Source organism: Methylomonas sp. MED-D (assembly GCF_050276835.1).
GTDB classification, from domain to species: domain Bacteria; phylum Pseudomonadota; class Gammaproteobacteria; order Methylococcales; family Methylomonadaceae; genus Methylomonas; species Methylomonas koyamae_A.
Genome location: NZ_CP189965.1, coordinates 3389093 through 3614735 on the forward strand (window position 1 = coordinate 3389093; position 225643 = coordinate 3614735).

The following is a 225643-nucleotide window of genomic DNA, read 5'->3' on the forward strand; positions in this document are numbered from 1 at the left end:
ACGCATGCCCAACAAGCGCACCGAAATCGTCGTCAATTTCAAGCAACTGCCGCATAACATCTTCAAGGACAGCTTCCGCGAACTACCGGCCAACAAGCTGGTCATTCACTTGCAGCCCAACGAAGGCGTGGACGTCGTGATGCTGAACAAAGTGCCGGGTATCGACGGCAACATCAAATTGCAACAAACCAAACTGGACTTGAGCTTTTCGGAAACCTTCAAGAAAAACAGCATCTTCGGTGGTTATGAAAAGCTGATTTTGGAAGCCCTGCGCGGCAACCCAACGCTGTTTTTAAGCCGCGAGGAAATCGAACAGGCTTGGACCTGGGTCGATTCGATCCAGGATGCCTGGGCTCATAGCCATAGCGCGCCGAAATCCTATCCGGCCGGCAGTTGGGGGCCGATCGCTTCGGTCGCGCTGTTGGCCCGCGACGGCCGCGCCTGGGAAGAATAATTACACGCACCGCACCCATCGAGAGTTTTAAGATCATGGTTAGAGAATTCTTTTTTGAAAACCGCACCCACCTGCTGACCGCGCTGTCGGCCGAATGTCAGGACGTTCTGGCCGAGGGTATTAGCAAACACGGTCTGGCCACGTTGTTGGTTTCCGGCGGCACGACACCGGCGCCGCTTTACGAAGCCTTGTCCAAAGCCGACATGAACTGGAAAAAAATCCGGATCGGCCTCGTCGACGAGCGCTGGGTCGACGACCAACACGCCGCCAGCAATGAAGCACTGATTCGCCGCAGCCTGTTAATCAATAACGCCAAAAACGTCGAGTTCGTCGGTATGAAAAACGCCGCCGCGACCGCCGCCGCCGGCCAAGCCGAAACCGAAACCCGTTATCGCGGCCTGCCCAATCCGTTCACGCTGGCGATCGTCGGCATGGGCGCGGACGGCCACACCGCGTCGCTGTTTCCCCATGCCGAAGGCCTGGCCGATGCGCTACGCGAGGATAACGACCAACTGACGGCGGCGATCACGGCGACAGCCAGCGACATTACCGGTCCCAACACCGAACGCATGACGCTGACCCGCAATGCCTTACTGAACACCGACCGCATCATTATCCTGTTTACCGGCGAGGACAAATTGGCGATCTTCGGCAAGGCTCAACAGAACGGCCCGGTCGAAGACATGCCGATCCGAGCGTTGTTACACCAAGATAAGGTGCCAGTGGAGTTGTATTGGGCGCCGTAACCTGAAAAACTGCAATCCGAGAAACCAGCCAAGGGGCGACCGGTGTATAGTAAAAATCTGAAAAGCGATACGTTTTTGATTTTGAAGGCCGTCATGACCAAGCCGATTACTTTTTCGCCCGCGTCGCCGACGACGGATTGTCGGGAAAAACCGCCCGCTACGATGTCATTATTTCGCGCGCGGTATTGGAACACGTCGATCAGCTGGACGCCACGTTTCTGGATATTCGGCAAGCGCTACGCGCCGACGGGGTTTCGCTACGCAAAGTCGACTTAAAAAGCCATGGGCTGGAGCCCTATCCGCCGTTTGATTTTTTAAGTTGGCCGACTGGGCTGTATCGGATGACGTATTCCCGTAAAGGCTTGCCGAATCGCCGGCGAGCCACCGGTTTGGCTACCAAAAAACTGCGCCTGGTAGAGGCTCTGGATTTGGATTTGGATTTGGAAGCGGTCAACGCGATCAGACCCCACCTTGCCTCCGAATTTCGCGATTTAGAACCGAGCTTGCTCGGCTGGCAACGTTTTTGGATAGAACCGACCAACAGCGCTTGAACCGGAGGCCGTGGCCACCCGTCGTGCTGACTTCTGTTTAGACCCAGCCATTTCCGCTGCTCGCTCGGTACCAATTCCAAAGCGAAAGCAGTCGGGCCTCATATGCGGCTGACCTTGAGATTCCGTTAAACGTTTATTTTCCGACCAGGACACCACGATGCATCCCACACTCGAAAAAGTCACGCAAACCATCATCGAACGCAGTCGCGACAGCCGCGGCGCCTATTTGTCCCGTCTGGAAGCCGCCGTCGATCAAGGCCCGCACCGCGCCAAATTGGCCTGCGGCAACCTGGCTCACGGCTTCGCGGCCTGCGCCGGCGGCGAAAAGGAAGACTTAGCCGGTTCGCAAAAGCCCAATGTCGGCATCATTTCGGCGTACAACGACATGCTGTCCGCCCACGAACCCTATAAGGATTTTCCGGCATTGATCAAACAAGCCGTGCGCGATGCCGGCGGCGTGGCCCAATTCGCCGGCGGCGTACCGGCGATGTGCGACGGCGTCACCCAAGGCCAACCCGGCATGGAGTTGTCGCTGTTCAGCCGGGACGTGATTGCGATGAGCACCGCGATCGGCCTTAGCCACAACATGTTCGACGCCGCGTTGTACCTGGGCGTCTGCGACAAGATCGTCCCCGGCCTGTTGATCGGCGCCCTGAGTTTCGGCCATCTGCCGGCGGTATTCGTACCGGCCGGCCCAATGCCCAGCGGCCTACCCAACAAGGAAAAGGTCCGCATTCGCCAACTCTATGCCGAAGGCAAGGTCGGCCGCAAGGAGCTACTGGAATCCGAATCGCAGTCCTACCACAGCCCCGGTACCTGCACCTTTTACGGCACCGCCAACAGCAATCAGATGATGGTCGAGATCATGGGCCTGCACTTGCCCGGCAGCTCCTTCATCAATCCTTACACGCCGCTACGCGACGAGTTGACCAAGGCCGCCGCCAAGCAAGTCTTGAAATTCACCGCGGCCGGCAACGACTTCAGACCGATAGGCCACGCAATCGATGAAAAGGCCATCGTCAACGCGTTGATCGGCCTGTTGGCCACCGGCGGATCGACCAATCACACGATACATTTGATCGCGATCGCCCGCGCCGCCGGCGTGATTATCAACTGGGACGACTTCGACAAGCTGTCGAAAATCATCCCGCTGCTAGCCAAGATCTATCCCAACGGCTCGGCCGACGTCAACCACTTCCAAGCGGCCGGCGGCATGGGCGTTTTGATCGCCGAACTGCTGTGCAACGGCCTGCTGCACGGCGACATCCTGACGATAGGCGACGAACGCGGCATGGCGCAATACAGCCGGGAACCGAAGCTGACCGAGGCCGGACTGCGCTGGGAAGCAGGGCCGGCGAGCTCGCAGGACGATGCGGTCATTTCCACGGTCGGCCAGCCCTTCCAACCGACCGGCGGCCTGAACGTGATGCACGGCAACCTCGGCCGCGGCGTCTCGAAGATCTCGGCGGTCGCCGAGCAACATCAAGTCGTGACCGCCCCGGCCGTGGTCTTCGACGATCAAGATGACGTGGTCGCGGCCTTCAAACGCGGCGAGTTGGAGAAAGACTGCATCGTGGTGTTACGCTTCCAAGGACCGAAAGCCAACGGCATGCCTGAATTGCACAAACTGACGCCGCCGCTGGGCGTATTGCAGGACAAAGGCTTCAAAGTGGCCCTGATCACCGACGGCCGCATGTCCGGCGCCTCCGGAAAAGTGCCATCGGCGATTCACATGTGCCCGGAATGCCTGGACGGCGGTCCGCTGGCCAAGGTCCGCGACGGCGACGTCATCGTTTTGAACACGCAGACCGGCGAAGTCAACGTCCAGGTCGATCCGGCGGAATTCGAGGCCAGGGTCGCCGCCGCCAATACCGCTAAGGGCCACCACTTCGGCATGGGCCGGGAATTGTTCGGTGGCTTCCGCGCCCACGCCTCGTCCGCCGAAACCGGCGCGACCAACTTGTTTTACGTCGATTAACACAATAACAACAAACCAACCTACAGGATTAAAACCATGACCGTAAGCATCCAAGAAGTCATGACCACCTCGCCGGTAATGCCGGTCATGGTCATCAACCATCTCGAAAGCGCCGTTCCGCTGGCAAAAGCGCTGGTCGACGGCGGACTGAAAGTACTGGAAATCACGTTGCGCACCCCGGTGGCGCTGGATGCGATTCGCCGCATCAAGGCCGAAGTCCCCGGCGCGATCGTCGGCGCCGGCACCATCATCAATGTGCAAACCCTGCATGCCGCGATCGAAGCCGGCGCCGAATTCATCGTCAGCCCCGGCGTCACCGAAACCTTGTTGGACGCCGCGTTGGAAACCAACGTGCCGCTGCTGCCCGGCATCATCACGCCGAGCGAAGTGATGCGCTTGTTGGACCGAGGCATTACCGCGATGAAATTCTTTCCGGCCGAAGCCGCCGGCGGCATTCCGATGTTGAAATCGATCGGCGGTCCGCTGCCGCAAGTAACCTTCTGCCCAACCGGTGGCGTCAATCCGAAGAACGCCCCGGAATATTTGGCCTTGAGCAACGTCGCCTGCGTCGGCGGCTCATGGATGGCGCCGGCCGATCTGGTCGATGCCGGCGATTGGGCGGAAATCACCCGCCGCGCCGCCGTTGCCGCCCAATTGAAAAACTAAGACATTTTCTCCGCCAGGGACGGCGGAAAACCGCGCTTGGCAGCGTCAACGGTATTTCCCCCAAATGTCCATCGTGTTGAAAACCGCCCTGCTTTATCTACTCGCCGCTTGGCCGACACTCGGCCGCGCCGACGATCCGAGCCTGGCAGCTTTATTCGCGGAACGTCAGCTAAGCGGCACTCTGATCATCGCCACCGCAGACGGCAGCCAACGCTACGTCCACAACGACGCCCGCGCCGGCCAACGCTACGCAAGTGCATCGACGTTCAAGATCCTCAATACCCTGATCGCCCTGGAAGAAGGAGCCATCGACAGCAACGAAGTGCTGAAATGGGACGGCGTCGCGCGGTCGTTGCCGGACTGGAACCGCGACCACACCCTGGCCAGCGCGTTCAAGACCTCCTGCGTCTGGTGCTATCAGGTTATGGCGCGTCGGATCGGCGGACAGGCCTACCGCAGCTATCTCGACGACATCGATTACGGCCGTTTGGCGTCGGATTTTAATCCCACCGAATTCTGGTTGAACGGCGATCTGCAAATCAGCGCGGCGGAACAAATCGAATTCCTGAAGAAATTGCAAAACCGCGCACTACCGTTCGCCGACGAGCACTTTGAAACGTTACGGAACATCATGCTGGTGGAACGCACGCCGACCTACGCACTGCGCGCCAAAACCGGCTGGGCGGCGCGCGGCCAGCCGCAGATCGGTTGGTATGTCGGCAGCCTCGAAACCGCTGCGGCGACTTGGTTGTTTGCGTTGAATATCGACCTACGCTCCGAACAAGACCTGCCGTTGCGAGCCCAACTGCTCCGCGCCGCGTTGCGAGCCAAGGGTATCGCCGATTTGCCGCCATGACCATGCAAGCCTTGCTGCTGGACCGGGAGTTGAGTTACCGGACCGACCGACCGATCCCAAAACCGGAAGCCGGCGAAGCATTGATTGAAATGCGTCTGGCCGGCATCTGCGCGACCGACCTGGAATTAGCCCACGGCTACGCCGGTTTTGCCGGCATTTTAGGCCACGAATTCGTCGGACAAGTGGTCGAGGTCGCCGATGCGAACGACCGCCATTGGCTAGGCAGTCGAGTGGTGGGATCGATCAACATCGGCTGCCGCCTATGCCCGACCTGTCTGACGACCGGACCTTCGCATTGTCCGACCCGGCGGGTGCTGGGCATCCGCGCTAAAGACGGCGCCTTCGCGGACTTCTTCACGTTGCCGGTCGCGAATTTATTGCGACTGCCGGACCACGTCGCCGACGAGACCGCCGTGTTCGCCGAACCGTTGGCCGCAGCCTTGCGGGTCGTCGAACAATTGCAAGACCTGCCGCGCGGCGAGATCGGCGTGCTCGGACCGGGCCGGCTCGGCCTGTTGATCGGCCGAGCATTGGCGCTGGCCGGCCATCGGGTCACGATGTTGGGCCGTACCGAAACCTCGCTAACGCTACCCAGGTGTTGGGGCTTGCAGGCCGGATTGGCCGCCGATTTTCCAGAGAGCGGTTTTTCCTGCATCGTCGATGCCAGCGGTACCGCCAGCGGCTTCGCGGCAGCCTTGCGCCTATTGCGCGCGCAAGGCTGTTTAGTCCTTAAATCCACCTTCGTCGCCGATCACCCAATCGATCTCAGCCCGCTGGTCGTCAAGGAAATCCGTTTGCTGGGATCGCGATGCGGCCGTTTCGAGCCCGCCCTGGACAGACTAAGCGCCGGCGACATCGCCGTCGAGACGTTGATAGAAGGCGTTTTTCCGCTCAGTGCCGGCCCGGCGGCGTTCGCCACGGCGGCTCGACCGGGGGTACGGAAGATTCTCCTGAAACGTTAATCGGTCGACGGTAAACGCCGGCAACTCCGCTAGACTTACCGACTTTTTCAGGACAACCTCGAGGTTGAACGATGACCGAGACCTTATTTTCGCCGCTGGCCTTGGGCGAGTTGGCGTTGCCCAACCGTATCGTGATGGCACCGCTGACGCGCTGCCGGGCCGACGCGGATAACGCGCCGCATCAACTGCACGCGCTGTATTACGCCCAACGCGCCAGTGCCGGACTCATCGTCAGCGAAGCCAGTCAAATCGTTCCCGAAGGTCAGGGTTATCCGGCCACGCCGGGTATTCATAGTTCGGAACAAATTCGAGGTTGGCGGCAAGTGACCGCCTGCGTCCACGCCGCCGGCGGCCGGATGTTTCTACAGCTTTGGCACGTCGGCCGGGTCTCCCATCCCTGTTATCAACCGGCCGGTAAACTGCCGGTCGCGCCGTCGGCCCTCGCACCGTCCGGCATGGTCGGCACGCCAAGCGGCCCGCAACCGTTTGTTATTCCGCGCGCGCTGGAAATCGGCGAGTTGCCCGCTATCGCCGCCGCTTACGCTCAAGCCACCCGCAATGCGATGCAGGCCGGTTTCGATGGGGTTGAAATTCACGCCGCCAACGGTTATTTGCTCGATCAATTTCTGCGCGACGCTAGCAACCAGCGCCAGGACGGCTACGGCGGCAGCGTCGATAATCGGATGCGTCTTTTGAACGAAGTCGTCGATGCCGTAACCGCCGTGGTCGGTAAAGACAAAGTCGGCGTGCGCATTTCCCCGGAAAACAGTTTTAACGACATGCGCGACAGCGATCCGCAATTTTTGTTCGACGCCGTTGCCGCCGAGCTGGCCGGCAGAATTGGCTATCTGCATGTCGTCGAAGGCGAAGACCGACTCAATCGCTCGTCGAACTTCGACTACTCGGCGCTGAGGCGTCTGTTTGGCGGCGTGTACGTTGCCGCTTGCCACTACACCGCCACCCGAGCGGCCAGCGCGGTCGCGGACGGCCGCGCCGATCTGGTCGCCTTCGGCCGCGCCTACATCGCCAACCCCGATCTGGTGACCCGCCTACAACTAGGTCTGGCGCTGAACGCGCCGGATTCCGAGCATTTTTACGGCGGCGATTGGCGCGGTTACACCGACTATCCGCTCGCCAGCCGATGATTGCGCGCTAGTCGCGTTGCCGCACCGCCGCCGACGGCAAGGCTCGGCTGACCGCGTCGTACAATACGTCGGCGACGATGGGCTTTTGCAAAAGCGGGAATCCCGCAACACGTACCGGCGCCAAGGCCTCGAGCCCAGTCTCGCCGGTCACCACCAAAACCGGAAACTCGCCGTGACGGCCGCGTAAACGCCGAACCAGCGCCAAGCCTTGCTCGCCTTCGGCCAAGCGTAAATCCACAATCAATAAATCCGGCCGGCCAACATCGGAAAACAACGCGTCGGCCACGCGCGCCGATGCCGCCGTTTCGACTCGGCAACCCCAGCCTTGCAGCAAAATGCGCATCGCTTCCAAAATGTCCGCCTCGTCGTCCACCACGTAAATCCGTTTGCCGCTTACTCCCGATACATCGGCGTCCGCGTTGACCGGCCTTGGTTCATTGCCGGTCGCCAAGGTCCGAAAGCGCAGGGTGACCCGGGTGCCGACACCCGACTCGGAAGCCAGGGCAATGTCGGCACCGATCAATTCGCACAAACGCTGGACGATCGTCAAACCCAAGCCGACACCGTGTTGCTGATCGCGGCCTGGATTGTCCAATTGGTAAAACTCCTCGAAAACCCGGGTCAATTCGCCGGGCGGAATGCCGCGTCCGGTATCGGCGATCTCCAACACCGCCCACTCGTCTCGCCGCGCGGTCGACACCACCACTTCGCCTTGCTCGGTGTATTTGATGGCGTTATCGAGCAAATTGCGGACGATGCGGGCAATCGCCACCGGATCGTCGAACAACCTGACCTGCCCCAAACACCGCACCAAGCGCAACGACTTATCTTCGGCCAAGGTGTCGAATTCGGAGCAGACCTCGGCCGCCAATCGATCCAGCGAAATTCGCCGCAACTCCGGCACGTATTGGTCCGCCGACAAGCGCGACAAATCCAGCAAGCCGTGCAGCAACCCGCCCAAATTGCGTACCAGACGATCGATATTACCAGCCACCTCCGGCAAGGCCTCCGCGGCGGGGTTGGCCACCAATACCGCGCTATACACCGACAGTGCGTGCAAAGGCTGACGCAAGTCGTGACTGGCGGCGGCCAGCACCCGCGCCCTGGCCCGCGACGACGCCTCGGCCCGCGTCACGGCTTCCCTGACTTCGGCATTCAGTTGCTGCAAATCCGCCAACGTGCGATCCCGCTCCCGCCGAATCGCCACCGAACGACGCAACAACTGTTCGCCGTCACCGGCCACGCTGACGATGAAACACCAGTACAGCGTGGTCAAGCCGGCGACCACCAGGCTCTGCTCGGGATATTGACCGGCCCAGCAGACTGCGGTCGGCACCATGATCAGTAGCGAATACGCGGCCAAAATCCGCGGAGACGACACCGCCACCGACACGCCGGCGGCCGGCATCGCAAACAGCACGATCACGAGCAGGGCTCGATCCGGCAACGGCATATTCGGTATGAACAGCCACGCGCTCAAGCCCACCGTCGCACCGACGCCGGCCGCCAAACCGATCAAAACCCGGTGGATCGCCGCCGGGTCGGCGCTCGGCGCCATCCGCAGCACCCTGACGGCGTAAAGGGCTCGGCCGCACTCCGCGCCGACCGTCAACAGACTCCAGCCCACCAGCCAGCTCCACGATGTCGAGCGGTACGCCAACAACGCCACTCCTAAGGCCAATAAAGCCTGGACCCAGGGCAAGCGCAACAACATCCTGGCGTGCAAGCCGATCAACTCGCGCAAAACCTCGCATTCGAAATCCGCGCGGTCGGCATCTTCCAAACCGATCGCGGCCTCGCGCCCGAACCGGCGTCGCCAATCAGTTTTCACTGGGCAGCAACCGCAGCCGGCCAGTCTTGATCACGGCTTCGGTGCGATTATGCACGTCCAGCGCCTTGAACAACGCGGCAATGTAGTCCTTGACGGTATACTCGGACAAACCCAGATCGCGAGCGATGGATTTGGTCGGCAAACCACGGCACAGACCTCGCAAAACATCGCGTTGGCGCGGCGACAAATTAATCGGCGCCCAATCGCCATCGCTCACCGCCATCGCCGCCGGCAAATACACCGCGCCAGCCATCACGTACTTAAGCGCTTCGGCCAACACATCCGGCGCCGAACTTTTCGGAATAAAACTCATCGCGCCGGCATTGATACACGCCCTGACCGTCGCCGGTTCGTCGCTGGCGGTCACCACGACCACAGCGACGTCCGTGGCAACCGTTTTGATGTCGGCGACCGCCGCCAATCCGTCCTCGCCGCGCAAACTTAAGTCCAACAAACACAAGCGCAGGTCGGCGTGCTCGGCAGCGACGGCCAAGGCCTCGGCAATCGTCCCCGCTTCGAAGACCCGCACCGAGCGGTCCAAGGCTTGCAGCAACAAACGCAGGCCGGCTCGAAATAACGCATGGTCGTCTAGTAACAGAATTTTCATCGGCAACCTTCCTCTGAACAGAGCGGCTTTTATACTGAGCCAAATTTTAGCGCTCGACAACATCCCTCCATTTGGCGGAATTGCGGTCGGGCATTCAGGCTGATTACACTGCCCACCGGCCCTAACGCCCCTCTGCTAAAGCGCTAACCGTACTCAGAGTGGAACGCGCCAAGACCGGGAAATCCGCCCAGCCGCTTCATCGTCCGCTGGCCTGGGACAAACGAATTTCCGACACCGACCCACAACGTCCTCGAGTCCCGCAAGGCAGAGCCTTGTCCGGTTAACGAGGCCGTCCCCAACCTGGAGAAAACCGATGTTCCAAGCTCGTTACTCAGCCCAGATCAGTCTGGCCCTATGGGTGCTTAGCAGTACCCCAAGTTTCGCCGCGCCGTTGAATCCTAACGACTTTGCTTCGTTGGGCAGTTTGTCGCTGACCCAGACCGTTGGCGATTATCTTTTCGATACCGGCAACGGCACACCGGTTCTGAAAGCACCGGACGGCTCGGTGTTGTACAGCGGCGTTGTCAGCGGCGATATCGCCGTGTTCAATTTCGATTCGGTGTCTATCGCCAGTCAGGTGACGGTCAAGGCCACCGGGACATTGTCGTTGGGCTTGCTGTCGCTGAGCAGCATTCAACTGAACGGCAATTTGAACGCCAACGGCTTCAACGCGAATAACGGCACGCCCGGCGAGGGCGGAGCCGGCGGCGGGCGCGGCGGCGCGGCGCCTTTCGGGGCCGGCGAGGGTAGCGGCGGCGGCATCGGCAAGGGCGGCTTGCCCGGCTTCGGCGACGGTGGCGGCTTCGGCGGTCACGGCGGCAACGGCTTCGGCGATGTCGGCGGCATTGCCTACGGCGATCTGCATCTGAAACTGGAAGGCGGTAGCGGCGGTGGCGCGTCGGCCAATTTGTTCGGCAGCGTCGCCGGCGGTGGCGGTGGCGGCGCGATCGAGTTAGGTGCGTTGTCGTCCATCGATTTCGGCGGCGGCTTGCTGACCGCCACAGGCGGCGACGGTAGCGGCGGTACCGCGCTGCTGGGCGGCGGCGGCTCGGGCGGCGGTTTGTTGTTACACGCGCCGACGATTTCGTTTACCGGCAACACCACGGTCAGCGCCGACGGCGGCGGCGCTTTCGGCGGCGGCGGCCGGATATTGTTTCTGACCGACAGCGGCGGTTTAAGCGGCGAAATCACCCATCTGTCGGTCAATCCGGCACCAACCGGCGGCGCCGTCGCCGGCGTCATCGAATACGGCAAACTGTCCGCGGTGCCGGTACCGGCCTCGGCTTGGCTGATGCTCAGCGCGCTGACCGGATACTTGGGCCTGCGGCGCAAGGCCGCATAAACCGCGTTCGACCGCCGCCGAGTCGACCGGCCTCGGTGGCGCTGCTAGCGCCCCAAACGTTGCTCCAGCGCCAACACCCGCTGGGTGGTTTCCAGCACGGTATCGGGATTCAGGCTCATCGAGTCGATGCCGATTTCAACCAAATATTCGGCCATCTCCGGATAATCCGACGGTGCCTGACCGCACAAACCGGAATGGCGACCGTTGCGGCGGGCGCCTTCGACGGCCAAGCGGATCATGGTTTTGACGCCGGGATCGCGCTCGTCGAAGTCGTTGGCCACGATCTCGGAGTCTCGATCCACGCCGAGCGTGAGTTGGGTCAAGTCGTTGGAGCCTATCGAAAACCCGTCGAACAGTTTGGCGAATTCGTCGATCAGAATCACGTTGTTGGGAATCTCGCACATCACGTAGATTTCCAAGCCATTTTCGCCACGCTTGAGGCCGTGCCGCGCCATGCTCTCCAACACCCGTTCCGCTTCGCCGATGCGCCGACAGAACGGAATCATCAGGACCACGTTGGTCAGTCCCATGCCGTCGCGCACCCGTTTCATCGCCGCGCATTCCAATGCAAAGCCTTCCGCGTAAGTCGGATGCACGTAGCGCGCGGCACCGCGAAAACCGATCATCGGATTCGCCTCGTCGCCCTCGAACCAGCGCCCCCCCAGCAACGTCGCGTATTCGTTGGTCTTGAAATCCGACATCCGCACGACGACCGGCTTCGGATAGAATGCCGCGCCTATCGTGCCCACCCCTTCCGCCAGCCGCTCGACAAAAAAGTCTTCCGGCTTGGCGTAAGCTTCGGTCAGCGCTTGCAATTTGACCAACTCCTCGGCGTCCCGAACCTTATCGGGATGGATCAAAGCCAAGGGATGGGCCTTGATGTATTCGGTAATGATGAATTCCATCCGCGCCAAACCAACCCCGTCGTTCGGCAAAAAGCTGTGCTTGAAGGCCAGTTCCGGATTGCCGAGATTCAACATGATCTTGGTTTTCGGCCGCCGCAGCTGGGCCAGATCGGTATGGCTGACCTCGAAACCGACTTTTCCGCGATACACCTTGCCGGCATCGCCTTCGGCGCAACTGACCGTGACCTCGCTGCCGCTGGAAATCGCGCTGGTCGCGTTTTCGCAGCCGATCACCGCCGGCACGCCCAACTCGCGGGCAATGATCGCCGCGTGGCAGGTCCGCCCGCCCCGGTTGGTAACGATGGCGGCGGCGGTTTTCATCACCGGCTCCCAATCCGGCGTGGTCATGTCCGCCACCAGCACTTCGCCGGGTTTGAAGGTCGACAACTTAGCCACATGGTCTATCACTCGCGCGGTGCCGGCCGCGATCTTGCCACCGACCGCGTGGCCGCGCGCGATCACCTCCCCCGCTTCGGTGAGACGATACTGCTCCAACACATGACCGGCTTTTTGCGAGGCCACGGTTTCCGGGCGGGCCTGGACGATGTACAAGCAGCCGTCCAGACCGTCCTTGGCCCATTCCATATCCATCGGCCGGCCATAGTGGTTTTCGATTTTGATCGCGTAATCGGCCAGTTCCAGCACTTCGGCGTCGGCGATGCAATAGCGGCGCCGCTCGTCGTTAGCGGTCGCGATATTGCGGACCGGCTCGCGGGTACGGCCGTCGCTATACACCATCTTGATTTTCTTCGCGCCCAGATTGCGCCGCAGCACCGCCCGATAACCTTGGGCGAAAGTCGGCTTATGCACGTAGAACTCGTCAGGATCGACGGCGCCCTGCACCACGTTTTCGCCCAAACCGTAAGCGCCGGTGATAAATACCGCCTCCTGGAAACCGGACTCGGTATCCAGCGAAAACATCACGCCGCTGGCCGCCAAATCGGAGCGCACCATTTTCATCACGCCGATCGACAAGCTGATCTTAAAATGATCGAAGCCCTGATCGATGCGGTAATGAATGGCACGGTCGGTGAACAAACTGGCAAAGCAGCGCTGGCAGGCATCCAGCAAGGCCTGACCGCCGCGAATGTTCAAATAGGTATCCTGCTGGCCGGCAAAGCTGGCGGTCGGCAAGTCTTCGGCGGTCGCCGAACTGCGCACCGCAACGCTCAAGTCCGCCCCGTACTCCTGTTGCAATCGGGCGAAAGCTCGGTGGATCTCGGCCTGCAAATCGGCCGGCAACGGGGCCGCGTAAACCAGATCGCGCGCCATTTGGGCGCGGCGAGCCAGGTCGGCGACGTCGTCGGCGTCCACGTCGTCCAGCAGTTCGTGCAAACGCGGCCAGATCCCGGCTTGATCCAGTACGTAGCGATAAGCCTCGGCGGTAATCGCGAAGCCGTTGGGGACGCGGATACCCTGGCCGGCGAGTTCGCGATACATTTCTCCCAACGACGCGTTTTTGCCGCCGACCAGCGGGATGTCGCGGATGGTCAACTCGTTGAACCAGCGGATGTATTGATAAGCTTCCGACATGAGACACTCCTTGGCTGTTGTTATCGTGATTACGCCGACTGTCCGGCCGGCCGTCTTGGTTTGGGCTCTAAAATTCTGGGATTCGGCGCTCGGACCCGAAGCCGCTCAACCCGACGGAACTTCCGGCCGTTTCCGAGTCCGCGCCGCTGGCTAAGCAAGCGACTATCGGCATACGCCGTTCACAAGCTTCGACAGTTCGCGAAGCGGATCGGTCCCTACTTGAATATAGTCTAAATGCGGTCCCGGCGACGATCAGACGGAACCGCCGGCGCACGCGGGTTAGCGCTTGATTTTGAACACGCGCTCGCGATAACGCACGACGATGCCATCCTCCTGGATTTCCCGCAATTCGACCTGATCCTTGATGGTCTGGCCGGGCACGTATTTGACCATGTCTATCATCACGAAGCGCTCGGCCGGCGTGGCCGAGTAACTGTAGACATTGATCGGCAGGCTGGGTAGCGATTGGCGCAGCGCCGGCGGTAAATCGTCCAGTGTGTCCAACCCGCTTTTTGGCCGCGGCGGCGCGGCGGCCGGCGCAATCGCGGCGACGGCGGCTACCTCCGGAACGGCCGGTTTCGGCGCGGGGACGGCCGGCGCCTCAGGTTCCGGCGCCGAATCCTCGCGTGCCGGCTCGGCCACTACCACCGGCTTCGGCGCGGCGGTTACTTTTGGAGGTTCGGGGGCCATTTTCTTGGCCGCGCCGGCCTTATCCGCCACGCTGCTTGCCGCAACCGTCCGTGGCGGCGGATCGGCCTTCGGCGCCGACGGCCGTTTCCGTTCCGGCTTGCCGGTCTGGCCGGCCGACACCGGTTCGGATTCCGCGTCGGGCCGCGGCGCCCGGTTTGCCGCGATGGGTTGAACGGCCTCCGGCTTGCCCGGTGCAAAGCCCAGGAAATACGTCAAAATAGCCGCGTTCAGCAATACCAATGCGACAACGATTTTGGCGATGCCCTGTCGCGCGGGGGCGGGTTGTACCGCAATCCTGGCCGCGACCGTATCCGGCTGTAGCGCTTGCCGCTCCTGCTCGGATTTACGCAATGCGTTTAAGATGTAAGACATATCGATAAGACTAGCGGGGGTTGATGTCCAAAAGGGGCGAATCCTCCGCCCCACTCCGGTTCTGCAACTGAATCAGGGTACGCGCGCCGGCAATGCCGTCCGGCGTCAATTGCTGCTGGCGTTGAAATGCCACTAGCTGGGTTTTTAACGCGTCGTCGAAAAGCTGCGGATCACCGCCGGCGGGAACCTCGGCGACTTTGCCGATCTGTCGGCGCAACCATACGACATCGGCGGATTTTTGCGGCGGCGCGATTTCGGTCAAGCCCGGCCGTGGCGGTCGCCACAGCAGCAGATAATTTCCGTCCCACAGCGTTAGCAGCTCGACCAGCGGGAAGGACTTGTCGCCGTTAATCCGGACCTCCGCGCGGCTCGGGTCCGCGCCGGTCAAAAGTACGTAGCGCTTTTGGCCCCGCGTATCGCTCAACACCAACAGGGCCGGACGGTCGAGGCGTATCAATTCCCGCCAGCTCGCCTTGCCCGATAAGCAACTCAAACCCAACGTAGCGATCGAGTCGCAATTAACCGGTGTATCGGTCGTCGGCTTTTGCCGCCAAATCCGCAGTAGTTCGGCTAACGCGACATCCGGAGACGCCGGCGCCGCATCGAGCCATTCCTGGAAAGCCGGCGCGAGCGGCTTGGCCTCGACCGGCGGCGGCGCCACGGCGACGGCCGCCGCCGATAGCGCAAGCGGCTTGGCGGTTTCGACAATAGGTCGATCCGTCCACCAAACGTAGCCCCCCGCCGCGACACTGAGTGCCAACGTCGCGGCGGCCGCCACGTAGCGCTTTACCGCTGCTCGCCGGGGCCCCAAGGTTTCGCTGGCGGCGCGGACGATGATCGCCGGACCGATCTGGCGGGTATTGGTCGCGTAAGCGCCGAGCAAGGCTCGGTCGCACAAGATGTTGATCAAGCGCGGCACGCCGGCGGAATACCGGTAAATTTTGCGAATGGCCGCGGCCTGAAACAAACGATGGCTACCGTGGCAAACCCGCAAACGGTGCAAGATGTAGGCACGGGTTTCGTCCAGCGACAGCGGACCCAAATGATAACGCGCGGTAATCCGTTGATTGAGCTGGCGCAGTTCTTGGCGAGCCAACATTTGGTTCAACTCGGGCTGGCCGACCAGAATAATCTGCAGCAATTTGGCTTTGCTGGTTTCCAGATTGGTCAGCAGCCGAATCTGCTCCAGTACCTCCAGACTCAAATTCTGAGCCTCGTCGATCAGCAGCACGCTGCGCCGACCTTCGGCGTACGCAGCCAATAGATAAGCATTGATGGCATCGATTAAACTCTTCGCACTCAGACTTGCATGGGCGATACCCAATTCGTCGCATATCGTCGCCAATAATTCGACGGCGGTCAGTTTGGGATTCAGGATCAACGCGATATCGACGTTATCGGGTAGCTGTTGCAACAAGCAGTGGCACAAGGTGGTTTTGCCGGTGCCGACTTCGCCGGTCAAGGCCACGAAACCGCCGCCTTGATTGATGCCGTACAGCAGATGCGCCAAACCTTCCTGATGGCGCTCGCTCATGTACATGAACCGCGGATCGGGCGAGATCGAGAACGGTCGTTCGCTGAAATTGAAATAGGACTGGTACAAGGTTTTGACGGCTCGACGATAGGTTGGCCGGATGCTAATGCAAAGCCCGGCAAATTGCACTCAAATTGCGCTCCGGCGGACGACCAGCCTACATCCCCGTACCCGACCGAAAGCTAAAGCGCGCCACCAGCGGCGCCCAGTGCCTCAATTCTCGTAAGTTTGTCGGCTGCGTCGTTCGGTAGGCGGTCAATGCGCCAAGCACGTACTTAGCCTCGTTAGCGTAAATCAGGCTGCGCAGGTAGTCGTCGAACAACTGGAAAGCATCCTCGTCGCGATGTTCGTCCAAAAAGCGCAGCATGTCCAGCGAACTGCGCGGCGCGCCGGTGACCAAGGCCAACAGCGTCATCGCGGTCCGGTATTCGCCGTTGGCGCCGTGTTCTAAAACAAAGGTTTCCCGCTCCAAGGCATCGATCGAGGCTTTCAAGATTCGGTAGGTATTGACGAAGCGCTTCAGCCGGCGCGGCGACTTGCCGACCGCGCCCGCCAGGCGCAGCATGTAATTGCGTTCCTCGGCGGCGATGTCCAACAGTTCCGCCCCTTTCGGCGTTGGTGAGGGCTGGGCCTTGGCCGCGTCGAGGTGAGCCGCTTGCGACGTCGCGGCCTGTTGATCGGCGGCCGGCAAGTCCGCGGGCTTCTGCTCCGCGGCGTTATGCCCGGATTCGACACCGGCTTGGCCGACCGGCGCCGGCAACAATTCGAAAATCAGATTGCGGCTGGCTTGTTCTTCCATCGGCGGCAACCAAAACGGAATCTGAAAGATTTTTTCCAAATAATCGAGCGCGGTCGCGCCGTCAATGTCGGCTCGGCTAAGCGCCGTCGGCGTGGTCTGGCATTGTTCGTCGCCCGGCGTCAAATGGTTGGGGTATTTTTCGGCCAATGATCGGGCCGCCCAGCGAATGTCCACGCCGACCACGACCACGAACAACTCGAAGGCCAGCATCAGGTGAATCGCTTCCAGCACCGCCACGACGCGATCGCTGGGACAACGGTCCAGGTCGTCGATATACAACACGATCCGATCGATGGGTTCCGGCGTGGTCGGTGCGGACTCGGACTCCCGGCGCATTTGCTTCATCAAATCGCTCAAGGTCTGGAAGTCGGCGCGGATGGCCGCGACAATACCTAGATATTGCTCGTAGTTCCTGCCGCTAAGGCGTTGCTCCACCAACCGGGCAATACGTTGCGCCGACCGGCTTTCCGCGACGGCTTGCTCGGCTTGTTCGACGTTTTGTATTGCCATCAGTAGCGAGGCTTCCGCATCGGCCAGCTTGGCCTGAGATTGCCGAAAGGCTTCCTCGGCAGACAGGAGATCGGCTTGATTTTCCAAGTGTTTGGCGGCCAGCCGGCGGTCTAACTCACCGCTCAAATTATCGAATTGATTCAAGCCCTCGGACACTGTTTTCAAATGGCCTTTCGCCCAAGCGATTGCCATCCCGCCGACCGCGCCCAGTTCGGCAAGCAAGGTCGATAGCATGGCCCAAGCATTGCCTATCCAGTCTCGAAAAACCGTAGCGAACAATGAGACGACGACGAGTACCAGAATCGCCACGACCGTCAGTTTACGAAATTCATTTTTGGAAATCGGCGCGCGCGACAACCAGCTCAAAGCCGACCGCACTTTGCCGGTTGCCGAGCGACTGTCGCGCACGATGTCCATCAAAGCGCTCACGGTTTGGCGGCCTTCCAGAATGTCTTGGCGAATGCCGCGATACCCCAGGTAATCTTCAGCCAAGACCAGCAAACGCTCCAGGTTTTGGTCCGCGATCACTTCGGCGTTGACCGCCGCGACGACATCGACAGCGCTTAGCGCCCGCACTTTTTCGGCTTCCAGTCTGGCCTGCTGCCGAACCGCTTGCAGCGCATTATTGCGATCGTCTTGTTCGTCACGTGCTCGGTTAAGCTGATTCTCTGCCTCCGCTCTGGCCTCTTTAGCCAAGTTTAAATCCTGTTGCACCGAGGCCAAAACATCGGACGCGTCACTCGGGCCAAGCAGCGCTTGATTTAACTCCTGGAAAATGGTCTGAACCAGACTGGCCCATAAGTCTTGCTCCGCGTAATGCCAGGCATTGAAACGGATCGACAGGATTCGCCGGCAAAACAGACGCTTGCCGTCCGGCCCGAGCGTGGAATTGGCGCACAGCCGCTCGGTTTGCTCGCTGATTAAGCGCATGAAAAAGCTCTTGCCGGCACCCCAATCGCCGAAAATGCCGATCGACAACGGCGGTCTGACCTGTTCGGCGGCCACGACCACCGCGAACGCGGTCGCATAACGCGCGACATCCAGCTTGTCGATGCCGGTATCGGCCGAATCCGAGCTATAGCCGGCGATGGTCGGCGGCGTGGTACCGATCAAGTGAAAGCGCCATTGCAAGCCGTCGTCATTGACCCAGCGCCGGGTAAAGTCGCCCAAGACTCGATTACGCAGCAACGGTAGGCTGACACCTACCCGCTTCAGTGTTTTATTGGCTGTCGAATCCGGCGAGACCAACAGCGAGGCGATAATATGGCGGACACCGATGATTTCGGTTCCGCTAATCGCCCGGGCTAGCGTCCGCGCTCGATCCAAAATATTCTTGAAGCCGTGCGTCGCCGAAAAAGAGCTGCCGCTACCGGCGAACGGGGAATCGAGGGTCGTCAGCGTTCGAGGCTCGCCGATTTTTAGCGGGATAGCGACCAGTTCGGCGAAGGTCGCGCAATCGGGCACTTCGCGCAGCGACACCAGCAGATCGAGCAAGCTTGCCGAGGAAAATAGCGGCGGCGAGTGGCTCGCTATCGTTTGTTCCAAGGTGCGCAGCAATTGCACGGTTTGGGTATCGAATGCATAGCCACCCAAGAATTGTCCCGATGGTTGTAAATCGTCGGTATCCAGATACCCGCTCAACACCTGCGCCCAACCGCCAAACTCCGCCGAATAGTGATCGTGTATGTATTCGGCGAACCGGCTTCGCCACACCTCGGCTTCGAAGCCCCATTCTTGGTGCAGTTGATGGTTATGCCCTGGCGGATTCCGAAAAAAATACGCGGCCAGCACGTGGCGGGTCGCCAGCGGCGCGTCGCCGGCGCAACCGGTTTCCAAAGCCAGGGTGTGCGCCTCTTGCAGCACGGTCCGCGCCGAAATACTGATCGCGACTTGCCGCGACGCGGCCGGCCGGCCGTTACGAACGTTTTCCAGAATCGGCTCGCGTTGCGCCTCGGTCAGGCGCCGCTGCCGGTAGAGGTTTTCGACCGCAACGCCGCCGCGCTGAATTTGGGCTTGCAGCCAGACCGATAGCGCATCGCCGTTCCATAGCAAGCCGATCAGCAACGAGGTGTAGCTGATGTTGGCATCGTCTTCGGAAACGTCGCCGATATGGGCGGCAATTTCCAAGGCCTTCTGCAATTCCGAATCGGCGGAGAAACCCAATTCGGCCATCCAGTTTTCGCCGCTGTTTGCGCTCATGACGGACTCTGGTTTTGAGGAAGATGTAGGCCAGCTTACCGCCGGTTAGCGAGGACTTTGGGTCTCGGTCGCCTCGCGACGCTCGCGCTGATAGCGGTCGTAGTCGGGGCGTTTTTCGCAATCGTCAGCCATCGCCTTTTGGCACTGCATCTGCCTGGCATTGCTGAGCGCATGGTAACCCATCCGCTGTGCCCAATCGCTCGAACAGCCGCCGGCCGCGACCGCCGCGACGGTCAATAGCCCGGCTCTCATTCCATTCGTCATCGTTATTTTCCTTCGGCATGGCGCCGTGACGCGTTGCGGTAATAATCGGCAGCCAGACTCAGTGGAAAATCGCTACAATGCCGGCCACACGGCTTTAGTTTACGGCACCGACGATGGACATGGAAATCGCAAATCGACCCGAAAAATACGCGGCTTTTCTGAGCCTGCTCAAACACCACGGCAAACTGTCCGACAGCGACTTGAGCAAGGTTCGGCGCATGCAGAAAACCTCGCTGGACGACTCGCTGCCCCAACTGTTGATCAAGCTCGGCATGTGCTCGGACGCCGACGTCGCCAATTGCTTCGCTCAGACCAGTGGCCTGCCCAAGGTCGCCGGCGAACAATACCCGCCGCAATCGCCGCTGCCCGAGCTCATTTCCCGGCGCTTTCTCAAGCAATACCACGTGGCAGGCCTGGAAGCCGGCGAGGATGCCGTCACCGTCGCGGTGCTGGATCCGGAAGACGACTACGTCGCTCAAGCCCTGCAACTGGCGACCGGCAAGCCGGTTGCGCTGAAAATAGGCCAAATGTCCGACATCGACGCCGCGTTGGAACTGCAATACGGCGAAGGCAAATCGCAAATGGACCAACTGCTGGACGGCCTGAGCAGCGAAGAAGAAAACAGCGAAGACCTGGAACATCTAAAAGATCTGGCCAGCGAAGCGCCCATCATCAAAATGGTCAACTTCATCCTGCAAAAAGCCGTCGAAAGTCGGGCCTCGGACGTACACATCGAACCGTTCGAGCAAAGCCTGAAAGTGCGTTTGCGCATCGACGGCGTGTTGCAGGACATCGACTCGCCGCCGGTGGCCTCGACCGCCGCGGTGCTGTCGCGGATCAAGATCATGGCCAAGCTCAACATCGCCGAACGCCGCCTGCCGCAGGACGGCCGGATCAAATTGCAAATGATCGGCAAGGAACTGGACCTGCGGGTCTCGACGATCCCGACGCTGTACGGCGAAAGCGTGGTGATCCGTTTGCTGGACAAGGAAAACGCGGTCCTGGATTTTAAAACCCTAGGTTTCGTCGGCAAGCAGGCCGAGCGTTTCATGGAAGTGCTGGCGCAACCGCACGGCATTATTTTGATTACCGGTCCGACCGGTAGCGGTAAATCCACGTCCTTGTACGCCGCGCTGAAAACTCTGAACACCTCAGAGCGCAAGATCATCACCGTCGAGGACCCGGTGGAGTATCAACTGGAGGGCATCAACCAAATTCAGGCCAAACCGCAGATTGGCCTGACCTTCGCCTCGGCATTGCGCTCCATCGTCCGCCAGGACCCGGATGTGATTATGATCGGCGAGATGCGCGACCTGGAAACCGCCAAGATCGCGGTGCAATCCGCGCTGACCGGCCACTTGGTACTGTCCACGCTGCATACCAACGATGCCGCCGCCGGCGTCACCCGCTTACAGGACATGGGTCTGGAGGAATATCTGCTTAGCTCGACGATCAACGGCATTCTGGCTCAACGCCTAGTTCGCCGATTGTGCCCCGTTTGTAAGCAAGCTCATCCGGCCTCCGACACGCTGATCGAAGAAATGAAACTGCGGCAGTGGCAGCCAAGCGGCGAAATCCTGCTGCACAAACCGGTCGGCTGCCCGACCTGCAACGGCATCGGCTACAAGGGCCGACTGGCGATCATCGAGTTCTTGACGATGACCGACACGATCCGCAAGCAAATCATGAAACACGAGGAAGCTTTCGTAATCCAGCAAACCGCGATCGCCGAAGGCATGCAAACCATGTACGAAGACGGCGTCGGCAAAGCCTTGCAGGGCACGACCACGCTGGAGGAAGTGCTGAGGGTGACGACCGAGGCGTAATTGGATTACATAAAGTCGTTATGTGGATTTATTGAAAATAATCAATTGTGGATTGGCGAAATCCGATCCAAGGCGGAAGTTCGTGTATTTATCTTGAATGTCGGTTTAAAATTTAAATCAGCCATTCAAATAATAAAAGTTGTAGGGTGGATAAGCGAAGCGCCATCCACCTATTTGCGTTCCTATGGTGGATGGCGCTTCGCTTATCCACCCTACGGCCCTAAGAAAAGATATTGAAATTGCCAGGCGAGTTGCCTTGTAGAACGGAAATCCTTGGAAATGCGATAGACAGCAATTGGTAAAATGGCCCTAGCTCACCGGAGGTAATATGTATGCCGCAATTAAAGGCATTTACGAAAACGGCCAAGTCATACTTGAAGAAACCCCGGCAACCAATACGAAGTCGAAAGTAGTTGTTATGTTTCTTACCGAAGAACAAACTGTAGCTAAATCTGTCCATCAAGCCCGGTAGGTACGATTAGCATAGCGTAATCGTACGAAGACAAAATACCATTATGCGTTTTATATAATTCTAAACCTAGCAGTTGTCGGAGGCCAAAAATGTTGCAAGAACTGTTAATAGAAGAAATCAAACGAATTCCCGATGAAAAACTCGCCGAAGTTTACGATTTAATTCACTACTTTAGACTCGGTTTGGCGCAAGAAACCCAGGCAGTCGAAAACAATATTTCGGAGAGAACACCGGGTAGCTTAACGCGACTAGGTTCTTTGCAAGGGAAAAATTACAATATTCCAGACGACTTTAACGACCCGCTAGACGACCTGCGGGAGTATATGGAATGAACTATTTAATCGATACTCAAATATTAATTTGGTATCAACTAAATAGCTCCAAACTCGGCCCAGGCGTTTTAGCGCTAATCAACAATAGAAAAAATATTGTTCAAATCAGCCAGATAAGCCTTTTTGAAATCGCCATCAAACAAAAGCTCGGCAAGTTACCGGAACTGGACATCACCGTTGACGCATTGACAGGCTTGATTCGCCAAGACGATTTTAATTTGCTTGACCTAAAAACCAAACATATCAACGCGTACGCCAATATTCCATTACTTCCCAATCACCGCGATCCATTCGATAGACTATTGTTAGCTACTGCGTTTAGCGAAAACATGCCAATTATTTCCGCCGACGAGAATTTTGCCTTATACCCACCGCAAATCCAGCTCATTGCCAATCGCTAAACCATTCCATGCCTTTATATTCCTACAAAGCCGTCAACAATCAGGGTCTCGCCGAGGAAGGCGTGCGCGATGCCGCCGACGAGCAGGCCCTACTGCTGGAACTGCAAAATCAGGGTTTGATTCCGATCCGCGTCGAAGCGGCCAAGGACAAGACCTTTCTCGGGTTCAAGCTGAAAACCGCCGGCGTGCGCCTGTCCGCCAAGGAAATCGGCATGCTGACCGCCGAATTGGCGACGCTGCTGGAATCCGGCCTGCCGCTGGACCGCTCGCTGACGATCTTGCTGCAACTGACCGAGGATAAGCCCAAGCTCAACAAGCTGACCGCCGACGTACTGGACAAGGTCAAGGGCGGCAAGGCGTTGGCCGACGCGCTGGAAAGCCAGACCGGCGTGTTTTCCAAGTTTTATCTGAACATGATCCGCGCCGGCGAGTTGGGCGGCAATTTGGGCGGCGTATTGCAGCGGCTGGCCGAGTATATGGAGCGCGCCCAGGAGTTGAAGGATACCGTCAGCACCGCGCTGATTTACCCGGCGGTGTTGCTGGTGATGTCGCTGGCGTCGCTGTTCGTGATGTTGACCTTCGTCGTGCCGCAATTCAAGGAAATGTTCGATAGCGCCGGCCAGGACCTGCCGGTGCCCACTCAAATCGTGGTCGGGCTGGCCGAGTTCCTGCAAAGCTATTGGTGGCTGTTGTTGCTGGGCATCGCCGCGACGGTGCAATATTTCAAATCCCAGCTCGGCGCGCCGGCCAGCAAGAAGGTCTGGGACGGCCGGTTTTTAAAAGCCCCGCTGGTCGGCGAAATCGTGTTGACGATGGAGGTCGCCAGCTTCAGCCGCACCTTCGGCACCTTGCTGGGTAACGGCGTGTCGATTTTAAAGTCGCTGGTCATCGTTCGGGAAACCGTCGGCAACACGGTGTTGGCCGAATCGCTGGATTATGCCGAGGCCCAATTGAAACAGGGCCGAACTTTATCAGAGGCGCTGAGTCAACAAAGCCTGTTTCCCAAACTCGCCGTGCAAATGATTAAAATGGGCGAGGAAACCGGCCGGCTGGAGGAAATGCTGATGCGGGTGGCCGGCATTTACGACAAACAATTAAAACAAACGATACAACGCATGCTGGCCTTGCTGGAACCGGCGTTGATTATCTCGTTGGGCCTGATGATAGGCGGCATCATCGTCTCGATTTTGCTGGCGATTCTCAGCGTCAACGATCTGGCTTTTTAATCCAAGGAGAGACACGCGATGACACACACGATACGCCGCCAACGCGGCTTTACGCTGCTGGAACTGTTGGTGGTATTGGGCATTATCGCCATGCTGGCCGGCATCGTCGGCCCGCAGGTCATGAAACACATGGGCGCCTCCAAAACCAAGGCGGCCAGGGTGCAAATCGAGGATCTGGCGGCGGCGCTGGACATGTACAAGCTAGACGAGGGCCGCTATCCGACCCAACAACAAGGTTTGCTGGCGCTGATCGAAAAACCGTCCGACGCCAAGCGCTGGAACGGCCCCTATCTGCGTAAGGAAAAGATTCCGCAAGACCCTTGGAACGTCGATTATCACTACGTCTTCCCCGGCCAACACGGCAAGTTCGATTTGTTCAGCTACGGCGCCGACGAGAAAGAGGGCGGCGAAGGCGAGGAACAAGACATCAATAGCTGGGAATAATGACCCGGCCGCCCCGCCCCGCCGCCGCGCGGGGCTTCACGTTGATCGAGATGGCGATCGTGTTGCTGGTCGCCGTGCTCGGTTTCGCGGTGCTAGGCAACAATATCGCTTCCGGCAACCACGCCACCAAGCTGCAGGCCGTGGCGCGCGACATCGCTTCAGCGCTGCGCTATGCCCACGGTCAAGCCCTGCTGACCGGCAAAACCGCGGCGGTCACGATCAGTCTGGCCGACAACAGCTACCGAGTCGACCATCGCGACAAGACTTACGCATTCGCCGAAGACATCGACGTGTCGCTGGTGGTTGCCGAGGAGGAATTCGCCGACGGCGAGCAAGGCAGCATCCGCTTCTTCGGCGACGGTTCCTCGACCGGCGGCCGCATCACGCTGGAATGGGGCAATCTGTCCAAAAAAATCGACGTGAACTGGATTACCGGCGAAGTCGCCATTTCGGCCGTCGAACCCGACCTGCTCGACCATGCGACGGCTTGACGGATTTTCGCTGCTGGAAATTTTAGTCGCCTTTTCGATCATGGCGATCGCGCTGACTATCGTGTTGCGGGTATTCGGCAACGGCGTCAACCATGCGGGAATTGCCGAGGAATACACGATCGCGGTGCAAATCGCCGAGTCGCTGATGGCCCGCACCGGCGTTGAAACCGCGCTGGAACCGGGCGAACTGGACGGCAACGAAGGCGAACGCTTCGATTGGCGGGTCAGCGTCCAACCAGTGCAAAACAGCGGCGGCGTTCGCGAAAGTCTGCGCAAGCTGGCCGACGGCGACCAGGAACCGGCCGCGCGACTGATGCGAGTCAACGTCACCGTAGCCTGGGGCGACGACGAGCAGCGCCGGACGGTAGAACTCGATACCTTAAAACTGACCACCGCTCAATAGCCGGCATGGACCGCCCGATTCGAAACGGCTTTACCCTAATCGAAATGTTGATCGCGATGACGCTGCTCAGCGTCATCGTCGCGCTGTTGTTCGCCAGTCTGCGCATTGCCGCCGAGAGCTGGAACGTCGGCGAAGCCAAGCTGACCGAGGTCAACCAGAAAGCCGTGGTCTACCAGTTTTTCAGACGCCATCTCAGCGGCATCAAACCGGTGCCGGCACCGACCGAAGACAACGAGTCATCGCCGACCGGTCTGAGAACCGACGCCCCCGACGCCGCCAATCAAACCGCCGAGACGCTGGCCTTCGAAGGCCGTCCGCACGCGATTCGTTTCGTCGCGGCGCTGCCTTCGGCTTCGGCCCGTAAGGGCTTACAGACGTTTACCGTCGATACCGACCCTGATAGTTCGTCGGTGATTCGGGTTTCGCTGGTACCTTACGGCCAATTGCCCGACACCGCGGCAGAGGCCACGGTCCTACTGAATAATGTCGAGGACTTTGAGTTGGCCTATTACGGCACCAACGCGGAAACCGATAAAACCGCCTGGCACGAGCAATGGATCAACGCCGAGCAACTGCCGTTGCTGATTAAGGTCCGCATCGTCTTGCGAGACCACAGTTTCTGGCCCGACATGATCTTTCCGGTCAGAATCAATGCCAGACCGACGCTGACCGCGCCGCCCGCCAATGCCGAGAGCGTGGACGATGCCAACCCGAATTAATCGGCAATCCGGCTTCGCGCTGGTCATCGTCATCTGGATTTTGACCTTGCTGAGCATCATGGCCGGCAGTTTTGCATTAAGCATGCGCCGCGAAAGCAGCGTCAGTTATGCGCTGCACAAAAACGCCGAAGCGATGGCGATCGCCGAAAGCGGCATCAATCTGGCTATTTTCAGGCTGCAACAAACCGACAAGGAGCAGCGCTGGCTATCGGACGGCAGCGTTTATCAGGTCCCGACCGTGGACGGCGTCACGCGCATCAAGATTCTCGCCGAATCCGGCAAGGTAGACATCAACGCCGGTAAGGAGGAACTGCTGCAAGCCGTGATTGCCGGCGCGACCAGCGACGAGAAGGAACAAGCTCGCTTGGTGGACGCGATCGTCGATTGGCGCGATGCCGACGACGAGCCGCGTCAACACGGCGCGGAACGCAAGGAATATCAGCAGGCCGGTTTGCGGCAGCGCCCCGGCAATCGACCGTTCCAGTCCGTCGAAGAACTGCAACAGGTGATCGGCATCGACGCTGAATTGCTGGAACGCCTGCGGCCCTGGCTAACCGTGTATTCGGAACAAGCCGAAGTGGATTTCAAGGTTGCCGATCCGAAGCTGTTGCAAATCATCGGCGCCGATCTGAAAGAACGCAATGTTCATGATGTATACTTGGACAATCGTTTGGCGGCTCAGTCGTCGGACCAGGAAGACACCGGCGAAACCGGCGAGGACAGCGGAATCGCCGAGAACCAGGCTTTTACCATCACGGTGGAAACCCGGATTGGCGAAGACGCCGGCGCTGGCCTCGAAGCGGTCATTAAGTTTCAGAATCAGAACCCGGATGAGCCTCCTATAAAAATCCTGGATTGGCACCCTCGGCAAGACGCATTGTCGTTATTCGACTCGGCTATGGAATCCCAGCTAATTTTTGTTCAAGAATGAATTTACAAGCGACAATCGATTTTGACCTGCGGCGGTTTTTCCGCTGGTGGAGCAAAGAGCTGAGCTACTGGATACCCGCTCCGGTGCTAGCCTTATTAAGCGACCGCAGCGGCTATCTGATTTTCGCCGAAACCCCAGCCGGCATGACCGCGACGTTTCGCCGCGCCCTAGACCCCGATCAGCCTCCCGTCTTCAGTAAAACCCTGAATCGCGACAATCCCGATGCCTATCGGGAGTTGCTGGCGCAACAACCGGAACTGCAAAAAGCCGACACGCTGCTCAGGCTGGAAGCGGGCCAGGGTCTGACCAAAACCATTTATCTACCGCTGGCCGCCCAGGAAAACCTGGCGCAAGTGGTCGGTTTCGAGCTGGACCGGTACACGCCGTTCAAGGCCGACGCGGTGTATTTCGCCAACTTACCGTTGGGGAAAACCGATTCGGGCCAACTACGGGTTCAGTTGGTGCTCACGCCGCGACCTGTGCTGGATCGCCTGCTGGAACAATTGCAGAGTTGGGGCGTGCAACCCAGCGGCGTCGATTACGCCGAGGCGTTACCCGCTGAAGGTATCACGGCGGATTACAATCTATTGCCGGAACGTTTCCAACCGCGCGGCAATCGCTTGTCGCAATCGCTGCACTGGCTTTTAAACGCATTGTTTGCGCTATTGTTGCTGGCCGCGACAATTTGGCCGGTTTGGCGAGAAGGTGAAGCGGTCGAGCGCTTAAAGGCCAGTATTAAAACATTGGAAAAGGAAACGCGGCTGATTGAGGGCCAACAACAGGAAATCGAGGCGGTGCGGAGCAAGACTCAACGCTTGATCGACCTGAAAACCCAAACCCCCTCGCTAATCGAAGTGCTCAACGAGCTCAGCAAGTTATTGAAAGACGACACCTGGCTCACCCACTTTCAGTACACCGACAAGCACTTGCAGGTTCAGGGCCAGTCGCCGGCCGCGTCCGCGTTGATCGGCATCTTGGAAGCATCGCCCTATTTCGCCAACGTGGCCTTCGTATCGCCATTGACTCAGGATAAGAACACCGGCCGGGAACGCTTTCAAATCAGCATGGATGTCGCCGCCGTCGCCGAAACCGAACCCTCCGAAGCCGCCGCTACCGCCGAGGAAACCGACACCGATGCGAATCCGGCCGATGACAGCGGGTCAGGGACGGCGAATGAGTAATCCGCGTTATCAACGTTGGTTGGCTCTTGGGCTGTTGATCGGCGTCGTCTTGACCTTGCTGTTTGCGATTCTGCTGCCCTTGTTGAATCAATGGTTGGATTATCGCGACCAAAAAAGCGATTTGTTATTCCGCCTGCAACGCCAACAAGCCGTTGCCGCCCGCAAACAAGGCGTGGCCGACAATTTGCAAGCCTTGCAGCAGCAATTCGAAGAGCAGGATTACTTCTCGAACAGCACGACCGAGGCCTTGGCGTCCGCCGAGCTGCAAAACGCGATCAAGACGGCCGTCACCGAAGCCGGCGGCCAGCTCACCAGCACGCAGGGGCTGCCGGGCAAAGCCGAAAACGAATTCGTCCGAATTTCAGTGAAGGTGCGCATGGTGTCCTCGATAGACGCACTGCGCCACGTGTTGCACAGCATTGAGTCTTCGGTACCGCTGCTGGTAATAGATCAACTGGACATTACCCCGGTTCGCGGGGCCCGCAATCGCGGCACCAACAAAATAGACCCCAGCACCCAACTCAACGTCAGTTTTCAAGTGGTCAGTTTCATGCGAGCCAAATCCTCATGAACCAAAAACTATTGAAACTGCAATTGATAGGCTGCGGTCTGGCAAGTTTAACGCTGGCCGCCGAGTGGACTTACGGCAATCTTGCCTGGAACGAGTTGCTCAAGGCCTTGGAGCCGCCCGTGCCGGCTGAATTTCAAAGCGAGGAATTGCCGGAACTGCCGGAGCGCCAACGCTCGTTGGAGAATTTCGCCGAAATCGTCGATCGCCCGGTGTTTATCGAAGGCCGCCGGCCGATTGCGGATACCGCGACATCCGATGCGACCGCCGGACCGGACCTGGGCCAGATCGACGATTGGGCCTTAATCGGCATCTACAACAAAGACCGGAATCCGATCGCACTGTTCAGCAAACGCAACGAAGCCAAAAAATTTCAAAAGCTCAACGAATCGCAAAGCATTTCCGGCTGGACGCTTAAACAGATACTGGCCGACCGGGTTGTGCTGACCCAAGCCGGCCAGGAAAAAGCCGTCGCGTTACGTAAGCCTAGACCGCAAACCAAACCGCCGGTGCCGGGCAGGCCCCCCGTGCCGCCGAGACCGGCGCAACCGCCGGCCGCCATGCAGCCGCCCCCGAAACCCAACGAACCATCTCCGCCCGTTGAAAATGTCGAGAACATCAATGACAACTAGTAAATTCACTCTCACGCCGGTCGTGGCGTTAGCGCTGTCGATGACAGGTTGCGAGTTTATCGGTCCGCAATTCCATCAGAAACTGCCATTGGCCGACGTCAAACCGGCGTCCGGCGATCAATTATCGCTACCGGAGTTGTCCAACGAAGCCGATAAAAACGCTGAAAACAAAGTCACCAAGGTCGAGTTGTTCCCGAACGGCGAACCCGTCATCAACGCCCAAGCCAACACCACGTCCGAACCGAAAAAATCGGTCGGTAAAGGCGAATACAGCTTGAATTTCGACGACGCGGATCTTGGTGAAGTAGCCAAGGTGATCCTGGGCGATATCTTGAATCGCAACTATACGATCAGTCCGCAAGTCACCGGCAAAGTCACGCTACAGACCTCGAAACCGCTCAGCAAGGAAGAATTGATTCCGACCCTGGAAATGCTGCTGGGCCTGAACAATGCCGCGCTTTCGACGCTGGACGGGGTTTATTTGATCAAGCCATCCAACGAAGCGATTTACAGCAGCTCGATCAACTCTCTGTCGGGTTCGAAAATGCCCAACGGTTATCAGGTCCGCATCATTCCGGTCAAAAACGTCGCCGCCGCCGAACTGGGCGAGATTCTGAAACCTTTGTTGCCGGAAAAAGCGTTACTGCATGTCGACGCCAATCGCAATCTGCTGATGGTAGCCGGTTCCGGCGCCGAGCTGGGCCGGGTCATGGACGTCGTCAATACCTTCGATATCGATATTTTGAAAGGCCGTTCGTTCGCACTGTTCACGCCGGCCCACGTCAGCGTCGGCAAGGTCATTGACGAGCTGGACCAAATCTTCAACCACAAACAAGAGAAGGACAAGGCCGGCGATTCCAGCTTTTTCCGTTTTATCGAAATCGAACGCCTCAACGCGATTCTAGCCATCACCCATCAGGCGCATTACTTAAAAGACATCGAAAACTGGATCTTGCGGCTAGATAGGATCAATCCGGCGGCGGCCGGCGGCGTGAATGTCTACCGAGCGCAGCATGTCAATGCGATGGATCTGGCGGACACTCTGAGCAGCATTTACGGTAGCGGCGGCGGTCAGCGTAGCTCGAAAGCCTCGATTGCCTCAGGCCGGAAAAGCATGTCGGCCAGCAATCGCTCAACGTCCGGCTCCGGCACCGGTTCTTCGAGCAGCTCCAGTTCGATTTCCGGCTCCAACTCCAGCAGCGGCAGCCGTAGCGACGCCAACGAACGCACGCTGAGTGACCGGACCCAAGACCGAAATCGTAGCGGTAGCTCGAGCGGCAGCGTCGGATCAGTACTTGGCAACGCTTCGACAGCAGGCTCGAACAACAACGACATGCCCAACGTCAAAATCATTCCCGACGAAGGCAACAATGCATTGATTATCGTCGCGAATTCCGAGGAGTATTCGAAAATCCTGCGGGTCTTGAAACAATTGGACGTGTTGCCGATGCAAGTATTAATTGACGCGACCATTGTTGAAGTCACGTTGAATAACGACCTAAAGTACGGAATCCAATGGTTTTTCAATCACCAAAACGGCGGTAATAACACGATACAGGGCGGCTCGAACCAAGGCATCGACTTAGGCAAAGCCGCTCTGGGCGCAGCCACCAGCGGGTTTTCCTACGCCTTCGTCAGCGGATCGAAGGATATTGCTGCTGTATTAAACGCCAGTGCCGTCAATAACAACATCAATGTCATTTCTTCTCCGTCGCTGATGGTCTTAAATAATCAAGAAGCATCCATCAAGGTCGGTGATTCGGTACCGGTTAGATCTTCCGTCACCAGCAACACCAGTAACACTACGACAACCGGCATCGTTCAGACGAGCTCGATTCAGATGGTCGATACGGGCGTCAATTTAGCGGTCAGGCCCCGAGTCAATGCCAGTGGTTTGGTATTAATGGACATCCTACAAAGTGTCAATGCCGCAAAAAAGACCACCACAAGTGACACGATCGACTCGCCAACGATACAAAAACGTGAGATCGAAACCAGCGTCGCCGTTCAAAGTGGAGAAACCATCGTTTTAGGCGGCTTGATCAAAGAGGATAACGATTATTCGCGAAACGGGGTTCCGGTTCTGCATGAATTGCCTTTAGTAGGGCCTCTATTCGGTGGAACCACCCGAAACAAAGATAAGACCGAGTTAGTGGTATTGCTGACGCCACGCGTGACAAAAACCCGTCAGGATGCGCGAGAAGTTACCGAAGAATTCAAACGCAAACTGTCTGGAATTTACGAAGAAGTAGCACCGCTTAACGTTGAAATAGAAGAATCCATTCAATAGAAATCCCGCTTGGTGCATAGCTTGGCGGGATAGAACTGTTTTATCCCGCCGATAAAAAACGCAAGCGGGAATAGTTAACCGTCAACTCGCTCACCCTGCGCCAATAAGGCGGCTTGCTCGGCCTCCAACAGTTTGCGCTTGTCGCACTTCTCGGTACAAATACAGTTCCCGGTACCGCCGCACGAGCCTTTGATCGCGTGCCGACCAAAGATCACGCCAACCGCCATGACGGCGATCACGACCAGCATAAACACGAAAGTTACTAAAAAATACGTCATGGTTGCCCCCTAATTCGATATCGCGGTTGAAATACGTACCGCCGATAGATTGTCAAAAACTGAAATAGTTACCCGGCCGGCCGAAATCGGCGCGGCGATCACGGCAATTTAAGCGTATTCGCGCATCAAACCTGATTCCAATCGAATCCAATCATCGCACAAAAAAAACGAGGAGAAATCCTGAGATTGCTCCTCGTTCCCGACCGGCAAAAAACCGATTTAGCCGCCGAAGTCGTCCAGGAAGATGTTTTCCCTGTCTACACCGTTAGCCAACAGCATGTTGATCACCGACGAGTTCATGATTGGAGGACCGCACATGTAGAACTCGCAGTCTTCCGGCGCCGGATGGTTCTTGATGAACTCCTCGAACAACACGTTGTGGATGAAGCCGGTGTAACCGGTCCATTCGTCTTCCGGCAACGGATCGGACAGAGCCACGTGCCATTGAAAGTTGTCGTTCTCGCGTTGCAACATGTCGAAATCTTCGACATAGAACATTTCCCGCTTGCTGCGCGCGCCATACCAGAACGTGATTTTGCGTTTGGATTTCAACCGACGCAACTGGTCGAAAATGTGCGAACGCATCGGTGCCATACCGGCACCGCCACCGATGAAGACCATTTCGGCATCGGTATCCTTGGCGAAAAATTCTCCGTAAGGACCTGAAACCCAAACTTGATCGCCCGGCTTCAAATTAAAGATGAAAGAAGACATGATGCCTGGCGGAATACCGTCCGGCGCGCCCGGCGGCGGCGTGGCGATCCGCACGTTCAACATAATCTCTTTTTCTTCCGGATAGGAAGCCATCGAGTAGGCCCGCAGAGTCGGTTCTTTGACGTCGGAAACATAACGCCACAGATTGAATTTATCCCAATCCGGACGGTATTCCTCGGCGACATCCATATCCGCGTACTTGGACACGTGCGGCGGACATTCGATTTGAATATAACCACCCGCGCGGTAATTGATCGCTTCGCCTTCCGGCAATTGCAATACCAACTCTTTAATGAAGGTCGCGACGTTGTCATTGGACTTGACGGTGCAAAGCCATTTTTTGACGCCGAATACGCTGTCCTCGACTTCGACCGCCATATTGGTTTTCACCGCGACCTGGCACGCCAGACGTTCGCCGTGAGCCGCTTCGCGCTTGGTAATGTGCGACAGCTCGGTCGGCAGAATATCGCCGCCGCCGCTATGCACTTTCACCTTGCATTGGCCGCAAGAACCGCCGCCGCCGCAAGCGGACGAAACGAACAATTGGTTGTCGGACAGCGCATTCAACAATTTCGAACCGGCCGGCACGTGAATCTTCTTCTCGTTGTTGATCAGAATTTCCACATCCCCGGCGGCCACCAGTTTGCTTTTCGCGCCGATGATCATAAACACCAGCGCAATCACGATAGCCGTGAAGAAAATAACCCCTAATGCAATTTCTAGCATTACGATACCCTTACAATTGAATTCCAGAGAACGCCATAAAGCCCAAAGACATCAAGCCGGCGGTAATGAAGGTGATACCCAGGCCTTGCAGGGCCGCCGGCACGTCGCTGTATTTCAGCTTCTCGCGAACGCCAGCCATCAACGTAATGGCCAAGGCCCAACCGAAGCCGGAACCGATACCGTAGGTCACACTCTCACCGAAGTTGTAGTCGCGCTCGATCATAAACAAGCTACCGGCCAAAATCGCGCAGTTCACGGTAATCAAAGGCAGGAAGATACCCAATGCGTTGTAGAGCGCCGGGAAGAACTTATCCAACGTCATCTCCAGAATCTGCACGATCGCGGCGATCATGCCGATACAACTGAGCAGACTAAGAAAGCTCAAGTCCACGCCGGTAATGCCAATCCAGGCCAGGGCGTCTTCCTTCAACAAGGTTTGATAGATGAACTGATTGGCCGGCACGGTCAAGGTTTGTACCACCATGACCGCAATACCCAGACCCATCGCCGTTGAGATCTTCTTGGACACCGCCAAGAAGGTACACATCCCCAGGAAGAACGATAACGCCAGGTTTTCGATGAAAACCGCTTTAACAAATAAGCTGATATAGGCTTCCATTAGTGATGCCCTCCTTCACCGTGAGCAATAGCCATGATTTTGAACTCGTTGTGTTCGACTTGTTTCGGTTTCCAGGTGCGGAAAGCCCAAATAATCAAACCGATCACGAAGAACGCGCTGGGCGGCAACAGCATCAAACCGTTCGGTACGTACCAACCGCCATCTTTGACCAACGGTAATACTTCGATACCCAACAATTTGCCGGAACCCAGCGTTTCGCGAACCAAGGCGACCAGAATCAAAATCAAGCTGTAGCCGGCACCGTTGCCGATACCGTCGATAAAACTTTGCAGCGGCGGATTTTTCATCGCATACGCTTCGGCGCGGCCCATGACGATACAGTTGGTGATGATCAAACCGACGAACACCGACAGTTTTTTACTAACATCGAACGCGAAGGCTTTCAACAACTGATCTACCACGATCACCAACGAAGCGATGATGATCATCTGCACGATGATACGGATGCTGCTCGGCGTGTGCTGGCGCACGGCGCTGATCGCCGCGCTGGAACACGCGGTAACCGAGGTCAAGGCCAGCGCCATGATCAGCGAGGTCGACATTTGCGAGGTCACCGCCAGCGCCGAACAAACGCCGAGCACCTGCAAGGTAATCGGGTTGTTATCGACCAATGGTTCGAATAATACTTTTTTAGTTTCTTTGTCCATGACGACTCCTAACCGTTTGACTTGATTTTGTTCAGGTACGGCGCGAAACCTTCCGGTCCCATCCAGTACAGGATCAAATTGCTGACGCCGCGGCTGGTCAAGGTGGCGCCGGCCAGGCCGTCGACTTTGTTGACCGCATCCGGACGACTGGTATCGACCGAGCCTTTCACCAGGGTCAAAGCCACTTCGCCGTTATCGCCGTAGACTTTCTTGCCTTTCCACAACGCCCGCCAGTTGGGGTTAACCACCTCGCCTCCCAGACCCGGTGTTTCGCCTTGGTCGTAGAGGTTGATGCTTTGCACGGTTTGGCCGTCGGCTTCCAGCGCCAGGAACCCGTACATCGTAGACCACAAGCCGTAGCCGTTAATCGGCAGAATGATGGATTGCAATTTACCGGCGTCCTTCACCAAAAACACCTTAGCAACCTTGGCCTTCATCCGAATGCTGGCGATGTCTTTCTCGACCGGAATCACTTCGTTGGTTGCCGGGTCCTTGGCCGCCTTGCGTTGGTCGTATTCGTCAACGTCGCCGTCAACGTATTCGCCGGTCGCCAGATCGACCAATTTGGCTTCGATTCTGTCCTTGAAGGCCGCATCGATGTTGGTATCGTTTTCCAACAAACCGGCGACATCGAGAATGTTTTTCTTCATGTCCAGGGCTTTGTTGTGCGACTGCAACGGACGCAATGCGACAGTGGCCATAGACACCAACACCGCGCAGACCAAACATAGGGCCAATGCGACATTGATGGTTTTTTCCAAACTGTCGTTGCTCAGCGCTAGGATACGGTCGGCATAAACTCTGAACTGCTCGTAATATTTACAGAGCTGCTCGTTATACTTGCAGGTTTTTTTCTCAGCATTAAGCATGGCGTTTAATCCTTCTTCTGATATTCGCTTGGACGACAAAGTAATCAATCAACGGCGCAAACATGTTGGAGAAAAGAATTGCAAGCATCACGCCTTCCGGGAACGCCGGGTTTACGACCCGAATGATGACGATCATCACACCGATCAAGATGCCGTAAATCCAGCGGCCGGTATCGGTATTGGCGGCGGAAACGGGATCGGTGGCCATATAGACGGTACCGAACGCAAAACCGCCCAACACCATGTGCCAATACCAGGGAATCGCGAACATCGGATTGGTATTGCTGCCGACCACGTTCAGTAAAGTGGACATCGCGATCATGCCAATCAACACGCCCGCCATGATCCGGTAAGATGCGACGCGGGTGTATAGCAGGAAGGCCGCGCCCAGCAGACAGGCCAAGGTCGAGGTTTCACCCATCGAACCGGGAATGAAGCCCAAGAAGGCTTGGAACCAGCCGAAACTGGCTTTGATCGCGTCCAAGCCACCGGCGGAAGCCAGCGACAATGCGGTGGCGCCGCTATAACCGTCCACCGCGACCCAAACCGAGTCGCCGGAAATCGAAGCCGGATAGGCGAAGAACAGGAAGGCCCGGCCGGTCAAGGCTGGGTTCAGGAAGTTTTTACCGGTACCGCCGAACACCTCTTTGCCCAACACGATACCGAAGGAGATACCCAGCGCCACTTGCCACAAAGGCATGTCCGGCGGCAGAATCAACGTGTAAAGCATCGACGAAACCAGGAAGCCTTCGTTGACTTCGTGCTTACGAACGGTGGCGAACAACACTTCCCAAACGCCGCCCACGGCCAGCGTGGTGAAATAGATCGGGAAGAAGTACAGCATGCCGTGCACCAGGCACGATAAGGGGTTGTACGGGTTGTAACCGAACAAGACCATAGGGAAGCGGCGCCAGTTGTCGATCGCTTCGACACCCATCGCCTTCATCGCCAAATTAGCCTGATAACCGGTGTTGTACCACGCCATCAATATGCAGAACGCCGTGGCGATAACCACGAAGGTCATGGTCCGTTTCAGGTCGTTTCCGTCCCGAACGTGGGTTTTACCGCGCGTTACATCGGACGGCGTGTAGATAAAAGTATCCACCATCTCGTAGAGACCGTAGTACTTTTCGAACTTGCCGCCTTTTGTAAAATGCGGCTCTATGCTATCTAATAAGTCTCTAGCCGACATTTATCCTTCCTTCTCGATTTTAGTTAAATTAGCTCTAAGCACCGGCGCGAAATCATGCTTACCGGGATCGACAAAGGTGAACAGGGAAACATCTTCCTCATTCAACTCCAGACAACCCAAGGCTTGCGCGGTATCGGTGTCGCCGACCACAATGGCTTTCAGTAACGGCGTCGCCAAAATATCCATCGGCATTACGCTCTCGTAAACGCCGACCGGCACGATGGCCCGGTTACTGCCGTTCTTATCGGTTGTTAACGGAAACAAACGGCCATCTTTGCGATCCTTGCTGGACACATAAACGTTCATCGCCGAATATTTGTCCTTGCCGGCCACTATCCAGCCGAAGAATTCGCGATCGCGACCTTCTTTCAGTGCCGAAACTTGCAGACTGTAGGCGCTCAAATACGCCAACGCACCAGCGGCTTCGTGGCCATACAGCACCGAACCGGAAATCACGCGATTTTCAACGTCCTGCAATTCGCCGGCGACTAAGTCTTCCAGATTCGCACCGACCCGAGTACGCACCAACCGCGGATTTTTAACGGTAGGTCCGGCTAGCGATACGACTCTTTCGACATTCAATTTGCCGGTCGTGAACAAGGCGCCGATCGCCATCACCGCTTGATAGTCGATATGCCAGACCGATTTATGGCCGTTAACCGGATCGAGGAAGTGGATGTGAGTGCTGGGCAATCCGGCCGGATGCGGACCGGCGAATTCCGCGACCTGAACCGCGCTGTTGCTTGGCACGTCCGCGCCGCTGGCTTTACACAAATAAGTCTTGCCGGCGGTCAGTTTGGCGATCACGGTCAAACCGTTCAGAAAGTCGGCCGCCCGGTCTTTAACCACCACGACCGGGTCCGCCGCCAAGGGTCGGGTGTCGATCGCGGTAACGAAGATAGCGCTCGGCGCGCTGTCGGCGGCAGGAACTTTGCCGTAGGGGCGAGTCAGGAAAGAAGTCCAAAGGCCGGAAGCCAACAGATTTTCCTTGACTTGATCGGCGGACAAGCCGGCCAGCGCCGCCTCGTCATAACTGGCGAAGCTTTCTTGTTGATTGCCGCTCAGTTCGATCACTACCGACAATAACACTCGGCGATCGCCGCGATTGACGGCCTTGACCACTCCGGCTCCCGGCGAGGTAAAGTTGACGCTGGGGTTTTGCTTATCAACGAACAAAGCTTGGCCCAACTTGACTTTATCCCCTTCGGCAACCAGCATTTTTGGCTTTAGGCCGACATAATCGCAGCCCAAAAGCGCTACCGACTTGATGCCGTTACCGTCACTTATTTTCTGTTCGGGTCCACCCGTAATGGGCAAGTCCAAACCTTTTTTTAATGTAAATTGCATAGTAGATACGCCTACTCTCCAGACAGATTGCAGCAAAAGCCCGCCGGAAAAAACTCCAACCCCACCGGGCACTTCAAGACATAAAACCGCGTCATTACATCACAACTTATCGGCTTTCTCAACGAGAAATCCTCAGTCGCGACGCCGCCTGCAGCCCCGGTTAACGCACGAAGTAAGGCGTTTTTTGGCTTCAAATTTCGATGGTTTTATTGATATCGAATCCCTCAACGGTTTTACGCCCTAGATAGCCGCGGGTATTACTGAGGATGCGCGCGTCGGCGATACGATAGTCTCCCAAATTGTGAACATGGCCGTGAAACCAAGCAGCGATCTCGTACTCGTGAAACAAAGGTTTCAAATCGTTGCAATAGGCCAATCGCTTTAGAACTTTGGGCGAACCTATCCAGCTCCATTCGGTAGGCGCGTGATGCGTGACAACGACGGTTTTTCCGGCGTAGGGTTCGGCCAAACGCGCTTCCAGCCAGCTCTTGGCATCGGCATGCAAGGCCGAAAACTGATAGGGCGAGAACGCCTGATCCTCAAAGCTGATCCGGCGAAAATCGTTGAGGGTTTTCTGCAGCGCATTCGCTTTTTCGTCGCCTTCGGAAAACAGATCAGTCCAGAGCGTGCAGCCAATAAAGCGTACACCCTGGAACACAAACTGATCTTTTTCCAGAAAATGAATCTGGCTGCCCGCGCATTCCCGGCGCAACATTTCCAGCACCTGGCGATACTCGTAGCCATAAAACTCATGGTTGCCCGCGACGTAGATCACCGGTTTATTCAAAGCCTTCAACCAAGCCACGCCTTGGTCGAAAACGCCAATGTCACCCGCCGCCACGATAATGTCCGCGTCGGTTTCCGGCGCCGCCTGCTCGCCGAATTCCAAATGCACGTCGGAAAAATAATTGATCAACACAAATTAACTCTTGACTATTGGCGTTGGGTTATAATTTTAAGACCGAGTAAAACGCTTGGTATTTTTCCAAACAACTTCGATTTCTTGCAAAACATTTCTATGTCCATAAGTCCCAGAAAGCACACTCAACAGGTTTTGGTTGGCAACGTCAGAGTCGGCGGCGGCGCTCCGATTGTAGTCCAATCCATGACCAACACGGATACTACCGATGTTGCGGGAAGCGTACAGCAGATTATGGAATTGGCGACCGCCGGGTCGGAATTGGTCAGGATCACCGTCAACACAGAGGAAGCCGCCAAGGCCGTCCCGGACATCGTTAACCAGCTCGAGCAAAAAGGGTTTTCGGTACCGATTATCGGCGACTTCCATTTCAACGGCCACAAATTATTGGAAAAATATCCGGACTGCGCCCAGGCCCTAGCCAAATACCGAATCAATCCCGGCAACGTCGGCAAGGGTAAAGCCCGCGATCCGCAATTCCAACAAATGATCGAATTCGCGATCCAGTACAACAAACCGGTACGGATCGGCGTTAACGGCGGTAGTCTGGATCAGGCGGTGCTAACCCGCTTACTCGATGAAAACCGCCAACTGGCGGAGCCTAAGGAGTTACCGGCCATCACTCGCGAAGCCATCGTGCTATCCGCGTTGGAAAGCGCCGCCAAGGCGCAAGAGCTAGGGCTGGGCAAGGACAAAATCATTCTTTCCTGCAAAATCAGCGATGTGCAGGAATTAATCAGCATTTACCAAGACCTGTCCGAGCGTTGCGACTATGCCTTGCATTTAGGCCTGACCGAAGCCGGCATGGGCTCCAAGGGTATTGTCGCCTCGTCGGCGGCACTGGGTATACTGATGCAACAAGGCATCGGCGATACGATCCGTATTTCGCTAACGCCGGAACCCGGCGCCGCCCGCACCAAGGAAGTTGTCGTGGCTCAGGAGATTCTGCAAACGATGGGCTTCCGCTCGTTTACGCCGATGGTCACTGCTTGCCCCGGTTGCGGCCGCACCACCAGCGACTATTTCCAAAGACTGGCCCAAGATATTCAAGGCTATTTGCGCGACCAAATGCCGCTCTGGAAAAACAAGTATCAAGGCGTCGAAGAGATGAAAGTCGCGGTGATGGGTTGCGTCGTCAATGGACCGGGCGAAAGCAAGAACGCCAATATCGGCATCAGCTTGCCAGGCACCGGAGAAACGCCGGTCGCGCCGGTATTCGAAGACGGCGTTAAAACCGTGACGTTAAAAGGCGATAACATTGCCGGCGAGTTTCAGGAATTGGTCGAGCGCTACATCGAAAGCCATTACAGCGCGCACTAATTCTTTTCTTTGGCAACAGCCGACGAGAGCTCCCCCATCTCGTCGGTTACCCGCCGCGCATTTCCTTAATGCCGGCGCACGTGCCAACCATCAGGGCATTCAAAAGAAGAGCTGTCGTTAAGCGGCCTTAAAGCGATCCGCGGCAGCATCCTCGGCCTCCGCTTGATACCATTCCTTAAAATCGATAGGTAGCTCCATCACCGGACCGGTGACGCAAAATCTCAACATGCCGTCCGTTGCAACATAGATTCCGCCACTAATGCAATCTTCCCTGAGTCTTTGAGTGCTTACACTAAGCGAGGTATTCATGACGATCCGTTGTAATTGACTTGCGGGCGACTGTAGACAAGCTTTCTTAACGCTCTCTTAACTATCCGGTTGCGGCGGCGAGACCAGTTTCGGCGGATAGCGCTTACAAGCAGAATATCTAGTTGCGCAATACAGTCGTAAGTTACGACTCACCCGAACCAACGCGTAGCCAGATCGAGCTATTCTCCGAATAAGTTGAAGGTTCAATGTAACTGGTAAATAATGCGTCGAATAAGCGCCGTTGCCTACCGCTACGTCGAGGTGTGAATCCCCGCCATCGCTACCCTCCCTTATGGAGTTTAGGACTATTTTTCGCAAAGGTTTGTTTTCATTGGCGATAGGTCTGGCTTGTTGGTTACCGGACACCCCGCCTGCCGTGGCCGAATGGCACGGTAGCTTGACCTTCCTCAGCGATTACATCTACCGGGGCTACTCCAAAAATCAGGGCAATCCGTTGGCTCAAGCCCATCTGGATTACCAACACGAGATCGGCTGGTTCGCCGGCCTCGGCTTGTCTCAAGTTCGCTTCGACGACCAAACAAACAGCAACCGCGCGGAAATTGAAATCAAACCTTATTTCGGATGGAATTGGCCGATCGACAGAGATTGGCGGGCCGAGCTGTCGGTTAGCGGATACCTTTTCGATAACAAACTATTCAACCACTCCGCCGATTATGCCGAATATTCCGCCTCGCTACATTTCCGCGACTGGCTGAGCGCCACGATTTCGGTCGCTCCCAATGCCTACCAACGACAGGCCGACGTGCCCAATTACGAACTGAATTATCGGCGCGACATTTGGGATACCGTACAATTTTCGGCAGGTTTGGGCTACCATCAAGCAGGTAGATTATTGGGCCAGGACTATTTTTACTGGAATGCCGGTCTTTCCTGGTTTGTGAACGAACATGTGTCGGTCGATATGCGCTACTTGGACGCCGCGTTGACGGCTCATCACCACGCCGATCCGAATCAAGACGAATTCTATCCGCGCCCGCAAGACGACCGATATCTATTTTCGGTCACTGTCGGATTTTAAAAGCGAACCGTCATTGAACCTTGGACGCCCAGCGCGGCATATACCCGAGACCACCCGAGGATCCGCGACCAAGGTTAGATGATGCTGCGTCTAGTGCGTAATTCAATACCACCCATGCCGAACCACACCGAACATCCCGTCGATGAACAGGCAATTCTGCTCCGTATCGCCGAAGGGGACGCTCAAGCCTTCGAGATTTTTTATAAACTGTACTACCCGCGCTTGTTTCGATTTATTTTGCGCGTCACTCGCGACGCCGAAAATATCGAAGAATTGATACAGGAAACCCTGTTGCTGATCTGGGAGCAGCCGCGGCGCTTCAACCACGAGAGCAAAGTCTCGACTTGGGTATTCGGTATCGCCTATCGCAAGGCGCTGAAGGCCTTATCCAAGGCCGGCAAATACAGCGCGGATGTCGATATCGAGGACTTTCACGAAACGCTGGGCGATCCGTTGGCCAATTTGGCCGACAATTTCGAGACCGCCGATTGGTTGAACCGCGCGCTGGCCCATCTGCCGCCCGATCAACGTGCCGTGATCGAATTGACCTTCTACCACGGCCTGCCCTACCAGGAAATCGCCAAAATCCTGGACTGCCCGGAGAATACCGTGAAAACCCGTATGTTCCATGCCCGCAAAAAGCTGCAAGCCTTTGCCTAGGCCAGGGAGATTAGACCGATGAACGCCGAAGCCCACACCCAAGCCCAACATCAACAAGTTCAGCGACTGCTGCCGTGGTACGCCAACGACAGCCTGCCGGAAGCGGAGTACCGACTGGTGGATAAACACATTCGGACCTGCCTGACCTGCCGCCGGGAATTGCAAGGTCTGAAAAAGCTGGCGCAAGCCATCAGCCAATCAACCGATCTGGATATCGCCGCGGAAACGTCGTTCGCCAACGTGTCCGCCAAACTTCGCTCCCGCGACCGCTCGGCCGACTCGGCCGCGCCCAACGATCGCCAGGTACCGTCGCGGACGCCCCGCCGCTCGAACGCCTACAGCAAACATCGCGGTTTCCGCTACGCATTGGCGGCTTCGATCTTGCTGGCCTTAATGCCGCTGGGCTGGCAACTCATGCCGATCGGCACCGACGGCTACCGGACCTTGGCAACCGCCAAACCCGGCGGACTCGCGGCGCCGACCTTGCGCGTGGTCTTTGCCAATACCGTATCGGCTACGGATATATCGGCCGTGCTCCGGGATTTACACGGCGAACAACAAGGCGAAGCCAATAGTGTCGGCGCCTTGACCGTGCGTCTGAGCACCGAGGACGGTCACCCGAATCTGGAGCAAGCCATCGCCCTGCTCCGGAGCCGATCCGACGTGTTGCTGGCGGAGCCTGTGATACAACCATGAGTCCGATCCGTGTAGCGACACTCGCGATACTCTTGTTACTCGGATGCGGTTGCGCCGATCGAATCGACTTCGCGAACCTCGGCGACCAGCCTGCCGATCAGGAACGGCGGATTTTGGTGACCTTTATTGACCGCGGCATTCAACGCGATTTACCCGGCAATTCCCAGGATCGCTATCGGACGCGCGGCACTTACGGCAATTCGTCCTGGAGCGAGCGTATCGCGCTAAAGCTGGCGGAACGCCACCAACTGCGCTTCGTCGCCCAATGGCCGGTCACGGAACTCGGCGTCAGTTGCGTGGTTTACGAAATCCCCAACGCGCTGCCGTTACCGCAAGTCATCGGCGAATTGCAAAACGACGACGATGTCGGCACGGTGCAGCCCATGCAGAGCTTCCAAGTGCTGGCCGACCACCCGGCCGGAAATCCGACGGGCGACCCCTATTTGCCGTTGCAAACCGCGTACAACGCGTTAAACATCGGCGAATGGCATAAGCAGGCCACCGGCCAAGGCGTACGCATCGCGTTGATCGATACCGGCGTCGACCTGGAACATCCGGATTTGAAAGGCCAAATTGATTATTCGGAAAACCTGGCGCCGGAACCTGGCGATCATAATCTGGCCGACATGCACGGTACCGCGGTGGCCGGCGTGTTATCGGCGCGCCCCGACAACGGCATCGGGATCGCCGGTATCGCGCCGGCCGCCGACGTCCTGGCGCTTCGTGCGTGCTGGCCGGAACAACCCAATGCGCTGGCCGCTCGCTGCAACAGTTTCACGCTGGCCTTGGCCTTGAATCAAGCGATTCGGATGAATGCGCGGATTATTAACCTCAGTTTGAGCGGACCGGAAGACCCGTTGCTGAAAATGCTGATCGAAAAAGCCCTGACCAAAGACATCATCGTTATCGCCGCCGTGCCGGGCAACCCGCTGGCCGGCGGATTTCCGGCCAACATTCCCGGCGTCATCGCCGTGAATCAACTCGACCTCAACCTTAAGGCGGACGGCAACCAAATCGCGGCGCCGGGCCGGGATATTTTGACGACCTTACCTCACGAGTCCTACGACTTCATGACCGGCAGCTCCTTCGCCACGCCCCATGTTGCCGGACTTACCGCGTTATTATTGCAATTGCACCCGGATTGGCGCGCGGCCGAGATCAAACAGCAACTGCTTCATCCGGAAAACTTGCTCAGCGCCCTAAACACCGATTAGGCCGATGACCTTCCTCGTTGGAGGCAATCCGGCGCGCGCTGGGTCGCGATCGATCGTTGCGGATCCTACCCCGACGAGCCTGTCGCCAAACGCTAAGCCCGCAAATGCCCGTCCCCCACCGCCACCCACTTATAGGTCGTCAGTTCGTCGGGACCGACCGGACCGCGCACGTGGAGTTTATCGGTACTGATACCGACGACCGAACCCAAGCCGTAATCGCCGCCGCCCGATAACCGGGTCGAGGCATTGATCATCACCGATGCCGAATCCACCTGTTCCTCGAATTGCCGGGCCAGACTCAGACTTTGGGTAACGATACCGTCGGTGTGGCCGGAACCGTAACGGTTGATATGATCGATCGCGGCCAGGATGCCGGCCACGACTTTCACCGACAAAATCGGCGCCAGATATTCGGTGGACCAATCCTCTTCGCCGGCGGCGGCGATACCGGGCAACAACGTTTGGGTACGCTCGCAACCGCGCAGTTCGATATGATTCGCGGTAAATGCTTCGTTCAACAACGGCAGTAATTGTTCGGCGCATTGGCTATCGACCAGCAAGGTTTCCAGCGCATTGCAAACCTGCACGCTTTGACATTTGGAGTTGACCGCCAAGGCCACCGCCTTGTCGGGCTCGGCGTCGCCGGCCAAATACAAATGGCAAATCCCGTCGTAATGCTTGATGACCGGAATTCGGGTGCCTTCGGCGATACGCTGAATCAAGCCCTTCCCGCCGCGCGGTATCAGCACGTCGATATAACCGTCCATTTTCAACAACTCGCCGACCGCTTCGTGGCCGGGCGTACGAATGATCTGAATCGCGTGTTGCGGCAAGCCGGCCGCGACCGCGCCGGCGACCATTGCATCGGTCAAAATGGCGTTGGTTTGCAGCGCTTCCGATCCGCCGCGCAAAATCACCGCGTTGCCGCTTTTAATGCAGACGCCGGCAGCATCGGTGGTGACGTTGGGACGCGACTCGTAAATAATGCCGATCACCCCCAGCGGCACCGATTTTTTATACACCCGCAAGCCGGCCGGGTTGGTATGGCCGGTCAGCACCCGATTCAGCGGGTCCGGCAGTTGCGCGACTTTCGTCAGACGCGACAACATGTAATTGAAGGTCTTGTCGTCTATCGTCAGCCGCTTGACCATCGCGTCCGACTGGCCCGCATCGCGCGCCTTGGCGATTTCCAGCGCGTTGACCTCCAGCACGGATTGCTTAACCGCCTCCAGCGCTTCGGCCATGTTCGCCAAGGCGCGATTGCGGGCGGCCGCCGACACCGAGGCCAATTGACGAGCCGCCTCGCGGCTTTGTTGAGCGATGGTTAACACGGAATCACAGTTCATAGTCAGCAATACGGTTTGGATAAAACGACGGGAATGGAAAAAACGCCATTATCCTACAGGATGGCGCCGAAAGGCTTAGCGGCCCTTCGGCTCCGCTCAGGGACCGCCCTCGACTCCGCTCAGAGACCGCTTCGGCTCAGCTCGGGGCAAGCCGCGGCTCTGCTCAGGGACCGCGCGGATGATTCGCCAAGCATGCCAGGCCCCCTAGCGGAAACAAGGCCGCCGAGTTCAGGCCCCCTAACGCTCATGAAACTGCTGCGTCGCACCGGCATTTGAAAGTCCTGGCGTGGGAGCGGCTTTAGCCGCGATTGACAGTACTCTGACACCGAATTGGGTGACTGCATTCGCTGACTTTCATAGTAAAACTGGTTCGCCAAGCCTGTCGGCCCGCCGCAAAACCAAGCCAGGCCGACCCGAATAAAGCCGAAGTTGCCCCGCACGAAGCCAGACTAGCCCCAAGCGAAGCCGAGGCCACCCCCGCACGAAGCCAGACTAGCCCCGAGCGAAGCCGAGGCTCACCCCCGCACGAAGCCAGACTGGCCCAGAGCGAAGCCGAGCCCCCCCCCCCGAACGAAACCAGACTGGCCCAGAGCGGAGCCGAGGCCTGCACTGAAGGCAATCGAGGCTTGCCCCGAGCGGAGCCGAGGGGGGCGGGACAATAAAACCGTTAAAGGCCACTCGATAAGCCCTAAATTCACGGGAATTCAGCGAACTGGCGCGCTATCGCCGCCCTGCCCCTGTCCGCGCTTACAAATCCCGCGTATCAGCCGGCCGACGGTGCCGGATTCGCGGCCGGCGGGCTTTGCAACGAACGCAAGTAATCCAACACCCGCGCTTGCCGCCAGCGGTCGTCGGCGGCGCAAGCACCAAGTCGGGCGCGCCGGCAGGCGGCAACGGCCTCATCGCCCCCCCGCTCGGTCCACGGCCGCAAATCGGCCGGCGTCTGGTTCAGCAGTTCCGCCGCCAATTCGGCCGGCGGCGGCGGGCCGTCGCGCAGCCAGGCTTCGGCTTGCTCGAAGCCATCGCGGCACATCAGCGCGATCATGTAATCGCAGGCCGATTGCAATCCGGGCCGCAGCCGGCCGGGACTGACCGACACCATCGGCAACAAGGGCGCCAACGACGGCAGTACGTGATTGGCGTAAACCGTCGCGCCCCAATACGCTTCGGCGGTACGGCGAAAATGGGCGAGATCGCGCACCGCCAGCAAGCCGCTGCTTTCCAGCGGCAGGATTTCCACCGGCGGTTTGGCGACATCGACGGTATCGTTGGCGACATCCACATACAATCCGCCCACTTGCAACGCATTTTGGAAATATTGCTCGCGCAACACGCCCCATACCGAGCGTACGAAGCCGCCGTGAGCAATGAATTCGTGTAGCCAGCGTTCGACAGGGGTCTCGGCCAATCGCAGCCGCGTCGCCAACAGCGCATACACCTCGCGGGTAATTTCCTCGCAGCGCCCGTAGGGGTAGGCCTTGCCGGCTGCATCGGGCAAACTAAGCGCCAATTGGGCATCGACCTCGGCCCGCAACCCTAAAAAATAACGCGCCAGCGCATCGATCCGGCTGGCCAGATAGGTCTCGGTCAATGCGCGTTGACGGGGATCGACCGGCGCGATTTGTTGGGGTAGTAAAGAGGTCATCTCGGCGGGAATTGTCATCGCGAACCACCGTCCTGGCAAGCGAACGCCTGAAGAAGGCCGCAACGCCGCGCATTACGCGCGTTGGCGGCCCGATGCTGTCCATCGATGCGAGACAAGCCGGAAAAGTTCGGCATGATCGACCTCCAAAGTCTCGGTCAGATACCTAAGGAACGACGCTATTTGGCATGGGCACCGCGAATGGTTTCAATCTCAAGTGCCTTCCTCCGTTGAAAAAGCGGGGCGACAACTCGCCGAGCGCTGGCCGCCGTCGGCCATCGCCAAGTCAATCGCCGCCGCAGCCGCCACCACAACCGCCATCGCCGCCGTCACCATTACCGCCATCGCCACTGTCGCCGCTCCAGGACCCGTCGCCGAAGCCGTCGGTCGAGCCGTCGAAATCGTTGCTGGAGAAATCCCCGCCGCAGTAGGCCGTCCCTCCGCCGGTATCGTCTTCGCGCCGCACGCCGCGACAATCCGGCACATAGACAAAGCCGTCGGTAATCTGAAGTTTTTTATCGATAGCAAACAGTAACGGCAAACGACTGGGATTGCGCGGATCGATATTCTCGTCGCGGCAAGTCAGCCACCAAATTCGGCGCAAACCGCTGTTGTTTTGTTTATCCCGGCTCAGCACCACCGCCGGCGTATGGTGCAGAAAGCCGCCAAAGGCTTTTTTGCAGAAACTGTCGTAATGGCGGGTATATAAAATCAATTCGTGCCAGAGATCGTCGACCACTTGCGAGGGCATGGACACGTAACGGCGACCGCCCAGCAAATAAGCCAGGAAAAACTGCCGCAAGGCCCGCCCCACCAACTGGCAATCCTTTAATGCCAATTCCGGCCGGCGCTTGCGAAGCTTGTCGTAAAGCGCCGGCGGAAAACGGTAAGTACGAATATAGTCGGCACGGGCGGAACGCCGTAAACGCCGCCAAAACGCTATCAGCAATACCAGCAGACCGGCGATGAAAAACAATACGGGTAGATTCATGCGCCAAGTTTAGGCCATACGCCTGTCGTTTGCTGGGGTATCCGGGTTTCGCGGGCGTTGACTAAAACGGGGGACGCTACGCCGTTGCTTAGCCTAATGGCTTTCGTCGCAAGCAGTCCCGCATGGCCGATAGGCTTTGACTAACTCCAAGCGCGCGGAAGACAAGGTGGCCGGATTTCGAGCAAAAAAAAGCCGCCCATCCCGGGCGGCAAAGTGGATAACGAGGTTTGCAAATCGATACGAGCGGCGGCTTACGGCAGAGTGCAGGTACCGTCGCCGCCATCGCGGATGTAGTAGTCGGTGGACAGGGTGCCGTTCGCGGCCGAGATCACGTTCGGGCCCGCGCCCAAAAACACCGGCACGGCTTTACGGGTGGTGCCGTTCAATTGGGTTAACGGCGTGCCATTGATCGACACGTTCAATAGATAAGTGCCGTTATCGAACAGGTTAACAAAGGGTTGGGCATTGCCGGTGGCCGGATTGAAGGCGCAACCGGGGCTGACCAGCGCGTAGGATTTGCCGCTGGCCGCGTACTCTAAGGTACCGTCGCTGCTGAAGGTATTGCCCGAGGTATCCGGCAGGCTGCAGAAATCCGCTTGGACCGTGAACGTATAGGTGTCGGCAACCCGTTTGGACAGAGCCACCACCACGCTGTTATTGCCGTCCGCCAGCCAAACCGGCACGGCGGGCTGGGCTGCGGTCACTTTAGCAACCGTGCCGCCATTGAGGCGAACCGTGGCCGTGGTTTTGGCGCTGGGATTGAACAGTCCCGCTTGGATCGTAGCGGCTTGGGTGCCGGTCGCCGGATTGATCGCGCAAGCGACGGCCGCCGACGCGAAGGTTTTACCGCTAGGACCAATTTGTACGGTGGTCGCGGCAACGGCGCTGGCCGACAGGCCCAACACGGTAAGAAAACTGAATAGCCTGACGGATAAGGCGGGGTTCATACGGTTTGTTCTCCTGAACGAATAAGATTAGGAAGCCAAAATCCTATTCGACGGCGATAAGCTCAAGCTGAATACCCCATTAAATTTAAGTTAAAGTGCCGCGCCAGTGAACCGCGCTTACCGGCCAAGGGCAGCCGGTTGGCGGTGATACCGTCGACACCGGCCAGCCGCGAACCGAACCGGCGCAAACCGCTCGCCGCCGGCCCCACTAGCCCGCCCGTTCGAATTCCGCGCTGCGTTTGGCATTACGGCCGGCTCGCAAGGCTTTTTGGCTTACGAGCAAGGCTTTTAGCGTTGCGGGCAAGGCTCGGCGCCTTGCGTTTATTGCTCGGAGCTTTGCGCGCAAGGCTTTTGGCGTTGCGAGCAAGGCTCGGCGCCTTGCGTTTATTGCTCGGAGCTTTGCGCGTAAGGCTTTTGGCGTTGCGAGCAAGGCTCGGCGCCTTGCGTTTATCACGCTGAGCATTGCGCGCAAGACATTTAGCGTTGCGGGCAAGGCTCGGAACCTTGCGTTTATCACGCTGAGCATTGCGCGCAAGACATTTAGCGTTGCGGGCAAGGCTCGGAACCTTGCGTATATTATTCGGAACTTCGAGCGCAAGGCTTTGAGAATTGCTGGCAAGGCTATCTGGTCGCTTGCGCCGTTTTTTCGGCTACCGGATTTGGTAGGTCGGTCTGTTATAAATGAAATGTTCCTGAAAGGTCGCCTTCCATGAAAATCGCTATCTCCCCGGATCATTCCGTTCCGGAGCAACGGTTGATTGCCCCCAAACTCAAAGCGATCAAAGCAAATATCCGCTTTAAACAGCGTCAAGATTGACTGTATTGCCGGGGCGGTCGATGTTGAAGACCATTGGCAAGCATTAAAGGACTTGGAAACAGGCGGACAAATTTGCCCACCGATCAATTTCGCGCGAGCACAAAACCTTGCCCACCCAGGCTTTTTCGGAGCGTCGTTAAAGACTTATTGGATAAATGGGCTACTTATAGCGTTTTAAAATTGTCAAAAAATTTTACGCAAGCTTGATACGGCGTTTTTAATTCATTGATTTTTAGCATACTTTACGAAGGCACAGAGTTTGCTCACTAACAGGGTTTCCCATTTTTAACCATGGAGTTCAAGATTATGCAGCATCAAAACCACATGATGACGACAGTCTGCCTGTCAGGCGTGTTGTTGGCGGCATCGGTTATGCCAGCCCAGGCGGCTATCATTGTCGGCGGCAGTTCGCTGTTGACCGAAACCTATTTGAGTCAACTGGAAAATCAGCTTGGCGAAGGCCCTATCGCGTTGACCAATATATTCACTAAATCACCCGGCGCCACTTCCGTTGATTTCCACAATGCGGTTGACAATAAAGGCCGGACCTTTGTGGTGATGCAAGCAGCGGAAGACAATGGAAATACCGCGGTGATCGGTGGCTACAATCCCGAATCATGGAATTCTGTCGCTCACACTAACCCCACTCAGCAAAGCTCATTCCTCTTCAATTTAAGCAATAGTCAATTTTTTTTACAATTTGGTGCTTATATAACACTCAACCAAAGCTCGTATGGCCCAAGTTTTGGTAGCGGCTACGATATCTTTGTCGATAGCAGTTTGAATAATGGTTATTCATACCTGGCGACCTACACCAATACTTCCAGCGGAAACTCCATTATCGACGGTTCACACTACAACGGCGTCAATGTCAGCTATGGTGCCATGGAAGTGTTTACGATCAGCCAAGTGCCTGTACCTGGCGCGGCCTGGTTGTTTGGTTCAGCCATTTTGGGTTTGCTGGGCTTGAAACGTCGCGGATAGCAAAGCTTGGCATGCGCGGGTCCTGAACTTTCCTGACCGACGATTCGGACGGATGGCGATAGCCGTCCGAAGCGGTGCAGTTTGAAATATCAGAAAATTTTACATCTGGACCAATAGCTTGAGTCCGCCCAAGCATGGCTAAAAATCTAGCGACACCAAGCTTTGAAGTGCCATAACCTATTTCTAATAAACGGCTCCGGAACCGTCGACAACCAGCCGCCTAACCGCCGATTCTAGGTCGTTACGCCATGCAAACCGAAAGCCGCCGGTCACCGCCGCTTGCCGACTTCGGTTAACAGATCGAGCTGGATTTCCTGGATTTGCGCCAGTCTCTCCCATTGGTGCGACAACAAATGATCCAACTTATCGTGAAGATGGCGGATTTCCAGCTCCGCTTTCAAATTGACTTGGTAATCGTGTTGCGAACGCAGCCGGTCTTTAGCCTCCTGGCGGTTTTGGCTCATCATTATGATCGGCGCCTGGATCGCGGCCAGACAGGAAAGCACCAAATTCAGCAAGATGAAAGGATAAGGGTCTATCGGATGGGCGACCAGCACCACCGTGTTGATGGCGATCCACACCGCCAGGAAGAAACCGAAGCACATCAAAAACGCCCAACTGCCGCCAAACGTTGCGATGCGATCCGCCAAACGCTCGCCGAACGTCCAATTCTGTTCGAATTCGATATCGACATTCTTGGCCAGCAGTTCGTGATCGCGAATGCTGTTCAACACCTCGCGCTCCAGACTGGTCAACTCGCCGCGTTCGGTCTCAAGCAGCGCATGCACATACTGCGTTCGGTAATGGGTTAAATCGGGAATACAAATGAAGCTCTCCGACGACCAGGCCGGGTGTTCGCGGGCGATTTCCGCCGAAATGACGTCGCGCACGGCGGCACCGGGAACCAAATTGCGCGCCGGGAAACTCTTGCCGCAGACCACGCACGGGTGGGATTCGGATTTCTTACTCATAAACGCTGCCTCGGGCGGATGGTTGAGCGAAGGAAGATTGGGGTAACGCCAACACAATCTCGCATCAACCTAAAAAGGGCAGTTGGCGTGTATTGCGGGCCGTTCGTGCTGAGCAACGTCGAAGCATGGACGGCTCGCAATACACTCACCAAACGGGTGAATGAAAAATCCCGCGCGCCCTTCGACAAGCTCAGGACGAACGGGATTTTTCATCGCCAAACTGCTCTTTTTAGGATCAACGACCTTGACGGAATCATAAACGTTCCGGCCGGTTCGCGGATGCCGACAACCGAATTCAGTCCGATGGCCTCGGCCTGACGGAGCGCAAACTAACCAAGCTTAGCGCGCCGGCTCACGACCGAAACGAAGATACCAGCTTGTGCGGATATTGAGGCTGTCGAACGTTTCCGGTATTTCGGTTTTAGAGGGGCAGTTTGATCGGGGCAGGTCTTGCGTAGCCTCGATGCAGCGTTAGCGGAATCGAGGGTGTTGGCCCTCCGTCATCAGACTAACATCGGCGAATTGTAAGAGTGTTTGCCTTCGAATCCTCGATTCCATCGAGGCTACTTGCTTGAAGTAGATACCATTTTGGTATATGCTCGCGGCATGCATGTTATAGCCAAGCCTGTACTAGTCGAATTTTGGACAAAACACCTCGCCTCTGAAAAGCCGTTGCGTGCATGGTATCAAGTGATGGAAAGCGAGCTCTTTAACAACTTCAATCATCTTAAAACTGTATTTGCCAGTGCGGATTATGTCGATGGCTTGACTATTTTCGACATCGGCGGCAACAAATATCGCCTGATTGCCTCAATCCACTATAACCGGCGCAAAGTGTATATCCGCAACGTGCTAACCCATGCCGAGTATGATCGTAACCACTGGAAACGGAAGACTTGACTATGCGAACTGTTCCTGAACCCAAAGCAATATTAAAAGCCTGGATGCCATTCAAAGAGCTGGTTGGCGTAACCGGCGTCCATACCGATGACGATTATGCACAAGCCCGTGCAACTATTGAGGTCTTGCTGGACGAAGTAGGCGATGACGAAAGCCATCCCTTAGCTGATGTATTAGATTTTCTATCTGACCAGATTAAAGCTTACGAAGACGAGCATGTTGTTATACCCGAAACCGAGCCGAAGGAAGTGCTACGTTTTTTGATGGAACAGCAAGGATTAAAACAAGAGGATTTATCCGATTGCGCTCCTCAAGGACGTATATCAGACATATTGGCTGGAAAGAGGTCGATTAGCAAAGATCTGGCGAAACGCTTTGCACAGCGTTTTCATATTAGGGCTGATGTGTTTTTATAACGGAATTCAGGCTTCGTTGATACACGCGGAATGACAGCCAAAAGGTACGCGGTGCGTACCCTACCGGACTTTTTCGGGCATCCTGCTTGAAAAAATCGGCAAAAATTACGCGGCGGTTATTTCCGGCATCCCGGTTCATCCGCGTCACCTCCGCGCTATCCGATGCGTCCAAGGAATTGGACGATTTCCGCGACCATCCGCCAGCAGATTCTTGCGAGAGGTCTGGCGCCCCAAGCCGAACAGATGTAGGGTGGGCAAAATTGCCCACCGATTAGCTTCGCGTGGGCACAAAAACCGTGCCCACCCTACCGCCCGCCGTTCCGTCATCCAGTGAAACTTGACGAACTGCTTGATCCAATCGCAGTAACAACGTTCGGTATGCAAGGAATAATGTTTCAACCGCATCGCGCGACGCACAACGTCCAATAAGCTTGGCGATGTGGTGCTTGACATAAAACACCTACCTGATAAAGTCAGCGGCGAATTTAATACGCAGGCAAGATTGCCTGAATTGGCCGCCAATATCAAGTTATCCAGGCAAACATGCCCACTTTTACAGATACGCAGGCAAAAATGCCTGAAAAGGCGGTTAACCAAAAATGAGAAATTCCCCGGCTCTGCCGGGGAGACAGCAAAAGTTTGACATATAGAGGAGTCCATCAGGAAACTCCAGAGCGTGAGCCGCCAAGCAAGCGCAAGAGGAGAACCTGATGGACGAGAATGAGAGCTTAAGTCACTCGAAATGGGAGTGCAAATATCATGTGGTATTTATACCGAAATGCCGCCGTCGAACCTTGTATAAGGCGTTGCGAAAGCATTTAGGCGAAGTATTTCGGCGCTTAGCGAGTCAGCGAGAAAGCCGAATATTGGAAGGTCATTTGATGCCGGATCATGTGCATATGCTCATATCGATACCGCCGAAATACGCGGTGTCGCAAGTGGTAGGCTACATCAAAGGTAAGCGTGCGATACATTTGGCGAGGGGCTATGGCGAGAAGAAACGCAACTTCGTGGGTCAACATTTCTGGGCGCGAGGGTATTTTGTTTCGACGGTTGGCAGGGACGAAACGATGATACGGGAATATATTCGGCATCAGGAACAGGAAGACCAGCGAGTCGAACAAATGAACCTTTGGCAATGAGTCGCCACCTATTGGCGGCTATTGATAAGGGGCCGCGTTAGCGTCCCCATTTACCGCTTTGAGCGGTTCACTTTATAAAGCCCCCGGCTTTGCCGGGGGATATTTACTATCAGCTTAAGCTCTTAGCAAAAAGTTAGCGTGTATTGTGAGCCAAACCCTCGGCCAATTTCGTCAATAGCCTGCTCAAGCTCATCCGGCATAAATGTTTTGAATGGCAGCCATTCATATTTCATTTTATGCCACAGCAATTCAATCCGATTCAACTCAGGGCTATAGGGCGGCAGGAAATAAAATCGAATACCTTTCTCTTCCAGCAAATCCCAATACGGCTTCAGTTTTTTGGCCGTATGAATGGACGCATTATCTAAAATCACCACCAATGGCTTGCTGACGCGTTGGACCAATGCCATCAGAAAGCCAAAAAACCACAGACCATTGACGCTTTGCCACAGCTTAGTCAGCATTAATCGACCCGATGAAAGCAAAGCGCCAATGACGTTCATCCGCTGCGCGCGTTTAGCGGTAATGGCATGAACTTCTCCGCTTTTGGTCCAAGCCGAACGATTCGGTGGTTGTGGTGCAAATCCGGCCTCATCCACATAGGCCAATTCGATTTCGCCGGCTTGCGCTTGCTGAATCAGTGCGGCAATGTCGTGTTGGGCCCGCTCGAAGCGCTCGGGATCACGCTTTTTTTTAAACTGTAACGGGTGCGCTTCCATACATAGCCCATCCGTTTTAACTCGTTCCGCAAGGTGCTGGCGCTAATCGTCACGTCGCATTCCGTCGTTAGACGACTGACCAATGCCCGGCAGTTTAAAGGTTCCGCATCGATCCATTCTTTGAGCCGGCATCGATGCGCGTCAGTCAATTTACTTGGTGCACCACTGCGGGGTTGATCCGGTAAACTGTTCAGCCCATTTCTCCACCACTTCCGCCGCCGCTCCCGTATAGCTTCCGGTTTCACGCCTTGCTGTTCTGCAATCGCAATGACTGTCTGGCCATTGGCTAACATCAAAATGGTCTGTGCCCGCTCCCGTTCTCGCCAATCGCTCCCTTTTTTGATAATTTGCTGGAGCTGCTCTCGTTCGCTTTCGTTCAATTCTATTGCTCTTGCCCGCATTCTGTCGCTACCACCACACCTGAAATCTCGCTATTTTAATGCATGGTGATTTGTTGTTAAGCGCTTATATGGGCAGATTTGCCTGATAATCAATAGTTATGTGTAAATCATGTCTGAACTGAAACAGCTCATTGAAGAGTACGGCGGAATCCAACCGCCTCATTTGGCCTTTTATATGGAATCGATCCGTTTTAGCAGTGAAGCTGCAATGAACTCCATCGATTATCTGGCGGACTTCATTAAAATGACTAATGAAACTAAAGGCCAATATGAAATGACCAGAGAACTGCAAACGATTATTTTGGATCATCTCCAAAATATTTTGACGCATGCTGCCGCTTTATCTCGGTATTTCTGGCCTTCTAAACCGGGTAAAAATAGTCTTCATCAGAAACGAGCTGAAACATTAATGGCTGAGTTTGATTTAAACGATGGTAGCCCATTAAAAAACAGAAAGCTTCGGAATCAGCTTGAGCACTTCGATGAAAATCTGGATAACTATTTGTGGTCGAAACCGTTAGTTGGATACGTTTTACCAGCTTATGTTGGAGGTGTTTTTGATAATGATGGTGTGCCCACGCATTTATTTCGTGCATTCTATATTGATGTTGGCATATTCGAAACACTGGGTCAGCGATATGAAGTTCAACCCATAGTTGATGAGCTTTGTAAAATTCATGATAAGTTTAACAGTGCTAACAATCACACATAACATGGCGCTCCAGCGGTCGGCTTAGCTTACGTTATGTTTCATCTGGAGGCTTGATTGCAGCTTGAATGGAAGGAAACTCCCGAGGGCGTCGATTGGCAAGAGCTTTCAGCCCTCTATCTGGCGGCACCGCTGGGCGAGAAGAACCCTGCTGATCTTGAGAAGGCATTCTCAAACAGCATGTTTCGGTTCTTCGTTTACGACTCTGGCCGTTTGGTTGGTGTTGGTCGAGCACTTGCTGACGGTGCGGACTGTTCTTACATCTGTGACGTCGCAGTTCTCCCCACACACCAAGGCATAGGCTTAGGGAAAGAAATCGTCACAAAGCTCATTGCATTGTCGGCCGGTCACAAGAAAATCCTGCTTTACTCTGTTCCGGGCAAGGAGTCTTTTTATCGCCGTCTTGGTTTCAAGCGAATGACAACAGCAATGACCATCTTCGAGAATCAGGCCATTGCCCTTGAGAGGGGATTGGTCAATGAAACATAACTCTGCGGTTCACCAGACGCTGCGCGATAACGCCGCGCAGCGCCGGTGACCTTCCCGTTAGGTGCTATGCCGAACACCATGACGCTATCTGAAATTGACCGCGAAGCCTTTCTACAGGCTTTGACTGAACGCTTTCCAGAAATTGCTGCAAGCATCAGCGATATTGAGAGTGGCTTGCTACATCCCGAAATGGGAGTTGTCTCAGATGCCACACGCTCCGCGATAGCAGCGCACAACTGGGAGGCTGTAAAGGAACAGTTTGAGTTCATCGGCGAAATCTTCGTTGGTGCAAACGACGCAGTGCGTAATGCCGTCTACGTTTCCTATCTTGAGAACGTTCTTTTGGGAGAAACGTCTTCTGATTTCAAGAAGGCCCGTGCTATGTTGCCACCTATGCTTAACCACGCCATGGCTGAGCTTGAGGCTCACTTTGAAAGGCTTGCTAATGCCCAACAACGCACCTAACCCTGCGCTCAAGGGCCGTAGGGCGGATAAGCGAAGCGTCATCCGCCGATAAAACCGTCAATTGTCCGATTCATCCGCTCCCGAAAATACCAAGTCCAACCCCGCTCAATTTAACGGATAAATGCCCATTTTGACCAAGCGATGAACACTTGAATATGGCCTTTATGTCCTTGGGTAAATCCTTAACGGTAATCGCCCAACCATGCTTCACTGGGTTGTAACGGATGTAATTCATATGTGCCGCGTAGCAGGTAAACCACCCAGGCATCGATATGAAATGGTGGCTTTTCCAGAGCCATTCATTCTCACCACTTCCCGTCACTCGGCAATATGCTCGATTAACAGCGTCGATTTCCGTTCGAGCAGGTTAACGGTGAAAAAATAGGTGCCGCCAGAAACGCGATTTCGTCGGTAGTTTGACGCGAAAAGAGTTTAACCGATTTGGCGGATGACGCTACGCTTATCCGCCCTACAGCCGCTTTGAAATTGTGATCAAACTGCTGGGATTCATGGTAAGCGGTCCTTTAACAGCATCTGTATAAACAGCTCGAAAGGAACGAAGATAGTGTCCACTTATAATCAGGTGGACACCTATGAAGGAGCATAACACGCGATTATCGCGGCCATTAATCGTGGGGCACGGGCGAGACGGCCGTTGCCTTTATGATCCGGAAGCCAAGCGGGAGCTAGTGAAAGTTTGCTTGCATTCGGGCACATCGGTTGCCAAGATCGCTCTGCAATACGGTATCAATGCCAATCTGCTGCGCAAGTGGATGGGGCATTACCGAGAAACAGGACATCCGAATCCGAACAGTCCATTAACGTTGCCGGCTTTTGTGCCCGTTCAGTCGCTGAGCGCAGAGAAACCGGCTGAGTCAGCGCTCAGTGCGGAGTTGCCCAACGGCGTTAAACTCGCGTTACAGCCTGTCGCACTGAGCGACCTGCCGGTGATTTTGAAGGCGTTGGCCGAGCTGCCATGTTTCGTTTCGACGCAGGATTGAAGGTCTACCTGCACCGCGAGCCGGTCGACGGCCGCAAGGCCATCAATGGTTTAGCGCTGCTGGTTGAGCAGGCATTAGGCTTGAATCCGTTCGAGCCGGCCATCTACGTGTTCAGCAACCGCCGGCGGGATCGGATCAAACTGCTGTTGTGGGACCGCACCGGTTTTTGGTTGATGCTCAAGCGGCTGGAAGCCGACCGTTTTCACTGGCCGAAAGAGGCAGCAGTTGTGATGTTGACGGTCGAGCAACTCCACTGGTTGTTAGCCGGTATTGACTTGGCCGCGATGCGGCCGCATCCGGCACGAACCTATACCCAAGTGGGCTGAAACGCGGATGTAAAGCCGGTAAAATAACGGCATGACGCCCACCATCACGCTGTCCACCGAAGACTACCAAGCCTTGCTGGCCGAGCAGCAACGGCTGGCGAGTCAACTGCGGTTGGTGACGGTCGAGCGGGATTTATTGAAAGAACGTGTGGATGCCTTTCTGCATAGGCTGTATGCCGCAAAATCCGAGGCGCGGGCCAATCCGGCCCAGCGCGACCTGTTCCTGAACGAAGCCGAAGTGTTGGCGCCGAACGGTGCTCCAATCGCCGAGGAAGCCACGCCCGAAGCGGTCGAGGTGGCCGGTCACCGCCGTAAGAAACGCGGTCGCAAACCGCTCGATCCGCATCTGCCGCGTGAGATCGTGCGCCATGAATTAGCGGAAGCCGAACGCATCTGTGCGCATGACGGTACTCGTCTGGTGGAAATCGGCGCTGAAATCAGCGAGCAGCTCGACATCGTGCCGCAACAGGTGCGAGTCATTCAACATCACCGCGTCAAATATGCCTGCCCGTGCTGCGATGAAAGCATTCGCGTGACGCCGGCACCGGTTCGCATCATCCCCAAAGGCTTACTCACCGAAACGGCATTAGCCTGGGTCGTCACCGCCAAATACCAGGATAGCCTGCCGCTGTATCGGCAAGCCGCGCTGTTGAGCCGTTTCGGCGGCGATCTGTCGCGCAACACGCTGGCGGCTAGCATGGTGCGGGTTGGCGACGCAGTGCAACCCATCATCAACTTGCTGCGCGACCATCTGCTCGATGCCGATCTGATCCTGGGCGACGAAACCGTGGTTCAAGTGCTCAAAGAATCCGGCCGAGCCGCGCAAAGCAAAAGCTATCTGTGGGCACAAATGACCGGCTCCGGACCGCCGATTCGGCTGTTCAGCTACACGCCGGGGCGCGGCGGAACGCATGCGCAGCCGTTGTATGAAGGCATCAAACCCGGCGCGGTACTGATGAGCGACGGCTATGAGGTGTATAACGCCATTGCAGCCAGCCGGGGTGCGATTCACCTCGGCTGTTGGGCGCATGCGCGGCGTTATTTTGTCGAGGCCGAAGCCGCCATTCCTAAAGCCGCGCGCGGCCCGGAGCAACTGGCGACGCAGTTTATCGCGGCGATGGGTGAACTGTACGCGATTGAAACTCAGACGGAAGACCTGAGCGTCGAACAGCGTGGGCAGCGGCGCCAGGAGCAAAGCCGACCGGTTTTGGTCAAAATCGAAGCCCTGCTGCTACAACATCTGCATGCGGTAATCCCCGGTAGTTTGCTGGGCAAGGCTTTGCATTACTTGTCATCGCAGTGGTCCAAACTGATCCGCTTCGTCGACAACGGCGCTTGGCCCATCGACAACAACCTCTGCGAAAACGCCATACGCCCCTTCGTGGTGGGCCGCCGCAATTGGTTGTTTTGCGATACGGTGGCCGGCGCCCGTGCCAGCGCTAATCTTTACTCGTTGATCGAAACCTGCAAGGCCAATAGCGTCGACCCTTACACCTATCTGGTCGATCTGTTCCGAAAGCTTCCCACCGCAAAAACTGTCGAAGAGTTCGAAGCGCTGTTGCCTTGGAATCTCGACGCCCTAACGGACTAATCGCACGCCAACGGTTAAGTCATTGTCCGTTTCAGTTCTAGTGCGTCCTTCAAAGATCGCTTACGATTCATGAGCTGCGATAAGGGATAAACCAGTCATTCATTAGAAATGCGAAGCGGCGCATTCCGCCTCCCATCCGCCGCAGGAAACGCGGATTCCGCAAAGCGCTTGGTCCAATGAACGGTCGCACCATTCGCGTTCTGTTTTCCCAGTTCTCCGATGGTATTTCGCCAATCGGCGGATTGCCAGCTCAACCGCCATCCGCCAGCGGATTCTCTCGATCGGTCTGTTGCCCAAGTTGCTGGGCCAAGCCAAGCAGTATGCCTTCGGGACCCCGAATGTAGCAGAGCCGGTAGCTGTTTTGATAGTTGACGACCTCGTCGACCACGGTCGCGCCGAGCAGACCAAGCCGGGTCAGCGTGTCGTCGAGGTTGTCCACGGCAAACATGACGCGCTGGTAACCCAGCGCATTGACCGGAGCGGTACGGTGATCGGAAGCCACGGCTGGGGCGTCGAAGCGCGCCAGCTCGATGCGGCCGTGGCCGTCCGGCGTACGCAGCATGGCGATCTCGACGCGCTGGCCGCGCAAACCGGTGACTCGCCCGGCCCATTCGTCGTCGATATTCATGCTCCCTTCCAGAATCAGGCCAAGTTCCAAGAAAAATTCAACGGCGGTATCGAGATCGGCCACGACGATGCCGACATTGTCCATACGTTTAACAGTCATAAGGTCTCCTGGGTGTTTGTTATTCCGGCCTCGCGAAGTCTAAACGGCCGTTCGCCTCTGGCAAGACGGCCAATCTTTCGATAAGCACGCACGGTTTGAACCTTTAAGGGCCGGTTCAATCACGTTAGCGGCGGACCGCGTTACGCGGCTTCACCGCGGCCGGCCGTCTCGATGGCTGGCTTGACGTCCGCTTAGCGATCAGGGAAGTCCGGATTGTTGGCGCCCTCCCCTCCCAGAGAAAACCGTCTAAGCCGGTGACATAGCCGAAATAGTCGCCCATATGCCGATAAGTTAAACCGTTCGTGGTGAGCTTGCGAACCACGGACGGTTTAACCCTCCGCCCCTCGACCGTGCTCGGGACGAACGGTTAATCCGTAACTTAACCGGGTTGCTCGCCGCCCAAGTCCATGGATTGCGCCTGCTTAGTAACCATTGCGCCGAAAGCTGCAACACGCCCAAGCAACGCATCGGCTTCGGCCAAGCGCCAATCGAACGAGTCCGGCGCCGGCAATCCCGCCATCGTTAGGGCCGCGAGGGCGCGAGCGCTTGCAAATGCGGTGTCATAACGCCTTCCAGCCAACACATAAAGACCTGCACGCGCCGGGACAGGTGGCGGCGGTTGCTGTATAGCAGCGTGACCGGCAGCGGTTCGGCCCGGTAGTCCGGCAAGACTTCGATCAGCTCGCCGCGCCGCAGGTAGGGTTCCAGGTTGGGTTCCGGTCCCTGAATCATACCCAAACCGGCCAGACAGGCGGAAAAATAGGCGATGGAGCTGTTGACGGTCAAATTGCCGGCCATCGACAGGTTGCGGACCTCGCCGCTGGCGGCATCGACATATTCGAAGCCGGCGGGTTTGCTGCCCAGGCTCAAGGCGTAATGTATCAAGCGATGTTCGGCCAAATCGGCCAGGGTTTGCGGGATGCCGTAGGCGGCGGCGTACGCGGGACTGACGCAATTCAATTGCCGATAGGCGCCCAAGCGGCGAGCCACCAAGCGCGAGTCGGAGATGGTGCCGGCCCGCATCACGCAATCGAAGCCTTCGGCGACGATATCGACTAAGTGGTCGGTGGCGCCGAGTTCGACTTCGACGTTCGGATAGCGGGCCATGAATTCCGGCAAGCGCGCCATCACGATGCCGGCCACCGCGCCGACCGACATATCCACCCGCAGCCGGCCGCGCACGTCGGCCGGATCGATCCGGAACATGTCTTGCAGTTCCTCGGCGTCGGCCAGCCATTCCAGGCAGCGTTGATAAAACACCTGACCGTCCTGAGTCATTTGCACTCGCCGGGTGGTGCGGTGCAGCAAGCGAATGCCGGTCTGGTTTTCCAGCCATTGCACGGCCAGCGAGGTTGAGGCCTTGGGCAAGCCTAAATCCGCCGCGGCCTGCGTAAAACTGGCCGCTTCCGCGACCCGAACGAAGATTTTGATCGCGTCGAGTTGATTCATCTTGGAGGACTGTTTTCCTGAAAAAGCGATTGGGCAACGCCGTATGAATAGTTAGAAATTTTGAACAGTGTTATCGGCATTTGCCCGTTTATCCGATTAAATCCTAAAAATATACTGAATTCCGTCTATTGCAACCGGCGCGCTGGCGCCGCAAAACGGAGGTTCGGATGGCAAAAATCGCGTTAATCACCGGCGCGTCGCGCGGCATCGGCAAGGCCGTCGCGCTGCGTCTGGCGCAAGACGGCTTCGACGTCGCGGTCAATTACGCCGCGAACGCCCAGGCCGCCGAGGAGGTCGCCGCGCAAATTCGCCTGATCGGCCGGCAAGCGGTGGCTTTGCCCGCCGACGTCAGCGATCCGGCGCAAGTCGCCGAGTTATTCGCCAACGCCGAGCGAGCGCTGGGGCGCATCGACGTGCTGGTCAACAACGCCGGCATCATGAAATTGCAAATGCTGGCGGAAACTGACGACGCCAGCTTCGACGACATCGTCGCGGTCAATTTGAAAGGCACGTTCAACACGTTGCGCCTAGCGGCAAGCCGCTTGAACGATGGCGGCCGCGTCGTCAATGTTTCGACCAGCGCGATCGGCCTGGCTCTGCCCGGCTATGCGATCTACAACGCCGCCAAGGCCGGGGTGGAAGCCCTGTCCCGCACCTTTGCCAACGAATTGCGCGGCCGCAATATTACCGTGAATTGCGTTGCGCCGGGACCGACCGATACCGAATTGTTCTTTCACGGCAAGACCGCCGAGCAAGTCGAACGCTTACGCAAGTTGCCGCCGCTGGAACGCCTGGCAACGCCGGACGACATTGCCGCCGTCGTCGCGTTTCTGGCCGGCCCGGACGGCGGCTGGATCAACGGCCAAGTCCTGCGCGCCAACGGCGGACTGAATTGAACCCAACAACCGCTTTCAACGACAAACACAATCTAAGCCAGGAGTAAGCCATGTCCAAGCAACTATTAACGTCCTTTCAATTGCACGATTTAACGCTGAGCAACCGCGTGGTGCTGGCACCGTTGACTCGCGCCAGGGCCGGCCAGGAGCGGCTGGCCAATGTCATGATGGCCGAATATTACCGGCAACGCGCCTCCGCCGGCTTGCTGATCAGCGAAGCGACGTCGATTTCCGAACAAGGCTTGGGCTGGGTGAATACGCCCGGTATTTACAGCGATGCGATGGCGCAAGCCTGGCGCCAGGTGACCGACGCGGTACACAGCCGGGGCGGCCGGATTTTCATGCAACTGTGGCATTGCGGCCGGGCTTCGCACAGCAGCTTTCACGGCGGACAACCGGCCGTCGCACCGTCCGCGATAAAACTAAACGGCGATTACATTCACACGCCGCTAGGCAAACAGCCTTACGAAACGCCACGCGCGCTGGAAACCGCCGAATTGGCCGGCGTCGTCGAGGATTATCGCCGCGCCGCCGAACGCGCCTTGCTAGCCGGCTTCGACGGCGTCGAAATCCATGCCGCCAACGGCTATTTGTTGGACGAATTTCTGCAATCCAAAACCAATCACCGCGACGACGCCTACGGCGGCAGCATCGCCAACCGCTATCGCCTGCTCGGCGAAGTGTTTGCCGCGATCGCGACGGTCTGGCCGGCGCACCGCATCGGCGTTAGATTGTCGCCCAACGGCGCCTTCAACGACATGGGGTCGGCCGATTACCGCGAGCAATTCGCTTACGTCGCCCAACAACTCGACCGACTCGGCCTGGCCTATTTGCACGTGATGGACGGCCTGGGCTTTGGATTTCACCAACTCGGCAGCGCGATGACCTTGAGCGAATTCCGCGAGTATTTCCACGGGCCGCTGATGGGCAACTCCGGCTACGATCAAGCCAGCGCCGAGCAAGCCATCGCTTCCGGCGCGGCCGACCTAATCGCGTTCGGCCGGCCGTTCATCAGCAATCCGGACCTGGTGGAACGCTTTGCCCAGAACGCGGCATTGAATCCGGAAGCCGATGTCGCCCACTGGTACACACCGGGCGGCGCCACCGGCTATATCGATTTCCCCTGCTTGCAATATTAATCGGCTAGTCTCGGCCAGTCAGAACCATCAGCACAATCGATCAGGAGTCTTCATGGATTTGCAATTACACTACAAAACCGCGTTGGTGACCGGCAGCACCGCCGGCATCGGCTTCGCCATTGCCAAGGCGCTGGCCGGCGAAGGCGCGAATGTCATCGTCAACGGCCGATCGGCGGCGTCGGTGGCGCAGGCGATCGAAGAACTCGCGCCCTGCGCCGCCAACCAGTTGTTCAGCTTTGCCGGCGATTTGTCGCGAGCCGACACGGCGGACGCCTTGCTGGCCGCCCATCCCCAGGTGGATATTTTGATCAATAACCTCGGCATCTTCGAACCGGTGGCCTTCGAAGACATTCCTGACGCCGACTGGCGCCGGTTGTTCGAAGTCAACGTGCTGAGCGGCGTGCGCCTAGCCCGACTGTATCTGCCGGCGATGCGCGCCGCCAACTGGGGCCGGATTGTGTTCATCTCCAGCGAAAGCGGCGTGCAAATCCCGGCGGAAATGATTCATTACGGCATGACCAAGGCCTCGCAGATCGCGGTGGCGCGCGGCTTGGCCGAACACGTGGCCGGCACCGGTATCACCGTCAATTCGGTGTTGCCCGGCCCGACCCGCTCGCGCGGCGTTGGCGATTTCGTTAACCAACTGGCCGAGCAACAAGGCATCAGCTTCGAGGCCTTCGAACAACAATTTTTCGAAACCGTCCGCCCGACTTCGTTGATCAAACGCTTCGCGACGACCGACGAAGTCGCCTCGCTGGTCTGCTATCTGGCCAGTCCGCTGGCCGCGGCGACCACCGGCGCCGCGCTGCGGGTTGACGGCGGCGTGATCAAAAGTGCATTCTGATTGTCAGTCCAACTGCGACGACCGGGCGAATTCGCCGCCCGGCCGTCGCCATTTTCCGGAGGTCCAATGTCCGAAGTCACGTTAAACGGCGGTTGCCTGTGCGGCGCCGTGCAATTTCAAGTGCGCGGCGAGCCGCAACGTTTTTACCACTGCCACTGCCGCCGCTGCCGCAAGGCCAGCGGCACCGGCCATGCCAGCAATCTATTCCTCAACGACGCAACGCTGAGTTTCACTCAAGGCGAAGGCTTGCTGAAGCGCTATAAAGTACCGGACGCCCAACGCTTTGCCCGCCAGTTTTGCAGTGAATGCGGCGCGGCGGTGGCTCGCTTCGTACCGGAATTGAACGGCGTGGTAATTCCAGCCGGCGCACTGGACGATGCCGCGCCGATCCAGCCGCAAGCGCGGATATTTTGGGATTCGCGCGCCGACTGGTCGTGCGATGGCGACGATCTGCCGCGTTACGCCGAATATCCGGTGTAAGCGCCGTCCGGCGGTTTAGTTCTCGCGGCGATGGGGATCGTTCTCGACGAGGTACGCTGGGGCATGATCGGCTGCGGTGCGGTGACCGAACGCAAAAGCGCGCCGGCCTTCAATAAGATCGAGCAGTCGCGGCTGGTGGCGGCGATGGGCCGCGATGCCCGCAAGGCGGCGGATTACGCGGCGCGCCACGGTGTCCCGCGATGGTATGCCGATGCGGAGGCGCTGATGGCCGATCCGGAGGTCAATGCCATTTATGTCGCGACGCCACCGTCCAGCCACGCCGAATACGCAGTGCTGGCCTTGCAAGCCGGTAAACCGGTCTACGTCGAAAAACCGATGGCCTGCCGCTACGCCGAATGCCAGGCCATGAACCAAGCCGCCAGCGCCGCCGGCCTGCCGCTATTCGTAGCCTATTACCGGCGAGCCTTGCCGTATTTTTTGCAAGTCAAAGCGCTATTGGATGCCGCCTCGATCGGCTCGATATTGGCGATCAACGTGCGCCTGGTGCAATCGCCGCGCCCGGCCGACCGCAATCCAAACAGCTTACCGTGGCGGGTAAACCCGGCCGTGGCCGGCGGCGGTTACTTCTTCGATTTGGCCTGCCATAGCTTGGACTTACTGGACTTTTTACTAGGCGCTATCGTCGGCGCCCAAGGCTACGCCGAAAATCGCGGCGGACTTTACTCGGCCGAAGACACCGTCGCGGCATCTTTTAAATTCGCAAGCGGCGCGCTGGGCACGGGTTTCTGGACTTTCGCCGCTACGGACGCCGGTCGAAGCGACAGCGTCGAAATTCTGGGCACTGCCGGCACGATCCGCTTCTCGACTTTCGCCTTCACGCCGATCGAGCTGGAAACTCCAACGGGCACCCAACGCTACCTGCCGCCGAATCCGGAAAACATCCAATTCCACCTAATCGCTGCCATCGTCGCCGAACTGCGCGGCCAAGGCCGCTCGCCGTCGAACGGTACCAGCGCGGCCCGAACCAACTGGGTCATGGATTGCATCACAGGCGTTCGGCACGAATCGAAATTTGCTGGTTTGGGTTAGCTCTACCATATTGTTCAGCTTGTGTTTGCCAAGCGCGACAATCGGGATATAACCGCGATTCAGCCAGCCTTCGAGGACGCCGGAGAGGATGCCGGTTATCTCGTGGAAGCGTTCCCGATGCATAACCGGGACGAAGGCCGCCAAGGGCCATTGTTGGGCTTGTTCCATGTTTTCGGGCATTTGGGTTAGTATTAGTGCTGGTTGGGTTACAGGCAAAACATGATTGCTATGTTTGCACGCCACCATGAAAACCTTGCGCGAACGACTTTTAAAGGTAATTAACTTTAAAAGGGAAGCTTCAAAAATTTTGTAAGAGACAACAGGCGTTGACCGTGCAAAATAGTCAAGCATCAAGCGCAAAAACCCAATTGGAGCCACCGAAAAACATTTGGAATCAGTATTCAAGCTATGGCTTGAATACGAATTATGGATAGCGACGGAAAAAACTAATCCAGAAGCCGGAAAAATCAGCCCCGAACTGGAGGAAATCAGGCAAAACTAGAAAAGACTGGGTAACGGCAGATAAAGCGTTATCGAGATGGATACTTCGTTGTTCAACCATGGAAGGCCAAACACATAGCCGCTGTCAACTCAATTTAAACGAAGGTAGAAAATAATCAAAAGGAATGCTGAAGCCAATGATGCAAGAGAAGTTTCGAACCAGATTCCAAGAACTTACAGATAGTTTCAAGGAAATCCAATTTATTACTGATGGATTTGGATTTAAGGTTTCAAAAGATGGGAAATGGCAAAAATGGGCAACAAGCGCTGAAAACTTAATCAGAGCTGTTTTTTCAGATAACTCACCGCACTATATCAACTTCAAAGACCAATACAGCCAATGCAAAAGGGATAGTCTAAACGTAGAAGCCCTAGAATCAATTTTCCATAGCGCAAAAGAAGATTTTGAAGGTGGCTACATTTTTAATGTCGAACTCAGAATATCAGGAGAAGTGTTTGGCGATTTTATAGCCCTCAGTAGGCAAGCTCTTTCCGAAGGCCAAAAGGATGTTGCCGCTGTTCTAGCCTGCGCGGCTCTTGAAGATGCCTTAAAACGCTATGCTGAAATTAATGGACTAGCTGTAGATGATAAAACGATGCAGGACGTTGTAAACGCATTGAAATCCGCTGGGCTTGTTGCTGGAGCACAAAAATCTTTATTAGATGCAATGCCACGAATTCGTAATTTTGCCATGCACGCCGAATGGTCAAAAATATCGGAACCTGATGTTAGTAGCGTATTGGGTTTTGTTGAGCAATTCTTGCTAACGAAATTTGTTTAATTAGAAATATATCAAAAACCGAACAGTTAAGAACAATTACCAAGAATCCAATTTAAACCCTTATCAACCGTTACCTCAACGATTAAAAATATTTATGGCTGATTTCCTACGCAAAAGACTGCAAGTGTTTGTTTCATCAACTTATGAAGATTTGAAACTGGAAAGACAAGCTGCTGTAGAGGCTATCTTAGTTGCAGGACATATACCTGCTGGCATGGAACTATTCACAGCTGGCGACGAATCACAAATGGAAGTTATTAAGCAGTGGATCGATGAATCAGATGTATATCTACTGATCCTCGGCGGACGGTATGGCAGCATAGAACCCGCCAGTGGAAAGAGCTACACCCACTTAGCAGGCTGTTGAAATTTGCCGATATACCTTCGGTTTCGACGCCATTTTCCGAAGCACCGGGTGGTCTGGAAGCCTGATTGGGCCTCAAAAACCGGTTTTAGCCGGTTATATTCACCCCGAAGGGGGTCAATTCCGCCTTTGGGCGGATTTCAGGCGTACTAGCGCCTAGGCGGTCGTGTAACGCCAGCCGAAAATGGCGCCCATCCGCGTTAGGTTATAGGCCGCAAACGTAAAAATCGTTTGCGCGGCGACTTTCTTCAAACCCCGGAACTTGGTTTGCCGTAGCGGACCGACGGTCTTGGCCCAGCCGAAGACCTCTTCGATCCGCTTGCGGATTTTGAGGCTTTTGCGGTAGCCGTCGTGTCGGGTGGTGCGGCCGTCGATGGCCGAGCCTTTGTCCTTGCTGGCGACATGCGGGGTCACCTTGCGCTGGCGTAGATTGGCGACAAAGTCTTGGGTGTCATAGTTTTTATCGGCACCCAAGGTCGCGCCCGGCTTGTGGATCGTACGCTTGACCATGGTTTGAGCCGCTTCGCGTTCCGCTGTTCCCTTGGCCTGAGTGACTTCGACATCGACCACCAGGCCGTTACGGTTTTCCATCAAAGCATGACCAAGAAATGCCAACTGCGATTTGTCGCCCTCGCTCTTTTTGTACAGCCGCGCATCGGGATCGGTACGTGATACGTGAGTCTCGTTACTGCGCTTCTCGCCCTTGAAGTTGACCGTGGGATTACGGCCGCCGTCTTCCGGCGGCGGGGTCGAGCCGTCTTTTTTGACGAAACTCTTGTGCGAGGCCCAGGCCTGAATCAGCGTACCGTCCACGGAAAAATGTTCGTCGGACAGCAACTTTTGCCAGTCCGCCAAGGCCAACACCCGTTCGAAAAACAAACGACTGATGCGCTCGTTCAGCAAGCGGTCGCGGTTGGCGCTGAAGGTGGAGTGGTCCCACACGGCGTCATCCATGGTCAAGCCGACGAACCAGCGGTAAAGCAGATTGAAGTCGATATGCTCCACTAACTGCCGCTCCGAGCGGATGGACAACAAGACTTGCAGCAGGCTGGCGCGTAACAGGCGCTCCGGCGGAATGGAATCCCGGCCGCGACGGGCGTAGAGCGCATCGAACTCGTCATCCAATGTGGCCAGCAACAGATCGACCACTTTGCGCAGCTTGCGGAGCGGATGTTTTTTTGGAATCCGTTCTTCCAGGGTTCGGTAACTGAACAGTTCTTCTTGGGTAATGTCGGCGCCGCGCATGGATTCGATGGAATATGTGGAAAACAAAAGCATTTTACCATGAATAACAATGTGTTACGAATATATCCAGCACCTAACTCAACGAATCAATGCGGCTTGCGGGGGAGATAAAATCAACAGCCTGTTAGAATATGAATATGCTGTTTCAAAAAACAAACCTCTTTTTGCTTGCGTTGTAACCGAAGAAGCGCTTGATAAAATGGTAAAGGAAAGAGGACGAAAGGTTTTAGAAGAAAATGAGCCGAGTTCCTTAAAGAGCTTTCGAAGCCTTGTATTGTCAAAGATGGTGAAGTTTTTTGACGACACGAAAGATATTAAAATTGCAATTGGAGATACCATGTCCCGCTTCGCGCATCGCGATGATTTAACGGGCTGGGTCCGACCAACTACAGAGGTTGATGTCGGCGCACTTGCGTCGGAAATTAGTCGTCTAAGCAAGGAAAATTCTGAACTTAGAGTACATCAAGATAAGAACCTAAACGAGCCAATTATAGCCGGATTACTCTACAGCGACTTAAAGGAATTACTGGAACGAACTGACTTAATAATAACATTGAAAGAAATTGATAAATTACCACCTGAATCTTCCTTTATTACCCTAGAAAATATAAATAAAGACGATGCAACTAAACTAGTAAAATATGGAATAGCACATAATAATGGCCTTTCCTACGCAATCAACGAGGAAGGAAGAAGGTTTTTAAATAAATTCGAATTGGACCAATTAAGAATAGAAGGCAATTATTAGAGTTATAAACAAAATTCAAAGATATCGTTGGTTGTAGAAAATACCGTGCAATACATCGTTCGCACAAGGCATTACTAATAACACAGTCAACCTCGATAATGATTGCAGTCAAATCACTGTCCATGGTAGAAACTGAGCGTCTTATTTGATCTAAAAAATCAATAATATAAGTGTCACAAAATAAATTTATTCTAACTTCCAACAACACTAATATGGGGAGTGAGTCATGGCTAAAAGAGTAATTTTGCAAGTTGACGGTGGCGGCATTTTGGGGATTACGCCCGCCATAGTTTTACATCGGCTGGAAACCGATTTAAGAGCGAAACACGGCAATAATCATTTTCTACTGCGGGACATGCTGACTTTGTGCTGCGGCACGAGCACCGGCGCGATTATGGCGGGCTTTGTGGCTGCTGGGGTCGATGCGGCGAATATCGATAAGTTTTATTCGATTGACGGTGTCGATCTTTTCAATAATAGCAAAAACCCGATTTACACACGATTTTTAAAGCCAAAGTTTCAACGGCAGCCTTTCGTCGATAAGTTGAATGCCATTTTGCAAAGCTTTTCAGTATCTCAGAATGCCAATGTCACGCTAGGCCAGTTGCCCAACACTTTGAGGCTGATGACGACGGCTTATAAGCGCTTAACAACAAATCACCATGCATTAAAATAGCGGGATTTCAGGTGTGGTGGTAGCGACAGAATGCGGGCAAGAGCAATAGAATTGAACGAAAGCGAACGAGAGCAGCTCCAGCAAATTATCAAAAAAGGGAGCGATTGGCGAGAACGGGAGCGGGCACAGACCATTTTGATGTTAGCCAATGGCCAGACAGTCATTGCGATTGCAGAACAGCAAGGCGTGAAACCGGAAGCTATACGGGAGCGGCGGCGGAAGTGGTGGAGAAATGGGCTGAACAGTTTACCGGATCAACCCCGCAGTGGTGCACCAAGTAAATTGACTGACGCGCATCGATGCCGGCTCAAAGAATGGATCGATGCGGAACCTTTAAACTGCCGGGCATTGGTCAGTCGTCTAACGACGGAATGCGACGTGACGATTAGCGCCAGCACCTTGCGGAACGAGTTAAAACGGATGGGCTATGTATGGAAGCGCACCCGTTACAGTTTAAAAAAAAGCGTGATCCCGAGCGCTTCGAGCGGGCCCAACACGACATTGCCGCACTGATTCAGCAAGCGCAAGCCGGCGAAATCGAATTGGCCTATGTGGATGAGGCCGGATTTGCACCACAACCACCGAATCGTTCGGCTTGGACCAAAAGCGGAGAAGTTCATGCCATTACCGCTAAACGCGCGCAGCGGATGAACGTCATTGGCGCTTTGCTTTCATCGGGTCGATTAATGCTGACTAAGCTGTGGCAAAGCGTCAATGGTCTGTGGTTTTTTGGCTTTCTGATGGCATTGGTCCAACGCGTCAGCAAGCCATTGGTGGTGATTTTAGATAATGCGTCCATTCATACGGCCAAAAAACTGAAGCCGTATTGGGATTTGCTCGAAGAGAAAGGTATTCGATTTTATTTCCTGCCGCCCTATAGCCCTGAGTTGAATCGGATTGAATTGCTGTGGCATAAAATGAAATATGAATGGCTGCCATTCAAAACATTTATGCCGGATGAGCTTGAGCAGGCTATTGACGAAATTGGCCGAGGGTTTGGCTCACAATACACGCTAACTTTTTGCTAAGAGCTTAACCTCTCCAGCCATCGAACACACTTCATTAAGTCTTATGACCCAAACGATCAAGCCATTCGGCTTGCCGATGCAGTGGCATGGTCGGCACTCTCGGCCGCTTATTATTTTGGCAAGATCAATGTGTCAAATTACAAATGGAAACAATTGGATAACAGTACCCCTCCAAAAGTATCCGACAGAGAGGGCGCATCGTTTCAAGACGGCGGACAAGGTACGCAGAATTGCACGCTGGACTTTGTATTAGCGGAAATTCTGGCCCAGAGCTGGGAACACGACGAGGTAATTATTATTTCGTTGGGAACAGGCAGCAAAACGAAATATACGCCGTATAGCGAATCCAAGGGTATATCGGACATCGGGCAAGCGATTAAATTTATCGCCAATCAAGCGCGCGACGAATCGACCACGGTTCAGGAGATGGCTACGAGGTATATCTGCAAAAAGCTGCCGAATATTCAATTGTTCCGCCTGGATTATGAGAGCCCCGAAGATTACGACCTGGACGATACCGATCATGTCGACGTGTATAAAAAAGGCGCGCAACAAATCATTGCCAGTTCGGAGTATGGCAACTTAGTGAGCTTGCTTTAAGTTGGATTGGGAAACCTTCTTACACGACGAGTATTAGGAAACAGGATTCGAGCGAATGGTTTGCCGATATTCGTCCGAACGGGGTTAGCGGTAAGCAGTATCGGAAGAGCTTTCCGACGAAGGCGGAGGCATTGCGTTGGAAGGCTTGGGTTAAGGCGAACAAGATCCATCGACCGGATGGGGAGCAGCAATCGAAGGATAGCCGGCGTTTGTCGGAGTAGATGGACACGTGGTACCAGTCTTAAGGCCGGCATTTGAAGGACGGCGAAAACCGGGTGTTGATGATCCAGAACATGTGCGGCCGGTTGTAGAATCCAAGAGCCATCGAGATCGACGCGGATTTGTTTTTAGCATATCGCAACGAGCACTTGGCTTCCGGCGTGTCGGCCAATACGATCAATCACGAGCAGACTTATCTAAACGCGATTTTTAACGAACTGGGGCGCTCGGGCGACTGGTTGGAGCCTAACCCTGTCGGCAAGGTTAAGAAGCTTAAAATTGACGAGTTCGAGCTGAAATATTTGAGCCTGGACGAGATTAAAGAGCTGTTGCCGATGTTACAGGCATCTAAGAGCAACGCTTATGCTCAATGACTGCGACTTTTTATCTCTGGGTGTCCCGCCAGTGTCCCACGGGACAACGCCCAAAACTAGGCTAAGCCGTCCGAACTTCGTCCAACAAATCCGGATGTCGGTCTAGGACTTTTAGAAGTTTGACCAGCGCCAGCGGTGGCTTGGTTTTGCCGTTCTCGTAGCGGGAAAAGGCATTGATACCGCCACCGAAAATCTCCGATGCTTCCTTTTGGTCGAGTGCCAATTTTTTGCGGACGCTGGCAATAAAGCTGGGGTCAACAATCGACGCATTGACCTGCTTGTTGAATTCAATCATCAAAGCCATCGTGCGCCGGGATTCGTCGGCATCTGTAATCACTTCATCGCAGGCCGGGCAAAATTCGCCGGTTACGTCGGGAATCATCGTAGACTCGCCTTTGTAGATGTAAGGCATGTCTCGGGTATCCCCCACCAGCTCGGCAGCGCCGCAAGACGGACATTTCATAATCACAACTCCTTAAACGAAACGACCAACACATCATCAACGACAGTTAATTTCAAATAAACATCGCCGGCCACAGTTTTAGGCCGGTAAACATCCTGCCAAACCTTATGGTCGGCATGGGTGCTCATGCTTTTGTAAAAATCCGCTCCAGTTAACTCCAAGATTACCGCCAGCATGCCATCAAAATCAAATCCCAAAGCCGCCGCGCCTTCTCGTGTGCTTTTAGTCGTTCTAATCTTACCGTCGGCAATTAGTGCCTTGATAACCGACAGTTTGCAATGGGGTGTTTGTTTCTCCATGCCTGAGATATTAACCTAATTGGTTAGTTCCAACAAATCCGAAACCACGCCTTAATGCTGTGCTATCCAAGCCTCTAAGCTGTCGGCATCTATCAACACCTTGCGACCAATACGGTTTTGCTGGTGCGGATTAGGCGCATTTTTTGGAAAAAATCCGGCCCATTGTTTTGTGGAGTATTGCGTTTTTTATTTCGAATAGTCCGATCAGTGTCCCAAGCAATAAAAAAGGCCTAGGTGAGGAACACCTAAGCCTTTGATATATGGAGCTGGCGATGGGACTCGAACCCGCGACCGGCTGATTACAAATTTGAAGGCCCGCTATTTTCTGCTGATTAACCAACCTTAACTAAGCTTTACAAATCAACAAAATCAACCTATTATCAGCCTTACGGGGTTACACGAAATTTAATCAAATTTAACCTACTGTGTAACCCCGGCGTAACCCCGGAATAATTTGTAACCCCAGAGGGTGGGAACATGGCAGATAACAAAATCAACTTTACCAAGGCCGCATTGGATGCCCTGCCCCTACCGGAAGCCGGCAACCGGTCGACCTACCACGACACGAAAACCAACGGACTACAGTTGCGCGTCACCAGCAACGGCGCAAAAACCTTTTCCTTGTTTCGTCGGGTTAAAAACGGAAGCCCAGAACGTGTAACGTTAGGCCGTTATCCGGATATGACAATCGAGCAAGCCCGAACCGAAACCACCCGGCTTAATGGCTTACTTGTTCAAGGCATTAACCCCAACACCGACGCCAGAGCCTTAAAGACCGAAACCACCTTGCAAGAATTGTTCGACGACTTTTTGCAGCACCGACGCAACAAGCGCGGCGCTTTTCTGTCGGAGAAAACCAAACGAAGCTACCGCTACGACTTCGGCCTGTATCTTGGCAAATGGAGCAATCGCAAGCTGTCACAATTCAAAGATACCGACTTCGGCAAACTACATGCCGAAATCGGCAAGGAACACCCCACCACGGCAAACCGCGTAATCGCGATGGCTTCCAGCCTATTCGGCTATGCTGCCGAGCGTAAGCTATTCAAAGGCGCGAATCCTGCCCACGGTATCAAGAAATACCCGGAAACCAAGCGCGAGCGGTTCCTACAATCCGACGAACTGCCGGCATTTTTTACCGCCCTGGCCGAAGAAGCCAACGACACCCTACGCGATTACTTTTTAATTTCCCTGCTGACCGGGGCGCGGCGCTCGAACGTGCAAGAAATGCAATGGAGCCAGATAAACTTTGACCGAGCCGAGTGGCGCATACCCATCACCAAAAACGGCGAGCCGCAAACCATCACCCTGTCCGCCGAGGCGCTGGAAATCCTACGCGACCGGCAAGCCGATAAAGCCGGCGTTTGGGTGTTTCCTGGCACGGGTGCAAGCGGTCATTTAGTCGAGCCTAAGAAGGCATGGCGGCGCGTACTGGATCGGGCCGGAATCGACGACTTACGGATTCACGACTTGCGCCGCACCCTGGGAAGCTGGCAAGCCAAAACCGGCGCATCGTTGGCAATAGTCGGCAAATCGCTTAATCACAAGTCACCATCGACAACCGCCATTTATGCCCGGCTTGACCTTGACCCGGTACGCGAATCGGTAGACCGGGCAACCGGCGCGATATTAGCGGCGGCAGGCCTTAAGGAAGCGGCGGACATCATCCCCATGAAACGCAATAAAGGGTAATCGGCACATGATTGACATGGAGCGGATTACCCGCTGTGTGGCGTCGCAGCAATACCGCTATTCTCGGCATGGCGACAGAGAAAGGCAAAATGACGCGCTAAGCCTAGATGAAGTCGAGCAGTGTCTATTGAATGGCCGAATTATTGAACAATACCCCGATACCGGACGCGGCGAAAGCTGTTTAGTGGTGGGCTTTTCCAATGACGGCAAACCCATTCACGCCGTATGCGGCAACATGGGCGAAAAATTATTGATCATCACGGTGTACATTCCAACACCGCCTAAATTTATTACCCCCTTCGAGCGAGGCAATCCCAAATGACCGATCAGGAACAATGCGCATTCTGCGGTAACACGCACTTAACCGCCAAAACCACCCGTTATTTGCATCAAGCACAAGGAGAAATGTTGATTGTCGAGCATGTGCCTTGTATCGAGTGCGACTTCTGCGGCGAGCAATATTTCGATGTTCAGGTATTAAAACAAATCGAAGCAGACCACCAGGCTATCAATGAACACCGCAAGCAGCCCGCTCGATTTGTTCAGGTAGCGGTAGAAGAATACCACGCGGCCTGATCGATACCCATTTAACCGGATAGCCCGGCCAGGCAACAAGCGGGATTCGTCCCCCGCTTCCGGTTAATCTTATAGGGCGGTTTGACACTTTGACGAGGTGTTTTGATGCTTATTCGCAATGAAGACTTTAATTCAATAGCTATTGAAGAATTTGATTCGCTTTTGACGAGCCAAGTACAAGAAGCGCTGGGAAGTGGAAAATACAAGACTGCAAATGCCAAAAAGTTATTAAATGAATTTTGCTCGAGCGTGAGAAATCAATTTAATAGCAAAGGAGAGCCTTATAAAAAGCCTCCAAATGGAAGCACTGATATTAACATCGACCCACGACTTGCTTGGTATTTGTTAGGATGCATCGAAAAGATACTTGATAAAAATGGCCCTATCGATCCTAAGCAGGCATTAAATCTGAAAGAGCCTTATGTAAGCGGAAAAAAGGTAAAACAGGCCGACCCTGACCGAAAAATAGGAGAAATGCGGATTGCAAATGACGTCTCTAATTTGGTCAAACAAGGTATCGGGCTAGAGGTGGCATTCGCTGAAATCTCCTGTAAGTATTACCCTAGCGACGACACCAAGGGTTACAAAGCTGTAAGGGATGCTTATTATGAATACAGGATTGAATCTCAAGCAAAAAGAGTGTCAAACTCTACAGAAAGATATGTCAGAGCCAAAAAATCCATTTAGTAGGCATTACTAAACGGACAAATTTTATATTTTTATGTGAATAATAAGGCGTCATGTTTAATCAGAATCAACGGAGATTCGCAGCATGGCACCCAAAGCAATCAACCCCACCAAAACCAACGACGAAATACTAAACAACACAGACGCTGCGGAATACATCGGCGTCACCCCACGCACATTAGAGGTCTGGCGCTGTACCAAGCGTTACCAAATCCCATTTATTAAAGTAGGTCGATTGGTGAAATACCGCAAATCGGCGCTGGATGCCTTCCTGGTGTCTCGCACTGTCGGTGCGGAGGTGTAAGCCGATGACCGACAACAAAAAATCCGCCCCGGTCTGGCAACTGGAAGCGGCTTTAAAATCATTCTGCGATTGCCATTTTAACCAGTTCTCGAGCCACATTAAAGCCGCAATTTACAAGCTGACCCCTTGGTTGTTTTTCGTGGGGGTGTTACATGGTTAATGCTGTCGAATCCTTCAAAACCGTGATACAAGCCCACGGCTTGCAACCGCCGGACACGATCCAACCCGGCAAGATGCACCGCTTCCCTGGACAAGGCAAAAAGCCGGGGAATAAAGCCGGATGGTGTCTTTTGTTCGACGACTTGCGCGGCGGTGAGTTTGGCGATTTTTCAACGCCAATCAAGGAACACTGGCAAGCCGATAACGAACGCACCTACACCACCGAAGAACGGGCAGCCTTTAAGCAACGGATTGAAGCCGAGCGCCTTCAATGGCAAGCCGAAGAACAGCGCAAGCATGACGCGGCGTCAAAACTGGCGGCTGAAATTCTGGCGGCGGCTGGCGGCGATCCGAAGCAACACCCTTACGCAATCAAGAAAGCCGTCGCTTTAGGCCCAAGGGTGAAGCGTGGCGCATGGCCGCAACGCGGCTGGACGGATGCCTTATTGATTCCGGTCTATGGCTCAGACGGCAAAGTCTGGACGCTGGAAGCGATCAACGCGGACGGCGAAAAAGACTTTTTGAAGGGCGGACGCAAGCGCGGCGGTTTTCATCCGTTGGGCAAAGTCAGCGGCGCGAATCGGGTTCTAGTCGGTGAAGGCTTGGCAACCGTGGCGGCAGTTCATGCCGTGGATGGAGCACCAGCGGTGGCAGCTATGGACGCGGGCAATTTATCGGCCGTAGCGCTGGCAGTCCGCAAGCTAGCCCCGGATGCCGAAATCGTTTTATTGGCGGATAACGACATTAAACCGGACGGCAGCAACCCCGGCTTGCAGGCGGCCACCGAAGCGGCGCAAGCGGTCGGCGGTCGTGTGGTGGTTCCTGAGCTGGACGGGCAAAAATGCGACTTTTGGGATGTATGGCAGCAACGCGGCGCGGATGCGGTAATGGATGCGCTGATTAAAATCCCGGACGTTACAACAATTGCAACAGATGATGATTTAGAAAGCCCCTGGCCGAAGCCGCAACCCCTAACTGCCAAAATCGAACCCGAAGCCTATCCCCTGGACGCCTTGCCGGACACCATCCGCGAAGCCGTGGAAGAAGTGGCGGCCTTTGTCAAAGCGCCGTTGCCCTTGGTGGCGGGTTCTGCGCTTGGGGCGCTGTCGCTAGCGATCCAAGCCCATTGCGACATCAAGCGTGCCGAACGCCTAACCGGGCCGACTGGTTTGTTTATGTTATCGATTGCCGATTCCGGCGAACGAAAAACCACTTGCGACAGCTTTTTTACGCGGGCGATCCGTGAATATGAAGCGGAACAAGCCGAACTTGCCGCGCCATTGCTGAAGGATTACGCGGCGGATTTGGCGGCCTGGAATGCTGAGCGGGAAGGTTTACTATCGGCAATCAAGGAAGCAGGGAAAAAGGACAAGCCCGCGCAAAAGCTACGCGACGACCTGAAAGAGCTTGAGCACGCCAAACCCGAACCGCCGAGAATCCCCCGGCTGATATTGGGCGATGAAACCCCGGAGAACCTAGCCTATACCCTGGCGAAAAACTGGCCTAGCGCGGGCGTGGTATCCAGTGAAGCGGGCGTAGTGTTCGGGGCGCATGGCATGGGCAAGGATTCCGTGATGCGAAATCTAGCTTTGCTTAACGTGTTATGGGACGGCGGCGCATTACCAATAGGCCGCCGGTCATCGGAATCCTTCACCGTCAAGGACGCACGGCTTACCGTGGCTTTACAGATTCAGGAGGCCACATTGAGAGAGTTTTTCAACCGAACCGGCGGACTGGCTCGGGGAACTGGTTTTCTGGCGCGGTTTCTGGTGGCCTGGCCCGAATCAACCCAAGGTAATCGACTGTTTACCGATCCGCCGGAAACATGGCCCAAGCTGGCGCGGTTTCATCAACGCATTGCCGAAATACTGAACACCCCTGCACCGTTGAACGAGCAAGGCAGCCTTAATCCGGCAATGCTGGAATTCACCCCGGCAGCAAAAGCGGCCTGGATAGCTTTTCACGATGCCATTGAAATCGACTTGAAAGCGGGCGGCGAACTGTACGACGTTCGGGATGTTGCTAGCAAGACCGCCGATAACGCGGCACGATTGGCGGCGCTATTTCATGTGTTTGGTAATGGCATAGGCGGCGCGGTGGATTTTGATAGTTTCGAAAGCGCAAGCTGTATAGTGGCCTGGCACCTATCGGAGGCACGGCGGTTTTTCGGCGAACTGGCCTTGCCGGTCGAGATGGCGAACGCGGCGCGGCTGGATGCCTGGCTGATCGATTACGCCAAACGGGAGAAGACGCACATAATCAACAAGCGCCATGTTTTGCAGCATGGCCCGTTACGGAGCGATGCCGTACTGGTGGCGGCCTTGAAGGAACTCGACGAACTCGACCGGGCAAGATTGATTCAGGTCGGCAAGCGCAAAACCATTAAAATCAATCCGGCTTTGCTGGTAGGCGGTGAATAATGGCGTTGTCGGCATTGATCCACAAAAACAAATCTAAGCCCGTTGCTAAAGCTACAGTTGCTACACCTGCTACACATAACGACCGAAACCGGCCAACTGTAGCAAACGTAGCAAGTGTAGCCGTAGCAAAGCCCACGGAATCAAAAACGATTCAACCCGGCGACCGCCAAAAGCTGCTCGATTACCTGGCGGCCATTGGCGAAACCGATCAAGGCATGATCGATGAATATCTGACGGAGTGCGGCAAGGATGCTGTAATCCTGGCAAGGGAGTTACAACAGGCCGACGACTGCTTAAGGATCAAATCCGGCGATGTTTCCGGGTTTGTGCAATGCTCAGACTGTCGGCAATTATCCGGCGATGCTTGCAAGTTTCACGGCTGGCGCGTCATGGTCGATAAGTGGCGGCGGTGTAGTGACTTCGAGGTACTACAGAAAACTCCAGGTTCAACGCTAATCACCTGCAAGGCCTGTCATCACTTCCATAGCTTTAACGACCATGGCGGCGGCGCTGGTGCGTGTGGTGCTGGCGTGATGCCCTTCGGGGCTTGCTGGTGGGCCGATACGGTTCACGAGTGTGAAAACTATCAGGCGATAACGAGGTAACGATAATGGGCGCATCCAGCCTCAAAACATCAGCCGAATATCAACGGGAACGGCGAGAGTTGAACAGGCGGCGCGGAGTGCGTCGGTTGGATATAGAAATCGAGCCAAAGCTAATGGCACGACTACAGCGTGAACTTGCCAGCTACGGCGCATACAGTCACCCAGGCGCGGCGCTAGTAGATTGGCTAGGCGACGTATTGCCGAAATAACCTGATGACCTATATCGCACGATTACTAACTTTCAGGTTATTCCTGCCGAAAAGGCCTAATAAACCAGTGATCATAAGCCAGCTGGCGGCCGGCAATGGCACAGCGGCTACTCGCCCGGCACTTACTGGCCATACGTAATATTGGGGATCCCTGAAAGCATTAATATTTTGGTGGCCGGAATTCGTGTGGAAAGTCCACGTCCAATTTCTCGATGGAGAGTACTCTGTACCAAACCAATAGCCGTAAGTTTGAGCGTTTAAAAACGGGCCAACAGAGCCGGACGTCACTACTTGCCCATCTCCTAGTATGCCAAAATCAGTGCCATTGGTGCCAGGATAGGCTAGAGCTCCAAGTTCGCTGTAATACAACTGCCCGAATTCACCCCCTGTTTGATTATAGCCAATTTGCGGATCGCTCCCAGCCTCAGGTAAACGCCATTGATTGCTGCCGCCGAAACTGATACTTCTTAGGTAACTGACAAAGGCGTTAGCCGCCCACCAAGACATTGTGCCCATAGTTGTATTGAAATCATGCGAATCGATAGTCTGTAAGCCGAAAACCGGATCGTTATACAAAGGGGTAACACTAGCAATCTTAAGGATCAGCGCATTATCGGAGTCGTATAGGGTTTTGAATAAGCTGGCGTCATGAGTCCACGTAACATCACTTACGCTGCTGTAAACAAGACCCACGCCACCGGCCCCAGTGTAGCTAGTCAAGGTCGCATGCGCATTTAACGACGCAGATAAAACCGATACGGTCAAAAACGCTTTTTTCAAACCCATGCCCCTACACTCTCCGTCTAAAAAATATAAGCGAGCCGCGACAACCAAGCCATCAAAACTCTCTACCGGAATAAACTGCCAATTAGTAGATGCATGAGTGCTTTGATTCCGCCCGTTGGTATAGTTGTCCGAAATTTCCAAGCCAAGACCTTAGCACCAGCGTAGCACCGACAAAACTGACTAAACCGACAAAACACCCATTGCCTGGATTGATGGCCGGTGTGAAGAAGCATTTTATTTGGCGCACTAAGGGAAGTTGAGGGATTTGTCGGGAAGTGGCGGGATTGCTGGGTTTGTGAAGGTTTAAAAGCGTTTGAGGGTTGCGCGTTTTTTGGCGTGTTTTCCGCCATCCTTTGCCAGTTTTGCGTTTTATTTGGCGGCTAAATTTCGTGACCGTACCATCTAACGCGGCCGGCAATTTTCACTTCTTTGGCTTGTTCGGGACCGATAATGCGTTTTTCGTATCTTGGGTTGTCGCTGATGACGATCAGCGAGCCATCCCAGTCCTGTTGAATCCGCTTAACGATGAGATGGCTGTCGAATTGCACTATATATATAGAGTCGTCCTTGATATGGTCGATGCTGGTATCGACCAATAACAGGTCGCCATCGTAGATGGTCGGCTCCATACTGTCGCCTTTAGCCTTGATTAGTGCACATTTGCTAGCTTGCAGGCCTTTTAACTTCAGCCAATCCTTTCTAAAGGCCATCTGGCCGGTTTGTAGTTCTTGATCGACAAGGAAACCGTGGCCTGCCGAGGCTTGCACGTCATAAAACGGTATCAGCTCAAGTTGGTCGACGTAGGCCGACAACTCATCCACGGCATCCTTCACCAACTTTAAATAATCCTCGTGGGCCAGCCATAGCAAGGTTTTTAGGGCTTCAAACGTATGCTTTGGCAATGATACGTTAGCTTCCGCCGAAAACAACTGCACCAATGCTTGGGCTTGTTTGATTTCTGCCGAGAGATTGCGCCCGCGATCCTCAGTAATAGCCTGAGCAGCACTATCCCCATGTTCAGCCAGGGTGCGGTCAATACGAGCCTGTAACCCAGCAGGCAATTGTCGCGCATCCTCCAGCAACATTTCCCCTTCACCCGTCAGCAGCCAGTGGATGTTGACGCCGCCATCGGCCAGGTTACGTAACGCGCCGGCGCCGGGCTCACTTGGGCCTCTCTCGTATTGCTTCCAGGTGCCGAAAGGTATTCCAAATTTGGACGCCGCTGCGCCTTGGGTTAGCTTTAATTTGTCTCTAATCAGCGTTAGCCGGTCGCTAATTTTCACTGCGCAACCCAAGCGCCCGGTTGCGCATATTTGATGATTTGGGTTGCGCAGTAATGCGCAACCGGAACCATTTGATTTATAAAGTAAATATCGTATTTCATAAAGTGCTTATATTTGATCGGTTGCGCAGTAGAAAATTGTTCTAAAAATAATCTGTTTGTACTGTTGACATGTTCTAAATTTGAACCTATCCTGTGCACACCTTAACCAGCAACCACGAGAGAAATGGTATGAGTACACGGAACCTAAAAAAGGCCAGTCTTGACGCGGACGCACCCACGCAAGACTGGCTCCCACCCGATGTCATCGCCGCCCTGCATAAAGCCGGATGGACGATGAAAGCGCTGGCCGCCGAACACGGCCTTTCCACCGGCACCGGGCTATCAAAAGCCCTGACCGGTAGCGCTCCTTTGTCCGAAAAACGCATTGCCGATGCCCTTGGGTTGCACCCCAAGGATATCTGGCCTAGTCGCTATCTGGAAAATGGCGACGTGAAACCTCGCGGATTTCGCGGCATCAAGTTTAAGCGTTTCGCCCCCGGCGTCAATGTAAAAGATAAGCGGGTGCGTGAACATGAGGGCGCGTGATGCGTTGACTGTCGATCTGTTCGACGGTTATTTCCCGGTGCCCGTAGAACGCGGCAACAAACCTGGTTCGTTAGATATAGATAGCGAATTTCGGAATTTGTTGAGCGACTTAATAAAGGCTTCGGCCCTATCGAGGCACCAAATCGCGGCGCGCATGAGCGAGCTGGTTGGACATGAAATTACTAAGCATCAACTGGATAGCTGGACTGCGGAAAGTCGCGATGGTTGGCGGTTTCCGGTGGTGTATTTGCCGGCGTTCGAGGCTGCGATTGAGAGCCACGAACTGACTGCGTTTATCGCCAGTTTGCGCGGGGCAAAGCTGTACATCGGCAAAGAGGCGCTGATGGCGCAACTGGGAAAGCTGGAAGCGGCCAAGGATCAATTACGGCGACAAGAGGTCGCCTTGAAACGCTTGTTAGGCGATTGATATGAGCGCCATCGACAAAACCCTGTATGCCGACGCTGAGGAAATCGCGGCGGCGATTGGCAAAAAGCCGCGCTGGATTCTGACCTTGGCGGAAAAGGAAAATTGGGCGTCTGTCGACCAGAAAACCCGCAGTCGGCACCCAAAAAAATGGTTTGAAATCGCCAAGCTGCCCATCGCCCCGGACAACATATATGCCGCCGTCGTCGGTCGGCGCATGGATTTGAGGTTGCAACATGAACAGAACCGCAACGTTAGTCAGACTAGTGCCGTCGCCACCCGACATGACAGCCCAACAATGGAGCGAAATGGACGATCTATTGCGAATTCTCAGCCTGTTTCAGGTGGAGTATCTGCTCGACTTGGCAGTAACGGAACGCTTCAACATGCCGCTACCAACCCAAAAACAGATGGAAGAACGGCAACAGCTGATGCTGCTGGGATTGATTCAGCCGGACGAATGGATGGATCAATTTCTGTTGACTGCCAAAGGGGCGATAGCAACCAATTATCTAATGAATCGGTTGCATGTGAGCATTCAAAAAGCCTTGTGGAAGGCAACGGGCGGTTAATTGAAATTGTCCCCGGTGTTTTTGGCAACCAAAAGCAATTGGATGTCCACCGCGCCCGGCAAAATCTGATCGACTATTTGCGTGGTGGAAAAGGTGCGATGGCAAGGCGAATTGCCGCGTTAAACACTGGTTATCAAGATGGCATTTTAAGCACGACTTTAACGTGGTCCTTTGAACATGCCTGGGAAAAGCGCCGCGCCAATACCCAGCTAACCGCTAAAACCTATGAAAACTGGTGCAAGGATTTTGCCGCGCGTGGGCATTATGCGCCGCTGAAACGGCAAAAGGATTTTTCCATTAAGCCTTGGCACCCGGTGGCACTGGCGTTACGCCAACGGCCACAGGGTAGCAGCAAGCAATGGGTTTATAACCAACTGGTCGAGCAGTTGGGTGCGGATAGCTTGCCGGATTACACCAATGTTTGCCGCTGGCTGACCGATAAAGCCAGTCAGTCCGATCAGGATAAAGGCCGCTATAGCGGGTCACAACTGCGGGCGCGGCGGTTTTACCAACACCGCACCGCCGAAGGTTTGGCTCCAGCGTCGTTGATGCATGCCGACGGCTGGAACAGCCACTTTACCGCGCCGCACCCCGTGACCCGCGAATTTGTGACTTATGAAATTTGGCATGCACGTGATGTGGCCACGCGCTTTGTGACCAAACCCGGCATCGGCTTGACCGAGAACTGGCAAGTGATTTTGAAGTGCGTTGAAAACTTTGTCCGCGAAATGGGGATTCCAGCGCGGGTGCAAACCGACAGCACCAAAGTGGTAAAGGGTTCCGACCGATTCACCAAAGCCGTGCACTCGCTGGAAGAGCGGCTAGGCATGACCTGGACGCATCCGGTTACAGTCGGTAACTCGCAGGCCAACGGCATCGCCGAGAACTTTAATACCAGTTATCTGGATAAGCGGGCGCGGGAGTTGGCGACCTATCAGAACAAAAACAGCATGGATGAGCTGAGTTTTAAGCGTATTCGCAAGCTGACCCATGACATGGTGAAGGCGGCGGGCGCCGGCAATCTGCTGGAGCGGGACAAGCTGAAAAAGCAAATCGAAAAAATCGGTAAGGGCTTGGTATTCGAGAGTTACGAGCAGGCAGTGGCGTGGATCGAGCGGATATTCAACGACTACAACGACCGCCCCCATGCCGCGTTGCCGCGCGTTGTCGACGCCGTAACCGGCAAGCGTCGGCATCAAACGCCACGCGAAGCTTTGCAAGAGCATATTGCGCACGGCTGGGAGCCGGTAGCGCTTGCGGAGCATGAGTTGATTGCAGAATTCCGGCCGCATGTCACCGTGACGATTCGCCGCGACACGGTAACGCCTTGGGGTGGCATGCGCTATTACCACCCAGTATTGGCAACGATGAATGATAAGCCGGTCATCGTCGCGTATGACCTAGCCGACTATCACCATGTATGGGTTAAGGACCTAGATGGCACGCCGATCTGTACCGCCGATTTCGTCGAGGCGACCCGCTATCACGCCATGAGTGCGCAAATGGCGGAGGAAGAGAAACGGGCAAAATCGGCCTTGAAAAGGCTGGATAACAAGCGCGACACCGTTATCGATCGGATTCCGGGTGAGGTTTTGACGTTGGAAGCCATCCCGGCCAACGAATTACCCGGCATGGAGATCATCGCCAAGAAGATTGAAATCCGGAACGAAATATCTCCCGGAATGGCGGCCACCATTCCGGAAGACGACCGCTCGCGCCATTTGTTTTGGCGGGAGTGGCAAAGCAAGGCTGCAACCGGGACGGCCATCCCGGAAAGCTTGCGGCCGTTTATGAGCAGCTACCCAAACACCGCGAAATGTCGGTCTTGGGAAGCCTTTTTCAACGCCGGCAACACGACTCTGCACAGTGCGAGCGGTGGCGCCGGTTAAACACGAGGTCAAGATGATAGCAGAAATCCAAACGCCCGGTATTGCCCACATCGGCAATATGCGGCAATGCCAGGTAGCCCTGGAGCGGGCCATCGAGCGCCACGCCGGCCTGCCCGGTCTGGTGTGTTTTTACGGCCCGAGCGGCTGGGGAAAGTCGTTGAGCAGCAATTACTTATGCAACAGCGTGCGCGGCTATTACGTGCAGATCAAGAGCCTCTGGTCCAAAAAGGTGATCTTGCAAAAAATCCTCGGCGAAATGGGCATTAAACCGGCGCAAACCTGCGGTGAGATGCTGGATCAGGTCTGCGACCAACTGGCCGCCAGCGGCCGGCCGCTGATCATCGACGAGATGGATCACATCGTCGACAAGAAGGCGGTCGAGCTGGTGCGCGACATTTACGAAGGCAGCCAAGCGCCGATTTTGATCATCGGCGAAGAGAACTTGCCGCAAAAGCTGAAAAAGTGGGAGCGCTTCCACGGCCGCATCCTGGCCTTCGTGCCGGCGTTGCCGGTGGACTTGGAAGACGCCAAGCGCTTGGCCAGTGTGTACGCCCAGGGCATCGAGTGCGCCGACGATCTGTTGCGCAAGCTGGTGGCGGACAGCCACGGCTCGGTGCGGCGGGTGTGCGTGAACCTGGACCAAGTGCGGGAAGCGGCGGCCGAACAAGGCGTCCGGCAAGTCGATTTGGGCTGGTGCCAGGGGCACGGCGTGGCGTTCTACACCGGCGAAGCGCCGAAACGGAGGGTAGCGTGATGATAGGCACCATTCACCCTAAAGGCACGATGCTACTCCGCGAGCGAGTCGGAGAGGCCGAAACCAAAAATGGCGTCAAAATCGAAATGTCACTCGTCAATTTCCACACGCCATGTATTGAGTGCATAAACACGGGAAAGTTTTATACCGTAAGTTGGGCCGATTTGCTGGAATTGGCAATGGCCGCCGGCGTAGCCGATCCAGTATCGGAGGCCAACAATGTCCAATAACCGCCAACCCGCCCACCTCGAATACGTTGGCGGCAAAAGCCCGCGCCAGCGCATTTGGGAACAAATCCGCGAACTCAAGGAATTTGGGTTACCGCGTCTGGTGCGCGCCTTGCCCGGTACCATCAATAAAGACACGACTCGGACCTACGTCACATCGCTGGCGAAAGCCGGGTTTATCACGCTCGATGCCGAAACCAAGCTGTATACGCTGACCCGCGACAACGGCGTGGAAGCGCCGAGAGTCCGCAAGGACGGAACGATGGTGAATGCCGGCAGCGGGCAGGAAAACATGTGGCGGACGCTGCGGTCCGCGCCCAACCCGCTGGGTTATGTCGATCTGGCCTATTTGGCCAGCACGGAACAGACCGTGGTGGCACCGGCGGCCGCGCGCGATTACCTGGCGAATCTGGAAAAGGCCGGATATTTAGCCTGCCACGCCGGCAAGTATCGGCTACTGCCCGAGCATAACACCGGGCCGCGCCCGCCGATGGTGCAGCGCATCAAGCAGGTGTACGACCCCAACCTGGGCGCGGTGGTCTGGACCGATGCGAAGGACGGCGACGATGAATAAGTATTTCGTCGGTCAGAACGCCAGCCTGAAGGTGCTGGCCAGCGGTGACGGTGGCTTGGATTTGGTGGTGACCAAGCAAGACGGCGATCTGCGCTTGGCGTTGACGCTGGATGTCGCGCTGGCGCTATCCGAGGCGATCAACTTTAAAGTCGAAGAATTGAGCCGGAGAAATTGCCATGACTGACGCCAGCCAACGATTAGCGCAACTCAAGCAAGCTGTCGCCGAATCCAGCATCAACTACGTCGCCAAGCGGATTGGCGTATCGCGCACCGCGATATCGCTGATCGTCGCCGACAAATATCCCGCAAAAATCGACAAGGTTTTGCAGGCGTTCGAACAGGCGTACGGACAGATCGACTGTCCTCATTTGCAGACCGAGCTGAGCCGGCAGCAATGCCGCGAGTTCGCCAGCAAGGCCCGCCCCAGCAATCAGCTTGGGCTGGCTCACTGGAGAGCCTGTCAACAATGCCCCCATAGGAGCTAACCATGCACGTACTGATTTCCATTGACGATCAACCCGGCGGCGTGCCGTCGGTTAAAACCCTTACCCATCCGGTCATCGTGGCGCCCGCAGGGCAAATGCCCAAGACGCCGGCCACCGATTTGATGGCGTTCTTGTTGCAAGCCGTAGCGATTTGGCAAGAGGTGCAAGACAAGACTCTGGAAGAAGCCATCGCCGTGGTGCAAGCCGCCACCCACACCCCCAACGATCAATTAGGAGGCGGCAATGGCAGCCAATATCCATGATATGCAAGTGAATCGGCGCATGGGCAGCGCGGACTATATCGACCACGTCAACCGCCGCGTCAACGCCTTGCAACAAGAGCTGGCGGCGCAAAAGCGCCAAATCGAAACCCTGAAAGACGATCTGCATTGCGGCTGGGCCGTGGCCGGCGTGTTGCTGGCGATCGTGCTGTTCTTATTAATGATCGGAGTCAAATTATGAAGAAACCCACCAAACTCAAGGCCGTGGCCAATCCCACCGCCGATGTGCCGCGCGACCGCGATGCCTGTGCTGAATCGATCAACGAGATCGGCCGGCTGACTCGGCAAATTACCGTGTTGCAAGCGGCGATGAACGATGAGATCGCGGCGATTACCGACGACTATACCGGCAAGATTACCGCGATCAACGATTCGCTCAAACGCCTGCAAGACGGGGTGCAGCTGTACTGCGAGGCCAACCGAGAAGAACTGACCGATGGCGGAAAAACCAAAACCATCGGCTTTGTCACCGGCACCGTGCAATTCCGCTTGCGGCCGCCGTCGGTGTCGATCCGCGGCGCCGAGGCGGTCATCGACGCGCTGAAAGCGCGCGGCTTGATTCGCTTCGTGCGCGTGAAAGAGGAGGTTAACAAAGACGCAATTCTCAATGAGACCGCTGTCGTGGCCGGCGTGCCGGGCATCACCATCAAAACCGGCGTGGAGGATTGCACGATTACGCCATTCGAGCAGGAATTGTCATGAGCGCGGCACTGACAGACGACGCCACCCGGCAACGCATTGCCGACTTACGCCAGCAAGCCGCCTATTTACGCCAATGCGCGGCCCATGCCGAACGCTACGCCGATGGTTTTTCCGATCGGCAAGCCGCGCAACGCCTGGACCGCGAGGCCGATCAACTGGCACAGCATCTGGCGCATGCCGAGCGGGGTCGCGATGGCGCTGAATAACGACCTAGCCGGTCGCTTTCTACGCGGCGAATTCGCCGGCTCCACTCAACGTCAGGCCAGCGCTTTCAAAAAGCTGGTGGCCCGGCAATGCCATAAACCCGCCAACCGGCTGCGCGTGAGAGTGCGGTCGGAATGGGCGATTGATTGAGGATATGCCATGAAACTGATTAAACACGCTACCACCTATAAATGCCAGTTGCCGCCGGCCGCCGCGCTGGAGCAACATCTTGCGGAACATGCCTTTTCCGAAGTCCGGCCCGACGAAATACGCGCGTTGGGGTTTATTCCAGTCATGGACGATCGCTACGTATTGCCTTACCCGGGCGGTTACGCGTTCAAACTGCGGTTCGACGAGAAAATTCTGCCGTGGTCGATTGTTAACGAAGAAGCGCGCAAACGTTTGGAGGTGTTGTTAGCGGAAACCGGCGGCAATCCCACGAAACAGCTGCGAAACAAATTTGTTGAAGAGGTCTATAGCGAATTTGTCAAAACGGCGCTGTTGAAGTCGGCGCGGATCACCGCGTACTATCAAATCGAAGAGCAAATGTTAATCGTCGCTACTACCGGTAAGCGCTTCGCGGATGCCTTGACCAACCGGCTGGTCAAAGCGGTTGGCAGCATCAAGGCCTCCACAATTTACATTGACGGCATCACGCAAAGCTTGACCGAAAAGTTGCATAGAGAATTGGAAAGCGGTAATGGGTTTGCAGGATTTGACGTGGGCGGCGTCTGTAAACTCGCTGGAGAAAACGGCACTTCCGCCAGCGTCAAACTCGATTCAGTGAAAGAGGCTAAAGAAGGCATTGTCGAACGTATCCGAGGCGGCCAGCAAGTGGTTGAGTTGGAGCTGCATAACGACGATGTGTCATTTCGGCTAGATAAACGCTTTGTCAGCAAAGGTATTTTCTTTAAGCATGACCCGGGCGAGGACGGCTTTGAAGCGGCCGATGATATCGAAGCATTTCAACACGAGGCGTCGTGCCAAATGCTGTGGCTGACCCACGCCTTTCGCGATCTGCTGACCTTGTTTGAATACAAATCGCCCGAATTGGCGGGCGATGGCGGTGCGCCATGAGCATCCGCAACCATACCCCCGACCACAACCGCGCCAAATCCGAATCCCGGCGGCGCGCGGCGATCGCCAAAATCCACATCGGCAAGAAGCAGTTAGCGATGGACGACGAAACTTATCGCGCCATGCTGCTGACGCACGGCAACGTGAAATCGGCGAACGAGTTGTCGTCCGAAGGGCTGAATCGCGTGATCCGGCATCTGGAACAAGCCGGCGCGAAATTCACCAGTAAAAAACATGGCCGCAAGCCGCATAACTTGCCGAGCGGATCGGATCGCGAGCCCAAGCTGAGGAAGATCGAAGCGCTGTTGGCCGAGGCCGGCTATCCGTGGGAATACGCCGCCGCGCTGGCGAAGCGGATGTACAAAAAGGATGCGCTGGAGTTTTGCGGACATGAGCAGCTGAGCGGCATCATCACTGCGCTGACCAAGGACGCGCGGCGGCACGGGAGGGCCGACGGATGATGTTAGCGGCGTCGATTTTCGTTTTCTGGGTGATACATGACATCAAAGGTTGGGAGTTTGCATCCGGTGTGACGTTTGTTTGGGTAATTGAGGAGATCATTCGTGCAGCTCAATAGATGCCCCATCTGCCACGCCCGCATCTCGCTGGATGCGATAGTCCAAGACGAAGCCGGCCGCGAGCTGTTGGGTATCCTGGCCAAGCTGGACGGAGAAACCGGCTTCGCGTTGGTCGGTTATCTGGGCTTGTTCCGGTCGGTATCCCGCGATCTGGCGAACGATCGGGCGCTGAAGCTGGCCAAGGACGCCTTGGCGCTGGCGGATGTGCTTCGCTTGGCGCCGGCCATGCGGCAAACGGTCGAGCAAATCCAGGCCAAGGGCGGCAAGCCGCTGACCAATCACAACTACTTGAAGCGCGTGCTGGAAGATTCGCCCTCACCCCAACCCTCTCCCGAGGGGAGAGGGATCCAGGTGGCCGGATCGGTTAGCGACCAACGGGCCGGGGGCAAGCCAGCCAGCAAGACCGCCCAAGCCTTGCAGTCACTCAAGGAGTTTGGCGATGGCTGATCTGGATTGGCTACGGCAAGCCGTCGCGAAGGGGCTGAGCGGCCTAGTGGTGCTGCATCTGGACGGCGGGCCGTCGGCCGAGACGGTGGCTCACACCGCCGGCGTGTGGTTTCACGTCATGCGCGCCTGGCCGATTACCTGGGATGAAGGCCTGGACCGGCCGCGCTTGCGGATCGCGTTTACCGCGCTGGCCAGCCAGGCCAAGCGTTGGCCGGCGCCGGCCGAGCTGCGGGCCTTGCTGCCGGCGCGCGAATACCCGCAACCCGCTTTGCCGAACGAGTACCCGGAAGACAAAGCCAAACGCAATCTCGTCGCGCTGAGTGTGGTACAGCAACTGGCCGAAGAGCGCGCGGCGCTAGTACGGAAACTGGAGTTTGCCGCTCCGGAGCTTGCGACGGAGTTGCTAAAGCAAATTGCCGAAATCGAAGCGTACCAAGAGAAGGCCTACCGCCATGACTGACGCCGAATTGCCCATACAATATTTGCCGGAAAGCCTGCGGCGGATTGCCGAGTATTGCGGCTGGGACGTGATGTGGGCGGTCTGGGAGCATTACGCCGGCTGCCGGGTCGCGGTGCCGGCCAAACTGGATGCGTCCGGCGAATTGCCGCAGGTGCTGGGCGCGCACATAGCCGCCAAATTAATTCAAGCCTTTGCCGGCGAGCTGCTGTTCATTGCGAAAGCCGACGCCGCCAAGCGCGCCGTGCGCGATATCGCCATCCGCCACGACGCGGCCCAGGGTGCCAAGATGGACGAGCTGGTCCGCAGGTATAAATTGACCTACCGGCAAATCCAGACGATCACCCGGCTGGATCGTCAACCCCCTGTTAACAATTTGGATATTTTCGGTTTTTAACCGGTTTTTTAACACCTTGGAGCAAGGCATGAACGAAGACGCCAAAAAACGCCAACAAATCCTGGAAGCGCTGTATCGAGACCGCAAAGCCAACGCCAGCCGACTGCATCAAGACCAGTGGACGCCATTGGTGGAGTTAACCCACGCCGTGGACGATATCGATTTCGCGCTGTCGGTACTGATCGAACTGAAATACGTGGAGCGTACCGGCAACAGACTGCGCATTACCGGCGCGGGTGTGCTGGCTTGCGAAGCCGGGCAGGAATAACAGCGCCAGACCTTGAAAGACACCCACATTTGAAGTTAACTAGCGCGCCGGGCATGGTGTTCGGTTTTTGTTCGTAACATTTAATGAGGGTAACTATGGTAAACAGAAGACTGATAGCCGCTCTAATCTTCGGCATTTCGACAGCATGCTCAATGACGCCTCTTTCCACGGAGGCTAAACAAGAACGCAGCCAAGCCGCTAAAGAGGCGTTCAAGCGCGAGCATCCCTGCCCCGCCAACGGCGCCAATCATGGACCTTGCCCTGGCTACGTGATCGACCATGTAACCCCTTTAGCCTGCGGCGGTGCCGACGATCCGTCAAACATGCAATGGCAAACCGAAGCCGAAGGCAAAGCGAAGGACAAATGGGAGCGGAAAGATTGTTCGACAGGGTCGTCGAAGCATTCGTCGTCAGGTGGCGCTAATTCATCTAAAGCGCAGGATGGCTACTACACCGGCCCGAGAGGGGGCTGTTACACCTATACCGCTAGCGGCAAGAAGCGCTATGTGGATCATTCATATTGTGGGAGATAATGATGTTTAAAAAAACTATTCTGAGCGTTTTTTTCCTCGCTAGCGCTCTGCCTGTATACGCCTTTGACTCAAAAATCACTGATTCAGCCGTCGGTTGTTCTGACCAATCCCAATTGGAAAGCCTTTTGAGATATGCGCGTGAAAACGATAAGGCAGCTTTCACAAAAGGGTTGATGGCGGGAGTTGCCGATGGCACTTGCACGATGTTTCAGCCTGGAGAAAAAGTGTTTGTCAGCGATGTCAAGTGGTCTGGACTAAATAAAGTCAGAAAACAAGGCGATACCAAAGAGTTTTGGGTGGTTCGCGAAGCAATGCAAAGGTAACGGAACGTATTTTTATTCAAAAATATTGACAATAAATTAGCCGAGGGGCTAATCTGATACGGCACTGGCAAAATCCAGCGCTCGGGATTGGTCTCTCGGATTTACACGGCACATGGCCGCATCATGCGGTTTTTTTATGTGCATCGCTTCAGCTCATCATTATGTCGGGCTGGGCAGGCCGCCGCAAGGCGGGCCGGTTCTCGTGTATCCCGGTAGACCAACCTGTTCAGTCCGGCGCCCATGATTGGTCTCATGTAGCCGGGTAATCCATCTTTACACGAGAAACATCATGAACACACTATCTATCGTAATTTCCGACACCCCCATTCGCCAAGACTCAGCCGGTCGTTACTGCCTGAATGACTTGCATAAAGCCGCTGGCGGTGAAAATAAACATAGGCCAAGTCTTTGGCTTAAAAACCAGCAAGCTCAAGAGTTAATCGACGAAATTTCCAAAGCAGGAATTCCTGCTCTGGAACAAAATCAATCACTTAAAGTTATAAATGGCGGTAATCAGCAAGGCGTTTATGTTGCTAAAGAGTTAGTTTACGCTTACGCCATGTGGATCAGCCCCAAGTTTCACTTGCAGGTGATCCGGGCTTACGATGCTTTAGTGGCCGCGCCGATCCAGTCCAAGCCCTTCCATCTGGATAAGCCGATATCGCTTTCTCAGTTTGCCGAATACCACGAGGCCATCAACGCCGCCAAGGCCGACTTGAAAAGTGCGACAGTGTTTATCACCGGTGAAGAATGCGCGTCGCTGGGGCTGCATAACGTGCTGGCTGGTGCCAAACGGCGTCAGGAAGAGCAATTTAGAGTGATGGATGTTATTATCCAAATGGAATTGGAAGGTAAGCCACGGCATGAAATCGTTCAGGCTACAGGGAAAACCTTCAACAATGTGCGTCAAGTAATCTGGCAAGCCCGCCGTGATGGTTTATTGCCAAAAGAGGGGCAAGCATGACCGCCGCCCACGATGCCCTGGACCAAATCGACCGCATTGCCTGTTGTATTGAGGCCGTGGGCGACTTGCTGATACCGGAAACAGACCTGCACGTGGTCAACCGCGAGAAGCAAGCTATGCTGCTGGCCTATTTGGCCGAAGAGCTGATCCGCGCCAAGGCGCAGCTTGATCTATCGTTACAGTCTCAACAGCCGAAGGCGAAACCCTTCGCATCCATTCGCTGACCGTTAGTCCGTAGACTCTCCCGCAACTGCTGGAGAGTCTATGCACACCGATAACCCCCACGACGCAAGCCCGGCCGCCTTCGAGATCATCACTCGCAACGGCCACGATTCGCTTAATCTGCAAGCCTACCTGTGCCCGGCCAATCGCCTGACGATCGGCTACGGTCACGTGCTGCTGCCAAAAGCCGATTGGCATTTGTTCACCAACTGCGATGTTTCTCGGTTGATGCGCTTGATTCGCGAATGCCAGCAACGCGGCAAAGTCGTTGAAGAAGCGCGGACCTTGCTGCACATCAACCCTAGCCAAGCCCAAGACTTATTGACGCGCGACGTGGCGCAAACCGCGTTGTTTTTGCGGTCGGTGACTAGCGTTTTACTGAATCAAAACCAGTTCGATGCGCTGGTCTCGCTGATTTTCAATATCGGCCAAGGCCAATACGCGCAATCGACCTTGCGCAAAAAGCTGGAAGCCGGCGACTTGGCCGGGGCAGCCGCCGAGTTCGATCGCTGGGTGAAAGGCAGCGTGGACGGGGTTAAACAAATCCTGCCGGGCTTGGTGTCTCGCCGCGCGGCCGAGCGGGCCTTGTTCGAGGCGGTGGCGTGATGGATTGGCTGAATCGGCGCCGGCAAGGCGAATTGAAAGTGAACGTGGTGACGTTGTTGCTGGCCACTGACGAATTGCGAGACGCGGTGGGTTATCAACGCCTGAAAAACCATCGATTTCCCTGCACAAAAAACCGCTTTGCATTGGCCGAGTTACGCGGCCGGTTGGCGCATATCAAAGCCGCCGGCCGCGCGGCCACCTTCGAGCTACTTAATAGCGGCATCTCTCACCGCGAGTTTATGCGCTTTGTCCGGAGTCTGCCGTGAGGTCGAGTCTGCTGGCGGTGTTATTTGCCGCCGCCCTGTTTTTCTTGCAATGGGGCTTGCGTGCCCGGTTGCGGGGAAATTACCCCGGCCGGCTGGCTCTGTTGATGAGCACGTCGGACGGCCACACTTGTTATGTTTTGGATACACAACCCATGAAAAAACTGAGTACCGCCATTGCTTATTTCATTGTGTCGCTGGTCGGCTTAACCGTCGAGGGCGTACAAGCCTCTGTAGACGGCGTGTTTACGCTGGAATCGACCGATCCTGGCGTGTTGTCTGTCACGCCGCTGCCAAACGGTCAATTTCGGGTGGACGTGGTCGGCGTCGGCAGCGCCAGCCTGGTCGCCGGCGCCGATGCGGATTTGTCCGATTCGGTCAAGCGCATCGAGCAGGGTTTCGAGTTCTTGATTTACAACGAAACCGAGCAAGCCGATCACATCGATTTGACCATTCTCGAGTTTTATCCTCGCGAGACCGTAGCCGCCGATGCGGCCGCCAGCGCGGAAAGCGCTGTCGACGCTGTCGAAGAAAGCGCCGCAAGCACCGGCGAGGAAACCACCGTTTAACCCGTGGTGAGCAACTGGCCGGCGGCGACGCCGGCCTTTTTTTGGCAAGGAGAATCGATGAGCTATCAGGACGCGAAATTTTGGTTTGATGTGATTCAAACTTTGCTGATCCTAGTCGTCGGGATCATGAACTGGCTGAACAATCGGCAGCGAGTAACGACGGCTACGATCAGCAAACTGGAAAACGATATCGACGACCGGCTGGACGACCACGCCGAGCGCGTCACGCGGCTTGAAGAGCGAGTGAGCAATGCGCCAAACCACGAAGACTTGGCCGAGATTTACCGGGAAATGCGGACGATGAGTAAGTCGCTATCGGACATGAACGCCGCGCTGGCCGCGCAAACCGCCACTTTAGAAGCCGTGCGTCAGCAAGTGGCACGGATGGATACTTTTTTTCGCGGGCAGCCGTGATGCCGGTCCACGTTGCTCCGCTGATGCTGCACGCGCGCGGCTACGTCAATGGCGTGGATGTGGATCGGGCCTTGTGCGACATGCGCGAGCCGTATCTGTATCACATCGTGGTTTTGGTCAACGATCTAGGCGTGGCAAGGCTGGAAGGCCTGGACGGCACGATCAGCCACGCCGACCGGCGCGAATTGGCCGGCAAACTGAAGGCCCACGGCGTGCGCCGGGTTGAATGGCGCCATCGCGGCATTGAAAAACACTTGAATTTGGTAGCGTAGCCATGAATTACAACGAGAAAATGACCGAACACCGCCGCTTGGCCATCCTTGAGTTACTGGCCGGTGCCTATACCTACACCCTTCACGAAGTCGATTTGAAAAACGCCTTGGCGCAACGCGCCCAAGCCGTCGGTACCGACGTGCTCCGCGCCGATCTGGCTTGGCTGAACGAACAAGGCTTGGTCCGTGCCGAGCAGCCCGGCGGCGTGTGGATGGCGACATTGACCGCCAGGGGCGGCGATGTTCGGCAGGGGTTGAGCACGGTGCCTGGCGTGGCCCGGCCGGAACCCGGTCGCTGAGCGGAGCCGAAGCGATGCCTCCCCGCAGCCCCATCGACACCCTGCCCGACGCGGTATTGACAGAGCTAAATCAACGCCTGGTCGAAAACGGCTTTGCCGGTTACGTGGCGCTGGCCGACTGGCTGACCGAACAGGGTTACCAAATCAGCAAATCCGCCGTACATCGGCACGGCTCCGCGTTGCAGGCCAGCATGGAGAAATCCATTAATCGGGCGCGGGAACGAATGGAGATTGCGAAGGCCATGGGCGGCATGAGCAACGAGGACAAGGCCGCATTGCTGGAAGCCAGCGAGATGGTCGCCATCGATCAGTTAATGGACGTGCTGGAAGGCATGCAAGGTTGGGAATTGGAAGATAAAGCCATTGTGATTCCCAAACTGGCTAGGGCGATATCGACCGTCGGGCGTGGTGCCGTAGGGTCTGCTCAGTGGCGTAAAGACTTCGAGGCCGAAGCGCAACGCAAAGCCCGCGAGGAAGCCGCACAAGCGGCGGTCGCCGTCGCCAAAGCCGAAGGCGTCTCGGAAGCCGGCCGCGAGCGGATTCGGGAAATGCTGGGGATGGTGGCGTGAAGCTAGAAGAATCAACAATCAGCAAGGCGATTGATGTGCTGTTTTATAGCTTTATTGCCGGATTTGGCTTTTCGCTTGGCGTTTCTATGTTCGTTATTTTAGTTAAGAAGCTTTCCGAGCATGGCTAACGCCCGCATCATCCCCGCCAACCCCGACGGAATCTTTCTGCCGTTTCAAGAGCAGTGGATCAAAGACGATTCGCGCCTGAAGTTGATGGAGAAATCCCGCCAAATCGGTATCAGTTGGTCCACGGCTTACAAAGCCGACGAACGCACCGCGATGGCCGGCCAGCGTTGGGATCAATGGGTATCGAGCCGAGACGACATTCAAGCGCGTTTATTCCTTGAAGACTGCAAGCTGTTCGCGCAAATCCTGCAAATTGCCGCCCAAGACCTGGGCGAGCGGGTGATTGATGAGAAAACGAAACTTACCGCTTACGTTTTGGAATTTGCGTCCGGACGCCGGATCCATTCGATGTCATCAAATCCGGATGCGCAAGCGGGCAAACGCGGCGGCCGTATCTTGGATGAGTTTGCATTACATCCCGATCCGCGCAAGTTGTGGTCAATTGCTTATCCTGGTATCACCTGGGGCGGGTCGATGGAGATCATTTCCACCCATCGCGGTAGCCACAACTTTTTCAATCAGTTAATCCGCGAAGTCCGCGAGCACAACAACCCCAAGAACATCAGCCTGCACCGCGTCACCTTGCAAGACGCGTTGGAACAAGGCTTTCTGTGGAAGCTGCAAAAGGCATTGCCGAAAGATCATGAAGTGCAGGCCATGGACGAAGCGGCCTATTTTGATTTCATCAAGTCCGGTTGCGCCGACGAGGAATCGTTTCTGCAGGAATACATGTGCCAGCCGGCCGACGATGACGCGGCGTTTCTGGAATACGACTTGATTGCGAGTTGTGAATATCCAGCCGGCGAAGAGTGGGCCTTCGACTTCGCTCAGGCACCGGGACGTTCCCTGAGCGGAGCCGAAGGGAAAGGCCAACTGTTTGCAGGCCTGGACATTGGCCGCAAGAAAGATTTGACCGTGCTGTGGCTGCTGGAAAAGCTCGGCGATGTGCTTTACACCCGCGCCGTGATCGAGTTGCGCAACATGCCTAAGCCGGATCAAGAAAAGGTGATTTGGCCGATTCTGGCGCTGATCGACCGCGCCTGCTTCGATAATACCGGCCTTGGTATCGGCTGGACCGACGACGCGCAAAAAGCCTTTGGCCAATACCGGATCGAAGGCGTGACCTTCACCGGCGCCACCAAAGAGGCGCTGGCCTACCCCGTGCGCGGCGCGATGGAAGACAAAAAGCTGCGCATCCCCTACAAACCCGAAATCCGCGCCGATCTGCGGGCCGTCACCAAGGTGACGACCGCCGCCGGCAACATCCGCTTTACCGCCGAACGCTCCGAAAACGGCCACGCCGATAGATTCTGGGCGCTGGCGCTGGCCGTGCATGCCGCCCAAACCGGCAGAGACGGCGATGTTTATAAACCGATGAGGCTGAAATGGCTGTAACTAACCACGTCTTCGATAGGACTTCCGATGCGTTTTTGCTGGATAGCTACAGCGGCACCGGCGGGTATTTATACGGCTATTATCTGGTTAGGCACGTCCGCGAGTCCGACGATAAATACGATCGCCGCAAACAGCTGGCGGTTTATCCCAATTTTTGCCGGAAGATTGTCGATGTGTTCATGGGTTTTTTGTGGCGAAAAGACGTGTATCGCGAGACCACTGACCTTTACAGCGAATTCATGAAAAACGCCGACGGCGCGGGAACCAAGCTGGATTCGTTGTTATTTACGTATCAACGGCTGGCAATGATTCTCGGCACGGTGTACGTGATCGTGGACAAGCCGGAAACGCAAGGGCAAACTCGGGCGGACCAAGCGCTACCTTATTTAGCGCTGCGGTTGCCGGGGCAATTAGCCGATGAAAGCAAGGATGGGGCTGGCGCATGGACTTCCGTGACGTTTTCGGAGGTCTATGAGGGCGAAACGGTTTACCGCACCTATTCTCGTTCCGGGTGGGTGCTGAGCAAAAAGCCGAACGGCAGCGATATCATTAAACAGGGTCAGCATTCGCTCGGACGAGTGCCGGTCGTCCGTTTGCACATTAGTAAACCACTGAATCCGACCGAATGCCGCAGTCTAAGCTGGTTTCACGATCTGGCCGGACTGAATTGGAGCTTGTTCAATCTCGATTCAGAGCAGCGGGAGCTGTTTCGGCAACAGACGTTCGCTGTCCTCGCGTTGCCGGTCACGGACGATGCGGAGCGGGAAAAATTGAAAGACTTGACGATCGGTACCGAGAACGCACTCACATACAACCCGACCGGCGGCGGCAAGCCGGAATTTATCGCGCCACCGCCTGATCCCATTCAGTTATACGCGGAAAAAATGGTTGCTTTGGTGACGGATATTTATCGGGTCGCCAATCTTGAGTTTGTTGGCGGCGTACAGCAAAGCGGCGTGGCGCTGTCATTTCACTTTCAAGAGTGCAACTCAAGCCTCGCTGGGATGGCCGAGATGTGCGAAGTGGCGGAAAACGACATTGCCGACTTAGTGTATTTGTGGCAAGGCCAATCATTCGACGGCACGATTAGCTACCCCGACGATTTTAACTTGACTGATCTAGCCGCTGAGATGTCCACCGCGATGGATGCTCTCACGATGCAGTTAGGCGCCGAATTCGATAAGGCGTTGAAAAAGCGCGTTGCTCGACAGATTCTGAGCGACGAGGTCGCCCCTAATGCCATGACGGCGATCGATAAAGAGATCGACGCTCAAGGCGACACACACGGCGACCGGATTGCGCGGCAAGCGGGGATGGCGTGACACACCGTTGGCGTTGGCGAAAATACTTACCAGATCGTTTTGGCCAAGCGTGCCGTGTGGTGACGACCGGCACGATGAATTCGGCTTTGATCGAGTTCGAAGACGGCTATCGCGTGGTTTCTAGTCGCTATGCGGTGCGTAAATTGTGACTGTCATCGACTTCAACCAAGCCAAACTAGACCGTACCCCGCACCGTAGCGGCGCCGCGCGCTGTCTTGGCTGCGGGCACGAATGGACCGCGATTGCGCCGGCCGGCGAAACCCGGCTGGAATGCCCGGAATGCCAGACCGACAAAGGCATTTTTCAAGGCCTTTGCTATCCGCAAGACGGCACTATTTGGCGCTGTAATTGTGGAAATGAGTTATTTCTGATCACGCCGAACGGCGAGCTGTGTCCGGCCTGCGGGATGTATGTGGACGGGTTGCCATGAGCATTGCCGTGGGAAATTACCGGATCGGTTTGCTTTTTCGCCCATCAAGTTTCTGGATTGGCGTGCATTGGGCGCCGTTCAATCGCCGGTATTGCATCAACCTGGTGCCGTGCGTAACGCTTTGGATCGCGCTGCCGGGTGGGAAATCGGTTTAGAGATGACGACGTTGAATGAGGTATCCATCCCGGACCTGGCGCCGATCGAAACCGCCGCGGGCTGGCGTTGCCCTTATTGCGGCCAGTTCTTTGCCGCCAAGGTCGGCGTGCGGGCGGTGCATATTGGCATTCACGTGGCCAGCTGCGTGCCGTTGACGCTGGAACAAGCCGAAGCCGTGTTGGATTGGGCGGCGAGCGCCGGAAAGCGATGATTGTTTCATGTTTGGCGCTCCTCCCGGGCGATATCGCCGGTGATTGTTTCCAGAAAATAGCATGACCGACTACCCCGCCCTGTATCGCCGCCTTGCCCGTGAAATCCTGGCGGTCGAGGCGAATTTGACGGCTGATACGGCGGCCTTCGCCGCCGCGCTGATCGCTCAATTGCGGCGCGACGGTTATACCTTGAGCCAAGAAGCCGCCGATCAGCTCAGTCAATACGGGGCGAGCATGCAAGCGGCGATAACCGCCGCGATCGCCAAAAGCGCCGCCATCGGCGCCGGTGACGGCTTGCAGTCGCCGATAGTGCAGCGGATCGCCGCCGAATCGTTTACCCATCAATGGCCGAACGGTTTGACCTTGTCCGACAGCCTGTGGCATTGGGAAACCGGCACTCGCCGGGGCGTCAGCGAGGTGCTGCAAGCCGGCATTCAGGCCGGCCGGGCCGTGGATGGTGTGGTGATGGACATGCAACGGACTATCGAACGCGGCACCGGTCGGCGGTTTAAGATCGTCAGCGAGCATGCTGACGACTGGGTGAAATCGCTGTATGAGGCCGGCCGGGCCTTGATTCACGACCCATCGGCCAAAGCCGAATGGGATGCCGTGGTCGCCGACGCGCGCGGGATTATCGAAAGTCTCGCGGAAACCGGCAGCCGCCGCGCGGCGGAGCGCGTGTTCGATCAGCTGACCAAAGCGGTCGGGGCCGGCAAAGAAGCGGCGATGGACAAGGCGGTCAAGTGGTGGACCTACGACAAACAGCTGTACAATCTCAAGCGCATCGCCCGCACCGAGATGGCCAACGCCGGCCACCGCGCGGTAATCGAGAGCACGATCCACGACGAGACCATCCTGGGATACGAGTGGCGCTTGTCGTCCACCCATCCCGTCACCGATATTTGCGATTATTACGCTAGTATCGACATGGGCCTGGGCAAGGGCATTTTTACAAAACAGGCCGTGCCGCGCAGCAAAGCCCACCCGCATTGTATGTGCCTGCTAATTCCGCGCGTGACGCCCAATCTGGCCGCCGGCTCGAAGACCTACGGCGACTGGCTGGGTAAATTGCCGGCCAAACAGCGCGACGATGTGTTGCCGGCCTGGGCTTCCGCCGCTTTGAAAAAAGGCGTGGCCGTGGATAAATTGGTGCGGGCCGACGGCATGGGCCTGGTGCGCGAATCCGAGGTGATTTGATGGCTAATCCTGCTGAGCCAAAAAAAACGCCGTGAAGCGGCGCGGAGACCCCAGGGCGCGGCATTGGTATAGCTTGGTGTTGCCGACCCCCGTTAACCCCCTGTTAAATTCGCTGTAATCGCCGCCAAGCAATAATCTGGTAGGATAAATAGACAGATCACCGGCTACGCCGGCCAGAATTCCCCGCGAAACCCTTCGCATTCTGTTTATCACGTCCCGCCGCTAACCTGTCCCGGAATTCAATTCCACCCCAACAGGTTACGAGCATGTTCAAACTCAAATCCTTATTTTTGTCTGAGGCCGGAGAAGGCGGCGCGGGTGCTGGCGGTTCCGCCGCTGCCGCCGCGCCCACGGCCGCCGAAATTCAGGCGCAAATCGATGCCGGCGTGCAAGCTGGCATCACCAAATTCCAAACCGATTTTTCCGCCGAGTTCGAAAAAACCACCGGCCACAAAGACCTGAAAGAATTCGCCGAGGCCCAGCTTGCGGCGCAAGGCAAATTGCAGGAACTGGCCGATGCGCGCGGCAAAGAATCCGAGGGCTGGAAATCCAGGTACGAAGCCGCCGCGATCAGCACCGCGATTCTGAGCGCCGCCGCCGACGCGGTAGACCCTGCGACGGTAAAAGACCTGCTGGCCGGTAAGGCCAAAGTCGATGACGCCGGCAACGTGACCATCGACGGCAGGCCTGTCGCCGATGCGGTCAAAGCGCTGCTGGAAGCCAAACCGTTCTTGGCTAAGGCCCAAGGCGGCACCGGTTCCGGCGCACCAGCCAACGGCAACAATCTACAAACCAAAACCCGCGCCCAGTTCGCGGCCCTCAGCCCCGCCGAGCAAGCCGATTTTTGCAAGGCCGGCGGCAAAGTGACGGAGTAATCGCATGGCTAATACCCTTACCAATTTAATTCCCGATTTGTTCGCCGCGCTGGATACCGTCAGCCGCGAGCAGATCGGTTTTATCCCCGCTGTGACGTTGGACGCGAGCGCGTCGCGCGCGGCACTGAATCAAACCGTACGCTCGGCGATTGCGCCGGCATCGACCGCAAGCGATATCACTCCCGGCGTGACTCCGCCGAATGACGGCGATCAAAGCGTCGGCAATGCGTCGATCACGATCACTAAGGCGCGGCGGGTGCCGGTACGCTGGAACGGCGAAGAGCAATTGGGCGTGAACAGCGGCCAGGGTTATCTGTCGATCCGCGCCAACCAATTCGCGCAAGCGATGCGGACCTTGTGTAACGAAGTCGAGGCCGATATCGCCGCGCTGTATAAAACCACCGCGCGCGCCTACGGCACCGCCGGCACCACGCCGTTTGCGACGGCCGGCGATTATTCCGACGCCGCTTTTGTGCGGCAAATCTTGGTGGATAACGGCGCGCCGATCAGCGATTTACAACTGGTGATCAATACCACCGCCGGCGCAACCTTTAGAGGCAAGCAGTCGCAAGCGCAAATGGCCGGCGACGTGTCGATGCAACGGCAAGGCGTGTTGTTGGATTTGCATGGGATGTCGGTCCGCGAGTCGGCGCAAGTCAAGAATCACACCAAGGGCACCGGCGCCAGCTATCAAAGCAACTTCGCCAGTGGTTACGCGATCGGCGCCACGGCTCTGGCGGTCGATACCGGCACGGGTACCGTCCTGGCCGGCGACATCTTGACGTTTACCGGCGACAGCAACAAATACGTCAACGCGACCGCGTTGAGCGGTGGCTCGTTGACGATCGGCGCGCCGGGCTTGCGAACCACGCTGGCGGATAATATCGCGATGACGGTCGGCAACAACTACGCGGCCAATATGGCCTTCGCCCGTTCCGCGATTGTGCTGGCAACCCGCGCCCCAGCGCTGCCCGAAGAAGGCGATATCGCGACCGACCGGATGACGATCACCGATCCGCGCAGCGGCCTGACGTTTGAAGTCGCGGTTTATCCGCAATACCGCCAAGTGCAGTACGAGATCAGCATCGCTTGGGGTGTAGCCAACGTCAAACCCGAACACTCCGCCATCTTGTTGGGGTAATGCCTGATGGCTAAAAAAACACCGGCGGCCGACGAAGCCGTGACCGAACAAACCGCCGTGAATAGGGAGCCAATGGCGGACAACCCGTCGGCGGCTCCCGCCTTGGCGGAAACCAAAACCCAACCGATAGCCACGGACGGCGCCCCCCCGTGTCAATGGACGGCGAATTAATGGACGTTACCTCGGCGGAAAAGGACGTTGCGGATGAGCCGGCCGAGGTGTTGGAGGTTGATTCCGATGCGAGCGACAACGAAATCGATGCTCAATCTAAACGAGACGCCAATCCGGAAGTGGTAGCAGTGTTGCTGCCGATGCGCAGGGATGCGCCCCTTCACGAAACCGGCCCGACTACCGCCGACGTGCATTCGGACGAAGTGTCCGCTTGGCTCGCGGCGGGTTGGACTTTGGCCGATCCGGCCAAGAGCGATTAATTGTTATGCACGCGATTTCCGTCGATTTCGGCAACACGCCGTCGGTACTGGCCGCGCTGGCAGACGAAAGCAACGCGCAATTAGTCGTGAATGCCGCCGCCGAGCGGTACGTGCTGGATACGTTGGAATGGATCAGCGCCGGGCACGCGTTTACTTCGCGCACTGGGCAATTGGAGCAATCAATCAATTGGCATCCGGCCAGCGATGGCGGCGCGATGATTTATGCCTCGGCTGAATACGCTGGCTGGGTTGAAGACGGCACCGAGCCGCATGTGATCCGGCCGAAAGACGGCCGCAAAGGGCTGAAAATTCCGGTGGCCGGCGGCCAAGGCTACGTGATTGTCAAACAAGTCAATCACCCCGGCAGCCGGCCGTTTCCTTACTTTTTCGCCGATTTGGACAACCGCCAGGCGCATATGCAGCAAGCCGGTTTATCCGTATTGGCTTCACGTTTAACGGGGCTTTGATGGGCGTTTATCTGGATTTAACCGACCTTAGCGATCCGTCGCTGACGTTTACCGCCGACCACGTCGCCGATGCGGACGTCTATGTGGATGCCGTGCTGGCCGAGCGTGGCATTTATCGATCCGACTTGACGCTGCCAAACGATTTGCTGACTCAGATTGCGATCTATTGGGCCAAGCGCTGCGCGGCGATTGAAGGTGCGATCGGCGACAACTCGCCGCTGATTGCCAAAGCGCGCGAGTACGAGAGCAACGCCAAGCAGCTGGTCGGCACGATCAGCAAAAAAGCGTTGGGGATTACCGATTCGGTTGGGTTTGGTGTAGTGACGTTGGGGAGGGGTTGATGAAGTTATTACCCGCAAATGAGCAGTCCAGCGAGTTGATTCGGGCAGGTGAATCGCTCACAGTGGTCGGCACGGTCATTATTGAGTTGGTGATTGGTGGTGTAAGACAGCCGGCAGTTTCGTTGGTATCCGAGAGTTACGGCCCTGTCGCTCGAGATACGACTGTCATCATTTCCGCGTTGGCCACGGCCGCGCAATACCTAGTTGGCGACGCCGAAGTGGCCGCAATTGTCCGGACGGGTCTGGACGTGCGCACGCAAACAAACGTCATTCTGGCCGCCGTAATTGGTGATTCGAATGCGACGGTTGGCACTTCTACAAGTCCAGATAATCAAGATATTTCGGTGCATACCGCAGCGTTCCCAGCGTCTGGTGCGACCAGTATCGGTATTACGCCGCATAAATTTATTTTGGATATGTTGATGCCCAACGTTCGATTAGTCGGGCATTACGGTGTATCGGGAGCGATGACCAGCGGAGGAACGTCGCCGATTGGGCTGCTTGACCGAGATATACAATCAGCCAGCATCACACGAAGGGCGATCAGCGATTTATTAGCCCAAAAATTGCACGTGATATTTTTGCGCTGTATGAGTATCAACAATTTGCAAAATTTGATTTCATCCAGCTATTGGCTGGATGTCGCTCAAGATACTTTTGAAGATCATGTCAAGATTGTGAGCTTGTTATCGAGCGCAGGCATTCCCATACTCGATCAAATGTACCCCGGCTACGGCGGCCCGTTGGGCGAAGAATACGCATCGTCATCAACGCCGTGGCGCAATGAAATTCGGGCCGCGATGCTCTGGTTAAGTCGGGAAATCCAAGGGTATTTCGCGAATTCCGATCAAGTGTTCGTGCTAAATCCTGACGGCATTACTCGCGACGCGAATACGGGGCGCTACTTATTCAATCGCTCCGGCGATCATCTGCATTTGAACATGATCGGGCAATATGAGAATGCCAAGCGCGCTGAAATGCCAAGGCTTGAGAAATTATTCGGCAAGTCGATGGGAGTTCGTTATCCAGGTGCGAACAAATTCACCAACCCGGTATTTGCAAACCTAGCGACTACTCCGAACTACGGGACTGAATTAGCGACTGGCATCACCATTGGCACAACCGGTTCCGGCGTGACGAGGGCCGGCGCCAAGCGGGAATATCGAGAAGGCAGGCCATACCAGGTATGCGAAGCGGTACTAAGCTCTACGGCGACAGGTGGCTTGACGTTCGATTTCGACATTCCGTTGTTGACGACCGCATTTAATGCGAATGATGTGTTCGGATTCGAATGGCCTTTCTTTTGGGAGCCATTAGACGCACAAGATTATTTGATTTCATCGTTTTCAGGCAAAGTCGATTTAACCAAAAGCGGTGCCGGTCGCTTTGTTCCGAACCGCGATCCGGGCGCAAATAATTACGGTTTATTGACGGGTAATGGAATTGCCGGCGTGCTCACGTTCAACCCCGTACAAATTACGGAAGCCAATACCGCTCTGAGCGTCAGCTTGGTGCGGCACACGGTAACGACAACAGGAACGGTTGGGCGGTGGAAATTCGGGGTTGGCACGCCAAGAATGGTTTCGTTATCCAGCGTGGGAGGTATTTATGTCTAAAGAACCGATGTATCTTGATCAAGCCGCCGAATTTTTAGCGAATTTTGTCGATAAAAGCATTTCGGTAAATTGTCGCGCGTGGACACGGATTAAATTTCCGGATGGGCGAGAAGTGTCTGACGGTCAGGTCATATCGGCTCCGGCTACGATTGTCGCCGATTGGCTGGCAGTGGGTGATGTGACAGTCGATCATTCCGATATCGACTGCGCGTTGTCATGTGGTCAAATACCGATTGTCTATTAGCGAACCCTTTCGCATTAACTCCTAGTTAACCTCTCTTTAAACTAGCTCGCAACATTCCAACGTAGGGGATTTTGTGAGCTTAGTCGCCCTGCTCGCCGCGCGCGAGAAACTACAAAACGATGCCGCGCTGACTGCGTTTTTTCAAACGCGGTATAACAAGCCGGCGCGTCACATTATCGGCTATAAGTCCCCGCAAAACATCAACGATTGCCCGGTCGTTTGTTATGTGCCGGTGCTGTATACCCGCGCCACGCAAGTCGGCGGCTGGCATCAAGAGCGGCCGAGCATTGTCGTTGGACTTCTGGAAGCCGGCCAAGACGGCGACGTATTCGACGGTCCCGCTCAGCTGGCCGAAGTGGAAAACCTGATTTTCGATTGCCTGGAGTCCGGCGCGCTGGGTGCGCGATCGGTGTATCTAGGCGAGGGCCGGTCGGTTGCTTCCAGCATCCGCCATCCAATTTACGAAGCCGAGCTGAAGATGCTGCTCGGCTGGCGCTAACAAGAGGAGCTCGCCATGCAAGACCAATACGCCGGCCAACCCGGCACATTTATAGTCGATCCGGAGGCCGGCATTCGCGTGCCGGCCGAGGATTGGGATATTTATCAGGCCGACAAGGCGGCTTATAACGCCGATCCGGACAAAGCACGGGCGGCGTTTGAGAAGCGGGCGGAGAAGGCGAAAACTAAAGTGGAGGTGAGCGATGCTCAGTAACCGCAAGCGCTATATTCAAGCAGCTCTAGAAACTACCTACGGCACCGACGCGGTGCCGACAGCGACGATTCAATGCGGCGACATCACGATTAAGCCGTTGGCCGGCAACGCCACCGAACGCAAGATCATCCGGCCGGAATTTGGCGGCTTCGGCTCGATCCGGACCGAGAACTACGTCACGCTATCGTTTTCGTGCGAATTCGCCGGCGCCGGCAGCGCTGGCAGTGCGCCGCCTTGGGGTGTGCTGTTGAAAGGCTGCAATTTTTCCGAGACGCTGACCGCGTCGGCGATTACCGGCACGGCCCAAGTCGGCGGCTCGACCACCAGCATCAAGCTAGCCAGCGGTGCCAGTGCGGAGGATGATTTTTATGTTGGCATGACCGTATCGATTACCGGCGGCACCGGCAACGGTCAAAAGGGCGAGATTATTGACTACAACGGCACGACCAAAGTAGCCACCGTTGCCGTGCCGTGGGCAGTGGCGCCGATCGGCGACAGCACTTACAGCATCGGCGCCAATGCGCTGTACATCCCGAATAGTTCGTTCGGCACCGCTGGCAATAGTTCCTTGTCTTTGTATTTTGGGGTCGACGGTGTGCGGCATATCTTGTTGGGTGCGCGCGGCACGGTGAAGCCAAGCGTGTCGGCGAAGAAGCTAACAGAAATGACGTTTGAGTTTACCGGCTTGTTAGGCACGATTGCCGACGTGTCCTCACCAACAACCGATTTTTCGGCGTGGCAAACGCCGCAAACCGTCTCTACGGCAAATACGACGGATATCAATATCCTGGGATTTACCGGCGCGGTGCTAGAGATGTTCGATGTCGATATCAGCAACACCGTCGTCTATCGGCAATTGGTTGGCGCGGAATCCGTGTTGATTACCGACCGTCGAACGAAGGGCTCTATCCAAATCGAAGCGACCACGATCGCGGCGAAGGACTGGTGGACGTTCGCGAAAAACGCTAGTTATGGCCCGATATGCATTAAGCACGGCCAGACGCCGGGTAATATCGTCGGCATTACCGGACCGCATGTGCAATTGGAGAATCCGGATTACGCGGAATCGGATGGTGTTGCAATGCTGAAAGCGGATTTGTCGTTTGTGCCGGTGGCCGGCAACGACGAAATTCGGATTTGTGCTAAGTAGGAGAGACGATGTTCAAACTCAATTTATCCGGCACTTTTCAATATCCGGTCGAGCTGCAAATCGTGGATGAGAAAGGAAAGCCGCAATTGCACAAACTTCGGCTCACATTTAAGCGCTTCAGCCGCGAACAGCTGATCGGTCTCGGCGAATTCGGCAAAGACGACACCCGCACCGGCGATGCGGTGATCGAAGCCGATCTCGATTACTTGCTGCAATTTGTCGATGGCTGGGCGGACGTGACCGACGAAGACGGCCAGCCGCTGGACTTCAGCCGAGATAACCTTCGGGCGCTGCTGAACGCGGTGCCCAACATCCATCACGTCATCCGCGACACGTTCTACGAGGCGATCAACGGCGGGAGCCGCAGAAAAAACTAATCGCCGCCGCCGAACACTGGGCGCGCGGCGGCAAGGGTGGCAAGGATCAACGGGCTAGCGATGCTGAGCTGCTGGGCATCAAGATCGACATCGAGCCGGACCCGGCCGAGGCGGAATTCAGCGTCGAGCCGGAGAATTGGCCGGCGCTGGAGGCTTTTCGGGCATGCGAGACGCAGTGGATCTACGGCAGCATGGGTGGCGTGATCGGCATGAATTATCCGGGGGTGCAGTCTCACCTGCATTTTAACGTCCCGCGCCGCGAACGGGCGGCGATTTTTCGTAGCATACAGATCATGGAGCGGGCGGCGCTGGCCGTGTTTAACGAGTCGAAATCATGAACAGCGGCGAAATCAAATTAGGCATTAAGCTGTCGATGGACGGCGGCAAAGTCGTCGCCGGCGACGTGCGCGTACTCAAATCGGAGATAGAATCGCTAGCCAAAACAGCGGATTCGTCCGCGACCCGGCAGGCGGCCAGTTACGCCAAGATCGATCGCTCACTCGCCAGCATCAACCAAACCCTGGCCGCCGGCAAATCACTGTTGGCCGGCTACTTTTCCGCCAGCGCCGCCGGCACGCTGGCGCGCGATATTCTCAACACTAACCGCAGCATGGAAATGCTCCGCGCGCAACTGACCGCGTTGACCGGTTCAGCGGCGGAATCACAGCGGACGTTTAAATTCATTTCCGATTTTGCGGTTGAAACGCCGTTCGAGATCGACGGGCTGACAAAAGCGTTCATCAATCTGCAAAACATGGGGATCAATCCGACCAGACAAGTGATGGAAGCGGTGACAAACCAGGCCGCCAAGCTTGGTGCCAGTCAAGAAACGCTCATGGCGATTGTGCTACAGCTCGGTCAGGCCTACAGCAAGGGCAAATTGCAGCAAGAAGACATGGCTATCCTGGCCGAGCGCGGCGTGCCGATCTACAAATTGGCCGCCGACGCGCTGCATAAGACCGGTACCGAAATCGCTGACATGTCAGCAAAAGGCGAAATGGGTCGGGATGCGATCGACGCCATCATTCAAAAAATGGGCGAATTGGCAAAAGGCAGTAACGTTGCCGCAATGGATACGTTGAATGGGAAGATTAGCAATCTCTCCGACGCCTGGCATCAATTTGAAGATACCTTGCTTCAGGACCGCAGCGAAGGATTAATTAAGCGTGTGGTCGATGGTTGGTCTGCATCGATCAATCAGGCTCGGCAAATGATGTCGTCCGCAACGGATGATCAGATTGCCAATATCGAGCAGCGTCTCGCCTATCGCAATTTCGGTCTGGTCGGAAAGTTGGTTTACAGCGCGGCATTTAATACCGATGAAGATGTCACTAATCTAAAATCGCTGCGAGCAAAAAAAACCGCAGAAGCCGATGCTCAGCGCGAAGCCGATATACGCAAAAATTCGGCTGCCGAAATTGCAAAAACCGAGCAATGGCTCGACGAGATCGACACAGAAATCACCGAGAACCTGAAGAAGAAGGCGAAAGCCCGCGAGTCGGCGGCAAAGACAGCCGCTAAGGCCTACGCAATCGAGCGCGCCGAAGTCGCAAAGTCCCTAGCCTCTATTCAACAAGAAACCTCGCTGATCGGCCTTTCTGACACCGAACGCGCCCGAGCGATTGAGCTGACCAACGCGTTAGCCAAAGCCAAAGGCGCCGAGCGGGCCGCGATCGAGCAGGCGCTGGCGGTGAAGTGGCAAGAACTCGACGCCGATCAGCGGCGAAATGACATGTGGGCCGAGTCGGTCCGGCAGGCGAATGCCCTCGACGAACTACGCGACAGCGCCGCCGAAGCTCAGCGCCTGGCGCAACTGGCCGAGCAGCTCAAACTGCAAGGCGCGACGAACGAGCAAATCGCGAGGCGTATCGATCTGGAGAAACAATTGCAAAGCGCCCGGGCAGCGGCACCCGACGCCGATCCGGCTACAGTGGCGGCTTACGTCAAGCAACGGTCGGACGCCGAACTGCAATTGTCAAAATTGACCGATGTGAGCACCAAGCATTCGGCGGATTATTTTGAGACGGCCTATAAACGGTCGATTGAGAACGTGCAAGACGCGCTGGGTAAGATGTTCGAATCGGTTTTCGACGGCACCGCGACCGGCAGCTTTCAGGATTTCTTGACCAATATTGCCAGCTCAATCAATAAAGTCTTCGCCCAACAAATGGCGCTGAACTTTCAGCGGATGCTGTCGCAATCGTTTACCAGCGGCGCCGGAGCGGGTTCGAGTGGCGGCGTTGGTGGCTTATTTTCCAGCATGTTCGGTTCCAGCGGTTCAAGCGGCGGCGGGTTTGGCAGCTTCTTTTCCAGCATTTTCAGTTCCGGGCCATTCAGCCAAGGCAACGTTGATCCCTTCGGCGCTAACGAAAATGGCCGCATTGTGTCGCCGGTGCCTGGTTCGGCGTCTTACGGCAGCGGGCCGTGGGCGGTTTCCAGCGCCAACGGTGGCGGTATGGCGTATAGCATGCTGGGATCGTTATTGAGCATGCTGCCCGGCGGCAGTCAATTTCGAATGGCCGGCAGTCGCGGTCGTAACGCGCAACTTGAAACGCTGGTGGGTATCGAAAACCAAGTGTCGAATATGATCGGCAACTTTTTCCCATTCGCTAAATTGATTGCGCCCATTAAGAATATGGCGCTCAACTTGGGCGCGTCGTTATTCAGCGATAGAAAACCCTCGACGCTCGGCCACATGATCGGCCAAGCCGGCGGCCCGTTACAGGATATGCTGTTGACGTTCTTGATGGGTTCGAAGATTCCTGAGCCGACGCAGTGGACAAAAGGCGCCTACTCCGGCGGCAAAATGTCGATCACGAAAAGCGGCCAGGAAGAAGGCGGCGACCCGAAAATCACGAACTCGGTAACGACCGAATTCGGTAAAGTCGTTAAGAGCCTCGGCAGTTCGTTGCGCATGAACATCGGCGATTTCCGGTCGATGTTCTGGAGCCAGCTCACGGAGAAAAACCAGCAACTGACGGCCGGTTATTTATCCGACAACGCCGGCACGTTTTTCCGCCAAACACCTTCCGGCGAGGATAACCTGGCCGGCCTGGCCAACAAAATGGCGCTGTCGGTCGTCAAGCGCAACATCGGCAACCAGGATGATCTGCACTACCGGACCGCGATTCGGGACAGCAAGCGGCTGAAGCAGTTAAATGAAGCCATTGCCGAGATTGACAACATCGGCATCACGCTGGGCGAATACGGTCCGGTGCTGACCCAGCTGAAAGCGTTGAACGCCCAATTCGACGACATGGCCAACACGGCCGCCAAGTATCGGTTTTCAGAGGCGCAGGTCGAAGCCGCTCGCCAACGCGCGATCGACGCATTGAAGAACGACACACTAACGAGTTATCGCAATCTAGCCGGCATGGGCGCGTCGCTGAATGCGCAGCTCGGCAGTCTGGCTGATACGCTGATCGAACTCGAAAGCAACGCGAAAACGTTGAAAATCGCCGAAGCCGATTTGCTGGGGCTGCGCGAGAAAGCCATCGCAAACGCCCGGGCGACCTATCTATCGCCGCTGACCGACGCGACAGCATCGATTGCAGACCAACTAAGCAGCATTACTGGCGTATTGCCGACGCCGGAAGACACCGCTCCGCTGTACGACCTGCTCGCAAAATCGACCGACCCAACCGAGCAAGCAAATTACATTACGCGGATACAGAAAGCGCTGACCCAGCGCTACAACGTTGAGATTGCGGCGATCAACAAAACCCAGACGGCGGTTTATTCATTGCGCGATCTGATCGACGGTCTGAAACTTGGCGATCTCAGCACGTTGACGCCAGAGCAAAAGCTGGCCGAGGCTAAGAGTCAGTACGGCACGACCTTACTAAAAGCCCAGGCCGGCGACCAAACCAGTTTGTCTGCCTTGGCTGGGGATGCCCAGGATTATTTGACCGCTGCAAAGAACTACTTTGCGTCGACCAGCGATTACGCGGCGATCTTCGACAACGTCACGACCAATCTCGAAGCGCTGAGCGTGCAATTCGGCGGCACCACCGATGCAACGACCGCCGCCGAGCAAGCTACCGCCGCTGCGACGGCTTCGGCGAACTCGCTGGCCACGTCGCTGACAGCATTGAAAACCGTAGTGGATGGCCTAGCCGCAACGCGCGGCGCCGCTTACGATCAGCAAGCCGCTACCACTTCGGCGGCGGTCACGGCGGCGCAAACCGGTCCGACGAAAAATCGAGTCGATACGCTGGAGAATCAAAAGCAAGCCAACATCGCCGGCCTGGCAGCGAATGCCAGCAAGGCCGACAAATCGGCGGTGACCCGGGCGAATCAATATATTGATGCGCAGATTAAAGCCTACAATTTCGGCGGCGATACCGAGGCGGATAAAACGGTCAAATATCAATCGCTGACCGACCAAATCGCGGCGGTCAATGCCCAAATTAAAGCGACCAAGGACAAAACGGCCAAAGCCAACCTGGTCGCGCAGCGCGATGGGCTGACGGCTCAACGTAAAGCGCTTGGCGCGGTTAAATACAAATTTAAAGCCGACGGCGGCTGGACCCAAGGGCCAACGATCGTCGGCGAGAACGGCCCGGAGCTGATCAATTTCGCGCACCCCACCATGGTGACGAATAATCGCCAAACTCAAGCCGTCATCGGCGCCGGCAACGATGCGATGATTGCAGAATTACGCAAGCAAACCGAGGAGCTGCAAGCGCTGGTTCGGCTGCAACAAGCCGCGAATGCCGCTTTGCTAGATCAGTTGAAACAATCGAATACCGCATTGGCTGAGACAGCGCGTAAAGCCAGGCTGGAGAGCGCCGCGTGATCTATCTCGCGATTATCGAAGCCTACAATCTAACGACCTCCGCGGTCGAAACGTTGCGCTTTTGCACCGGCCCCGGCTACATCGATGAAGTCGCTGGCGACTACTACGAGCCGCGCATCGAGCAGCCGGCGTCGATGCGGCGCGATATCTTTCAGGACGGCCAGATCGGCGGCGCCGCTTCGGCGAGCTATGGCGAGTTGACGTTGATCAATGCCGACGGCGAGCTGGATTATTTGACCGGCTACGCCTTCGACGGCCGGTCGCTGAATCTGAAAGTCGGCGAGCAAGGCGCGGCTTTCTCGTCGTTTACCACGATTATCTATGCAACGATTCAGCAAGCCGCGTTCGAAGAACTGCGCATCTCGATCCGGCTGCGCGATCGCATCGCCGAACTCGATAAACCGGTGCAGCCCAACCGCTACGGTGGCAGCAATAGTTTGCCGGCCGGTGTCGACGGTACGTCTGAACTGAAAGACGCACCCAAGCCTAAGCTGTTCGGCCGTGTGGCCAACGTCACGCCGTTGTTGGTGAACAGCGCCAGGTTGATTTATCAAGTCAACGACGGCCCGATCGAGAATGTGGTTAACGTATTCGACAAGGGCACGTATTTGGCGCGCGGCAATTCATACGCCGATCAGGCGGACATGGAAGCCAATCCGCCCGCCGCTGGCTATTACCGAGTTTGGCAAGCTGGCGGAATGTTCCGCCTGGGCGGATCGCCGGCCGGTTTAATTACATGCACGGCCTGGGCATCATGGGATATCGCCGATTGCACCGCCGCCCAAATTGCGTATGACTTGGTCATCGGCGCCGGCATTTTGAGCGGGGACACTTACAGCGCCGACCGCACCGCGTTGGACGGCCAGAACGCTGGCAGCATCGGTTTATGGGTCACCGACGGTTTAACGGTCGCCGAGGCGCTGGATCGAGTGTCCGCATCGGTCGGCGCCTGGTGGGGTTTTGACCGGTTGAACCGGTTTCGGATGGCTAGGCTTGACGCCCCCGGCGGCACGTCGGTTGCAACGCTGACCGAACTGGAAATCGTTTCGCTCGAACGGCAAGCGGCAACGGTCAACGGTACTGCGACGCCGGTTTGGCAAGTCACACTCGGGCATGATGTGAATTGGACGGTGCAAACCTCAGATAATCTGGCTGGCATTGTGCCAGACGATCGCCGCGCCTGGCTGGCCGCCGGAAGCCGGCAGGTTAAAGCGAGCGATACGGCGGTGAAAACCAAGCATCCGCTCGCGCAAGAAGTCACTTATGAAACACTACTGGCGGGCGATAACTACGGCGATCCGGAAGCCGCGCGGCGGTTGTCATTGTTGAAAGCGGAGCGAGTGATTCTGACGGCCAAAGTGCAAGTCGATGCGGATTTGCTGTACGTGCTGGACCTCGGCGTGGTCGTCACGGTGCAGTATCCGCGCTACGGCCTGGCTGCCGGTCAGCAATTTAGGATCATCGGCATCGAAACGGATTTCGCTCACGATCAAGTGATTCTGAGTCTGTGGGGTTAATGTGGCTAATTTGATGTTGGGCTATGGCAATTTGATCGAGAGTTCGGATACGCTGAGTGGCGGTTCGTGGTCAACGTCGTTTCCGTTGGCCAACGTTAAGAACCGGCGGCTGGCTAAAGTGGCGCGCACGGTCGATGATGCCACCGGATCGAGCTGGCTGAATATCGATTTAGGCGCAAATAGGACCGCTCAATGCTTTGCGGCCATCCGCACAAATCTGTCGGCGGCGGGCGTGTTTCGAGTACGTGCGGCGGGTAACGGCGACTCGACTTATTCTGTCCCGCTATATGATTCTGGCTATGTCTCGGCTGCTGCGTTTACGCCCGATTTGATTTTAGGATTGGCGGCTTCGATATCGGCGCGCTATTGGAGGCTTGAGATTGCCGATTCCAGCAATCCCGACGGGTATATCGAGATCGGCCGCATCTTCGTCGGCCCGGCGCTGGCGCCGGCTGACAACATGAGCTACGGCAATCACATCGGCTATCGCTCACGCTCTGAAGTCGTGCAAACCCAAGGTGGCGCGATGATTGGTTTGCGTCGAGTCGGGCAAAGGCAATTTCAGTTTGCACTGGACTGGATGAACGAAGCCGAGGCGATAGCGGCGCTGGAACTGCAACGAGTAGTCGACATCACCGATGAAGTGCTGTTGATCCGCGATCGCACGGATACCACGTATAACCAGCAGCGGCATTTCCTCGGGCAACTGTCTGAGCTGTCTCCGATTGATAACCCGTACGTGCTGACTCATCAAGTCGGGTTTAACGTGGTCGAGGTGATCGCATAATGGCGCTGTATCTCGATGCCACCGGTCAGCTCGTCATTGCCGGATCAATACCGCCAGGCGGTAGCGCAGTCACCGGTGCGGCGTCCGGTAGCCTGTCCGATTTAGCTGCTTGGCTACGCGGCCTGGACGGCACCGCCGCTTGGCATCCGGCCAGCTATTACGCCGGCGCCGGCGAAGACCCGAGCGCGGTCGCATGGTCCGATGTCACCGGTTCGGGAAAGCCGGCCAACAACGCCACCAAGAACACTATCTTTCGGCAAACCAGCGCGCCGACGTCCGGCATGACGACGAACGATATCTGGTTCGACACGACTACGTTGAATCCTAAGGTGTACAGCTATAACGGCTCCGCCTGGGTACTCGCCGGCGATATTACCGGCAACAACACAGCGGCCGCCATCAGCGGCCAAGGCGCGCTAGCGACGGTCAATCAGATCAACTCTGGCAATTTTGCGACGTTGCTCGGCGGTGGAATTATCGACCGCGATCGGCTGATTCCCGGAAACATCGCTAAGTTGACGAGATATTTCACCGCCACCGCCTGGGCACCGCCGGGTTCTACAATGAACGAATTGGAGATCAGCGGATTCACATGTGCAAACGCGTATCTACGTCAGATCACGCTGAAAATTTCCTTTTTGATCGAAACAACGACGGATGGCACGAGGTACTTCGGTATCGCTAATGATCTAATGTCGGACACGCTTCCCCTTGCTCAGCAAGTGGCGTATGACTCAACGATCGATATGGGCAGTCGGTTTATTTCCGGCACCGTGATGATCAGCGGCGGCATTCTGAAGCTTGGCACGGGTGGCATGAGCTTCAGCATTTATTTGTACTGGAAATACTCCGGATCGATCACTAAGCAGATGAGCAACATCCTGTTATACGTGGAGGAGATCACCGCATGACCTTGTTGGTTGTGTCGTCTGATGGTCACATCATTGAAGCGTGGGACGGTGCCGATCAGGGCGCGCTGGCGGACAAGCTGACTGAAGGCCAATGGCTAATTGACGCCGCAATTTCTAACGTCAGATCGATATCATCGCTTTATGTACCGCTCGAAGCCGAAGCGCCGATTGCTCGCCCGGCAATGGGCGTCACTATCGATAAGACAATAATATTGGCCAACGGTATCGATGTCGCAACGCTATCGAATGTTCCGGTTGGCGCGACGATGGAAATCACGATTGGTGCATCGACGACGACGCGTGTTTGCGGTGAGTCTGAACTGGTTTCGAGCGACGTGGTTGGAGATATTTCGATCAAAATCTCTGACTGGCCAGCGCTTGATTTTGTTGTTTCGATTTTGGCAGTTTAAACGGCGTTAAAACCGCGATAATTCGCGACAAATATCCCGCTAAATTACGACAAAAATCGCGCGAATTTACACCGGGGTTATCCGGTAGGCGTCGGGAGCGGTGCCGGATTTTTTAATCCGGACGAGCTTGGAAAACGGCAAACATTGGGAGCAACCGCGCTGCGAAGTAACCCCGGCGTAACCCCAGAAAATAAAAAAGGCCCTCGATTTCTCGTAAGGCCTTGATATATATGGAGCTGGCGATGGGACTCGAACCCGCGACCGGCTGATTACAAATCAGCTGCTCTACCAACTGAGCTACGCCAGCAAATTGGCTCGCCATTATACAAAAAACGGCGAGGTAATCCAGCATTTTTTACGCCGCGCTACTTGTTGCGTATGCTGTCTATCATGCTCGACAAGTAGTCCATCATGTTCTTTAGAAACGCTATCGCCAGATCGAGCTGGGTTTGTAGATAGAACAGGAAATGACTGTGGTCGAAGTCCTGGTCCATGTAAAAGCTGACGCCGTTGTTGATCGTGTTCAAGCCCATCACCAGCATAATCACCGCGGCGGCCTTGAACATGAAACCGCGCAGTTTCGCGCTCATTTTGCCGAATGCCACGCTGATGAATAGCATCATCGGCAAGGTGCCGGCGCCAAACGCCAACATTAACGCCCCCCCTTCCAGCACGCTCGTCGCGGTTGTGGCTTTGACGGCCATCGCGAAGGTTAGCATGCATGGCATCAAGCCGTTTAACAGTCCGGCGATGATCGAGCCGACAATAGGTCCTCGTTGATTCGCCGTGGCGTAACCCTTGCGCAACATTCCCAACGGGATTAATCGAAGCGAACCTTGCCAGGGTATCCAACCCAAAACCCCCATCGCCAACGCAATGACAACTAAGCCCATCGTGATTTGCAGCACACTTTGAATCTTGCCGAACAAGCCGCTGGATATCAACACGACACCCAGGGTCGCAGCGGCCATGCCTATCGTCGCATACACCGTAATACGGGCCACTTGGTAAGCCAGATAAGGCCAATAGCTTCGACTTTTGCCGGCCTTCATGAAAAAGCCGGATACCAAGGCCCCGCACATGCCCAGACAATGTCCGCTACCTAAAAAGCCTGCCGCGAATGCCAGGGTATAGTCGAAACCGCTAGCGGCGGCCATCTCCGTCATGCCATGCATCGCATGATCCATGCCGTGCATTTGGTGGTCCATTTATTTGCTGAGTCTGAGTGAATTGACGATGACCGACACCGAACTCAACGCCATGGCTGCCGCGGCGATCATCGGGTTAAGTTTGCCCATTGCCGCTACCGGGATGGCGATGGTGTTGTAGCCGAATGCCCAAAACAGGTTTTGTTTAATCACGCTGATCGTGAAGGCACTGAGTTCTATCGTGTCGGTAACTTTGCCGATGTCGCCTTGCACCAACGTCAGATCGGCGGATTCTATCGCCACGTCGGTACCGCCACCGACCGCGAAACCGACATCGGCGGCAGCCAATGCCGGCGCGTCGTTGATGCCGTCACCTATCATGCCGACATTCAGACCGTCCGCCTGCAATTGCCGAATGATCCGGAGTTTGTCGTCCGGCTTGGCCTGTGCCACCACGTCGGCTATTCCCACCCGAAACGCGATGGCGTAGGCGGTTTTTTCGGTGTCGCCGGTGACCATCATGGTTTTGATACCCATCCGATGCAAACGCTCGATCGCGGCGGCAGCTTCGAGTCGCGGCGTATCGGCGATGGCGAATACCGCGGCTTCCTTGCCGTCAACCGCCATGAAAACCGGCGTTTGTCCCAGCGCGGCGGCGGTATCGGCCGGCTGCGCCAATCCGTGAACCTCAACCTGATGACTTTGCAACCAGGCCTGGTTACCGATCAGCAACTTGTAGCCGTCAACTTCGGCGCGGATGCCGTGCCCGGTCTCGCTGTAAAAATAAGCGCAGTCGTGCAAGGCCACTCCCTGTTCTTCGGCATGTTTGACGATGGCCTTACCCAGGAAATGTTCGGAATTGTTTTCGGCGGAAGCCGCCAGCATCAGCAGCTTGTTTTCGGCGATGCGCGAGACTTTATGGATTTTGACGACCTTGGGCTTGCCTTCGGTAATCGTCCCGGTCTTATCGAATACGATGGCGTTGAGCTTGCTGGCGATTTCCAGACTCTCGCCGTTACGGATATAGACCCCCTGCTTGGCAGCCTGTCCGGTGCCAACCATGATGGCTGCGGGCGTCGCCAATCCCAATGCGCAGGGGCAGGCGATCAACAGCACGGTAATCGCATTGCCAAACGCCATCCCAAACGGCGCTCCGGCAATCAACCAGCCCGACAGCGTCAGCGCGGACAAGCCAATGACGGCCGGCACGAAGACTGCCGAGATCTTGTCCACTTGCTTTTGGATAGGCAGCTTGGCGGCTTGCGCCTGATCGACCATGTGCACGATACCGGCCAGCACGGTATTCATACCGATAGCGCTGGTACGTACCTGTAATACGCCGTTTCCGTTAACGCAGCCGCCGATCACCGTATTGCCGGTCACTTTGACGACCGGCATGCTTTCACCGGTGATCATCGATTCATCGACCGTGGAAATGCCGTGGATGACGACGCCGTCGGTCGGGATTTTTTCGCCGGGACGCACCAACAACACATCGCCAACTTGAATCTCGTCGACATCCACCCGCCGCTCTTCGCCGCTTTCGGTCAATAAGGTTGCGGTTTGGGGTTGCAGATCCACCAGTTTGCGGATCGCTTCGCCGGCTTTGCCGCGTGCGCGTTCTTCCAGATAGCGCCCGAGCAACACGAAAGTGACGATAGCCGCCGCCGCCTCGAAATAGACGTGACTACGTCGGCCGAACAAGGCCGGCAAACTGTAGCCATAGGCCGAGCCGACGCCGAGTGCGATCAAACTATCCATATTGGCGGCGCGCTGCTTGGCTAGCCGATAGGCCTTGACGAAAAACTGGCTGCCGGTACCGAACACCACTTGCGTGGTCAGGGCAAATTGCAACCAGTGCAGCCAAACACCGGTGCGCATCGTCATCGCTACCGCCACTACCGGCGCGGTCAGCAGCCCTGCCCATACAAATCGACGCCGGGCCACGTCAATTCTCTGTAACTCCTTTTCGATCAATTTTTTCCGCTGCGAGAGGGTATCGACCTGCAAGGCGCTGTAGCCAAGTTTTTCGATGGTTGCGATGACATCGGCCTTGGTCAAGCAACCTTGGACGTTGACGGTTTCGGTGGCGAAATTGACGCTGGCCTTTTTGATCCGCTCGTCGCGATTCAGGACCATTTCGATCAACAGCGCGCAAGACGCGCAACTCATGCCTTCCACCGCCAAATCGATGTCGGCCAATGGTCCCTCGGGCAATTTTTTCTTATCGGCTACGCCGAGCCGCCGCTTACTGGCGATATTGCCGAGAACCGCATCCAACAAAATCAACAGATTTTTAGCCGGAAGCCGACTCGAGTCGAATTCGATTGCAACCGAACCGATCGCAATTACCGAGCGTACTCGCTTAATTTCCGGTCTTTTTTTAAGAAGGATTTCGAAAATGTAACTACGCTCGGGATCGCCGACCAACACCGGCGTAACGATTCTGATCCGGTTGCGTAATTGGTGCCGGACCTCAAAATGCCGATAGGGGTTGTTATCGGTAACCATTAAGACTGCACTCCTCGATGTGACTGACCAAACAACCCGGCGCACGGCGCCGGGCCACGGCCAGTCGGCTTATTTGGGTCTACGGGATCTGACCAACAAGAAAAACATATAAAACACCGCCAGCCATTCGTAGCGGTAGGCCCATGGTCTGGGCAGCCATTGCTGGGTAATTCGCGGCCAGTGCGCTTTGATCAAATACAGTACCAACACGTCGTTCAGAAAGTCGATCACGGCTTTCTCGGGATCCTTGAATAAGGCTTTGGGGCCTTTACTACTGAGTTTGCCGAGCACTTTGGCCGCCTCGACGGTTTCCTTGCCCGCCTGGACTTTCTCACCGAACCAAGCGCCAACCCGCGTGTTTTTCAGTCGCCGCTTAATCCCGAGGGCCAAACGGCCGGCCGCTTTCGTCGCGGGGATGTCGTCGAAACACCCTTCAGCTTCCAACTCCGCCAGTGCTTTGTGCATGGCGCGCGCCAAACCGGTAAAGTCGCAGATCGCTTCTTGAAAACGGATCGCCAGCTTGCGTTGGCCGCGAAACAAATCGACTGCTCGGACACCCGGCAGCTCGCGAATCCGGTTTACCAGCGCCTCGGCGGCCCTTGGCCGACAAGCACGCTCCGGCAGTTGAAAGCGCAGGTGGCCCTCGTGGCGATAACGCAGAACAAATTCTCTTTGTATGGCCATATCAATGGGATAGAAACAAAGACGGGCGACACCTTTGCCGGCTGTCGCCCGTTCTTAAAACAGAATCGAAGAACCGGGTTCGCATCAACGCGATCAATTCTCTTCTTTCGCTTCGGCGACGATGTCTTCCAGCGTTTCCTTTTGATGCAATACGAAATCCTTACCGGCGTCGATAGTCTTTGCCGCGCTGGCCACGATTTCTTTTCGGTATTTGTATACGAAATAACCGGCGACCATGCCGGCGCCAAACAATAAAATCGGATGTTTTGCAATTTTGCTCATCAATTTTCCTCCAGTGTTGACGGTTGCGGTAGCCAGTGTTCCCGCGACAACCTGCTTACTCATCGACGAGTCGGGTGAACGCGCCTGCTTGTCGTGATTGTGCGCCATAACGATCCTCTGGTTAGCTCCGAGTAGGTTGGGATTTTGTGTCGTGGTCGTCGGGTAGTATCAGTTCTTCATGAAGCATCTGAAAGATGCCCTTACAACCCTCGCAACAGAACTGTTTGTCGCCCTCGACGGTTTTAAGTTCAAAACCGCTGACTTCGACAGTCAGCCCGCACAAATCGCAGTTTTTATCGTTTTCGGTCGTCGCCATATCATCCAATCCTAATCATTCCTTGCCTGAAACCGGAGGAATTATAAACGCCTTGGCCCGTGGCGGCTAATGGATGACGAAATCACAGGCACACTTTACCGTTCAGCACTTACCACGCGCGGCTTTGCTGGATGCCTTCATCAAAGCGATGCGCAACGCGCCGGTCAAGCTAGTGCTTAACCCCAAACGCATCGCTAGGGCCGGTACCAGAATCATCGAAGCAATTGCCAGCCCGGCGCCCAGGACTAAACCGCCGGTGTTTAAGTGTTGGGCAGTGGTTTCGTAATTCGTGACGATCAATTCTTGCGCCATGTTGCTACCTCTGATGGAAAAGTGAAAACACACTATTTCCTAAGAGAGCACAAACAATGCCACAAGCCTAGATATTGAATTTCCAAGAAAAAAATTCAAATACCTTAAAAACAACAAAACAGTTAAGCGATATGCCGCGAAAATATTATGTCATTTAACATAGTTTAGCAAATGCATTTCTCCACCCTCCGCGCGCATCGGCGCTTGCGGAACTCTTTTTTTCGTCGTCGGCCGCATTCTAGAGACTAGCTAGACTCAATACAGACCGCGTCCGGCATCCCATAACAGGACCTTTCCGCCGAAGAATTCGTAGCGGACCTCGCTGGTACGCTCGAGAAACCCAAGCAACTCGTCGGACATTTTCTTGCTTTCCATCTCGTCGGTAATGACCCAAACCCGTCGATGCTGATTGAACAAGCGCCTCAATTCCTCGAGGTTGGTGACCAGTTTTCCGCCCGCCCAACGATCCACGACTTGACCCTGAACCGAGGCGTGCCGGTATACCTCGTCGAAGGATAAGGTTTCCATCAAATAGTAATCGACACCACCCATGACTATCGCCGCCGACATCGGCGATACCGTCAAGATCTTATCGTCGGGTGACTTTTGCGCCGCGATAAAGTGGTAGGCGGTTTCGTGGCCCATATTGATCGGCCGTGAATACGCATCCACCAGCGCCAGAGGATCGGATTGAAACGGAACCAGGGTCAGCAATAATCCTGCGACGATGGTTCGCCACCGGTTACGCAACACCTCGACGGTGCCACCGATTCCGAAAATACGTTCAGCCAGCACGTCTATCCAACCGCGCCCGGTCAACACCGCCAACACGATCAGAAACGGATACAACGGCGACACGTAGCGATTGGCGATCTGCATTAACAGCACCGACGCGACGAATGCGCTGACAAAGACCAGCAAATACAACGTGACAATGGCCGGATTGGATTTCCGCCCCCTGAACCAATACCAAAACCCCGAAACCACCAAGACGCTATAAGCCAGGGCCATGCGCTGGTTGCCCAGCAAAAACAAGTTGATGAAGACATGCGGGTTGATCAAATGCAGCTTCATGATCGAATCGCTGGACGTCGCGATACCGACGTGCGGGGTCAAACACAGTATCGTAAAGATCACCATATCGGCGATCGTGACCGTCATCATCGTCGCGAATCCGATCAATATCGACCTGTCTGCGCGCCAGTCGAACGGTTTGTAATACAAAAAGCCGGCGATACAAAACGCCGGAAAGGTAATCACGAATACTTCCTGACTCAGTGCCGTCGCGGTGCAGAATACAAAGAACCAATGTTGGTAGCGGCGACCGTCTCGCCAGATAAAGCCGCGCAAAAACAGATAGACGCTGACCACGCCCAGAAACTGCATAAACTGGTAAAACCGGATAATCCGGGAAATAAAGATCTGCCACGGATCGAAGGCCAGCAATACCGCGACCAACAGTGCCAAACCGCGCCGTCCGCCGATTCTTAGCGTCAGTAAATACGCGGCGATTATCACGCCCAAACCCGGCACTATCGACAAACCTCGGGCGATTTCCTTGCTGTCGCCAAAGACCGCCAACCATAAGGCCAACACGTAATGATAGAGCGGCGAACGGGTGTACAACACGCCGGAAACCGCCTCGGGCGACAAGCCCTTCAGGATGCCGCGCGAAGCGTCCCAACTGACGTTTTCGTCCGCTTGTAAATCGTCGAAACCAATCTGATAGTAACGCAATGCAAAACCGGCCACTAATGTCAGCCCTAGCCACAGACGCGAGTCGCGAACCCACCGCCCCGTCTCCGGCCACGACACGCTAAAAGCAGGGCGGCGCAATAACCACCAAGACAGCAAAGTCACTGTCGGCACCCATCCCATCCAGATCGGACGCCAAACAGGATCTTCCAACCACAGGACACTGTCGGTTTCGCCGTAACGGACTCGCAACGCAATCAGCATCAGCGCCGCAATCGCTCCGATTGCCAATAAGCCCGACGGTCCACGTCCGGCATAGCCTTCCGCCGACGCGCCTGCCCCGAGCCGGAACAAGCGCACCGCCAACCAACAAGCGCCGGCCGATACCAGCCACAAGCTCAAAAACTGAACCATCCAGTCGGCATCGATAGGCTCGGCGGTTTGCAGCTTCAACGCCCCCAACCGACTGTCGGCCGACAATGTCGCGGCCGCGATCCATTGGCCGGCACCGGACAACCAATCCGGATGCGCTTGAATTTGAGTTTGCCAATGCAAACCGCCGTCCAACACCCGCTGGCCCAAACGGCCATCGACAAACAACACCGGCGGAGCGGTTTCGCTGTTCGGTCTAACGACCCGCACGCTGAGCCGACCTCGATCCGCAGCCAGAAACCGCGTCATATCGAAGGCTTCGATTCCGCCGCCGCCACCGCCGGTACCGACCAACTCGTCATCCCAAAACAGGTAGTACGGCCAATCGCAGCCGATTCTGACCCAGGCCGAATCGCCCGCGACGCGATGCAAATCCACCAATTCGGTTGCTAGACGCATATCGCCGGCCAACCATACGCCGGACAAGCCCAACTCGGAACGCGGTGTCGTCCATATCGTCGGATCAACCGGCGCGTAAACCGGCTTCTCCAATTCCCCCAAAGGCCGCGCGGCGGGCCACTCTGTTTCGTTGTAACCGGGTTCGAAAAATCGCTTACCGGTCAAATTGGCCGCCACATCCAGCGCTCGCCAAGCCTCGGCGCGTCCGTCGATTTCAGCCGTCAGCCCCTCGCCACTGGCTCCCCCCTTAATCGCCAGCCGCGGCAGGTGTTGCGACTGTACGTAGACCGCCAGAGTATTCTCGCCAGGCAGTAAATACGCGGTGATGTCGATGTAGTGCAAGACGCGCCATTCTTCATTGGCGGCGCGTTGCGAGGTCGGGTTGCGCGGCATATCCCAACTATGGGGAACTTGGCCCTGGGCACGATCGGAAAAGCGGGTTTGAAAAGGGAGCGAGGCGTTGATCGAATATTTGTTCCAAGAGACCACCCGGCCATTCACCATCAGCTGGTAATCGTCGGCAGCCAGAGCGACCCAGCCGTGTTCAGGTTTGAACGGCAAACGCCATGTCTGCCGAAAGTAGGCGCGCCGCTCCGCATGCTCGGCGCCCATCCAACCGTCGGGCATTTGGTCCCGAATCGGACCCTGGCGAATCGGTAGCAACCAATTCGCCAGGCACAACGCAATCAAAAACGAAGCCACCAGCAACGCGCCTAACGACGGCAGCCAGTGCCGAATCCCGTTCGTACCCATATTATTTCCAACTGTCCGGCGTCAGATATTTGGTATAGAGCTGATGGGCCGCCACCGGATCGTCGCGCCGGAACGCCGCCCAGCTTTTGGTCGCCCAATATTGTCCGGAGATCGTCATCTTTCGGAAATTGACGAACTTCTGCAAGGCGACCACCTGATTGATCGCCTCGGCGGCCCTTTCGAATTGCTTGTATTTCAAATAGACCAACGATAGTCCGTACCAAGCCATCGCCGAGGTCGGCATTTGCACCAAGGTTTTGTTCCACAATTCCTCGGCCAATCCGTACTGGCCGGCATTGAACGCCTGCACGCCGTATTCGAGAAACACCGCCGACAGCCAGTATCGATAGGCCGGCATCTCGACCAAGCGCTGGGTCAGCGGCTCGCCGGCCAATTGTTCGGCGCGCGCGTAATTACCGGTCCTGACTGCTTTGGCCAGTTCGAACAGCGGCCATTCCGGGCAAGCGACGCATTCTTTTGCTTGCGCCATTTCACCCAAATCGGCGAAATACGGCAAGGCGTAATCCACACCCGGATTCCAGAACGCCGCTCGCCGCCAATTGTCCGCCGCTTCGTGCCAATTGCCCGCGGCGTAACGGGTTTTACCCTGATCGACGTAGTAATAAGCCAGCCATTTAGGTATTAACAAACCGGCCAATACCACGACGAACATCGGCCAAAGCCTCGGCGATCGTTCAGCTTCAGCGGATACCGGAATCAGCCAACGGGCCGGCAATATGGTCAGAATCAACCCAAGAATCGCAAAGATCCAGCCCTTGCCGACCGAATTCAAAAACTCGTTCGAATAGCCGAGCACATTTTGCAAAACATGAGTCTGATATTCCGGCAACGCCGCCTTGACGCCCCATTCGTCCTCGAACACCGTGGCGCTGAGCGTATCCGGCGGCATTTGAGTCATTATGATCCGACTCTCCCGCCAGTCGAAGTGTTGCCAGTTCAAGCCGGCCTCCATGTCGTCCACCACCCTATCCACCTGCCGATAAATCACCCGGGTATCCAGCCCGTATTCCGGATACCAGTGATTCATCACATACGGAAACGCCAGTGTTAACAGCAACAACAACCAGCCGGCGCCGATCACCCGCCGCCGAAAAACGACAGTCCCGCGCAGCGCGGCGACCGCCAAGCCCGCATAGCAGAGCAGTCCGGCGCGCACGGCGAATTCCCAGCCGATAGCCGCGTGCTCGCTCAGTTGCAGGCTCGCGCTGCCGAAGCTGGACGCCGCCGAAGACGGGATCGAATACCAGCCGGCCTGGACGCCTAACAGCACGGCGAACCAACCGACCGCGAACAAATAATAATTCCGGGGAATTTGGGTCAGCCGCGCCAACATGCTAAGTGGCCTCTCGCGGATTACCGGCCTTCCGACGCTCGAACATCATCAGTCCGCCGAACAGGCTCAGTAGTAAATTGATGCTGTAGACGCTGAGCGAAATCGACAACACGTCGGCGCTGGACACCCCGACCGAGCCGAACAACCCGATCATGACACCCTCGCGGATGCCCAATCCGCCGATCGACAGCGGTACCATCGTCACGATGGTAATCGCCGGCAAAAACAAAATGAAATATATCGGATCGACGTCGATATGCAAGGCCTTGGCGGCCAAGGCGTAGTAGATGGCGAACATCAATTGCAGCACGGTCGATACCGCCGTCGCCCCCAACAAGGTGCGCCGATGATTGCGGAACGAATACAGCGCCATATACAACTGGGCGATCTTTTCGCCCAAGGCCTTGGGAAACAGCTTCTTAGACAACCACAGGTTCAAGCGGGCCATCGGCGGACACCAGATCACCAGCATCAACAGCAGCAAAAACAGCGCCGATCCGGCCACCGCCAAAAGCGCGGTCTGCGATTGCAGCTTGACCAGATTGAACGGCGAAACCGCAACCGCCAACACCGTCAACCCGACCAAACCGGTCAGGCGTTCCAGAAACACCGAAACGATGGCGAGGTTTGGATTGTTAATAGTCTGATGCAGGCGATAGCCCTTAACGATGTCGCCGCCCAGACCGCCGGGGATGAAATTGTTCAAGAACATGCCGACCATGTAGAATTTGAACAATCGATAGACCGAGACGCTGGCACCTTCGGCGACCAGAAACAATTGCCAGCGATAGGCCGAAATCCATTGGCAGACCGCGTAATACACCCAACCGAACACCACGAACTCGGGGCCCAAGCTGGCGATGCGTCCGACAAACTGATCGATGTCGGCCACGCTAAACAAATAAGCCAGCAATCCGGCGCTGATCGACAACTTAACGATAAAACCCAAGGTTTTTTTCAATCTCATGTTCCGCTTCCGTCGGCGTGCGAGAAGAATCCTCCACGCGCAGATAATAGCCCAAAAACCGCGCTAAGCGCCGGCCTTCAGCATTTCCCAGGCCAGCGTCGCCATGTTCGCGGAACCACCGCCCTCGCCCAACGCCTGCTTGACCGAGCGCAAGTCGGCGATTTGATTTTCCCGATACGCACGGTCCGCCAACAAACGTTCTACTTCGGCCGCTAGATTGTCCGGCGTCAAGTCATCTTGAATCAGTTCCTTGACGATGGCTCGTCCGGCGATGATGTTCGGCAGGCCAATGAACGGAATTCTGACCAAGCGCTTGCCCAGCCAATAACTGAACGCGGCCAAGCGGTAAACAATCACCATCGGCACCGTTAGCAACGCGATTTCCAAGGATGCGGTGCCCGACGTGGTCATCACCGCGTCGCAGCATTGAATCGCATCATAAGTTTGATGTTTTACCACATGGACCGTGACACCGGCGTGACTTAGCGCGGATTGGATTTGCTCGTCATCCACGCTATCGGCCTGCGGCAACAGAAATTGCGGTTTAGGTGCGCGACGGGCCAGTATGGCGGCCGCCTCCAGCATCACCGGCAGCATGCGCTTAATTTCATTGCTTCGACTGCCAGGCAGGATACCGATCACCGGCCGCAGAGGGTCCAGATCGAACCGGCTGAAATCTTCGTCGCGGCCGTATAGCGGTTTTACTTTATCGACCGACGGATGGCCGACATAGCGGACTGGGACGCCTTCGGCCTGGTAATAACGGGTTTCGAACGGAAAAATTACCGCCATCATGTCGATGGCTTTGCCGTAGGTAAGCACCCTACCCGGCCGCCAGGCCCACACTTGCGGACTGACGTAAAACAACACCTTAACGCCCAGCCGCTTGGCGAATTGGGCCAGCTTCAGGTTGAATTCCTTGTAATCGACACACACCAGCAAATCCGGCTTTTCGGCGACAACCAAGGCCTGCATGATCTTGAGCGCCCGGCGGATTTCCCGATAGTGTTTGAGGACTTCGACCAGACCGATCACGCCGATACCGGATGAGTCGTAGCGGATGTCGATGCCGGCCTCGCGCATCGCGCTGCCCCCCATGCCCAGGCCGCGAACTCCCGAATCTGTGGCGCGCATTGCCTGATACATGTGGGCGGCGTGCCGGTCGCCGGAGGATTCGCCGGCGCTGAACAGCACCGTGTACGCTGGTCGCTTAGTCATTTGTGAGTGGCTGGTGGGCTGCGTTGTGCTTAGCCCACCCTACATCTTGGATATTAAGCTTGGAAGACGCCGCGAATCGCATCGGCGATTTCAACGACGGTGTCGTCGGCCAAATTGGAGCAAATCGGCAGCGAGAAGCATTCGGCGGCCACGGCCTCGGTCACCGGCAACGACAGCCCGGCGCAATCGTCCTTGAACACGTTTTGCTTATGCAAGGGCACCGGATAGTAAATCGCACTGGAGATTTGCCGGTCGTGCAAAGCCTTCATCACCTCGTCGCGACGCTCGCACAACAACGTATATTGATGATAGACATGCACGCCGACGCCGTCCTCGAATGGCGTCGTCAACGGCAGATCGGCCAGCAATTTGGAATACAAATGCGCGGCGTGCCGACGAGCGGCGTTGTACTGATCGATACGCTTGAGCTTGGCGCGCAACACGACCGCTTGCAATTCATCCAGACGGCTGTTGTAGCCGACCACGTCGTGGTAATAACGGACTTCGGAGCCGTGGTTGCGGAATTGCTTGATCTTGGCGGCGGCTTCGTCTGATGACGTCGTCACCAGCCCGCCGTCGCCGAAGCAGCCCAGGTTTTTGCTGGGAAAGAAGCTGAAACCGGCCGCGTCGCCGTAACTGCCGGTCTGACGATTGGCGACGGTCGCGCCGAAGGACTGGGCGCAGTCCTCGATCAACTTCAGACCGTGTTTATCGCAAATGGCCCGGATCGCCGGCAGATCGGCCGGTTGACCGAACAAATGCACCGGCATCACCGCCTTGGTTTTCTCGGTGATGGCACGCTTGATATTATCCGGCGTGATGTTGAAGGTGCCGGGATCGATATCGACAAATACCGGCGTCGCACCGACATATTTGATGGCCTCGGCGGTGGCGATGAAGGTGAACGCGCTGGTAATCACTTCGTCGCCCGGCCCGATGCCGTGCGCCAACAAGGCCAGATGCAGCGCATCGGTGCCGGAAGCGCAGCCGATGGCATGCTTGACGCCCAAATAGTCGGCGGCTTCTTTTTCGAACGCTTGCACGTTGGGGCCGAGGATGAACGAGCAACTGTCGATCGTCGCGGCGATGCCGGCTTCGATTTCGTCTTTGATGTCGGCGAACTGCGCCTTCAGATTGACCATCGGAATCATCGCAAGCCCTCTAGCGTTGAATTAAGAATTGACTGATTTCGATCGCCGTGGCCAGGGCCTTGCGGCCGGCTTCGCCCGGTACCAACGGGTTGTCGCCGGATTGCACGCAGGCGACGAAATGTTTGATTTCCTCCAGCAAGGCATCGCCGCTTTCGAACACCGACTCTTCGGTGACGATTTCCGGAATGCCGGGAAACATTTCCTTGTCGCCGGTCTTATGCTTAATCAATACCCTATTTTGAAAATCCACCGAGATATAGGAACTGGGCCGGAACATCCGCATCTTGCGTTCCATTTTCATGCTGATCCGGCTGGCGGTCACGTTGGCGACGCAACCGTTCTTGAAGGTGATGCGGGCATTGGCGATGTCGGTACCCTGGGTCAATACCGAGGTACCGCTAGCATCGATTTTCTCGATTTCGGAATCGACCAGGGCCAGGATGATGTCGATATCGTGGATCATCAAGTCCAACACGACGCTGACGTCGTTGGCGCGCGGATTGAACGGCGACAAGCGGTGAGATTCGATGAACAGCGGCTTCTCTTCGAGTTTTTCCAGACCTCGCACCGCCGGATTGAAGCGCTCCAAATGTCCGACTTGCAAGATCACATGCTTGTCGCGGGCAATCGCGATCAGTTCGTCGGCTTCCTCGACCGTGACCGTAATCGGCTTCTCGACCAGGACATGCGTGCCGGCATTCAAAAAATCCTTGGAAACCTGATGGTGCAGACTGGTCGGAACGACTATGCTGACCGCATCGACTTTACCCAGCAACGCCCGATAATCGGTGATGGCCTCGACCCCATGTTTTTCCGCCACCAACTGTGCCGCTTCGGGATTGATGTCGACGACCGCCACTAACTCGCAGTCTTTCAACGACGCGTATTTTTCCGCATGAAATTTCCCTAAATATCCCGCACCGATCACGGCACACTTCAGTTTACTCATAGACAACCACACGTTAATTGCAACTTCCCGGCCACGATTCCGGCGGCAGGCATAAAGCCGTGTATTGTACCATTAGAATTAGGCTTGAATCAGCCAAGCTGTCGGCCGCGGGACCCGAGCGGAATCGCGGCGATACACGCCCAGCGATGCAAGGTGAAACCACTTGATCTAAGCCCGCGCCAGTCGTGCCGCAACCCGCCGCAAATCCTCCTCGGTATCGACACCGGCTTCCGGGATCCGGTCGACGATCTGGACCAAGACTTTCTCGCCGTGCCAGAGAATGCGCAACTGCTCCAGCGCCTCGACACTTTCCAGCGGCGATGGGCTCCAACCGCAATAGCGCTTTAAAAATCCGACCGTGTAGGCGTAAAGGCCGATGTGACGCAAATAAGGCATGTTTAATCCGGCGGTGTCGCGGCAATCCGGGAAACTGGCGCGATGCCAGGGTATCGGCGCCCTGCTGAAATACAGCGCGTAACTGTGTTGATCGAGCACCACTTTGACTGCGTTCGGATTGAAGATCTCGTCCGCATCTTCGATTTTCGCGGCCAGCGTGGCGATACCGGCTTGTTTTTGTCTGGCCAAGGCTTCGGCCGCGTCGCGGATACAGGCCGGCGGTATCAAGGGCTCGTCGCCCTGCAGATTCACGACGATGTCGCCGTCCCGCCAGCCGAGCTTTTCCGCCACTTCGGCGATGCGTTCGGTGCCGGATTGATGATTAGGATCGGTCATCACGGTTTGTATTCCCAGCGCGGACACCGTATCGAATATTCGGCTATCGTCGGTGGCGACGACGACTTGCTCGGCATCGGCTTCCAGCGCCCGCTCACAAACATGGGCGATCATCGGTTTGCCGGCGATGTCCAGCAACGGTTTACCAGGCAAACGGGTGGACGCGTAACGCGCCGGAATCACCACTTTGAACGCGGTCATTTGCGCAAGGCTTCCGCTTCTTCGAAACTCAGTTCGCGAGCATCGTCTTCCAACATCACCGGAATGCCGTCGCGGATCGGGAAGGCCAGTTTGTCGGCCTTGCAGATCAATTCCTGGTTGTCCTTGTCGTAGATCAGCGAACTTTTGCAGATCGGGCAGGCCAAGATCTCGAGCAATTTTTTATCCATGGGCTTTATCTTTCAGTAGTGTGAGCAATTGTTGAGAGAACGCCTCCGGCAATTCGGCGGCGATCGGCAGATACCAGAAATTCGGCCGAGCAAGGTAGCGGCATTTAACCGCATCTTTCTCGGTCATGATTAGCGGTGTGCCATCGTCGCCACCCAGATCGGCGGCGGAATAGATATGGTGATCGGGAAACGCCGTGCCGGAACACCGCAAACCGGCCTCCGCCAGCTGCTGGAAAAAACGCTGAGGGTTACCGATCCCGGCAATCGCCCGGCAATCCAGGCCGGCAAACTCAGCCAGCGGCCGGCGCTCGCCGGACTGCAAATTGATCAACGTATCGCCCCGGCATTGCATGGCAATTTCGCGTTCCAACAGCTCGTTACCGCCGTTGACGACGACCAAATCCACCTGCTTAACACGTTCCGGCGGCTCGCGCAACGGCCCGACCGGCAGGCAATAGCCGTTGCCGAAACGCCGCTGACCGTCGATCACGACGATTTCGATGTCGCGGGCCAACGCATAATGTTGCAGGCCGTCATCGGACACCAGCACGTCGCAGGCTTGTTTGGACAGCAACTCGCGGCCGGCGGCCGGCCGGTCGGCGCCAACCACCACCGGACAGGCGCAACGCGCCGCCAACAGCACGGCTTCGTCGCCAACCTGGGCCGGATCGCTGGCGGGGGTGACCCAGCGCGGCTTCTGGTCTTTCGCTCCGCCGTAGCCACGGCTAATCACGCCGGGCCGATAGCCTTGGCTTTTCAGCCATTCGACAACGTACACCACCAATGGCGTTTTGCCGGTACCGCCGACGGTGACGTTGCCGACCACGATAACCGGCACCGGTAACTTTATCGTCTTCCAAATGCCGACCCGGTAAAGCCAGCGCCGCAGCCGTATCGCATCGACATAAAACATCGACCAAGGCATCAGCCAGGCGGACAAATACATTTCCTTGTACCAGGCGTCCTCAAACCAACGGATCAGGCGGGCTTTCATCGCGGCTCCGGCTTATTCACGGCAAAGGTAATATGGTGAAAGCCCAATTGATTGGCGACATCCAGCGCGCCGACGACGGCCTGGTGCGGCGCCTTGCCGTCGGCGCTGATGATGAACGGTAACAAACGGGTTTCGCCGGCCAGTTTCGCAAGTTCGGTCCGCAAACCTTCCGGAGTTTGGTTGACCAGTTCGTGAAACTGGTTATCGTCGCCGGCCAGCGCGTAAACGCCCTTGGCGTCCACGTACAGATTGATTTCCTTACCGCGCGGCTGAGTGTCGTTGCCCTGGGCTTCGGGCAGATTGATCTTCAGTTCGGAATGATGCCGAAACGTCGTCGCCACCATGAAGAAAAACAGCAACACCAGCAACACGTCGATCATCGGAATCAAACCGATGTCGACCGGCGCCCGGCGCTTGCGGCGAAAGTCCATCAGGTTTCCTCCCGCGCGCCCTGCATGATGTCGATCAAACGCAACGACTCCTCTTCCATCCGCACCACGTGGTCGTCGACCAAACGCTCGAAATAGCGATGAAAGAACAGACTGGGAATCGCCACCGTCAAGCCGGAAGCGGTACAGATCAAGGCTTCGGAGATGCCGCCGCTCAGCACCGCCGGGTCGCCCATACCGCCGACCGCGATGTCGGAAAACACCCGAATGATGCCGTCCACGGTACCGAGCAGGCCCAACAGCGGCGTAATCGATGCGATACTACCCAGCGCGTTCAAATAGCGCTCCAGTTCGTGAGCGACCTGGCGGCCGACTTCCTCGATGCTGGACTTCATGATTTCCCGGCCATGCTTACGATTGACCAAGCCGGCCGCCAGTATCCGCCCGAGCGGCGAGCTGAGTTTGATCCGGCGGATCGCCGCCTCGTCCAACTTGTGCTCGCGGTGCAACTGCCAAATGTAAGGCACCAGATCGACCGGCAAAATCCGTTTGCGTCGTAGCGACCAGAAGCGCTCGCCGATAATCGCCATCGCGACGATGGAACATAAAATGATGGGCGCCATCATCCAGCCGCCGTTTCTGATTACCTCGAACACTCTTTCGTTTCCTCGTAGTGACTTCGGACAAATTTTAACCGATTCGCGGCCGGCTTTCCCGAGCAACGCCCAGATAAGCCGCCAGCAAGGCCAGACAGCAGATCAGCGCGGCGATGATGTAAACCAGACGCCCGCCCAGCAACGTCCAGAAGTAACCGCTGTACAAACTACCCAACATGCCGCCGACTCCGAAACTGACGCTGCTGTACAAGGCCTGCCCCTTGGCCTGATGGGTTTCGCCGAAATATTGAAATAGCAACTGCATCGCCACGACATGGGCCACGCCGAAGGTCGCGGCATGCAACAGTTGCGCGACAACGGTCAGCGCCAGCGAGTCGACCGCGTCGGCAATCAGCATCCAGCGCGCCACGCTCAGTACGATGGACGCCAGCAACAGGCCGCGTGGTCCTATCCATTTCAGCAAGGGCCGCATCGCGACGAAGATTAACACTTCGGCGGCGACGCCGGACGCCCACAGCAGACCGGTCGCGCTGGCCGAATAACCGTGTTGCTGCAAATACACGGAATAGAATACGTAATACGGCCCGTGCGCGGCCTGCAGCAACAGATAGACCAACAAAAACGCCAGAACCTCCGGCCGGCGCAGCACCCGCCACAAACCGGCATCGCCGCCGCGACTCGCGTGACGCGGCGCCGCTTCCGGCGTGATCAGCGCGGTCAACCAATTCAGAATCATCAAGCCGGCAATGATGAGCGGCAAATAAGCGATGCTGAAAGCGTCGACAAAGCGGCCTATGCCCAACACTGCCGTGATGAACCCGATCGACCCCCACAGCCGAATCCGGCTGTAACGTTGCGGCTCGGCTTTCAAATGAAACAAGGTCGCGGCTTCGAACTGCGGCAGTGTCGCGTTCCAAAAAAAACTGAACAATATCGTGACCGCCGCATACCAACGAAAGTCGCTACGATAGGCAAACGCCGCGAAACTGACTACCGCCAGCAGCGAGGTCAGCCGAATCAGGCCCAGATTGCGGCCGGTTTTGTCGGCCAACCAGCCCCAGCAATTGGGCGCGACGATCTTGGTCGCGACCATCAGCGCGGTCAGCTCGCCGATCTGATCGGCGGCAAACCCGACCTGCCGCAAATACAGACTCCAGAACGGCAGGAACGAACCCAGCGTCGCGAAATAAAAGAAGTAAAAGCTCGATAAACGCCAGTAAGGAACGGGCATTTAACGTAGGATCGGCAATCCGCAATCGACGTGCAGGTTTTGAGCGCGGTGGCGCAACAGATGATCCATCAGCACCAGCGCCACCATCGCCTCGGCGATCGGCGTGGCTCGAATACCGACGCAAGGGTCGTGACGGCCTTCGGTAACCACCTCTATCGGCTCTCCCTTGCTATTGATGCTACGGCCGGGCAAGCGCAGACTGGACGTCGGTTTCAACGCAATCCGCGCGACGATGTCCTGCCCGGTGGAAATGCCGCCCAAGATGCCGCCGGCGTGGTTGCTCAAGAAACCGTCCGGGGTGATTTCGTCGCGAAATTGCGTGCCCTTGGTAGCGATGCACTCGAAGCCGTCGCCGATTTCCACGCCTTTCACGGCATTGATACTCATCAGAGCATAAGCCAGTTCGGCATCCAGGCGGTCGAAAATCGGCTCGCCCAAGCCCGGCGGCACGTTGCTGCCGACGACCTCGATCTTGGCGCCGATAGATTCGCCTTCCTTGCGCAAGGCATCCATGTAACGCTCCATCTCGGCAACCTTACCGGCGTCGGGACAGAAAAACGGATTGTTGGGGATTTCCTGCCAATCGAAGGCTTCGATCTTGATCGGCCCCAATTGCGACAAATAACCGCGCACCTGCACGCCGTGCTGCTGCAGCAAATATTTCTTGGCGATCGCCCCGGCCGCGACCCGCATCGCGGTTTCCCGCGCCGACGAACGGCCGCCGCCGCGATAATCGCGAAAACCGTATTTATGGTGGTAGGTGTAATCGGCGTGGCCGGGTCGGAAACTGTCGGCGATTTTGCCGTAGTCCTTGGAGCGCTGGTCGGTGTTCTCGATCAACAAGCCGATCGGACAGCCGGTGGTTTTGCCTTCGAACACGCCGGACAGAATCCTGACCTCGTCGGCTTCGCGGCGCTGGGTGGTGTGGCGCGACGTGCCGGGCTTGCGGCGATCCAGATCGAATTGCAAATCGGCTTCGCAAAGTTCCAATCCCGGCGGGCAGCCGTCGACGATCGCGCCGAGCGCCGGGCCGTGGCTTTCGCCGAAGGTGGTGACGGTAAACAGTTTGCCTATGGTATTTCCGGACATGATCTATAAAGCGCTAGCAAAAAGAGTGTGGTGGGCCGCGACCTGTTGGGCGGTCAACAGAAACACGCCGTCGCCACCGCGTTCGAATTCCAGCCAATGGAAGGCCACGTTGGGAAACATCGCCTGCAAGGTCTCGGCGCTGCTGCCGACCTCGACCACCAAGATGCCCTGCTCCGCCAAATACCGGTTGGCGTCGGCCAGGATACGGACCACCAGATCCAACCCGGTCTCGCCGCCCTTGAAACCCATGGCGGGCTCGGCGTGAAACTCGGCCGGCAACGCTTGCCATTCCGCCAACGCCACGTAAGGCGGATTGCTGACGATGATGTCGTAAGGCTTGACCGGCAGTTGTTTAAACAGATCGGATTGGAAAAGCTCGACTTGTTCGGTTAACTCGTGTTTCTCGACGTTGATTTGAGCGACCGCCAACGCATCTTCCGACAAATCCAGCGCATCGATACGCGCTTCCGGAAAGGCGTAGCCGCATGTGATCGCGATGCAGCCGCTACCGGTGCACAGGTCCAGCACATTGAACACCTCGGATTCGTCGACCCAGGGTTCGAAGCGCTCGGCGATCAATTCGGCGATCGGCGAGCGCGGCACCAACACCCGCTCATCGACGTAAAACGACAAGCCGGCGAAAATCGCTTCATGGGTCAGGTAGGCCGAAGGCTTGCGCTCGACGATGCGGCGCTCGATCAGATTCAAGACTTCCTGGCGCTCGGACATCGTCAACACGCTGTTCAGATAGGCCTCGGCCAAATCGTAGGGCTGATGCAAGGTATGCAATACGATGGCCGCCGCTTCGTCCAGCGGGGCCGCGGTACCGTGCCCCAGAAAGATTCCGTGCTCGGCGAAACGGCTGGCACCCCAGCGAATATAGTCTCTGATGGTGGTCAGGCTTGTGATAACATCCGGCGATGTTGGATTCATAGACGATTGGTGATTAAACATAAGCGGCGGATTTTAAACCAATCCCCCGTGCTTGTCCGAATTAAGCGACACAATGACCGAGGCCATATCTCCCCCGCTAAACAGCAAACTGGCGAAAAACCGCTTGTACCAGGATTGCTTCAAATACATGCAATCCGACTCCCTGGCTTTACCGACCATTCCCGACGTCTCGGTGAAAATCCGTCGGGCGATCAACGAACCCAGCGCCAACAGCAATAAAATCGCTCGCGTCGTACAGATCGATCCAAGCATCACCGCGCGCTTGATCAAGATCTCCAACAGTCCGCTATACAGGGGCCGCCGCCGAATCGAAAGCTGCCCGGAAGCGTTGACCCGGCTAGGCCTAAAAGCCGCCCAGGACATCATCACCGCGTTCGCGCTGAAGGCGGTGTTCAATGCCAAATCGCCGGTGATACGCCGCAAGATGCAGGAACTCTGGTCGCATAGCAGCTATGTCGCGGCGATCAGTGCGGTACTGGCGCACAAGACGCCGGGCTTCGACCCGGACCGCGCCATGTTGGCGGGCCTGATTCACGACATCGGCGTCGTACCGATATTGGCTTACGCCGACCGCCAACCCGACATTCTGACCAACCCCGACGACTTGGCCGAAGCGGTGCGGGAACTGCGCGCGCCGATCGGCGTGCAGATCGTTCGCAAATGGGACTTTCCCAGCGATTTCGAGGATGTCATCATTCAGGCCGAAAACTGGTACCGCGACGGCGGCGCCCAGGCCAGCTACTGCGATATCGTGATGATCTCGCAATTGCATAGTTTCATCGGCAAGGTCGACATCAAGAAAATGCCCAAAATGGACGACTTGCCGGCCTATAAAAAAATCGCCGCCGGCAATCTGGACGCCGATCTGAGCATCAACGTGCTGGATCAGGCCAAGGATGAAATCGAACACATACGCCAGATGCTCAGTTAATCCACCCTACCGACACTCAAGGAGTCCGCCGATGAAAACCCCGATTCTGTCTTTCAGCTTTTGCGCCCTGCTGTTCGCGGGTCCCGCCACGGCCGGCACCTTGTCCGGCGGCGCTTGGCAGCCCGCCGGCTGCGGCGTCAAACCCGACGCGCCGGTCATCGACGACAGCGACGTGGATACTTTCAATAAAAGTATCGCCGCAATCAACACTTGGCAGCAAAAATCCCGCGATTATTTCGAATGCCTGATCAAGGAAGCCAATACCGACAATGCCATCATCGCCGAATCGGCCAACCAGGCTCAGGCCAAGTATCGGGAAGCCGTCGAAAAAATCGGCGCGGAAGCCGACGCCTCCAAAAAGAAACTGGATAAATAATTTTCGAAGCGCCGATCGGCAAAACACCACTTATAAACTCGCCCCATGAACCGACTCGATTGCATCCCCCTACTACTAACGATGGCGCTGGTAACGACCGGCTGCTCCAGCATCGGCAAAGGCATCACCGAAGCGATATTGGAAAAGCAGGATCAGGAAGATACCCGGGTCTGCGAAATCAAGGGCGACAAATTCAACGGCATTAAACCGCAACTCGAAGTCCCCAAGCGGACGATGAAGGTTTTGATGGTGCATGGCGTCGGCAATCATTTGCCCGGTTATTCGACGCAGTTCATGGAAAAGCTGACCAAGGAATTGGACCTGACCGTCACCAGCAAAAACGTCAAAAATATCCAATTGGCGGATACGGCGGTACCGGAAAAGCCGTTGGGCAATTTGCGTATCAACCGCTATCTGGACGCCAGCCAAACTCAAGAATTACTATTTTACGAGCTGACCTGGTCAGAAATCACCGCCAAGGAAAAAGAAGTGTTGTCCTACGACAACTCCGGCGAACAGTCGTTTCGGCGCGCGGAAGTCAACGATCTGCTGAAAAAATTCTCCAACGACACCGGCCCCGACCCGATCATTTATCTGGGCGAGAAACGCGAAGACATCCTGTCGGCCTTCGCTCAGTCGTTTTGCTGGATGATACAGGGCGACTGGAACAGTTTGCCGGATGAAGTGCGCCAAGTTTGCACCACCAAGAACGTCACGCCGTTTTACAACGATAGCTATGCCTTCGTCTCGCACAGCCTGGGCAGCCGAATTACGATAGACGGCCTGCAGAAAATCGCCGCCAAGCTGGGCAACGGCGAAACCGCCAGCTATTACACGGCACTAACCAATATTCTTAAAAATAAGGAAATTCCGATCTACATGATGTCCAACCAATTGCCGATGCTGCAATTGGGGCGCTCGTTGCCCGAAGTCGCCAATCAATCGGCCGCTTATTGCCGAGCCGACGGTGCCAAATACGCCGAGCGCATCATGGCCAAAACCTCGATCATTGCCTTCAGCGACCCCAACGACTTACTCAGCTACGCGATCCCGCACGACTTCGCCAACAAATATTTGGATTCGCGCCTGTGCGTCAACGTCACCAACATCAATATCAACGTGGCCCGGGTCTACGACGCCTTCGGGCTCGGCAAACTGGCCAACCCGATGGATGCCCACGTCGGCTACGATACCGATGACCGAGTCATCGCACTGATCGCCAAGGGCATCGCCAATCCGCATACCGCCGAAACCGTCAAGCAACGCTGCCGCTGGACTCAGACTATCGACTAACATCCGGCGGCTTTTCGGAAGTTGTGGAACTTGCGACGTTGCCGCGTAAAACGGCTCCACCGCCATTACAGCCGCCTTCAATCCAAACCGCGCCACGTTAATCGGCCATATTCGCGCGCATGTTTCGGAGACCTGTTGACGGACTTCCGAGATTTTTCGGCTACAGTTAGATGCCGGTTATCGTTGTCGCGGGAACGCCGCGTGCTTTCTCGAAGACAACGATAGGTTTTCACCTCAACTTGTTAAATCCGATGACACTGCGGGCAAAACCCTATTCGGCGGCAATGTTTGCCGCTTTCGTTTTCGTCTGCGGACTGCTGCCGCGTTTGAGCTACGTATACTCGATGGAAATCGACTACCCGTTTCGAGCCGACGCCGGCAAATATCTGCAACTGGCAATCAATTTGGTCGAAAATCACGGTTATTCGCTGGCCGAATCGGCCCCGTTTACGCCATCCACGTTGATCAGTCCCGGCTATCCGGCCTTTCTAGCGGCAATATTGGACGCTACCGGTGACATCCAGCACTTTTACAATGCCGTTTTACTGAGTCAGGCGCTTCTATCCAGCCTGACCGTCGTGGGCGCGTTCTACTTGGCGTTACGGATCGGTGGCTTGCAAGCCGCAGTCCCTGCCGGTTTGTTGGTCGCGCTGTCGCCACAATTGATTATCGGAGCGGGCTATATCCTGACAGAAACCTTGTCGAGCTTCTTGATCACATTCTGCTTGGCCCTGCTGCTTGCCGGGTTTTCGAGAGGTCGCCCGACCCTATTCGTGGCATGCGGCGTGGTATTGGCTTTAGCGGCTTACGTCCGCCCGGCTGTATTGCTGCTTCCCGGCACGCTGCTGCCGCTGGCTTGGTGGACCCGAAACCATTTAAAAAATTGCCTGATCATGGCTGTGACCGCCGCAGTGATTTGGTCACCCTGGCAAATTTGGCAATCCAAGCACCGCCAAGCCGGAGAAGTCAGTTTGGCTGCGGCGGCCCTGACCTTGGGCGGTTACCCCGACTTAATTTTTAAAAGCCCGGAGTTTAAAGCGTATCCCTACCGAGAAGACCCCCAATATGCGGACATGAGCCAAAGCTTGGGTGAGGCCTATCGGGTCATTCGCGAGCGCGCCGCAGCGGAACCCTGGAAATTTTTAAATTGGTATGTGTTCGGTAAGCCGATGATGTACTGGCAAGCCGAAGAAGTGGCCGGCCCTGGCGGCCCGTACGTTTATAACATCAATTCGTCGGTATTTACCCGGCAAGCCATTCCGGCGGCCAGCTTGAACGGCATGATGGCGCTGCATCCGTTCATCATCGCGCTGACGGCCGCCGCTTGCCTTTGGACTCTGATCGACCTTTGCCGCCGCCGCTCGAGTCCCGCGACCCAGCCGGCGTGGTTGCTTTGCGCGGCGCTGGTCGTCTATTTCACCGCCGTTCATACCGTGTTGGCGCCGCTACCGCGTTACGCCTTCCCGATCTATCCGATCGCATACGCGCTGGCCGCCGGTCTGGTCGCGCGCATGCCCGCTTGGCTGAGGAGGCGCGCCGATGAAACCACTTAGTCTGTTGTTGTGCCTGACTGTAACGCTGGCGTTGGCGGCCGGTCAGTTACTGTTTAAAAAGGCCGCAACCTCAATTTCAACCGCTACTCTCAGCGCCGGACTGCTGGATGCCCTGCGCAATCCCTATTTGCTCGGCGGCCTGCTGTTATACGCACTGACCACCGGCTTGTGGGTGTACGTCCTAAATTCGGTTCCGCTAGGCAAGGCTTATCCGTTCACCGCGGCGGCCTACTTAATCGTGCCGCTGGCAGCGCACTATCTGTTTGGCGAAGTCTGGAATTTACAAATGTTATTCGGCTCGCTACTGATCGTCGCCGGCATCGTCGCGATAGGAAGCGCCTGATGCGGATTGCGGTAGTGATTCCCTGTTACAAGACCGGCGCCGAAGTGCTGCGAGTATTAACCCGGATCGGTCCGCAAGTGTCGGCGATCTATTTGGTGGACGACGCCTGCCCCGAACGAACCGCCGACTGGGTCGAACAACACCTCAGCGATCCGCGCCTGAGAATTCTGCGTCACGCTAAAAACCAAGGCGTCGGCGGAGCGGTAATCTCCGGCATCCGCGCCGCCTTGGCCGACCACACCGACATCATCGTCAAAATCGACGGGGACGGCCAGATGGATCCCGCCCTGATCGACAAATTCGTCGAACCGATTCGCTTGGGACGAGCCGACTATTGCAAGGGCAACCGCTTTTACCGGCTGGATTATCTGCACGGCATGCCGACTTTGCGTCTATTGGGTAACACCCTATTGTCGTTCATCGCCAAAATGTCGACCGGTTATTGGAACATCATGGACCCCACCAACGGCTACGTCGCGATACACGCCAAAATCGCCGAGGAATTGCCGCTCGACAAACTGTCTCGGCGCTTTTTCTTCGAATCCGATCTGTTATTCCGTTTGAACGTGATGCGGGCGGTGGTCGAGGATGTTCCGATGCGCGCGGTTTACGCCAACGAGGTGAGCAACCTGTCAATCGGCCGCATCGTCTTCGAATTTTCCGGGCTGTATTTAAACCGTTTTTTCAAGCGATTGTTTTACAGTTATTTTCTACGCGGTTTTAATGCCGCTTCAATCATGTTTATCAGCGGCTCGATCTTATTCGGCGGCGGCGCCTTATTCGGCGCCTGGCATTGGTACCACAACAGCATGGCCGGGGTATTATCCAGCGCAGGTACCGTGATGTTGGCGGTGCTGCCTATCGTGTTAGGCTTTCAATTATTACTTGGCGCGATTCAGATCGACATTCAAAGCGAACCCCGCCTGCCGATACACGGCAAACTTTGAAAGCGCGCCCAACCCGCACGTCGCGCGCGGCATCGTTGCCTAGGCCTTCGCCCCGCTAATCGGCCTGACCGGATTCAGCCCGTATAGCATGCAGACTGTCAGTCAGGTGGTCGATCAAGATTGGCGCAGCCCGAAGGCGAGCGCTGGACGCCGCTAGTCAACGCGCGCAAGGACGAGCACGTGTGTACTACTGGAAGACCCTGGGCTTTTCGCGCGCCCGCGTCAACTCGGTTGACCGAATCCTTCGAAACCGCCTTGCGCTTGTCGGAGGGCTTGGCTATTGCGACTTCGAAGGAAAGTGGCGAGCAACTCTGCTGTTGTTCTCCGAGCGCTACGCCTGACCCAATTGAGATAGCCAGAACGTACGCCAACATTTAGATCCGCAACAGGCGTAACACAATCCCGACAAGAGTCTGGATGGAGTGGCGGAGATAGACATATCCTATGTGTTTCCAGTTAATCTGCGCATTTGCATGTCATTCATCGCGGGTAAACAGCAAGTATTCCGCCCAGTTTGACTCAATAAAACCATAAGGCTGCAGAGCTCGCCGAATCGCCTCCGTACAACCGGGACGGAATCTATCGTGTACTTCTATGGCGAGCATTCCAACCCGGTCTATCCAATCGTCAACACCATCCTTGAAAACTTCATACTCACTCCCCTCAATGTCTATCTTCAGTAAATCGATTCTAGCGTATGAATATTCTTCCAATATATCTTTCACACCCAACGCGCTTATCGACCGACCATCCGACACAGATTGCTCAGATACCTGAAAAGCCCAGGATTCGGCCCCAGGATTTGTGACAAAAATATCGGTTTTTTTAGACCAAAGCCCCTTCAAAACTGCCTTGACATTAGGATAGTCCGCAGTATTTCTCCGTAATAGTTCGAAATTTTGCCGGTCAATCTCCAACGCCAATATTTCCGCCTGAGGAAACCGATGTGCAAACACGACGCTAGCCAATCCAATGTTGGCACCAGCATCGACGATCACTCGAGGTTCACCAGAAATGGGGAAATCAGCTTGAAGTTCCTTAAAAATCTGCATAAACACTTCCGGATCGGAAGTACCGGCCCGAAGAGTTATCGGTTTAGAAATACCTGGCACTTTAACAACAACTTCACTGTTCGCAGGTAAAGACCAAAGTGCTTTACGCATGACCATCGCAATTTTCAGGCCGTGCCATATACCGAACCGCTCTCGCCAAGGCCGAGCCCAGTTGTAAAAATCCATGATCTTGCCGGACATTAATCCCCCAAAGGTCGGATTTAAGCTTTGAAATACATCGTCAACGACCGAATCATAGCACTGCTATTCCATTGATAACCAATGTAGGTTTCGGAGTTCAACAAACAGTCTATTCTGAGTCCGCTAATAAGCCGCCCCGAAATCCGGATGACCAAACAAAAGACGTTCAAATGCGGGAAAACTTAGGATTTGCCATTATCCGGACCAAGGATAAATTACGCAGCCTTCTTTACCCAGACTCAGGCCAACCTTTATAGTATCGAGCTGTGTAAATTTTCACTATGCTCAGCAATGGACACCATAAGCATACGCGGCGCCCGCACCCACAATCTAAAGAACATCGACATCGACCTACCGCGCGACAAGTTGATCGTCATTACCGGCCTGTCCGGTTCCGGCAAGTCGTCGCTGGCTTTCGATACCATTTACGCCGAGGGCCAACGCCGTTACGTCGAGTCGCTGTCGGCCTACGCCCGCCAGTTCTTGTCGATGATGGAGAAGCCGGACGTCGACCATATCGAAGGCTTGTCGCCGGCGATTTCCATCGAGCAAAAATCCACCTCGCACAACCCGCGCTCGACCGTCGGAACGATCACCGAGATTTACGATTATCTGCGTCTGCTGTACGCCAGGGTCGGCATTCCGCGCTGCCCGGAGCACGGCGTATCGCTGGAAGCGCAGACTGTCAGCCAAATGGTCGATCAAGTATTGGCGCAGCCCGAAGGCGAGCGCTGGATGCTGCTGGCGCCGGTGGTCAACGCGCGTAAGGGCGAGCATGTGCTGTTGCTGGAAGACTTGAAGGCCCAGGGCTTTTTACGCGCCCGCATCGACGGCGAAGTCTACGAACTGGACGAGCCTCCTACCCTAGATTTAAAGAAAAAACACACCATCGAAGTCATCGTCGACCGTTTCAAGATCCGCGACGACATTCAGTTACGCCTAGCCGAATCGTTCGAAACCGCGTTACGCTTGTCGGAAGGCCTGGCAATTGCCGCGTCGATGGAAAGCGATCAACAATTGCTGTTCTCCGAACGTTACGCCTGCCCGCACTGCGGCTACAGCCTCAGCGAACTGGAACCCCGGATTTTCTCGTTCAACAACCCGAAAGGCGCCTGCCCCAGTTGCGACGGCCTGGGCGTGCGCCAGCATTTCGATCCGCAATTGGTGGTGCACAATCCCGAGATCAGCCTGGCCGGCGGCGCGGTGCGCGGCTGGGACCGACGCAACGCCTATTACTACCAAATCGTCTGCGCGCTGGCCGCGCATTACGGTTTCGATCCGGAAGCGCCGTTCTCGCATATCCCCAAAACCGTCCAAGCGGCGATTCTGTATGGTAGCGGCGACGAGGCCATCGCCTTTCAATTCCAAATGGGCAACGGCAAGGCCAAAACCAGCCGGCACAGCTTCGAAGGCATTATCCCCAACATGGAGCGCCGCTACCGCGAGAGCGACTCGCAAATGGTGCGCGACGAGCTGGCCAAGTATCTGGCGCAGCAGACCTGCACGGCCTGCGACGGCGCGCGCCTGAATTTAGCGGCGCGCAACGTGTTCGTCGAAAACCAACCCCTACACCACATCACCCGCTTGCCGATTCGAGAGACATTGGCTTTCTTCCAGACGCTGACGATTCCCGGCCACCGCGGCGAAATCGCCGCCAAAATCAACAAGGAAATCCAGGAACGGCTGGAGTTTTTAGTCAACGTCGGCTTGGATTATCTGACCCTGGATCGAAGCGCCGACACCCTGTCCGGCGGCGAAGCCCAGCGCATCAGGCTGGCCAGCCAGATCGGCGCCGGCTTGGTCGGCGTGATGTACGTGCTCGACGAACCATCAATTGGTTTGCATCAGCGTGACAACGAACGCTTGCTGAATACGCTATTCAGATTGCGCGACTTGGGCAACACCGTGATCGTCGTCGAACACGACGAAGACGCCATTCGCGCCGCCGACCACGTGGTCGATATCGGCCCCGGCGCCGGCGTGCACGGCGGTCAAATCGTCGCGCAAGGCACGCCCGCGCAAATTCTGGCCGATGCCAATTCGCTGACCGGCCAGTATCTGTCCGGCAGCCTCGGTATCGATATTCCGAAAAAAACCGCGCCCAATGATACTGCCCGGCAATTGACCATCAAGGGTGCGACCGGCAACAATCTTAAAAATGTCACAGTCGGTTTCCCGATCGGCCTGTTGACCTGCGTGACCGGTGTGTCCGGCTCCGGTAAATCGACCTTGATCAACGACACCCTATATAGCCACGCCGCGCGTCTGATCAACGGCGCCAGTTGTATTCCGGCGCCGTGCGCGGCCATCGAAGGCTTGGAGCAATTCGACAAGGTGGTGGACATCGATCAAAGCCCGATCGGCCGTACCCCCCGCTCGAATCCGGCCACCTACACCGGCATCTTCACGCCGATCCGCGAGCTGTTCTCGGCGGTGCCGGAGGCTCGTTCGCGTGGTTACAATCCAGGCCGTTTCAGTTTCAATGTCAAGGGCGGCCGCTGCGAGGCCTGCGCCGGCGACGGCGTAATCAAGGTGGAAATGCACTTTCTGCCAGACATCTTCGTACCCTGCGACATCTGCCACGGCAAACGCTATAACCGTGAAACCCTGGAGATCCGCTACAAGGGTAAGACTATCCACGAAGTACTGGAAATGACCGTCGAAGACGCGGCGGCGTTTTTCTCGGCAATTCCCAGCCTGGCCCGCAAGCTGCACACCCTGATCGATGTCGGCTTGAGCTACATCACCCTTGGCCAGAACGCCGTGACCCTGTCCGGTGGCGAAGCGCAACGGGTCAAGCTGGCGAAAGAACTATCCAAACGCGACACCGGCACCACGCTATATATTCTCGACGAACCCACCACCGGCCTGCACTTCCACGACATCAAGCAGTTGCTCAGCGTGCTGCATACCCTACGCGACCACGGCAACACCTTGATCGTCATCGAACACAACCTGGATGTGATCAAAACCGCCGACTGGATCGTCGACATGGGGCCGGAAGGCGGCAGCGGCGGCGGCACGCTGATGGCGGAAGGCACGCCCAAGCAAATTGCCAAACATAAAACTTCGCATACCGGAAAGTATTTGCGACGGTTTTTTGCTTAGACACGCCGTTCTCCCCTGATTCCCCGCGCAGGGCGGGAACCGGCAAACACCGCTCCGCGCGGCGCCAGAAGAAGCGCAACGCGGCCGCGGCCTTTATCAGTCTTGACGCCATACATTGCCCTCCCGCAGGTTGGCCGCACCCAATAGTTACTCTTCGAGCGCGACTTCCTTGAGCATATTCCTATTAATCAAAAAATACACCAACGGAATTACCACCAGCGAGAACAACGTGGATGCGATGATGCCGAAGATGAAGCTCCAGGCCAAGCCGGAAAAGATCGGGTCGAGCACGATCATCACCGAGCCCAGCACGGCCGACGCGGCGGTCAGAAAGATCGGGTTCAAACGGGTGGCGCCGGCTTCGATAATGGCGTCGGCCAGACTGATGTCCGGGTTGCCCCGATAGATGTTCTCGATGAAGTCGATCAGAATGATGGAGTTGCGCACGACGATGCCGGCCAGCGCGATCATGCCTATCATCGCGGTGGCGGTGAAGTACACCGGATCGGCGTATTGGCCGACGTCCGACGCAAACAGGTTGATGAACCAAAATCCGGGCATGATGCCGATCACGGTCAACGGGATCGCGATCATCATGATTAGCGGCACGCCCAGCGAGCCGGTTTGGCCGACCAACAGGATGTAGATCATCACCATCGCCGCCGCGAAGGCCAAACCTAGGTCGCGAAACACGTCCACGGTGATTTTCCATTCGCCCTCGCCGGCCATTTCGGCGCGATAACCGGGCGGCAGCGGTTTTTCTTCCAACTTGTCGCCCAAATCCCACACTGCCTCGACCGGACTGCGGCCGGCCATTTCCCCGAGCACGTAGGACACCCGCTCCAGGTTTTTATGGTAGATGGTCTGATCGCCGTGATCGTGCTCGAAGCGGCCGATTTCGCCCAGCCGCACCAGCTTGCCCTGCCCGGTTTTAACCGACAGCGCCAGCAAATCGGCCTCCGACGAACGGGCCGAACGCGGCAAGCGCAGCTCGATCAACAGCGGCTGGCGCTCGCTGGCAATATGCAAGGTGCCGGCCACCCCACCGTCCACGGCCAATTTCAGACTGTTGGCGACTTGTTCGGTAGTGATGCCAAGCCACGCGGCCTTGTCCTGATCGAGCATGAAATGCAAGCGGTTTTGCGGCGCTTCGACGTAATCGTCGACATCGACCACGCCTTCGGTTTGTTCCAATTCAGCCCGCACCCGATTGGAAACCTTGATGATGTCCTGATAGCTCGCTTCCGGTGGACCGTAGAGCTCCGCGACCACACTAGACAATACCGGAGGCCCCGGCGGCATTTCGACGATCTTGATGTTGGCGCCGTATTGGCGTTCGATTTTGTCGATCTCGGGCCTCATTCTTAATGCAATCGCATGCGACTGTTGTTCGCGGCGAGTCTTATCGACGAATACCACGCGGATGTCGCCGACGTAAGCGCCTTGGCGCAAATAGTAATGCCGCACCAAACCGTTGAAATCCATCGGCGAGGCCAAACCGACATAGCTTTGATAATTGGCGACCTCGTTGACGGTGGCCAGATAGCGCCCGACCGCCGCCGCGACTTCGTCGGTGGCTTCCAGCGACGAGCCGCGCGGCATGTCGATGACCAATTGCAGCTCGTTTTTATTGTCGAACGGCAAGAGTTTCAAAGGCACGACGCGGAACACCGCCATCAACGCCGACAACACGAAGGCAATGAATACGATCAGCAAAAACCCCTTGGCCTTGGCTTGATTGCCCAACAGCGGCCGCATGATGGCTTGATACAGCTTGAAGCCGCGCGTGTCGTGTAGTTTGAACTCGGGACCATGATCCTTGCCGTAATCGCCTTTCAGTAGTTTGTAGCTGGCCCAAGGTGTAACGGTAAAGGCGATCAGCAACGACATCAGCATCGCGATCGGCACGTTGAAAGCCATCGGTGCCATGTACGGCCCCATCATGCCGGTGATGAAAAACATCGGCACGAAGGACATGATCACCGCAAAGGTCGCCAATATCGTCGGCGGACGAATCTCGTTGACTGCGGTCAGCAAGGCTTGTAGCGGCGGTTCCTTGCGCATCTTGTAATGGCGATGGATGTTCTCGACATCGACGATCGGGTCGTCGACCAACAAGCCCAAGGACAAGATCAACGCGAACAGCGTAACCCGATTGATGGTGTAGCCGAAGATCAGATCCAGCAGCAGCGTTACAGCGAACGTCATCGGCACCGCCAACGACACGATTAGCGATTCCTTAAAACCCAAGGACAAGGCCAGCAACACGATGATGGTCAAAATCGCGATGCTCAAGTGCATCACCAGTTCGTTGACCTTATGGTTGGCGGTTTCGCCGTAGTTGCGGGTGACGTTGATTTGCACATCATCCGGTATCAGCGTGCCGTGTAATTGTTCGGTCAACGCCAGTACTTGTTCGGCGACGGCTACCGCGTTGGCACCCTTGCGCTTGGCGATCGCGATGGTCGCCATTTGCCTTTCCTCGCCCGCCAGGGATGATGGAAATGCGGCAGCGGGTCCGCCGCCGATTTGCACCTGTTGCCCGGAAGCATATCCAACCGTTTCCGCTTCATGCGCCGCCGGACCAAAACCAATTCGGGTGTAGTAGTCGGTATCTTGCGGACCGTCGAGGATTTCGGCGACGTCACGCAGATAAACCAAACGGCCGCCGACGTTTTTCAACACCGTGGCGCCGACGGCTTCGAGGTTTTGATACTGCGGCCCCGCTTCCAGCAAGATGTCTTTTCCGGCTTGATTGAAATGACCGATTTGCAGATTGGCATTGCCTTGCGACAAGGCCTGCCGCAGCTCCGCCAAATCCAGACCGGCGGCTTGCAGCTTGGCGGGGTCGGGGTATACCGAAATCATCCTGGGCGCCGCGCCGACCACCCAACTTTTGCCGATGTCGTCGATCGCGCGCAGGCGTTCGATCAATTCCTCGGCGATCCGGCGAACCGCCATGCTGTCTTCGCCGGCCCTGGGGCTGGACAAGCTGAGCAGCACGATAGGCACGTCGTCGATTTCGACCGGCTTAACCACCCAATCGGTGACGCCCGGCGGGATGATGTCCAGATTGGCCTGCAACTTATCGTGGGTCTTGATCAAGCTATCGACGATGCTTTGCCCCACTTCATAGCGCACCGTGACCAGCGCCTGACCGGGACTGGACGCGGAGTAAACATATTCCACGCCTTGAATTTGCTTTAGAAACACTTCCAGCGGAGTCGTCACGCGCTTCTCGACTTCCTCGGCCGTCGCGCCGGGATATTTGACGAACACATCCATCACCGGCACGACGATTTGCGGATCTTCCTCGCGCGGCGTCAGTATCAGCGCCGCCGCGCCGGCCAGTAGCGAGATCAGCAGGAACAGCAGCGACAGATGCGACGTGGTGAACAGCCGGACAATCGCCACCGTCAGCGTGTCTTTTTTGGCCTCATTGCTCGAACTCATAAGGCCAGCTCGCTATCCGCCAGGATGGTTTCGCCGTCGCGCAGGCCGGTCAGCACTTCGAGCCGTTCGCCGTAACGCTTGCCGGTGCGGATGTGCCGAACATGCCACCCACCGTTTTCGACCACGCGCACCGCCTGCAATTGGCCGATATTCAGTACCGCGCCGGCCGGGATTAATAGGGCCGATTCGACCGAATCGCAAGGCAACGCCAAGGTGGCGAATTGACCGTGCTGCAAGCCGGGCGTGACCGGCAAATCGATTTTGACCAGACGGGTGCGGGTTTGCGGATCGACTTCCGGCGCCAATTCCGCCCCCCGGCCGGTCAGCTCAACGCCGTCGATACGCACCGCCGCGGCATCGCCCAAACCGATGCGGCCGCTACACGCGCTGGCGACCGGCACTTCCAGTCTGAGCGCATCGGGCTGATGAAAACTGACCACCGGCTGCCCCGGCGCACCCATATCGCCGGGGTCTTGGTAACGTTCGCCCACCACGCCGTCGAACGGCGCGTACAACACGTTTTCGGCCATCATCACCTGACTTTGCCGAGCCGAACTGGCGGCCTGCTCGGCCAAGGCCCTGGCCGCCTTCGCCCGAGCCAGCGCGGCGTCGTAGCTTTGTCGTGTCGCGGCTTGTTTTTCGAACAGTTCGCTAGCGCGTTTTTCGTCGGCCGCCGCTTGCACGGCCTGAGCCTGAGCCGCGGCCTGCGCCGAAGTCGCGGCGCTATAAGCGGCACGCAGGTCGCGGTCGTCCAGTTTGGCAATCACCTCGCCTTTTTTCAGCCTGTCGCCAACCTTAACCGGAATCTCCACTATCCGAGCGGAAAATTTCGGACTGATTTTGACGGCCTGGCGCGAACGCACCACGCCCTGCCATTCCAACAGCCGATCGGCACCGGCCAACGAGACCCGGTAAGTTCGAGCGCCGGACGGCACCGAATTAACGGCGGCCGGAGTAGTACCGACTTCGGTTTTTTCTGGGCCGCCGATGATGCCCAATGCGACGAAAATAACCAACAACAGCGCCGAAACGGCGGCCAGCGGAATTGCCCAAGCAGGCAACGCGGAATGAGTATTCGAAGAGGTCATGTTCCTTCCTGAAGTTTATTGCCAAGCACCGTAAGCCTGCTTGAGTTCCGCATCGGCGCGCAACGCGTCGTATCGGGCGTTGATTTGCCTGGTGTGGGCCTTGTCTCTAGCCACTTCGGCTTCGATATAGCGGGTAACCGTCACGACGCCAGCCTGATATTGCTCGCTGACCTGCCTCAGAGCTTCTTCGGCCGCCAACACCGCGACGCCCGCGACTTGCACGCGATTCAGGGCTTCCGACAGTTTCAGGCGCGCACTGTGCAACTCGTTTTCGATACGTAACCGGGTCTGACGCGCCGCTTCTTGGGCGGCGATCAATTCGTGCTCGGCCTTTTTGATGCGTTCTTGCGTGGCGAAACCTGAAAACAAGTCCAGCTCGACCGTGACGCCGGCAGTGACATTGTCGCGATTGGCACTGAAAGCCAAGTCCCGGCTATCGGAGCCGTAACTGACGTAAGCATCGGCGCGCGGTAAATGCGCGCCTTGCGCGGCCGAAAGTTGCCGTTCGGCGATTTCGACTCGTTTTTGGGCCGCCTGTAATTCCGGATGGGTCCGCGCTTGATTCAACAGCTCGTCGTAAGCCGCCGGCGTGGCCGGTAACGCGGCCTCCGCCTCCGCTATCGACAATGGCTCGCCGGCACCCAAGCCGAGCAAGGTTTTCAACATGTTCTGTGCCAGTTCGATGGCGTTGGCCGCTTGAATTTCCGCATCCTTGGCTTCGGCCAATTGGACCTCCAGCGACAAGACTTCCGACTTCAGCAAGGTGCCCGCCTCGTAACGCAAGCGGGATTGGCGCAACTCGCTGTCAACCGCGTCGACCGCGCCGATACTGACCTTGTGCGCCGCGACCGCGGCCAGTTCGCCGTAATAGGCGGCGGTCACGTTATTCAGCAAATGATTGCGAAGCGCCGATTTTTCCAGCTCCGACGCCTCAACTCCCAGCTCTGCGGCCTTACCGAGATAGTAATCCCGACCGCCGCGAAACAGCGAATAACTAGCCGTGACTTGGGGGCGATAGTTATCCACGCCGCCTGGGTGGTTAAAATCACCGCTGTTAAAATCGAGCCGCCGCTGAGCGATGATCATAGCGAACGCTTGCGCCGGATTGTCGCTGTGCTGGTAGGACAAGCTGGCTTTGACCTGCGGATAAAAACTGGCCAAGGCTTCGCCGAGTTGGGCATTCGCCTGCTCGATTCTAGCTTGCAGAATGTTGAGTTCGGGATTGCCGGCCAACGCTTGATCGATGGCCCGCGCCAATGTGTAAACCGAGCCGGCCGACTCGGCATGGGCCGTCAAACCCAATGACGAAGCCATCAGCAAGACTGCGAAACGTGTACCTGTTGTGTGCATGGCGTTGAAATGGGGGTAATTAAGTATTTCCTAATATATAGCCAAGCCGAGCATTTTTCCAGCCTTAAATTCATAAGACCTCGCAAGCTACCCCTCAAAAATAAACGACTTTTAAACGAATGCTTGAAATGTTTGGTCAGCATGGTAACTTTAGCGGCCAGTCCCATAATAATAACTAGCTTAAGAGGAAACATCGCATGAGCCTTGAAGAAAACACCAACGACACAGAGAACAGCAGCCCTGCCGAGGAACCCAATCAACCGGCATCAGTTGCGGAACCTGCCGCGGCCCCTGTCGAAGCCGGAGCGGCTAACGCTTTGGCGACCATATTGGCCCTGAAGGAATCCAATCCGAAAGTATTTTACGGCGGCGTCGGCGGCGTGGCCTTGCTGTTGCTCTTGATGATCTTTAGCGGTGGATCGAACCCCAAATTGCCCGTTCATCAGCAAAAACCGCTGGTCGTTGGACAAAGTTACGTTCTGAAAAGCCCGAATACTTACGATCCGAATGCCACGGTCAGACTGGTTGGCGTCCCTGGCTCGTTGGCGGCTTACGACGATACCGAGGAAAACGACCGCGACGGCGCATGCAAACATATGCCGATGAATTCGCCGGTCAAGTTGTTACAAATCCAGAACGATACCACCGACAAAAACCTGGTTTGGGCCGAAGTCGAAATTACCGCCAGCGGCGAATGCCAAGGCCGTCGCGCCTGGACTTCCGGCATCAACCTGCAATAACTGTTGACTTAAAAAATTTACACCCTATAATACGCCGGATCGGAAACAAAGCGGGAATAGCTCAGTTGGTAGAGCACAACCTTGCCAAGGTTGGGGTCGCGAGTTCGAGTCTCGTTTCCCGCTCCAAATTTTAAAGCCGCGCCGCTACGCGGCTTTTTTGTTGGACCTTAAACGGCTGCGTAGCAAAGTGGTTATGCAGCGGCCTGCAAAGCCGTATACACCGGTTCGATTCCGGTCGCAGCCTCCATAGGTATTGGACCGATGTCGATATCAAACCGACATTTTCCCAAACGGGCAATGTCATCTTCAAGCGGGAATAGCTCAGTTGGTAGAGCACAACCTTGCCAAGGTTGGGGTCGCGAGTTCGAGTCTCGTTTCCCGCTCCAAATCGTCCATTTCTTCGTCACTCTTATCGCATCCGAGCCGCTCGTACAGGCTGGATTCAGCGACATATCGGATTGAGCCAAACCCGCCGCGAGCGAATCAGTATTTGGAGCAGGGCGGAACCCGCCTCGGAAGCCAGAACTCAAACCCCTTCGTTCGAGTACACACCCTATATAAACCGCCTGCAACGCCGTCACTTGGCGACCGAAAAATCTCCGGTCTTGAGCGAACAGTTCTTTTCAAGACCGACAGTAGTTTTACGTTGAAAGCCGTTGGGCAAAGTACGGAAACACTGGTGTCGGAATATCTTAGGCGCGACTGAAGCCGCCGCCAAGCCCGCCGATTATATTCTCCAAAGCAAAAAATCACTTCCGCTTGTTGGACTAAAGCAGCACCCGCTCCACGCCGCCGCTGCCGGCCTTGGTCAAATAGTCGGCCATCCAATTTTCGCCCAACACATGCTTGGCAATTTCGACGACGATGTAATCGACTTCCAGTTGCTCGACGTCGTCTTGATAACGCTGCAATCCTTGCATGCAGGACGGACAGGAGGTCAACATTCGCACCGGACCATCGTAACCGTCGGCGCGCAGCTTGGCGGCGTCGTTCTGCAACTCCTCGGCCTTGCGATAGCGGACCTGCGTCGAGATGTCCGGCCGCGCCACCGCCAAAGTACCGGATTCGCCGCAACACCGGTCGGACTTGCCGACCGGCGCGCCCAGTAAGCCGCTGACGACTTTCAGCGGCTCTTGCTGCTTAAACGGACTGTGACAAGGATCGTGATACAGATAACGAGCACCGTCGACCCCGTCCAACCTAACGCCCTTTTCTAACAAATATTCGTGAATATCCAATAGCCGGCAGCCCGGAAAAATTTTTTCGAACTCGTAATCGACCAACTGATCCAGGCAAGTGCCGCAACTGACGATCACGGTCTTGATGTCCAGATAGTTCAAGGTATTCGCCACCCGATGAAACAACACTCGGTTATCGGTGGTGATTTTTTCGGCCTTGTCGAACTGACCCGCCGCGCGCTGCGGGTAACCGCAACACAAATAACCGGGCGGTAAAACGGTTTGCACGCCGACCTCGTAAAGCATCGCCTGGGTCGCCAGACCAACTTGCGAGAACAAGCGCTCGGAGCCGCAACCGGGAAAATAAAACACCGACTCGGAATCCGAACGGGTCTTGGCATGATCGCGAATAATCGGCACGATTTGATTATCCTCGATGTCCAGCAAGGCCCTGGCCGTCTTGTTCGGCAGCTTGGCCGGCATCTTCCGATTCATGAAATGAATGACTTGCTCGCGCACGTCCGGCTTGCCCACCGACGCCGGCGGCTGGCGGTTCTGCGCCCTGCCCCACGGTGCCAGCATCGCCGTTCCCAAGCGCTGCGCCTTGTACCCCCAATCCACCATCGCCGCGCGCAGCGCCTTCACGGTACCCGGACTGGTCGTATTCAAAAACGCCATCGCCAGCGCCTTGCCCGGATTGAAACTCTGCTTGCCCATTTTATGCAGCAAATTGCGCATATTCATCGACACCTCGCCGAAATCGATATCGACCGGACAAGGGTTGAAACATTTATGGCACACCGTGCAGTGTTCGCCGACGTCCTCGAATTCCTTCCAATGCGTAATCGAAATACCGCGCCGGGTTTGCTCCTCGTACAAGAACGCCTCGATCAACAGCGACGTCGCCAAAATCTTGTTGCGCGGCGAATAGAGCAGATTGGCGCGCGGCACGTGAGTCGCGCAGACCGGCTTGCACTTACCGCAACGCAGGCAATCCTTGACCGAATCGGAAATCGCGCCGATGTCGCTCTGCTGCATGATCAGCGACTCGAATCCCATCAAACTGAAGGATGTGGTGTAAGCCGAGCTCAGATCGCCGCCCGGCATCAACTTGCCGCGATTGAAGCGCCCTTCCGGATCGACCTGGTTTTTATAGCGGTGAAACTCGGCGAGTTCAGTCGCATCGAGAAATTCGTACTTGGTAATACCGATACCGTGCTCGCCGGAAATCGCCCCGCCCAGCGAACGGGCCAGCGCCATGATTCTGGCGACCGCGGCGTTGGCTTCTTGCAGCATTTGGTAGTGATCGGAGTTGACCGGCAGATTGGTATGCACATTGCCGTCGCCAGCGTGCATGTGTAGAGCCACGAACACTCGACCACGTAGAATCTCCTTGTGCGTGGCCTCGATCCGTTCGACGACCGGCCGAAAATTATCGCCATCGAAGATCTCCCGCAAGCGCGGCAACAGCTCTGTCTTCCAGGAAATCCGTAGCGAGTAGTCCTGAACCCGGTGAAATAAGGTCGGCTCCGTGGCTCTATTGGTCAACGGACCGGCGCCGATGCCGTAACGTTCGAATTCGGCCTCGGCCCGCGCCAGCGGCAAATCCAGATGATCGAACAACCACTGCCAGCGCTCGCGCACCGCCGCGACGGTTTCCAACGCCAGCGCCCGGCGGTCGCCGATCAACTCGCTTTTATCGACGCTGTCTTCATAAGCGCGCAACGGCAAATCGCCGCGCAACAAATCGCTCAACGCATCGCATAGCCGCAGTTTATTGCTCAGCGACAATTCGATGTTGATGCGTTCGATGCCATCGCAATAATCGCCCATGCGCGGCAACGGTATCACCACGTCTTCGTTGATTTTGAAGGCATTGGTATGGCGGGCGATCGCCGCCGTTCTAGCCCTGTCCAGCCAAAACTTGGCGCGGGTTTCCGGACTGACCGCGATAAAACCTTCCGCGCCGCGCGCATTGCACAAGCGGACCACTTCGGACGCGGCCAGCGCGACTTGCTGTTCGTCGTCGCCGACAATGTCGCCGATCAATACCATTTTCGGCCGGCCGTGGCGCTTGGCCTTGGTGGCGTAACCGACCGCCTTGACGTAGCGCTCGTCCAGGTGCTCCAAGCCGGCCAGCATCACCCGCGCCGGACCGTCTTTCGGCAACCCGGCCAGATAATCGCGAATTTCGACGATGGACGGCACCGCCTCGCGCACTTGCCCGAAAAACTCCAGACAGAAGGTGCGCGCGTACGGCGGCATTTCATGCAGCACCCAGCGCGCCGAAGTAATAATGCCGTCGCAACCCTCTTTCTGTATCCCCGGCAAACCGCCAAGAAACTTGTCGGTCACATCCTTGCCCAAGCCGACCTTGCGAAACAACGCACCAGGCAGATCCAGGCGTTCTTCGCTTAGCAGATTGCGACGGCTGCTGTCGTAGCGCTTTAAGTTAAAACTGACCTGTTCCTGCTCGTGGATCTTGCCCAGATTGTGATTGAGCCGCTCGACTTCCAGCCAATTGCCGTCCGGCGTCACCATCCGCCACGACGCCAGATTGTCCAGCGCGGTCCCCCAAAGCACCGCTTTCTTACCGCCGGCATTCATCGCGATATTGCCGCCCACGCAAGACGCATCGGCCGAGGTTGGATCGCAGGCGAACACCAATCCCGAGCGCTCGGCGGCTTCCATGACCCGGCGCGTCACGACGCCAGCACCGGTGAAAATCGTCGCGTACGGATTCTCCACGCCCGGCAGGCGGGTTTCGCGCTCGACCGCCGTCATTTCCAGCAGTTTTTCGGTATTGATGATCGCCGAAAACGGCGTCAGCGGTACCGCGCCGCCGGTATAGCCGGTGCCGCCGCCGCGCGGAATAATGGTCAAACCCAGTTCGATGCAGCCGCGCACCAAATGGCCGATCTCGTCCTCGCTGGACGGATACAACACGACGAAGGGATATTCGACCCGCCAGTCGGTGGCGTCGGTGACGTGGCTAACGCGGGCGAAACCGTCGAAGCAAATGTTGTCCTTGCGCGTGTATTGAGTCAGCAAACTCAATACGCTACGCCGTAATTGGCCGGCTTGCTCGAAATGCGCCTCGAAATCGGCGACGGCTTGCTGAACGGCCGCAATCAACTGACCGACGCGTTCGGCCCGATCGGAATCGTCGGCAATTTCCGCTTGTCGCGTCTCCATTTGCCGCAACCGGTGACGCAACGCATCGAGCAAGGCCCGGCGCCGGTCGCGATTGTTCAGCAAATCGTCTTCCAGATAGGGATTGCGGCGCACCGCCCAAATATCGCCCAACACTTCGTAAAGCATGCGCGCCGAGCGACCGGTGATTTGCTCGCCGCGCAGCGAATCCAACACCCACCAGATGTCCTCGCCGAGCAGACGGATGACGATTTCCCGATCGGAAAACGAAGTGTAGTTATAGGGGATTTCCCGCACGCGCGCCGGCGCGGTGTGGTCGCTTAGGAAGGATGAATTGGCCACTGGACTCGCCGAACTGAAAGTCATGATGGCCGGGATTCTAACATGGCGGGGCATTGAGCCCCATCGAAAAACGCCAGCCGCGCCAGGCGGCGCGGACGGCGCTTACCGGGCGGGAAAGACTTAAAACTCCATCCGGCCGCCCAACATGAAGCGGTTGCTGTCTATGTGCCGGTAGCCTTGCAGGGTTTCGTAGGATAAAAACGCCGACACGCCGCCCGGCAACACGCTGGACACTTCCGCGCCGAAGGTATAGTAATCGCGACTCGGCGCGTCGTTGACCAACGTAAAGGTGCTGCCGCTGCCGTCGGCGACAAAGCTGCCGGTGACTTGGCGGCGGCCGTCCATGAATTGATGATGCCATTCGCCGCGCAACTGCGGAATCACTACCCCCCACGGCACGCTGACCGAATACGCGGTCTGCACGCCGACCGTCGAAATCAGCGATTGAATATTTTGCTTGCCGAAACGCACCGCGCCGGGACTGCCGGTCTCGCTATAGCTGTCGATATCCAGACCGGTATATTCACCGCGCGCATAAGGCGCTACCGTCAAAGCCTTGAAATTGAAGTCGTAGCCGCCGCCCAGGCTGAAAGCATACTGATCGGCGCTCGGCGCCGCGCTGGCAATCGACGAAGTTCCGCCCAACTTGATGTTGCGGCTGGTTTCGAAATCGACGCCGCCGTATGACGCGGTACCCTCGACGTGCAAGGCATCGGTAATGAAGTAACTGCTATAGAGCGTGCCGATGTAGTTGTCGCTCAAAGTCTCGCCGCGGCCGCTGTTAAACGTGGCATTGCCGCGCTTGTAATTGAAGGCGGCGCCGGCGGACCAGCGGTCGCTGATACGGTAATCGGCGCCGGCCATGAAATTATGATTGTCGAATTTAAAGCCGCCCAAATTCAAGGCCGTGTTGTCGTGCAAACCGAAGCTACTGTCGACCTTGCCCCAAAACGACAGTTTCGAGAAATCGCCGTCGCCGGCCCCACCGCCCAAATTGATTTTGCCGGATTGTCCGAACGGCAAGCTATTCTTGCCGCCGTTGACCCGTGTCGCGATACTGCCCATGCCGAACACCTGATCCGGCGTCAGACTCTTTAAGTCCGAGATGCTCTCGATATTACACGCGGATGGCGCGTTAGATTCCTGCTGATTGTAAAAATTCGAGCATTTGGAAATGGCGTTGTCCACCGAGCTCTGGTTTTCGTTGAAGCTGGCCGGCGTCGCCCGCACGGTAGACATCGCCGCTCCGCACAGAGCCAGCGCGACGCCCACGCCGATCCGGCTCGCCGTCGGCGACATTGACATAACGGTATTTTGCTTATTCTTCATAGTATGTCTCCTCTAAGTCGATGCGGGCATCTTACATGCCAAATCTATTTCGACAAAATTTAAGAATGTAATTAATCATCTTGAATTATAAGCCAAAATAAGAATCACGCAGATTCACTAACTCCGCAATTTGTCTTGCAAGCTCAGCAAGCCCTTGTGACCGGGATTGACCTCCAACCCTTCGCCGACTTTTTTCAAAGCCTCGGCGCGCTGGCCTTTTTCGTAAAGCTCCCAGGCTTGCTGCTCCAACAAATCGGCGATTTTATTGATGCCGTCGACGGCTACCTGATTGTAGGGGTCGATTTTCAAGATTTCCTGATAGGCCCACCAGGCGTTGCTGCCGGTCGGTGCGGTTAGATAGCCGACATCCAAATGAATCGCCGCCAATTCCTGTAAATCCTGGATTTTCTGTACTTCTTCCGGCGTCAAGGCCTTGATCGCAACCTGAGGCACGGTTTCGCCGGGCGGATGCGCCAAACGCCAGTAAATGCTGAATCCGCCGGACAGCGCCACCAGCACCGCCGCGCCCCACAACGCGAAGAAGGCCGCCGAACGCGGCGCCAACGCCGCCAAAAACTCGCGTATCGTCGCGGTGCGTTTGTCCTGACGCAAGGCCAAGGCCTTTTGCAAGCCTTTCCACTGCCGCCGACCCAGCTTGGGAATGGCCTTGGGCTGCAAATTGACTTCCAGTACTTTCTCCGCCGACAGTTTGCCGAACGGGTGTTTGCCGGTCAGCAGCTCGTAACTGATACAGGCCAGCGCGTAAATGTCGTCGCGCGGGTCCGGATCGCGGTTTTGCAATTGCTCCAAACTGGCGTAAGCCGGCGTCAGCGCGCCCAAGTCGCGGGCATTGAACACGGTCGCGTCCTCGCCGCCGGCTTCGGAACGGCCGATCGCGCAGGCGATACCGAAGTCCAACACCCGAATTTCGCCGTCGTCGCCCAGAAACACGTTACCCGGTTTGAAGTCGGAATGAACGATCTTTTTCTTGTGCGCGTAACCCAGTGCTTCGGCCATCGCGTGAATAATCGGCCAAGCCTTTTTAAACGGCAAACCGCTATCGACATGATCCCTGATCAAATGACTGAGCGGCCGGCCTTGCAGATATTCCATCGTCATAAACACGTGGCCTGCGTCGTCGCGGTCGAAGTCGTAGACTTTAATGATATTCGGATGAGCCAGGGTCTGAGCACGCTTGGTCTCGCGCTGCAAGGCCACCAAAGCCATCGGGTTGAACTGAAAATCCCGGTTCAGCACCTTTAGCGCGACAAAGGGATCCTTATCGGCCGCCTCGACCTTACGCAGGTCGGTGGCCTTGAATACCATCCCCATCCCGCCGACGCCCAGCAGTTCCTCGAGCACGAAACGTTTCTTGACGGTATCGCCGACCACCAGATCGGTGCGCGGCAGATTGGGATCCAGGCCTTGCAGCAAGGACTCGGTATTCAAGGTCGGCGTCTTGGTGGTCGAAGCCGGCGCGGCTTCCGGCACCACGGTCTCGCCAACTCGAGTCGCGTCGGCGGTCGCCGCCGGGTTCAGAAGTTCGGTGGCGTCCCCGTCGCCGGCCGCTGTTGCGACCCACGTCGGATCGTCGCCCACCTCCGGTTTTTTTGCTTCGGCGAGTTTCCGGCCATCCGCCGGCATCGCCACCAAGGTTGCATCGTCGGCCGCGGTCGGCGGCGTACTCGTGCTCTCGGCCAATCGGGTCCGGTCATCCCAAATGCCGACAAGTAGCCGGTAGGTCGCGCCGTCGAGTTCACCCTCGGCTAGCGCTTGCTCCAGGCTCAGCCGGGCGCAGGCCAAATCCGCTTCCGGTCCGGCGTTTAAGGCCTCGGCCGCCGCCAGCAATTGCGCTAAGCTGATTTGCGATTGCCGAAAGGCGGTGAATGCGTTATCAAAGGCGGACATGACAGTATGCAAAGTTTAAAGACGATGATGGATTTTAGCCTGTTTGGCTCAGGCCGTCGGCAAACCGGCGACCGCCGATGCCGATAAGCCTTGCGCCATTCCGCCGAGCTAGCGCGATTGGGCGGCGGCTGGCGGCACTGCTGTTGACGGTCGTCACGGCCGCTTGCGCCTCGCCCACCGCCAAGCTCCAAAATCAAGCCCGCCAATTCGGCTTAACCGCCGAAACCGTGATCGCCAACGGCTTCCGGCTCGATACCTATTCCCGGTCCGGCTCGACGGCATCGGAGCCGCTGCATGTCTACCTGGAAGGCGACGGCCGACCCTATGAAGCCGGCATCCTGCCCAGCGCCGACCCCACCACCCGCGCCTCGGTGGCATTACCGTTACAGGCCGTCGATCCGGCGCCCAGTCTTTATATTGCCCGCCCCTGCTACAACGGCCACGCCGCCGATCCCGGCTGCGCGCCGCCGCTGTGGACCGACGCCCGTTACGGCGAGATCGTGGTGCAAACTCTCGCGGACGCCTTGCGCGACTATACCGAACGGCGCGGTTTCAAAAAACTTCTACTGATCGGCCATAGCGGCGGCGGCAGCTTGGCGCTGCTATTAGCCGAACGCCTCCCGCAAACGCTGGGCGTCGTCACGGTCGCCGGTAACTACGACATCGACGCCTGGACCGATCTGCACCATTACCAAGCCTTGACAGCTTCGCTGAACCCGGCGCGGCGGCCGGCCAGCGGCTTGCCGGAATGGCATTTTCTGGGCGCCGCCGACCAAAACATTCCGCCCGCGCTAGTCCAAACGGCCTTGCGCCGACGTCCGAACGCCCGCGTCGAGATCGTCGATGCCGGGCACGGCCAAGGCTGGCCCGGACTTTGGCCCGGCATACTCCGGAAAATCGCCGACGATTTGGCCGCCGGCGGCCGTTGATTTGCAGCGCGGGGGTTTTCTGCTATGGTTCCCGCACCGTCCCCACACCCGATAGGTGTCCGCATGAAAGCATCGCATCTTCGTCACCGCGGCTTGGCCCTGGCCATCGCCGGCATTCTGCTCGGCGCCTGCGCCCGCGACGTCAGCCAGGAAGAAATGGCCAAGGCGACCGAAGGCTACATCGTCGCCGACACCAACAAGCTGCTGGTCGTCGACTGCCTGCTGCCCGGTCAGGTCCGCAAACTCGGCGCCGAAATGACCTATCTGTCCGCCCGCCGGCCGGTCCGTACCACCGCCGCCGATTGCGAGGTGCGCGGCGGCGAGTATGTGGCTTACGACCGCGCCAACTACGCCAGCGCGTTGAAAATCTGGCTGCCCAAGGCCCAGGAAGGCGATGCCGCCGCCCAATTGACTGTCGGCGAGATCTTCGAAAAAGGCCTGGGCACGACCGCCGATTATAAGGCGGCCGCCCAGTGGTACGAAAAAGCCGCCGCCCAGGGCAATTTTCAGGCGCAATTGAATCTCGGCCATTTGTACGAGAAAGGCTTGGGCGTCCCCCAGGACAAGGATGCGGCATTGCGCTGGTACCGCAAGTCGGCGGGCCTCGATCAAACCGACATCCAGTTCGCCCCGGCGGTCGATGCCAAGGAACTGGAAACCCTGCGCGGCGAAGTCGCCGAATCGCGCAAGGAAGCCGAGGCATTGCGAAGCCAGTTGCAGGACATCCGCCAGCAGGCGCTGGACCAGCAAGACAGCCTGCGCAAGGCCCAATCCGAACTGGAAACGCTACGCCATAAGCTACAACAGCAAAAAGCCGCGCCGTCCGGCGGCGACACCTCGGCGCTGGAACGGCAGTTGCGCGATAAAGAAGCCCAATTGAAGGAACAGCAAGCGCGACTCGGCACGCTGACCGAAACACTGAAGCAGGAACGCCAACGCCAAAAATCGGACGATGCCCCCCGGAGCGGCAAAACACCGGAGGTCATCAAGACCAACGATGTCGAAAATCGATTGAACGAAAAGATCGAAGCCTATCAAAAACAATCGGCCGAATTGACCGCCTGGCTGACCTCGCCGGACAAACTGGACCGCGCGCGCATCGACGCCCGCAAACAGGCGCTGCAACAACAAGCCAAGGACATCGCCGAACTGAAACAACAATTGGAACAGCAAAAGTCCACGCTGCTGGCCTCCGGCTCCGGACCGAACATCGAGTTGATCGAACCGGCCGTCACCGTGACGCGGGGCATTCCGGCGATCCAATTCAGTAGCGGCGAACGCAGCAAGCGCCTGGTCGGCCGCATCGACGCCATCAAGGGCTTGAGCAAACTGATGCTGAACGACAAAGCCATCAAGGTGGATAGCGACGGCCGCTTCGAAACCGACGTCAGCCTGCAAGGCGACGAAACCCTGGTGCAAATCGTCGCCACCGACAAACGCAACCAAAGCAGCAACCTGAATCTACGCCTGCTGGCCGGCGACAATCAGGCCCAAACCAGTTATCCGAGCAGCAACGCCAACGAAATCAAGCGGCCCGGCGACATTCAGTTCGGCAAGTTTTACGCGCTAATCATCGGCAACAACGATTACGGCGCCTATTCCCCACTAAAAACTCCGATCGCCGACGCCAAGAGCGTCGAACTGCTGTTACGCGAGCGCTACGGCTTTAAAACCAAATTGCTGATCAACGCCAATCGCCACGCGATCATGTCGGCGTTCAACGAACTCAATCAAAAGCTCACCGACCAGGACAATCTGCTGATTTATTACGCCGGCCACGGCGAAATCGACGCCAAAAGCCAGACCGCCTATTGGCTGCCGGTCGACGCCGAAGTCGGCAACAGCGCCAACTGGATTTCCAGCCAAAGCATCACCGAATTCATCGGCATCATGCCCGCCAAGCACATCATGGTCGTCGCCGATTCGTGCTACTCCGGCGCCTTGACCGGCTCGGCGATCGCCAAATTGCCGGACGGCATGGACGAAGCCAAGCGCGAACGCTGGCTGAAAGCGATGAACGCCCGCAAAGCCCGTACCGTACTGACCTCCGGCGGCGTCAAACCGGTGATGGATCAAGGTGGCGGCGATCATTCGGTATTCGCCAACGCCTTCTTGAAAGTGCTGCGCGGCAACAAGCGCATCATCGAGGATTACGACATCTTTCGCGACGTCGCCAACCAAGTTCGCACCTCGGCCTCGCGCGGCGGTTTCGAACAAACGCCGCAATACGCCCCGCTGCAACACGCCGGTCACGAAGGTAGCCCGTTCTTTTTCGTACCGGAGGCTTGAGGCCGGACCGCCTTCCATTGCCGGGGCGACGCGGCGGTTCACCGCTGGCTGAGCGAAGTCGAAGCCAGCCATTTCGCTTCGACTCCGCTCAGCGAACGACATAGCTAATATCGAGGTGTTTATCCCCCGCTCCGTCGGGAGAGCAAACGCCGCAATACGCCCCGCTGCAACACGCCGGTCACGAAGGTAGCCCGTTCTTTTTCGTACCGGAGGCTTGCGGCCGGACCGCCTTCCATTGCCGGGGCGGCGCGGCGGTTCACCGCTGGCTGAGCGGAGTCGAAGCCAGCTTTTCGCTTCGACTCCGCTCAGCGAACGACATAGCCAATATCGAAGTGTTAATCCCCCGCTACGTCGGGAGAGCAAACGCCGCAATACGCCCCGCTGCAACACGCCGGTCACGAAGGTAGCCCGTTCTTTTTCGTACCGGAGGCTTGAGGCCGGACCGCCTTCCATTGACCGGGGCGATGCGGCGGTTCAGCGCTGGCTGAGCGGAGTCGAAGCCAGCTTTTCGCTTCGACTTCGCTCAGCGAACGACTTAGCCAATAAGGTAGCCCGTTCTTTTTCGTACCGGAGGCTTGCGGCCGGACCGCCTTCCATTGGCCGGGGGCGATGCGGCGGTTCACCGCTGGCTGAGCGGAGTCGAAGCCAGCCAGTTCGCTTCGACTTCGCTCAGCGAACGACATCACTAATATGGAGGCTTACGCTATTCGACATCGGTTGCGGCTCTCATCAGCGACCGACATAGCTAGCATCGAGGTGTTTATCCCCCGCTACGTTGGGAAAGGGCGTTTTTAGTTCGCGCTGAATAATGACCGCTCTTTTTACTCTGAACGTCGTTAGGCAAAATCAGGACATCCCTGTCGTTCAAACCGCTCCCTATCCCCTCTATTTCATTGTTCCGAGTGAAACCTCCACCATGATCGTTACCTGATATTCCCGCTATCGACCTATACTTCGCATTCCGCTTGGGCAATACCGATTCTCGATCGACCCACCGGCTATTTATTCCAAAAACTCATAAGCCACGGAATTTATCCGTAAGCTCGGTGACCGCACCTGAGCCGGCCACAAGACCGATTGCGGCATCGCAAGCGGCCACACGGCACCGCAATTAAACTGTGGCATTTCACACACATGTCAAACGTTTTACACCAGTCGCCTTTAGCAACCGACCGCGCGCCAAAGTGGCCCGCAACCTCGGTCGAACGTGCAAACCAGGCCAATAGAACGTCTCAAACTCCCCACCGACCGCGTCTGCTTTTTTCACTAACGCCGAATACTTGGCGGCTGCGATTATTTCTCTAATTGTTCTACGTTATTTGCACAGCGTGATTCAAATCACATAATTTTTTAATGGAAATTAGCCATTTAACATAGCTGCAATTTTCAGGTTTTCCATTTAATTGAAAACTATAGCTTTTATGAATGGCACACTTCTTGACTTTATCCAGAATGCCGATCACCGGCCATCGCGCCAACCACTTGCCGCGATGGCCGCCGAGGCGCCGGAAATGGGCGATCTCGGCTGTTCTGAGGGGGGCAGACGTTCGGCATTTACGATATCGCACCACTTACAAGGAATACCCATGTCTTATACCAAAACCAAATTTTCCTCCACCCGCAAAACCATGCTGGCACTCGCGGTTTCGCTAGCCGCATCCTCCGCCGCGCAGGCGGCCGTGGTCACCGGCACGATTCGCGCCGCGACCGACGCGACCTACGGCGCCGGCACCACCATCGATTACTGGGCGTTCGATTTAAGCGCCGACGCCAACATCGTGATCGATGTCCGTGCTAACGAAGGCTATTCCAACGGCTGGGGTTCACATCCGAACGCTTACGTGGACTTGAACGGCGACGGCGAAATCACACTGGCCGATACCCAGTTCCGTCTGTATCAGGATACGGTGTCTATCGATACCGAGATCACCAGTGCCGACGACGGTTCCAGCTACACCCCGCCGGGCGACAGCAACGGTTGGGCGGACGGCACCCTGATGTCGCGCGACTCCTATCTATCCACCGCGCTGGGCGCCGGCCATTACATCATTGCGTTCGGCGACTACAAACTGGATTCCAACGATGGCGCGCAAGGCTTCAACTCCGGCGACACCATCACCGCCGCCACCGGGATCAACCCCTTTACCGGCGCTACCGGCCAAGACCATTTCGACTACCAATTGACCTTCCTGGCCAGCGACTTCACCACAGGCGACAGCCTGAACGTCAATGCCTTCCAAGTCAACCTGAACGGCGATCCGATCGACCCCGCGCCGGTGCCGGTTCCCGGCGCGGTATGGCTGTTCGGTTCGGTCCTGGCCGGTTATCTGGGTTCGGCCAAACGTAAATCGGCCTAACCATCCCCACTCGGAGTAACCGCAACCGGGCGAATCGCGTCGATTTGCCGTTGGCGGTTACTCCCGCACCCTTGGAATCATTCCGGCGCCGTTCGATTCGGCACCGAAACAGGAGACTGTAAGCATGTCTATCAATAAATTATTCGAAACCACTTTACTGGCATCAGCGTTGACCCTGGCGTTCGCGCAACCGGCCTCCGCCGCGTGGACCGGCAACGACAACAGCGTCGAATTGGGCACGACCATTACCAACCCTGCCTTCAACGGCAGCACCGTCGGTTTTTCCGGTAACCCGGCGCTGACCAACGACGCCTGGGGGATGCAAGCCGCGTTCACCAATTTCTATCTACCGACTTCCGCGCAAAGCGTCATCATCGACGCGCGTTCGTCCGCCGGCAATTACCCGGCTTTCTCGATCTTCCGCACCAACGTGGCCTATTCCGGCGACACGGTCGGCGTAGACACACCCGCCGAGGTCACCGGACAAATCCATAAATTCAACTCGGTCGGCCAAGCCGGCGATCCCGGCATCATCTGGGCCACCGGACCGGACGGCATCGTCGAAACCCTGGGTTACGTCAGCTCTTCGTCCAATAACTACGTCAACTCTTACGGCGGCGTCATCGACTCGGGCGCGCACGACATCAGCAACGACGACTTGTACGAAACCGGCGTCACCGGTGCCATCGGCGTCACCGGCAACCCAGCCTTCGCCACCACCAAACGCTACGCAACCTTGACTTTGACCGACCTGCAAGCCGGCTGGTACGCAATATTCGTCGGCGGCGCGGACATCGCCGGCACCGGCGGGGATATCACCGTCAAAGTCACCGCCTCGGCGGCGGCATCGACCTACACGCCACCGGCGGCCGTACCCGTTCCGGCCGCGGTTTGGTTGTTCGGTAGTGCCCTGGTCGGCTTCCTGGGTCTGAATCGCAAATCGGTACGCGTCTGACCGACGGCTGCCCCGCCAACCTTCGGTTGGCGGGAAGTCGGCAAATGTAGCGCTAACAAAATGTCGCCAAGGATGGCGGCCCTTCAATCGGCTATCTGAACCTTCAGACACGCCGCCGTAATGAATTCCGGGCGACGGCCGATCGGCTCAGCGCCTATTCCTCTTGTTTAAATTCGCAGAGTAAGACCATGCGCATAATCCGCACTATCCGTTTATCAGGCTTGATGGCCGCCGCAATCGTTTTCAACACACCGCTGTCGGCGGCGGAATTGGCTCTGGGACCGATGCCGATCAGCCTGAAAACGCTGCCGGTGCCGCCAGTACCAGGCCTGGTGGACGGTAGCGCCCCGATTGTGGTCAATAAAGCGGCGGCCATCGCCCTCGGAAAAGCCTTATTCTGGGATAGCAACGTCGGCAGCGACGGCATGGCTTGCGCCTCCTGCCACTTCCACGCCGGTGCGGACGGCCGCACTAAAAACCAAGTTTCGGCCGGCGGCCAATCGGCCTCGATCGCCGAACAAATCTTCGACGCCACCGCCGACGCCACCCCGTTGGGTCCCAACCGGCCGCTCAGCGTATTCGACTTTCCGCTACACCAGCGTGAAAACCCGTTGGCCGATTCGACGGTGATGTTCGATACCGACAACGTGGTCGGCTCCGCCGGCACCTTCGCGGGCGATTTCAAAGCGGTCACCCGCTATAGCAGCGGCATCGACACCTGCAACCGCACCCCCGACCCGATATTCCGGGTCGGCGCGAACGGCACCCGGCGGGTAACGCCGCGCAACGCGCCGACCGTCATCAACGCGGTCTTCAACCACCGCAGCTTCTGGGACGGACGCGCCAACAACATTTTCAACGGCAGCAGTCCTTGGGGCGACCGCGACCCCAATGCCGGCGTCTGGGTGCTGACCGGCAGCCGAACCGTGCAAAAACAACGCTTGCGTTTGATCAATTCGTCGTTGGCCTCGTTGGCGGTGGCACCACCCACCAATCACACCGAAATGAGCTGCAACAATCGGACTTTGCTGGACTTGGGCCGAAAACTGCTGTTCCGCCAACCGCTACAAAACCAGTCGGTGCATGCCTCCGACAGCGTGTTGGGTCCCTATAGCTTTAGCGACGCCGACAAGTTGAGTCCGGGACTGAACACCACATACGCCGGCCTGATTCGGCAAGCCTACAACGCCAAATATTGGTCGTATTCGGGTAGAGTGCCGGTTAGCCCGCCGGTCGGCCAATCGCCTTACACCCAGTTGGAAGCCAACTTTCCGATGTTCTTCGCATTGGCGATTCAGCTTTACGAAAGCACTTTGATCTCCGACGAAGCGCCATTCGACACCAGCGCCCGCGATGCCAATCACCAACCGATAGACCTGAGTGCCGAAGAATTGAACGGTTTGAAACAATTCAGAAGCAATCAATGCGGGCTATGCCATTTGGGGCCGAACTTCAGCTCGGCCTCGATCGCAGCCAACGCCGCCATCGCCCAAACCCACCCCGAAGCCTTCGGCGAACCGACCTTCCGCATCAGCGCCAGTCCGAACGTGGTCAACCGTATTCCGCTGATGGTCGGCAACCAAGCGGTCACCGCGTTCTACGACACCGGCTTTTCATCGAACGGCGCCGCGCGCGAGGCCAACGACATCGGTGCCGGCGGCGTGGACGACTTCGGCAACCCGCTGTCGTTCAGCAGCCAATATTTACAATTGTTGGCCGGCAATACCGCCGCCATTCTGGACAGCGACGTGAACGCGGTACGCGCTTGCGATTTTCAGAATGCGATGGCGACCAATATGACGCTCCGCTATCCGCTACCCAATTTGTTTACCCAAACCGACGGCCTGCTGCCGCAACCGCAAACCACCGCGAATTGTTTCCTGCCGTTAAGCAACGCCTTCATCCCAACACCGGCGGCGGCGCAAGCGGAGCTAAACAAAGCGGTGAATAAACGTATGGTCGCGGCAGTCGCCGCGACGTTTAAAACGCCGACGCTGCGCAATATCGAATTGACCGGTCCCTACATGCACAACGGCGGCATGGCGACCTTGGAGCAAGTGGTGGAATTTTACAGTCGCGGCGGCAATTTCAACCTGGACAGCAAGCACGTGACCCGGGTATTTCCGCAACCCACCTTACAGTCCAATCCGCAAAACCGCGCCGATCTGGTGGCCTTCCTGAAAACCTTGACCGACGAGCGCGTGCTTTACCAACGGGCGCCGTTCGATCATCCGGCTTTGAAAATTCCGCATGGACAGGTCGGCGACGAAACCGCGACCGTCAGCGGCAATCCGCTCAACGCGGCCTTGTCCAAGGACGAATATCTGCAGCTCCCGGCCGTCGGCGCGGACGGCGTCGCCGAACCGCTGACCAGCTTCGAACAGCGTCTGGCGCATTGAGGAAATCGAGAACCGCTTGAGCCTCGCGCGTTGCCGGAGCGTGACCGCGACCCTGATTTTCGAACCGCGACACCGGCATTGCGTCGGGGCGGCTTCAGCCGCGATCGAAAGCGTTTGGCGTGGGACACGCTTTCAGTCGCCGCTAAAGCGCCTCCCACAACTTGATGTTTGCGCCGACACATTCCCGCGCCACGCGCGGGAATGGCCGAAAGGTTTGGTTTACTTCAAACCCATGCAACTGGCGTAATAGCTGACGGTGCCGGACCAATCGGAAAAGATGCCCAAAATACCGACTTCCCGCGCCAACACATCCAGCGTGGTCATGATATCGCCGTCGTTTTCCAACGCATCCAGCGTGGATTGATAATAAAACGACGGGCTGGCCGTGCCTTTGGTCGGCAACACTTCCTCGACGATACGGCCGGAACGCTCCAAGGTCCAGGTAATGATGCCCAAACCGGCGGCCTTGGCGTCCTTGGCGTATTGCGAAGGCACGATTTTGCCGGCGGCGTCCACGCTGAGCAACATCCACATCGGCGGCGCGACAATCTTGATGCCTTGCGCGGCGTATCCCTTCAGATCCGCTGCGGTCGGAACGTCGGCCGGCGTGTTGGCGTCGTCCAGATAAACCGCTTGCTGGCCGAAAGCCGGTTCATGCTGAATCCAATACAGCACATCGTCCTTGTTAAACGACTGCGCCCAAACGGTTTTCGGCGAAACGCCGGCCGCCTTGTATTCGTCGATCATGGCTTGCGCATACGCGGCCTGACTGCCGAAGACGTCTTCCACCTGCAATTTGGCGTTGCGGTTGGGGCTCTTCAATTCCGGCGTATATTTGCTGCCTAGCTTTTTCAACAGCGCGATACTCTCCTGGTGCGTCAACAGCGTGCCGCCGGTCGAGTAAAGATCGGTTCGCCAATTGGCGGTACCCGCCAAAAACTGTTCCGGCGTCACCGCGTTGGGGTTGGACGCATCCATCTTGCCTTTCAGCGACTTGAACTCGGACAAGCTCAAATCGCTGGTGCAGCACAGCGCCGACGCGGCCTTGGTGCGCTTGCCGGTCGCATCGAACTCGGCCGGCGAAAACGGCTTGGAGCAGGCGGCCGCCAACGGCGTGACCAAGATATTGGTCGTGGTATGCAGATCGCATTGGTCGTGACGGCACACTAGTTCGCCGTCCTTGGTAAAGGTCACGTCGCATTCCTGCACGCCCGCGCCCATCCGCGAGCCGGCTTCATGGCTTTCCTGGGTGTGTTCCGGAAATTGCAACGTGCCGCCGCCGCGATGACCGATCGAAAAATGGGTTTTATGGAATGGCCCGTCGCCGCAGCTCTCCAGTTTGGATTTCAAGCGGCCGGGGCTCATTTTATCGATCAAATAATAAGGCCGCGGCCCCACTTGCACGCTTTCGTCTTGCTGCCAGCGATCGGCATCGCGCCCCAAATCCTTACCGTCCGCGCCGGCCAAGGCCGACCACAGACAACCGCTTAACAGCAGCATTCCGGCTGCATGACGCGTCAATCTCTTGCTTATCAACATTGCAATCTCCCAGGGTTCTCGAATAGTTTGCGCCGGCCCCGCCCCGTTGCCGCGACAGCGAACGGGCGCTCTAAAACAGATAGCCGGCAATGCGTTACCGCGAACACTGTGTATCACGCCAATATTTCAACCGCGTTAATCGCAACGATCAGCGGACCTATCGCGCGATGCGCGCGATGGCGAACGACCGCGACGCGACGAGCCGCGCTCACCCTTTGCCCGCGCCAACAGACAGACGACAACAGCCCAGCTCGCCGGAGCAATAGCGAGCGTCCTGTAATCGACACGGAACCTTCTCTGGCGAACATCGAGCGATCTCCGATCAACACCGGACGTTCTACGATCAACACCGGAAGTTCTCCGATCAACACCGGACGTTCTCCGATCAACACCGGCCGTTCTCCGATCAACATCGGATGTTCTAAGATCAACACCGGACGTTCTCCGATCAACATCGGATGTTCTAAGATCAACACCGGACGTTCTCCGATCAACACCGGCCGTTCTACGATCAACACCGGCAGTTCTACGATCGACACCGGCCGTTCTCCGATCAACATCGGATGTTCTAAGATCAACACCGGACGTTCTCCGATCAACACTGGCCTCCGGCTAAAAATCACTGTTGCTTGCCTGACAAACAATCGACGTTGCGTGTCCGCGCTAAATGCGTGCGTCTTCAGAATAAAAACCCGGCTTCTAAAACAGGATTGCCGGATATTGATCGGCCGATGCCTGATGTTCACCACACACCGTTGCATGTTCAAAATAGAATGCCGGCTGTTCGGCACGGAGCGCCGGAGAATGCGCGGTGCGTCTTGCCGCTTTATCTGATCAGTTCGCCGAACTCGGGCAAATCGATGTCGTTCGAAACATGCCAAGTCGCCTGTGCGACAACGCACAACCCGGTGCCTGAGCGAAGCCGAAGGCCATCCGGCTAAGCCGCCCGTGCGGCGGCGGACAGTATCTGTCGATTTGCATTAGCGGTTTCCTCTTTCTAAGCCGCCTGTGCGGCGGCGGACGGGAAATCGAAATCGGTGGTGCGGTCGGTATCGTTTTCTAAGCCGCCTGTGCGGCGGCGGACGAGGCATACGATTGCTACGGCCTGTTTCGCCATTTCTAAGCCGCCTGTGCGGCGGCGGACTTTTAAAACCCGCCCGCAAGGGCTTTTTATCTTTTCTAAGCCGCCTGTGCGGCGGCGGACCTGGTCGAATGACTGGAAGCTAACCGGCGAATTTTCTAAGCCGCCTGTGCGGCGGCGGACCTGTAGCCAATACGTTTGAGTACTTGCGCGAATTTCTAAGCCGCCTGTGCGGCGGCGGACTCTTTGGCCCGGATGTAGCTGAAGCTGGCTTTTTTCTAAGCCGCCTGTGCGGCGGCGGACACGGCGGCTAATGCTGTCTGTCAATATTGATATTTTCTAAGCCGCCTGTGCGGCGGCGGACGCGATTACGCGCTGACCGAGCACGCGCTGGAGTTTCTAAGCCGCCTGTGCGGCGGCGGACCTGCGCCGGGCGCGCATTGCGCCGGCGATCCTTTTCTAAGCCGCCTGTGCGGCGGCGGACGAAGATCGGCCGCGCTCTGCATCGTGGCTTTATTTCTAAGCCGCCTGTGCGGCGGCGGACGTTGCCGAGTCGTGCGCCCTGCACTCGCCGCCTTTCTAAGCCGCCTGTGCGGCGGCGGACCATCAACGAGCGTCGCTCGTCGGTGTTCATCATTTCTAAGCCGCCTGTGCGGCGGCGGACTTCATGTGCAAGTTCATCGACGATAGCCAGTCTTTCTAAGCCGCCTGTGCGGCGGCGGACTTAGCCTCGTACACGCCCGCCGCTGCCCGAATTTTCTAAGCCGCCTGTGCGGCGGCGGACGAGGTGATGTGGGCGGTGTGGCAGCACTATGCTTTCTAAGCCGCCTGTGCGGCGGCGGACTATGGCTCGGTCTACGACAAGGGCCATGAAATTTTCTAAGCCGCCTGTGCGGCGGCGGACGTTTCAAGGTCTGCCTGAGTCGGAGTGACGCGTTTCTAAGCCGCCTGTGCGGCGGCGGACAAAGTCACAGGCAGGCTGATAGCTCATTGACATTTCTAAGCCGCCTGTGCGGCGGCGGACGTAAAGAGGTTGGTTCCGTCTTTTTTCTTGATTTTCTAAGCCGCCTGTGCGGCGGCGGACCGCCTGGGTTGTACGCGCGGTGGCAATGGTGCTTTCTAAGCCGCCTGTGCGGCGGCGGACCCCTTTTAGATTCTTGTTAGGTTCTTCTTTTATTTCTAAGCCGCCTGTGCGGCGGCGGACGGATACTCGCAAGCGTGAAACCCTGATTTGCATTTCTAAGCCGCCTGTGCGGCGGCGGACTGCCGTTGCAATCAGTCCTAGGAACTCTACGCTTTCTAAGCCGCCTGTGCGGCGGCGGACTAATGCGAGCCACAATCACAAAAACGCCGGATTTTCTAAGCCGCCTGTGCGGCGGCGGACTACCCAGCAAAACCCGTTTGGCACTATTTCGTTTTCTAAGCCGCCTGTGCGGCGGCGGACCCCAGTCGATATTCTCTTCCCATTCGTCGTCATTTCTAAGCCGCCTGTACGGCGGCGGACGCAGCGTGGACATGGGTTCTCGATTTATTTCCTTTCTAAGCCGCCTGTGCGGCGGCGGACTCGACCCGTCGTTGTGCCTGGTGTTCTACATCTTTCTAAGCCGCCTGTGCGGCGGCGGACGGGCTACCGGCGCGCGGCAATCGGTACATGCTTTTCTAAGCCGCCTGTGCGGCGGCGGACACAAACAATGACAAGCAACGCTGAAAGTAGACTTTCTAAGCCGCCTGTGCGGCGGCGGACCGGCCAGTCCGGGTGCATTGGCCGAGCGTTAGTTTCTAAGCCGCCTGTGCGGCGGCGGACGGTAATGGTAATGGGTCGCCAAGACTATCACTTTTCTAAGCCGCCTGTGCGGCGGCGGACTCGCCGTCCCGCCGCCAACTCGACCGCACCAATTTCTAAGCCGCCTGTGCGGCGGCGGACGATATTCGCAGTCGCAATTGTTTGCCGACGGTTTTCTAAGCCGCCTGTGCGGCGGCGGACAAATTTTCTGGACAAACGACTGGAAAATAACCTTTCTAAGCCGCCTGTGCGGCGGCGGACAGACAAGTGGTTCATTACTGCCGACAGTTCAATTTCTAAGCCGCCTGTGCGGCGGCGGACAAAATAACCGGCGAATGGAGCGAAATCGTCCATTTCTAAGCCGCCTGTGCGGCGGCGGACGAAATGCCTTCTTTGTCCCAATGCTTTTGAATTTTCTAAGCCGCCTGTGCGGCGGCGGACGAAATCTACGCCGCTGCTACAAAGCGCGATCATTTCTAAGCCGCCTGTGCGGCGGCGGACATACCCTGAAAATCGCCAAGCCAACCCGGCGCTTTCTAAGCCGCCTGTGCGGCGGCGGACACGGCAATCTGATCGACAGCGCGGCGTTGACTTTTCTAAGCCGCCTGTGCGGCGGCGGACCTAAGCTGACCCAAGAAATGGCGCTGTTGGTTTTTCTAAGCCGCCTGTGCGGCGGCGGACAAGGCGCTTGGCAGCGTTAAATACAAATTCAATTTCTAAGCCGCCTGTGCGGCGGCGGACGCGTAGTTCGTCAAAAGACCATAAGGAATATATTTCTAAGCCGCCTGTGCGGCGGCGGACTTTCCAAAGCCTGCGGCAGGTGTTCCGCGTCTGTTTCTAAGCCGCCTGTGCGGCGGCGGACCATGTCGCAGTCGTTACCTTCTTTGAGCAACCTTTCTAAGCCGCCTGTGCGGCGGCGGACCAAAGCTTGGTGTATTCACATTCAAAATTACCTTTCTAAGCCGCCTGTGCGGCGGCGGACGTCGAGCTTGAGCTTTGTCAGCTTGGCGATCATTTCTAAGCCGCCTGTGCGGCGGCGGACTTGCCGTTCTTGCGGGCGATTTCTTCGTAAATTTTCTAAGCCGCCTGTGCGGCGGCGGACGGGCGTGCAGCTCATCGACAAGCGCCATGTGCTTTCTAAGCCGCCTGTGCGGCGGCGGACCGCAAAATTGAGCAATTCCGGGCCGTCTTCGTTTTCTAAGCCGCCTGTGCGGCGGCGGACGCAAGGCTTGGCAATATCGATGCCGATCTTGCTTTCTAAGCCGCCTGTGCGGCGGCGGACTCCTGCCGGCATGTCTCCGACCGACCTTGCATTTTCTAAGCCGCCTGTGCGGCGGCGGACCCTTAAGCCATTGCCATTCCTGCGCCGACTTTTTTCTAAGCCGCCTGTGCGGCGGCGGACGGCCGCCGATCCTCAGAACCCAGCGCAAAAATTTTCTAAGCCGCCTGTGCGGCGGCGGACTATTGGCGGAAAGTGGGGCCTATATTCCTTATTTTCTAAGCCGCCTGTGCGGCGGCGGACCAGGGCCGACACCGTAACTATTTACTATTGAGTTTCTAAGCCGCCTGTGCGGCGGCGGACATAGCCATATCGATCGACTTGAAAATCTTTATTTTCTAAGCCGCCTGTGCGGCGGCGGACTGTCGGCATTTGCTGGATGCGCCGATCGTGCGTTTCTAAGCCGCCTGTGCGGCGGCGGACATGCGCAATTTTCAGCAAATCCAGCGCCTCCTTTTCTAAGCCGCCTGTGCGGCGGCGGACTGGCGACGGCCTACACGCCGGAGCATTGCATATTTCTAAGCCGCCTGTGCGGCGGCGGACTCTGCATGGCCGGACTTAGCCAGTTTCGATGCTTTCTAAGCCGCCTGTGCGGCGGCGGACTCGCCGCTGATGGCATAAGGCGTCAGTTGGTTTTTCTAAGCCGCCTGTGCGGCGGCGGACAGTAACAGACACGTCGCCACGTTTTCGCCGGCTTTCTAAGCCGCCTGTGCGGCGGCGGACAACGATTTTATGAGCGAATACCCGAAGCGTATTTTCTAAGCCGCCTGTGCGGCGGCGGACGCAACTGCTTAGAGGCGTTGGGCATATCCAGCTTTCTAAGCCGCCTGTGCGGCGGCGGACAAGCCGGTTTTGCACGCGAGAGTTGAAAATTATTTCTAAGCCGCCTGTGCGGCGGCGGACCGCGCGAAAACCGTAGCCAGCATGCCGTTGATTTTCTAAGCCGCCTGTGCGGCGGCGGACTACTTGAGCCGGCCGTTTTCGATCACGTCCAATTTCTAAGCCGCCTGTGCGGCGGCGGACAATCTCATGGTCGCCGGCGCGGTACTTGAGCCTTTCTAAGCCGCCTGTGCGGCGGCGGACAACACCGGCATCGGCCACGGCGTGTACGAGCTTTTCTAAGCCGCCTGTGCGGCGGCGGACTGTTCCCAGCCGGGATATTTCTCGCCGCATGCTTTCTAAGCCGCCTGTGCGGCGGCGGACATTGGCATTCATCAAATCGGCCAGGCCGTGCATTTCTAAGCCGCCTGTGCGGCGGCGGACTGATTATAAATAAACGGGAAGCCGGTTGCGACAAGGGTAGCGGACGGATTAACCCATTTTTACCATCCGTAAAACCAATACCCGTAACCGGCTGATTTAGTTCACATTGTTAAAGAGCGAAAAAAATTGGGTCAAAACTCGGGGACAGTGGCCGTCCGGCTCAAACCGTAAGTGCTGAAATGACCTGCCAGCGGCGCCGCGACGGCCGATTTGCCAATCCACAAACAAAAGCTTTGGCCGTTGCTGAGACTTTGCAAGCGAATAAACGGCGTGGCGTGGCGATACGCTCGGCGCCTACTATATTGCGCCACCGAAAGCGGGCGTTGGCGAGATTGGCTGCATAACGTTTGGCGGCTGCTAAGCAATTCTCGGGATTACAGCATCTGCCGACATTATTAGCAGCGTTCAGCGATAAGAATCATGAATTCAAGAAATGGCCTTTATTCGCAATAACTTACAGATACAATACTTCCAATCATCAGTAGGTAAACCATGAAAACCAACGCCGACAACCGAAATGTTATTCAGGTATTCATAGCCTCCGCTATTCAGTGGATTAAGCGCTTTGTTAGATTGGACCAAAGCAACATCAGCCCCCAAATTACCCTGACCGCAAAAGACTTGCAGGCGCTTTTTGATTTGGAGGATCATCCACCCGAACCGACCGAGCGCATGAAAAAAGCCTTGCAAACTTACAAAAAAATTGTCGCTGAGAAAATATGAGCGGCAGCGGTTGCTAACCATGAGTTAAAAGTACCGGTAACTCTATGCCCAAATTGAACGACAAAAGGCAAGTAACCTTGCCGAAAGCCATTTGCACAGCTATTGGTTTGCATCCTGGCGACTACATCGCTGTGTTCGCCCGCGATGGCATGGTTCACGTCGTCAAGATGGACGCCAGCGAAATCTCCGGAAAAATTCTAGCCCCCATCCAAAGCGAAGTTTGCTCGACCAATGAAAACATCGAGACGCCGGGCAAAACACGCGTAGCCGACGACCGTTTATCCGATAGCAACGGCTAGGCCGAGCGCGCATTTAGCGCGACACTCGGCCGGTGTTCCCCTAACAGCGTTTGACGCATCGAGGCGACGACATCAACAGTCAGAACTCAGGCACGGTAGCGGTCGCGCTAAGCCCGTAACTACTAAATTCGCCGCTCGACGACTCAGCCACCGTGACCTTTTTAATCCACAAACAAAAGCTTTGGCCGTTGCTGAGACTTTGCAGGCGTATAAACGGCGTGGCGATGCGCTTATCCGACATGTCGCAATAGCGAAACGACTTGGGATAAGTCTCCCCACCCTTCGAATCGGAGCGAAGTTCCACCACGCCGTTCCATGCGGCGTCGAAGTCCAGGTCGTGCCGCTTGGCATAACGCCGCGCCAAGCGCTCCGGGTTGGTTTTGGCATGTTCGCGCCGGTAAATCGCATAACCCGCCACCTTGTCCGGCACCGGGCGAATACTGGTGCAATGCACGTAATCGCTCAACCGCGCCAGCCACTTCGGCGCGTCGAAGCGGGCCAGCGTGGCTTCGTCTTGGGCAAACAACCGGCACTTTGCGCCGAGCACGCTGTATTTCTCGCCGATCACATATTCCGGAAACGACACGCCAATCGGCACTTGCTTTTGCTCGTCCTGCATTTCGACTAAGCCCAAGTGGATTTGCTGGACGACTTTGAACCACAGAAAATTCAGCCCGACCTCGGGATTGGGCAGCAAGGTGATTTCCAAATAAAACCGCATGGCTCAGTCCTTGCCGCTTTGGCCGAACACGCCGCCGCGCACCAATACCGCCATCACGTAATGCTCTTGCTCCTTGCTGGCAAGCGCTTCGCCGAGTGCGAAGCGGTCGAACAGCGTGTAAAAGTCGGCTTTGTCTTTAGGGGTACGGAAGGCTTTTCCCAGGTTGGTCACCGCGCCGTAAGGTTCGATGGCGATTGGGCCGATGCCAACGGTGCCATCGTCGTGGCCGGGATACCAGGTGTCGATGGTGCGCAGCGCGTTGCCGATTTTTTGCGAATGCAAGGCAGCGGTGCCGTTGACGGCATACAGGATTTTGCTTTTGTCGCCCTTGCCGTTGCCGAGGATCAATTCCTCGCTGGGGTAAACTTCCTGCGCCTTGCCGATTAAGGCGTAGGCCTCGACGCTAATCAATAAATACGGCAAGCGACCGCACAAGGCATCGGCGATTTTTCCGGCCAGTTTTTGCAAATCCGGGGTATCGGCATTGAAATCACGCAGGGAAAATTGCTTGGCGTCGAAAACCAATGCGTCCCCGTCGCCGGTATCGACCACCACTTCGATTTTTTCCGCGCCGACTCGATTGCGCCATAAATAGCGGGCGTTGGCGATGTTGACGGCGTAACGTTTGGCCAGTTCCGCAAAGCCTTCCTGTTCGATGTAGGCTTGGGCGACGCCTGGATAAACCGCGTTGAAATTCGGCCCATTGCTGGCCGACGGTTTATCCACGCCGCCCAACACTTTCAGGGTAAAGCTCAGTTTTAACGTGTCTTGATCCTCGGCCAACGCGCAGGCGTCGACGGTTTGCAAGTTGGGTTTTTCGACTTCGGCGTTGAGTTTTAAGGGGTCGTTTTGCAACGCGGGTTTCAAACGATTGGAAATCGTGCCGCGCACGGATTTTGGTGTTAAACCAAGCGGCTTGGGTTTGCTACGGTCGTCCCATGTAGTGCCATATAGATAACCGTCGGAAGGCACCAATTTTTTTTCGAAAGCCAATACGGTTGCGTCGTTTTTTGCTGCCATGTTTTAGTCTCCAATAAGATTTGCTGCTGTGAGGGTTCGGCAAAGGTATAGATTGCGTCCGGTATCGACGTGGTATTGCCATAGCACGTCGTCCAGATTGGTAATGCGGTACGGCATTTTGAATTCGCCCAGCGTGACCACGCTTTCGGCGAAGCGGTGCGGTGTGTCAAGGTCGCGTTGGTTGGCGGCTTGGCCCAATTCGGAAATACCCTGAAAGCCCACCGCAATCGGCACCAGCCAACCCGGCGCCTTGCGTTGACTGCTCCATGTGACTTTGCCGCTTTCGTCCTGCTCGCTGCGGTGCATGACTTTCAGATAATCCAGCAAGGCATCCAGCGCGTCCCGCTGCTCGTCGCGCATGGCCTGCACCATCAGTTCCCGGCGCTCGACTAGCACGTAACCGAGCATCAGCCGGTTGAGTAGTTTCCTGACGCTGCGATCGTCATCTTCATCGACGATATGAATTTCCACCGGCTTAACGGTCAGCACGTCGCCACCGGCCCATTTCATCCGCCGCAGTTGCTGGTTAAGCGTGATTTCGAGACGCTCCCGTTCGTCGGTATCGAAGCCTTGTAATTCCACCAACAGCGACACGTCCAAGTGACAGCGGGCTTCTTCGACGAAGGCTGGCCTGCCACCGTCTTTATCCAACGGATTGGCGGTGCCGACAATGGAATGCACGAAATCGCCTTGGCCTTTGTAGGTCTGTAAATCGAAGCGATGGCAGCTTAACGCCACGCCGGTCAGCTCGATGTCGGTCAATCCCTGTTGTTGTAAATGGCGTTGGACGGCATGCACGCCACCCAACCAAGCGGTCATGGCCGGAAAGCCGATGGTGTACGGACTGCTCATCGCGTTGGCGTTGTGAATGCGCAGATGCGGAATTAACAGAAAACGGCGCGTCATTTGAAAAACTCCTGGTCGGCGGCAACGGCTTGCTCGGCCAACGCTGCCAACTCATGGAATTCGTCGTCGCCGAGCTTGGTGCGGCTGTCCTTGCACAGGTATTCGTAAGTTCGAATGATCCAACGGGCAAAATCGCCGGCCACCTCGTCCAGCCATACTTCGGATTGCTCGCGCTGTTCCAGATAGGCGTCGTCGAGCCAAATCCGTTGCGCTAGCGGTAAGTCGCGGTAATGCTCGGTTTGCGACCAGCCGGGACCGGTGGCGCGAATGGCGAAGGCTAGTCGCAAGACTGCGTCGATCAGGTATTTGAGGGTATGACGGATGCCGTCGCGAACGTGCATGTTGTTGACGCCGCTGCGCATCAAGCGGTCCAGGGTCTGGAAGCTGTCTTGGAAACGGCGGGCGGATAGCGAGTTTCTGAAGAAATGTCGAGTCGGTAATCTCACCTGCCGCTGCTCGAAGATTGGCGGCACACTGCTTAACAGATATGCCCGGCCGGCATTTTGATTGTTCAGGACACTGATATTCTGCGGCTTGGTGCCGCCGTACAAGGTAACGGTCAATCCCAGCATGTCGTCGAAACCGTCGGCGTGGTGTTCATTTTTACGCCGGCTGTCCTTGGCCTGTTTGGTGGCTTCGGAAAAGCGCATTGCATCAATGCGGCTTTTGGTTTGGGTTAGCATACCAGCTGGAGTCAGGATAGACAGCAGGTGATAGTCGGCATCGACCGGAAAATAGACTTGCTTGACCAAGCCGTCGGTCCGATTGCCGTCGTCGCTTTGTTTAACCGTCAAAAACCCGGAACGCAGACTGTCGTAATTTGCAGTCGGCACCGTCAACAGGCGCTTCGCTTCCTCGCTGTCCCGTTCCAGGTGCTGCAACAGCGTTTGCCCGTCATTCAGCGGCAGAGTCAAAAACTTGTAAACATCCATCGCCGCCGCGTTGCCGAATACGTCCAACTCGTAATCCACATTGCCGGTACGCAGGTAGCCGTCGTTCGCCTGTTGGCCTTGGGCGATGACCGAACTGGTTTTGGCGCTGGGATGGCTGAATTTGCCGGGATGGCTGACCATGGATAACCAGGCGGCCCGCCGCGCAGCATCCGGCAACCAGGTCGGTAAGGAAAATTTGTCCTCGGCTTCTTGTTGGATGGCGGCTTGTTGATCCGGGTCTTCCGTGGTTTTTAATTTGGTTTTCAGCCAAGCTGCTTTGCGGTCGGCGAAAAACGTTGTGATCGATTCGTGCATTGGCAATAGCCTCCTTTGAAGCGTGTTTTTATGGTTCCTGCTAATTCATGTCTTGATACAAGCCGAATTGATCCGAATAAAACCAAGGATTGTCGCTATTCGGACGAATCATGATTTCGCCGTAACGCTCGGATGCGGCTTGTAATAGCTGTTCGGGATCGACGTCGGCGCCGGCCGCTACGCTATCGGCGTGTTGGCGCAATATGCTTTGGTAATCGCGCGTCATCCATGATCGGGCCTGGGCTTTAGCCGAAAAGGGTTCCGCCGGCACGATGTTGTATACGGATTGGCGAGGGATGAATTGCCCGCGTTCGTCCTTCTCGCAAAACACCGCTTTACCGTCTCGCCAGACCAAAAATAGCGATGTTTCCGGATTGCCGGCTCGAAACGGGTTGATTTGCTGCGGCACGGCGGTTAGCCACCAATTTTCGTGCAGCCAGGCCTGCAAGGCTTGCGGGCCTTGTTGCCGGTAATCGGTCAGGCTTTGATGTAGGGCTTGGTGTTCCAGGTCAGCTAAGCGCTGTTTCGGCTCCAGCTTTTCCGGGCGTTGAATGCGCGGCACGGCATTAACGACTTTGTTCAATTCGGCTTCGTCCACCAATTGAGCAAAGTCGTGGCTGGTCAACCTTAGACTTTTGCCGTTTTCGTAACCCGGTCGGCAATAGGCCGGGCCGCCCGATTGCCGCAAGGCTTTCAGGTTGTATTGCATCACGGCGATATTGGCGTGTTCGATATCGGCCGATAGTCGACGATGGCGTAGCACCCGGCCTGCCAACTGGATGATGGAACGAAACGACGACGGTTCTATGACGGCCCAATCGAAATCGTGGTCGCGCCCCACTTCTTCCACCGGCGTCGCCACCAGTATGAACAATACGTCATCGGCTGCTGTGGAATCCAAATGCCGGCGGATTGCGGGGACCTGAAATGCTTTCGCTGTTTGGCCTGGTTTTTCCTTGCGTTGCAAAATTTCATCCAAATGTTTTTCCTGTTCATGACGTATTAGCAGCACTTGCCGGCTATGGTAAGCCATGATTTTCGGCTCAATGCTGCAGCCCCATTCCGCTTGCAACATGTAGCGTGTCAGCGCGACGCAAGGCGGAATGTTCGCCATCCGCACTACGCCGAACGATACGCGCTTTCCGGTTTTGGCATCGATGCTGTGATGATCAGCGTGCAGCCGTTCGGCGGCTAGCCGAATTTTGGCGAAATACTGTTGCCGTTGCTCAACAGGCTGGCTTTTCAAGGCAAGCAGTTCGTCGCATCGTTCGATAATGGCTTTACGTTTGACAAGTTGCTTGTGCAGATGGCCGACCCGTTTGCCAATGAACTGCCGGTGTAGCTGCGCGTATTGCCGGCAACGGCTATCGGAATCCGTGTTGTCCAGTCGCTCGACTTGCGTACCGAACTCGTCGATCCAGGCGCAGGCCACTAGCGGATGGGCGGTTTTGAAATGGCTGTGCAATTGCCAACCGGCTTGATACGCATGGAAAAAACCTTCCGCCAAATCCGGTGGAATCGTGGCGGAGGAAATCATCACCTTGCGGCCCAACATGCCGGCCAAATGGATCAAACGGCCGATGGCAATCAAATCGGTGCCGTCAAAGTCGTCCACTTCGTCGATCACCAGATCGGAGGACAACAGGCGCAGACAAGGCAGGATGAATTTGCCGCCGCGCCGGGTTTCGGTGGCGACGATGATGTGGTCTATCGTGCAAGCTAACACCGGCTTGTATAAAAATGCCTTGTGTTTTTCGGTCAGCCGGGGTTGATGCTTGGGAAACAGCACGTCGAGAAATTCGGCATGCGGCATGTCGCCAAAATCCAGATCTTCCGCCAATAGTTGTTCTCTGGATTCGGACCCGATGTCTTCGTAGCCGGGCGGCTGGTCTTTTTTCCGCGCGGCTTTGTCGTAAAGCTGTTTGATTGCCGCCGAGCCGATCAAAACCGCCAGGTCCTGGTCGGTCAAACCCAATCGATTGCGGTATTCGTTGCCGGTTTGCAAGGTCAAGGTCCGCAAACCCAAGGCCAGCACGTAGCGCAAACTATCGCCGTCGTCCGCCAGTGCGCGCATGACTTTGGCATTAGCCACGGTTTTGCCGCAGCCGGTGCTGGCCATATTCACCACGAACCAGCCGTAGCCTTGTTCTTGCTGGGCTTGATGTTGGGCTTTGAAGCGGGCGATGCCGTCCACGGCCTTATCCTGCCATTCGAAACCGGCGGGACTTTTTTGCTTGAGGCTTTTAATGTCGTAGGCGGCATCCATCTCGCTACTGAAGCGCGACAGGGTTTGGCTGATTTTCAAAGCTTGATCGCCGACGCGGACCAAATGCTCGTCCAGTTTTTGTTTGAGCCGTTTTTGGCTATCAGTGTTAGCGTAAAGATCGATTACCGACTGCCAATTGCCGTCGGCTTGGCAGGACGAGTAATAGTGATCGCCCAGCATCAGGCACAAACGCGCATGGTGCAGCAACAGCCGGTAGGCGCCGTTGTCGAGCAAGGCTTGGATCGGCACTTGGTTCTGTAGCAACTTGGCCGACCATTTTTTCAGTTGTTTGCGCCATGGATCGGATTGCGACAACAAACCGTCTGGAAATTCGAAGCAGGCTTTCAGGCGCTTATCGTCGTCGTTGGGATTTTGGTAGCCCCAGTCCGCGTTCAAGCTTTTCAGCATGCGCGCCAGACTTTCTCGATTCTGTCCCGACTCGTCGTTCGGTTTGAAGCGACTCGGCAAGCGGTGATGACTCATGATCAACCAGCCGACGAGTTGTGCAATCGGCGGTAAGTCGGCCAATGGATTTTTCAGGTTTTCGGCGGTCAGATTTTTTAACGCTGCTTCGTCCCAGTTGTCATCGCCCAACAGCCTCAGCCAAGTTTTGTCTTCATCACCCGCAAGCCGTACCAAACCATTCAACAACAGACAGGAAATCCATTCGTGGCGTAGCGGATCGCCTACGCAAGAGCTGGATTTGAGTTTGCTTTGGAACAAAGCAGTTGCCTTGCCCCAATCGTGTAGTAACGCCGCAACTGCGACCAAGGCTTTGATGGCCGGCAAATAGGTCCAGTTGTTTTCCCATTGGCTGTTCAGCAGATTCTTTTGCGTGCTGTTGACCGGCACAACCCCCTCGGCATTGAAGCGCTTGCGATTGCCGACTATCCAAACCAATTCGCTCCGGCTCCGTGACCTAATCCAATGGCAACTAACCGCCGTATTTTTGGTGGCGGTCTTGCGCAGCAGGGTTTTGACGGCGATCAGGCCTTCTTCGGTAATCACGGTTTGCCAGGTGTTGTCGCCGATGCGGTTGGCGAAGGCGTCCAGCACGCGGCGGGTGCGGGCCAGGGCTTTTTTCTGGCATTGGCTGACGAAGGTGACCATCATGGGCGGTCGTCCAGTTGATGTGTTCGTGGTTCGACTGGCTCACCACGAACGGTTTTGTTTACGTCATCAGTTTGTGGTTCGACAGGCACATCACGAACAGTTTTGTTTACGCCGTCAGTTTGTGGTTCGACAGGCTCACCACGAACAGTTTTGTTTACGCCGTCAGTTTGTGGTTCGACAGGCTCACCACGAACAGTTTTGTTTACGCCGTCAGTTTGTGGTTCGACAGGCTCACCACGAACGGCATTGTTCACGTCGTCGGTTTGTTGTATGGCGGCTCGCTTGACTTGCTCGAACATAAAATCCAGCGCTTTGTGGTCGGTGAATTTTTGCAGGATTTGCTGGCGGAATTCCTGTTCGCTCATTTTTTCCTTGGCGCAGACGAAAGCCCAGGGCAGGACGATGGCGTCCTTGACCAGGTCGGCAACGTCGAACACCAGCGCGCCGCGCCGGGTTTTGCCGTGCATGACCGCGAAACCGTGCGGGATGCCCAGTACCCATAAGGTGGTGGCGGCCAGGCCGTAGGCCAGGTAATTGCCGTGGTTAAGGAAACCGTTGGCAAGGTCGGTGGCGTCGTGGTCGCGGCTGAAATCGCCGTGTTGGGTGGCCTTGGCGGCGTAACGGTAGAGCTGTTTGGTCAATAGCGCTTCGCGTTGCAGCAGGTCGCCGGTTTTTTCGGCGCTGCCGAGCTTGCCGGCGTAATTGTCCAGCGCGGCAGCTATGGCGCTGTCGTCAGCGAAGATACCTTCAGCCTGCAGTTCGCGGTCCTTGCTCCATACCTTACGAATGTAATCGACGCGGGCTTGTTGAAAAGCCTTGGCGACTGTCAGACGTTGCGCGTCGTCGAACCAGAATTTCAGCCAGCCCTGGATGTATTCGGTGGGGCGGTATTCGCTTTGCGGGGTGAGCCATTCGATTTCGCAGCCGCTAAACAAGGGCGTGCCTCCGCCGCCGCAAAATCCCACCAGCACGCCGGCGCTGGCCAGCATCCGCATCGCTGCCTGGGTAATCGAGGTGCCGGTGCCGAGCAGAATCACCGTGGTATTGGCGATGGGGATGTTCCAATACAGGTTTTCGTCCTTGGCTTCGGTCAGGTACAGCACGCGGCCGTCCTTTTGCATCACCCGGCATTTTTCCAGGTAGTAGATGTTGGCGCGCTTGGAGTGGAGGATGGCTTTTAGGTCGGTGAGTTGTTCCATAACCGTCGGATGATTGTTCCAAAACGGCCCGGATTATTGCCGCGTCGGCGCGCCAGCGTCAAGGCTAGACAAAGGAAGGGAGAACGGCCTGCCGTGCCGGAATATCAGCCATCACGGTTAAAGCCGTTGCAAAGGGTCGAATTTGCGTCGGGGCATCGGAGCGGCGGGAATGCGTAGCTGTCGGTCGAGTCGAGTGCCGCGCCTATTATAACGGCCCTTAGTTACCGTTCGCCCTGTGCCTGTCGAAGGGCTCGCCAGCGGGTTTCGACGAGCTCGGCCCGAACGGACTACCCGTGGTCAATAGGGCCGAGTTTGCGTTTGACGATACCGATTCGGAACGCGTTCCAGTGCTATTGAAGCCGTTTCCACGCCGCGAAATTTTTGCCAAAAAAAGCCCCACGAAGTCAGTGGGGCTTTTGGGGGACTGGGCGGACCGGAGCCGCCCTATTTTAGGTAGCAATCAGCGATTAATCCTCGCCGCCGAACACGCCCAGCAATTGCAACAAGCTGGTAAACAAGTTGTAAATCGAAACGTACAAGGACACGGTGGCCAGAATATAATTGGTCTCGCCGCCGTGGATGATTTCACTGGTTTGGTACAGGATCATCGCCGACATCAACAGGATGAACATTGCCGATACCGCCAAGGACAAGGCCGGAATCGAGAACAAGACCGCCGCCAGACCGGCCAGGAAGGCCACCATGATGCCAACCATTAAAAAACCGGCGATGAAGCTGAAATCCTTGCGGCTGATCAGCGCGTAAGCCGACAAGCCCAAAAAGATCACTCCGGTACCGCCCAACGCGGTCAAGACCAATTGATGACCGTTGCTGTAGGCCTGGATATACATATTTAAAATCGGTCCCAGCGTCATGCCCATGAAGCCGGTCAACGCGAACACGAATACCAAGCCCAGCGCGCTATTGCTGAACCGGGTGGTCAGGAACAACAAGCCGAAATAGCCGACCATCGTCACGATCAGGCCGGGATGCGGCAGATTCAGCATCATCGCCAACGCGGCGGTGCCGGCGCTGAACAATAAGGTCATCGACAACAACAAATAGGTATTCTTCAAAACTTTATTGGTCGTCAGAATGCGAGATTCCGAACGAACGGTTGCAGTGTTTAAACGCATGATTGGTTATCCTCTTGAGTTGAACAAGTGTCGCTGTGACCGTTTAATCGCGCCGGAGTTTCCCGGCATCGGCAGCGCCGTCTGCTAGTATACCTAAACAATTTGCAAACTAGAGGCTAAAAGGTGATGACAAGCACCACCCCCTACGAACTGGCCGGCGGCGAAGCGGCGCTGCGCAGTCTGGTCGACCGTTTTTATTTCTACATGGATATTCTGCCCGAAGCCCAAGGCATACGGGCGATGCACGCCGACAATCTGGCGTCGGCCAAGGACAAATTGTTCAAGTTTTTCTCGGGCTGGCTGGGCGGCCCGGATCTTTTCATGCAGGAGTTCGGTCATCCGATGCTCAGAGCCAGGCATCTGCCGTTTCGAATCGGCGAGTCCGAGCGCGACCAGTGGATGCTGTGCATGAACAAGGCACTGGACGAAATCGCGATGGACCCCAGACTCCGGGACAATATCCGCGCGGCCTTGCAAAATCTGGCCACGCACATGATCAATCAGGACACCTAGGAAACCCTCCCATGTCTTTATCCAAACAATTGTTAATCCTGATCTCGGCGCTGTTTTTGATGATATTCAGCGTCAACTTCGCGCTGAGCGTCGGCAACATCAAGGATTATCTGGAAGGCGAGTCGAAAAGCCATGCCCAGGATACCGCGACCTCGCTGGGCTTGTCGCTGAGCCCGTACATGACCAACCCGGACGATCAAGTCATCCAGTCGATGGCCAGCGCGATTTTCGACATGGGCTATTACAAGGAGATTCGCATCGTGGACGCCGAAAACCGCGAACTGGTCGAACTGATCAGCGAAAAGCGCGTGGAGGGCGTGCCCGATTGGTTCATCGACCGGCTGCCGATGACCTCCGCCACCGCCGAAGCCGAGATCAGTACCGGCTGGAATCTGGCCGGCGTCGTCTACGTGACCGTCAATCCCGGCTTTGCCTATCTGAAACTGTACGAGCAAGCCAAATCGGCATTTTACTATTCGTTGGCCGCATTCCTGGTGTCGATCAGTCTGCTGGTGTTTGTGTTGCGGATGACGCTGGCACCGTTGAATAAAATCGACTGGCTGGCGCGCCGTATCAGCGAAGGCCACTACGAGACGATACACGCGCTGCCTTGGACCCGCGAGGTCCGCAATGTCGCCGCGTCGATGAATACGATGTCGCAAAAAATCAAAACCGCGATCGCCTCGCTGCAAACCAAGCTGGATCGGATGGGCGCCAGCCTGTTGCGCGACGATTTGACCGGTTTGTACAAAAAGTCGGTGTTCGAAACCGACTTGAAACCGCTGTTCGCCGAGCACGGCGACGCCCACGTCGCCTTGATCCGCCTGGACAGTCTGTCCGAATTGGTCAAGGAACACGACAGCGCGGCCATCGACGATCTGCTGAGCCGCTTCGCCAAACTGCTGCAACACACCGCGGATAGCGCGGCCCATCCGGTCAAGCCTTACCGGTTCTACGGCGCCGAATTCGCGCTATTGATCGAAACCGCCGACCAAGGCTTCGTCGAAGATTTGTTAAAAAGCCTGGCCGTCGATATCGCGCAATTGGGGGAACAGTACCGTAAACCCGACTTGGTCCACATCGGCGTCGCTCGCCTGAACCCGGTCGGCAGCGCCGAATCGCTGTTGGAAGCCGCCCACGAAGCCCACGAACAAGCTCAGCTGATCGGCGCCAACAGTTATTTCATTCGGGCCGGCGACAATATCGCCCGCGACATCACGGCCTGGAAGAGCTTGGTGTTCGATTGCGTGGACCGCTGCGACTATTCCGTGTGGTATATCGGCCAGACCGCCGCGTTCGCCACTGGCGCGCTGTTGATGGAAGAAGCCTTTATCCAGGTCCACGACCGTCACGGCGAACTGGTCGCGATCGGCCCGTTCATTTCGATTGCCGAGAAGTTCGCCAAAATCGTCGACTTGGATCGCGGCATCATCGAACAAGTCGTACACCACATCCGCGACGGCCACCTTGCCCATAGCATCGCCGTCAACCTGTCGACCCGCACCGTCAGAAACGGCGAATTTCGCCGTTGGCTGGAAATTTTGTTAAAGCAAAGCCCGATCGCCGCCAAGCAACTGGTCTTTAGCCTGTCGGCTTACGCGGTCGCCAAGGATGTCGAAGCCTACCGGGATTTTATCGCCGACGTGCATAGCCTGGGCGGCCGGGTCATGATCAAACGCTTCGAAACCCAATCGCTATCGGCCGAGACCGTCAAGCGTTTGCGGCCGGACTTCATCCGTTTGGCCCGCGACCTCGGCAACGGGGTCTGCGACTCGGCGCAAAAACACGTGTTCGTACAGACCGTTCAAGACATCGCGGCCCTAATGGACATTGCCGTTCTTGCCGAAAACGTTCAATCGGAAGCCGACTACCAAACCTTGAAGGCGATGGGTCTCGCCGGTGCTAGCCGTTAGTATCCGGGCGCCGCGCGGTCTGATCGGCGCGGTATTCGCCGCTTTTTGGCTGGCGTGTCTGGCCTTGGCCCAGGATTTCGGCCTCGATCCGGAAATGCTGGCGGCGGTCGAAAAAAAATACGGCGCGCCGGCCAAGCAGCGGCTGTTGGACTGGCAGCAACTGATCGCTTCCGGCCGCGACCTTTCCGAAGATGAGAAAATGCGCCGGGTCAACGACTTCTTCAATCAAAACGTCGAATTCGTCGACGACATCGCGCTGTGGCACAAAACCGATTATTGGGCCACGCCGACGGAGTTTTTGGTCAAGGGCGCCGGCGATTGCGAGGATTACTCGATCGCCAAATATTTCACGCTGGTGGAAATGGGCGTCAGCGACAGCAAATTAAGAATCACCTACGTCAAAGCACTGGAGTTGAATCAAGCGCACATGGTACTCACCTATTTCGAATCGCCGCGCGCGGAGCCGCTGGTCTTGGACAACTTGAAAACCGCCATCCTGCCGGCCGGCAAGCGCCGCGATCTGCAACCGGTCTACAGTTTTAACGGTACCGGCTTGTGGCTGGCTAAAAGCAAGGGCTCCGGCCAGCGCGTCGGCGGCTCGGACCGGATCAGCCTGTGGACCGAGCTGAAAGACCGCATGATGGAGCCGCCACTGTGACCGCCGCCACCGAATTTCATCTGCGCCGCAGCAGCCGAGCCAAACGCACTCGCATTGTCGTCAAGCCGGGCCGGGTGGAAGTGGTCGCTCCGCCCAAGGTTCCCGAACGACAAATCCAAGCCTTCGTCGCCGCGCAACAGGATTGGATCCGCGCGGCGCTACGACGGGTCGCCGAAAAAACCCGGCCGGCGCCGGCTTGGGCACCGGCGCTATATTCTGACGGCGCGGCCGTCCCGTATTTAGGCGAGCGGATTCCGCTGCGGATCGAAACCGCCGCCCGCAAAACGGTTGGCGTCGAGCTACGCGACGGTAGCGGCTTTCACGTACGCATGCCGGCCGGCGAGACCGGCGACGAATCCGAACGCATCCGACTGGCGCTCGGCGACTGGATGAAACGCCAAGCCCGTATCCAAGCCCTGCATTGGATAGAACGCCACGCCCCTCGTCACGGCTTGATGCCGCGCGCCGTCCGCATCAAAACCCAAAAAAGCCGTTGGGGCAGTTGCGGACCGAAGAACGACATCAATTTGAACTGGCTGTTGATGCTGGCACCGCCCGCCGCGCTGGAGTACGTCGTGGTCCACGAACTGTGCCATATCCGCCATAAAAATCATTCGGCTGATTTCTGGCAATTGGTCGAGGCGCATTTGCCGAACTACCGGGAGCAACGGCTTTGGCTGAAGCAACACGGCGCCGCGATCATGCAAGGTTTGTAGCATGCGAAATTCGGTTTTTTACTTGTTCGCGGCCGTGTTGATCTTCGGCGGCCAATTTTTGGTCAGCCAGGATTTGGTGACCGGCAAACCGCCGGCGATCGAACAACGCACGTTGCAAAACCGCGATGCGCTGGCCGGGGTCGCTCAAGGCCCGGCGCTGATTTATTTCTGGGCCGGTTGGTGCGGCGTCTGTCGCGGGATTCAGACTCAAGTGGATAAGGTGTTGCGCGATTATCCCGGCCTGACCGTGGCCGAGCGCTCCGGCGATGCCGCCGAGGTGGCTCGCTATCTCAACGAACGCGGTCTGGATTGGCCGGTGGTCAACGACCCCGACGGCGAGTTGGGGCTGCGCTACGGATTGCGCGGGGTGCCGGCGCTGTTCTTTCTAAACCGTACCGGCCAAATTGTGTTTACCACGGTGGGTTATACCAGCGAATGGGGCTTGCGCGCCCGTTTGTGGCTGGCCGGACTGATCTAGCGCGATTTAGGAAAAGTCGCCGAGCGCCGCCAAATCGCGCTCCAGCAATTCGCTGTCGCCGAGATTCAATTCGACCAAGCGGCGCAAATAGGAAATGCTTTCGATGTCGATGTGCTCGCATTTGAAACCCACTTGCCCGTCTTCGGCATGGGTGGCGCTGACGGCCATCTTGATCGCCGCGTCGTCGGACAATTCGAAACTCAAGGTATAGTCCCCCCCCAGACCGGCGGTCCAGGCTTGATCGAAGCGCAACAGACATCCGCGCAGGCTCAAATCGGCAATCTTGCAAGCCAGCGGACCGTCCGGACCGGTCAACACCGCGCCGGCATGGTAAAAAATCCGTTGAAACCGGCGTTTGTCTTCGCTTTTTTCGAATGCCATGGCGCTATTCCGGGAAAAATTTCATTTCGACATTGTCGACGACAATCACATCGCCGGCGTTTAATCTGACGATCCGGTCGCCCAGCGGCTCCCGGTTGACGGCCAAGCCGTCGTGACCCTGCAGCGCCGACACGAAATAACCGTCCTTGCGACGGGCGATGACCACCACGCCGGCGCCGTCGTGGCCTATCCGGGTCATGGCTTTTCTAAGCCGCAACACCCGGCCGATATGGATACCGTTCATCACCTGTAAATTCGCTTCGGTACTTTTAGCGGCCTCGTCCAAACGGCGATTCAAGGCTTCCACGCCCGCGTCCGGATTGGCGACCGGCGCCGTGAACACCGCTTCCTGAAACCGGCCGGTGGTCTGATAAAGAATGTAATGCTTGCCGATGTTGACGATATCGTTATTGCGCAAATTCCATTCCTTGGCGCGCTGATTGTTGACGACCAGCGGAAACTCCTCGTTCAGCTGCTTGATCACGCAGTCGTCGCCCTTGACCACCGCCACCGCATGGGCCGGCGCGACCGCCAGACTGTCGACGACCACGTCGTTGGTATCGTCGCGGCCGATATGCACGATGCCGGAATCGAATACGCCCGCCTGGATCGCCTTGTCTTTAAAATAAACGGTAAATTTCGCCATCGTCGATAGTCAATTAGTCCCTGCGCCGGTTACCTAGTATAGCCACTATCACTTCCGTTGCAGAGCAAACCGGAATTTGAAAGCGATCCGGCCCGTTATTGGAAAAAGAGATGTTTTACAACAAAATGACTCGGGATGTTTCCCGATTCCGCGACGGCACGAATAATCGCCTTTCGGTCCGCCGTCGCGTTCTGCGCTAAACTTGCCTTATCACCCAGTCAACCGCGACGACCGCCATGCCAGATCTATCCGCGCTCCCGAATCCCGAACCGTTGATTGCCCAGGACATCTATATCGCCGGCACCGACGAGAGCAGCGGCAAGTCCTTGATCATGCTGGCCGTGATGGAGATGCTGTCCGGTTTCGCCGGCCACATCGGCTTTTTCCGGCCTATCATCCAAACCAGTCCGGCCAAGGACGACATGATTCAATTCATCAGCCACCGCTACGCGCTGCCTTGTCCGCCGGAAGCGATGTACGGCTGCAATGCCGACGAGGCCCGCGAGCTGCTGGCCGCCGAACAATACGACGAACTGCTGAAATTGATTTTGGCCAAGTATCGGGCCTTGAAGGCGCGTTGCGAACACATTCTGTGCGTCGGCACCGCGCCGCGCCGCGACAACGCGGCCTTCGCCTTCGAATTCAATCTCGACGTCGCCAACAATTTGGGTTGCTTGCTGATGCCTGTCATTCAGGGCTCCCATCGTACTCAGGAGCAAATCCTGCATAGTCTGGTCAGCCTGAAACACACTTTGCACGAACACGATTGCGAGTTGCTGGCCACCGTCGTCAACGGCGCGTCGCTCGAGCTGACCGACACCTTGCGCCACACCCTCCCCCACGATCCGGAATTTCCGGTTTACATCGTTCCCGGCGATCCGGCCCTGGAGAAACCCAGCGTCGGCGACATCGCCTGGGCCATCGACGCCAAGGTATTTTCCGGCGAGAACGGCGCGATGGGCCGGGAAGTGTCGCATTACAAGGTCGCGGCCATGCTGGTACCGGACTTTCTGGATTACGTCGAAGCCGGCGATCTGATCATCACGCCCGGCGACCGCTCCGATATCGTCATGGCCAGCCTGATGGCCTACCATTCCAAAAATTACCCGCAAATCGCCGGTTTGCTGCTGACCGGCCACCAGGAGCCGGCGCCGCAAGTGCGGAAATTGATCGACGGCCTCGGCGAAACCCCATTCGCGGTACTCGGCGTCGATTCCGACACCTTCACCACCGCGATGCAAGTCAGTCAGATCGGGCCGCGCTTACATAGTCAAAACGAACGCAAAATCGCCAAGGCGCTGGGCTTGGTCGAAGCCAATATCAACATGGTCGGCTTGCGCCTGCGGCTAAGCAGCAAAGTCAGCGGCAAGATCACGCCGCTGATGTTCGAATACGATTTGTTGCAACGCGCCAAGGCCAAAAAGCAGCACATCGTGTTGCCGGAAGGGAACGAGGAACGCATTCTGCGCGCCGCCGAAATCCTGCTGCTGCGCGACGTGGTCAAAATCACCCTGCTCGGCAACGAAGCGGAAATCCGCCAAAAGATCCAAAGCCTGTCGCTGAAACTGGACGGCGTCGACATCATCGATCCGATGACTTCCGAACTACGCCGGCTCTACGCCGAAACCTATTACGAAGCCCGCAAGCACAAATGCATCGTCTTCGATACCGCCTACGACTTGGTCGCCGACGTCAGCTATTTCGGTACCTTGATGGTCCACCTCGGCCACGCCGACGGCATGGTATCGGGCGCGGTGCATTCCACCCAGCACACGATCCGCCCGGCTTTCGAAATCATCAAAACCAAACCCGGCGCCTCCATCGTCTCCAGCGTGTTCTTCATGTGTCTGGAAGACCGGGTACTGGTTTACGGCGATTGCGCGGTGATCCCCAACCCCAACGCTCAACAACTGGCCGATATCGCCATCAACGCCGCCGATACCGCGCGATCCTTCAATATCGAACCGCGCGTGGCCATGCTGTCCTACTCGACCGGCGAATCCGGCAAGGGCGAGGCGGTCGATAAGGTCCGCGAAGCGGTGCGCATCGCCCAATCCTTACGCCCCGATCTGCTGTTGGAAGGACCCATGCAATACGACGCGGCGGTCGATGCCAGCGTCGCCAAAACCAAATTGCCGGACAGCCAGGTGGCCGGCAAGGCCACCGTGTTCGTGTTTCCGGACCTGAACACCGGCAACAACACCTACAAAGCCGTGCAGCGCTCGTCCGGCGCAATCGCGATCGGCCCGATTCTGCAAGGCTTAAACAAACCGGTCAACGACTTGAGCCGCGGCTGCACGGTGACCGACATCGTCAATACCGTCGTGATTACCGCGATCCAGGCCCAGCAAGCCGCGCCGGCGTGACGCTGCCGATGAATTCCGCGAGACTAACGATCTGGGCCTGGCTGCTATGGGCCGCGCCGCTAACGGCGGAAACCCGCATCGCGATTCTGAACTTCGAGCTCAAGGATATGACGCTGGCCCCCGGCCTACCGGCCGAAATCCAGCGGACCGCGTCGTTAAAACCGTTGCTGGAACGCGAATTGGCCGGCGCCGGTTATCGCATCGTCGATATACCGCACGCCGAACAACACGGCGCCGACAGCGGCGTCGGATATTTGTTCGATCATGCCGACGCGGCCGCTCAACTCGGCTCGCGCCATGCCGCCGATTACGTGCTGGTCGGCCGCTTGCATAAACCGTCGTTTTTGTTCGTTTACTTGATGGGCCACTTGGTGGAGGTCAAGCAGCAAAAAATAGTCGGCAATTACATCACCGAATCCAAGGGCGGCGACGCCAAATTGACCGGCAAGGCCGTCGAGGCGCTGGCCGCCAAAATCGATCAAGACCTGGAGAGCCGCTACTCGCCGCCACCGCCCGATTCGGCGCGCCGAAGCCAGCCTGACGATGACGAATTCGCGTCCGCGCCTGGCCGAAAATGAAGTGGCCGTGGGAGCGGCCTCAGCCGCGATCGGCGGCGCTTCACCGGCAAATGACTTTAAACCATCGACCGCCATCCAATCACCGCAAACCGCCAATTACTCGCGATGAAAATTCTGGTTCTAAATGCCGGCAGCTCGTCGGTTAAATACAGCGTCGTCGAAACCGACGACCATTCCGTCTCGATTTCCGGCTTGCTGGAACGCATCGGCAGCGCCGATGCCCGCCATGCCTACCGGATCGGCGCCGACAACCGGCAAATCGACGCCGCCATCGCCGACCACGGCCAGGCGCTCGGCCTATTGTTCGAAACGCTGACCGCCAGCGGGGTCGTCAATGGTCAGCCGCTGGCCGGCATCGGCCACCGCGTGGTGCACGGCGGCGAGAAATTCCGCGAACCGGCACTGATCGACGCCGACGTCACCCGGCAAATCGCCGAAACCATCCCGCTGGCACCGCTGCACAATCCGGCCAATCTGTCCGGCATCGAAGCCGCGTTGCGGCAGATGGGCGAGATTCCGCAAGTCGCGGTATTCGATACCGCCTTCCACCACACGCTGCCCGACTACGCCTTCCGTTATGCCCTGCCCGGCCAGTTGTACATCGAACACGGCGTGCGCCGCTACGGTTTTCACGGCACCTCCCATGCTTATGTCGCCAAACAAGCCGCCAAATTGCTGGGTAAGCCGCTGGCCGATACCCACTTGATAACCCTGCACTTGGGTAACGGCGCCAGCGTAGCGGCGATCGCCGGCGGCGTCAGCGTCGACACCTCGATGGGCATGACGCCGCTGGAAGGCCTGATGATGGGCAGCCGTTGCGGCGACATCGATCCGGCCATCGCCTTTTATCTGGCCCGCACGCTGGGCATGGACCTGAATGCGATCGACCAGCTCTACAACAAAGCCAGCGGTTGCCTGGGCGTCTGCGGCGAAAACGACATGCGCGCCATCCACGCCAAGGCCGAGCAAGGCGACGACTCGGCCAAGCTGGCCTTGGCGATGTACGCCTACCGAATCAAGAAATACATCGGCGCGTACTTTGCGGTGCTGGGCCGGGTGGATGCGCTGGTCTTCACCGGCGGCATCGGCGAAAACGACGCCTGGCTGCGCCAAACTTGCTGTGCCGACCTAACCGGCTTGGGCATCGCCGTCGATCCCAAGCTCAACGCCGCGCCGGTCAAGCCGACCGCGATCCACCCGGCCGGTACGCCAGTCGCGGTGCTGGTCATCGCCACCAACGAGGAATTGGAAATCGCGTTGCAGACGGCAGACTGTCTGGCAAAGCGGGCAACGTAAAGGGCGATAGTCCGGCAGCCTTTTCGCCTGCCGCGTTCCGTCACTGGAAAGACCGTGGATTTGACTCGGGCTACCGAATACCGCCGACGCTTTGCTCCCACGGTTCCACGCTGGAACCGCTAGCCGGATTGCGGATCGGCCGCCCCCTCCAAATCGTCCAGCGGGGAGACGACGCCTTGCCCACCCTGATGCAGCACATGGGTGTAAATCATCGTGGTTTCCAAATCGTTATGCCCCAACAACGCTTGAATCGTGCGAATGTCCGTGCCGCGTTGCAGCAAATGCGTGGCGAAGCTGTGGCGGAAAGTGTGCGCGGATACCCGCTTGGCGATACCGACTTGCCGCACCGCCACCCGAATCGCCTTATTGATGAGCGACTGATCGTAATGATGCCGCCGTGTCGCAGCGGATAAAGGATCGGCCGACAACGAACGCGCCGGAAACACGTATTGCCAACCCCATTCGCGCTCGGCATTCGGGTATTTTTTCGCCAACGCATAAGGCAGATAAACCGCCCCGTAACCGTCGGCTAAATCCTGATCGTGAACCGCCTTGACCTTGTCGAGATGGTTCAGCAACAACGGTGCCAGCGAGGCGGCAAACGTCGTCACCCTGTCCTTGTCGCCCTTACCGGAACGCACGGTAATTTGCTTGTAGGCAAAATCGATGTCCTGCACCCTGAGGCGGACGGCTTCGCTAATTCTCAAACCGCTGCCGTACAACAGCTTGACCACCAGTTGCGGTAAGCCCTCCAGCCGCGCCAAGACTTGCTTCACTTCGTCCACCGACAACACGACCGGAACATGGCGATGCATTTTGGAGCGGATCGCGTCTATACGCTTGGTCAAGGGCTTATTCAGGACATGCTTATACAAAAACACCAAGGCATTCATCGCTTGGTTTTGCGTTGCCGGCGCGACCTCACGCTGAGTCGCCAAGTGAGATAAAAAAACTTCTATCTTGGCCTCGCTGTCATCGAACAAAGCCTGCCGTTCCGTCATCCGATGAAACTTGACGAACTGCTTGATCCAATCGGAATAACTACGTTCGGTATGCAAGGAATAATGTTTCAGCCGCATCACGCGACGCACATCGTCCAATAAGGTTGGCGATTTTGTACTTGACATAAAACACCTACCTGATAAAGTCAGTTGCAACATAATACGCAGGCAAGATTGCCTGATTTCCAGGCTAATAGCAAGTTATCGAGGCAAACATGCCCACTTTTCCGGATACGCAGGCAAAAGTGCCTGAAAAGGCGGTTAATATCAACTTATACGGGCAGATTTGCCTGATAATCAATAGTTAAATGCGGGGCCAATCTCGAAAGGCTTGGAAAGCAATTAATTTATCGTAAAGAAATAGCAAATAATGGCTGAAGAAATCATGAAAATATGTTATTACCTGGAGGGAAAAACCTTGCAGGTTAACATGCGTTCAACCAGACAAGGTTTTTCCCTCCAGGTTAAGCCATGATTTTCAGCGTCATTCGTGTTTCTTTGCTTGAATCAAAATTATTGTTTGGAAATGTCATCAAGGCATTTAACCAGTCGTTAAACCTGACCAAAACTCCGCTTCGCTCCGTTTTGGCAGGTTAACTCTATTCGTTATGGCTCAATAAAAAATATGCGTAAATTACACCTAATCGCCTTATTTACCCTTTCGCCCGTGGTATTGGGGGAAAATATAAAGAATTTCAGTACGCCAGAGCAAGCCATTCAATTTCTTGAGGAAGCGTACCGAAGAAAGAGCATTGATGACGCCGTCTCAGCAAAAGATTTTTTCGAAGAAGGCCGCCTCATGTTACAGAATATAAATCCGGAATTTTCAAAAGATGGAGGGCTAGTCAAGCAGGCTGCAGAAACGCTTGAATTAGCCTATCGGAAAGAAATGGAAACGAAGGGGTTCCCCGATTTAGAAGGCCTTAAATGTTCTTTCCCTGCCAAAGAAACACTGGAAACCGATCTTGTGAAAGTCACAGAAGTGTGCATTTTTCCGGACGGACGGAACTCACGTCAGAATATACTCGTTAAGAAAGGAAATAATGGATGGCGTGTCCTAAATGTCACCGACTAAACCATAACGATTGCGTCAACGTGACCGGTTTTCCGCTAGCGCTCCAAACCGGCTCGTTACGCTGGCGTTAGGCCGAACAACACATGAGCCTCTTCCCCGAAACCGATGATCCCGAAGTCGTCCTCGCTGCCGCGCTCGAACGAGCGATCGAGAGCCATCGTGCGGGTGCTTTCGACCAGATCGGCGCCGAGTACGATGTTATTGAGTGCGAGGTGCTGCCCTTCTGGCACGTGGCTAAGGAGAACCTAGCCCTTGGGTTTCGCTTCTGGGACGACTGGATCGATGCGAGCAATCATCGGTGGCAATATCATCCCGGCATTTCGGAGGCCGACTGGCCTCTCCACGCAGCCGTGGTCGTAGCGGCCCTTCGGTCTCACTCGCTCCCAACTGACCCCTTCATTCTCCAGGCATTCACTCCGCCTCCTCCATCGTGGCTTCGGCGCTGGCTAAACCGTGTTCAGGGCCTCTGATCCCACGGCGCAGCCTGGCCTAAGCAGCGGGGCCGACGGTCCAGCGGAGGCAACCGTAATGAGGTCACCCACAGCGTTCGGCCTAATCGGGTAAGGGCGAGTATCTCTCCCGCCCTCCCCACACCACCTAGCATGCGGGTCCGCACTAGGCGGTTGAAACAGGGTAATGAAAACGTACCCACTGGTCTTTGATCGACACCAAGCCCTGCGCTTTTAACCACTCGTTGTTCATCGCCATTTGCGTGATCGGTGTCCGCGACATGGCGTAAGGCCCTTTCGAGCTGACGCCAGTTTTAATCGCTTCCTTTAAGCTGACGCCCAAACTGACCAGATGGCTGATCTTGGTGCGCGGCCACCGCCACTGTTTGATCGCCAAGGATGGCGTGAATGCAGATATTGCAGGAGCATATATCTGTCCAGTAGCAGCAACGCATTCGCCGCCGTAGCCATTCATCCAATTCAGGGATTGGCCGGTAATATTCCGATAACGCAAAGTAGTTCATCCAACCCACGATATAGCGGCGCAGTTCGCGGTAGCGATAAACCAGGCTGACGCCCCACGAACGCCCTGTGAGTTGTTTGATACGACGTTTAAAGCGGTGTAGCGCCTTGTCGCTCCAGACGATTTTGTTGCCTCGGAAGCAAAACCCGAGAAACTCCAATTCGTTGCTGGTACAGATACGACTTTTGTTGAGATTGACGTGTAGTTTCAACCGCTGCTCCAGAAACCGGGTGATGTTGGCCTGCACTCGTTGTGCCGCCCGTAGGCTGCGCACACAGATGACGAAGTCGTCGGCGTATCGGGCAAACCGATGGCCGCACTGGTGCAGGTAAACGTCCAACTCGTGCAACACGATATTAGCCAGCAACGGCGATAGCGGACCGCCTTGGGGAACGCCCTTAGTGGTCGCTTGCCATTGGCCGTTTTCGATAACGCCGGCGCGCAAATAACGACCGATCAGTTGCAGCACCCGCTTGTCGCTAATGCGTTGACCGAGCAGTCGCATCAACACGTCGTGACTGACGTTGTCGAAGAAGGCGGCCAAATCGATGTCCACCACCATCCGGTATTTCGCCCGGATATAGTCGCGCACTTGCCGGATGGCTTGGTGGGCGTTACGTCCGGGACGGAAGCCGTAGCTGTTGTGGCTGAACTCGCGTTCGAAGTGCGGCGCGAGTTGTTGCGCGATGGCTTGCTGGATCACGCGGTCGGCGATCGTAGGTATGCCCAAAGGTCGTTTATCGCCGTTGGGTTTGGGTATCCACACCCGCCGAACTGCTTGCGGTTGGTAGTCGCCGCTCATCAATTGGGTCTTGATGGTCGGCCAGTGTTGTTGCGCCCAGGCCGGAAAATCCGCCACGGAAATCGCGTCAACCCCAGCCGCGCCCTTGTTCGCCTTCACGCGCTTCCAAGCACGTTGCAGGTTATCGCGGGCGACGATGGTTTCCAGTAGTGGCTGGTCCAAAGCGTGCACGGTTGTCATACGCCGGTAGCTACTTCCCGCGGGCGCGGGCTACGTCAATACCGAGTCTGACAAGGCGCTGCCTTGTCCTGTTTCTTTGGTCCTTCGCGCTGAGGGCACTCCCGCCGCCAAGACTACTATGACCGCTGCTGACTTCTGAAACGTCACGCATCGCATTGCTACGCTGCGCGCGGCCCTTCACGAGCCGCCGGCGTTTCAGATCTCCCCAGATAAGAACATGAACTGTCACGACACCACCGCCGGATTTACTGTATAGCGCGAATTCATGGCCTTCGTTGTCCTGTGTCAACTCGGCCCTGCTGCTCAGCCTTATATCCAGTTTCTGTTCGTCGGCTCGTCGTTTTGCACTTAGGCTTCCTTCAGACAATCCCTCACGGGCTTGCCTTTGCCTTCGGCTAGTCGTTATGATCGCTAACATGATTAACGTTGAATTCTCCGACAGGGGACTTGCACCCCATAAGTTCATGCCCATGCTGGGCGTACACCCTGCGGTCAACCGGACGCCCGGCAAGCTGCGCTTGCCGGTCCCCTCCGGCCTACGGCCTCCGGTCGCCGGTTACCTTGAACGCTAGGCATTATATGGGAAGCTTGTTCACATGAAATATCTGTTCTTGGTGCTCATCGTCATTAACAGCTCGGGGATTGCGCGGGCCGAAGGATATGGCGTTACAACATCTACGGATTTAAAAGCTGAAGGTGCGAAGGGCTCACAATTTCGAGCTCGTGTGCTGCAATTGGTAAGTCTCGTCAAATCCAAGCACTTCGATGAAGCGGAGACTTTTGCAGCTGAATTGCGACGCACCTTTGAGTCCTCATTTGATCGATCGTTAAAACAGTACGTATTTCAATCCAATATTGAGTATCAAGAATTCTTAAAAAATTCTAGTGAGTCATTCGAATGGATCGATTGGGGATACAAGGAGTGCATTCAGATGCAAGCGTTCATTGCTTCTGACAAACGGTTATTTTCTGTGGCGATAGACCGCCTGAAGGAATTGCAGTCTATAGCCCCAATGTCTGCTGATACCTCAGTGGAACTTGGATTTGCATTTAATCAATCTCACCACCCAGATGACGCACTTGCTGCTTATGAACGGGGGCTACAATTGGCAAGAAGGTACCCGTCACAACGGTCTTTTGAAGGGGCAGCACTTCGAGGAAAAGGGTATTCGCTGGTTGAGCTTGGAAATCTGCATGAAGCAGAACTGGCCTACGAAGAATCCCTTATGGTTGAACCAGGTAACAAGGTCGCACTTAGGGAACTGGAATACATCAGGCAATCCTATGCTAAGCAATAGGCCTAACCAGCGGGTGAACTTGACCGGCAAAAGCTTCGCCACTATCGTGGCTACGCTTTCGCCGTCAAGTTACCCTTATCGTTATAAAGCTTAAGCATGAAGTACGACGCTAAAGTTGAACATAGTCACGAGAAACATACTGAATTCACGCAATGGTTAATTCGGGAAACGGTTTCAGGACTACTCAAATCGAAAGGCAATCCTGAAGAAATTAAGTCATGTGTGTTTTTATTTCTTCATAGGGCTTATGAAGCACATTTCGATCCTGATGAAATAGTAGATTTGCTGGGAGCCAAAAAACCGAGCATTATTGATAAAGCTGAGTTATTTGGTGCAGATGAGGAGGCGGTGCTTGCTGCGTATGAATTATTGGATCCAGTCATTAGTCAGATGTATGAATAATCGGCTTTATAACACGTCGCTCAAAGGACGCTCCGCTTCGCTGCGCGCCCCTTAGCTCTGCGTTATATGCTCAAATTACCCGGTCTAAGAAATGAATAAATTTGAAGAATTTGAAAAGGCTCAAAGCAAAATCAGAGAGCTCGACTTTCAAGGAAAAGACCAATTTAATAATGAGGTACTTGAACAGTACAAGTTAAGGAACTCATTTGGTTTAGACCCATCGAAAGAAATACATCGAATTTTCCAAAAAGATTATTATGAAAAAGATGTATCCGAAGGATATCTAACCCTGCCAATAGCATCTTCTACTGTATGGAACGATCCTCTCGAGAACCCGTTAGAAGATGTAACCGGTATCGACACGGTAACGGGCGGGAAAATCGACTATGGCACTCTTGTCAGATCATTCTATGCATTATGCTGGACGGAACGATCGAATCCAAACACTGCTGAGTGGGCCAGCTTTTCTCATGGGAAAAAGGCAGTAAGAATATCTACTACGGTAGGTAAGCTATTAGATCGCTTGATGTTGAATAACGACCGTCTTTACATGCATAGAATTTGGCTCACAAGTGTCGAATACACGAACCCATCTTTGATTCAAGCAATGAAAACGCCGGCCGTAGTTCTCAATCACATGGAGAGCACCGGTTCAATGCTTGCGGCTAGCGCAGCCGTTGTTCGCACGCAATTTTCTGGGGAAGATGAGGTAAGGCTTTTATTTGATGCCTCGATAAACCCAGAATTGCCTGGAATTGTATATTTGAATAATAATCAATTGTTACGCATCCCTTTTAACTGGAATGGCTTCGTTGATGGCCAGATTGAGAATTAGCTGGTTCACATATAACAATGCAAATCAAGCCGACGCAAAAAACATCACGGCTTATTTGCGGCGTTAGCCAGCGAAACAGATAACCATGCAACAGTTCTTTGAAACCAACTGGCTGTCGATTTTTTCGATTATCATCGGTATAGTCGTAGCGTATTTCTTTTACCGTTTGCAAAAGAAGGACGCGGCTTCCGCATCCTTAGAGCGCAAAAAGCACGCGACAGCAGAGCTACTTGATGTTGTAGAGAGTTACATCATTAACAAGCGGCGAATATCTGAGCAGGTAATTGAAAACTTAATCCATGCCTCAGAACGCGACCATTCCGTCGCGCTGCGCCCTGCCTGTACTGGAGTTTCCCTTCTACAAGATGTTGCCCTGCGACTTCAGCGTAGCCGTCATCTGGATATTCCTCAAAAGTCTGAGTATTCAGAGAAAATTGAACAGCTGATTCTGGAAATTCGGGAACATCGCGAGCCAATTCGGTTGGATGAATTGAATTCCGAAATGGCAGAAAAATTTGCTGAGATTGAAAGGTTATTGCAGCCAGAGCGTAGAGAACAAGGGAAAGATATTTTGGAATCAATCGCCAGCCTCGGAGAACGAAAACGCGAAGTTTCGCTTCGAACTGAGGAAAGTAGGGAGCGAGTAATGGCTGTTGTAACAACTCTTCTTGGTGTAACTACCGCGCTTGCAACATCCCTTATCGGAAGTAAGTTTTTCGACACAGTGTCTAGCTCACCGGTTACTTTAATTGTTGGCAAGCTCTTTCCGCTGATGGGTGCGCTTTTAGTTGTGGTAGTGGCACTTCAGTTTTTACTTACTACGCTGCGGATAAAACGAAGAGCAGCAGATAGCACATTACGCCAGGGAAAGTCCGATGGCTAACCTTGCGTTCGAAGGGACGCTCCGCCTATCGGAGGCACGCCCCTCAACTTCACGTTAGCATCAAAATGGAACAAGCCACTGCGCCAACACTCGATGAATTCAAAGCGGCCTGTAGGGATGAGTTCGGATTCCTACAGAAGGAATTTGGATTTATTGAAATTGGGCCGACTAGAGAAGAATATTCTAATTTGTATGAAGCTAATTTCGAAAAAGATGGCTGGCGCATCGTTGTTGCTGGATATTCGTACGGTTTTTCCGCAGGCATAGATATAAGAAATAAAAAAGGGATTTCCGTGCCTTTCCATCACTTGGTGCCTGATGGATTTTGGGAGGCGAATCGGCAAGGCTATGGACGCGGACAAATAGGAGATATTCGGTTTCAAGCGCTGTGCTTGAAAAGATTTGGAACACGTTTTCTCAATAATGACTGGAGCCAATTTCAGTTATTAAGAGATCTTGAAGAAAAATGGAAAGAAGAAAATACAAAGGCATGGGAGGAAGATGAACGAGAGTGGGCAATGAAAAGAGCTATTGAGAAGGCTGATAAGGCATTCAAGGCAAAGAGGTATTCAGAGGCGGCGGATAATTTAAGCGAATTTAAAGAATATTTGCCCCCTTCCCAAGCAAAGAAGCTTGCAATCTGCCTGAAACGAAGAAATGCTAACAAATAGCTTCAACGGACATCAAAAAGCGTCGCTCTGCTTTTTGCTGCCGCTGAGCATGGCGTTATATTTTTTCTCCGGTTTATGAAATTTTGAGAAAGCGTTGATAAACTGTTTTTGTAAAAATCTTAGTAGTACTAATAATCTTATAAGGGGATAGCCATGCCTACTGGAGTTCGAGGTGGAAATAAAATGTATCAGATGTATCGCGGAGGTTGCGCCGGAAAATTCGATCTTGACGGGATTAAAGCGGGGTATTTGATTTCCAAGTTGATGCGAGAGTGGCAACAGGAGGATGACCAAGCTTCAGTTGCGTCTAGTTTGCCAAGTGAATCATTGGTTAACGTGGGTAAAATTATCTATAAAAAACCCGTATTACTCGAAAGCTATGCAGACATGTCAATAATTAATCTCTCTATGAAATCTCTAGCTGCGGCGGACGAATTTGCCCGAAAGCAGCATAGTCAATCTAGCAGTAAAACAGATCTTACAAATCCACCTTGTGGCAATAGTGCGTATGTCGGGATGACTGACAACCTTAAGATTGCTAAAGCATTTGCAAGCAATCCTGAAGGCTGGGTATGGAGATTCGATATTCCAGGTGACAAAATATGGAAGGGAGGGACTGAAGACGAATGGCTCGCTCTTGGGGGAACCAAAATATACAACCTCTTTTTATCGAAAGATTCAGGAATTACTTTTACCCCTTTCTAACGATATAAAATATAACAAGGTTTTTGTGTGTGAAGGCTAGGGTATTAACAAAGGATTCAGAAAAACAGGCATTGATTAAGTGCTTGTCAGATCGGAACGTATCCCTGATGTTCTTCTATGAAGAGGAATTGGGAGAGGGAACTCCCCATGAAAAAGCTGGCAAATTCATAACATTAGTTCGTCCCCCATACAATTACGGACAGTTCGAAAAGTGGCTTTATCTTGGTAATTGGCAAGCCATTTTTCCAGCCAACAAGAAATATCAGCCTTTCAATACTTTCAAGACGAAAGGTCCAGAAATCGAGAAACGAATGAATGAAGCTAAAGTAACTCTTATCATCGATTCGTTCCATGATGACATCGAGTGGAATGTTATCGAAAAAACCTAACCAGGCGCTTCACCCGACCAAAAACCGTGATGCGGTTTTCGTCGGCTGAGCTTTACGTTATGCGCTTTAGAGACAGTTCGGCATGGAAGATCTTACAAATAGGTATCTAGCAAGTTGTTCACCATATATCAGCAGCTTGGTCTACGATATTGGTAACAGAACACTGGTCCTTGAATGTGTACCGGACCCAAATAGCTTAAAGCCGCACACCAAAGTAATTTTTACCGGTATCCGCTCCTACTCCGAAGAAACTATCGATGATGAATACGACGACATGTGTATGGATGGTGTTGTAGGCATGCATTGGATTCGTGATCATATTTTTTGTCTTCGTACAGATAGGAAAGAAATCATCCTGGAATTAGAAAATGAGCCGCGCAGGTTATGCACCGCATACCCTATTCAAGGTTTCCGATGAATCAAACCCCCAAGAAGGTACGCGATGCGTACCCTACATCGCTTGCAGCTCAGGCCATAAAATGCGTGCCATCTACGTTCTGTTTGCAATCGCTGCCGCCTTGAATTCGGCGATTGCGGCTACGGCAATCGAAACGGATGATCCATTGAAAGCGTTTGTGTTGGATCTATACCCCCGTGGCTCCGATTACTTCATCAACGGTAAGCACGATACCACCTTGTTCCGTTGCGTCGCCGACTTCAATGGCGACGCGCGACTTGACATCGCTTTATCGGAATTGAGCATTTGGGGAAATCGAACGGGGCCTTTTGATATTTTCGCCCGAGAGCCGAACGGTCGATTCAAGTATCTTCGCACATCCGATTATGAGTCAAAGCTCAAAGCGCTCTGCCGCGAACGACTCGAATCGTGTTTCTCGAACGATTACCTGTCAACCGAGAAGTGTCAATGGAAAAAAGAATTTGCAGAATAAGCACAGCCCTGCAATCAGAAAGATGTTTTATGCCGGTTCAAATCCAGCGGAGCGTTCAATGGATTTGACGGGTTACCAAACTCCAACTTTCAATCAAATCAACGAATACCGAAGTTACTATTTCTGCTCGCCGGTAACGATGTCGTTCATGGCGGGCGAATTCGACCGTTCCAAACGGAGGCGGATTTTATGTAAGCGGTCCTTTAACAGCATCTGTATAAACAGCTCGAAAGGAACGAAGATAGTGTCCACTTATAATCAGGTGGACACCTATGAAGGAGCATAACACGCGATTATCGCGGCCATTAATCGTGGGGCACGGGCGAGACGGCCGTTGCCTTTATGATCCGGAAGCCAAGCGGGAGCTAGTGAAAGTTTGCTTGCATTCGGGCACATCGGTTGCCAAGATCGCTCTGCAATACGGTATCAATGCCAATCTGCTGCGCAAGTGGATGGGGCATTACCGAGAAACAGGACATCCGAATCCGAACAGTCCATTAACGTTGCCGGCTTTTGTGCCCGTTCAGTCGCTGAGCGCAGAGAAACCGGCTGAGTCAGCGCTCAGTGCGGAGTTGCCCAACGGCGTTAAACTCGCGTTACAGCCTGTCGCACTGAGCGACCTGCCGGTGATTTTGAAGGCGTTGGCCGAGCTGCCATGTTTCGTTTCGACGCAGGATTGAAGGTCTACCTGCACCGCGAGCCGGTCGACGGCCGCAAGGCCATCAATGGTTTAGCGCTGCTGGTTGAGCAGGCATTAGGCTTGAATCCGTTCGAGCCGGCCATCTACGTGTTCAGCAACCGCCGGCGGGATCGGATCAAACTGCTGTTGTGGGACCGCACCGGTTTTTGGTTGATGCTCAAGCGGCTGGAAGCCGACCGTTTTCACTGGCCGAAAGAGGCAGCAGTTGTGATGTTGACGGTCGAGCAACTCCACTGGTTGTTAGCCGGTATTGACTTGGCCGCGATGCGGCCGCATCCGGCACGAACCTATACCCAAGTAGGCTGAAACGCGGATGTAAAGCCGGTAAAATAACGGCATGACGCCCACCATCACGCTGTCCACCGAAGACTACCAAGCCTTGCTGGCCGAGCAGCAACGGCTGGCGAGTCAACTGCGGTTAGTGACGGTCGAGCGTGATTTATTGAAAGAACGTGTGGATGCCTTTTTGCATAGGCTGTATGCCGCAAAATCCGAGGCGCGGGCCAATCCAGCCCAGCGCGACCTGTTCCTGAATGAAGCCGAAGCCTTAGCTCCTAACGGTACGCCGGTGGCCGAGGAAGCGACACCCGAAACGGTCGAGGTGACCGGTCACAACCGCAAAAAGCGCGGCCGCAAACCGCTCGATCCCCATCTGCCGCGCGAGATCGTGCGCCATGAACTGCCGGAATCCGAACGCATCTGCGGCCATGACGGCGCGCTCTTGGTGGAAATCGGTGCTGAAATCAGCGAGCAACTCGACATCGTGCCGCAACAGGTGCGAGTCATTCAACATCACCGCGTCAAATATGCCTGTCCGTGCTGCGATGAAAGCATTCGCGTGACGCCGGCACCGGTTCGCATCATCCCCAAAGGCTTGCTCACCGAAACGGCATTAGCCTGGGTCGTCACCGCCAAATACCAGGACAGCCTGCCGCTGTATCGGCAAGCCGCGCTGTTAAGCCGTTTCGGCGGCGATCTGTCGCGCAACACGCTGGCGGCCAGCATGGTGCGGGTTGGCGACGCAGTGCAACCCATCATCAACTTGCTGCGCGACCATCTGCTCGATGCCGATCTGATCCTGGGCGACGAAACCGTGGTTCAAGTGCTCAAAGAATCCGGCCGAGCCGCGCAAAGCAAAAGCTATCTGTGGGCACAAATGACCGGCTCCGGACCGCCGATTCGGCTGTTCAGCTACACGCCGGGGCGCGGCGGAACGCATGCGCAGCCGTTGTATGAAGGCATCAAACCCGGCGCGGTACTGATGAGCGACGGCTATGAGGTGTATAACGCCATTGCCGCCAGCCGGGGTGCGATTCACCTCGGCTGTTGGGCGCATGCGCGGCGTTATTTTGTCGAGGCCGAAGCCGCCATTCCTAAAGCCGCGCGCGGCCCGGAGCAACTGGCGACGCAGTTTATCGCGGCGATGGGTGAACTGTACGCGATTGAAACTCAGACGGAAGACCTGAGCGTCGAACAGCGTGGGCAGCGGCGCCAGGAGCAAAGCCGACCGGTTTTGGTCAAAATCGAAGCCCTGCTGCTACAACATCTGCATGCGGTAATCCCCGGTAGTTTGCTGGGCAAGGCTTTGCATTACTTGTCATCGCAGTGGTCCAAACTGATCCGCTTCGTCGACAACGGCGCTTGGCCCATCGACAACAACCTCTGCGAAAACGCCATACGCCCCTTCGTGGTGGGCCGCCGCAATTGGTTGTTTTGCGATACGGTGGCCGGCGCCCGTGCCAGCGCTAATCTTTACTCGTTGATCGAAACCTGCAAGGCCAATAGCGTCGACCCTTACACCTATCTGGTCGATCTGTTCCGAAAGCTTCCCACCGCAAAAACTGTCGAAGAGTTCGAAGCGCTGTTGCCTTGGAATCTCGACGCCCTAACGGACTAATCGTACGCCAACGGTTAAGTCATTGTCCGTTTCAGTTCTAGTGCGTCCTTCAAAGATCGCTTACGATTTTATGGCGGGGTTTCTACCGCCTGCCGTCGAATTGTTAGGCGATATGCCGAGTTACACCGATCGAATAAGGTATGGCTTTGCTCGAGGCCGGGCGGCGAATGTTAAACGGCTAGTGGAACGCGGACGTATGATCGGCTTGGTCGCCGCCTGCCGGGGATAGCTCGTCTGATAGGCCAGCCGTCGGCTGTTCTACGACCGCATGCGCCGCACGTAAATCGACTATGCTGACCCGATGATCGACTCTCCTTTTTTCAAAGTTCAGCCTGACGGATCGGTCGATATTGGCGCGATGAACGTCAAATCAGTCACCAAACAGGACTTCCCTCGCTTGAGGCGGCCATTCGCGGTTTGGTTGTTCTTGGCGTTTGCGCTCGGCACGAACGCGGCGGCGAAGGATAGCGGTGCGCCCTCGGGGAGAAAAGCCGCCCGCAATTTGCCGGATATTGATGCGACCGAACCCGATGCCGTCGATATTGAACACGAAACCAATATTTTCCATAATGCGGCTGTCGCCAATCTTTCCGCGAATATCGGCCTGGCGCCGGGTTGGGATGCGGGCCTCAGTGTGTTGAACGCGCAATTTGCCTCGACGGCTTCCTCGGCGGCATCGTTCCAGCCGGATATTTTGGTGAATTTGGAAAAACATTGGACGGCTGAAAACGTACAAGTGATCGCGGGGATGCAGAACGGCTTGGGCATTGCCGCGTCCGGCAACGCTTTCATGAATCTTGCCTATCTGGAATATCAACGCCATCTACCGGATTGGGATGTCGATATCGACACCGGTCTTTATTACGCCAACGCGGCGCTCGCCAATCACGATAGCGCGGGTTTGCATCTGAATGTCGAATTGCCGGTATCGGGAGAACTGAGGTTTGACGCCGATTATTGGTCCGGATTCAACGCCTTGGGCGGTACGACTTTCCGATTGTTGTATCCGCTGTACCGGAATTGGCGGGTCGGCTTGGGCGTGCAGTGCCCGACGCTGGACGCCGGCGATCCTGTCGTCGGCATATTGGGTGTTTATTGGCGATAATTCCGACCTTGGCCAACGTTGATTGGGATTCGCGCGTTTTTCCGGCTCGGTCGGTGACGGGAATGACAGCTTTAGTCGCACTGGGATCGAACGGCCGTTCCGCCGTCGAACTAAAATATCGGGCGTTCGTTACCTGACGATGCTCCGACCCAGCGGCTTTCGAGCCGACCGAAGGACTCTTTCACAGCTTTTGTTAACGTTGGTATCCATTAATCTCTACCCACCATTTCACGATGACCGAATTTATGTACGACATTGACAGCGTACTGATAGCCGGGGTGCTATTGGTTTCCATGCTTTTGGCCATAGAAAGCGGTTATCGACTGGGCTCTCGCTCCGAGCATGTCACCGGCGAGGATTTCAAGCAACACGTCAATGCAACCTCGGCGTCGTTGCTGGGGATATTAGCGCTGTTGCTGGGATTTACATTTTCGTTGTCGTTACAGCGTTACGATAGCCGCAGCGAGGCGGTGGTCGACGAAGCTAATGCGATAGGCACGACCTACTTGCGTTCGCGGATGCTGCCGGCCGGCGTGCGGGACGAAGTCGGTAAGTTGTTGCACGAGTATGTCGATCTGCGGGTGAAGGCCGGGGAAATCAATTTGACCGCCCACCAAACGCTTAGCGAGATGGCCGCCGAAACCGGCAGGCTGCACTCGGCGTTGTGGGACTATGCGCGGCGTGCGGTGGAACTCGACCCAAGGCCGGTGACCAGCGGTTTGTTCGTGCAAACCTTGAACGAATTGATCGACAATTACGGTAAACGCGACGCCGAACTTGCGCGTCATGTACCCGAATTCGTGCTGTTCCTGCTCTACATCACGTTCATCATGACCGGGGCGGTAGTCGGCTATGCCACCGGGCTCGCCGGACATCGTCCTTCGTTCGTTACCCACATTTTGGTGGGATTGATCGTGATTTTGGTATTTATCATCCTCGATTTGGACCGTCCGCGCCGCGGCTGGATTCAAGTGAGCCAGAAAAGCATGCTCGATCTGCAGACCGATATTCGCGAACTCTCCGGCGTCGGCAAGCAATAAGGCAATCCAAGCCAAGGTCATCGCCGGACCCATACGCCAGATTACCGGTTTTTGGATGCTTCGTTTCCCGACTTCATCGACAAGCGTGCGGCATCAAGCCCGCCTCCAAACAGGCGTCGGAACCACGCTTGATCTCCCGAATAATTTCTAGTAGTGTTCCTGAGTCGAAAAAATGTGCCCCAGGTCCGTTTGCGTTGTTCGGCGAAACCTCTAGGAAAACCTATCAACCGGGAGTTTTTATGAACCAGAATGTTTTAAGAGCAGGTGTGTTGCTGTTGGCGAGTTTATCGAACGCGGTCGGTGCCGCGGTGTTGGATTTGTCGACCGACGGTTCCAATCCTACTCCGCTCAGTTTTTCCGCGGGCGACAACGTGGTCGACGTGAAATTGGACCCTAGCGCCGGCGCGGATTCGCGTTTTTTTAGGTTCGACATCGGAGCTGGCTATCGACTGACTTCTATTCAATTACAGGCTTTCACGTTTAGCCAGATTGGCGGCAACCCCACCGCTACCGGCGTGGCGTTTTTCGGCTTGAAGCAAGGTACGACGATCACGCCCAGCGTTGTCGACCCGTCCGCTGTCGATGGCTACGCGCTGCTGGGCGCTCCGGTCGGAACAACCCCGATCAACGGCGTTATTCCCACGAATGTCGGGGAAGATGTGTTTCCAAGTCTGATCGCTACCGGGGCCTTTACCGGCACCCAATTGCCCGCCACCTTAGGGGTGGGCAGCTACACGGTTTGGTTGCGTGAAAGCAGAACCATGGACACGTTTTCGTTGAACTTTAAAGTCGCCACCGTTCCATTGCCCGGCGCCGCTTGGTCGATGGGGTCGGTGTTGCTTGGCTTGGTCGGTTGGGGAAATCGACGCTCTCCCCGCTCGAACTCGGTTGCGGCTTAATCGCGGATGGGTTTACCCGTTCGTTAACTATTCTCGAACCTCGTCCCATCGGCTATCGCGCCGATGGGTTTTCAAATATTTCCCAGCGTGCCTGAATTCGGAAAGGTTCTGGTCGTTCCTGATTGGGGTAGGCGTCCACGCCATCGAGCGAAGCCGGAGCCCGGTTGATGTGGCCAATCGCTGCTGGCCAGCCACCCGTGACGGCGTCCCGACGCGCGGTTATGGACGTCAGTGTGGCGAACGGCTTTTCAGCAAAATCAATGCCTTGCCATATTAAACCGCGACCAAGCCCCGGTTTCGCGGAATAACTCGCCGCGCGGCCCCAAAAAGCCCTATCATATTAGCTATCTCTTATGTGAGACGGACTGAAAGGCGGTAGGGATTGCCGAAACTTTATTTCTCAATTGGAAATAAACAATGTATTCAGCATGGTATTGTAAATTAATGCCTGAGAGTTATAGTGAAGCCGTCTTCACTAACTCTGCGACTGAATTCAGTCCGGGATGTAAATATGAATGCTTCAAACAGCTTCTATAAAGATATTACCACCGGTTTATTGTTTATTATCGGTATGCTCGGTTTTCTGTCGGGCCAATTCGTAATCTCTACATTGATGTTCGGCGCGGCTTCAATTTTCAGCAATCTAACCTAAGTGATGCTGTCCGGCCGTTATGGTTTCAGTTACACAACTCAAGGCGCTGGCGGTGAAAGTCCATGTCTTTCATCATCGGGTTGGGCGCCAATTCGCGTAAGGAGTATCACATGAAAATTCGAAAGGGCCGCGCAACGGTTAAAGTGAATGGGCTGGATTTTTTTAGGGCGTTGAGTATCTGGCGAATACCGACGCGACATAAATTAAACGCGGCGATGCTGGTTTTGTTTGGCTTATTGCACATCGCCGATGGCGTGATTACTTATCTCGGCTTGAGCTTTACCGATGTCGACGAGGTCAATCCCATTTTGAATTACTTTGCCGGCTTGGTGGGTTTGGGACTGGCCATTACATCGCTGAAAGTGGCGATACTTCTGGTGATTGCTTTTATCTTCTTCGACCGTCACTCGATCAAAGGGCGTTGGGGTACGGCCACCTTGGTTTGGGCTGATGCCTTTTACAGTTGGGTGGTAACCAATAATTTTACATTGGTCATGGGTGCCTGATTCCATCCTACGCATCCGTTTGAAAAGCGTGGGCTCGGTTCTTTAGGCTCACGCGGTGTTGATGTAAACCCCGTATTTCTATCGTCCGTTGCCTCGAATCCCGTTTCCCGCTCTGGCGGGAGGGGGTTCCGGATTCGAAATCCCGCTTTTATTCCGATTCGTTAGCCACGACAAGGCAGCCCTAAACCGTTCAATGTTGGACGCGGCAACCTCTTGCTCCTATACTGCGAACGCTGAACCGCCTGTCCAATTGACGGCCATTTCGAAACGCCGCCGGCTACGAAAAATCCCACATGAAAATTCCGTTCCTGACCTTGTTTGGCCGATTTTGCGCGGCCCTGTTTATTGCCGGCTTGACCGGATGCGCCTATGTCACCGAAGGCAGCAAACTGCGGCCGATCACGCCACAGGCTAACGCGATGAGGCCGATGATAGAACATACGGTCGGCGACTTCGCGTTTACGATGGATGGCGGTGGTCTGGTGACTGACCATCTGGCTGGCGTGTTGATCAACCAGAACGTGCTGAATGCCTGGGTGGACAAAGCGTATATCCGCGATCACGAAGCGGTGGCGCCGGGCGAGTTTACCGAACGGACCGATTATCGTCTGACCTTGTCCGGCAGCCAGCATGGCGAGTCTAGTATCGCTATGCAAATTATCAGCGGACTGACGTTGTTTATAATCCCTTATACGGTTACCCAACATTACGATATTCGCTTTACGTTGGTCGATGCGAAATCCGGGATGTCTTACGCCGCTAAGGTCGAAGAAGCGAATAAAGCCTATATGGAATTGTTTTTGTGGCTGGCATTGCCGTTTGCCGCACACAACGAGCAGACCCTATTCGAGCGGATAGCCGACCATCTTTACGATCAGCTTTACCGGCAAGGCGCGTTTCAAACGACCAGAGCCCCGGTCGGCTTACCGTGAGGGGATTCGATTCCTGGACACTGTTAGGTCAATGCGAGCGCTATCCCATCGCCCAAGCCTCGTCGGATTTGAATCCACGTTGGCGCGAAAGTCCACGCTCGGACTGGATTTATCGTTTAGCCATCCATTAATACTAAAGCCACTATGCATATTTGGGTTGACGCGGACGCCTGTCCGAAGCCGGTCAAGGATATCTTATTTAGAGCAGCCGAGCGTTGCCGATTAGGGACGACCTTGGTGGCCAACCAACCGATACCGGTTCCACCGTCGCGCTACATCAAAATGCTGCGCGTCAGCAGCGGCTTCGACGTGGCGGATAACGAAATCGTCAAACGGCTGAAACCTGGCGATCTGGTGATAACCGCCGATATTCCATTGGCTGCCGAAGTCGTCGCCAAGGGCGGTCACGCCATCGATCCGCGCGGCGAGCGCTATTCCAACGAAAACATCGGCGAAAGACTGCAAATCCGCTCGATGATGGACAGTCTGCGCGCCAGTGGTATCGACACCGGCGGTCCAGCGCCCTTGCATCCGCGAGATATTCAAGCATTCGCCAATCAATTGGACCGTTTTTTGGCGACCTTAAGCCGCGCCTGAAGGCGGTAATCATCCGCCACGCCGTTCGGCGAGGTGTTGTCGCGATCACCAGCAAGCCCCTTAGTGTTTCCGTGTCTAAGCGCTCCAACGTACCGACGTCGCGTATCGGACGCGCTAGTCTGTCGTTGGCTTTATGCCAAATCGTGTTGATCGCTGCCGGTATTCGGGCTGAATTGCCGTCGAATTGCCGGGAAGACATTAACATTTCGATGTTCCTGATTTAGCTTCAACACCAAGGACAGAAAATGGAAAAAAAGACTTCGTTGACCATTGTAAAAGCGGGATTCTGCTTATCGCTGCTTTCGCCGTTGCCGGCGTCAGCGACAAACGTCTACATCGACGTATCGAGCGGAACGCCGGTCGTATCCAGCAACGATATTTGGTTTGCGCCGCTAGGTGGCGGCACGTCGGTGACGCAAATCATACCGGGCGGCTGGGCAATATCGTTTAGCATGGGAGGGGTATGGAACGGCTTTGGTGGTCCAAACAGGGGATTGGAACTGACGGATCTTTATACCGGGAAGTTAGTCGACAGTTTTGGCGTCGATTCGGTATCTTGGTCGGGTTTCCTGGATTACACCACGGTTTATTCTCAGTTATACATCCAGGACAGTGCCGGCGACGTCACAGGACGGACCCCCAGGATCAACAACGCTCCGGTTTCCTCCGCAGTGGAAATTCCCGGGGAATTTCAACTGGCGATGTCGAACATGCACACCGCCTACACCACGTTTGATGTTTATCTGAAAGGTTTCACCGTCAACGCATCGCCGATACCGCTACCGGCGGCTGCATGGTTGTTCGGTTCGGCGGTTTTCGGATTCGTTGGTTTGTCGCGCGGTCGCGTGAAACGTTCCGCCGGGTAATCGGCGAATAACCGCATTTTGAAAAGTCGCTCGGTAGCCTCGCGACGAACGCACCATCGTTGATGTTCATTCGCGGTTTTACGGTAAGTTTGCCGGCATATCGGCGCGACCTTGGCGTCGCCGTCGAGAGATTGTCCAAGCCGAGCCGATTGGCGAACGGTATAGGTTAACGGCGTTAGGCCGTGCCCGGAATGGTTGTTACGATCCCGTTCCATGCGTTGAAGCGGGATCGAGCACCGTGCGGTACTTATTTCTTGGTCATGAAAAAGTAGATGGACTGACATTTCAAGACCATTTTCGCGCCGTCTTTCTCGACGGCGGTGCAGGTTTCCATTTTAGAGCGGCCCGGTGCGGCTTGCTTGTTGAGTTTGCCGTTTTCCACCGAATAATTCAGTATCGCCTTCAACTGGTCGATTCGGGCATGAGAGTCGGAGTCCTGGGTAATGCCTTCAAGGGTGCCGTCGTTTTTGAACGTCCAGGTGGTGTTCAGGCCGCGGGCGCCGCTGCCGTCGGCGTTCAAGGATTCCTTATCGATCTGCCAGGTGCCGAGCAACTCGGCTTGGGTCAATGGCTGTTCCGCCGCGCCGGCACCGAAAGAAAGAGTCAACAGCGCCAGCGCCGCCAGTTTGCGATAGGACATGATAAATTCCTTGAATTACTTGTGGGAAAGGCTGCGATTGTAGCACGCTGGGTGCCGCTCGCTCAGTTGGAATGCCGCCGAAGCGTCGGTGGCGGGTCGCAATCGGCGAACAGCGCGCCGAGCGTCTCGGCCAGCGCATCCGCCGGACCGGCACCAATGAAAATCAAGCGGCCGCGCCTATCGTCGTTGGCGCGGGCCGGCAGCGGCGTTGCCGGGTAAAGCCGACCGGAAGCGGCCTGGATCGCGACCGGCCCGCCGAGATCGGGCGGATACACGATGCCCTTGATTCGGGGCAGCGTCGAACCTAGTTGGACGATAAGTCGCTGTAATGAGCTTTGCAATCGCGGCCAGTCGGGCGTTTGTTCGAAGTACAACGATACGCTTTGGAAGGCATGTCCGATCGGATCGGCATTTGCGGGCAGGCGCCGAAACAGCGGCAACGGCGCATTCAGCAAGTCGCCGGTATCAAGTCGTGCCAAGGTCCCGGTCCGGATTGGCGTGGCTGGTGCCAGGGTTTGCAGGTGCGCTTCGAGAGCGCTGATCTGCGCCGGCTCGGCCAGATCGGCATGGGTCAGCAGCAAGGTGTCGGCCCAGACCGCCTGGGCTTTGGCTTCGGCATAGCGTTGTAAATGCTCGACGGCCGATGGAATCGCCAAGGTCGCGATCACCTGCCGGAGCCGGTAGCGTTTGCTCAGCCACGGTTCGCGCAGCAAGGTGTCCAGAATCGGCTCAGGGCTTGCGATGCCGCTGGTTTCAATGATGACTCGCTCGAAAGGTTTGACCGTCGAACCGTCCCAGGCCATGCGCAAATTTTTCAAAGTTGGCGCCAACGCACCCTTGATCTGGCAGCACAAACAGCCGCCGGACAGTACCGTCATTGGGATGTTCTGGTTTTCCAACAAATCCTGATCGACCGGCGAGCCGCCGAATTCGTTGATGATCACCGCCGTTTTCACGCCGTCCGCCAGCAACCGGTTCAGCAGCGTGGTTTTGCCGCTACCGAGAAAGCCGGTGAGGATCAGGACGGGGATGGGTTGGGGCATATTGGCTGGCATGATCGCGGAAGACGAAAGTCAAAGAGGAATCGGTGGAGTACAAACCTAGGTTTGTACTCCGGCTAACGCTAAGAGCTACCCCACGGTAACTAGATAGCAACCGCCCTCAAACCGCATCCAACGCTTGCTCCAAATCTTCGACCAGATCGTCGATGTGCTCGATACCGATCGACAACCGCAGCATTTCCTCGCTGACCCCGGCCTTGGCCAGTTCTTCCGGATTCAACTGGCGATGGGTGGTCGACGCCGGGTGAGTGGCCAGCGATTTGGCGTCGCCGATGTTCACCAGCCGGGTGAACAATTTGAAGGCGTCCAGTACCCGCGCGCCTGCCTCGCGGCCGCCTTGTTTCAAACCGAAACTTAAAATGCCCGAGGCCCTGCCGCCCATGTATTTTTGCACCAAGGCGTGGTCGGGATGTTCCGGCAGGCCGGCGTAATTGACCCAAGCCACTTTCGGATGGTCTTGCAGCAGTTTGGCGATTTCCCAGGCATTCTCGCAGATGCGGTCCATCCGCAACGGCAGCGTTTCGATGCCTTGCAATACCAGGAACGCATTCATCGGCGCGATCGACGCGCCCATGTTGCGCAAGGGCACGACCCTGGCTCGGCCGATATAAGCCGCGGCGCCTAGCGCTTCGGTGTAGACCACGCCGTGATAGCTAACATCCGGCTCGTTCAGACGCTTGAAGCGGGTCTTGTGTTCGGCCCACGGAAATTGGCCGGAATCGACGATGATGCCGGCCACCGAGTTGCCATGGCCGCCCATGTATTTGGTCAAGGAGTGCACGACGATGTCGGCGCCGTGCTCGATAGGTCGGCACAAATACGGCGACGGCACGGTGTTGTCGACGATCAGCGGAATGCCGTGGGCGTGGGCGACCTCGGCCAAGGCCGCGAAATCGGTAACGTTGCCCAGCGGGTTGCCGATGGATTCGCAAAAAATAGCCTTGGTGCGGCTATCGATCAACGGCGCGAAACTACCCGGCTGACGCGGATCGGCAAAGCGCACTTCAATGCCCAGTTGCGGAAAAGTATGGGCAAACAAATTGTAGGTACCGCCGTACAAGGTCGAGGCCGAGACGATGTTATCGCCGGCTTCGGCGATGGTTTGGATGGCATAAGTGGTGGCCGCCTGGCCGGAAGCCAGCGCCAGCGCCGCCAAGCCGCCCTCCATCGCCGCCACCCGCTGTTCCAACACGTCCTGGGTCGGATTCATGATGCGGGTGTAGATATTACCTTGCACTTTCAGGTCGAACAAATCCGCGCCGTGCTGGGCGCTATCGAAGGCATAGGCGACGGTTTGGTAAATTGGCACGGCGACCGCCTTGGTGGTGGGGTCCGGCGCGTAACCGGCATGGACGGCCTGGGTCTCGATTCTCATACACACTCCTGTTGTTTATTATGGTTTGCTAATCCTCGTCGAGGAAGGCGGGATTATACAAGCCGCCGCCCCCCACGCCAGCCCGGTTCTCGCGATTTGCGGACGATAGGAAAGGCATGGCGGTAGCTCGGACAACCCGAACGACCGTTCGGGGAGCGGGATAGGCTAGACGGGACGCGGGCGGGCGCTCGATAAAAATCGGGACTTTCTCACCTGCCGGGTTAGCGGTTTATCCTAGAAAAATCAGTTGAGCATTCCAAACCCCGTTCGCCCCGAGCCCAGTCGATGGGTGGGCAGGATTGGAAATGCTCGCCAAATGCGGGAGGTTTAACTTCCGCACAGTCTTTGGAAAGCCCGACGAGAACGGATTTACGCGTTCGAACTGATTTTTTAGGTTTATTTGCGTTTGGCCTTCTTGGCCGGCGCGGGCGCGGGAGGTTCGGAGACGGGCGGCTTGGTTTCCGCATTAGCCGAACAATCCTTGGGTTTAGGCTCGACGTAGGGAATTTTGACCGACAGATCCTTGCCGTCCACCGGATAATCGCTTTCCAAGTACTTACCGCAACTGACGTGCTTGGGCGAATAATTGTCCACGTAGATTTGTTGAGTGTTGTTGGCCGGATAGAATTCGCCGCTCGGGCAGCGCGCCGACTGGGTGGGGCCGATAGCGATCAGGGTGCCTTTCTTCAGGGTACATTTGGCGACCCATTTGAGTTCATTCCAAGCGGGGCAGATCGCATTCTTGGCGCGGTAGTCCTGGTCCGTGCCGGACGGGCGTTCCGCAGTCCACCAAGGGCCGAGCCGGTTACTGCCGCCGTAGGCGTTCAAGCCGCCGTCCGGGCCATTCCACATCCGGTAAACTTCGACGTCGTCGGTAATGCGGAGCAGATAAGCCGACGAGATTCCGCCTTTTTCCGGTTCGGCGACCGCGCTGGCGAGAACGTCGTTGTCGCAACTTTCGACGCAGTCCTCGACCAATTCGACCTTGCCGGCCATCGCCGCCGGCAGAAAAATCGGCTTTTGCTGACATTCGCAGCCGGCCGCTAATAACACTAACGCCAACAAGCCGATTTTCGCGCCGGCGCCGATGCCGGCCGCGGTGCCGCCGAGTACGGGATTAGCGGCACGAGGATTTTTCATGAGTCGAGGAGATTGTTCGGTCATCGCAAGTTGTCCTGGATTTGGCTGAAGTTAACGGGGAAGAAAGCGCTTATTTATCCGCGTCGGCAGCGGGCGGTTTGCGGCCGGAGCCGCGAATCGCAAACAGTTTGGAGATCGCGTCGAACCAAAACGGCGCGCCCAAGGTCCCGGTCATCGCTGTGATTAGCCAGCCTAGCCAGGGAGCTTTTTGGTCGTCCAAGCGTTGGATCGCGCAAGGTGTGCCCTGGCTGTCGTATTTGACGTTCCAACCGATCGGTAACGACAGTTGCCGAAAATGATCGAGGTCGCGGCGCAAGGCTTCGATACTTTGCCGCAGTTTGACTTGCGCTTCGCTGTCGGCGCCGTCCGGATTCAGCGGCCCGGCCGCATTGTCCGCCCGCTGGGCGGTTTCGACCAACGCCGAGACCATGGCCGGATTCGAGCGTAGATAATGGGCGATGTGCAGAGTATCGACATTCAGGGCGGCGGCCAATAAAAAGCCGACCGCGAACATCACCGCCTGACTGCGGCGTTTGTACCAACCGCCGACTCTGTCCATCACCAGCGAAAAATGTTGCTCGACCTTGGTCTTGAAAGCCACGAGATCGCCGCCGGCGGTTTCCAGCATCGGCCCGAACAAGGTTTGCAGATGCGGACTCAGTTCGGCCAGGCTGGCGGCAATCCGTTCCGGGGTGCGCTCGCCCTTGGCCAAAAATTGCACGAAGACCTCGGCGAAGCAGGCCGGCTCGATGTAGGACGGTTTGGAGCCGGGCTGCGACAAGGTATCGATCAAGGGATGGGCGAACAGCTTTTGGGTCAATGCCGGCAAGCCGGGCACCGCCGCCAAATCGGCGGTATCGTTCAGCACCTCGTGGATTTTGCGATCCACTTGTCCCAGCCAGCGCCGCCAGCGGGCGCTGCCTTCCAGTTCGCCCATCAACAACGCGACGCCCTCGAACAACACCTTGCCGCGCATTTCCAGCAATTGGGCGACCACTTCGTTGACGCTGCTCACCAAGCCGGCGAACATCGCGAATACCAAACATAAGCCGATTAAAATGTCGATCATGCGCTTTACGTCCCCCTAATTGAAAGGGTGTCGGAATGCCCCTCTCCTCGCGAAAGAGAGGTCGGGGCGCGGGGAAATGCAAGGTAACGCATTGTTTTTACCCCCTCCCCCTGCCCTGTCCCGCGAGGATAGGGTTCTGTTTTGACTTTTACGACAGCCTGTTGACGCTTCAATGACGAATTTAGCCGCCGAACACGATCGGCTGACCTTCGGTCCTCGCGGCATCGCGAGTATAAGCCACGCCGTCCACCTTTAGACCGCGCTGGTCCAGCAACGTGATGGTACCGCCTTTGTTGGACAATTGCGCGCCCTTGCCGCTCAGCATCACTGTCAAGGCGCGGCCGGGGTCGATTTTGCCGGCAATCGCTTCGGCCTTGTCTTGCTGATCCAGAATTTTCCAGCCGGCCAGATCCAGCGTATGCCCGGACGCGTTCAACAACGTCACGAATTCCAGGCCGGGATCGGCGCCGGGCGGATTGACCATCGCCGCGACGATACGGGCCAAATGATAGGGCGAATCCGGCGCGACCACCGGCCAGGGATCGACGCCGCCGGTATCGGGAATCGGTACTTCGGGCACGGCAGGCGCGTCGCCGATCGGATCGGCGGTCTGGTCGTCGGTATGCCAAACCTGGTTTTGAAATTTGATGAACAGCCCGACCGCGCCGCCGGAGCCTGAGAAATCAAAGATCAGACCGCCGTCGTGGAAAGTGCCGTTGCTCTCGCCGGCGCCGCCCTGATTCATGTGGATCAAATGCACGCCGTTGCCGGGTTCGAAATGGAAATACTGGTCCGGTTTGCCGGACTCGGGACCCCATTTTTCGCCGAAGGCGTAAACCACCGCGCCCGGATCGGCGATTGCCCGCTGCGCCAAGTCTTCGACGAATTCGAACAAATCGTTGTTGGGGCCTGGCGCCAGATGCGGGATGGGCTTCATGTCTTGGCCGCGAAACAGATTGCCGCGGATGTAATCGATCGCCGCGCCGTCGGCGACGCCATCCGCCAGATTGCTCCAACCGTTCGGCAGTTCGCGGGCCCGGTCCAGCACCGGATGCTTCAGATCGTGCACGATCAGGTATTCGACCAAGCGCTGCGCGACCGGACCTCGGCTGGAACGCACATTGATCGCGATGCGGTATTTGACGCCGCCGACGCTGACCAGCAGTTCCGAGTGCGGATCATCGTCGCTATCGCGTTGGTAGTCGATGGCCTTGGCTTTTAATACGCCGTAATTCTTCATTGTCATCTCTCCTGGAGCATGCCGGCTATGTTTGGGGGCTCGCGTGGGTTCTATTCGCCGTCCAACGGCCCAAGGGTTGCGCCGGTATTCTCGGCCAAGTTCCGCCATGGGGCAACGGGGATTTCGTACTAGTACAAATGTACTGGGCTCGCCGAGATTCGCGGCGAAGCGGGCATATGATCGCGCCGAGCGCCCCAGCTGGACAAACCAAACGCGGAACATTTTTCCCGCCCGACCCGGCTCCTCGGCACACTGCCGGACATCCGTGCCGACCGGCATCGTTGGGCTTGGCTCGGAGGCAATGTCGGGCGGCCTGAGGCGAGCGCTTCCAACCCGGCAACCCGCTCGAAAGCGAGTACCACGAAAACGATATTTCGTAAGCCAGACGAAATATCGT

Annotated in this window: 233 protein-coding genes, 4 tRNA genes, 1 pseudogene and 1 CRISPR repeat array (1 of these 239 only partly in view); of the genes and pseudogenes, 157 read left to right on the plus strand and 81 right to left on the minus strand. The window is 56.3% G+C overall.

Annotation, left to right across the window (positions count from 1 at the left end):
* The 8 genes from zwf to ACQE3E_RS15060 form a co-directional block, all read left to right on the plus strand.
* Positions 1 to 454 carry the 3' end of a glucose-6-phosphate dehydrogenase gene (gene zwf, locus ACQE3E_RS15025; protein WP_313729848.1) on the plus strand. It extends 1013 nt beyond the left edge of the window, so 454 of the gene's 1467 nt are visible here — the last part of the coding sequence; its start codon lies off the left edge, out of view; it ends in the stop codon at positions 452 to 454.
* A gap of 35 nt (positions 455 to 489) precedes the next feature.
* Positions 490 to 1200, plus strand: a complete 711-nt coding sequence (pgl, locus tag ACQE3E_RS15030) for a 6-phosphogluconolactonase (protein WP_064024299.1) — start codon at positions 490 to 492, stop codon at positions 1198 to 1200.
* A 137-nt stretch (positions 1201 to 1337) separates the two neighbouring features.
* Complete coding sequence (locus tag ACQE3E_RS15035) at positions 1338 to 1751, plus strand: hypothetical protein (RefSeq protein WP_313729847.1); 414 nt, start codon at positions 1338 to 1340, stop codon at positions 1749 to 1751.
* Positions 1752 to 1908: 157 nt separating this feature from the next.
* Positions 1909 to 3729: a phosphogluconate dehydratase gene (gene edd / locus ACQE3E_RS15040; RefSeq protein ID WP_313729846.1), complete on the plus strand. Its 1821-nt coding sequence runs from the start codon at positions 1909 to 1911 to the stop codon at positions 3727 to 3729.
* A 36-nt stretch (positions 3730 to 3765) separates the two neighbouring features.
* Positions 3766 to 4395: a bifunctional 4-hydroxy-2-oxoglutarate aldolase/2-dehydro-3-deoxy-phosphogluconate aldolase gene (locus ACQE3E_RS15045; protein WP_313729845.1), complete on the plus strand. Its 630-nt coding sequence runs from the start codon at positions 3766 to 3768 to the stop codon at positions 4393 to 4395.
* A 64-nt stretch (positions 4396 to 4459) separates the two neighbouring features.
* Complete coding sequence (gene blaOXA / locus ACQE3E_RS15050; RefSeq protein ID WP_313729844.1) at positions 4460 to 5251, plus strand: class D beta-lactamase; 792 nt, start codon at positions 4460 to 4462, stop codon at positions 5249 to 5251.
* Positions 5248 to 6213 carry an alcohol dehydrogenase catalytic domain-containing protein gene (locus tag ACQE3E_RS15055; RefSeq protein WP_313729843.1) on the plus strand — a complete coding sequence of 322 codons (966 nt, stop codon included), beginning with the start codon at positions 5248 to 5250 and terminating at the stop codon, positions 6211 to 6213. The genes blaOXA and ACQE3E_RS15055 overlap by 4 nt, the downstream gene beginning before the upstream one ends.
* A 71-nt stretch (positions 6214 to 6284) precedes the next feature.
* On the plus strand, positions 6285 to 7358 hold the full coding sequence (locus ACQE3E_RS15060) for an alkene reductase (protein ID WP_427500728.1): 1074 nt from the start codon (positions 6285 to 6287) through the stop codon (positions 7356 to 7358).
* Between the two features lie 7 nt (positions 7359 to 7365).
* Here the strand turns inward: ACQE3E_RS15060 and ACQE3E_RS15065 are convergent, their stop codons facing one another.
* Both ACQE3E_RS15065 and ACQE3E_RS15070 read right to left on the minus strand, forming a co-directional pair.
* Positions 7366 to 9189 carry an ATP-binding protein gene (locus tag ACQE3E_RS15065; protein WP_427500729.1) on the minus strand — a complete coding sequence of 608 codons (1824 nt, stop codon included), beginning with the start codon at positions 9187 to 9189 and terminating at the stop codon, positions 7366 to 7368.
* Positions 9179 to 9796, minus strand: coding sequence for a response regulator (locus tag ACQE3E_RS15070; RefSeq protein ID WP_427500730.1), 618 nt, complete (start codon positions 9794 to 9796; stop codon positions 9179 to 9181). Before ACQE3E_RS15070 ends, ACQE3E_RS15065 begins: the two co-directional genes overlap by 11 nt.
* A gap of 313 nt (positions 9797 to 10109) precedes the next feature.
* On the opposite strand from ACQE3E_RS15070, the gene ACQE3E_RS15075 reads away from it, so the two are divergent.
* The gene (locus ACQE3E_RS15075; protein ID WP_427500731.1) at positions 10110 to 11138 is read left to right on the plus strand and encodes a hypothetical protein; all 1029 of its coding nucleotides are present in this window, start codon (positions 10110 to 10112) and stop codon (positions 11136 to 11138) included.
* Positions 11139 to 11182: 44 nt separating this feature from the next.
* Here the strand turns inward: ACQE3E_RS15075 and ppsA are convergent, their stop codons facing one another.
* The 5 genes from ppsA to ACQE3E_RS15100 all read right to left on the minus strand — a co-directional run bounded on the left by ppsA (position 11183) and on the right by ACQE3E_RS15100 (position 19944).
* The gene (ppsA, locus tag ACQE3E_RS15080; protein ID WP_313729837.1) at positions 11183 to 13576 is read right to left on the minus strand and encodes a phosphoenolpyruvate synthase; all 2394 of its coding nucleotides are present in this window, start codon (positions 13574 to 13576) and stop codon (positions 11183 to 11185) included.
* A gap of 279 nt (positions 13577 to 13855) precedes the next feature.
* Entirely contained in the window at positions 13856 to 14638 is a 783-nt protein-coding gene (locus ACQE3E_RS15085; protein ID WP_313729836.1) for a general secretion pathway protein GspB, read from the minus strand.
* 10 nt (positions 14639 to 14648) lie between these two features.
* Positions 14649 to 16172 carry an ExeA family protein gene (locus ACQE3E_RS15090; protein WP_313729835.1) on the minus strand — a complete coding sequence of 508 codons (1524 nt, stop codon included), beginning with the start codon at positions 16170 to 16172 and terminating at the stop codon, positions 14649 to 14651.
* Positions 16173 to 16329: 157 nt separating this feature from the next.
* Positions 16330 to 19680 carry a P-loop NTPase fold protein gene (locus tag ACQE3E_RS15095; protein ID WP_313729834.1) on the minus strand — a complete coding sequence of 1117 codons (3351 nt, stop codon included), beginning with the start codon at positions 19678 to 19680 and terminating at the stop codon, positions 16330 to 16332.
* Between the two features lie 45 nt (positions 19681 to 19725).
* A complete protein-coding gene (locus tag ACQE3E_RS15100) occupies positions 19726 to 19944 on the minus strand; it encodes a hypothetical protein (RefSeq protein ID WP_139306112.1) in 219 nt (72 codons plus the stop codon).
* Between the two features lie 113 nt (positions 19945 to 20057).
* Between ACQE3E_RS15100 and gspE the strand changes: the two genes are divergently transcribed.
* The 13 genes from gspE (at position 20058) to gspD (ending at position 31860) form a co-directional block, all read left to right on the plus strand.
* Positions 20058 to 21770, plus strand: a complete 1713-nt coding sequence (gspE, locus tag ACQE3E_RS15105) for a type II secretion system ATPase GspE (protein ID WP_409521112.1) — start codon at positions 20058 to 20060, stop codon at positions 21768 to 21770.
* Positions 21771 to 22331: 561 nt separating this feature from the next.
* Positions 22332 to 22574 carry a DUF2281 domain-containing protein gene (locus tag ACQE3E_RS15110; protein WP_064028109.1) on the plus strand — a complete coding sequence of 81 codons (243 nt, stop codon included), beginning with the start codon at positions 22332 to 22334 and terminating at the stop codon, positions 22572 to 22574.
* Positions 22571 to 22975 carry a type II toxin-antitoxin system VapC family toxin gene (locus ACQE3E_RS15115; protein ID WP_427500732.1) on the plus strand — a complete coding sequence of 135 codons (405 nt, stop codon included), beginning with the start codon at positions 22571 to 22573 and terminating at the stop codon, positions 22973 to 22975. Before ACQE3E_RS15110 ends, ACQE3E_RS15115 begins: the two co-directional genes overlap by 4 nt.
* 8 nt (positions 22976 to 22983) lie before the next feature.
* The gene (locus tag ACQE3E_RS15120; RefSeq protein WP_427500733.1) at positions 22984 to 24201 is read left to right on the plus strand and encodes a type II secretion system F family protein; all 1218 of its coding nucleotides are present in this window, start codon (positions 22984 to 22986) and stop codon (positions 24199 to 24201) included.
* A gap of 18 nt (positions 24202 to 24219) precedes the next feature.
* The gene (gene gspG, locus ACQE3E_RS15125) at positions 24220 to 24645 is read left to right on the plus strand and encodes a type II secretion system major pseudopilin GspG (RefSeq protein ID WP_064028101.1); all 426 of its coding nucleotides are present in this window, start codon (positions 24220 to 24222) and stop codon (positions 24643 to 24645) included.
* The gene (locus ACQE3E_RS15130) at positions 24645 to 25136 is read left to right on the plus strand and encodes a GspH/FimT family pseudopilin (protein ID WP_064028099.1); all 492 of its coding nucleotides are present in this window, start codon (positions 24645 to 24647) and stop codon (positions 25134 to 25136) included. The genes gspG and ACQE3E_RS15130 overlap by 1 nt, the downstream gene beginning before the upstream one ends.
* Entirely contained in the window at positions 25123 to 25539 is a 417-nt protein-coding gene (locus tag ACQE3E_RS15135; protein WP_064028097.1) for a type IV pilus modification PilV family protein, read from the plus strand. The genes ACQE3E_RS15130 and ACQE3E_RS15135 overlap by 14 nt, the downstream gene beginning before the upstream one ends.
* Before the next feature lie 5 nt (positions 25540 to 25544).
* Positions 25545 to 26258 carry a prepilin-type N-terminal cleavage/methylation domain-containing protein gene (locus ACQE3E_RS15140; protein ID WP_281020807.1) on the plus strand — a complete coding sequence of 238 codons (714 nt, stop codon included), beginning with the start codon at positions 25545 to 25547 and terminating at the stop codon, positions 26256 to 26258.
* Positions 26242 to 27189, plus strand: coding sequence for a general secretion pathway protein GspK (locus tag ACQE3E_RS15145; RefSeq protein WP_064028093.1), 948 nt, complete (start codon positions 26242 to 26244; stop codon positions 27187 to 27189). Before ACQE3E_RS15140 ends, ACQE3E_RS15145 begins: the two co-directional genes overlap by 17 nt.
* A gap of 83 nt (positions 27190 to 27272) precedes the next feature.
* A complete protein-coding gene (locus ACQE3E_RS15150) occupies positions 27273 to 28370 on the plus strand; it encodes a PilN domain-containing protein (RefSeq protein ID WP_427500734.1) in 1098 nt (365 codons plus the stop codon).
* Entirely contained in the window at positions 28363 to 28941 is a 579-nt protein-coding gene (gene gspM, locus ACQE3E_RS15155) for a type II secretion system protein GspM (RefSeq protein ID WP_071155549.1), read from the plus strand. The genes ACQE3E_RS15150 and gspM overlap by 8 nt, the downstream gene beginning before the upstream one ends.
* Positions 28938 to 29570, plus strand: coding sequence for a hypothetical protein (locus tag ACQE3E_RS15160; RefSeq protein WP_168029786.1), 633 nt, complete (start codon positions 28938 to 28940; stop codon positions 29568 to 29570). The genes gspM and ACQE3E_RS15160 overlap by 4 nt, the downstream gene beginning before the upstream one ends.
* Complete coding sequence (gene gspD / locus ACQE3E_RS15165) at positions 29560 to 31860, plus strand: type II secretion system secretin GspD (protein ID WP_427500735.1); 2301 nt, start codon at positions 29560 to 29562, stop codon at positions 31858 to 31860. Before ACQE3E_RS15160 ends, gspD begins: the two co-directional genes overlap by 11 nt.
* Positions 31861 to 31934: 74 nt before the next feature.
* On the opposite strand, the gene nqrM is transcribed toward gspD, so the two are convergent.
* The 8 genes from nqrM to ACQE3E_RS15205 all read right to left on the minus strand — a co-directional run bounded on the left by nqrM (position 31935) and on the right by ACQE3E_RS15205 (position 39192).
* On the minus strand, positions 31935 to 32138 hold the full coding sequence (gene nqrM / locus ACQE3E_RS15170) for a (Na+)-NQR maturation NqrM (RefSeq protein ID WP_313729827.1): 204 nt from the start codon (positions 32136 to 32138) through the stop codon (positions 31935 to 31937).
* A gap of 219 nt (positions 32139 to 32357) precedes the next feature.
* On the minus strand, positions 32358 to 33578 hold the full coding sequence (gene nqrF / locus ACQE3E_RS15175; protein ID WP_064028077.1) for an NADH:ubiquinone reductase (Na(+)-transporting) subunit F: 1221 nt from the start codon (positions 33576 to 33578) through the stop codon (positions 32358 to 32360).
* Positions 33579 to 33588: 10 nt separating this feature from the next.
* Positions 33589 to 34197, minus strand: coding sequence for an NADH:ubiquinone reductase (Na(+)-transporting) subunit E (gene nqrE, locus ACQE3E_RS15180; RefSeq protein ID WP_064028075.1), 609 nt, complete (start codon positions 34195 to 34197; stop codon positions 33589 to 33591).
* Positions 34197 to 34865, minus strand: coding sequence for an NADH:ubiquinone reductase (Na(+)-transporting) subunit D (locus ACQE3E_RS15185; RefSeq protein ID WP_064028073.1), 669 nt, complete (start codon positions 34863 to 34865; stop codon positions 34197 to 34199). The genes nqrE and ACQE3E_RS15185 overlap by 1 nt, the downstream gene beginning before the upstream one ends.
* 8 nt (positions 34866 to 34873) lie before the next feature.
* Positions 34874 to 35734: a Na(+)-translocating NADH-quinone reductase subunit C gene (locus tag ACQE3E_RS15190; protein WP_313729826.1), complete on the minus strand. Its 861-nt coding sequence runs from the start codon at positions 35732 to 35734 to the stop codon at positions 34874 to 34876.
* Positions 35727 to 36926, minus strand: coding sequence for an NADH:ubiquinone reductase (Na(+)-transporting) subunit B (locus tag ACQE3E_RS15195; protein ID WP_064028069.1), 1200 nt, complete (start codon positions 36924 to 36926; stop codon positions 35727 to 35729). Before ACQE3E_RS15195 ends, ACQE3E_RS15190 begins: the two co-directional genes overlap by 8 nt.
* A complete protein-coding gene (locus tag ACQE3E_RS15200; RefSeq protein WP_313729825.1) occupies positions 36927 to 38273 on the minus strand; it encodes a Na(+)-translocating NADH-quinone reductase subunit A in 1347 nt (448 codons plus the stop codon).
* Between the two features lie 190 nt (positions 38274 to 38463).
* Entirely contained in the window at positions 38464 to 39192 is a 729-nt protein-coding gene (locus ACQE3E_RS15205) for a metallophosphoesterase (RefSeq protein WP_064028064.1), read from the minus strand.
* Between the two features lie 99 nt (positions 39193 to 39291).
* On the opposite strand from ACQE3E_RS15205, the gene ispG reads away from it, so the two are divergent.
* From ispG to ACQE3E_RS15230, 5 genes are all read left to right on the plus strand, one after another.
* Complete coding sequence (gene ispG / locus ACQE3E_RS15210; protein ID WP_168029791.1) at positions 39292 to 40512, plus strand: flavodoxin-dependent (E)-4-hydroxy-3-methylbut-2-enyl-diphosphate synthase; 1221 nt, start codon at positions 39292 to 39294, stop codon at positions 40510 to 40512.
* Between the two features lie 685 nt (positions 40513 to 41197).
* Entirely contained in the window at positions 41198 to 41860 is a 663-nt protein-coding gene (locus ACQE3E_RS15215) for a TorF family putative porin (protein WP_313729824.1), read from the plus strand.
* A gap of 114 nt (positions 41861 to 41974) precedes the next feature.
* Positions 41975 to 42520 (plus strand): RNA polymerase sigma factor, encoded by a 546-nt coding sequence (locus ACQE3E_RS15220; protein WP_168029795.1) that lies wholly within the window; start codon positions 41975 to 41977, stop codon positions 42518 to 42520.
* An 18-nt stretch (positions 42521 to 42538) separates the two neighbouring features.
* Positions 42539 to 43216 carry a zf-HC2 domain-containing protein gene (locus ACQE3E_RS15225; RefSeq protein WP_313729823.1) on the plus strand — a complete coding sequence of 226 codons (678 nt, stop codon included), beginning with the start codon at positions 42539 to 42541 and terminating at the stop codon, positions 43214 to 43216.
* Complete coding sequence (locus ACQE3E_RS15230) at positions 43213 to 44430, plus strand: S8 family peptidase (protein WP_427500736.1); 1218 nt, start codon at positions 43213 to 43215, stop codon at positions 44428 to 44430. The genes ACQE3E_RS15225 and ACQE3E_RS15230 overlap by 4 nt, the downstream gene beginning before the upstream one ends.
* A 92-nt stretch (positions 44431 to 44522) precedes the next feature.
* Here the strand turns inward: ACQE3E_RS15230 and ACQE3E_RS15235 are convergent, their stop codons facing one another.
* The 4 genes from ACQE3E_RS15235 to ACQE3E_RS15250 all read right to left on the minus strand — a co-directional run bounded on the left by ACQE3E_RS15235 (position 44523) and on the right by ACQE3E_RS15250 (position 49356).
* Entirely contained in the window at positions 44523 to 45776 is a 1254-nt protein-coding gene (locus tag ACQE3E_RS15235) for a glutamate-5-semialdehyde dehydrogenase (protein WP_427500737.1), read from the minus strand.
* A gap of 763 nt (positions 45777 to 46539) precedes the next feature.
* On the minus strand, positions 46540 to 47439 hold the full coding sequence (locus tag ACQE3E_RS15240) for a hypothetical protein (RefSeq protein WP_313729820.1): 900 nt from the start codon (positions 47437 to 47439) through the stop codon (positions 46540 to 46542).
* A gap of 265 nt (positions 47440 to 47704) precedes the next feature.
* Positions 47705 to 48409, minus strand: a complete 705-nt coding sequence (locus ACQE3E_RS15245) for a glycine-rich domain-containing protein (protein ID WP_313729819.1) — start codon at positions 48407 to 48409, stop codon at positions 47705 to 47707.
* Positions 48410 to 48660: 251 nt separating this feature from the next.
* On the minus strand, positions 48661 to 49356 hold the full coding sequence (locus ACQE3E_RS15250; RefSeq protein WP_313729818.1) for a hypothetical protein: 696 nt from the start codon (positions 49354 to 49356) through the stop codon (positions 48661 to 48663).
* 239 nt (positions 49357 to 49595) lie between these two features.
* Between ACQE3E_RS15250 and ACQE3E_RS15255 the strand changes: the two genes are divergently transcribed.
* Positions 49596 to 50069, plus strand: coding sequence for a hypothetical protein (locus tag ACQE3E_RS15255; protein ID WP_313729817.1), 474 nt, complete (start codon positions 49596 to 49598; stop codon positions 50067 to 50069).
* Between the two features lie 410 nt (positions 50070 to 50479).
* Complete coding sequence (locus ACQE3E_RS15260) at positions 50480 to 51157, plus strand: PEP_CTERM-anchored TLD domain-containing protein (protein ID WP_197471746.1); 678 nt, start codon at positions 50480 to 50482, stop codon at positions 51155 to 51157.
* 269 nt (positions 51158 to 51426) lie between these two features.
* Here the strand turns inward: ACQE3E_RS15260 and ACQE3E_RS15265 are convergent, their stop codons facing one another.
* Entirely contained in the window at positions 51427 to 52128 is a 702-nt protein-coding gene (locus ACQE3E_RS15265) for a DUF1003 domain-containing protein (protein ID WP_313729816.1), read from the minus strand.
* A gap of 567 nt (positions 52129 to 52695) precedes the next feature.
* Here ACQE3E_RS15265 and ACQE3E_RS15270 point away from each other — a divergent pair.
* Entirely contained in the window at positions 52696 to 53028 is a 333-nt protein-coding gene (locus ACQE3E_RS15270) for a type II toxin-antitoxin system HigB family toxin (protein ID WP_313729815.1), read from the plus strand.
* A gap of 2 nt (positions 53029 to 53030) precedes the next feature.
* Positions 53031 to 53444, plus strand: coding sequence for a helix-turn-helix domain-containing protein (locus tag ACQE3E_RS15275; protein WP_313729814.1), 414 nt, complete (start codon positions 53031 to 53033; stop codon positions 53442 to 53444).
* Between the two features lie 144 nt (positions 53445 to 53588).
* Here ACQE3E_RS15275 and ACQE3E_RS15280 read toward each other — a convergent pair whose 3' ends face one another.
* Positions 53589 to 54104, minus strand: a complete 516-nt coding sequence (locus tag ACQE3E_RS15280; RefSeq protein ID WP_427500738.1) for a phage integrase N-terminal SAM-like domain-containing protein — start codon at positions 54102 to 54104, stop codon at positions 53589 to 53591.
* Positions 54105 to 54154: 50 nt separating this feature from the next.
* On the opposite strand from ACQE3E_RS15280, the gene tnpA reads away from it, so the two are divergent.
* On the plus strand, positions 54155 to 54586 hold the full coding sequence (tnpA, locus tag ACQE3E_RS15285) for an IS200/IS605 family transposase (RefSeq protein ID WP_313729813.1): 432 nt from the start codon (positions 54155 to 54157) through the stop codon (positions 54584 to 54586).
* 122 nt (positions 54587 to 54708) lie between these two features.
* On the opposite strand, the gene ACQE3E_RS15290 is transcribed toward tnpA, so the two are convergent.
* A complete protein-coding gene (locus tag ACQE3E_RS15290; RefSeq protein WP_313728407.1) occupies positions 54709 to 55305 on the minus strand; it encodes an IS630 family transposase in 597 nt (198 codons plus the stop codon).
* Complete coding sequence (locus tag ACQE3E_RS15295) at positions 55224 to 55706, minus strand: helix-turn-helix domain-containing protein (RefSeq protein ID WP_313728406.1); 483 nt, start codon at positions 55704 to 55706, stop codon at positions 55224 to 55226. Before ACQE3E_RS15295 ends, ACQE3E_RS15290 begins: the two co-directional genes overlap by 82 nt.
* A 109-nt stretch (positions 55707 to 55815) precedes the next feature.
* On the opposite strand from ACQE3E_RS15295, the gene ACQE3E_RS15300 reads away from it, so the two are divergent.
* The 6 genes from ACQE3E_RS15300 to tnpC (ACQE3E_RS15325) all read left to right on the plus strand — a co-directional run bounded on the left by ACQE3E_RS15300 (position 55816) and on the right by tnpC (ACQE3E_RS15325) (position 60287).
* A complete protein-coding gene (locus ACQE3E_RS15300) occupies positions 55816 to 56418 on the plus strand; it encodes a hypothetical protein (RefSeq protein ID WP_313729812.1) in 603 nt (200 codons plus the stop codon).
* Positions 56419 to 56472: 54 nt separating this feature from the next.
* Complete coding sequence (locus ACQE3E_RS15305) at positions 56473 to 56904, plus strand: GNAT family N-acetyltransferase (RefSeq protein ID WP_313729811.1); 432 nt, start codon at positions 56473 to 56475, stop codon at positions 56902 to 56904.
* 78 nt (positions 56905 to 56982) lie between these two features.
* Positions 56983 to 57369, plus strand: coding sequence for a DUF7674 family protein (locus tag ACQE3E_RS15310; protein WP_313729810.1), 387 nt, complete (start codon positions 56983 to 56985; stop codon positions 57367 to 57369).
* Between the two features lie 593 nt (positions 57370 to 57962).
* Positions 57963 to 58370, plus strand: coding sequence for a transposase (locus ACQE3E_RS15315; protein WP_231883784.1), 408 nt, complete (start codon positions 57963 to 57965; stop codon positions 58368 to 58370).
* On the plus strand, positions 58346 to 58696 hold the full coding sequence (tnpB, locus tag ACQE3E_RS15320) for an IS66 family insertion sequence element accessory protein TnpB (RefSeq protein WP_313727828.1): 351 nt from the start codon (positions 58346 to 58348) through the stop codon (positions 58694 to 58696). Before ACQE3E_RS15315 ends, tnpB (ACQE3E_RS15320) begins: the two co-directional genes overlap by 25 nt.
* Before the next feature lie 31 nt (positions 58697 to 58727).
* Positions 58728 to 60287 (plus strand): IS66 family transposase, encoded by a 1560-nt coding sequence (gene tnpC, locus ACQE3E_RS15325; RefSeq protein ID WP_313728405.1) that lies wholly within the window; start codon positions 58728 to 58730, stop codon positions 60285 to 60287.
* A gap of 250 nt (positions 60288 to 60537) precedes the next feature.
* Here the strand turns inward: tnpC (ACQE3E_RS15325) and ACQE3E_RS15330 are convergent, their stop codons facing one another.
* The 3 genes from ACQE3E_RS15330 to ACQE3E_RS15340 all read right to left on the minus strand — a co-directional run bounded on the left by ACQE3E_RS15330 (position 60538) and on the right by ACQE3E_RS15340 (position 62463).
* Positions 60538 to 61014, minus strand: coding sequence for a VOC family protein (locus ACQE3E_RS15330; protein ID WP_427500739.1), 477 nt, complete (start codon positions 61012 to 61014; stop codon positions 60538 to 60540).
* Positions 61015 to 61393: 379 nt separating this feature from the next.
* The gene (locus tag ACQE3E_RS15335; RefSeq protein ID WP_313729808.1) at positions 61394 to 61534 is read right to left on the minus strand and encodes a hypothetical protein; all 141 of its coding nucleotides are present in this window, start codon (positions 61532 to 61534) and stop codon (positions 61394 to 61396) included.
* Between the two features lie 2 nt (positions 61535 to 61536).
* Positions 61537 to 62463: a LysR family transcriptional regulator gene (locus ACQE3E_RS15340; RefSeq protein ID WP_427500740.1), complete on the minus strand. Its 927-nt coding sequence runs from the start codon at positions 62461 to 62463 to the stop codon at positions 61537 to 61539.
* A 167-nt stretch (positions 62464 to 62630) separates the two neighbouring features.
* Here ACQE3E_RS15340 and ACQE3E_RS15345 point away from each other — a divergent pair, with 167 nt between their 5' ends.
* From ACQE3E_RS15345 to ACQE3E_RS15375, 7 genes are all read left to right on the plus strand, one after another.
* Positions 62631 to 63359 (plus strand): SDR family oxidoreductase, encoded by a 729-nt coding sequence (locus tag ACQE3E_RS15345; protein WP_427500741.1) that lies wholly within the window; start codon positions 62631 to 62633, stop codon positions 63357 to 63359.
* Positions 63360 to 63409: 50 nt separating this feature from the next.
* On the plus strand, positions 63410 to 64498 hold the full coding sequence (locus ACQE3E_RS15350) for an alkene reductase (protein ID WP_427500742.1): 1089 nt from the start codon (positions 63410 to 63412) through the stop codon (positions 64496 to 64498).
* 52 nt (positions 64499 to 64550) lie between these two features.
* Positions 64551 to 65342, plus strand: a complete 792-nt coding sequence (locus tag ACQE3E_RS15355) for an SDR family NAD(P)-dependent oxidoreductase (RefSeq protein WP_427500743.1) — start codon at positions 64551 to 64553, stop codon at positions 65340 to 65342.
* A gap of 66 nt (positions 65343 to 65408) precedes the next feature.
* Positions 65409 to 65822, plus strand: coding sequence for a GFA family protein (locus tag ACQE3E_RS15360; protein ID WP_427500744.1), 414 nt, complete (start codon positions 65409 to 65411; stop codon positions 65820 to 65822).
* A 30-nt stretch (positions 65823 to 65852) separates the two neighbouring features.
* Positions 65853 to 66872: a Gfo/Idh/MocA family protein gene (locus ACQE3E_RS15365; RefSeq protein ID WP_427500745.1), complete on the plus strand. Its 1020-nt coding sequence runs from the start codon at positions 65853 to 65855 to the stop codon at positions 66870 to 66872.
* Between the two features lie 638 nt (positions 66873 to 67510).
* Entirely contained in the window at positions 67511 to 68155 is a 645-nt protein-coding gene (locus tag ACQE3E_RS15370) for a DUF4145 domain-containing protein (protein WP_427500747.1), read from the plus strand.
* A 94-nt stretch (positions 68156 to 68249) separates the two neighbouring features.
* Positions 68250 to 68522 carry a DUF4062 domain-containing protein gene (locus tag ACQE3E_RS15375; protein ID WP_427500748.1) on the plus strand — a complete coding sequence of 91 codons (273 nt, stop codon included), beginning with the start codon at positions 68250 to 68252 and terminating at the stop codon, positions 68520 to 68522.
* 153 nt (positions 68523 to 68675) lie between these two features.
* On the opposite strand, the gene ACQE3E_RS15380 is transcribed toward ACQE3E_RS15375, so the two are convergent.
* Positions 68676 to 69764: an IS5 family transposase gene (locus tag ACQE3E_RS15380; RefSeq protein WP_427501641.1), complete on the minus strand. Its 1089-nt coding sequence runs from the start codon at positions 69762 to 69764 to the stop codon at positions 68676 to 68678.
* A 49-nt stretch (positions 69765 to 69813) separates the two neighbouring features.
* Here ACQE3E_RS15380 and ACQE3E_RS15385 point away from each other — a divergent pair, with 49 nt between their 5' ends.
* From ACQE3E_RS15385 to ACQE3E_RS15410, 6 genes are all read left to right on the plus strand, one after another.
* Entirely contained in the window at positions 69814 to 70512 is a 699-nt protein-coding gene (locus ACQE3E_RS15385; RefSeq protein ID WP_427500749.1) for a hypothetical protein, read from the plus strand.
* Positions 70513 to 70738: 226 nt separating this feature from the next.
* Complete coding sequence (locus ACQE3E_RS15390) at positions 70739 to 71188, plus strand: patatin-like phospholipase family protein (RefSeq protein WP_427500750.1); 450 nt, start codon at positions 70739 to 70741, stop codon at positions 71186 to 71188.
* Between the two features lie 30 nt (positions 71189 to 71218).
* Entirely contained in the window at positions 71219 to 71701 is a 483-nt protein-coding gene (locus ACQE3E_RS15395) for a helix-turn-helix domain-containing protein (protein WP_313728406.1), read from the plus strand.
* A complete protein-coding gene (locus ACQE3E_RS15400) occupies positions 71620 to 72216 on the plus strand; it encodes an IS630 family transposase (protein WP_313728407.1) in 597 nt (198 codons plus the stop codon). Before ACQE3E_RS15395 ends, ACQE3E_RS15400 begins: the two co-directional genes overlap by 82 nt.
* A 153-nt stretch (positions 72217 to 72369) precedes the next feature.
* Positions 72370 to 72816, plus strand: coding sequence for a hypothetical protein (locus ACQE3E_RS15405; protein WP_427500751.1), 447 nt, complete (start codon positions 72370 to 72372; stop codon positions 72814 to 72816).
* A 323-nt stretch (positions 72817 to 73139) separates the two neighbouring features.
* Positions 73140 to 73409 carry a phage integrase gene (locus ACQE3E_RS15410; RefSeq protein ID WP_427501654.1) on the plus strand — a complete coding sequence of 90 codons (270 nt, stop codon included), beginning with the start codon at positions 73140 to 73142 and terminating at the stop codon, positions 73407 to 73409.
* A 61-nt stretch (positions 73410 to 73470) separates the two neighbouring features.
* On the opposite strand, the gene ACQE3E_RS15415 is transcribed toward ACQE3E_RS15410, so the two are convergent.
* Together ACQE3E_RS15415 and ACQE3E_RS15420 are read right to left on the minus strand one after the other, a co-directional pair.
* Entirely contained in the window at positions 73471 to 73872 is a 402-nt protein-coding gene (locus tag ACQE3E_RS15415) for a type II toxin-antitoxin system MqsA family antitoxin (RefSeq protein WP_064028737.1), read from the minus strand.
* 2 nt (positions 73873 to 73874) lie between these two features.
* Positions 73875 to 74171, minus strand: a complete 297-nt coding sequence (locus ACQE3E_RS15420; RefSeq protein ID WP_427500752.1) for a type II toxin-antitoxin system MqsR family toxin — start codon at positions 74169 to 74171, stop codon at positions 73875 to 73877.
* Between the two features lie 477 nt (positions 74172 to 74648).
* Between ACQE3E_RS15420 and ACQE3E_RS15425 the strand changes: the two genes are divergently transcribed.
* The 8 genes from ACQE3E_RS15425 (at position 74649) to ACQE3E_RS15460 (ending at position 80614) form a co-directional block, all read left to right on the plus strand.
* The gene (locus ACQE3E_RS15425; protein ID WP_427500753.1) at positions 74649 to 75863 is read left to right on the plus strand and encodes a tyrosine-type recombinase/integrase; all 1215 of its coding nucleotides are present in this window, start codon (positions 74649 to 74651) and stop codon (positions 75861 to 75863) included.
* 7 nt (positions 75864 to 75870) lie between these two features.
* Positions 75871 to 76185 (plus strand): DUF4258 domain-containing protein, encoded by a 315-nt coding sequence (locus ACQE3E_RS15430; RefSeq protein ID WP_427500754.1) that lies wholly within the window; start codon positions 75871 to 75873, stop codon positions 76183 to 76185.
* Entirely contained in the window at positions 76182 to 76439 is a 258-nt protein-coding gene (locus tag ACQE3E_RS15435) for a YgiT-type zinc finger protein (RefSeq protein WP_427500755.1), read from the plus strand. The genes ACQE3E_RS15430 and ACQE3E_RS15435 overlap by 4 nt, the downstream gene beginning before the upstream one ends.
* 105 nt (positions 76440 to 76544) lie before the next feature.
* On the plus strand, positions 76545 to 77126 hold the full coding sequence (locus ACQE3E_RS15440) for a hypothetical protein (protein WP_427500756.1): 582 nt from the start codon (positions 76545 to 76547) through the stop codon (positions 77124 to 77126).
* A gap of 85 nt (positions 77127 to 77211) precedes the next feature.
* Complete coding sequence (locus ACQE3E_RS15445; RefSeq protein ID WP_427500757.1) at positions 77212 to 77430, plus strand: helix-turn-helix domain-containing protein; 219 nt, start codon at positions 77212 to 77214, stop codon at positions 77428 to 77430.
* Positions 77431 to 77434: 4 nt separating this feature from the next.
* On the plus strand, positions 77435 to 77590 hold the full coding sequence (locus ACQE3E_RS15450; RefSeq protein WP_427500758.1) for a hypothetical protein: 156 nt from the start codon (positions 77435 to 77437) through the stop codon (positions 77588 to 77590).
* On the plus strand, positions 77583 to 80009 hold the full coding sequence (locus ACQE3E_RS15455) for a DUF3987 domain-containing protein (RefSeq protein ID WP_427500759.1): 2427 nt from the start codon (positions 77583 to 77585) through the stop codon (positions 80007 to 80009). Before ACQE3E_RS15450 ends, ACQE3E_RS15455 begins: the two co-directional genes overlap by 8 nt.
* Positions 80009 to 80614, plus strand: coding sequence for a hypothetical protein (locus tag ACQE3E_RS15460; RefSeq protein ID WP_427500760.1), 606 nt, complete (start codon positions 80009 to 80011; stop codon positions 80612 to 80614). Before ACQE3E_RS15455 ends, ACQE3E_RS15460 begins: the two co-directional genes overlap by 1 nt.
* A gap of 218 nt (positions 80615 to 80832) precedes the next feature.
* On the opposite strand, the gene ACQE3E_RS15465 is transcribed toward ACQE3E_RS15460, so the two are convergent.
* On the minus strand, positions 80833 to 81609 hold the full coding sequence (locus ACQE3E_RS15465) for a hypothetical protein (protein WP_427500761.1): 777 nt from the start codon (positions 81607 to 81609) through the stop codon (positions 80833 to 80835).
* Between the two features lie 380 nt (positions 81610 to 81989).
* The gene (locus tag ACQE3E_RS15470) at positions 81990 to 82892 is read right to left on the minus strand and encodes an XRE family transcriptional regulator (RefSeq protein ID WP_427500762.1); all 903 of its coding nucleotides are present in this window, start codon (positions 82890 to 82892) and stop codon (positions 81990 to 81992) included.
* A 230-nt stretch (positions 82893 to 83122) separates the two neighbouring features.
* Between ACQE3E_RS15470 and ACQE3E_RS15475 the strand changes: the two genes are divergently transcribed.
* The 53 genes from ACQE3E_RS15475 (at position 83123) to ACQE3E_RS15735 (ending at position 118464) form a co-directional block, all read left to right on the plus strand.
* Entirely contained in the window at positions 83123 to 83479 is a 357-nt protein-coding gene (locus ACQE3E_RS15475; RefSeq protein WP_427500763.1) for a helix-turn-helix domain-containing protein, read from the plus strand.
* Positions 83466 to 83906, plus strand: coding sequence for a hypothetical protein (locus tag ACQE3E_RS15480; RefSeq protein WP_427500764.1), 441 nt, complete (start codon positions 83466 to 83468; stop codon positions 83904 to 83906). The genes ACQE3E_RS15475 and ACQE3E_RS15480 overlap by 14 nt, the downstream gene beginning before the upstream one ends.
* 1 nt (position 83907) lies before the next feature.
* On the plus strand, positions 83908 to 86364 hold the full coding sequence (locus ACQE3E_RS15485; RefSeq protein WP_427500765.1) for a Mu transposase C-terminal domain-containing protein: 2457 nt from the start codon (positions 83908 to 83910) through the stop codon (positions 86362 to 86364).
* Between the two features lie 13 nt (positions 86365 to 86377).
* Positions 86378 to 87118 carry an AAA family ATPase gene (locus ACQE3E_RS15490; protein ID WP_427500767.1) on the plus strand — a complete coding sequence of 247 codons (741 nt, stop codon included), beginning with the start codon at positions 86378 to 86380 and terminating at the stop codon, positions 87116 to 87118.
* Positions 87118 to 87348, plus strand: coding sequence for a hypothetical protein (locus tag ACQE3E_RS15495; RefSeq protein WP_427500768.1), 231 nt, complete (start codon positions 87118 to 87120; stop codon positions 87346 to 87348). The genes ACQE3E_RS15490 and ACQE3E_RS15495 overlap by 1 nt, the downstream gene beginning before the upstream one ends.
* Positions 87338 to 87919, plus strand: coding sequence for a hypothetical protein (locus ACQE3E_RS15500; protein WP_427500769.1), 582 nt, complete (start codon positions 87338 to 87340; stop codon positions 87917 to 87919). The genes ACQE3E_RS15495 and ACQE3E_RS15500 overlap by 11 nt, the downstream gene beginning before the upstream one ends.
* Positions 87912 to 88103: a hypothetical protein gene (locus tag ACQE3E_RS15505; protein WP_427500770.1), complete on the plus strand. Its 192-nt coding sequence runs from the start codon at positions 87912 to 87914 to the stop codon at positions 88101 to 88103. Before ACQE3E_RS15500 ends, ACQE3E_RS15505 begins: the two co-directional genes overlap by 8 nt.
* Positions 88096 to 88404 carry a helix-turn-helix domain-containing protein gene (locus ACQE3E_RS15510; RefSeq protein WP_427500771.1) on the plus strand — a complete coding sequence of 103 codons (309 nt, stop codon included), beginning with the start codon at positions 88096 to 88098 and terminating at the stop codon, positions 88402 to 88404. The genes ACQE3E_RS15505 and ACQE3E_RS15510 overlap by 8 nt, the downstream gene beginning before the upstream one ends.
* Positions 88405 to 88406: 2 nt before the next feature.
* The gene (locus ACQE3E_RS15515) at positions 88407 to 88667 is read left to right on the plus strand and encodes a hypothetical protein (protein ID WP_427500772.1); all 261 of its coding nucleotides are present in this window, start codon (positions 88407 to 88409) and stop codon (positions 88665 to 88667) included.
* On the plus strand, positions 88648 to 88866 hold the full coding sequence (locus ACQE3E_RS15520) for a hypothetical protein (RefSeq protein ID WP_427500773.1): 219 nt from the start codon (positions 88648 to 88650) through the stop codon (positions 88864 to 88866). Before ACQE3E_RS15515 ends, ACQE3E_RS15520 begins: the two co-directional genes overlap by 20 nt.
* Complete coding sequence (locus ACQE3E_RS15525) at positions 88863 to 89387, plus strand: host-nuclease inhibitor Gam family protein (protein WP_427500774.1); 525 nt, start codon at positions 88863 to 88865, stop codon at positions 89385 to 89387. The genes ACQE3E_RS15520 and ACQE3E_RS15525 overlap by 4 nt, the downstream gene beginning before the upstream one ends.
* Positions 89384 to 89593, plus strand: a complete 210-nt coding sequence (locus ACQE3E_RS15530) for a hypothetical protein (protein WP_427500775.1) — start codon at positions 89384 to 89386, stop codon at positions 89591 to 89593. The genes ACQE3E_RS15525 and ACQE3E_RS15530 overlap by 4 nt, the downstream gene beginning before the upstream one ends.
* The gene (locus ACQE3E_RS15535) at positions 89580 to 89741 is read left to right on the plus strand and encodes a hypothetical protein (RefSeq protein ID WP_427500776.1); all 162 of its coding nucleotides are present in this window, start codon (positions 89580 to 89582) and stop codon (positions 89739 to 89741) included. The genes ACQE3E_RS15530 and ACQE3E_RS15535 overlap by 14 nt, the downstream gene beginning before the upstream one ends.
* A 9-nt stretch (positions 89742 to 89750) precedes the next feature.
* Positions 89751 to 90668 (plus strand): recombination-associated protein RdgC, encoded by a 918-nt coding sequence (rdgC, locus tag ACQE3E_RS15540; RefSeq protein WP_427500777.1) that lies wholly within the window; start codon positions 89751 to 89753, stop codon positions 90666 to 90668.
* Positions 90665 to 91129: a gp16 family protein gene (locus ACQE3E_RS15545; RefSeq protein ID WP_427500778.1), complete on the plus strand. Its 465-nt coding sequence runs from the start codon at positions 90665 to 90667 to the stop codon at positions 91127 to 91129. Before rdgC ends, ACQE3E_RS15545 begins: the two co-directional genes overlap by 4 nt.
* Positions 91130 to 91231: 102 nt before the next feature.
* The gene (locus tag ACQE3E_RS15550; RefSeq protein WP_427500779.1) at positions 91232 to 91693 is read left to right on the plus strand and encodes a hypothetical protein; all 462 of its coding nucleotides are present in this window, start codon (positions 91232 to 91234) and stop codon (positions 91691 to 91693) included.
* Complete coding sequence (locus ACQE3E_RS15555) at positions 91686 to 92153, plus strand: hypothetical protein (RefSeq protein ID WP_427500780.1); 468 nt, start codon at positions 91686 to 91688, stop codon at positions 92151 to 92153. Before ACQE3E_RS15550 ends, ACQE3E_RS15555 begins: the two co-directional genes overlap by 8 nt.
* Positions 92146 to 92547 carry a Mor transcription activator family protein gene (locus tag ACQE3E_RS15560; protein ID WP_427500781.1) on the plus strand — a complete coding sequence of 134 codons (402 nt, stop codon included), beginning with the start codon at positions 92146 to 92148 and terminating at the stop codon, positions 92545 to 92547. Before ACQE3E_RS15555 ends, ACQE3E_RS15560 begins: the two co-directional genes overlap by 8 nt.
* A 28-nt stretch (positions 92548 to 92575) precedes the next feature.
* Positions 92576 to 92815: a hypothetical protein gene (locus tag ACQE3E_RS15565; RefSeq protein WP_427500782.1), complete on the plus strand. Its 240-nt coding sequence runs from the start codon at positions 92576 to 92578 to the stop codon at positions 92813 to 92815.
* 152 nt (positions 92816 to 92967) lie between these two features.
* Positions 92968 to 93348, plus strand: coding sequence for an HNH endonuclease signature motif containing protein (locus tag ACQE3E_RS15570; protein ID WP_427500783.1), 381 nt, complete (start codon positions 92968 to 92970; stop codon positions 93346 to 93348).
* Positions 93348 to 93671, plus strand: coding sequence for a hypothetical protein (locus tag ACQE3E_RS15575; RefSeq protein ID WP_427500784.1), 324 nt, complete (start codon positions 93348 to 93350; stop codon positions 93669 to 93671). The genes ACQE3E_RS15570 and ACQE3E_RS15575 overlap by 1 nt, the downstream gene beginning before the upstream one ends.
* A 289-nt stretch (positions 93672 to 93960) precedes the next feature.
* On the plus strand, positions 93961 to 94635 hold the full coding sequence (locus ACQE3E_RS15580; RefSeq protein WP_427500785.1) for a KilA-N domain-containing protein: 675 nt from the start codon (positions 93961 to 93963) through the stop codon (positions 94633 to 94635).
* Positions 94632 to 94859, plus strand: a complete 228-nt coding sequence (locus tag ACQE3E_RS15585) for a hypothetical protein (RefSeq protein WP_427500786.1) — start codon at positions 94632 to 94634, stop codon at positions 94857 to 94859. The genes ACQE3E_RS15580 and ACQE3E_RS15585 overlap by 4 nt, the downstream gene beginning before the upstream one ends.
* 40 nt (positions 94860 to 94899) lie before the next feature.
* The gene (locus tag ACQE3E_RS15590) at positions 94900 to 95463 is read left to right on the plus strand and encodes a lysozyme (protein ID WP_427500787.1); all 564 of its coding nucleotides are present in this window, start codon (positions 94900 to 94902) and stop codon (positions 95461 to 95463) included.
* Positions 95460 to 95729, plus strand: a complete 270-nt coding sequence (locus ACQE3E_RS15595; RefSeq protein WP_427500788.1) for a hypothetical protein — start codon at positions 95460 to 95462, stop codon at positions 95727 to 95729. Before ACQE3E_RS15590 ends, ACQE3E_RS15595 begins: the two co-directional genes overlap by 4 nt.
* The gene (locus ACQE3E_RS15600) at positions 95726 to 96295 is read left to right on the plus strand and encodes a hypothetical protein (protein ID WP_427500789.1); all 570 of its coding nucleotides are present in this window, start codon (positions 95726 to 95728) and stop codon (positions 96293 to 96295) included. Before ACQE3E_RS15595 ends, ACQE3E_RS15600 begins: the two co-directional genes overlap by 4 nt.
* 57 nt (positions 96296 to 96352) lie before the next feature.
* Positions 96353 to 96709 carry a hypothetical protein gene (locus ACQE3E_RS15605; RefSeq protein WP_427500790.1) on the plus strand — a complete coding sequence of 119 codons (357 nt, stop codon included), beginning with the start codon at positions 96353 to 96355 and terminating at the stop codon, positions 96707 to 96709.
* The gene (locus ACQE3E_RS15610; RefSeq protein WP_427500791.1) at positions 96709 to 96981 is read left to right on the plus strand and encodes a hypothetical protein; all 273 of its coding nucleotides are present in this window, start codon (positions 96709 to 96711) and stop codon (positions 96979 to 96981) included. The genes ACQE3E_RS15605 and ACQE3E_RS15610 overlap by 1 nt, the downstream gene beginning before the upstream one ends.
* A gap of 2 nt (positions 96982 to 96983) precedes the next feature.
* On the plus strand, positions 96984 to 97280 hold the full coding sequence (locus ACQE3E_RS15615; RefSeq protein ID WP_168027991.1) for a hypothetical protein: 297 nt from the start codon (positions 96984 to 96986) through the stop codon (positions 97278 to 97280).
* A gap of 14 nt (positions 97281 to 97294) precedes the next feature.
* Positions 97295 to 97849, plus strand: coding sequence for a phage protein Gp27 family protein (locus ACQE3E_RS15620; protein ID WP_168027989.1), 555 nt, complete (start codon positions 97295 to 97297; stop codon positions 97847 to 97849).
* Complete coding sequence (locus ACQE3E_RS15625; RefSeq protein WP_427500792.1) at positions 97846 to 97977, plus strand: hypothetical protein; 132 nt, start codon at positions 97846 to 97848, stop codon at positions 97975 to 97977. The genes ACQE3E_RS15620 and ACQE3E_RS15625 overlap by 4 nt, the downstream gene beginning before the upstream one ends.
* Positions 97970 to 99370: a terminase large subunit domain-containing protein gene (locus tag ACQE3E_RS15630; RefSeq protein ID WP_427500793.1), complete on the plus strand. Its 1401-nt coding sequence runs from the start codon at positions 97970 to 97972 to the stop codon at positions 99368 to 99370. Before ACQE3E_RS15625 ends, ACQE3E_RS15630 begins: the two co-directional genes overlap by 8 nt.
* Positions 99361 to 100692: a hypothetical protein gene (locus tag ACQE3E_RS15635; RefSeq protein ID WP_427500794.1), complete on the plus strand. Its 1332-nt coding sequence runs from the start codon at positions 99361 to 99363 to the stop codon at positions 100690 to 100692. Before ACQE3E_RS15630 ends, ACQE3E_RS15635 begins: the two co-directional genes overlap by 10 nt.
* 145 nt (positions 100693 to 100837) lie before the next feature.
* On the plus strand, positions 100838 to 101122 hold the full coding sequence (locus tag ACQE3E_RS15640; RefSeq protein WP_427500795.1) for a hypothetical protein: 285 nt from the start codon (positions 100838 to 100840) through the stop codon (positions 101120 to 101122).
* Between the two features lie 157 nt (positions 101123 to 101279).
* Positions 101280 to 101489, plus strand: coding sequence for a hypothetical protein (locus tag ACQE3E_RS15645; RefSeq protein ID WP_427500796.1), 210 nt, complete (start codon positions 101280 to 101282; stop codon positions 101487 to 101489).
* A 61-nt stretch (positions 101490 to 101550) separates the two neighbouring features.
* Positions 101551 to 102687 (plus strand): hypothetical protein, encoded by a 1137-nt coding sequence (locus ACQE3E_RS15650; RefSeq protein ID WP_427500797.1) that lies wholly within the window; start codon positions 101551 to 101553, stop codon positions 102685 to 102687.
* Between the two features lie 266 nt (positions 102688 to 102953).
* Positions 102954 to 103562: a hypothetical protein gene (locus tag ACQE3E_RS15655; RefSeq protein ID WP_427500798.1), complete on the plus strand. Its 609-nt coding sequence runs from the start codon at positions 102954 to 102956 to the stop codon at positions 103560 to 103562.
* Between the two features lie 4 nt (positions 103563 to 103566).
* Entirely contained in the window at positions 103567 to 104703 is a 1137-nt protein-coding gene (locus tag ACQE3E_RS15660; RefSeq protein ID WP_427500799.1) for a P22 phage major capsid protein family protein, read from the plus strand.
* Positions 104704 to 104873: 170 nt separating this feature from the next.
* Positions 104874 to 105134, plus strand: a complete 261-nt coding sequence (locus ACQE3E_RS15665) for a hypothetical protein (RefSeq protein ID WP_427500800.1) — start codon at positions 104874 to 104876, stop codon at positions 105132 to 105134.
* Positions 105135 to 105139: 5 nt separating this feature from the next.
* Positions 105140 to 105601 (plus strand): hypothetical protein, encoded by a 462-nt coding sequence (locus ACQE3E_RS15670; protein WP_427500801.1) that lies wholly within the window; start codon positions 105140 to 105142, stop codon positions 105599 to 105601.
* Positions 105601 to 105942, plus strand: coding sequence for a hypothetical protein (locus ACQE3E_RS15675; protein ID WP_427500802.1), 342 nt, complete (start codon positions 105601 to 105603; stop codon positions 105940 to 105942). The genes ACQE3E_RS15670 and ACQE3E_RS15675 overlap by 1 nt, the downstream gene beginning before the upstream one ends.
* The gene (locus ACQE3E_RS15680) at positions 105942 to 107558 is read left to right on the plus strand and encodes a hypothetical protein (RefSeq protein ID WP_427500803.1); all 1617 of its coding nucleotides are present in this window, start codon (positions 105942 to 105944) and stop codon (positions 107556 to 107558) included. Before ACQE3E_RS15675 ends, ACQE3E_RS15680 begins: the two co-directional genes overlap by 1 nt.
* Positions 107551 to 107802 carry a hypothetical protein gene (locus ACQE3E_RS15685; protein WP_427500804.1) on the plus strand — a complete coding sequence of 84 codons (252 nt, stop codon included), beginning with the start codon at positions 107551 to 107553 and terminating at the stop codon, positions 107800 to 107802. Before ACQE3E_RS15680 ends, ACQE3E_RS15685 begins: the two co-directional genes overlap by 8 nt.
* Positions 107803 to 107875: 73 nt before the next feature.
* Positions 107876 to 108301 carry a hypothetical protein gene (locus ACQE3E_RS15690; RefSeq protein WP_427500805.1) on the plus strand — a complete coding sequence of 142 codons (426 nt, stop codon included), beginning with the start codon at positions 107876 to 107878 and terminating at the stop codon, positions 108299 to 108301.
* Positions 108302 to 108316: 15 nt separating this feature from the next.
* Positions 108317 to 108514 (plus strand): hypothetical protein, encoded by a 198-nt coding sequence (locus ACQE3E_RS15695; protein ID WP_427500806.1) that lies wholly within the window; start codon positions 108317 to 108319, stop codon positions 108512 to 108514.
* Complete coding sequence (locus ACQE3E_RS15700; RefSeq protein ID WP_427500807.1) at positions 108504 to 109664, plus strand: hypothetical protein; 1161 nt, start codon at positions 108504 to 108506, stop codon at positions 109662 to 109664. Before ACQE3E_RS15695 ends, ACQE3E_RS15700 begins: the two co-directional genes overlap by 11 nt.
* Before the next feature lie 8 nt (positions 109665 to 109672).
* Positions 109673 to 110041, plus strand: coding sequence for a phage tail assembly chaperone (locus ACQE3E_RS15705; RefSeq protein ID WP_427500808.1), 369 nt, complete (start codon positions 109673 to 109675; stop codon positions 110039 to 110041).
* A gap of 89 nt (positions 110042 to 110130) precedes the next feature.
* A complete protein-coding gene (locus tag ACQE3E_RS15710; RefSeq protein ID WP_427501655.1) occupies positions 110131 to 110379 on the plus strand; it encodes a DUF1799 domain-containing protein in 249 nt (82 codons plus the stop codon).
* Positions 110376 to 114839, plus strand: coding sequence for a tape measure protein (locus tag ACQE3E_RS15715; protein WP_427500809.1), 4464 nt, complete (start codon positions 110376 to 110378; stop codon positions 114837 to 114839). The genes ACQE3E_RS15710 and ACQE3E_RS15715 overlap by 4 nt, the downstream gene beginning before the upstream one ends.
* Complete coding sequence (locus ACQE3E_RS15720) at positions 114836 to 116356, plus strand: hypothetical protein (RefSeq protein WP_427500810.1); 1521 nt, start codon at positions 114836 to 114838, stop codon at positions 116354 to 116356. The genes ACQE3E_RS15715 and ACQE3E_RS15720 overlap by 4 nt, the downstream gene beginning before the upstream one ends.
* A gap of 1 nt (position 116357) precedes the next feature.
* Positions 116358 to 117143: a hypothetical protein gene (locus tag ACQE3E_RS15725; RefSeq protein WP_427500811.1), complete on the plus strand. Its 786-nt coding sequence runs from the start codon at positions 116358 to 116360 to the stop codon at positions 117141 to 117143.
* Positions 117143 to 118054, plus strand: a complete 912-nt coding sequence (locus ACQE3E_RS15730) for a hypothetical protein (RefSeq protein WP_427500812.1) — start codon at positions 117143 to 117145, stop codon at positions 118052 to 118054. The genes ACQE3E_RS15725 and ACQE3E_RS15730 overlap by 1 nt, the downstream gene beginning before the upstream one ends.
* On the plus strand, positions 118051 to 118464 hold the full coding sequence (locus ACQE3E_RS15735; protein WP_427500813.1) for a hypothetical protein: 414 nt from the start codon (positions 118051 to 118053) through the stop codon (positions 118462 to 118464). The genes ACQE3E_RS15730 and ACQE3E_RS15735 overlap by 4 nt, the downstream gene beginning before the upstream one ends.
* A gap of 231 nt (positions 118465 to 118695) precedes the next feature.
* Here the strand turns inward: ACQE3E_RS15735 and ACQE3E_RS15740 are convergent.
* From ACQE3E_RS15740 to prmB, 21 genes are all read right to left on the minus strand, one after another.
* A tRNA-Thr gene (locus tag ACQE3E_RS15740) sits at positions 118696 to 118771 on the minus strand.
* Positions 118772 to 118829: 58 nt separating this feature from the next.
* Positions 118830 to 119672 (minus strand): sulfite exporter TauE/SafE family protein, encoded by an 843-nt coding sequence (locus tag ACQE3E_RS15745; RefSeq protein ID WP_064028563.1) that lies wholly within the window; start codon positions 119670 to 119672, stop codon positions 118830 to 118832.
* Positions 119673 to 122123, minus strand: coding sequence for a heavy metal translocating P-type ATPase (locus ACQE3E_RS15750; RefSeq protein WP_427500814.1), 2451 nt, complete (start codon positions 122121 to 122123; stop codon positions 119673 to 119675).
* A gap of 69 nt (positions 122124 to 122192) precedes the next feature.
* Positions 122193 to 122807 (minus strand): hypothetical protein, encoded by a 615-nt coding sequence (locus tag ACQE3E_RS15755; protein WP_427500815.1) that lies wholly within the window; start codon positions 122805 to 122807, stop codon positions 122193 to 122195.
* Between the two features lie 93 nt (positions 122808 to 122900).
* Entirely contained in the window at positions 122901 to 123089 is a 189-nt protein-coding gene (locus ACQE3E_RS15760; RefSeq protein WP_082885522.1) for a hypothetical protein, read from the minus strand.
* A 121-nt stretch (positions 123090 to 123210) separates the two neighbouring features.
* Entirely contained in the window at positions 123211 to 123405 is a 195-nt protein-coding gene (locus ACQE3E_RS15765) for a heavy metal translocating P-type ATPase metal-binding domain-containing protein (RefSeq protein WP_082885523.1), read from the minus strand.
* A gap of 102 nt (positions 123406 to 123507) precedes the next feature.
* Complete coding sequence (locus ACQE3E_RS15770; protein ID WP_064028571.1) at positions 123508 to 123717, minus strand: hypothetical protein; 210 nt, start codon at positions 123715 to 123717, stop codon at positions 123508 to 123510.
* Positions 123718 to 123972: 255 nt separating this feature from the next.
* The gene (locus ACQE3E_RS15775) at positions 123973 to 126996 is read right to left on the minus strand and encodes a phospholipid carrier-dependent glycosyltransferase (RefSeq protein ID WP_427500816.1); all 3024 of its coding nucleotides are present in this window, start codon (positions 126994 to 126996) and stop codon (positions 123973 to 123975) included.
* Position 126997: 1 nt separating this feature from the next.
* Entirely contained in the window at positions 126998 to 128350 is a 1353-nt protein-coding gene (locus ACQE3E_RS15780; RefSeq protein ID WP_427500817.1) for a tetratricopeptide repeat protein, read from the minus strand.
* Between the two features lies 1 nt (position 128351).
* Entirely contained in the window at positions 128352 to 129317 is a 966-nt protein-coding gene (locus ACQE3E_RS15785) for a lysylphosphatidylglycerol synthase transmembrane domain-containing protein (protein ID WP_064028577.1), read from the minus strand.
* 63 nt (positions 129318 to 129380) lie between these two features.
* A complete protein-coding gene (gene lpxB / locus ACQE3E_RS15790) occupies positions 129381 to 130535 on the minus strand; it encodes a lipid-A-disaccharide synthase (protein WP_064028579.1) in 1155 nt (384 codons plus the stop codon).
* A gap of 53 nt (positions 130536 to 130588) precedes the next feature.
* A complete protein-coding gene (locus tag ACQE3E_RS15795; RefSeq protein WP_064028581.1) occupies positions 130589 to 131686 on the minus strand; it encodes a DegT/DnrJ/EryC1/StrS family aminotransferase in 1098 nt (365 codons plus the stop codon).
* A 10-nt stretch (positions 131687 to 131696) separates the two neighbouring features.
* Positions 131697 to 132635, minus strand: coding sequence for a Gfo/Idh/MocA family protein (locus ACQE3E_RS15800; protein ID WP_064028583.1), 939 nt, complete (start codon positions 132633 to 132635; stop codon positions 131697 to 131699).
* Positions 132636 to 132803: 168 nt separating this feature from the next.
* Positions 132804 to 133568: a 3-deoxy-manno-octulosonate cytidylyltransferase gene (gene kdsB / locus ACQE3E_RS15805; RefSeq protein WP_427500818.1), complete on the minus strand. Its 765-nt coding sequence runs from the start codon at positions 133566 to 133568 to the stop codon at positions 132804 to 132806.
* Positions 133565 to 133756 (minus strand): Trm112 family protein, encoded by a 192-nt coding sequence (locus tag ACQE3E_RS15810; protein WP_064028587.1) that lies wholly within the window; start codon positions 133754 to 133756, stop codon positions 133565 to 133567. Before ACQE3E_RS15810 ends, kdsB begins: the two co-directional genes overlap by 4 nt.
* Positions 133749 to 134750 (minus strand): tetraacyldisaccharide 4'-kinase, encoded by a 1002-nt coding sequence (lpxK, locus tag ACQE3E_RS15815; protein ID WP_427500819.1) that lies wholly within the window; start codon positions 134748 to 134750, stop codon positions 133749 to 133751. Before lpxK ends, ACQE3E_RS15810 begins: the two co-directional genes overlap by 8 nt.
* Positions 134747 to 135181: an ExbD/TolR family protein gene (locus ACQE3E_RS15820; protein ID WP_064028592.1), complete on the minus strand. Its 435-nt coding sequence runs from the start codon at positions 135179 to 135181 to the stop codon at positions 134747 to 134749. Before ACQE3E_RS15820 ends, lpxK begins: the two co-directional genes overlap by 4 nt.
* A complete protein-coding gene (locus ACQE3E_RS15825; RefSeq protein WP_313729785.1) occupies positions 135181 to 135795 on the minus strand; it encodes a MotA/TolQ/ExbB proton channel family protein in 615 nt (204 codons plus the stop codon). Before ACQE3E_RS15825 ends, ACQE3E_RS15820 begins: the two co-directional genes overlap by 1 nt.
* Positions 135796 to 135829: 34 nt before the next feature.
* Positions 135830 to 136987 (minus strand): MFS transporter, encoded by a 1158-nt coding sequence (locus ACQE3E_RS15830; protein ID WP_427500820.1) that lies wholly within the window; start codon positions 136985 to 136987, stop codon positions 135830 to 135832.
* On the minus strand, positions 136988 to 138076 hold the full coding sequence (gene aroC / locus ACQE3E_RS15835; RefSeq protein WP_427500821.1) for a chorismate synthase: 1089 nt from the start codon (positions 138074 to 138076) through the stop codon (positions 136988 to 136990).
* 3 nt (positions 138077 to 138079) lie between these two features.
* Positions 138080 to 139009, minus strand: coding sequence for a 50S ribosomal protein L3 N(5)-glutamine methyltransferase (gene prmB / locus ACQE3E_RS15840; protein WP_427500822.1), 930 nt, complete (start codon positions 139007 to 139009; stop codon positions 138080 to 138082).
* A 73-nt stretch (positions 139010 to 139082) separates the two neighbouring features.
* Here prmB and ACQE3E_RS15845 point away from each other — a divergent pair, with 73 nt between their 5' ends.
* The 6 genes from ACQE3E_RS15845 (at position 139083) to ACQE3E_RS15870 (ending at position 144473) form a co-directional block, all read left to right on the plus strand.
* Complete coding sequence (locus ACQE3E_RS15845; RefSeq protein WP_064028602.1) at positions 139083 to 139961, plus strand: HDOD domain-containing protein; 879 nt, start codon at positions 139083 to 139085, stop codon at positions 139959 to 139961.
* 31 nt (positions 139962 to 139992) lie between these two features.
* Positions 139993 to 140337: a hypothetical protein gene (locus ACQE3E_RS15850; protein WP_427500823.1), complete on the plus strand. Its 345-nt coding sequence runs from the start codon at positions 139993 to 139995 to the stop codon at positions 140335 to 140337.
* A 45-nt stretch (positions 140338 to 140382) separates the two neighbouring features.
* Positions 140383 to 141630 (plus strand): hypothetical protein, encoded by a 1248-nt coding sequence (locus tag ACQE3E_RS15855; protein WP_168033464.1) that lies wholly within the window; start codon positions 140383 to 140385, stop codon positions 141628 to 141630.
* A gap of 251 nt (positions 141631 to 141881) precedes the next feature.
* Positions 141882 to 143183, plus strand: a complete 1302-nt coding sequence (locus ACQE3E_RS15860; RefSeq protein WP_427500824.1) for a hypothetical protein — start codon at positions 141882 to 141884, stop codon at positions 143181 to 143183.
* The gene (locus ACQE3E_RS15865; protein WP_313729780.1) at positions 143170 to 143526 is read left to right on the plus strand and encodes an EamA family transporter; all 357 of its coding nucleotides are present in this window, start codon (positions 143170 to 143172) and stop codon (positions 143524 to 143526) included. The genes ACQE3E_RS15860 and ACQE3E_RS15865 overlap by 14 nt, the downstream gene beginning before the upstream one ends.
* Positions 143526 to 144473, plus strand: a complete 948-nt coding sequence (locus tag ACQE3E_RS15870) for a glycosyltransferase family 2 protein (protein WP_071155640.1) — start codon at positions 143526 to 143528, stop codon at positions 144471 to 144473. Before ACQE3E_RS15865 ends, ACQE3E_RS15870 begins: the two co-directional genes overlap by 1 nt.
* A 476-nt stretch (positions 144474 to 144949) precedes the next feature.
* Here the strand turns inward: ACQE3E_RS15870 and ACQE3E_RS15875 are convergent, their stop codons facing one another.
* Positions 144950 to 145726 carry an FkbM family methyltransferase gene (locus ACQE3E_RS15875; protein ID WP_168033472.1) on the minus strand — a complete coding sequence of 259 codons (777 nt, stop codon included), beginning with the start codon at positions 145724 to 145726 and terminating at the stop codon, positions 144950 to 144952.
* A gap of 291 nt (positions 145727 to 146017) precedes the next feature.
* Here ACQE3E_RS15875 and uvrA point away from each other — a divergent pair, with 291 nt between their 5' ends.
* Positions 146018 to 148834, plus strand: a complete 2817-nt coding sequence (gene uvrA / locus ACQE3E_RS15880) for an excinuclease ABC subunit UvrA (protein ID WP_427500825.1) — start codon at positions 146018 to 146020, stop codon at positions 148832 to 148834.
* A gap of 147 nt (positions 148835 to 148981) precedes the next feature.
* Here the strand turns inward: uvrA and ACQE3E_RS15885 are convergent, their stop codons facing one another.
* The 3 genes from ACQE3E_RS15885 to ACQE3E_RS15895 are packed head-to-tail and all read right to left on the minus strand — an operon-like array spanning position 148982 to position 154689.
* Positions 148982 to 152287 carry an efflux RND transporter permease subunit gene (locus ACQE3E_RS15885; protein WP_427500826.1) on the minus strand — a complete coding sequence of 1102 codons (3306 nt, stop codon included), beginning with the start codon at positions 152285 to 152287 and terminating at the stop codon, positions 148982 to 148984.
* Positions 152284 to 153375, minus strand: coding sequence for an efflux RND transporter periplasmic adaptor subunit (locus ACQE3E_RS15890; RefSeq protein ID WP_313729776.1), 1092 nt, complete (start codon positions 153373 to 153375; stop codon positions 152284 to 152286). The genes ACQE3E_RS15885 and ACQE3E_RS15890 overlap by 4 nt, the downstream gene beginning before the upstream one ends.
* Before the next feature lie 15 nt (positions 153376 to 153390).
* Entirely contained in the window at positions 153391 to 154689 is a 1299-nt protein-coding gene (locus ACQE3E_RS15895; protein ID WP_313729775.1) for a TolC family protein, read from the minus strand.
* A 233-nt stretch (positions 154690 to 154922) separates the two neighbouring features.
* Here ACQE3E_RS15895 and ACQE3E_RS15900 point away from each other — a divergent pair, with 233 nt between their 5' ends.
* The 4 genes from ACQE3E_RS15900 to ACQE3E_RS15915 all read left to right on the plus strand — a co-directional run bounded on the left by ACQE3E_RS15900 (position 154923) and on the right by ACQE3E_RS15915 (position 155851).
* Positions 154923 to 155465 (plus strand): hypothetical protein, encoded by a 543-nt coding sequence (locus tag ACQE3E_RS15900; RefSeq protein WP_071155652.1) that lies wholly within the window; start codon positions 154923 to 154925, stop codon positions 155463 to 155465.
* A 50-nt stretch (positions 155466 to 155515) separates the two neighbouring features.
* Positions 155516 to 155591 (plus strand) — tRNA-Gly (locus ACQE3E_RS15905).
* Between the two features lie 47 nt (positions 155592 to 155638).
* Positions 155639 to 155712 (plus strand) — tRNA-Cys (locus ACQE3E_RS15910).
* A 63-nt stretch (positions 155713 to 155775) separates the two neighbouring features.
* Positions 155776 to 155851, plus strand: a tRNA-Gly gene (locus ACQE3E_RS15915).
* 381 nt (positions 155852 to 156232) lie between these two features.
* Here ACQE3E_RS15915 and ACQE3E_RS15920 read toward each other — a convergent pair.
* The 3 genes from ACQE3E_RS15920 to ACQE3E_RS15930 all read right to left on the minus strand — a co-directional run bounded on the left by ACQE3E_RS15920 (position 156233) and on the right by ACQE3E_RS15930 (position 163375).
* Positions 156233 to 160138, minus strand: coding sequence for an FAD/FMN-binding oxidoreductase (locus ACQE3E_RS15920; protein WP_313729774.1), 3906 nt, complete (start codon positions 160136 to 160138; stop codon positions 156233 to 156235).
* Between the two features lie 120 nt (positions 160139 to 160258).
* Positions 160259 to 161467 (minus strand): autotransporter outer membrane beta-barrel domain-containing protein, encoded by a 1209-nt coding sequence (locus tag ACQE3E_RS15925; RefSeq protein WP_427500827.1) that lies wholly within the window; start codon positions 161465 to 161467, stop codon positions 160259 to 160261.
* A 117-nt stretch (positions 161468 to 161584) separates the two neighbouring features.
* Complete coding sequence (locus ACQE3E_RS15930) at positions 161585 to 163375, minus strand: serine/threonine-protein kinase (protein WP_427500828.1); 1791 nt, start codon at positions 163373 to 163375, stop codon at positions 161585 to 161587.
* Positions 163376 to 163452: 77 nt separating this feature from the next.
* Between ACQE3E_RS15930 and ACQE3E_RS15935 the strand changes: the two genes are divergently transcribed.
* The 5 genes from ACQE3E_RS15935 to ACQE3E_RS15955 all read left to right on the plus strand — a co-directional run bounded on the left by ACQE3E_RS15935 (position 163453) and on the right by ACQE3E_RS15955 (position 172304).
* Positions 163453 to 164304, plus strand: coding sequence for an alpha/beta fold hydrolase (locus tag ACQE3E_RS15935; protein WP_427500829.1), 852 nt, complete (start codon positions 163453 to 163455; stop codon positions 164302 to 164304).
* 63 nt (positions 164305 to 164367) lie between these two features.
* A complete protein-coding gene (locus ACQE3E_RS15940; protein ID WP_281020864.1) occupies positions 164368 to 166593 on the plus strand; it encodes a caspase family protein in 2226 nt (741 codons plus the stop codon).
* Positions 166594 to 168179: 1586 nt separating this feature from the next.
* Positions 168180 to 168950, plus strand: a complete 771-nt coding sequence (locus ACQE3E_RS15945; RefSeq protein ID WP_313729772.1) for a hypothetical protein — start codon at positions 168180 to 168182, stop codon at positions 168948 to 168950.
* Between the two features lie 124 nt (positions 168951 to 169074).
* Positions 169075 to 169905: a hypothetical protein gene (locus ACQE3E_RS15950; RefSeq protein WP_281020866.1), complete on the plus strand. Its 831-nt coding sequence runs from the start codon at positions 169075 to 169077 to the stop codon at positions 169903 to 169905.
* 188 nt (positions 169906 to 170093) lie between these two features.
* The gene (locus ACQE3E_RS15955) at positions 170094 to 172304 is read left to right on the plus strand and encodes a cytochrome-c peroxidase (RefSeq protein ID WP_427500830.1); all 2211 of its coding nucleotides are present in this window, start codon (positions 170094 to 170096) and stop codon (positions 172302 to 172304) included.
* Between the two features lie 219 nt (positions 172305 to 172523).
* Here ACQE3E_RS15955 and ACQE3E_RS15960 read toward each other — a convergent pair whose 3' ends face one another.
* The 4 genes and pseudogenes from ACQE3E_RS15960 to ACQE3E_RS15975 all read right to left on the minus strand — a co-directional run.
* Positions 172524 to 173843, minus strand: a complete 1320-nt coding sequence (locus ACQE3E_RS15960) for a glycerophosphodiester phosphodiesterase family protein (RefSeq protein ID WP_427500831.1) — start codon at positions 173841 to 173843, stop codon at positions 172524 to 172526.
* Between the two features lie 113 nt (positions 173844 to 173956).
* Positions 173957 to 174424: a hypothetical protein gene (locus ACQE3E_RS15965; protein ID WP_427500832.1), complete on the minus strand. Its 468-nt coding sequence runs from the start codon at positions 174422 to 174424 to the stop codon at positions 173957 to 173959.
* 353 nt (positions 174425 to 174777) lie between these two features.
* Positions 174778 to 179249: direct repeats of the CRISPR family, unit length 28 nt; unit sequence TTTCTAAGCCGCCTGTGCGGCGGCGGAC.
* A gap of 131 nt (positions 179250 to 179380) precedes the next feature.
* Positions 179381 to 179560 carry a type I-F CRISPR-associated endoribonuclease Cas6/Csy4 gene (cas6f, locus tag ACQE3E_RS15970; protein WP_064024389.1) on the minus strand — a complete coding sequence of 60 codons (180 nt, stop codon included), beginning with the start codon at positions 179558 to 179560 and terminating at the stop codon, positions 179381 to 179383.
* Positions 179539 to 179658 (minus strand): annotated as a pseudogene (locus tag ACQE3E_RS15975) (type I-F CRISPR-associated protein Cas7f/Csy3); the annotation flags it as partial. The pseudogene ACQE3E_RS15975 and the gene cas6f (ACQE3E_RS15970), both read right to left, overlap by 22 nt.
* 83 nt (positions 179659 to 179741) lie before the next feature.
* On the opposite strand from ACQE3E_RS15975, the gene ACQE3E_RS15980 reads away from it, so the two are divergent.
* Both ACQE3E_RS15980 and ACQE3E_RS15985 read left to right on the plus strand, forming a co-directional pair.
* Complete coding sequence (locus tag ACQE3E_RS15980; RefSeq protein WP_064024391.1) at positions 179742 to 179972, plus strand: hypothetical protein; 231 nt, start codon at positions 179742 to 179744, stop codon at positions 179970 to 179972.
* A 44-nt stretch (positions 179973 to 180016) separates the two neighbouring features.
* Positions 180017 to 180271: an AbrB/MazE/SpoVT family DNA-binding domain-containing protein gene (locus ACQE3E_RS15985; protein ID WP_064024393.1), complete on the plus strand. Its 255-nt coding sequence runs from the start codon at positions 180017 to 180019 to the stop codon at positions 180269 to 180271.
* 79 nt (positions 180272 to 180350) lie between these two features.
* Here the strand turns inward: ACQE3E_RS15985 and cas6f (ACQE3E_RS15990) are convergent, their stop codons facing one another.
* The 7 genes from cas6f (ACQE3E_RS15990) to ACQE3E_RS16020 form a co-directional block, all read right to left on the minus strand.
* Complete coding sequence (cas6f, locus tag ACQE3E_RS15990; RefSeq protein WP_064024396.1) at positions 180351 to 180992, minus strand: type I-F CRISPR-associated endoribonuclease Cas6/Csy4; 642 nt, start codon at positions 180990 to 180992, stop codon at positions 180351 to 180353.
* A gap of 3 nt (positions 180993 to 180995) precedes the next feature.
* Entirely contained in the window at positions 180996 to 182012 is a 1017-nt protein-coding gene (gene csy3 / locus ACQE3E_RS15995) for a type I-F CRISPR-associated protein Csy3 (protein ID WP_064024398.1), read from the minus strand.
* Positions 182013 to 182015: 3 nt separating this feature from the next.
* A complete protein-coding gene (gene csy2, locus ACQE3E_RS16000; RefSeq protein WP_064024400.1) occupies positions 182016 to 182918 on the minus strand; it encodes a type I-F CRISPR-associated protein Csy2 in 903 nt (300 codons plus the stop codon).
* Positions 182915 to 184165 (minus strand): type I-F CRISPR-associated protein Csy1, encoded by a 1251-nt coding sequence (csy1, locus tag ACQE3E_RS16005; protein WP_064024402.1) that lies wholly within the window; start codon positions 184163 to 184165, stop codon positions 182915 to 182917. The genes csy2 and csy1 overlap by 4 nt, the downstream gene beginning before the upstream one ends.
* A gap of 40 nt (positions 184166 to 184205) precedes the next feature.
* Positions 184206 to 187544: a type I-F CRISPR-associated helicase Cas3f gene (gene cas3f, locus ACQE3E_RS16010; protein ID WP_064024403.1), complete on the minus strand. Its 3339-nt coding sequence runs from the start codon at positions 187542 to 187544 to the stop codon at positions 184206 to 184208.
* A complete protein-coding gene (gene cas1f / locus ACQE3E_RS16015) occupies positions 187541 to 188743 on the minus strand; it encodes a type I-F CRISPR-associated endonuclease Cas1f (RefSeq protein WP_313729770.1) in 1203 nt (400 codons plus the stop codon). Before cas1f ends, cas3f begins: the two co-directional genes overlap by 4 nt.
* A gap of 467 nt (positions 188744 to 189210) precedes the next feature.
* On the minus strand, positions 189211 to 189879 hold the full coding sequence (locus ACQE3E_RS16020) for a Bax inhibitor-1/YccA family protein (RefSeq protein WP_139306118.1): 669 nt from the start codon (positions 189877 to 189879) through the stop codon (positions 189211 to 189213).
* A gap of 126 nt (positions 189880 to 190005) precedes the next feature.
* On the opposite strand from ACQE3E_RS16020, the gene ACQE3E_RS16025 reads away from it, so the two are divergent.
* Genes ACQE3E_RS16025 through ACQE3E_RS16045 form a run of 5 tightly spaced genes read left to right on the plus strand, consistent with a single transcriptional unit; the run spans position 190006 to position 194157 of the window.
* Positions 190006 to 190392: a group II truncated hemoglobin gene (locus tag ACQE3E_RS16025; protein WP_064031493.1), complete on the plus strand. Its 387-nt coding sequence runs from the start codon at positions 190006 to 190008 to the stop codon at positions 190390 to 190392.
* A gap of 11 nt (positions 190393 to 190403) precedes the next feature.
* Positions 190404 to 192305 (plus strand): LapD/MoxY N-terminal periplasmic domain-containing protein, encoded by a 1902-nt coding sequence (locus ACQE3E_RS16030; protein WP_427500833.1) that lies wholly within the window; start codon positions 190404 to 190406, stop codon positions 192303 to 192305.
* The gene (locus ACQE3E_RS16035) at positions 192292 to 192963 is read left to right on the plus strand and encodes a transglutaminase-like cysteine peptidase (RefSeq protein ID WP_313729768.1); all 672 of its coding nucleotides are present in this window, start codon (positions 192292 to 192294) and stop codon (positions 192961 to 192963) included. Before ACQE3E_RS16030 ends, ACQE3E_RS16035 begins: the two co-directional genes overlap by 14 nt.
* The gene (locus ACQE3E_RS16040) at positions 192960 to 193679 is read left to right on the plus strand and encodes a M48 family metallopeptidase (protein ID WP_313729767.1); all 720 of its coding nucleotides are present in this window, start codon (positions 192960 to 192962) and stop codon (positions 193677 to 193679) included. The genes ACQE3E_RS16035 and ACQE3E_RS16040 overlap by 4 nt, the downstream gene beginning before the upstream one ends.
* A 1-nt stretch (position 193680) precedes the next feature.
* On the plus strand, positions 193681 to 194157 hold the full coding sequence (locus tag ACQE3E_RS16045) for a protein disulfide oxidoreductase (protein ID WP_071155678.1): 477 nt from the start codon (positions 193681 to 193683) through the stop codon (positions 194155 to 194157).
* A gap of 6 nt (positions 194158 to 194163) precedes the next feature.
* Here ACQE3E_RS16045 and ACQE3E_RS16050 read toward each other — a convergent pair whose 3' ends face one another.
* Positions 194164 to 194538, minus strand: coding sequence for a PilZ domain-containing protein (locus ACQE3E_RS16050; RefSeq protein ID WP_064028014.1), 375 nt, complete (start codon positions 194536 to 194538; stop codon positions 194164 to 194166).
* A 4-nt stretch (positions 194539 to 194542) separates the two neighbouring features.
* Complete coding sequence (locus ACQE3E_RS16055; RefSeq protein ID WP_064028012.1) at positions 194543 to 195184, minus strand: FHA domain-containing protein; 642 nt, start codon at positions 195182 to 195184, stop codon at positions 194543 to 194545.
* A gap of 236 nt (positions 195185 to 195420) precedes the next feature.
* Here ACQE3E_RS16055 and pta point away from each other — a divergent pair, with 236 nt between their 5' ends.
* The 3 genes from pta (at position 195421) to ACQE3E_RS16070 (ending at position 199424) form a co-directional block, all read left to right on the plus strand.
* A complete protein-coding gene (pta, locus tag ACQE3E_RS16060; RefSeq protein ID WP_427500834.1) occupies positions 195421 to 197550 on the plus strand; it encodes a phosphate acetyltransferase in 2130 nt (709 codons plus the stop codon).
* A gap of 8 nt (positions 197551 to 197558) precedes the next feature.
* Complete coding sequence (locus ACQE3E_RS16065) at positions 197559 to 198128, plus strand: DUF2380 domain-containing protein (protein WP_427500835.1); 570 nt, start codon at positions 197559 to 197561, stop codon at positions 198126 to 198128.
* A 105-nt stretch (positions 198129 to 198233) separates the two neighbouring features.
* Complete coding sequence (locus ACQE3E_RS16070) at positions 198234 to 199424, plus strand: acetate/propionate family kinase (RefSeq protein WP_427500836.1); 1191 nt, start codon at positions 198234 to 198236, stop codon at positions 199422 to 199424.
* Positions 199425 to 199543: 119 nt separating this feature from the next.
* On the opposite strand, the gene ACQE3E_RS16075 is transcribed toward ACQE3E_RS16070, so the two are convergent.
* Entirely contained in the window at positions 199544 to 200551 is a 1008-nt protein-coding gene (locus ACQE3E_RS16075; protein ID WP_427500837.1) for an integron integrase, read from the minus strand.
* Between the two features lie 499 nt (positions 200552 to 201050).
* On the opposite strand from ACQE3E_RS16075, the gene ACQE3E_RS16080 reads away from it, so the two are divergent.
* The gene (locus ACQE3E_RS16080) at positions 201051 to 201500 is read left to right on the plus strand and encodes a hypothetical protein (protein ID WP_281020882.1); all 450 of its coding nucleotides are present in this window, start codon (positions 201051 to 201053) and stop codon (positions 201498 to 201500) included.
* 56 nt (positions 201501 to 201556) lie between these two features.
* Here the strand turns inward: ACQE3E_RS16080 and ACQE3E_RS16085 are convergent, their stop codons facing one another.
* Both ACQE3E_RS16085 and ltrA read right to left on the minus strand, forming a co-directional pair.
* Positions 201557 to 201730 carry a hypothetical protein gene (locus ACQE3E_RS16085; RefSeq protein ID WP_313729761.1) on the minus strand — a complete coding sequence of 58 codons (174 nt, stop codon included), beginning with the start codon at positions 201728 to 201730 and terminating at the stop codon, positions 201557 to 201559.
* Between the two features lie 533 nt (positions 201731 to 202263).
* Positions 202264 to 203454: a group II intron reverse transcriptase/maturase gene (gene ltrA, locus ACQE3E_RS16090; RefSeq protein ID WP_313729760.1), complete on the minus strand. Its 1191-nt coding sequence runs from the start codon at positions 203452 to 203454 to the stop codon at positions 202264 to 202266.
* A 596-nt stretch (positions 203455 to 204050) separates the two neighbouring features.
* On the opposite strand from ltrA, the gene ACQE3E_RS16095 reads away from it, so the two are divergent.
* The 18 genes from ACQE3E_RS16095 to ACQE3E_RS16180 all read left to right on the plus strand — a co-directional run bounded on the left by ACQE3E_RS16095 (position 204051) and on the right by ACQE3E_RS16180 (position 218721).
* Complete coding sequence (locus tag ACQE3E_RS16095; protein ID WP_313729759.1) at positions 204051 to 204752, plus strand: tetratricopeptide repeat protein; 702 nt, start codon at positions 204051 to 204053, stop codon at positions 204750 to 204752.
* 96 nt (positions 204753 to 204848) lie between these two features.
* Entirely contained in the window at positions 204849 to 205154 is a 306-nt protein-coding gene (locus ACQE3E_RS16100) for a hypothetical protein (protein WP_313729758.1), read from the plus strand.
* 91 nt (positions 205155 to 205245) lie between these two features.
* Positions 205246 to 205989: a hypothetical protein gene (locus tag ACQE3E_RS16105; RefSeq protein WP_313729757.1), complete on the plus strand. Its 744-nt coding sequence runs from the start codon at positions 205246 to 205248 to the stop codon at positions 205987 to 205989.
* A gap of 85 nt (positions 205990 to 206074) precedes the next feature.
* A complete protein-coding gene (locus ACQE3E_RS16110) occupies positions 206075 to 206872 on the plus strand; it encodes a hypothetical protein (RefSeq protein ID WP_313729756.1) in 798 nt (265 codons plus the stop codon).
* 65 nt (positions 206873 to 206937) lie between these two features.
* Positions 206938 to 207543, plus strand: a complete 606-nt coding sequence (locus tag ACQE3E_RS16115) for a hypothetical protein (RefSeq protein ID WP_313729755.1) — start codon at positions 206938 to 206940, stop codon at positions 207541 to 207543.
* Between the two features lie 153 nt (positions 207544 to 207696).
* Positions 207697 to 208248, plus strand: a complete 552-nt coding sequence (locus ACQE3E_RS16120; protein WP_313729754.1) for a hypothetical protein — start codon at positions 207697 to 207699, stop codon at positions 208246 to 208248.
* Between the two features lie 107 nt (positions 208249 to 208355).
* Positions 208356 to 208637 carry a hypothetical protein gene (locus tag ACQE3E_RS16125; protein ID WP_313729753.1) on the plus strand — a complete coding sequence of 94 codons (282 nt, stop codon included), beginning with the start codon at positions 208356 to 208358 and terminating at the stop codon, positions 208635 to 208637.
* A 368-nt stretch (positions 208638 to 209005) separates the two neighbouring features.
* Positions 209006 to 209527: a hypothetical protein gene (locus ACQE3E_RS16130; protein ID WP_427500838.1), complete on the plus strand. Its 522-nt coding sequence runs from the start codon at positions 209006 to 209008 to the stop codon at positions 209525 to 209527.
* Positions 209528 to 209799: 272 nt separating this feature from the next.
* Positions 209800 to 210207, plus strand: a complete 408-nt coding sequence (locus ACQE3E_RS16135; RefSeq protein ID WP_231883784.1) for a transposase — start codon at positions 209800 to 209802, stop codon at positions 210205 to 210207.
* Positions 210183 to 210533 (plus strand): IS66 family insertion sequence element accessory protein TnpB, encoded by a 351-nt coding sequence (gene tnpB / locus ACQE3E_RS16140; RefSeq protein WP_313727828.1) that lies wholly within the window; start codon positions 210183 to 210185, stop codon positions 210531 to 210533. Before ACQE3E_RS16135 ends, tnpB (ACQE3E_RS16140) begins: the two co-directional genes overlap by 25 nt.
* A 31-nt stretch (positions 210534 to 210564) precedes the next feature.
* Entirely contained in the window at positions 210565 to 212124 is a 1560-nt protein-coding gene (tnpC, locus tag ACQE3E_RS16145) for an IS66 family transposase (protein ID WP_427500839.1), read from the plus strand.
* 301 nt (positions 212125 to 212425) lie between these two features.
* Positions 212426 to 213229: a hypothetical protein gene (locus ACQE3E_RS16150; protein WP_313729751.1), complete on the plus strand. Its 804-nt coding sequence runs from the start codon at positions 212426 to 212428 to the stop codon at positions 213227 to 213229.
* Between the two features lie 233 nt (positions 213230 to 213462).
* On the plus strand, positions 213463 to 214269 hold the full coding sequence (locus tag ACQE3E_RS16155) for a hypothetical protein (RefSeq protein WP_168031387.1): 807 nt from the start codon (positions 213463 to 213465) through the stop codon (positions 214267 to 214269).
* Between the two features lie 239 nt (positions 214270 to 214508).
* Positions 214509 to 215168, plus strand: a complete 660-nt coding sequence (locus ACQE3E_RS16160; protein WP_313729750.1) for a hypothetical protein — start codon at positions 214509 to 214511, stop codon at positions 215166 to 215168.
* A 762-nt stretch (positions 215169 to 215930) separates the two neighbouring features.
* Entirely contained in the window at positions 215931 to 216326 is a 396-nt protein-coding gene (locus ACQE3E_RS16165; protein ID WP_139306396.1) for a DUF5658 family protein, read from the plus strand.
* 293 nt (positions 216327 to 216619) lie between these two features.
* Positions 216620 to 217258, plus strand: a complete 639-nt coding sequence (locus ACQE3E_RS16170; RefSeq protein WP_313729749.1) for a hypothetical protein — start codon at positions 216620 to 216622, stop codon at positions 217256 to 217258.
* Positions 217259 to 217402: 144 nt separating this feature from the next.
* Positions 217403 to 217855, plus strand: a complete 453-nt coding sequence (locus tag ACQE3E_RS16175; RefSeq protein WP_313729748.1) for a YaiI/YqxD family protein — start codon at positions 217403 to 217405, stop codon at positions 217853 to 217855.
* Positions 217856 to 218100: 245 nt separating this feature from the next.
* Positions 218101 to 218721 (plus strand): hypothetical protein, encoded by a 621-nt coding sequence (locus ACQE3E_RS16180; RefSeq protein ID WP_071160861.1) that lies wholly within the window; start codon positions 218101 to 218103, stop codon positions 218719 to 218721.
* A gap of 247 nt (positions 218722 to 218968) precedes the next feature.
* Here ACQE3E_RS16180 and ACQE3E_RS16185 read toward each other — a convergent pair whose 3' ends face one another.
* From ACQE3E_RS16185 to ACQE3E_RS16210, 6 genes are all read right to left on the minus strand, one after another.
* Positions 218969 to 219361 (minus strand): hypothetical protein, encoded by a 393-nt coding sequence (locus ACQE3E_RS16185; protein WP_168031381.1) that lies wholly within the window; start codon positions 219359 to 219361, stop codon positions 218969 to 218971.
* A 62-nt stretch (positions 219362 to 219423) separates the two neighbouring features.
* Positions 219424 to 220404, minus strand: coding sequence for a CobW family GTP-binding protein (locus tag ACQE3E_RS16190; protein ID WP_313729746.1), 981 nt, complete (start codon positions 220402 to 220404; stop codon positions 219424 to 219426).
* 118 nt (positions 220405 to 220522) lie between these two features.
* Positions 220523 to 221797 (minus strand): O-acetylhomoserine aminocarboxypropyltransferase/cysteine synthase family protein, encoded by a 1275-nt coding sequence (locus tag ACQE3E_RS16195; protein WP_313729745.1) that lies wholly within the window; start codon positions 221795 to 221797, stop codon positions 220523 to 220525.
* A gap of 396 nt (positions 221798 to 222193) precedes the next feature.
* Positions 222194 to 222961 (minus strand): hypothetical protein, encoded by a 768-nt coding sequence (locus tag ACQE3E_RS16200; protein ID WP_313729744.1) that lies wholly within the window; start codon positions 222959 to 222961, stop codon positions 222194 to 222196.
* A 46-nt stretch (positions 222962 to 223007) separates the two neighbouring features.
* Positions 223008 to 224006: a hypothetical protein gene (locus ACQE3E_RS16205; protein WP_313729743.1), complete on the minus strand. Its 999-nt coding sequence runs from the start codon at positions 224004 to 224006 to the stop codon at positions 223008 to 223010.
* A gap of 181 nt (positions 224007 to 224187) precedes the next feature.
* Complete coding sequence (locus ACQE3E_RS16210) at positions 224188 to 225246, minus strand: DUF2278 family protein (protein WP_313729742.1); 1059 nt, start codon at positions 225244 to 225246, stop codon at positions 224188 to 224190.
* Between the last annotated feature and the right edge of the window lie 397 nt (positions 225247 to 225643).

What these genes read in the sequence shown, in the direction of transcription:
- ACQE3E_RS15200 (WP_313729825.1), bottom strand. Translation starts at nt 38,273, where the DNA reads ATGCAATTTACATTAAAAAAAGGTTTGGACTTGCCCATTACGGGTGGA.
- ACQE3E_RS16180 (WP_071160861.1), top strand. Translation starts at nt 218,101, where the DNA reads ATGGAAAAAAAGACTTCGTTGACCATTGTAAAAGCGGGATTCTGCTTA.
- ACQE3E_RS15615 (WP_168027991.1), top strand. Translation starts at nt 96,984, where the DNA reads ATGAATTACAACGAGAAAATGACCGAACACCGCCGCTTGGCCATCCTT.
- ACQE3E_RS15795 (WP_064028581.1), bottom strand. Translation starts at nt 131,686, where the DNA reads ATGATTCCGATGGTCAATCTGAAGGCGCAGTTCGCCGACATCAAAGAC.
- ACQE3E_RS15045 (WP_313729845.1), top strand. Translation starts at nt 3,766, where the DNA reads ATGACCGTAAGCATCCAAGAAGTCATGACCACCTCGCCGGTAATGCCG.
- ACQE3E_RS15115 (WP_427500732.1), top strand. Translation starts at nt 22,571, where the DNA reads ATGAACTATTTAATCGATACTCAAATATTAATTTGGTATCAACTAAAT.
- ACQE3E_RS15665 (WP_427500800.1), top strand. Translation starts at nt 104,874, where the DNA reads ATGGACGTTACCTCGGCGGAAAAGGACGTTGCGGATGAGCCGGCCGAG.
- ACQE3E_RS15420 (WP_427500752.1), bottom strand. Translation starts at nt 74,171, where the DNA reads ATGGAGAAACAAACACCCCATTGCAAACTGTCGGTTATCAAGGCACTA.
- ACQE3E_RS15355 (WP_427500743.1), top strand. Translation starts at nt 64,551, where the DNA reads ATGGATTTGCAATTACACTACAAAACCGCGTTGGTGACCGGCAGCACC.
- ACQE3E_RS16050 (WP_064028014.1), bottom strand. Translation starts at nt 194,538, where the DNA reads ATGGCATTCGAAAAAAGCGAAGACAAACGCCGGTTTCAACGGATTTTT.
- ACQE3E_RS16115 (WP_313729755.1), top strand. Translation starts at nt 206,938, where the DNA reads ATGGAACAAGCCACTGCGCCAACACTCGATGAATTCAAAGCGGCCTGT.
- uvrA (WP_427500825.1), top strand. Translation starts at nt 146,018, where the DNA reads ATGGACACCATAAGCATACGCGGCGCCCGCACCCACAATCTAAAGAAC.
- ACQE3E_RS15330 (WP_427500739.1), bottom strand. Translation starts at nt 61,014, where the DNA reads ATGACTGTTAAACGTATGGACAATGTCGGCATCGTCGTGGCCGATCTC.
- ACQE3E_RS16100 (WP_313729758.1), top strand. Translation starts at nt 204,849, where the DNA reads ATGAAGTACGACGCTAAAGTTGAACATAGTCACGAGAAACATACTGAA.
- ACQE3E_RS15490 (WP_427500767.1), top strand. Translation starts at nt 86,378, where the DNA reads ATGATAGCAGAAATCCAAACGCCCGGTATTGCCCACATCGGCAATATG.
- ACQE3E_RS15760 (WP_082885522.1), bottom strand. Translation starts at nt 123,089, where the DNA reads ATGAGCAAAATTGCAAAACATCCGATTTTATTGTTTGGCGCCGGCATG.
- ACQE3E_RS15955 (WP_427500830.1), top strand. Translation starts at nt 170,094, where the DNA reads ATGCGCATAATCCGCACTATCCGTTTATCAGGCTTGATGGCCGCCGCA.
- ACQE3E_RS15060 (WP_427500728.1), top strand. Translation starts at nt 6,285, where the DNA reads ATGACCGAGACCTTATTTTCGCCGCTGGCCTTGGGCGAGTTGGCGTTG.
- ACQE3E_RS15055 (WP_313729843.1), top strand. Translation starts at nt 5,248, where the DNA reads ATGACCATGCAAGCCTTGCTGCTGGACCGGGAGTTGAGTTACCGGACC.
- ACQE3E_RS15245 (WP_313729819.1), bottom strand. Translation starts at nt 48,409, where the DNA reads ATGAATCTACCCGTATTGTTTTTCATCGCCGGTCTGCTGGTATTGCTG.
- ACQE3E_RS15820 (WP_064028592.1), bottom strand. Translation starts at nt 135,181, where the DNA reads ATGGACTTTCGCCGCAAGCGCCGGGCGCCGGTCGACATCGGTTTGATT.
- ACQE3E_RS15135 (WP_064028097.1), top strand. Translation starts at nt 25,123, where the DNA reads ATGCGACGGCTTGACGGATTTTCGCTGCTGGAAATTTTAGTCGCCTTT.
- ACQE3E_RS15950 (WP_281020866.1), top strand. Translation starts at nt 169,075, where the DNA reads ATGTCTATCAATAAATTATTCGAAACCACTTTACTGGCATCAGCGTTG.
- ACQE3E_RS16195 (WP_313729745.1), bottom strand. Translation starts at nt 221,797, where the DNA reads ATGAGAATCGAGACCCAGGCCGTCCATGCCGGTTACGCGCCGGACCCC.
- ACQE3E_RS15475 (WP_427500763.1), top strand. Translation starts at nt 83,123, where the DNA reads ATGAGTACACGGAACCTAAAAAAGGCCAGTCTTGACGCGGACGCACCC.
- ACQE3E_RS15500 (WP_427500769.1), top strand. Translation starts at nt 87,338, where the DNA reads ATGTCCAATAACCGCCAACCCGCCCACCTCGAATACGTTGGCGGCAAA.
- ACQE3E_RS15565 (WP_427500782.1), top strand. Translation starts at nt 92,576, where the DNA reads ATGAACGAAGACGCCAAAAAACGCCAACAAATCCTGGAAGCGCTGTAT.
- ACQE3E_RS15935 (WP_427500829.1), top strand. Translation starts at nt 163,453, where the DNA reads ATGCCGATAAGCCTTGCGCCATTCCGCCGAGCTAGCGCGATTGGGCGG.
- ACQE3E_RS15730 (WP_427500812.1), top strand. Translation starts at nt 117,143, where the DNA reads ATGGCGCTGTATCTCGATGCCACCGGTCAGCTCGTCATTGCCGGATCA.
- ACQE3E_RS15775 (WP_427500816.1), bottom strand. Translation starts at nt 126,996, where the DNA reads ATGGGTACGAACGGGATTCGGCACTGGCTGCCGTCGTTAGGCGCGTTG.
- ACQE3E_RS15605 (WP_427500790.1), top strand. Translation starts at nt 96,353, where the DNA reads ATGAGCTATCAGGACGCGAAATTTTGGTTTGATGTGATTCAAACTTTG.
- ACQE3E_RS15860 (WP_427500824.1), top strand. Translation starts at nt 141,882, where the DNA reads ATGACACTGCGGGCAAAACCCTATTCGGCGGCAATGTTTGCCGCTTTC.
- ACQE3E_RS15465 (WP_427500761.1), bottom strand. Translation starts at nt 81,609, where the DNA reads ATGGGTTTGAAAAAAGCGTTTTTGACCGTATCGGTTTTATCTGCGTCG.
- ACQE3E_RS15400 (WP_313728407.1), top strand. Translation starts at nt 71,620, where the DNA reads ATGGAAGCGCACCCGTTACAGTTTAAAAAAAAGCGTGATCCCGAGCGC.
- ACQE3E_RS15315 (WP_231883784.1), top strand. Translation starts at nt 57,963, where the DNA reads ATGAAGGAGCATAACACGCGATTATCGCGGCCATTAATCGTGGGGCAC.
- ACQE3E_RS15505 (WP_427500770.1), top strand. Translation starts at nt 87,912, where the DNA reads ATGAATAAGTATTTCGTCGGTCAGAACGCCAGCCTGAAGGTGCTGGCC.
- ACQE3E_RS15980 (WP_064024391.1), top strand. Translation starts at nt 179,742, where the DNA reads ATGAAAACCAACGCCGACAACCGAAATGTTATTCAGGTATTCATAGCC.
- ACQE3E_RS15235 (WP_427500737.1), bottom strand. Translation starts at nt 45,776, where the DNA reads ATGAACTGTGATTCCGTGTTAACCATCGCTCAACAAAGCCGCGAGGCG.
- ACQE3E_RS15220 (WP_168029795.1), top strand. Translation starts at nt 41,975, where the DNA reads ATGCCGAACCACACCGAACATCCCGTCGATGAACAGGCAATTCTGCTC.
- ACQE3E_RS15900 (WP_071155652.1), top strand. Translation starts at nt 154,923, where the DNA reads ATGAGCCTTGAAGAAAACACCAACGACACAGAGAACAGCAGCCCTGCC.
- ACQE3E_RS15455 (WP_427500759.1), top strand. Translation starts at nt 77,583, where the DNA reads ATGGTTAATGCTGTCGAATCCTTCAAAACCGTGATACAAGCCCACGGC.
- ACQE3E_RS15230 (WP_427500736.1), top strand. Translation starts at nt 43,213, where the DNA reads ATGAGTCCGATCCGTGTAGCGACACTCGCGATACTCTTGTTACTCGGA.
- ACQE3E_RS16165 (WP_139306396.1), top strand. Translation starts at nt 215,931, where the DNA reads ATGAAAATTCGAAAGGGCCGCGCAACGGTTAAAGTGAATGGGCTGGAT.
- ACQE3E_RS15635 (WP_427500794.1), top strand. Translation starts at nt 99,361, where the DNA reads ATGGCTGTAACTAACCACGTCTTCGATAGGACTTCCGATGCGTTTTTG.
- csy1 (WP_064024402.1), bottom strand. Translation starts at nt 184,165, where the DNA reads ATGCACGAATCGATCACAACGTTTTTCGCCGACCGCAAAGCAGCTTGG.
- ispG (WP_168029791.1), top strand. Translation starts at nt 39,292, where the DNA reads ATGTCCATAAGTCCCAGAAAGCACACTCAACAGGTTTTGGTTGGCAAC.
- lpxK (WP_427500819.1), bottom strand. Translation starts at nt 134,750, where the DNA reads ATGAAAGCCCGCCTGATCCGTTGGTTTGAGGACGCCTGGTACAAGGAA.
- ACQE3E_RS16045 (WP_071155678.1), top strand. Translation starts at nt 193,681, where the DNA reads ATGCGAAATTCGGTTTTTTACTTGTTCGCGGCCGTGTTGATCTTCGGC.
- cas6f (WP_064024396.1), bottom strand. Translation starts at nt 180,992, where the DNA reads ATGCGGTTTTATTTGGAAATCACCTTGCTGCCCAATCCCGAGGTCGGG.
- ACQE3E_RS16120 (WP_313729754.1), top strand. Translation starts at nt 207,697, where the DNA reads ATGCCTACTGGAGTTCGAGGTGGAAATAAAATGTATCAGATGTATCGC.
- ACQE3E_RS16105 (WP_313729757.1), top strand. Translation starts at nt 205,246, where the DNA reads ATGAATAAATTTGAAGAATTTGAAAAGGCTCAAAGCAAAATCAGAGAG.
- ACQE3E_RS16135 (WP_231883784.1), top strand. Translation starts at nt 209,800, where the DNA reads ATGAAGGAGCATAACACGCGATTATCGCGGCCATTAATCGTGGGGCAC.
- ACQE3E_RS15280 (WP_427500738.1), bottom strand. Translation starts at nt 54,104, where the DNA reads ATGGACTCCTCTATATGTCAAACTTTTGCTGTCTCCCCGGCAGAGCCG.
- ltrA (WP_313729760.1), bottom strand. Translation starts at nt 203,454, where the DNA reads ATGACAACCGTGCACGCTTTGGACCAGCCACTACTGGAAACCATCGTC.
- ACQE3E_RS15545 (WP_427500778.1), top strand. Translation starts at nt 90,665, where the DNA reads ATGAGCATCCGCAACCATACCCCCGACCACAACCGCGCCAAATCCGAA.
- ACQE3E_RS15425 (WP_427500753.1), top strand. Translation starts at nt 74,649, where the DNA reads ATGGCAGATAACAAAATCAACTTTACCAAGGCCGCATTGGATGCCCTG.
- ACQE3E_RS15495 (WP_427500768.1), top strand. Translation starts at nt 87,118, where the DNA reads ATGATAGGCACCATTCACCCTAAAGGCACGATGCTACTCCGCGAGCGA.
- ACQE3E_RS15770 (WP_064028571.1), bottom strand. Translation starts at nt 123,717, where the DNA reads ATGGCGCAAGAATTGATCGTCACGAATTACGAAACCACTGCCCAACAC.
- ACQE3E_RS15685 (WP_427500804.1), top strand. Translation starts at nt 107,551, where the DNA reads ATGTCTAAAGAACCGATGTATCTTGATCAAGCCGCCGAATTTTTAGCG.
- cas3f (WP_064024403.1), bottom strand. Translation starts at nt 187,544, where the DNA reads ATGATGGTCACCTTCGTCAGCCAATGCCAGAAAAAAGCCCTGGCCCGC.
- ACQE3E_RS15480 (WP_427500764.1), top strand. Translation starts at nt 83,466, where the DNA reads ATGAGGGCGCGTGATGCGTTGACTGTCGATCTGTTCGACGGTTATTTC.
- ACQE3E_RS15575 (WP_427500784.1), top strand. Translation starts at nt 93,348, where the DNA reads ATGATGTTTAAAAAAACTATTCTGAGCGTTTTTTTCCTCGCTAGCGCT.
- ACQE3E_RS16075 (WP_427500837.1), bottom strand. Translation starts at nt 200,551, where the DNA reads ATGTCAAGTACAAAATCGCCAACCTTATTGGACGATGTGCGTCGCGTG.
- ACQE3E_RS15875 (WP_168033472.1), bottom strand. Translation starts at nt 145,726, where the DNA reads ATGTCCGGCAAGATCATGGATTTTTACAACTGGGCTCGGCCTTGGCGA.
- ACQE3E_RS15250 (WP_313729818.1), bottom strand. Translation starts at nt 49,356, where the DNA reads ATGAACCCCGCCTTATCCGTCAGGCTATTCAGTTTTCTTACCGTGTTG.
- ACQE3E_RS15510 (WP_427500771.1), top strand. Translation starts at nt 88,096, where the DNA reads ATGACTGACGCCAGCCAACGATTAGCGCAACTCAAGCAAGCTGTCGCC.
- ACQE3E_RS15085 (WP_313729836.1), bottom strand. Translation starts at nt 14,638, where the DNA reads ATGTCTTACATCTTAAACGCATTGCGTAAATCCGAGCAGGAGCGGCAA.
- ACQE3E_RS15765 (WP_082885523.1), bottom strand. Translation starts at nt 123,405, where the DNA reads ATGGCGACGACCGAAAACGATAAAAACTGCGATTTGTGCGGGCTGACT.
- ACQE3E_RS15650 (WP_427500797.1), top strand. Translation starts at nt 101,551, where the DNA reads ATGACCGACTACCCCGCCCTGTATCGCCGCCTTGCCCGTGAAATCCTG.
- ACQE3E_RS15745 (WP_064028563.1), bottom strand. Translation starts at nt 119,672, where the DNA reads ATGGACCACCAAATGCACGGCATGGATCATGCGATGCATGGCATGACG.
- ACQE3E_RS15145 (WP_064028093.1), top strand. Translation starts at nt 26,242, where the DNA reads ATGCCAACCCGAATTAATCGGCAATCCGGCTTCGCGCTGGTCATCGTC.
- ACQE3E_RS15535 (WP_427500776.1), top strand. Translation starts at nt 89,580, where the DNA reads ATGGCGCTGAATAACGACCTAGCCGGTCGCTTTCTACGCGGCGAATTC.
- ACQE3E_RS15460 (WP_427500760.1), top strand. Translation starts at nt 80,009, where the DNA reads ATGGCGTTGTCGGCATTGATCCACAAAAACAAATCTAAGCCCGTTGCT.
- ACQE3E_RS15960 (WP_427500831.1), bottom strand. Translation starts at nt 173,843, where the DNA reads ATGTTGATAAGCAAGAGATTGACGCGTCATGCAGCCGGAATGCTGCTG.
- ACQE3E_RS15890 (WP_313729776.1), bottom strand. Translation starts at nt 153,375, where the DNA reads ATGACCTCTTCGAATACTCATTCCGCGTTGCCTGCTTGGGCAATTCCG.
- ACQE3E_RS15590 (WP_427500787.1), top strand. Translation starts at nt 94,900, where the DNA reads ATGCACACCGATAACCCCCACGACGCAAGCCCGGCCGCCTTCGAGATC.
- ACQE3E_RS15660 (WP_427500799.1), top strand. Translation starts at nt 103,567, where the DNA reads ATGGCTAATACCCTTACCAATTTAATTCCCGATTTGTTCGCCGCGCTG.
- ACQE3E_RS16170 (WP_313729749.1), top strand. Translation starts at nt 216,620, where the DNA reads ATGAAAATTCCGTTCCTGACCTTGTTTGGCCGATTTTGCGCGGCCCTG.
- gspM (WP_071155549.1), top strand. Translation starts at nt 28,363, where the DNA reads ATGAGTAATCCGCGTTATCAACGTTGGTTGGCTCTTGGGCTGTTGATC.
- ACQE3E_RS15360 (WP_427500744.1), top strand. Translation starts at nt 65,409, where the DNA reads ATGTCCGAAGTCACGTTAAACGGCGGTTGCCTGTGCGGCGCCGTGCAA.
- ACQE3E_RS15075 (WP_427500731.1), top strand. Translation starts at nt 10,110, where the DNA reads ATGTTCCAAGCTCGTTACTCAGCCCAGATCAGTCTGGCCCTATGGGTG.
- ACQE3E_RS15830 (WP_427500820.1), bottom strand. Translation starts at nt 136,987, where the DNA reads ATGCCCGTTCCTTACTGGCGTTTATCGAGCTTTTACTTCTTTTATTTC.
- tnpA (WP_313729813.1), top strand. Translation starts at nt 54,155, where the DNA reads ATGGACGAGAATGAGAGCTTAAGTCACTCGAAATGGGAGTGCAAATAT.
- gspG (WP_064028101.1), top strand. Translation starts at nt 24,220, where the DNA reads ATGACACACACGATACGCCGCCAACGCGGCTTTACGCTGCTGGAACTG.
- ACQE3E_RS15120 (WP_427500733.1), top strand. Translation starts at nt 22,984, where the DNA reads ATGCCTTTATATTCCTACAAAGCCGTCAACAATCAGGGTCTCGCCGAG.
- ACQE3E_RS16070 (WP_427500836.1), top strand. Translation starts at nt 198,234, where the DNA reads ATGAAAATTCTGGTTCTAAATGCCGGCAGCTCGTCGGTTAAATACAGC.
- ppsA (WP_313729837.1), bottom strand. Translation starts at nt 13,576, where the DNA reads ATGTCGGAAGCTTATCAATACATCCGCTGGTTCAACGAGTTGACCATC.
- ACQE3E_RS16200 (WP_313729744.1), bottom strand. Translation starts at nt 222,961, where the DNA reads ATGACCGAACAATCTCCTCGACTCATGAAAAATCCTCGTGCCGCTAAT.
- ACQE3E_RS15645 (WP_427500796.1), top strand. Translation starts at nt 101,280, where the DNA reads ATGACGACGTTGAATGAGGTATCCATCCCGGACCTGGCGCCGATCGAA.
- ACQE3E_RS15435 (WP_427500755.1), top strand. Translation starts at nt 76,182, where the DNA reads ATGACCGATCAGGAACAATGCGCATTCTGCGGTAACACGCACTTAACC.
- ACQE3E_RS16095 (WP_313729759.1), top strand. Translation starts at nt 204,051, where the DNA reads ATGAAATATCTGTTCTTGGTGCTCATCGTCATTAACAGCTCGGGGATT.
- ACQE3E_RS15140 (WP_281020807.1), top strand. Translation starts at nt 25,545, where the DNA reads ATGGACCGCCCGATTCGAAACGGCTTTACCCTAATCGAAATGTTGATC.
- ACQE3E_RS15310 (WP_313729810.1), top strand. Translation starts at nt 56,983, where the DNA reads ATGACGCTATCTGAAATTGACCGCGAAGCCTTTCTACAGGCTTTGACT.
- ACQE3E_RS15865 (WP_313729780.1), top strand. Translation starts at nt 143,170, where the DNA reads ATGAAACCACTTAGTCTGTTGTTGTGCCTGACTGTAACGCTGGCGTTG.
- ACQE3E_RS15185 (WP_064028073.1), bottom strand. Translation starts at nt 34,865, where the DNA reads ATGGACAAAGAAACTAAAAAAGTATTATTCGAACCATTGGTCGATAAC.
- ACQE3E_RS15445 (WP_427500757.1), top strand. Translation starts at nt 77,212, where the DNA reads ATGGCACCCAAAGCAATCAACCCCACCAAAACCAACGACGAAATACTA.
- ACQE3E_RS15870 (WP_071155640.1), top strand. Translation starts at nt 143,526, where the DNA reads ATGCGGATTGCGGTAGTGATTCCCTGTTACAAGACCGGCGCCGAAGTG.
- csy2 (WP_064024400.1), bottom strand. Translation starts at nt 182,918, where the DNA reads ATGACGCGCCGTTTTCTGTTAATTCCGCATCTGCGCATTCACAACGCC.
- ACQE3E_RS15525 (WP_427500774.1), top strand. Translation starts at nt 88,863, where the DNA reads ATGAAGAAACCCACCAAACTCAAGGCCGTGGCCAATCCCACCGCCGAT.
- cas1f (WP_313729770.1), bottom strand. Translation starts at nt 188,743, where the DNA reads ATGGAACAACTCACCGACCTAAAAGCCATCCTCCACTCCAAGCGCGCC.
- ACQE3E_RS15260 (WP_197471746.1), top strand. Translation starts at nt 50,480, where the DNA reads ATGCAGCATCAAAACCACATGATGACGACAGTCTGCCTGTCAGGCGTG.
- ACQE3E_RS15375 (WP_427500748.1), top strand. Translation starts at nt 68,250, where the DNA reads ATGGCTGATTTCCTACGCAAAAGACTGCAAGTGTTTGTTTCATCAACT.
- aroC (WP_427500821.1), bottom strand. Translation starts at nt 138,076, where the DNA reads ATGTCCGGAAATACCATAGGCAAACTGTTTACCGTCACCACCTTCGGC.
- ACQE3E_RS15415 (WP_064028737.1), bottom strand. Translation starts at nt 73,872, where the DNA reads ATGAAATGTCCGTCTTGCGGCGCTGCCGAGCTGGTGGGGGATACCCGA.
- ACQE3E_RS15380 (WP_427501641.1), bottom strand. Translation starts at nt 69,764, where the DNA reads ATGCGCGGCGCCGACATTACCCAAGAAGAACTGTTCAGTTACCGAACC.
- ACQE3E_RS15735 (WP_427500813.1), top strand. Translation starts at nt 118,051, where the DNA reads ATGACCTTGTTGGTTGTGTCGTCTGATGGTCACATCATTGAAGCGTGG.
- ACQE3E_RS15670 (WP_427500801.1), top strand. Translation starts at nt 105,140, where the DNA reads ATGCACGCGATTTCCGTCGATTTCGGCAACACGCCGTCGGTACTGGCC.
- ACQE3E_RS15620 (WP_168027989.1), top strand. Translation starts at nt 97,295, where the DNA reads ATGCCTCCCCGCAGCCCCATCGACACCCTGCCCGACGCGGTATTGACA.
- ACQE3E_RS15885 (WP_427500826.1), bottom strand. Translation starts at nt 152,287, where the DNA reads ATGAGTTCGAGCAATGAGGCCAAAAAAGACACGCTGACGGTGGCGATT.
- ACQE3E_RS15450 (WP_427500758.1), top strand. Translation starts at nt 77,435, where the DNA reads ATGACCGACAACAAAAAATCCGCCCCGGTCTGGCAACTGGAAGCGGCT.
- ACQE3E_RS15755 (WP_427500815.1), bottom strand. Translation starts at nt 122,807, where the DNA reads ATGGCCATACAAAGAGAATTTGTTCTGCGTTATCGCCACGAGGGCCAC.
- ACQE3E_RS15785 (WP_064028577.1), bottom strand. Translation starts at nt 129,317, where the DNA reads ATGAGATTGAAAAAAACCTTGGGTTTTATCGTTAAGTTGTCGATCAGC.
- nqrE (WP_064028075.1), bottom strand. Translation starts at nt 34,197, where the DNA reads ATGGAAGCCTATATCAGCTTATTTGTTAAAGCGGTTTTCATCGAAAAC.
- ACQE3E_RS15560 (WP_427500781.1), top strand. Translation starts at nt 92,146, where the DNA reads ATGACTGACGCCGAATTGCCCATACAATATTTGCCGGAAAGCCTGCGG.
- ACQE3E_RS15485 (WP_427500765.1), top strand. Translation starts at nt 83,908, where the DNA reads ATGAGCGCCATCGACAAAACCCTGTATGCCGACGCTGAGGAAATCGCG.
- ACQE3E_RS15190 (WP_313729826.1), bottom strand. Translation starts at nt 35,734, where the DNA reads ATGCTTAATGCTGAGAAAAAAACCTGCAAGTATAACGAGCAGCTCTGT.
- ACQE3E_RS15365 (WP_427500745.1), top strand. Translation starts at nt 65,853, where the DNA reads ATGGGGATCGTTCTCGACGAGGTACGCTGGGGCATGATCGGCTGCGGT.
- gspD (WP_427500735.1), top strand. Translation starts at nt 29,560, where the DNA reads ATGACAACTAGTAAATTCACTCTCACGCCGGTCGTGGCGTTAGCGCTG.
- ACQE3E_RS15705 (WP_427500808.1), top strand. Translation starts at nt 109,673, where the DNA reads ATGTTCAAACTCAATTTATCCGGCACTTTTCAATATCCGGTCGAGCTG.
- kdsB (WP_427500818.1), bottom strand. Translation starts at nt 133,568, where the DNA reads ATGACCGCGTTCAAAGTGGTGATTCCGGCGCGTTACGCGTCCACCCGT.
- ACQE3E_RS15845 (WP_064028602.1), top strand. Translation starts at nt 139,083, where the DNA reads ATGACCGAGGCCATATCTCCCCCGCTAAACAGCAAACTGGCGAAAAAC.
- ACQE3E_RS15350 (WP_427500742.1), top strand. Translation starts at nt 63,410, where the DNA reads ATGTCCAAGCAACTATTAACGTCCTTTCAATTGCACGATTTAACGCTG.
- ACQE3E_RS15390 (WP_427500750.1), top strand. Translation starts at nt 70,739, where the DNA reads ATGGCTAAAAGAGTAATTTTGCAAGTTGACGGTGGCGGCATTTTGGGG.
- ACQE3E_RS15680 (WP_427500803.1), top strand. Translation starts at nt 105,942, where the DNA reads ATGAAGTTATTACCCGCAAATGAGCAGTCCAGCGAGTTGATTCGGGCA.
- ACQE3E_RS16190 (WP_313729746.1), bottom strand. Translation starts at nt 220,404, where the DNA reads ATGCCCCAACCCATCCCCGTCCTGATCCTCACCGGCTTTCTCGGTAGC.
- ACQE3E_RS15300 (WP_313729812.1), top strand. Translation starts at nt 55,816, where the DNA reads ATGTCTGAACTGAAACAGCTCATTGAAGAGTACGGCGGAATCCAACCG.
- ACQE3E_RS15100 (WP_139306112.1), bottom strand. Translation starts at nt 19,944, where the DNA reads ATGACGAATGGAATGAGAGCCGGGCTATTGACCGTCGCGGCGGTCGCG.
- ACQE3E_RS16030 (WP_427500833.1), top strand. Translation starts at nt 190,404, where the DNA reads ATGTCTTTATCCAAACAATTGTTAATCCTGATCTCGGCGCTGTTTTTG.
- ACQE3E_RS15895 (WP_313729775.1), bottom strand. Translation starts at nt 154,689, where the DNA reads ATGGCTTCGTCATTGGGTTTGACGGCCCATGCCGAGTCGGCCGGCTCG.
- gspE (WP_409521112.1), top strand. Translation starts at nt 20,058, where the DNA reads ATGGACATGGAAATCGCAAATCGACCCGAAAAATACGCGGCTTTTCTG.
- rdgC (WP_427500777.1), top strand. Translation starts at nt 89,751, where the DNA reads ATGAAACTGATTAAACACGCTACCACCTATAAATGCCAGTTGCCGCCG.
- nqrM (WP_313729827.1), bottom strand. Translation starts at nt 32,138, where the DNA reads ATGACGTATTTTTTAGTAACTTTCGTGTTTATGCTGGTCGTGATCGCC.
- ACQE3E_RS15110 (WP_064028109.1), top strand. Translation starts at nt 22,332, where the DNA reads ATGTTGCAAGAACTGTTAATAGAAGAAATCAAACGAATTCCCGATGAA.
- ACQE3E_RS15090 (WP_313729835.1), bottom strand. Translation starts at nt 16,172, where the DNA reads ATGAGCGAGCGCCATCAGGAAGGTTTGGCGCATCTGCTGTACGGCATC.
- lpxB (WP_064028579.1), bottom strand. Translation starts at nt 130,535, where the DNA reads ATGACTAAGCGACCAGCGTACACGGTGCTGTTCAGCGCCGGCGAATCC.
- ACQE3E_RS15440 (WP_427500756.1), top strand. Translation starts at nt 76,545, where the DNA reads ATGCTTATTCGCAATGAAGACTTTAATTCAATAGCTATTGAAGAATTT.
- ACQE3E_RS16185 (WP_168031381.1), bottom strand. Translation starts at nt 219,361, where the DNA reads ATGTCCTATCGCAAACTGGCGGCGCTGGCGCTGTTGACTCTTTCTTTC.
- ACQE3E_RS15750 (WP_427500814.1), bottom strand. Translation starts at nt 122,123, where the DNA reads ATGGTTACCGATAACAACCCCTATCGGCATTTTGAGGTCCGGCACCAA.
- ACQE3E_RS15610 (WP_427500791.1), top strand. Translation starts at nt 96,709, where the DNA reads ATGCCGGTCCACGTTGCTCCGCTGATGCTGCACGCGCGCGGCTACGTC.
- ACQE3E_RS15580 (WP_427500785.1), top strand. Translation starts at nt 93,961, where the DNA reads ATGAACACACTATCTATCGTAATTTCCGACACCCCCATTCGCCAAGAC.
- ACQE3E_RS16065 (WP_427500835.1), top strand. Translation starts at nt 197,559, where the DNA reads ATGAATTCCGCGAGACTAACGATCTGGGCCTGGCTGCTATGGGCCGCG.
- ACQE3E_RS15945 (WP_313729772.1), top strand. Translation starts at nt 168,180, where the DNA reads ATGTCTTATACCAAAACCAAATTTTCCTCCACCCGCAAAACCATGCTG.
- ACQE3E_RS16175 (WP_313729748.1), top strand. Translation starts at nt 217,403, where the DNA reads ATGCATATTTGGGTTGACGCGGACGCCTGTCCGAAGCCGGTCAAGGAT.
- ACQE3E_RS16205 (WP_313729743.1), bottom strand. Translation starts at nt 224,006, where the DNA reads ATGATCGACATTTTAATCGGCTTATGTTTGGTATTCGCGATGTTCGCC.
- ACQE3E_RS15195 (WP_064028069.1), bottom strand. Translation starts at nt 36,926, where the DNA reads ATGTCGGCTAGAGACTTATTAGATAGCATAGAGCCGCATTTTACAAAA.
- ACQE3E_RS16080 (WP_281020882.1), top strand. Translation starts at nt 201,051, where the DNA reads ATGCGTAAATTACACCTAATCGCCTTATTTACCCTTTCGCCCGTGGTA.
- ACQE3E_RS16055 (WP_064028012.1), bottom strand. Translation starts at nt 195,184, where the DNA reads ATGGCGAAATTTACCGTTTATTTTAAAGACAAGGCGATCCAGGCGGGC.
- ACQE3E_RS16155 (WP_168031387.1), top strand. Translation starts at nt 213,463, where the DNA reads ATGACCGAATTTATGTACGACATTGACAGCGTACTGATAGCCGGGGTG.
- prmB (WP_427500822.1), bottom strand. Translation starts at nt 139,009, where the DNA reads ATGAATCCAACATCGCCGGATGTTATCACAAGCCTGACCACCATCAGA.
- ACQE3E_RS15715 (WP_427500809.1), top strand. Translation starts at nt 110,376, where the DNA reads ATGAACAGCGGCGAAATCAAATTAGGCATTAAGCTGTCGATGGACGGC.
- ACQE3E_RS16160 (WP_313729750.1), top strand. Translation starts at nt 214,509, where the DNA reads ATGAACCAGAATGTTTTAAGAGCAGGTGTGTTGCTGTTGGCGAGTTTA.
- ACQE3E_RS15275 (WP_313729814.1), top strand. Translation starts at nt 53,031, where the DNA reads ATGCGAACTGTTCCTGAACCCAAAGCAATATTAAAAGCCTGGATGCCA.
- ACQE3E_RS15225 (WP_313729823.1), top strand. Translation starts at nt 42,539, where the DNA reads ATGAACGCCGAAGCCCACACCCAAGCCCAACATCAACAAGTTCAGCGA.
- ACQE3E_RS15940 (WP_281020864.1), top strand. Translation starts at nt 164,368, where the DNA reads ATGAAAGCATCGCATCTTCGTCACCGCGGCTTGGCCCTGGCCATCGCC.
- ACQE3E_RS16025 (WP_064031493.1), top strand. Translation starts at nt 190,006, where the DNA reads ATGACAAGCACCACCCCCTACGAACTGGCCGGCGGCGAAGCGGCGCTG.
- ACQE3E_RS15675 (WP_427500802.1), top strand. Translation starts at nt 105,601, where the DNA reads ATGGGCGTTTATCTGGATTTAACCGACCTTAGCGATCCGTCGCTGACG.
- ACQE3E_RS15130 (WP_064028099.1), top strand. Translation starts at nt 24,645, where the DNA reads ATGACCCGGCCGCCCCGCCCCGCCGCCGCGCGGGGCTTCACGTTGATC.
- ACQE3E_RS15985 (WP_064024393.1), top strand. Translation starts at nt 180,017, where the DNA reads ATGCCCAAATTGAACGACAAAAGGCAAGTAACCTTGCCGAAAGCCATT.
- ACQE3E_RS15585 (WP_427500786.1), top strand. Translation starts at nt 94,632, where the DNA reads ATGACCGCCGCCCACGATGCCCTGGACCAAATCGACCGCATTGCCTGT.
- ACQE3E_RS15265 (WP_313729816.1), bottom strand. Translation starts at nt 52,128, where the DNA reads ATGAGTAAGAAATCCGAATCCCACCCGTGCGTGGTCTGCGGCAAGAGT.
- tnpC (WP_313728405.1), top strand. Translation starts at nt 58,728, where the DNA reads ATGACGCCCACCATCACGCTGTCCACCGAAGACTACCAAGCCTTGCTG.
- ACQE3E_RS16150 (WP_313729751.1), top strand. Translation starts at nt 212,426, where the DNA reads ATGATCGACTCTCCTTTTTTCAAAGTTCAGCCTGACGGATCGGTCGAT.
- ACQE3E_RS15340 (WP_427500740.1), bottom strand. Translation starts at nt 62,463, where the DNA reads ATGAATCAACTCGACGCGATCAAAATCTTCGTTCGGGTCGCGGAAGCG.
- ACQE3E_RS16130 (WP_427500838.1), top strand. Translation starts at nt 209,006, where the DNA reads ATGAGCCGCGCAGGTTATGCACCGCATACCCTATTCAAGGTTTCCGAT.
- ACQE3E_RS15530 (WP_427500775.1), top strand. Translation starts at nt 89,384, where the DNA reads ATGAGCGCGGCACTGACAGACGACGCCACCCGGCAACGCATTGCCGAC.
- pgl (WP_064024299.1), top strand. Translation starts at nt 490, where the DNA reads ATGGTTAGAGAATTCTTTTTTGAAAACCGCACCCACCTGCTGACCGCG.
- ACQE3E_RS15430 (WP_427500754.1), top strand. Translation starts at nt 75,871, where the DNA reads ATGATTGACATGGAGCGGATTACCCGCTGTGTGGCGTCGCAGCAATAC.
- ACQE3E_RS15630 (WP_427500793.1), top strand. Translation starts at nt 97,970, where the DNA reads ATGGCTAACGCCCGCATCATCCCCGCCAACCCCGACGGAATCTTTCTG.
- pta (WP_427500834.1), top strand. Translation starts at nt 195,421, where the DNA reads ATGCCAGATCTATCCGCGCTCCCGAATCCCGAACCGTTGATTGCCCAG.
- tnpC (WP_427500839.1), top strand. Translation starts at nt 210,565, where the DNA reads ATGACGCCCACCATCACGCTGTCCACCGAAGACTACCAAGCCTTGCTG.
- ACQE3E_RS16125 (WP_313729753.1), top strand. Translation starts at nt 208,356, where the DNA reads ATGTTCTTCTATGAAGAGGAATTGGGAGAGGGAACTCCCCATGAAAAA.
- ACQE3E_RS15570 (WP_427500783.1), top strand. Translation starts at nt 92,968, where the DNA reads ATGACGCCTCTTTCCACGGAGGCTAAACAAGAACGCAGCCAAGCCGCT.
- ACQE3E_RS16110 (WP_313729756.1), top strand. Translation starts at nt 206,075, where the DNA reads ATGCAACAGTTCTTTGAAACCAACTGGCTGTCGATTTTTTCGATTATC.
- ACQE3E_RS15290 (WP_313728407.1), bottom strand. Translation starts at nt 55,305, where the DNA reads ATGGAAGCGCACCCGTTACAGTTTAAAAAAAAGCGTGATCCCGAGCGC.
- ACQE3E_RS16210 (WP_313729742.1), bottom strand. Translation starts at nt 225,246, where the DNA reads ATGAAGAATTACGGCGTATTAAAAGCCAAGGCCATCGACTACCAACGC.
- tnpB (WP_313727828.1), top strand. Translation starts at nt 210,183, where the DNA reads ATGTTTCGTTTCGACGCAGGATTGAAGGTCTACCTGCACCGCGAGCCG.
- ACQE3E_RS15850 (WP_427500823.1), top strand. Translation starts at nt 139,993, where the DNA reads ATGAAAACCCCGATTCTGTCTTTCAGCTTTTGCGCCCTGCTGTTCGCG.
- ACQE3E_RS15930 (WP_427500828.1), bottom strand. Translation starts at nt 163,375, where the DNA reads ATGTCCGCCTTTGATAACGCATTCACCGCCTTTCGGCAATCGCAAATC.
- ACQE3E_RS15160 (WP_168029786.1), top strand. Translation starts at nt 28,938, where the DNA reads ATGAACCAAAAACTATTGAAACTGCAATTGATAGGCTGCGGTCTGGCA.
- ACQE3E_RS16020 (WP_139306118.1), bottom strand. Translation starts at nt 189,879, where the DNA reads ATGCGTTTAAACACTGCAACCGTTCGTTCGGAATCTCGCATTCTGACG.
- edd (WP_313729846.1), top strand. Translation starts at nt 1,909, where the DNA reads ATGCATCCCACACTCGAAAAAGTCACGCAAACCATCATCGAACGCAGT.
- ACQE3E_RS15370 (WP_427500747.1), top strand. Translation starts at nt 67,511, where the DNA reads ATGATGCAAGAGAAGTTTCGAACCAGATTCCAAGAACTTACAGATAGT.
- ACQE3E_RS15800 (WP_064028583.1), bottom strand. Translation starts at nt 132,635, where the DNA reads ATGAGTAAACTGAAGTGTGCCGTGATCGGTGCGGGATATTTAGGGAAA.
- ACQE3E_RS15395 (WP_313728406.1), top strand. Translation starts at nt 71,219, where the DNA reads ATGCGGGCAAGAGCAATAGAATTGAACGAAAGCGAACGAGAGCAGCTC.
- csy3 (WP_064024398.1), bottom strand. Translation starts at nt 182,012, where the DNA reads ATGGCAGCAAAAAACGACGCAACCGTATTGGCTTTCGAAAAAAAATTG.
- ACQE3E_RS15700 (WP_427500807.1), top strand. Translation starts at nt 108,504, where the DNA reads ATGCTCAGTAACCGCAAGCGCTATATTCAAGCAGCTCTAGAAACTACC.
- ACQE3E_RS15925 (WP_427500827.1), bottom strand. Translation starts at nt 161,467, where the DNA reads ATGAAGAATAAGCAAAATACCGTTATGTCAATGTCGCCGACGGCGAGC.
- ACQE3E_RS15555 (WP_427500780.1), top strand. Translation starts at nt 91,686, where the DNA reads ATGGCTGATCTGGATTGGCTACGGCAAGCCGTCGCGAAGGGGCTGAGC.
- ACQE3E_RS15655 (WP_427500798.1), top strand. Translation starts at nt 102,954, where the DNA reads ATGTTCAAACTCAAATCCTTATTTTTGTCTGAGGCCGGAGAAGGCGGC.
- ACQE3E_RS15520 (WP_427500773.1), top strand. Translation starts at nt 88,648, where the DNA reads ATGGCAGCCAATATCCATGATATGCAAGTGAATCGGCGCATGGGCAGC.
- ACQE3E_RS15855 (WP_168033464.1), top strand. Translation starts at nt 140,383, where the DNA reads ATGAACCGACTCGATTGCATCCCCCTACTACTAACGATGGCGCTGGTA.
- nqrF (WP_064028077.1), bottom strand. Translation starts at nt 33,578, where the DNA reads ATGCTAGAAATTGCATTAGGGGTTATTTTCTTCACGGCTATCGTGATT.
- ACQE3E_RS15240 (WP_313729820.1), bottom strand. Translation starts at nt 47,439, where the DNA reads ATGACAATTCCCGCCGAGATGACCTCTTTACTACCCCAACAAATCGCG.
- ACQE3E_RS15695 (WP_427500806.1), top strand. Translation starts at nt 108,317, where the DNA reads ATGCAAGACCAATACGCCGGCCAACCCGGCACATTTATAGTCGATCCG.
- ACQE3E_RS15335 (WP_313729808.1), bottom strand. Translation starts at nt 61,534, where the DNA reads ATGGCGGGATTGCCGGCGCCGGACTCGTTCGATTGGCGCTTGGCCGAA.
- ACQE3E_RS15295 (WP_313728406.1), bottom strand. Translation starts at nt 55,706, where the DNA reads ATGCGGGCAAGAGCAATAGAATTGAACGAAAGCGAACGAGAGCAGCTC.
- ACQE3E_RS15095 (WP_313729834.1), bottom strand. Translation starts at nt 19,680, where the DNA reads ATGAGCGCAAACAGCGGCGAAAACTGGATGGCCGAATTGGGTTTCTCC.
- ACQE3E_RS15810 (WP_064028587.1), bottom strand. Translation starts at nt 133,756, where the DNA reads ATGGATAAAAAATTGCTCGAGATCTTGGCCTGCCCGATCTGCAAAAGT.
- ACQE3E_RS15515 (WP_427500772.1), top strand. Translation starts at nt 88,407, where the DNA reads ATGCACGTACTGATTTCCATTGACGATCAACCCGGCGGCGTGCCGTCG.
- ACQE3E_RS15385 (WP_427500749.1), top strand. Translation starts at nt 69,814, where the DNA reads ATGTGTTACGAATATATCCAGCACCTAACTCAACGAATCAATGCGGCT.
- blaOXA (WP_313729844.1), top strand. Translation starts at nt 4,460, where the DNA reads ATGTCCATCGTGTTGAAAACCGCCCTGCTTTATCTACTCGCCGCTTGG.
- tnpB (WP_313727828.1), top strand. Translation starts at nt 58,346, where the DNA reads ATGTTTCGTTTCGACGCAGGATTGAAGGTCTACCTGCACCGCGAGCCG.
- ACQE3E_RS15070 (WP_427500730.1), bottom strand. Translation starts at nt 9,796, where the DNA reads ATGAAAATTCTGTTACTAGACGACCATGCGTTATTTCGAGCCGGCCTG.
- ACQE3E_RS15780 (WP_427500817.1), bottom strand. Translation starts at nt 128,350, where the DNA reads ATGTTGGCGCGGCTGACCCAAATTCCCCGGAATTATTATTTGTTCGCG.
- ACQE3E_RS15345 (WP_427500741.1), top strand. Translation starts at nt 62,631, where the DNA reads ATGGCAAAAATCGCGTTAATCACCGGCGCGTCGCGCGGCATCGGCAAG.